A 230,686-nucleotide genomic window follows, 5' to 3' on the forward strand; every position below is an offset into this window, starting at 1 on the left:
ATCTGATTGCAATGAGTCTCTTATTTATAGCGATGCTTCTTATAGGAACTATTATTAACTATGTCCTGGATTCTCTCATCAAACGGACAGGATTATCGGGCCCTGACAGAATACTTGGAATGTTCTTTGGGGCGATAAGAGGGGCTTTAATTGTGGCTACTTTATTATTGTTTTTAGAAAACTTTACACATTTTTCACAAAATAACGCTTGGACTCAATCCCGCCTAATTCCAGAATTTCATTCAATGATGAAATGGCTATTAACACTTTTAAAAGAAAAGTTTTCTTTTGTTTCGCCAGCACAATTGGCAGTCTCGAAAGAATAATAAGGAAAAATATTATGTGTGGTATTGTTGGTATTTCCGGTTTCACCCCTGTCAATCAATTGATTTATGATGCGTTAACAGTGCTTCAGCATCGTGGTCAGGATGCCGCAGGTATCGCAACCATTGATGCCGAGGGCCAATTTCGTTTACGTAAAGCCAATGGATTAGTCAAAGAGGTTTTTGATACAAGGCATATGCTTAGACTGCAGGGAAACATAGGCATTGGGCACGTTCGCTACCCAACAGCAGGCAGTTCGAATGTCTCGGAAGCACAACCTTTATACGTGAACTCTCCTTTTGGGATCACCTTAGCCCACAACGGTAATTTAACGAATTCAGCTCAACTCAAAAAAGAGTTAATACAAATTCGTCGTCATATCAATACTCACTCTGATTCCGAGCTTTTATTAAATGTGTTTGCCAGTGAATTAGATCGCTTTAAAGATTTTCGATTGACAAAAAACGATATTTTTTCGGCCATCGCACAAATGCATAAACGCATCAGGGGGGCTTATGCTTGTGTGGCCATGATCATCAATCACGGTATGGTGGCATTTCGTGATCCTAACGGCATACGTCCTTTAGTGATAGGTAAACGCGTTTTGGCTTGTGGTAAAAATGAATACATGGTCGCTTCAGAAAGTATTGCACTAGATACATTAGGATTTGAATTTTTACGAGACGTTACTCCAGGTGAAGCTGTATATGTGACTGAGGAAGGGGAATTATTCACTCAACAATGTGCTGAAAATCCTGAATATCATCCCTGTATTTTTGAGTATGTCTATTTCGCAAGGCCAGATTCTTTTATTGATAAGATTTCTGTTTACAATGCGAGGGTGAGAATGGGGCAAAAATTAGGTGAAAAAATTGCTCGACAATGGCAGCATTTAAAAATTGATGTGGTGATTCCCATTCCTGAGACTTCTTGTGATATTGCTTTAGAGATTGCGCGTATTTTACATCTTCCTTATCGACAGGGCTTTGTTAAAAACCGTTATGTCGGCCGCACTTTTATTATGCCAGGTCAACAGGAGCGTCGTAAGTCCGTGCGCCGAAAACTCAATGCTAACAAGGCAGAGTTTCGAGATAAAAATGTCTTACTGGTCGATGACTCGATTGTACGGGGCACCACCTCTGAGCAAATTGTAGCAATCGCTCGCGGCGCGGGTGCAAAGCAGGTTTATTTTGCTTCCGCTGCACCAGAAATTTCATTTCAAAATGTTTATGGTATTGATATGCCGAGTGTGAATGAGCTGGTGGCGCATGGTCGCAGTGTGAATGAAATTCAAGAATATATTGGTGCTGATGCACTTATTTTTCAGAATTTAGAAGATTTGATCGCCGCTGTTAGGGTCGATAATCCAGAAATCACCGAGTTTGATTGTGCTGTTTTTAATGGTCATTACGTGACCAAAGATGTTGATCAAAATTATTTGACTCATCTCAATGCAATCAGAAGTGGGCAGGCTCCATCAGCAAGCTCCTCTTCTGAATCAGAACATCTTGAAATTTATAATGAAAAATAAAAAGGGAAATGATTCGTGCAGAAACTGATTATTGGTATTTCTGGAGCCAGTGGTGCCATTTATGGAATTCGGCTTTTAGAAGTGCTACAGAATGTGCCTGAAGTAGAGACTCATCTGATTATCAGTTATGCAGGTCGTCGTACTATCAGATTAGAAACAAAATTGAGTTTACAGCAGGTTAAAAAAATGGCAGATGTCGTATATTCTGTTTGTGATATTGCTGCTGCTCTTTCTTCAGGTTCATTTAAAACCATAGGTATGGTCGTACTGCCCTGTTCGATAAAAACCTTGGCTTCTATTGCTCACAGTTATTCCGATAATTTAATGACACGAGCGGCAGATGTCATGCTCAAAGAGCGAAGGCCTTTAATTCTGTGTGTTCGAGAAACTCCTCTACATTTGGGACATTTACAATTAATGAAAAAAGCCGCTGAGCTTGGCGCTGTGATCATGCCCCCTTTGCCCGCCTTTTACCATCATCCTCAAAACATCCAAGACATCATCGATCAAACGGTGAATAGGGTGATAGATCAATTTTCTATTTCATTGCCTCAAGACTTATTTAAACGTTGGCAAGGAGATCATAAGATTTAAAATAAGTGCTTTATATTTTTTAGTTTATTGACGGGAGTTTTTATTTTATGTTGCAAGAGCTTATACCCTTTATTGATCGGCATCCCATTTTAAGTGTGACCTGGGTGACTTTACTCATTGGCGTTATTCTGACTTTTATAAAAAATTATTTTTCTAAAGTAAAAGAAATTATCCCGACTGAAGCCATCCTGATGATGAATAAGCAACAAGCTTTGGTCGTTGATATTCGAGCAAAAGAAGAATACAAAAAGAGCCATATCATTGGCTCTATCAACGTAGAAAAAAATAATTTTAAAAACAATAAATTATATGAATTGGAAAAGCATAAAGCCCGCCCTATTATCATCGTATGTGCCCATGGTGTTTCTTCGCTGACTTTTGCGAAACAGCTGTATAAGATGGATTTTCAAAAAATCTATTCCCTAAAAGAAGGCATATCCGGTTGGAATAAAGCAAATTTGCCTTTGGCAAAGGGTAAAAGCAAGTAAAGAAGCATGTTGTTTATCATCATTTTTATATCAAGGATTAAAAATCAAAATGTTAGAAGAAGAAAATTCACAAATGATCTGTCAAATTTACCGTATTTATACCAAGGATATTTCATTTGAAGCCCCTGGCGCTCCTGAAATTTTTCAAAAGGAGGGGAGCCCTGATATCAAACTTGATTTGGACACCAGTTCAAATCTATTAGCTGAAAATACACATGAAGTGGTATTACGTATCACACTCACAGCCACCATAGAGGATCAAACCTCATTTCTTTGTGAAGTTCAACAAGCAGGGATTTTTTTCATTAAAAATATTGAAAATATGCAATTAAAGCATTGTTTAGGTGCCTACTGCCCGAATATTTTATTTCCTTATGCGCGTGAGTGCATCAGCAACCTGGTTTCGAAAGGATCCTTTCCTCACCTTCACCTGGAGCCCATTAATTTTGATGGCCTTTTTATGAATTATGTACAGCAGGAAGCTGAAAAACAAAACGAATCAGATCCCATCATTATTAAAAATAGCGAACAAGATTAAAATGAGTCTTCCAGATTATCCCTCCATAATGACAGTGATAGGTGCTGGTGCATATGGCACCGCTTTAGCGATTACTCTTGCTCGGCAAGGTTATTCTGTTGTGTTGTGGGGTCATCACCCTCAGCATATTGAGAAATTAGCAAAAGATCGTTGTAACCTGGAGTTTTTGCCTGATGTCTCTTTTCCAGAAACATTAAGGTTGGAATCTAACTTAGAGCATGCTGTGTCTTTGAGCCGTAACCTACTGGTGGTTGTGGCCAGTTACGTTTTTGGAAATGTCTTACGACAACTAAGACCCTATTTACGTAAAGATACCCGTCTCGTTTGGGCCACTAAAGGGCTTGAGGCGGGAACAGGTCGTCTATTGCAGAAAGTTGCCCGCGAAATTTTACCCGATAACCTTCCTTTGGCAGTGATTTCAGGCCCTACTTTTGCTAAAGAGCTGGCGTTCGGTTTGCCTACTGCGATCACACTGGCTTGTTCTGATGCTGAGTTTTCAGCCGATCTTCATCAATTATTGCATTGTGAAAAAAGCTTTCGTGTCTATAGAACCAGTGATCTGATCGGCGTACAGATAGGAGGAGCGGTAAAAAATGTAATAGCTATTGGTGCAGGTATATCAGACGGCATGAAATTTGGTGCCAACGCACGATCTGCTTTAATTACAAGAGGTCTTGCCGAAATGACTCGTTTAGGTGTCGCTTTGGGGGCGGATCATTCTACCTTTATCGGGATGGCTGGACTCGGTGATCTCGTTTTGACCTGTACAGATGATCAATCACGTAATCGCAGATTTGGCATGATGATAGGCCAAGGGATCCCTGTAGAGGAAGCCAAAAATAAAATAGGGCAAGTGATTGAAGGATATGGCAATACTAAAGAAGTATTTGCACTTGCTCAGCGTCATCAAATTGAAATGCCTATTACGGAACAAATTTATCAGGTTCTTTATTGCCAGAAAAATTCTCAAACAGCCGCATTGAGCCTATTAAATCGAAGCAAAAAGAATGAAAACTCCCTTTATTATGGACAGTCTGAAAAAGAATTAGAAAAGATATGGTCTCACATTAAATTAGAAGCAAAAAAGATGGCCGATGCTGAACCTGCGCTAGCTAGTTTTTTTCATGCTACTATCTTAAAACATGAAAATTTGGGCAGTGCCCTCGTTTATATATTGGCCAGTAAACTTTCTTCTGATTCTAGTATGCCTGCAATAGTACTCAGTGACATATTCGAAAAAGCATACTGCTCAGATAAAACGATGATATTGGCTGCGGCGAGAGACATATTAGCCGTCTGTTCTCGTGATCCTGCGGTTGATAAATATTCAACGCCTTTACTTTACCTTAAAGGTTTTCAGGCTTTACAAGCGTATCGTATTAGTCATTGGTTATGGTGCCAAGGGCGATCGGAATTGGCTATTTATTTACAGAATCAAATTTCTATCGTGTTTGGGGTAGATATCCACCCCGCTGCGACTATTGGTTTTGGTATCATGCTAGATCACGCTACAGGTATTGTCATTGGTGAAACCACAGTGATAGAAAATGATGTTTCTATATTACAATCTGTCACTTTAGGTGGCACTGGTAAAACTTGTGGTGATCGCCATCCTAAAATTCGCGAAGGCGTTATGATAGGCGCTGGAGCAAAAGTGTTAGGAAATATTGAAGTAGGCGTTGGGGCAAAAATTGGCGCGGGTTCTGTTGTGTTAGAAGCAGTTCCTGCTCATACCACTGTTGCAGGCGTTCCAGCACGCATTGTTGGTAAGCCCCAAACTGAAAAACCTTCTTTTGATATGGATCAAAATTTTAATTTTTTTATTAAATCTTTATCAAGATGAATACATTGAGTTACACACGCTTGATGCCTCTGAGATATAGGGGTTCAATTTAAATCCAGTAATATGTTCAAATGCTTGTCATTAACTCTTAAAAAAGGGTGAATGCAGAAAGCTTGCTCTGGCCATAGTGAATGACGACGACAGCCAAGACCGTGATTCCAAAACCTGGATTGTTTTTGGCTTTAAAGTTTGCTGAGCAATGAGAAAGATGTCAGTGGCTGTGATGGTTCGAAGCTGTCAGGCTCCAATAAACGCTCAACCTGCTCGTCAAATTATGAACAATTCATGCTATTGCAAACGGGATGCATTCATACAAATACGATGCTTAATCCAGAAATGATTGCAAAAATGGCTGAAAAATTGCAAAAGTCTATTCCTAAAAGTGTGCTGACTTTCGGAGAAGATGTAGAAAAAAAAATTCGCCAGGGATTACAATTTCAGTTGAGCCGCCTTGATTTAATCAGCCGTGAAGAGTTTGATGTTCAAACTCAGGTCCTGTTGAGAACCAGGGAGAATCTGACCTTGTTAGAGCAACGGGTTCAAAAGCTGGAAGCAAAATTATCAGAAAAAAAGGACATTTAGCGCCATTCTCACAAAGAGTCATTTTTGATTTTTTTAATGATTTTGCTGCTTGAAAGTCCATTTTGATAGGGGGATATTTTGATCTGTCCACCTGCCGCTAACACTGCTTTGCTTCCGGCAATTTGATGTGGCTGATAGTCCCCCCCTTTTATCAATACATCCGGTAAAATTTCTGAGATAAGACGCTCTGGGGTTTTTTCTGAAAATGGAACTACCCAATCAACATATTTTAATGCGCTGAGTACCGCCATTCTTTGATCCAATGAATTAATGGGACGCATTTGACCTTTGAGTTCTCGAACAGAATCATCTGTATTGACAGCGACAATGAGACGATCTCCATATTTTTTTGCTTCTGACAGATAAGTAATATGCCCAGCGTGTAGAATGTCGAAGCATCCGTTTGTCATGACCAATTTTTCACCACGAGAACGAGATTGTTGCACCGCATTTTTTAATTGTTGTTCGTTCATGATACCGAGATCTGCTCTTTTACTGCCATCCGATGCATTTTGTAACTCGCTAAAAGAAACAGTCGAAGTTCCTAATTTACCTACCACTACTCCTGCTGCTGCATTTGCAAAAAAAGAGGATTCTTCAAGAGAATGACCAGAGGCCAATGCGGTTGCTAGCACAGCTATCACCGTATCTCCTGCTCCTGTGACATCAAACACTTCCTGAGCCTGAGCAGAAAGATGCAAAGGGGGCTTGGCTTTTTGTAATAAGGTCATACCTTTCTCAGAACGTGTTATCAGTAAAGCAGAAAGATCTAAGTCTTTTATCAGCTGAGATCCTTTATCCACGAGCTCTTGCTCGTTTTTACAATGCCCGACAACAGCTTCAAATTCTGATAAATTGGGTGTTAAAACGGTGGCACCGCTGTAACGTTTGAAGTTGTTTCCTTTAGGATCAATTAGGAGCGGGATTTCAGCTTTTTTTGCCAGTTGAATCATTTCTTGAATCTTGTTTAAAGTGCCTTTCTCATAATCAGAAAACACTACAACAGTCATATGAGGCAATAAAGAATCAATCCGAACTTGGATTTTTTGAGCATCTGATGTGTGAGCATTTTTTTCAAAATCGAGTCGAATGAGCTGTTGATGACGAGACAGGACTCTCAATTTAATCAGAGTAGAATAGGTACTTGATGACACAAGATCACAATCAACCTGAGCTTCAGATAATTTTTGAGTCAGGATTTTTCCACCTTCGTCTTTACCAATCAAGCCGATTAAATGCACCTTTGCACCCAGCGCAGCGATGTTCATAGCCACGTTCGCTGCGCCCCCTGGGGTTTCTCGAATTTGATCCACTTTTACAATCGAAACAGGGGCTTCAGGTGAAATTCTCTCAACAGGCCCATACCAATAGCGATCGAGCATCACATCTCCTACTACTAATATTTTAGCCTGCTGAATATCAGATAAGGTTAATTTCATATTTTTTGACGATCATGATTCAAAGCGAACGAGGCTTTTTTAGTAAGAAAAACATGTTAAAAAAAACGCCCTTAAAGGGGCGTTTCTTGATTCAAAGTGATTGTCTAATCTTCTGAAATAATAATAACTTTCAGCTGTGCAAACACACCATTGTATATTTTGAAATGAACTTCATGTTCGCCCAAAGTTCTCAAAAAGCCATTTAATAATCGAACTTCATTTTTCATAACAGGAATACCTGCATCGCTCAGTGACTTCGCGATATCACGAGTTCCTATGGAACCAAAGAGCCTACCTTCACTCCCTGCTTTAGAAGCAATAGTTAGGCTAGCTAATTCGTTAATAGCGCGCGCACGTGCCTTGGCTTCTTCAATAGCCTTAGCTGCTTTGGATTCTAATTCAGAGCGCCGCTCATCAAAATAAGCCATATTTTTTTTAGTGGCAAGAACTGCCTTCCCTTTTGGCAAAAGGAAATTTCGAGCAAAACCTCGTTTTACCTTTACCTTGTCACCTAATTGACCAAAATTTTCTATTTCATCTAACAATATGACTTCCATTACCTTATCCTCTCAAGTGAATTAATGGAGACTGCTACTACTGATGTTCATCAGTATAAGGCAACAAAGATAGGTAACGTGCAACCTTGATGGCTTGTGCAAGCTGGCGCTGATATTTAGAGCAAGTACCTGTGATACGACTGGGAACAATTTTGCCACTTTCAGTGATGTAATTTTTCAACATGATAATATCTTTATAATCAATTTGCTTTACGCCTTCTGCGGTAAAACGACAGAATTTTCTGCGGCGAAAATAACGTGCCATGAGGCTATTCTCCAAAATTTATGAACTTTATTTTTTCAGCATGCAGCACCAATTTATCACGGATTTGATGGCAGCTGACAAAGCCTTCTATAGTTAGTTGAGTACCAAACCTGATGTTCTGAGTGTGTTTTTTTAACTCATGACCACTCGCCACAACAGGAATACGACACCATGTTTGTCGGTATAATCCCGCTTCCTTTTGTTGAGAACGATGCTCAAGCAAAAACTGACAATGAGGAATGCCAGAAGGGCTGACTTTTTGTATCGGAGCTTTACATACAGTACCAGACAAGAGCCACTTGTTTGTCGTCAACAAGGTCAATTTTCTTCAGAAAATTCATCTGTTTTCTTATCAAGATCCTCTTTATGGTGATCCTTTTGGTTGTCCTCAGATCCTGATGTTGTTAACTCAACGACTTCACGACGTTCGTCTTTCATTTTTATGATAGGCGATTCTTCAGTCACCGCATGGTTCATACGTTTTATAAGATTACGCATCACTGCATCATTGAAACGAAAATTGGTTTCCAATTCATTGATGGCGTTTTGAGGGGCTTCAACGTTTAATAAAACATAGTGTGCTTTATGTAATTTATTAATCGCATAGGCTAACTGTCGCCGGCCCCAGTCTTCAATACGATGAATCTGCCCCCCTGATTGAGTGATCACTGTACTATAACGTTGTATCATTCCGGGCACTTGATCACTTTGATCCGGATGAACCATAAATACAATTTCGTAATGACGCATGGTGTTGCCCCTTTTGGATTATTAAGCCTCTTGCTAAAAAACCAACCGCTGTTCATAGAGGCAAGGAACTTTGTTGATGGGTGGCTGAAAATAGCGCACCACTATACTTGCCGGTATGCATAAATTCAAGAATGGAATCAATTTATTTGAAAAGAAGTCGATGTTTGCTTTATTAACCTGTTAATGAAATAAGAGCACGCCTGACCGGACGAAAACTTCGTCTATGTTGTTCTGTTGGACCAAGAAGCGCCAATTTTTCTAAATGAAAAGCCGTGGGATAACCTTTATGTTGAGCAAATCCATAACCAGGAAACACCTTATCTAAGGCCTCCATTTCTCTATCACGTGTCACTTTGGCTAAAATAGAAGCCGCGCTGATCTCTGGAACCTTGCTGTCTCCCTTAACGATAGAGGATGACGGCATGGACAAAATCGGGCAAATATGACCATCAATTAATACATGATCAGTTTTGATGCCAAGAGCGTTGACTGCCCTTTGCATGGCCAGTAAGGTGGCATGAAAAATATTGATTTCATCAATTTCTTTTGACTCAGCACGACCCAGACTCCAAGCCAAAGCTTTGTGCGTGATCTCTTCATATAATGCCATCCGCTTTTTTTTACTCAATGTTTTTGAATCAGCCAAACCGATAATCGGATTTTTAGGATCCAGGATGACCGCTGCAGTGACAACCGGTCCCGCCAATGGACCCCTGCCTACTTCATCGACACCTGCAATCGATTGAGCTTCAGGATAAATAAAATCAGATGTCATCATTTGATGAGAGCCAGAACAGCTTGCGCCGCTTTTTGATTTGCTCCACAACGGAGACTTTGATGTAAAACTAAAAAACGTTCTTTTAACATTTGGACGTTTTTCCCTCCCTTCAGTAAAGGTAGTAATTCATTGCTTAATTTTTGAGGATCACAGTTTTTTTGTAATAATTCTGGCACTAATCTTTCTCCCACCAATAAATTGGGTAGTGAAAAATAAGGAGTTTTGACAAGCAGTTTTGCAATCCAATAGGTCAAATATTTTAAGCGGTAACTGACAACCATAGGGCATTTTGCCAACATTGATTCCAGAGTAACTGTCCCTGATGCCAATAGCGCTGCATTACTGGCCTCTAGCACTAACCTGGCTTGGCCATTAAAAAGATGCATAGAAAAGTGGGGAGCTATTTTCGCTTGAATACGTTCAAACTGTTTTCGCCGTTGATTGTTGGAAAGCGGCACCAGCACTTTTAATTGAGGCAGTTGTTGATGCAAAAGCATCGCCGTGCGAATAAAATCAGCGCCCAGCAAAGCTAACTCTGCCTGCCGACTACCGGGAAGCAAAGCCAAACATAAGCTGTTTTGATCAATTCCCAAAGCCATTCTTGCTGCTGATTTGTCTGGTATTAAAGGGATTTCATCGGCCATCATATGACCAACAAAATAACAGGGGATATTAAAACGATCGTAAAATTGTTTTTCAAAGGGAAACAGCGCCAATACCATGTCGGTCGCTTGAGCAAGACTAAAGAGACGATTTTGACGCCAGGCCCAAACAGAAGGACTCACATAATGAAGAGTGCGAATCCCTTTTTGTTTTAATTTTTTTTCAAGCCTGATATTAAAATCAGGGGCATCAATACCAATAAATATATCGGGACGAAGCATCATAAAACGACGAGTTAAATCTCTTCGAATATGAATTAAACGAGGTAAGTGATGCAACACCTCAAGTATGCCCATGACGGAAAGCTTTTCCATTTCATACCATACTTCACAGCCCTCAGCCTGCATTAAGGGGCCAGCAACCCCGACAAAAGATACATTGGGAAGCTGAGCTTTCAGTGCTCGTATCAATCCTGCTGCTAAAATATCGCCTGAAGCTTCACCTGCAACCAATCCAATCGTGAATGAACGATTTTGCATTTTAACGAACAATTCCACGGTTTTTATCAGAATTAAGATCGATTTGATTTAAAAAATTCAAAAGTAATATAACGACAGGATGTAACTCCGCTAACTTAGCGAGTTCGAGTTTTGCATCCTCTAAACTTTTACCCTGCTTATATAGCAGCTGATAGGCTCTAAGGATGGCTTTGTATTTTGCTTCAGAAAAATGGCGTTTTAGTCCTACAGTGTTAGGACCAACAAGAGAGGCATGATTACCTTGAGCCAGTATAAAAGGCGGAATGTGTTTTACAACCGCAGAGCAACCCGCCAACATTGCATAGCTGCCTACCTTGCAAAATTGGTGCACAGCCGAAAGGCCACCAATAACCGCATGATCGTGTATTTCAACGTGCCCCCCCAAGGTTGTACTATTAGCTAAAATACAGTGGTGACCAATGAGACAGTCGTGCGCAACATGCGTGTTAAACATTAATAAATTATGATTGCCAACACAGGTTACACCCTCTCCCTGTTCAGTGCCCCGATGAATAGATACACTTTCTCGAATTAAATTCGAGTCACCAATTTCAACCCTTGTGAATTCACCTTTATATTTTAAGTCTTGATTCACTTCACCAATAGAACAAAATTGATAAATGACATTGTTTTTTCCTATTTTAGTTATACCATTAATCACGATATGAGATTTTAATTCCGTACCAGAGCCGATTTCTACCTGTGATCCAATATAACAAAAGGGACCAATATGAGCGCCCTCATGAACAATTGCACCTTTTTCAACAATACTGGTTGGATGAATAAAAGTTTTTTTTTGAATCATTTATTATACCTCTCGACTGCGAGCGCACATCATCGTGGCCTCACAGACAAGCTCTTCATCCACTTTAGCAACACCAGTAAAGCGGGCACAGCCTAGCCTCTCATTAAGAAAATTGACTTCTAATATCATCTGATCTCCTGGGTGCACTGGACGTTTAAAGCGGGCCTTCTCAATGCACGCAAAATAATAAATTTCACCAGATTGCAATTTACCTTTGCTTTTAAAGGCTAAAATCCCTGTAGCTTGGGCCATGGCTTCTAAGATTAACACGCCAGGAAAAATAGGTTTTTTGGGAAAATGTCCTTGAAAAAAGGGCTCATTAAAAGAAATATTTTTTATGGCACGTAAGGATTTATTTTTTTTTAAATCTATCACACGATCTACCAATAAAAAGGGGTAACGATGCGGCAATAAATCTAAAATTTCTCTAATATCTAAAATATCAGTATCAGTTGTCAAAGTACTCTTCCTTTTCTGGAAACTGAGATTATCAACAACACAGCCCGAGATGATCATGAAAAAGATTTTAGGCAGGCCGCAAATTTAAAATTCATAATTTTTTATTAAAGATTAAACAAACATATTAATTTTGTCTGAAATTCACTCCACCACAATCGGTAACGAGTTATGTTATGACTACAAGGGTAGGATAAATCCTCTCAATGTACCTTTATTGATTAATCTGTTATAGATTGCCTATCTATTTTACGCTTTAAAGATTTTAGGCGTTTATTCATACTATCAATCTGCATCACCAACGCCGCTGTTTTGCGCCAAGCCTTATTAGATTGTAATGGAATACCTGAAGAATAAATGCCTGGCTCAGTAATGGGCCTCATCACCATTGCCATGCCGGTAATCACGACTTTATCTGCAATTTCCATATGGCCATTGATGACACTGGCGCCTCCAATTTGGCAATAGCGCCCAATTTTAAGACTCCCTGCCATCACAACACCACCCGCAATGGCGGTGTAGTCTCCAATCGTCACGTTATGTGCAATTTGACATTGATTGTCGATGATAACACCATTCCCAATAATAGTATCTCCAAGTGTTCCTCGATCAATACTGGTAGATGCACCAATTTCTACTTCGTGACCAATTTTTATTGAGCCAAGTTGAGCTATTTTAACCCACTTCCCTTTGTTGTTTGCATAACCGAAACCATCCGAACCAATGACCGCTCCTGATTGAACCAAGCATCTTTCTCCAATTTCAACATCATGATAAATAGACACATTCGCCCATAAACGAGTACCTGACCCAATATGAACATTTTTGCCAATAAAGCAGCCTGCACCAATCACTACTCCATCTTCTAAAACAACACCTGATTCAATAACAGCATTTGCCCCGATACAGACGTTTTTCCCCAAACGAGCCGTCGGCGAAATCACTGCCTGTGGCTCAATATTTTCTGCTGGTGCAGGGGTAGTATCCATTATCTTAGATAAAAGGGCATAGGCCAAATAAGGATCTTTCACCACTAAGGCGGGCGTATTACAAAACGGTAAATCAGATTCCGTTAGTATAATTGCACCGGCTTGAGAATCAGAAAGGTACTTTTTGTAAGGTTTGCTGGTTAAAAAGGTGATTTGATTTTTTTGGGCAGATTGCAAAGGCGCAATACTGGTAATGATCGTATTACCGTCCCCTTGCAATTTCGCATTTAATTGATTCGCTAAATCAGATAATAAAAAATGAGGTCTCATCGGTTTTATTTTTTAGCTTTATTAAGCATTTCTCTTAAAACATCATTAGTGATGTCGCTTTTATCATTTTTATTATAAATCACAGTATTAAAGTCAATCACGGTTTCATATCCCTTTTTAGAGGCAACTGACTTGACAATACTTTTAATATTGCGAAAAATTTTTGTACTTTCTTCTGCTTGAAATTTAGAAGTATCATTTTGAAATGATTTCATATTTTTTATAAAGATGTCACGTTTGTCGTCAATTTCTTTTTGAAGTTTTTTACGTTCCGTTTGTTTCATTGTTGGAGAATTTTTCTCAAAGTTCTTTATTTTATCTTCTAAATCAACTTTTTCTATTTTCAGCTTTGTTTCGCGTTCTTTAAATTTAATTTCGAAATTTTTATCTGCTTCTTTTTTTTCAGGTGAGTTTTGAACAATGGTTTGCATGTCAACAACAGCAATATGACTTGCAGCTTGGGCAGGCAGTGTAAGAGATAATCCTAAAAAAATACTGAGTATCACTAAAAATTTTTTCATATTTATTTCCTATATTTTTAAAAAAAATTTACCAAGTTTTGCCGATATTAAATTGAAACTGTTCTGATTGATCGCCTTCATACTTTTTAATTGGAGTAGCATAAGAAAATGTCAATGGGCCTAATGGTGATATCCATTGCAAAGCGACGCCAGCTGAAACACGAATATTATCCATGTTGCTATAATTTGAAACCCCCGCTGCTCGTGTTTGTTCTGTATCTTCCCAATTTGTGTCCCATACTGTACCGAAATCAATAAAAACAGAAGTGCGGACAGAGTTCGTATATTTTTCACTAATCAAAGGAGTCGGAGTAATTAACTCTAGACTACCTACGGCGAGTGCGTTTCCTCCAATAGCATCCGTAGAATTTTTTATTTTATTGCCATTATCTATATAATATACCGCTTTAGGGCCTATATTATTTGATTGAAAACCTCTGAGGCTGCCTGCTCCTCCAGCATAAAAATTTTCATAAAATGGCATTTCTTTATGACTGAAGCCACTACCGTATCCGATACGACCCCTGAATAACATGATCCAGGAGCGATTTTCGTTTAATGGATAATAAGCAGAAGTATCGAAGATAAGTTTATAAAATTCATTGTTTGAACCTGGGATAGTTACTTTACCAGTGATGGAAGATTTTATTCCAGATGTTGGAAAATATCCACGATCCAGATTATCAAAAATCCAACCTGTATTGAACATATAATCGTGAGTCTTAAAATTAAGACGATCAGTATAGTTTAGATTTTTACCTAAAGATTTAAGATAGCGCCACATTGCAAGCTGAGGTGACATATCAGAAAGGCTATTATATGCATATCCTAAACCCAGGCTGAATGAATTATTTTCATTGATGGGCAAGCCGATATTACTCTCGATACCATAGCTGCTGTTTTTATAACTCGAAAGTTGCGCTTTATCTGCCTTAAAATTATTGTAAAAAACTCGCCCACCCAAGCTCACGCCATCTACAGTAAAATAAGGATCGGTTAAAGAAAATTCAGCATAAGTTTGGTAACTGTTCTTAGTTCCGTTAATACTGACCTTATTGCCTGTACCTAACCAATTATCTTGATCAACGCCTGCCTGAAATCCAAGCCCTCCCCCTGTGCCATAGGTAACACCAAAGTTCATGATACCGGTGTTACGTTCCTTAACTTTATAGATGATATCTACTTGGTCATAAGTATTGGGAACACGTTGAGTTTGTACTTCAACAGTTTCAAAATATCCCGAACGATTGAGCCGGTCTTTACCTAGTTGAACTTGATCGTTGTTTAACCATGCGCCTTCCATTTGACGTAACTCACGCCGTAAAACAATATCTTTTGTCGTGGTGTTACCTGAAAAAACAACATGATGAACGTAAAACCGCTTTCCACAATCTACTTCAATCTCTAATTTTACTGTTTTATCTTTTTCGTTTACTTTAGGGTGAATCTGTAAATCTGGATAAGCATAGCCATAACTGCTCAACATTTTTTTAATGTTATCTGCAATTTGAGTGACTTTGCTGAAGTTATAGAGTTCACCAGGTTTAATTTTGGCTATTTTTTTTGCTTGAGAAATATAATCGGCCATATTTCCACTAACAGTAATATCTTGAAGTTTATACTGGCTCCCTTCAGTAATATTAATTGTCACATAAATACTTTTTTTATTTGGAGTTAAACTGACTTGAGTGGAATCAATTTTAAAACCTGCATAACCACGATCAAGATAAAAACTCCGTAGAGTTTCAAGATCTCCTACTAATTTTTGTTTTTGGTATTTAAGATCACCCATTAAATTCCACCAAGGTACCTCATCACGTAATTGAAAACGTGAAAGCAGAGTCTCACTGCTGAATGCATGGTTACCTATAATATTAATTTGCTGAATTTTTGCAGAGACCCCTTCAATGAAAACGAGTTTCAAGTCAACACGATTGCGTGGCAGACGTGTCGCAATCGCTTTCACCGAAGCGCTATATTTACCCACACTGTAATAAAAATTTTCCAATCCTTTTTCAATGTGAGATAAAGTAGTAGCATCTAATGCTTCACCTACTCTAATTCCAGATGACTTAAGATTTTGTTTAAGCACCTCATCTTGCATTGATTTATTACCTGAGAACGTAATATTAGCAATGGTAGGGCGTTCTTTGACTTTGATGATCAATTTGCCGCCATCATGAGCAACATCAACCTTCTCAAAATTCTCAGTCGCAAATAGTGAACGAATAATTTCAGCAGAAGCGGAATCAGCATCATTTACTTCATCACCAATGTGAAAAGGAATACTGAGAAGAGCTGCTCCGGGAGATACTCTTTGCAAACCTTCGAAATGAATAGATTCTACCTTAAATTTATCTGAACCATGTACTGTGGCGCTGCCAAGAAGCAGCGATGCTATGAATAATTTTTTCATTACCATCGTCGTTATACGTTTTCCTAGTCAGCTTCGAGCCGTTAAAAGCGAGAAAAATCATTATAAAGTGCAATAACTATTAATAACAGCAAAAAAATCAACCCAATCCGATAACTTAAATTCTGTATTTTTTCAGAAATCGGCCTTCCTCTACATTTTTCCATCGCTAAAAAAAGAAGATGCCCACCGTCTAAAATGGGTAATGGAAGTAAATTAACTATACCTAAGTTGATACTGATTAATGCTAGAAATATTAAGTAATAAACGAAGCCATTATTAGCTGAAGCGCCCGCACCTATTGCAATAGAAATCGGACCCCCTAGATAATTAAGGGGTATTTTACCCAAAATTAATTTTGTTAACGTACTCACAGTTAAAGAAATTGTTTCCCAAACTTTTTGGGCAGCATGAGAAAATGCCAAATATAGATTATATCGGCAAGTAACTTCGTATCTTTCTATATCTTTGAGAGGAAGCATCTCTGGCATAATTCCAGCAAATCCTTCCTGGATCCTATTTCCACTTCGACCAATATTGACCCATTTTTCACCTAATTTTAATGTTAAAGTCACCGGTGCGCCTTGCCTTTCAATTTCTAATATCAAAGATTGATTTGGATTTTTTCGTATCAGAGTCAAAAAAGATAGCCAGCTATCCAGGAGATCATGATTCACTCTAACGATCTTATCACCTATACGTAATCCTGCTTTTTCCGCAGGGGAATTCGGCGCAATGTGAGATAATACAGAGGTAAATTGATAACAACAAGGCATGATGCCTAAATTAAATAGTTGATCCTGACTGTTATTCCCTAAATCCCAGTCTCTTAGATCCAGTATTTTTTTTTCTAATTGGCCAGATTTTGTCATAACTACTTCTACTGGAACCTGCTGCTGCCCGACTTTTTTGAGAAGCTCCAAACGAGCTGAATTCCAACAAGGAGTTTTAACACCATCAACCGATTTTAACTCCATACCTATGATCATCCCTGATTTTTCAGCAATAGAGTTTGGTATTACGTCAATGATTAAAGAACGTACATCACGTACACCTATCATAAAAGCGCACAACCAGGCCAGCAAGGCAAAAAGAAAATTAGCCAGTGGACCTGCACTGATAATAGCGGTACGCTGTAGAATGGTTTTATTATTGAAAGCTTGATTTTTTAGATGTAAAGGAACCGTCTGAATACGTTCATCTAACATTTTAACGTATCCGCCCAATGGAATGAGAGCAATGATGTATTCAGTACCCTTAGCGTCCTTAGTTGACCACAGCCGTTTTCCGAAACCAATTGAAAAACGTTCTACATAAACCCCACAACGACGCGCCACCCAAAAATGGCCAAATTCATGCACTGCAACTAAAGTAGTCAGTGAAATGATAAAGGTGAGCATATTCCAAAGTAGATCGATCATAATCATGATAATTCCCACCTACATATGTGGATATTATTCATATTTTCTTTAAAAAACTAAAATATGAATAACATAAAACAGGCAAAAACAGGTACTGCTGCAGTCAAACTATCAATACGATCCAATATCCCACCATGGCCTGGAATCAAATAGCCACTATCTTTGATCCTTACTTGACGTTTGAACATGCTTTCAGTGAGGTCACCCAAGATCGAAGCAAACACAGAAATAACTGAGCAAATGAAAAGCTTTTGATACGTGATCCCTAAGGGAAAATAATAAGCAAATAATAAAGATATGAGGGTAGAGACCAACAGGCCGCCTATTAATCCTTCCCAAGTTTTACCTGGTGATATTTTTGGTGCTAATTGATGCTTACCAAATCTTTTACCAAAGATATAAGCTCCAGAATCAGCTCCCCACACCAACAGCATTAGGTAAAAAAGCCAGACAATGCCAATTTTATGATCTTGTTCATAGGCGTATTGACGCAGGGCCAACATCCCACAAAAAAAAGGGATAATCGTTAATATTCCAAAAATGATACGTAAAAAAGAGGAGTGCTGCCAAAAAACCGCGGAATTCGGATAGGTTAATACTAGGATTAACGCAATAATCCACCATCCTAAAGATAACCAAATAAGCAGACTAAAGCCAAAGGGTAAGAAATGAATGGAGGATTGATCAGTTAAAAAATTTAACAATAGTGATATTAAAAAAATACTAAAAAAAATTATTAAACCAATCCTTTGAGAGAACACAGTCAATCCCGCTAATCTTCCCCACTCCCATGCTGCTAAAAGGCAAATCACCAGGGTCACAATCGCAAAGCATAATGTTGATGATAAAAACACTGCACTGATAACAATCGGAAGTAAGATTAAAGCGGTGATGAAACGATGCTTTAGCAAAAGTTTTCCTTAGGATATATCAACATCAATAGGTACTGTCCTGCCGAAACGACGCTCACGTTTGGCAAACGCATTTAATGCACTTTCAAAAATGAATTCATCAAAATCAGGCCAGAGCACATCAGTAAAATAAAATTCCGTATAAGCGATTTGCCACAATAAAAAATTACTCACACGATATTCCCCGCCCGTTCTGATCATCAAATCTACATCAGGTTGTTCTTTAAGGCTAAGATAAGAATTCATTAATTCTTCATTAATTTGGGAAGGCTCCAGTTGCCCTATTTTAACGAGTGCTGCTAAAGATTGCACACTTTTTATGATGTCCCAACGACCACCATAATTAGCAGCAATGTTAAGTTTTAAACCATTATTATTTTCTGTGAGCTCTTCGGCGCTACGAATACGGTTTTGTAAACGTGGAGTAAAGCGGCTTATATCACCAATAATTTGAAAGCAAACATTATTTTTATGCAAATTTTTGACTTCATTTCCCAAAGTTTGCATAAAAAGCCTCATCAAGGCGGTCACTTCTTTTTCTGGGCGATGCCAATTCTCACTGCTAAACGCATAAAGCGTGAGGGAAGGTAAACGATGATTCACCGCAAAGTTAACCACATTACGTACAGATCTTGCACCTTCTTTATGTCCAAGTATTCTTAATTTACCTTTTTTTTCAGCCCATCGACCATTGCCATCCATAATAATAGCAACATGGCGAGGCCAATGAGAACGCAAACTATCCATCTGAAATTTTTTATATGGCATGAGGTGAAGCAGCTTCTAGATAAAAAAATTTTTCTCTGATATGAACAATGAATATGTGGTGATGATGTTGAAAAACGTCATTGTGGTTTTTCGTATTCATTATCTATTCATTCCTTAATTTTTAATGTATTAAAATTTTTAAAACTATAGCATTTTAATTTTTTAGGAACAAATTAAACGAATTGCTTACATCATCGATATTACGAAGCGTTCTTGAAGGATCAGATAATACTGAACATGATCCATCAGCCATGAAATAGAGAAAGTTGCACAATGAAATCTAAAGAATTTGAATTCTACACTGATTTTTTATAACAAGCTCTGGGCAAGCAAGGGCGACAGGGTTGTCTAAGGCCCTGGGGCAGGCGATGAGTCACGAGCAGATAACCCGTTTTTTATCCAAACGAGAGTACAGATCGAAAGAGTTATGGCAGGAGGCAAAGCCAGTGTTCATGAAATTAAACGTGAAGAGGGGTGCCTTATTTTTGACGATACAATTATAGAAAAAGCGGAGAGAGATTAGAATGACATCATGTGCTGGGGGGCATTATGACCCCAGTAAAAATCTCTCTGTTAAAGGAGTGAATCTGCTCAATGCGTTGTATCATTCTGATTGCGTATCCATACCCGTGGCATTTGAAGTAGTCAAAAACACCGATTTGATTTTGTGATATTGCCACCCGCCAGTGAGGGGGGGGGGAATGAACAAATGCACGTGATGATATAAAACTGCGTGATTAATCAGTTAAAATTCAAATCAAGAAAATATCGAATTTATTGTGCAAAAAAGAGGGATTTTATCGCTTCTCTGAAATAGAACCGTCTAGGGTGTTGAGTGAAAGAAGATAGGAAGCAGGGGCATTTCGTCCGTATTGGTTCACTGAAATTATCAGAGCAACAAGAATGAGTGAGGCTGGTTTAAAGGCTTTAAAAAAGAAGTTCTTCTGATTTCAGGGTATTTACAAACAAAGACACGGCAGCGCGGGCTGATTCAATCTGGTGGACAGTGGAAAGGTTTCATCAATTCTTAAAATCAAATGCCTCACTCGCGAAATAACCTACCCGCCGGATTCAAACACAAAGCACCCACGTATTCACGTTGATCTACTCTGTATTCAAACTGGAATTTTTGAAAATAAAGCACAAGCTTTATCACTTTGCACTGCCTACCAAATTGTTCGTTAAACCGATTCAGCAAGCTCTTACTGAACTTTAAAATCTTTAGAGCTGCCTAACATCATATAATCACAATTGACGCTTAATTAAAGAACTCATTTTTATTTTGGAACTTGCTGAGTAACACAGTGAATATTTCCTCCACCCAGCAAGACTTCTCGAGCAGGAATACCTGTGATTTGATAATCAGGAAATATTTTTTTAAATATCTCACCGGCCTCTGTATCATGAGGATCATTAAGTAATGGAAAAACAATTTGCTGATTAGTATTTAAAAAATTGATGTAAGATCCCGCCAATCGTTCCCCTGGTTGACGAGAAGAACCATTCGCAAAAATACCGATTTTTTCCTTTTTCTTCCTATAAAGAGGCGATGGCGCTGGAATTTTCCATATTTTCAAGGATCGACCTCGCGCATCTTTCGCTTGCGATAGCGTTTCATAAGCCGAAAGTGACCGCGCGTATTGTGTATCCTTTACATCCTCTGTCCAATGCAGGGCAACCTCTCCTGGCCTAACAAAACAACATATATTGTCGATATGACCATCTGTTTCATCATTACATAATCCCTCAGGCAACCATATAAAATGAGTAACCCCTAAATATTCAACAAGGACTTTTTCAATGTTTGATTGTGTTAAATCTGGATTACGATTCTTGTGAAGCAAGCATTCTGATGTGGTCAGTAAAGTGCCCTCTCCGTCAGTATGGATAGAGCCCCCTTCTAATATAATCGGCGCTTTATAAAGCGAATAATTATGGAACTGACTGATTTTTTGGGCTACTTTTTCATCCTTCCGCCAGTCATCATACAGCCCTCCCAATGCCCCTCCCCAAGCGTTGAATTTCCAATGAACCGCCCGAATTTCTGACCCATTTGTAACCATCGTAGGACCCGTATCGCGCACCCAGGCATCGTCGCTGTTCATTTCTACCAAATTAATCTGAGACGACATGATTTTTTTTGCCTGTGACATAAAAATAGCCGGCACACCCATATAAACAGGAGTGGTTTGTGATATTGCTTCCGCAATCTGAGCAAAGGTTTTTTGTACTGGAAGAGCATGATCACGCCAGTTATCGTGGCGATAGGGCCACAGCATCCATATAGCTTGATGAGCCGCCCACTCCGCAGGCATATAAAATCCGTCTTTTTGAGGTGTGTTAGGTAGGTAACATAAAGGAAAAGACATTATCGCCTCCTTGTTTGGGCATCACTGGTATTCAGGGTTTCGTACATTTCGGGTCTGCGGTCGCGAAATAGATCCCATGATGACCGTTGAACAGCAATTTTTTTCAAATCAAATTCATACACTAAAACTGCTTCTTCTGTTTGAGTGGCCTCAGCAACTATCTCTCCGATATGGTTTGTAATAAAAGAAGAGCCATAAAAAGTGATTTCTAATCCCTCAACATATCGACTGAGTTCTTTGCCAATTCGATTGGAAACGACAATAGGTACCATATTTGCTGCAGCATGACCTTGTTGCACAAAGGTCCAATGGGGCTGGCTGTTGATTTCAGGAAAATTTGGCTCAGAGCCAATAGCAGTAGGATAAAAAATAATCTCCGCACCTTTTAACGCAAGGCAACGGGCCGTTTCTGGAAACCATTGATCCCAACAAATTCCCACACCTATTTTGGCATACGAGGTGTCCCATACTTGAAACCCGGTATCTCCGGGCGTAAAAAAATGCTTTTCCTGATACCCTGGGCCATTAGGAATATGTGTCTTTCGGTAAAGATTTAATACAGTGCCATCTGCATTAATGACCACCAGAGAGTTATAATAAACATTGTGGGCAGATTCAAAAAAACTCAGCGGCAATACAACGGCTAATTCAGCGGCCAAAGCAGAAAAATACTTAATCAGAACACTGCTTTCGACATTTTCAGCCAAGCTATAATGTGCGGGGTTTTGATCAATACAAAAATAAGGAGTGGCGAAGAGCTCCTGAATTAAGATAATCTGAGCACCTTGAGCATGTGCTTTTCGTATTAATTTTTCGGCTTTCTCAATATTTTCAGGCAAATTCCAAGAACAAGACATTTGAGTTGCTGCCACTTTGACCTGTGTCATAAAAAACTCTCAATGTAAAAAGTAGGCGGCTTTCTTTTTTGTTTCATAAGGCACGATCTTGTGCTTTGTTTGAAGAAAACCAGCTTTCCAAGATGATGACGGCAGAAGTGGCATCGACACTACTTTTGTTGAGTGCCTGATATCCCCCTTTATCAAACAGGTAAGCACGAGCTTCTGCTGTGCTGAGTCTTTCATCGTGAAAGACGACTTTGATACCAAAACGTCGATATAAAGCATGACCAAATTGACGGGCACTTTCAGTGATCGGTTGTTCTGTACCATCCATATTTAAGGGAAATCCTACCACCACTAAATCAGGATACCATTCTGATAATAATCTTTCGATTTTGATCCAATCCGGAGTGCCATTTTTTGATTTGCAGGCCGTTAATGGTCTGGCGGTTTCTGTGATATTTTGACCGATAGCAACACCAATACTTTTTGTACCAAAATCAAAAGCAATAATATTGGTCCATCGCATTAAGCATGCCCTGCTTGTTGCGCAATATGAAAAATATTAATTCCTAGTTTACTGGCAGCTTCATACCAGCGATTAGGTATTAGGGTATTAAATAAAATTTCTGTATCTGCTTTTGTGGTTAGCCAGACATTGTCTATTAATTCCTGCTCTAACTGACCTTTTTGCCAACCGGTATATCCTACAGCGACCATGATATTTTTAGGTTGTTTTTTTGTACCGAGTGTTTTCAAAATATCTTTTGAGGTAGTAATCATAGTGTCATCTGAAACATGAATACTAGAATTAAATCCTGATTGTGGAGAATGTAAAATAAAACCTCGATCATCTGACAGGGGGCCTCCGCTCATCACAGGTTTATTTAAATGTCCTGCATCATGCACCGACGAGATATTTAACTTTTTTAATAACCTTTCCAAGGTAAAACGAGCAACCGGTTGATTGATCATCAAACCCATCGCTCCATTTTCATTATGTTCACAGACATAAATCACACTGCGTTCAAAATAAGTATTTTGGAGTAGAGGCATAGCGATAAGAAAATGATGCTGTAAATTCATTGTATTTTTCAAAATTAATGTATAAAGATAAAAATTATTTAGGTGAGTTGTAGATTAACCTATTTCAAATTATTATGAGAGCTAACTATTAAAATAAAAATCACTCTTGTTTATAATGATCTTTATTTTGAAATAAATTTTTTTCAATGGCATTCATCAGCATAGCCGTAATAGAAATATGGCACTCTGTTTCAATTTCACGAGCACAAGTAGGGCTAGTGACATTAATTTCAGTTAAATGGTGGCCAATAATATCCAGGCCAACAAATAATAATCCTCTTTCTTTTAACACTGGCCCAATACTATTAGCAATCTTCCAATCACTGTTAGTCAAAGGGCGCACTTCACCTTTACCCCCAGCAGCTAAATTGCCCCGAGTTTCGCCTTGGGCGGGAATGCGTGCCAAGCAATAAGGAACGGGATCACCATCTACGACTAAAACGCGCTTATCACCTTCTGTAATCTCCGGTAAAAATTTTTGCGCCATACATAATTGATGCCCATTTTTTGTGAGCGTTTCTAGAATAACAGAAAGATTAGTATCCTCTTTTGTGATCCGGAAAATGGATTCACCACCCATACCATCAAGAGGTTTTAGAATAATATCTTTTTGTTCTTTATGAAATCCACGAAGCTTGTCCATGTTACTGCTGACCAAAGTGGCTGGTGTGAATTCAGAAAACCAAGAAGTAAATAATTTTTCATTACAATCTCGCAAACTTTGTGGTTTATTAACGACCAGTGTACCTTTGGCTTCTGCTCGCTCTAGAATATAGGTCGCATAGATAAACGCCATGTCAAATGGCGGATCTTTACGCATCAAAATCACATCAAGTTGCTCTAAGGGTAAATTTGCGGTTTCCCCGTGTTCTGTAAAATAATACCAATTTTTTTCATCCTGCTTCACACTCAGCAAACGGGTCCTCGCCATAGCATCTCCATCTCGTAAAGCAAGATCACCCATTTCCATATAATGTAATTCCCATCCCCTATTTTGCGCTTCTAACAAAATAGCGAAACTGGTGTCTTTTTTAATGTTAATGGAAGATATTGGATCCATCACGATACCCATTTTTTTTATCATTTTTTGTCCCTCCCCGTTAGCCTAAATCACCAAAACGAACTTGTAGCGCTGTGATTGCAGTCAAAGCGGTGGTTTCCGTACGTAAGACCCGAGGACCTAATGAAATGGGCAAAAACTCATAATCGGCGGCCATTGCAATCTCGTCGTTGGAGAGCCCTCCTTCCGGACCAATCAAAATTCGGACACGGCTGACAGGAGGAATTAAAGTGTTAATGCGGTTATTTGCTTTAGGAACAAAATTTAACTTTAAGCTATTATCCTGGTGTGCACACCAGTTATGAAGTGGAAGCGCATTATAGATTTTTGGAATTTTATTACGTCCGCATTGTTCACACGCTGAAATCGCGATTTTTTTCCATTGCTGAATTTTTTTTTGTAAACGCTCTCCATCTATTTTGACACCACAGCGTTCCGAAAACAACGGAGTGACCGAATGCACACCTAATTCCACCGATTTTTGAAGTGTGTATTCCATTTTTTCAGAGCGACAAATCACTTGGCCTAAATGTAAATACAACGGAGATTCATTATTTTGCAGTATGGCTTCTTTCAGCTGAACATACACTTTTTTTTTATCTATACGAATAATATTTGCCTGAATAATATCATTACTATCATGAAATAAATACAAGCTCTGCCCTGGCTTCATACGTAAAACCCTTATGACATGATGAGCGGCTTCCTCGCTCAACTCAATTTGTGTGTGAGCAAAGAAAGGATATGGGTGATAAATACGAGGAATGCGCATATACTTTTAAACTATTTTAAAAAATGGGGTGAATACCAAGAACACTGGCTTCTGGTGTATTTCCTGTCAGCAGATCGTGAGTAGAGCCATCGTAATAAATTTTACCCTCTACAATTAATAATGTACGTTTAGCAATACGGGCAGCATCTGCTAAATTATGGGACACCATTAACAAAGTGATTTGGCGCTCTGTACAAATTTCATCTAGTAATTGCAATATTTCATGGCGTAGTGCCGGATCTAATGACGAAAAAGGCTCATCTAATAATAAAATAGGTTGACTTCGTAAAAAACAACGAGCCAACGCCGCTCGTTGACGTTGCCCCCCGGAAAGCTGTGCTGGAAGACGCTGTAAATAATTTTCTATTCCCATTTTTTTAGCGATTTCTACCTGAGATATTTTTTGACTTGGCGTTAATTTTAAACTCGAATTCAATCCTAATCCGATATTTTGCTCAATGGTAAGATGAGAAAATAAATTATTTTCCTGAAATAATATGGATATTGGTCTTTTATCTATGGTGGTGGATGTGTGGTTTTGATTATTTAAAAAAATGAGCCCTTTATCTGCTGTTAAAAAACCAGAAATGAGGCTTAATAAAGTGCTTTTACCTGCACCACTGGGACCAAGAATAGCGACTCTTTCATTTTGCTTTATTTGAAAATTAAAATGCATATGCAACCCATCATATAAATAGATCACATCTTCAAGAATTAACATGGCGCCCTGGTAATTTTTCAATAAAAATAAAGATGAAAAAGCACAATAATAAGAGAAGTAAAGCTGTCACTGCTGCATCATTAATACGATAGGCTCCTATTTGCTGATATAAATAAAAAGGAAGAGTCCGAAAAGGTTCATCATTGTTTGGTGAATTTCCCCCGCCAAATACGGCGACGATGCCAAAATCTCCCATAGATAAGACGCATGCAAAAGCTAATGATTGTGCTAACGGGTGTTTTAAGGCGAGTAATTCTATCCACCGTAATCGTCTCATACCTATTACATTCAAAGATAAACATAATTGATGATAACGCTCAGCTAAATCTTGCATTGGATTTTCCAACACCTTTAATGTATATGGCATCGCCATCAAGGCATTGGTCAGAATAATTAATCCATAAGGAGATTCAGGTAACCCTGTATTATCTTGTAACAATAAAAAAATTCCAGTCGCCAGAACAATGCTAGGAATAACCAGTATCAGCATTCCGCTCATTGTAAGTATATTGGCATAACCTGTAAAACCCTGGGTTTTCAGTTCGCGATGACTCCATAAAAGCATCATGGTGAGTATAAGACAAAGTATTCCCGAACTGATTGACACTTTTAATGAAGTGAAGGTGGCCTGCCAAAGTGCGTCTTGCTTTAGTGCTTGCAATAAACCGTGATGGCAGCCATTGATAATGACAGACAGTAATGGTGGTAACAACAAGAGCAATACTCCACTTATGATCAATATATCAACTATTAATTCCCACAGATTATTTTTTGATTGAATCCATAAATATTCATAATGATTATTAACCGCCAAGACGCCGTTTAGTTTTTCACTTAAAAAAAACAGTCCAAGACAAAACACCATTTGTATCAATGATAATAGAGCCGCTCGGTTTAAATTATAGTCATAGTGTAATGCCTGATAGATAGCCAATTCTATCGTTGTTGCTTTTGGTCCACCACCAAGAGAAAGAACAATAGCAAAGCTGGCAAAGCAAAGCATGAAGATTAGTGCCCCTGTAGGCAAAATTTGACGCCTTAAATAAGGCCACTCAACCCAACGAAAATGCTGAAAACCGTTCATGCCAAGTTGAGCCGACAGCTTTTTTTGTTCAATCGGAATGTTCTTTAGTGCCTGTAGCAATAACAGGGTCGCTAAAGGCAAATTAAAAAAAACATGTCCTAATAGGATGCCTGTTAAACCATAAGGCGAAAAAGTGTATTTCATGCCTAAAATAGAAAATAGCTGGGATAGCCAACCTTCTCGACCATAAACACTTAGTATTCCAAACACGGCGACTAAAACAGGTAATACTAATGTCATCGCACAGAGCCTTAAAAAAAGTTGTTTTCCCAAAAATTGCCTTCGATACAGAGCTCTTGCAACAAAAATAGCGGGTAATATAGACAATAGTGTTGATAATAGCGCTTGCCAGAAGGTGAACCGAATCACATGCCATAAATACTGATCCTGCCATAGAGTTTTGATTTCAGTTAAACAGCTATAACGTAAAATACTAAGGGCAACCGATAAACTTAAAAGAATCAATAGACCTGCTATTACAACACCTGAAGTTAATGAATGAAGATTCAAAGACTGACGGTGGTTTGCCATAAATTTATCCATTTATTGCGATTTTCTGCAGCCTCTTTAGAGGAATAATGCAGTACTTTTTGAGGCTGGATTAATTCATCAAACCCTTTTGGTAGGGTAATTTTTATCACCGGATACATCCAATTCCCGGTCGCTATATGTTTTTGAAACTCAGAGGTTAAAACAAATTCCATAAAACGCTGCGCCAATTTGGGGTGTTGACTTGCAGCCAATTGAGCAACAGTTTCTATTTGTAGATAATGACCTTCGCTGAAGTTCATGGCCGCGTATTGATGATTTTTTTCTTCTATTATGTGATAAGCGGGCGATGTGGTGTAGCTCCAGACAAAATCAGATTCCCCTTTCAAAAATAATCCGTAGGCTTCACCCCAGCTTTTGGTGACGGTCACTGTTTTTGCGGCTAATTTTGTCCAAATTTTCGGGGCCTCAGCACCATATACTTTTTGTATAAACAATAATAAACCTAAACCAGGAGTACTGGTGCGTGGATCCTGATAAATCAATTTCCAAGTTTTATTACTATTGAGTAATTCATATAAACTTTTCGGGGGATCTTTTAATTTATTTTTGTTGTATACAAAAGAAAAATAACCAAAATCATAAGGAATAAAAATTTTACTCTCCCAATTTTTTGGTAAATGCATGCGACTAGTGTCTATTTTACTTTCCACAAATAAACCTGTTTTTTCAGCAGAGATGAGTAGATTATTATCCAACCCTAATACTATATCTGCGGAATGATTCGTGTTTCCCATCCTTAAACGATTTAATAAAGAAACGCCATCTTTGAAAGAGACCCATTTCAATTGACAGTCACAATTTTTTTCAAAAGATTTTTTAATGCCTGGGCCAGCTCCCCAATCTGCTATAAAAGAATCATAAGTATAAATAACTAAAACCGTTTTTTTTGGTTGAGCTTCAATTATGCTTGGAATACATAAAAATAGAAGTAGAAATTTTTGGGGGCTACCAAAAATAGATTTAAAAAAAGGAGAAAAGAAAAAAAATAAAATATTAAAAAACATAAACAGCTCCAAAAATAATCATTTAATGACATGACTTAATTGAAAAATAGGTAAATACATTGCGATAATAAGAATGCCAACAATAACACCCACCACCAGCATTAAAATAGGCTCAATCATTTGTGTGAAATTCTCCGCTAATTCTTGTGTGTGTTTTTGATACCAAGTTGCTAGTTTTTCCAATAAAATATCCAATGATCCAGATTCTTCTCCTACTCGAATGAACTGTTGACATAAAACAGGGAATAATCGATAGGAAGATAATTCATTTTGTTGCGATAAGGCATCAGAAAAAGTAATGCCTTGCTTTATTTTTTCATAAATTTTGTTCACGGCCTTTTGATAAAATAAATTATTAGATGATAGTTCAGAGACTTTCAGTCCTGAAGCCAAACTTAATCCTGCAAGTTGTGTGATAGCAAGTGTACGAAATATTTGAGTCAAGCAATGACCACGAATTAATTTAGAAAAAAAAGGTAATCGAAATAAAAAAGCCTGTTCTCTCTGTTGCCAATTCATTTTTTTTCTCAGTATTTGACAATACACAATCCCTAATAAAATCAGAATTGAAGCGATATATAGTCCATAATTTATTAATTTATTCGATAAAAATAAAAGTGCACGGGTGAACCAAGGTAACGTGGCATCAAAAGAAGCATATATTTTTGCAAATTCAGGTAATACTAGAATTAACATGATAAGACTGACAAATAAGGTGACTATGCATACCAGAAAAGGATATCTCAACGCTTTAGCTACTTTTTTTTGTAATTGTTTTTGCTGCTCTTGTTGTTGAGCTAATAGAAAAAAAGAGTGATCTAAATGACCGGTTAATTCCCCTATTGCCACTAATTCACAATAAAGTTTTGAAAATATTTTCGGGTAGTGGCGAATAGCATCAGAAAAAGGCTCACCTCGACTCACTTCTTGGCTGATGTTTTGTAAAATGCAGCGCCAGATAGGAATATTCATATCTTTAGCCAAAAGCTGAAGACTGTTCACTAAAGGTAAACCTGCTTGTAAAAGAGTGGCTAACTGGCGCGTAAAGTTAATTAAATATTCTTTTTGCCGATAACTTTGAGTCATGCTTCTATATAATTTGACACTTACAGGCTGTAGTCCACTTTGGATGATATTTTCGTAAACGAGATGAGTTTGTGTCTCTAAAGAAATACCTTCTTCTAATGAACCGTTTTTATTAATTGCTTTCCATTTATATAGTCGATGATCTTTCATGGAATCATTCCATTTTAATTTACACAACCAAAAACACGATAAATCTCATCAACGCTCGATATACCTTGTTCAACCAGTGATAAACCTGCTTTTAATAATGTAATATTCCCTTGTTTTTTGAGTATTTGCTCTAATTTTAATGTGTCAGCATTATCAATAAGAGCCTGTTTTATTTCAGTGTTTATTACCAGCATTTCATAAATGCCAATACGACCATAATATCCATCACAACATTGTTCACATCCTTCGGAAATCCAATGATGCAAAGGTTTTGGCCAAATATCTTCAGGATAATTTATTGCGGCTAGCGCGGGCTTCTTACAATGTAAGCAAAGTCTACGCATTAATCTTTGAGCAATAATTAATTTTAAACAGGATGCAAGTAAATAGCCTGGAATATTCATTTGAGTTAAGCGTGCTAAAGTCTCAGTGGTAGAGTTTGTATGCAAGGTAGATAAAACAAGATGGCCGGTATGTGCCGCTTTTAATGAAATTTCGGCAGTCTCATTATCCCTAATTTCACCAACCATAATGATATCCGGATCTTGGCGCAGTAATGTTCGTAAAACAGAAGAAAAATCCAGGCCAATTTTATGATTAATTTGAGTTTGATTGATTCCTTTGATAGGTATTTCGACGGGATCTTCGATGCTACAAATATTTTTTTGATGTTGGTTTAAGTGTAATAAACTGCTGTATAAGGTCATTGTTTTTCCACTCCCTGTTGGGCCTGTCACTAATATTAACCCTTCAGGGAGAGATAGGGTTTTGATAAACTGCGCCAATGCCTGCTGAGCTAGCCCCAATTCATCTAATGTCGCTTTCTGCTCGGCATGTAAAATACGCAATACTATTTTTTCACCATATTGAGTAGGCAAGGTAGCAATACGCATTGAGTAGCAGATATTATTTAACCTCAATGTAAATTTTCCATCTTGAGGCAATCTTTTTTCCGCAATATTTAATTGAGCCATGACCTTCAAACACCCATTTATTCGAGGTGTTAATTCAAACTCAGGTGAGCTAATCTCTTGCAATACGCCATCTACTCGAATCCGAATACGATAACAGTGTTGGTAGGGTTCAAAATGAATATCAGAAGCTCTTTTTTCAATGGCGGCACTTAACGTTTGGTGAATAAACTGTATGACAGGTGCGTCATTTTTTTCATTAAAATTTGATGTTTGAATTTCAAGATGATCGACTGAAGTGATTCTTTCTAAGGACGTTGAATTTGCGGCTGGCTTTAATGTGATGTCATTATTGAAAGTGTTTGATAAATTTTCGCGACTTGAAATATCTTCAGAAGAAAATTGATGAAGTATTTTCTCAATTTTAGCTTTTGGCCATTGCTTTACATTGATTTTGCGTCCACAACAAAAACGTAAATTCATTAATAATTCTTCACTCGGATGTGATAAATTTTCAGCAATTGCAATTGTAAGCGTTTCTGAATCAATATTTAATGCAATTGCATGATGTCGTTGGCATAAAAGATGCAATTCATTGCTGATAATTTCTTGTGTTTCGGTTTCAGTTTCTCCTTGTTTTTGATCAATCAATTTTTTATCTATTTTTTGAGAAGAAATGAGTTGATGTTTCATTAACCATCTCCCACATCAGTAAATCCAAAAAGACTTTTGCAGGATTCTGAAATGCTTAAATCAGCGCTGGTACATACCCCATTCCAATTTAAGCGCCCGTTGCTATTTTTTGTGGCAGTCATCACTACAGTTAATCCTGTTAAGGTTTTATCTCCAACTAATGTAATCACTCCTTTGACGACCGTGATACTCTTAATATAGCGTGTGCTTTCGCCAGTAGGCACACCTTGACTCCCCGCATTACATTTTGTTAAATCCCCTTGTTCTAAAACACAAAGCTCTACTGCCATTTTATAGGGCACTGTTGCTTGCAGCATGTCGGTTACGGCCGCTTTTTTAATATATTTTTGATAAGAAGGTATACCAATACTACTGAGAATGGCAATAATAGCCACTGTCACCATTAACTCAATCAAAGTAAAACCATGTCGATAATTCATTCTTATATCCCTTTTTAATTGTAAAAATTTGAAATCAATTTCAACCGAATACAATCAAATAAATTTCGGTTTTTTTGATTTTACGCATCATGAAAAAAAGGAAATGTAGAATGCACATTTTTTATTGTTATCGAAATGGCTATTGACGAGATCTGTGATGAGTATCACAAAAAATTTTTCTTTTGATACAAAGCGACAAAATTTATGTGAAGGAGATCGCATATACGAAGTAATTTAATTTTTTTGCTCGCATTCCAAAAGGTCTGTAGATAACATACTTCAAAAGAAGGCCTGATGATAAGAAATGATAAATACAGGCTGTTAATCTCATAATAGGTATATTAGTTAGTGCCTTCATTTTAATTCGTCTGCTTTGTGTATCAATTTAATATGAAAAAACTTCAAGATAATACCTTTCAAAATCTTATTTTTAGATTGCAAAATTACTGGGCAGATCAAGGATGCACCCTTGTTCAACCTTTAGATATAGAAGTCGGCGCAGGGACCTCTCATCCCATGACCTTTCTGAGAGCGATTGGCCCGGAGCCCATCGCGGCGGCGTACGTCCAACCTTCACGGCGCCCGACTGATGGCCGTTATGGAGAAAATCCCAACCGACTTCAGCATTATTACCAGTTTCAGGTGATCATCAAACCTTCCCCTGACAATATGCAGGAACTTTATTTAAATTCTCTCCAAGAGCTGGGATTAGATTCTAGTGTCCACGATATCCGCTTTGTTGAGGATAATTGGGAAAATCCGACATTAGGTGCTTGGGGATTAGGTTGGGAAGTCTGGCTTAATGGTATGGAAGTTACCCAATTCACCTATTTTCAACAGGTAGGCGGGCTCGAATGTAAACCTGTCACGGGGGAGATAACTTATGGTCTAGAGCGTCTTGCGATGTATCTACAAGGTGTCGACACTGTATATGATGTGCTTTGGTCAAAAAGTCTATTTGGTCCAATATACTATTCAGATATCTACCATCAAAATGAAGTAGAACAATCGTTCTATAACTTTGAATATGCAGATGTCGATTTTCTGTTTTTCTGTTTTTCACGGTATGAAAAAGAAGCCCAAACGTTATTGTCCCTAAAAAAACCGTTACCTTTACCAGCCTACGAACGCATTCTAAAAGCGAGCCACATTTTTAATCTACTTGATGCCCGTAAAGCCATTTCCGTGACTGAACGTCAACACTATATTTTACGGATTCGCACGCTCACTCATATGGTCGCCAAAGCTTATTATGCCTCTCGTGAGGCCTTAGGATTTCCTATGATCCGAATGAATAAAAAATAAAAAACGAAAGGAAGTAGACATTGATGACGCATCAAACTTTTTTAGTGGAAATAGGGACAGAAGAGCTGCCACCTAAATCTCTTCGTTCCCTGGTTGAATCGTTTGCCTTTTATTTAACTCAGGAGCTCAATAAAGCTCATTTAGATCATGGTGAAGTGACTTGGTTTGCCACACCCCGTCGTTTGGCAGTGAAAGTCGCTTGCTTGAGTACCATTCAAAAAGATCAAAAAATAGAAAAACGGGGGCCAGCTATAGCTCAGGCTTATGACGTTGACGGGAATCCGACGAAAGCGGCAACAGCTTGGGCACGATCTTGTGGCATCAGCCTGGATCAAGCAAAGTCTTTGGTCACGGATAAAGGCGAATGGCTACTCTATTCTTCGGTGCTACCAGGAAAATCAGCCAGCAGTCTTTTGGCAGAGAAAGTCCAAATAGCACTAAGTCAATTACCTATTTCAAAATTAATGAGCTGGGGTATTCATGAAGCCAAATTTGTCCGCCCTGTGCATACGGTCACTCTATTATTAGGTGATGAATTAATTTCTGGAATTATTTTTGGGGTGAATTCTAATCGTAAGATACTAGGTCACCGATTTATGGGCGAGCCTTCATTTATTATCGAACATGCCGATCAATATCCTCAAATTTTGCTTGAAAAAGGCAAAGTCATGGCCGACTTCTTTCTAAGAAAAACGCAGATTAAAACAGATATTGAAAAAGCAGCTGAAAAGATAGGCGCCATCGCAGATATCAGTGACAATTTACTAGAAGAGGTCACGTCATTGGTTGAATGGCCTGTGGTACATACAGCTCAATTTGAAAAGAAATTTTTAGAGGTTCCTTCAGAAGCACTGGTTCACACCATGAAAAATGATCAGAAATATTTTCCGGTGTACAACAAAAGCGGGCAGTTAATGCCTTATTTTATCTTTGTCGCTAACATTCTCTCTCAGGATCCGCCACAGCTCATCTTTGGAAATGAAAAAGTCATTCGCCCTCGTTTTGCTGATGCGCAATTTTTCTTTGAAACCGATCTTAAGCAATCGTTAGAAGAACGTTTGCCTTCTTTAAAAACGATTTTATTTCAGAAAGAACTGGGAACACTTTATGAAAAGGTTCAGCGTGTTCAAGCATTATCGGGCTGGATTGCCTCTCAAATAGGTGCGAATGTTGAATATTCAATCAAAGCGGGGTTATTATCAAAATCTGATCTGATGACAAACATGGTATGCGAATTCCCTGAAACACAGGGCATTATGGGGATGCATTATGCTCGTTATCATCACGAACCTGATGAAGTTGCACTCGCTATTTATGAACAGTATCAGCCTCGTTTTTCTGGCGACAATTTGCCTTCTACTTTGGTGTCCTGCTCAGTGGCCATTGCGGACAAAATGGATACATTAACAGGGATATTTGGTATCAATCAATTGCCCAAGGGGGATAAAGATCCGTTTGGATTAAGGCGAGCAGCCTTAGGCGTTTTGCGTATTATTGTTGAAAAAAATTTGCCGTTGGATTTACAGACTTTAATCAGCGAGGCTGTACGTTTATATGGCAATAAATTAAAAAATTCGAATCTGATCGATCAAATCATTGAATTCATGTTAGGACGTTTTCGCTCCTGGTATCAAGAAGCAGGCCATGGAATTGACAGCATTCAAGCTGTGCTCGCGCGCCGCCCTACCAAACCCGCTGATTTTAATGCACGCATACAGGCTGTCACCTATTTCCGTACCATGAATGAAGCCAGGGCGCTCTGTGCTTCTAATAAACGCGTCTCTAATATTTTGTCTCAATCGCGTGATATTCCAAAAAATTCTATCGACACAGGGTTGTTGAAAGAACCTGCTGAAATAGAATTGGCTCAAAATATTTTAGAATTAGAAAAAAAATTAGCCCCTTTTTTTGTTGCAGGTCTTTATAAAGACGCTTTATTAGAACTTGTTGCTTTAAGAGAACCTTTAGACATATTTTTTAAACAAGTGATGGTGATGGTGCCAGATCAAGATCTGCGTTTAAACCGGTTAGCGTTGTTGAACAAACTTAGGGCTCTGTTTTTACGAGTCGCGGATATTTCTTTTTTGCAGTGAGAAGTCTGATTTGGCTTTTTAAAATCACTGAAAGCGATGATCTCCTAGTGTAGGTAGGGCAGGCGAAAAAATCGGGCCCTGGCAATATGCTCTTTTTATTTACCTTTTTCTATTCCTTCTATATTCCTTATTGCTTTTATATTCCATTCCATCTCTCCCAACCAAAACGTGGGCGCTAATGCGTTTCTCATTAGGAGGTCCCCTCCTTTTTTTGTACCCAGTCTTTGATCTAGCTAAAACACCGATTTTGAACTACCTACCCTCTTTAAATCTCATGAACTGTGATTAATTTTAAGTTTAATCATCATAAAGCGGCTTATGCATTTTTTTTGTGATTTTTTCAAAAACGGAGGTTCCCTCCATACACATCTCTTAATTTTTATTTCATTATCTTAAAAATTCTTAACGCCTGCAGTTTTCCGTCAGAGGAAATGGCCCTCAAGCACTTGAACAATCTAGTCGAGTAATAGACCCCAAATATCAAAAGACGAAGACGACCGATTCAGAGGTTGGTTTATTACAGACAGTTTGAACCGGAATTCAGCTCATACCTAGAACGTCACGCAATCTGATGAAGTGGTCATCCCTTAATAAATCTTAGGCTCGCCACCCTCCCATTGCTCTACATACGGAATACGGAGCGGAAACAACGAGCAATAAAACGGAGTTAAAAGCCATGCAATATCAAAAAATAGCAAAACAAATCATTAGGCGTTTTGCTCTTGCCTTTTTGATGCAAACTGAACCCGTTTTTTCAATAGAGACTATCGAAAATAAAAAAAATTATATTTTAGATAAGGAAACTTACAATGAAGGGATAGACATCAAAGGCCAAAGTACAGTCGAAAATCAGGGCGCTTTATCCGTCAGCACCAGCAGTAAAAAAACGCCTGCAATCAAAGTGAATGAAGGGTCAACCTTGACTTTGAAAGGGGCTGACAATAAATGGATTAACGTGACCACAAGTGAAAAAAAATCTTCTGGGTTGCTTGCCTCTGGGTCAGGCACAGAGATCACGGCCAATAAAATGGATATCAACACAAAAGGCGAAGGTTCTGGCGGGGTTAAAGCGGAATACGATGCCGGTATCATCATCAATGAGAGTAAAATCACCAGCGAAGGCGAGGGTTTTAGTAAAGGTGTTTGGGCCACAGGAAAGCAGTCAAATCTCATCGGCAATTATCTCAAAATCAAAGTCAAGGGTAAAGAGGCCAGAGGGGTCAGCGCTCAAAGCGGTGCCTCGGTCATGATCAATGGCAGCGTCATCCGCGGCGAAGGGGAGGATGTGAACGGTATCTTGGCTTCTGACAAAAATACCAATGTGGAGGGCAATAATCTAACGGTAGAGGTCAAGGGTCAAGAGGGTCACGGAGTCAGAGCTTACAGAGAGGCAACGGTCAATATCCAGAACAACAGCGTGATTAGAACCCATGGGGCATTTTCTCATGCCGCGATGTTGTTCGATAAAGCCACGTTAAACATCAGCGATTCTCATCTGAAAACCACGGGAGTCGATTCAGCGATTCTTTATATCGATCCTCCCCCCAAAAATAACAAAAAAAGGAAAAATAGGGTTGAAATCACAGGGGGCTCTCTAGAAGCCAGTGGAGACCTTATTTTATCTGACGGCGGGGTCACCGACGTTTTTCTTAACAATGTGTTCACGCATTCTCCCGGAAGTGGATACCTTCTTAAGGTCTTGAATTCGGATGTGGCTTATCCCGGAGAGGTCAATTTGGTGATCAATCAAGAAAAAGCGCCAAAAAAAGCAAAAACACTGCGGGGCAATATTTTTGCAGCCCCTGGAAACAAGGCTAACGTGACGTTAAACAAGAGTGGGTTAATCGGCTGGGCCAACGCGACCCATCTGTCCGTTGACCCTGACAGTACGTGGTCGGTGACCGGGCCTTCTACGTTGAAACACCTTAAAAATGAAGGGAAGGTTGAATTTCAATCGCCTGGCGCAACGGGCACATCGGGTTATACCACCTTGTCTCTGGGGAGTCTCAGTGGAACAGGGATGTTCTGGATGAATACCGACATCGCGGGGCACCAAGGGGATTTTATTGACGTCACAGGAAAAGCCAAAGGCGATTTTGGAGTGAGGGTGAATGACAGCGGTAAAAGCCCCCAACCAGAAGATAGCCTGAAAATCATTCAGACGGGAGGCGGTGATGCGAAATTCACCCTGGCGAATGAAGGAGGGTTGGTTGATGTGGGGACGTACCAGTATTATCTGATCCCCGATGACCGCAATCAGGTGCCGGATGAGAGGGAGCGGGTGCTAGATGACAGACAGCGAAGCTGGTCACTGGTATCTCATCAACCTCAACCCTCCCCAAAATCGCAACCGGAATCAGAACCCAATCCACAAACCCCCGTCAGTTCTACACTATCACCAACAGCAGCAGTCAACACTGAACAACTCCAACCTAATATTCCCCATCCTGCTTCATCATCATTAGAACCCAATTCAAATTCAACATTGTTTGTTAACGCTAATACGTTAACCGCCTCTGAGATCGCGACAGGTACGCCAGTATCCGGCGAAATTTTGACACGAGAGATGACTCCACAACCTGAACCACACAGCCTCGATGAGAAACCAGTTCCAGTGGCAGAAGCTTTGACAGAAGCGATTGAGCATAAAGAAAAACAGACTTTAGAAAAAGAAATTTACAATGAAGGGATAGAAGTCACAGGTCAAAATGCAGTCGAGAATAAAGGCGCTCTATCGGTGAGCACCCGCAATCAAAACAGCCCTGCGGTAACAGTGAGTGACGGAGCCACGCTGATTTTGAAGGGTGCTCAAGATAAACTCGTTACAGTGACAACCAGTGGAAACACCTCTCCTGGTTTGGTTGCCTCGGGTACAGGCACAGAAATGACGGCAGATAAAATTCATGTCACCACAAATGGGGGAGATTCTGAAGGTCTCAAATCTGAAGATGGGGCAACGGTCATTGTTACCGGCAGCAAAATAAGCGGCAAAGGGGATGGTTTTTCCGGTCTTTTGAGCGAAGGAGACGCAAATTTGCGGGGCAATAACCTGACGGTAGAGTCAAATGGTAAAGACGGCAGAGGGATTAAGGCTTCCAGAGGCGCACAGGTCAATCTCCAGGACAGTACCGTCACCGGCACGGGTGAGCATTTCTCTGGTATCTGGGCGCATGGAGAGAAAACTCATTTGGAAGGCAAAAATATTACGATCACGTTAAATGATAAAAACGCCACCGGGGTCAAAGCGTACAGAGGCGCTACGGTCGATATGACGGGCAGCCATATTAACGGTCAAGAAGACAATTTTTCAGGTTTGTCAGCTTATCAAGACAAAACAAATTTGACGGGTTCTAACATCCACATAGAGTCAAAGGGTAAAAATGGCAGAGGAGTGAGCGCTGGCAAAGGGGCACAGATCACGATCAAAGACGGTAGTAGTATTACCGGCGAAGGTGAAAATTTTGTCGGTCTTTTCGCCGAAAAAGAGAAAACGAATCTCAAGTCCAACAAAACAACCATAAAGGTTAAGGATAAAAACGGCAGGGGGGTTCAAGTTTCAAACGGGGCGCAGGTCACTGTCGAGGAGGATACCATTAGTGGCGACGCAGAGAATTTTGTGGGTCTGTTGGCCGAGGGAGATAAAAGCCATCTGAAGGCCAATAAAACGACCATCAAGGTCAAGGATAAAAACGGCAGAGGGGTTCAAGCCTCCGATCAGGCACAGGTCGTTATTGAGGAGAGTAAAATTACCGGCGAAGGAGAAGCGGAAGATTTTGTGGGCCTGTTAGCTGAGGGGAATAATACAAAACTGACGGGCGATAAAGTCGAGATAGAAATAAGCAATCAAAATAGTAGAGGGCTTAAAGCGGTCGATGGGGCAGAAATTGACATTAAGCGCAGTACCATTACCGGTACAGGCAACGATTTTTTGGGTATTTTGGCCGAAGGAGATAAAACCAATCTGACGGGCAATAACGTAGAGATCCAGGTCAATGCTGAAGGCGGAACCGGTGTTTTAGCCCAAAACGAGGCAAAGGTCGTTATTAATGACAGCAAGATCACCGGCAAAGGAGAGAATTTTGTCGGTCTTGTAGCACACCAAGAGAACACAAATCTGGAGGGCAAGAATCTGACGATAAATTTAAATCGGGCAAATGGCAAAGGAGTTTCTGCGTTCAGCGGAGCACAGGTAGACATTCGGAAGAGCACCATTATCGGCGCAGGGAGCGACTTTTTGGGTCTTTCATCGGAGGGAGAAAAGACAAATCTGAAGGGAAATAAACTGACGATAGAGTCAAACGGTAAAAGTGGCACCGGGCTTAAAATTGCCAGTGGTGCAAAGATGATGATCAATGACAGTGACATTACCGGCACAGGGGGGGATTTTTCGGGTGTTTTGGCCTACCACGACATAAATTTCGAGGGCAAAAACCTGAATATCAAGGTAACGGGTGCAGACGGCAAAGGGGTCAACGTTTACAAAGACGCAAAAATCTCTATTGAGGGCAGCAGCATTATTGGCACAGAAGAGAATTTTACCGGTCTTTCGGCTCACCAGGACAATACTCAGCTGGAGGTGAATAAGACAACCATAGAGTCACAGGCTAAAAATGGCAAAGGGGTCACCGCGACCAGCGGTGCACGGGTCAGTATTGAGGACAGCAGTATCACCAGCGAAGGGGAAAAATTTTTGGGTCTTGCGGCTTATCAAGAGAATACCCATTTGATGGGCAATAAAATCAACTTCACGCTGAAAAATAAAAATGCAATCGCGGTTGATGTTCAAAATGGGGCAAACGTGATTGTCGATAACAGCACCATGAGCAGTGAAGGAGAGCATTTCCTCGGTCTTTCGGCTTACGGAGAAAATTCAACCCTGACAGTCAATAATCTAACGATGGAGGCGAAAGGCAAAAACAGCAAGGCTGTTGAAGTGGATAAAGATGCAAGGGTCAATATCAAGAACCGCAGTGTGATTACCACTCAGGGTGACTCTTCTCCGGCCATGCAGCTGGCTCAAAAAGGTAGATTACACATCAGTGATTCTCATATCAAAACCACCGGGGAAAATTCCGCGATTTTTTATGCGGCTCCAGGGAAGAGCCAACAAAAGAGCCTGGCTGAAATGACAGGGGGGTCATTAGAAGCGAGGGGGGACCTGATTTTGTCTCAAGGCGGCACCATGGATGTGCTGCTTAACGATGTGTCAGTCTCTCCTCCAGGCAGCGGCTATCTCCTGAATGTGCTGAATTCGGATTCAGGTTATCCCGGAGAGGTCAATTTGTCGGTGTTCAATCCAATAGAAGAAAAAGATCCCACAAAAACACTGCGGGGAAATATTTTTGCCGCCGAAGGCAGCAAAGCCGATGTGACGTTAAACAACAGCCATTTAATCGGGTGGGCCAAAGCGACCCATATGTCGATAGACCCTACGAGTCAGTGGTCGATCACAGGGCCTTCTACAGTGAAACAGCTCAAAAATGAAGGCAAGATTGAATTTCAAGCACCCAGTGCCACGAGTTCACATCCCATGGGCACACCGGTTTATAAAACCTTGTCTCTGGCGAGTCTCAGTGGAAACGGGATGTTCTGGATGAATACGGACATCGCGGGGCACCGAGGGGATTTTCTTAACGTCACAGGAAAGGCGGAGGGCGATTTTGGGGTAAAAGTCACTGACAGTGGTCAAAGCCCGACAGCAGACGATAGCCTCAAAATCATTCAGACGGGAGGCGGTGATGCGAAATTTACCCTGGCCAATGAAGGTGGGGTGGTCGATGTCGGCACGTACCAATATTATCTGGTCGCAGATGACAGCAATAGCTTGCCGGACGACAGCCAGCGCGTGTTGGATGACAGAAAGCGAGGCTGGTCTCTGGTGTCTCATCAATCCCAAATAAAGACAGCAACGAAGGGAACAGAACTCAATCTACCGACGCCTGTGACTGCGTCTTCTAGCGAAACAGGGGCGGATAAAATTGTGACGGAGGGGATGACTCAGCCACTCCAGCCAGACGCTCCCCCTGCGTCGACGTCAGCGCCTCCACCGTTACCACCCACAGTAGACAAAGTGACTGAAGGGGCCATTGCCTCTGCACAAAAAACCCTGTTTGATGACGGCAAAAGCCATATATTGCGCGATAGTCTTTACCTTAAGGGGATAGAAGTCAAAAACAGCACGACAGTCGAGAATCTCGAGAATAATCAACGCGTGCTGTTAGTATCTAGCAGTCGCGATTCAAAAAGTGCGGTTAAAGTCAGTGAGGGGTCGACGGTCACCCTGAAAGGGGCTGAAAACAAATCGACGACATTGACCACCCGTGGCACCGAGTCTCATGGGGTACATGCCTCAGGTAAAGGCACCCAGGTCACTGCCAATAAAATCGGTATCACCACAAATGATGACCGTTCTCAAGGTATCAAAACGGACGAAGGGGCCACGGTCAATATTCAAAACAGCACGATCACGGGCAACGGAGAGAATGCTTACGGTCTCTTGGCTGAAGGGGAAAACACAAATTTGCTGGGGAATCACCTGAAAATAAACATCCATGGTGAAGAAGGAATCGGGGTTGCCGGCAGAAAAGCGCAAAAGGTCAATATCGAGGACAGCGCGATCACGGGCACAAGGGACGATTTTTTGGGTCTCGTGGCAGAACATACCGATCTGGAAGGCAAGAACCTGGAGATAAAGGTCAAGGGTAAAAATAGCAAAGGAGTGACCACGCTTGATTCGAAAGTCAATATTCAAGGCAGCACGATCAGCAGCGACGGGGCGAATTTTGTCGGTCTTGTGGCCTCGGAAGGCCAGTCAAAGCTGAGCGTTAACAAGACGACGATAACAACAAACGGCCAAGACAGCAAAGGCGTCAAAGTTGAAAAGGGGGCAGAGGTTGATATCCAGGAAAGCACCATCACCGGTCACGGAAAGAATTTTTACGGTCTTCTGGCCTCGGCAGATCAATCAAAGCTGAGGGTCAATAAGACGAAGATAACCACAACCGGTGAGGACAGCAAAGGAATCAAAGCTGAAAAGGGGGCCAAAGTCGATGTCAAAGACAGCACTATCACCGGTCACGGAAAGAATTTTTACGCTCTTCTGGCCTCGGCAGATCAGTCAAAACTCGAGGTCAGCAAGACGACGATAACAGCAAACGGTCAAAACAGCAGAGGTTTTCAAGTTCTCGCTGGGGCAGAAGGGATGATTGAGGACAGCACCATTACGAACACTGGGGATAATTCTTACGGTTTTTGGGCAGATAAAGCCAGGCTGACCGGCAAAAAAGTGACTATAGAGGTCAAAGAAGGTCAAAAAGGCAGAGGCGTTATTGCTCGAGATCATGCCCATGTGACGCTGAGCAATGACAGCAAAATTACCGGCACCGGCACCGGCACCGGCACCGGCAAGGATTTTCTCGGTCTTTGGGCCTATGGAAATCAGACCAATTTTGAAGCAAATAACCTGACCATAGACATCAAGGGCAAAAATGGCGGGGGTGTTAGCGCTGCTGGTGGCGCACAGGTCAGTCTTAAGGACAGCAGGATGACCGGTGATGCGGATGCTTTTGTCGGTTTTGTGGCCTCCGACGACCAGTCAAAGCTGACGGTCAATAACACAACGATAACGGCTAACGGTCAAAACAGCAGAGGTCTTAAAGCGGTTAATGGTGCAGAGGTCACTGTTAAAGACAGCATGATGACCAGCACAGGGGATAATTTTTACGGTCTCTGGGCCTCGGGAGATAAGACTCATCTGGAAGGCAATAATCTCACTTTAGATCTCAAAGAAGGTCAAAGAGGCAGGGGGGTTACGGCTCGAAATAATGCTCATGTGATTCTCAATGACAGCAAAATTATTGGCACAGGGCCGGATTTTTTCGGTCTTTCGGCTTACGGAGAGCATGCAATTTTGACAGTCAATAACCTGACCATGAACGCGAAGGGTAAAAACAGCAAAACAGTGGAAGTTGACAAAGATGCACAGGTTAATATTCAGAATCGCAGCGTGATTACCACGGAGGGCGCCTTCTCTCCCGCGATACAGCTGACCCAAAAAGGCCGGTTAAACGTCAGTGATTCTGCTATCAAAACTCTTGGAAAAAATTCCGCGACTTTTTATGTTGCCCCAGGGAATAGCGAACAAAAGAGTGTGGCTGAAATGACAGGAGGGTCGCTAGAAGCGAGTGGGGACCTCATTTTATCTCAAGGGGGAACCATGGATGTGGTTCTCAACCAGGTGTCTGTCTCTTCTCCTGGGAGTGGCTATCTTCTGAATGTGCTCAATTCTAACTCGGGTCAGACTGGAGAGGTCAATTTAGTGCTCAATGACATCAAAGAGCCAGGGGTAGGGCTAGAGAAAAAACAAACCCTTCGGGGGAATATTTCTGCTGCTGAAGGCAGTAAGGCTAACGTGACGTTAAACAGGAGTGAGTTGATCGGTTGGGCTAATAATGCGACCCATGTGTCGATTGACCCTGCCAGTACGTGGTTGGTCACGGGGCCATCTATGTTGAAAGACCTCCATCATGAAGGGAAGATTCAATTTCAATCGCCCAGCGCGACGAGCTTAAATTCGATAGGCATACCGGGTTATAAAAGTTTGTCTCTGGAGAATCTGAGTGGAACCGGGATGTTCTGGATGAATACCGACATCGCCGGGCACCAGGGGGATTTTCTGAACGTGACAGGAAAGGCGCAGGGCTATTTTGGGGTCATGGTAGCGGACAGCGGCAACAGCCCGACAGCAGAAGACAGCCTGAAAATCATTCAGACGGGAGGCGGTTATGCAAGATTCACCCTGGCCAATGAGGGTGGCGTGGTGGACGTCGGGACGTACCAGTATTATCTGGTACCCGATGACAGCCAGCAGGTGCCGGATGACAGAAATCGGGTATTAGATGACAGACAGCGCGGCTGGTCGCTGGTGTCTCATCAACCTCAACCCGCTGAAAAACCGCAACCAGGATTGGAATCCCACCGACAATCCTCTGTTAATGAGTCTGTAACCGAGACAGTCTTGGCCTCAAGGCCCCTATCTGGTGGAACTATATTGCCGCAGGAAAATCAGCAGCGACCTCAATCCGGCATCATCGCTTTGAAGGTGTCAGAATCCCAACCAGCTATCGCGATGACTCCATCAACGGTGTCAGTGATCGAAAAACCCGATACCTCCTCGGCCGTCACCAATCCGCAAACAAATCTCGTCGCTCAGTCGGCATCAAACCCTGATGAACCATTCGGTGTTGATTCTCCGTCACCACCGCCCACAGTCAACTCGGTGACACAAAGTGGTGCTGTTTTTTCAACAATAAAAAGGATTTTTGATGACGCTGAAAGTCATACTTTGACCGAAAACGGGGTTTACAATAAAGGTATAGAAGTTAAAAACAGAACGACCGTTCATCATCAAGGCGCTTTATCCGTCACCAGTAGTAGTGAAAACACTCCTGCGGTCAAAGTGATTGAGGGGTCTACTGTCACTCTGAAAGGAGCCCCGGATAAATTGATCACAGTGGCAACAGGTGGAGCACACTCTCCTGGATTATATGCCTCTGATACAGGTACCGAGATCACGGCAAATGCCATTGATCTCACCACAAAGGGTAAAAACTCTGAAGGGGTCAAATCTGAAGCCGGTGCGAAGGTCAGTATCGGTCTCAGCACTATTGTCACCACAGGCGAAAATGCTTACGGCCTTTCGGCTGTGGGAGATAAGACTATTCTCAATGGCAAAAATCTGAATATAAACGTCAAGGGTCAAGAAGGCAGAGGTGTCTCAGCTAAACATGGGGCAAACGTCACTGTAGACGACAGCAGCATTACCGGCGAAGGGAATGCGTTTAGAGGTCTTTTTGCCTCTGATAAAAAATCAAATCTGACCGGCAATAACCTGACTATAGTCTTAAAGGGTGAAGATGCCATCGGTGTCAAAGCTCAAAAAGGAGCAAGCGTCACTATAGATGACAGCAGCATTACGAACGAAGGAGAATCCTTGAGAAGTTTCTTTGTCTCTCAAGAGAAATCAAATCTGACGGGCAATAACATCAATATCAATGCTCAAGACACCATAGGTGTGCTCGCTTTAAGCGGTGCCTCGGCCACTATCAACAACAGCACCATTAGCGGTGACGGGCAGTATTCTGTCGGTCTTTTGGCTTCCGGAGAGAAGTCACAGCTGTCAGGCAATAACATGAATATCGAGGTCAATGCTCAAGACAGCGCAGGTGTCATCGCTTACAGAGGGGCAACGGTCAAGATAAACAACGGCAGCAAAATAACAACCCACGGAGGATCGTCTCACGCGGCGCTGCTATCTGAAAAAAGCACATTAAAAATCACTGATTCTGATATCAAAACCACCGGGACAGATTCAGCGATTCTTTATGGGTTTACCCCAGAAAACGAAGGAAATAAGAGTTTTACTGAAATCACAGGCGGGTCGCTAGACGCCAGAGGGGACCTCATCGCCTCTAAAGGCGGAAAAATGGATGTGGTTCTCAACAATGTGTCCATCTCTTCTCCCGGCACTGGATACCTCCTTAAGGTCCGTCATTCTGGAGAGGTCAATTTGTCGGCGCTCAATCAAATAAAGGACCCAGAAAAAACACTACGAGGCAATATTTTTGCCGCCGAGGGCAGCAAAGCCAATGTGACGTTAAACAAGAGTGAGTTAATAGGCTGGGCGACCGCGACCAACCTGTCGATTGACCCTGCCAGTAAGTGGTTGATCACGGGACCTTCCATATTGAAACACCTGAATCATGAAGGGAAGATTCAATTTCAAGCGCCCATCGCCACGAGCTCAAGTTCAATGCAAACACCGGTTTATACCACCTTGTTTTTGGAGAGTCTGGGTAGTGAAAGTGGAAAAGGCATGTTCTGGATGAATACGGACATAGCGGGGCATAAAGGTGATTTTCTGTACGTCACAGGAAAGGCGAAGGGGAATTTTGGGGTCATGGTGTCTGACAGTGGCAACAGCCCGACCGCAGAAGACAGCCTTAAACTCATTCAGACGGGAGGCGGTGATGCAAAATTCACTCTGGCTAATCGGGGTGGCGTGGTGGATGTCGGGACTTATCAATATTACCTGGTGCCCGATGACCGCAGTCAGGTGCCGGATGACACTAATCGCGTGTTGGATGACAGAGAGCGAGGCTGGTCACTGGTGTCTCATCAACCTCAACTCTCCGTAAAACCACAGCCGGAGTCAGAACTTAATTCAAAAACCCGGGTTACTCCCTCAATATCTTCTAAAGTTGGAACCGAAATACCAGAATCTAGCGAAATGGTGACGTCTGGGTCAGGATCCGATCGACAAGCCCCGGTTAATGCGCCTGTGACCGAAACAGTGGTCACCTCAAGACGCATGCCTGGCGCAACTGTGGTGCCGAAGACTGAGCAGCAACCTAACAGCATCGTGGTTTCGAAGGGGTCAGAGTTCACGCCAGGAACCCCTGTGACTCCTATAGTAAGTGGAGAAGCAGATAGCTCAGTAGAGGCTCATCCATTGCAAAAAAACCTCGTCGCTCAGTCAGCATTAAAGCCTAATGCATCCTTCGATGTTCATTCTCCGTCGCCATTGCCAACAGTCAACACGGTGACTGAAAGTGAGCCGATTTTTTCAACAACGACGCTTTCAACAATAACGATTCAAGGTCAAAAAAATCATACTTTTAAAAAGAAAAGTTACCATCAGGGGATAGAAATCAAGGGCCAAAGTACTGTCGGAAATACAGGTGATCTCTCAATCAGCACCAGCCATAAAAACCATCCTGCGGTCAAAGTGAGTGAGGGATCCATTGTCACTCTGAAAGGGAATGACGATAAATTGCTGACACTGACAACAATTGGGGCAGACTCCCCAGGGTTGCTGGCCACTGATACAGATACAGAGATCATCGCCAATAAAATTGACATCACAACACAGGGTGAAAATTCTGAAGGAGTCAAAATTGTTAACGATGCCAGGGTCATTATAAATGACAGTAACATTACCGAGAACGGGGAAAATGCTTACGGTGTTTGGGCCGAAGGAGAGAAGACACATTTGATGGCGAATAACGTAGAGATAGAGCTCAATGCTCAAAACGCCACAGGTATCAAAGCTGTTAACGGGGGGATGGTACATATCGTAGAGAGCAGCGTTACCGCCAACGACGATAATTCTGATGGTCTTATCACCGAGGGAGACAAGACCAATCTGAGGGCCAATGATCTGGAAATAGAGATAAATGGCCACAATAGCACCGGTGTCAAAGCGCTCCAAGGTGGAGCGGGCATTATCGAAAACAGCAGCATTATCGGTCACGGCAACGCTTTTGTTGGGCTTTCGGCCGCCCACGAGAAGACCCATTTGATCGGCAAAAATCTCAACATAGAAGTACAAAATGCTCCAAAAGGCACAGGGGTTGCCGCAGCCAACGGTGCATCCATAGATATTGAGAACGGCACCATTATCGGGACAGGAAAGGATTTTATCGGTCTTTTGGCCGCTGACCAGAAGACAAATCTGGAAGTGAATCAAATGTCGATACAGGCAAATGCTGAAGACAGCCAAGGGGTCATCGCTGAAAACGGGGCCAAAGTGACTGTTGAGAACAGCAGCATTATCGGCAATTGGGAAAATTTTGACGGTCTTCGCTCTAGGGGAGAGAATGCGAATCTGACGGCCAATAACACCAAGATAGAGTTACATCGCGAAAATTCCAGAGGCGTCAACATTGAAAACGGGGCTAAGGTCGATATCAAGAACGGCAGCCAGATCATAACCCGGGGTGCCTCCTCTCCGGCGATACAGCTGATCCAAAAAGGCCGCTTAAGCGTCAGTGATTCTGCTATCAAAACCCTTGGAAAAAATTCCGCGACTTTTTATGTTGCCCAAGGCAATAGCGAACAAAAGAGCGTGGCTGAAATGACAGGAGGGTCTCTAGAAGCGAGTGGGGACCTCATTTTATCTCAAGGGGGAACCATGGATGTGGTTCTCAACAAGGTGTCTGTCTCTTCTCCGGGCAGTGGGTACCTCCTGAATGTGCTGAATTCGGATTCGGGTCATTCTGGAGAGGTCAATTTGGTGCTCAATGACATCAAAGAGCCAAGGGGAGGGCTAGAGAAAAAACAAACCCTTCGGGGGAATATTTCTGCTGCTGAAGGCAGTAAGGCTAACGTGACGTTAAACAGGAGTGAGTTGATCGGTTGGGCTAATAATGCGACCCATGTGTCGATTGACCCTGCCAGTACGTGGTTGGTCACGGGGCCATCTATGTTGAAAGACCTCCATCATGAAGGGAAGATTCAATTTCAATCGCCCAGCGCGACGAGCTTAAATTCGATAGGCATACCGGGTTATAAAAGTTTGTCTCTGGAGAATCTGAGTGGAACCGGGATGTTCTGGATGAATACCGACATCGCCGGGCACCAGGGGGATTTTCTGAACGTGACAGGAAAGGCGCAGGGCTATTTTGGGGTCATGGTAGCGGACAGCGGCAACAGCCCGACAGCAGAAGACAGCCTGAAAATCATTCAGACGGGAGGCGGTGATGCAAGATTCACCCTGGCCAATGAGGGTGGCGTGGTGGACGTCGGGACGTACCAGTATTATCTGGTACCCGATGACCGCATTGGCGTGCCGGATGACAGAAATCGCGTGTTGGATGACAGAGAGCGCGGCTGGTCGCTGGTGTCTCATCAACCTCAACCCTCCACAAAACCAAAACCGGAGTCAGAACTCAATCCAAAAACTCCTGTCACTCCGTCAACACCCCCTGAAGTTGCGGTAGTCACAGAGGCATCTGGCGAGACAGTACCACACGGGATGATTGAGCCACCTTCTTTATCAGGTTCATATGCTCAGGTTCCGACGGTGCCAGAACCTCATCAGGGCCCGGCGGTGACTTTGTCTTCTATCGAAACAGGGGCTACCGGAACACCAGTAGCAGTGGCACCGATGACGCCGGAGGTGAGCCAACCTTTACTGCCGATGCCAGAATCTGTGTTCATATCGCCAACAGCATACAATATTGATCAAAGTGGTCCGGTTTCTTCAAAAGAAAAAACAACAGAAAAAACAGAAGACAAAAATCTGTTTGATGACGGTGAAAGCCATACTTTGGCCGAAAACGGGGTTTATGAAAAAGGAATAGAAATCAAAAACCGCACCACAGTGCAGAGTCTGGAGAATCAGGGCACTCTGTCAATATCCAGCCATCAAAATGCAAAAAGTGCGGTTAAAGCGAGTGAGGCGGCTATTGTTACGCTAAAGGGGAATGAGGATAAATTGATCACAGTGAGAACAACTGGAAGTCATTCTCCTGGGTTGCTTGCCTCAGGCACTGGCACAACGATCACGGCAGATAAAATGGTCATCATCACAGAGGGTCAGCGTTCTGAAGGGATCAAAGTGCATGGCGGTGCCACGGCCATTATTAATAACGGCATCATTACCGGAGAAGGGGAGAGTTTTAATAAAGGTCTTTTGGCTTCGGGAGAAAAGTCAAATCTCAAGGGAAATAATCTCGCGATCACACTCACTGGCAATCACGGTGAAGGTGTCGTCGTTGAAAGAGGGGCAGAGGTCATTATAGAGGACAGCTCCATTAACGTCGAAAAGGAAAACTCTATTTTGAATAACGGTATGACGGCCTTTGGAGAGAATACCACCCTTAAGGGCAATAAATTGACCATGAACGTCAATGGGATCAACGGCATCGGTGTCAGCGTGATCGGCGGTGCCAAGGCCATTATTGAAGAGAGCCGCCTTAACAGCAAAGGGCTCAATTTTCAAGGTCTGTATGCCAGTGGACATGGCAGCTATCTGATGGCCAATAAAATGGAGATGGAGGTCGATGTCGGTAACGATACCAATAATAAAATAGGCGCTGGGGCTTTGGCAAAAAGCGCTGGGAAAATAGACATCAAGCACAGCACCCTCACCGGAAAAGGGGAGAATTTTTCTGTTCTTCGTGCAGAAGAAGACAATGCGCATGTCGAGGGCAATACACTGACGATAAATGTCGCGGGCACAAAAGGCACAGGTGTGGCCGCTAAAAACACAGGTGTGGTGATTATCAATGACAGCACCATTAACGGCACAGAAGAGGATTTTGTCGGTCTTTTGGCTCAAAATCAGTCACAGTTAAAGGGTAAAAATATCACGATAAACGCCAAGGGTAAAAACGGCCGGGGTGTGACAGCGCTCACGAATACAGACGTCGTGATCGAGGAGAGCAAAATTATTGCTGAAAAAGAGAATTTTTACGGTCTGGAAGCCCGCGGGGAAAATGCCAAGCTGACGGCGAATAAACTCGATATCAAGATCCAGGGTGAAAGCGGCATAGGGGCCAAAACGGCCAACGGTGCAAAGATCATCATGAATGACAGTGACATTACCGGCACAGCGGATGATTTTTCCGGTGTTTTAGCCCACGAAGACCACACAAGTTTGGAGGGCAATCACCTGAATATCAATGTCAATGGCCAAAACAGCAGGGGCGTTAAAGTTTACAACGGTGGAGAGGTAAAGATCCACGGCGGTCGCATTAACAGTCAAGGGGATCGCTTTTTGGGTCTTGCAGCCTACCAAGAGAAGACCAATCTGGAGGGTAATAACCTGACGATAGAATCGAAGGGTAAAAATGGCACAGGGGTCAAAGCAGACAGTGGTGCGCAGGTCAGTCTCCGGGAGAGTAACATTAACGGCACAGGAGACGCTTTCCTTGGTCTTGTGGCTTCAGGGAAAAACACAAATTTGACGACAAATAATAGACTGAAGATGGAGATAAAAGGGCAGGACGGCATAGGCGTCAAAGCAAACAGCGGTGCAGAAGTCAATGTTAACGACACGACCATTAACGGTATAGGGGATGATTTCCTTGGTATTGAGGCCTACCAAGATGAGACAAATCTAAAAAGCAATAACATGACGATCAACGTGAATGGTCAAAACGGTGCAGCGATCAAGATTTACAAAGAGGCGATGGCCAATCTCCGGGGCACGACCATTATCGGTACAGGAGATTATTTTTCCGGTCTTGAGGCCTATCAAGAGAAGACAAATCTGGAGGGGAATAACCTGAAGATACAGTCAAACGGTAAAAATAGCAGAGGAATCAAAGCACACAATGGTGCAAAGGCAGATATTCACGACAGCACCGTCACAGGGACAGGGGAAGGCTTTCTCGGTCTTTTGGCTTTCGGAGAAAAGACACATTTAACAGGCCATCACTTGATGATAGATATAAATGATGCGAAAAATGGTAGAGCGGTCACCGCGGTCAATGCCCAGGTCGGTCTTAATGACAGCAGTATCACCGGTACAGGCGAAAACTTTATCGGTATTGGGGCCTATCAAGAGAAAGCCAATTTCACGGGCAATAAACTGACAGTCAAGGCAAATGGTCAAAATAGCAAAGGTATTACCGTTCAGGACGGTGCACACTTGAGCATGAATGACAGCACCTTGACAACCCACGAAAAAAATTCAGCGATTCTCTATACGCTTTATAAAGAAGATCCAGACGAAGATGCAGACAATACGAAACGGAAAAGTGTGGCTGAAATAACAAGAGGATCGCTAGAAGCCAGTGGAAATCTCATTGTGTCTGAAGGCGGGATAATGGACGTTGTGCTGAACAATGTCTCCGTTTTTTCTCGTGAAACTGCAGATGTTCTTAATGTTATAAATCAAGGGGATGTTAATTTGGTCGCCAATCAGACAAATCTGATGGGTAATGTTTTTGCAGCCCCTGGCAGTAAAGCCAATGTGACGTTAAACAAAAGTACGTTAGTGGGCTGGGCAAACGCAACAAATCTGTCCGTTGATTCTGGCAGTAAGTGGTTGTCAACGGGGCCTTCAGTGTTGAAGGATCTCAAAAATGAAGGGAAGGTTCAATTTCAATCACCAAGCGTCAATGCAACGGGGACACCGGGTTATCAAACCTTGTCTCTGGAGAGTCTGAGTGGAACAGGGATGTTTTGGATGAATACGGATATTGCGGGCCACCAAGGGGACTTTCTGAACGTCACAGGAAAGGCGCAGGGGGCTTTTGGGGTCATGGTAGCGGACAGCGGCAAAAGCCCGACCGCAGAAGACAGCCTGCAAATCATTCAGACAGGAGGCGGTGATGCCAGATTTACCCTGGCTAATCAGGGTGGGGTGGTGGACGTCGGGACGTACCAGTATCATCTGGTGCCCGATGACAACAACCAGGTGCCGGATGACCGCCATCGCGTGTTGGATGACAGAGCGCGAGGCTGGTCATTGGTGTCTCATCGATCCCAAATAAAGCCACCGACTCACAAGGGAGAGGAACTCACCCCAACCCCTTCTGTGGTGACCGCGTCTGCCAGCGAAACAGGGGCGGGCGAAACTCAGCCAGATGCACACCCTGAATCGTCGTCAGTATCACCCACAGGAGAGAAAGTGGCTGAAGGTGCCATCGCCTTGCAAAAGAACCTGTTTGATGACGGCAAAAGCCATATGTTGAGCGAAAACAGTCTTTATTCTGATGGAATAGAAGTCAAAAACAAGACGACGGTCGAAAATACAGGCGCTGTAACGATATCGAGCAGTCGGGATTCAAACAGTGCGGTGAAAGTGAGTGAGGCGTCGACGGTTACTTTGAAAGGGGCTGAGGACAAACGGGTGACATTGACCCCCAGTGGCAGCGGTTCTCATGCGTTGCATGCCTCTGGGACAGGCACACAGGTGACGGCGAATAAAATTGACATCACAACGCATCGTGACGGTACTCAAGGCGTCAAGGTGGACGAAGGGGCCAGGGTCAATATCGACCACAGCACCATGACGGGCAACGGAGAGGATGCTTACGGCCTTTGGGCCGGGGGGGAGAAGACAAATGTGGTGGGAAATCACCTGAAAATAAAAATCAATGCTCAAAACGGAACCGGGGTTGCCAGCATCGCGGCACAAAAGGTCAACATCGAGGACAGTGAGATAACCGGGACAGGGGATGGGATTTTTGGTCTGGTAGCCCAATATACCGATCTGGAAGGGAAAAACGTGGAGATAGGCGTCAAGGGTAAAAAAGGCAAAGGGCTCAGGGCTATACAAGCGTCCAAGGTCAATATCAACGACAGCAGGATGGTTGGCGAGGGCGAGAATTTTCAAGGTATTTTCGCGCACGGAGAGCGTACTAATGTGACAGTCAATAAACTGAAGATAGAGGCCAAGGGTAAAAATGGCGAAGGGGTTATGGCTTTGAGCGGGGCACATGTCAATATTCAAGACAGCACTCTCAGCAGCGATGAGGAGGCATTTGTCGGTCTTTCAGCCTCAGATGACAAATCAAAGCTGATGCTGAATAACACGACGATAAAAGCCAACGGCCAAGACAGCAAAGGGGTTAAAGCTGAAAACGGTGCCACAGCGGATATCGAAGAGAGCACCATCAACAGTACGGGGGAAAATTTTGATGGCCTTTTGGCCGATAACGCCAAGCTGACCGGCAATAAGGTGACCATAGACGTCAAAGAAGGTCACAAAGGCAGAGGGGTTGTCGCCCGAAATCATGCCGATGTGACGATTCTCAATGACAGCAAAATTAGCGGCACCGGTAACGACTTTCTCGGTCTTTGGGCCTATGGAAATCAAACCAATCTGGAAGCGAATCACCTGACGCTAGAGGTAGCGGGTCACAACGGAAAAGGGGTCTTAGCTCAAAGCGAGGCAAATGTCATCATAAACGACAGCACCATGACCAGCACTGGGGAGGCTTTTGTCGGTCTTTCGGCCTTGGAAAAGAACACCCATCTGACCAGCGAGAAATTGAAAATCAACCTTCATGCTCAAAAAGGCAAAGGTATCGAAGTTAAAGAAGGGGCCAATCTAACGGCCAATCACCTGAATATAGAGGCAAAGGCTAAAGACAGTACCGGTGTCATCGCTTTGAGCGAAGCCACGGTCAGTCTCAATAACAGTACGATTAATGCTCAAGAGAGCCATTCGCTTGGTCTGTTGGCTTCGGGAGATCAGACTCATCTCACAGGCAATCAGCTGAATATACAAGTCGATGCTCAAGACAGCGAAGCGGTCAAAGTTGAAAAAGGGGCCAAGGTCGATATTCAGCAGGGTAGCACTATCACAGGTAACGGAAAGAATTTTTATGGTCTTTTGGCCACCGAAGACCAGTCAAAGCTGATTGTCAATCAAACGACGATAATAGCAAACGGTCAATATGGTAGAGGTCTTCAAGTTGTCAACGGGGCAGAAGGGATAATTGAGGACAGCACCATTACCAGTACAGGCGAGAATTTTCATAGTCTTTGGGCCGATAAATCGAATCTGAAGGGCAAGAAGCTGACGATAGAGTCAAAGGGTGAAAAAGGCCGCGGGGTGTTGGCTACTGATAATGCCCATGCGATTTTAAATGACAGCAAAATGACCGGCACGGGTAAGGATTTTCTCGGTCTTTGGGCCCGTGGAAATGAGACAAAGCTGGAGGCGAATCGCTTGTCAATAGAGGTGCAGGGTCAAAACGGGAAAGGGGTCTCCGCTCAAAGCGGGGCAAGCGTCATGATAGACGGCAGCACCCTGATCAGTGACGGGGATTCTTTTGTCGGTCTGGTGGCCTCCGGAAAAGACACAAATTTGACGAGCAATCATTTAAAAATAACGCTCAATCGCCAACAAGGCAAAGGTATCGAAGTTAACCAAGGTGCAAATCTGACGGGCAATCAGATCAATATCGAGCTTAATGAACAAGAGAGCTCAGGGATCATGGCTTTAAGCGATTCAATGGTCAATCTCAATAACAGCAAAATTATTGCAAAAGACAGCCTTTCTCTCGGTCTTTTGGCCTCTGGAGACAAGACAAATATCACGGGCAATCACATCAATATGGAGCTCAATGGTCAAAATAGCTTAGGTGTCGTAGTTGAAAAAGGAGCAACAATCAATATGAAAGACAGCACGATGACAACTCTTGGAGTATTGTCTCACGCGGCGAGGCTGTCAAAAAAAGGCACGTTAAACGTCACTGATTCGCGTATCACCACCCTCGGGGAAAATTCAGCGATTCTTTATGTAGACTCAGACGATCCCAAACAAAAGAGTAAGGCTGAAATCACAAGGGGGTTCCTGGAAGCCAGTGGAGACCTGATGTTGTCTAAAGGCGCTGCACTGGACGTTGTTCTCAACAACGTGGCCATATCTTCTCCCGGCAGTGGATACGCCCTAAATGTCCTGAATTCCGATTCTGGTCATCCTGGTCATGTCAATTTAGTGGTCAATGAAACAACACTGCCTGGTCGTATTTTTACCGCCAAAGGCAGCAAAGCTCAGGTAAGGTTAAAGAGAAGCGAGTTAATTGGGGAGGTCGATGCCACCAACCTGTCGGTTGACGCTGACAGTCTCTGGACATTAACTGGAAATTCCGTTTTAAAAGAACTGATTCATGGAGGGAAGATAGCCTTTAAACCTCACAACGACATGAGCTCCAATCAAATCAAAGCAATTGATTATTCAACACTTTATTTAGATACTTTGAGTGGGGAAGGTGGCACGTTCTGGATGAATACCGACATAGCACGACACAGAGGCGATTTTCTGCACGTCAGAGGAGAAGCGAATGGCCATTTTGGCGTCATGGTGACCGATAGTGGTCAAAGCCCCGAACCAGAAGATAGCCTGAAAATCATCCAAACGGGCGGCGGTGAGGCTGAGTTCACCCTCGCTAATCAAGGCCAGGTGGTAGACTTAGGAACGTACCAGTATCATCTGGTGCCCGATGACCACAAACGAGGCTGGTCATTGGTGTCTCATCAAACTCAACCTTCCGAAAAACCGCAGCCGGAGTCAAAGTCGCCGCCAAAAGCCTCTGTAATTCCCTCAGCGACGGAAACCGTAGCGGCCTCAAGGCCGATATCGGGTGACACTCTGTTGCCGCAGGAGACTGAGTATCCCGTTCAACCGGGTATCGGGTCTCCTAAAGCAACAGAGCTCAAACCAGCAGTGCCTGTGATGTCGTCTGTTCCTGAAGAAAAAGAGACTGTCTTAACCCCGGTCTCTGGCGAGACGGTAGCGCCCGCGGTCACTGATGAAACCCAGACAAGGCAGTTGGCTCCGAAAGCGCCTGAGCTCAAACCAGAAGCGCCTGTGATGTCGTCTGTTGAAAAAGAAGGGGAGAAAAAAGTCGCCCCTAATCGGTTACTTTCTCCGCCAACAAATGTATCTCGCACAAATTGGGCGCCTGATATTCCCTCAATCACCCCTTCAACAGCGGCGGTTTTATCGATGTCTACAGTGGGCCCGTTGATTTATCACAGTGAGATGGCGCAGATTCAGGAAAGAATGTCAGAAACACGTCAGGCAAAAACCGAGGATACTGTATGGGTCAAAGTCATGAATGAACGCCATAACATCAGTCAAAAAGCCGGAGATGGTTACTGGTTAAGATTAAATGGGCTATCAGTAGGCGCAGACTGTACAATCCGACTTGGGAGGGGTTACACCACACGGGGGGTCTTCTTCACTCATAGTGACGACAAGCTCAATTTCAGGGGTAAAGCGATTGGCGGTGGAAACGTGAGTTCCTGGTCGGCGGGCACGTATGCGGCTTATTATCATGACTCAGGTTTCTGGCTCGATGGCATTCTGAAAGCAAACCGGTTCTCGCAGGAAATTCGTGGAAAAATGACCGGTGGAGGGGATGCATTCGGGGATTTCAGCACCTTGGCGTTGGGAGCAAGTATTCGAGGAGGGAAAGATATGGTCGCAGGAGAGATGATATTCACCCCATACCTCAGTTTGAGTGGATTAAGAACAACCCGTTCGAGCCTCTCACTTTCAAACGGAATGAAGGGAGATATTTTCGCCCAGCGTTCAGTGCTTGGCAAAGTCGGTTTAAGGGCCCTCTATCAAACGAGAATCAAAGATGTTTCAGTGACCCCTTGGGTAGATGTGGGCGCTGAGCGGGAGTTCATTAAAAACAACCGGGTTCGGATTAATCAGCGTGATTCTTTTGACAACGACTTAAGTGGCATCACAGGGGTGTATTCTTTGGGTTTATCCGCAAATATAAGCCAGACATGGAATATCAGTGCGACAGCGGGATATAAAAAAGGGAAGCATGTTGAATCCCCCTGGAATGCCTCACTAGGGATGAATTTAAAATTTTAATCCTCACAATGAAAATGTCGACAACGAACCTCAATGAATCATGATTAAGTCGTTTAGACATAGATATAAGGATTTTACGATTCATCCAGAGTAAATACCGTTAAGGCATCTGAGAGTTTTTTGACACCCGAGACTTCTATGTTCGGTATTGATTTTTTAGGCAGATTATTATGAGGGACAATCGCTCGCTTGAACCCGTGTTTGGCCGCCTCAGCAATGCGCTCCTGGCCATTGGGCACAGGGCGGATTTCACCCGCCAAACCGACTTCTCCAAAAATCACCAGATCCTGAGGTAATGGATGATTTCTCAAGCTTGACACCAAAGAGAGCAATAGTGCCAAATCAGCGCTGGTTTCCGTGATTTTTACACCCCCCACCACGTTCACAAAAACGTCTTGATCCGACATTTGTAACCCCCCATGACGATGCAATACCGCCAATAACATAGACAGCCTATTATGCTCTAACCCTACAGTAACCCTTCTTGGATTCGGCATCATAGAGCGATCTACCAAAGCTTGAATTTCTACCAGTAAAGGGCGAGTGCCTTCTCTGACCACAACGACTGAACTGCCAGAGGTGATTTCATCGGTACGGCTCAAAAAAAGCGCCGATGGGTTGCTGACTTCACGTAAACCTTGCTCCGTCATGGCAAAAAATCCCAGCTCGTTGACTGCCCCAAAACGATTTTTATGATTACGCAAAATTCGAAAACGAGTGTCGGTATCCCCATCCAGCATAATCGAGCAATCAATACAATGCTCTAACACTTTAGGGCCTGCCAGAGAACCGTCTTTAGTGACATGCCCTACCATGATCACGCAGACCCCTTGTGTTTTCGCAAAACGGGTTAAATAAGCGGCACTTTCACGGACTTGTGCCACGCTGCCTGGTGAGGATTGAATGTCTGACATATGCATCACCTGAATCGAATCAATCACCATGAGCTTTGGTTTTTGTTGCTGAGCCAATAAACAGATTTGTTCAATCCCGGTTTCCGAAAGAATATCAAGATGGTTCATGGGCAGACCAAGACGATGAGATCTCATGGCAACCTGCTGCAGTGATTCTTCGCCCGTGATGTAAAGCGTCTTCATCTCTTCCGCCAGTTGAGATAACGTTTGCAATAACAAAGTGCTTTTACCTGCCCCGGGGCTTCCTCCGATTAGAATGGCGCTCCCTGGAACCACGCCGCCGCCTAATACTCGATCAAATTCGAGAAAACCGGTCGAAAAGCGAGGTAATTTTTGTAAGCTGATTTCAGATAATTTTTGAATTCGGTTTTGGCGCATCTCACCCGCATAGCCGCCAATAAAGCGGTCATGAGCAGCAGGGTTTGATAGACGGGTCTCTGTGATCGTATTCCAGGCATGGCATTCACTGCATTGTCCTTGCCAACGAGGGTAATCTCCCCCGCATTCATGACATACAAACGCCCGTTTTATCCCTTTAGCCACTTTTTATTTTTATCCTTTGATGATTTTGCGGTTTGGTTTATTCCTGACACTCCTATACGTTGAGATAAAAAAATCGAAATGTCAGATTAAATTCAAATTTTTACATGAAGCAAACGAAGCCAATAGCGGTGAACTTTAGTTTGCCTAGGACAATGTCTGAGATAAGTCAATTTCATATTTTTTCTAAATCTTCCCGAACTCTTAGAATGGCTTCTGGCACTTTACGATTTTGTAACATATTACGTAGACCGATTAACAGACCTCCTAGTAAAAGAGCGCCTCCTACAATTAGAGCGGGTACGATTCCAACTGTAGTTGTATAAAAAAGTAAAACAGCTGCACTGATTCCGGCCACTGATCCTGCAACCGTAGGGATCGATGTCATTAATCCTAAAAGGCGGCGCGTGAACGTTTTTGGGAGATGAAACTTCTCTATTTCATTTAATTTATCCGAAGCTATTTTTTTGACCTCCTGTATTGCTATTTTCTCCCATTTTTCTGGTATCTTACGAGCGGTTATCTTATCCACTCTCTTCTTGATTATCACTCCATACTCAGTGATTTTATCAGGGCTCATTGATTTGGCGTGAATTTTAATACCGAATCTGTTTTTTGGAAAATAAATGATATCTGTTTTATTTCTTACAATTGCTTTTATAGCTTTTTCTGAATTTAGCTCATCTATTTTATTTTTTATTTCTGAATTAAAAATGTTTTCAATTTCGTTTAGCGTATCCTCTGAAATATTCAATTTCTTCATATCTTTTTTAAATTCTTCAAGAAGTTTTTCTTGATTTTTATTTAATTTCATTGATAACTTCTCAAGGTCTTTAAAATTTTTAGCGTTATTAAGTTCATTTTGATACATATTCATTTTTTGTTCTAAAATTTTTTTATTTTTTTCTGAAAGTTTTTCAACTTTACTGTTAATCTTTTTTACTTCTATTTTAGCTATTATTTTATTTGTTTCTTCTGGAAAGCATTTCCTTAAATTCTTACGTAACGACGACCCTTCTTTAAAAGCTTCCAAGGTTTGTGTCATAAGATCATCAAATTCTTGTGATGTGTCAGGCGGATTCACCCATTGAGCTTTTTTATTCTCTATTCTAACAATTTCAGCGGATAATCTTTGTTGAATTTTTTTTAAACGTGTCGTCTCGTTCCTTTGAAATCGGGCTATCGTTAATTTATTACCAATAGATGAACCATTAATATAATGATTAAGTATCTCCAAATATTGTTTGTTTTTTTGATTAACTTCACTTTTTTTATCATGATTAGATGACTCAAGTACATCAGTTGAGCCAGAAATATTATCTTTATCATTTATTCTATTTTCAAAAATTTTTGCAATCTTATATAATTGGCCGCTTTTGTTAGAAGTATCATTTATTGTTTTGATAATATCATCAAACTCTTTTTTTGTTTTAGGCTCTTTATCTGGAATCCATTCAAATTTATTTTCATTATTTAAGGGTTGAATAAAATCACTTAATCTTTCTTCTAATTTTTTAAAATGTTTTTCGATATCTTTATTATTTAGATAAGAATCATTTATATGTTCTAAAAATTCACCCGCTATTTTTTTAAAAGGATTAATTACATTAATATTTTCAGTATTGGGTCTCATATCAGATGCAGCTTCATTAGTAGAAGCAGGCAGATCAACATGAGTTTCTGAGGATGAATGAGTTTCAGAATCGTCTTCATCATCACCGAATGGGTTTGTTGATTGAGTGATTATTTGATGATTATCGCCATCGTTTTCAGAAAATGGATTATTCCCTGAAGGATAAGGAGATTCAGAGGCAATAGTAAAATTCGGCCGATCAACATGAGTTTCTGAGGATGAATCAGTTTCAGAATCGTCTTCATCATCACCGAATGGGTTTGTTGAAGTAGATTGATTGATTATTTGATCGCCATCGTTTTCAGGAAATGGATTATTCTTTGAAGGATAAGGAAGTTTAGAGGCACTAACTGTCCTATTACTTACTGTGAGTGGACTTAGAGTAGAGTTTTTAGCATCTTGTTTTTCTGATAATGAGTTGTTAAACAAATCATTTCTGCTAAGTGTATTCGCTGAATCTATTCCCATAGTAACCTCTTTATTAATTTTTAAAATAATTTGTTTATACTAAAAATATTTTTATATTCTTTATATTATAAATGATCACTGAAAAAAAATTTTATGGTTATAAAATGATAAAATAAGGAAAAAAACAAAATATAATCTCATTGATTCAAAAACTCTGGTCTCACAACAATCAGCTTATTGGATATATGCCCCTTTTTTGAATGTTTAAAATGGTGATTGAGATCAAATGTTTTGGATTGTATATAAAAAAGCCCTATTGGGCGTTGACACTGTTTCATCAGTTTCATACTATCTCCGCCTCCAAAAAATGACACGCTTGGGGCTATAGCTCAGCTGGTAGAGCGCTTGCATGGCATGCAAGAGGTCAGCGGTTCGATCCCGCTTAGCTCCACCAATTCTATTGAATGATAAAATCAAAAAGACTGTCAGTTTAATAAAGTTCTTTATTCAACATTGAGGTTTGATGGTATTGAGCTCAAAAAACGACCAACCCGACCATTTATTTGCAGCCCCCATTGAAAAACTGGGCGATTGGGCTTTTGATGAGCAGGTCGCTGCCGTGTTCCCCAATATGATCACGCGCTCTATCCCTGGTTACACCAACATCATTACCATGATAGGGATGTTATCGAAGCGGTTCGTAAAACCTCATACACAAATTTATGATCTGGGGTGTTCTCATGGTGCCGCTTGTCTGAGTATTTACCCCAATATTCTTGATATCCCAGGCTGTAAAATCATCGCCGTCGAGGAATCACCCGCGATGATAAAATACTGTCGTGAAAATCTGATGGCACATTGCGATCAGATCCCAATAGAAATCATCGAAGACGATATCTTAAATATCAAAATAGACAATGCTTCTATGGTGATATTAAACTTTACTCTGCAATTTTTAGATCCAGGCCATCGTCAAAATGTATTGAATCGCATCTATCAAGGCTTGAATCCGGGGGGCATATTGGTTTTGTCCGAAAAATTTCACTTTGAAGATCCTGATATTGGACCGCTTTTATTTGATATGCACCATGATTTCAAACGAGCGCATGGCTACAGTGATTTAGAAATCAGTCAAAAAAGCACCATGTTGAAAAACGTGATGCGGATAGATTCAGTAGAAACACATCAAAATCGGCTACGTCAAGCCGGATTTGAACAGATGGATCTTTGGTTTCAATGTTTTAATTTTGGATCTCTTCTCGCATTAAAAACTTCCAGCTCCAATGACTAAATAATGACTGAATTCAGCCATTTTTATCAATGGATTGTTAATAATCCTTTTGAAATCTGGCTCAATACCTTGCCGTCACAACTGACCGACTGGCGGCTTTCTGTTTTAAAAAACCCTAAAGCAAAGGCTTGGTTGAATACTGTTCAGGGTTTGCCCGAACTGCTTCCTTCTTATTTAAATCTATTAGATAGAATACAAGCTGACATTTCCCCTCCCATTTCTGAAAGTTTACAAAAAGGGATTGAAAATCGCTTAAAAGCCTTAATGCCTTGGCGCAAAGGGCCTTTTTCGCTATATGGAATCCATATCGATAGCGAGTGGCGATCCAATTGTAAATGGAAAAGAATATTGCCTCATCTCGATTCATTAGTGGGCAAAAAAGTGCTTGATGTGGGCTGCGCCAATGGTTACCACTTGTGGCGTATGCTAGGCGCAGGCGCTCGTTTAGCGATTGGGGTCGAACCCATGCCGTTATTTTTTTTTCAATTTATGGCGGTTAAAAAACTATTGGGTGAGGCATTAAAAGCACAGATTTTACCTTTAAGAATTGAAAATATAGCCCCAGTGGAAGCGTTCGATACCGTTTTTTCGATGGGTGTCCTGTATCATCGTCGTTCTCCATTAGACCATCTTTATCAATTAAAAAATCAATTGCGCTCTTCTGGTCAGTTGGTATTGGAAACATTAGTGATTGATGGAAACGACCAGCAAGTTCTGATCCCAGAAAAAGAATACGCCAAGATGCGTAATGTTTATTTCATTCCTTCTGTGTCTCTTTTAAAAATTTTTTTGAAAAAATGCGGATTTATTGATGTGCGTCTGGTTGATGTGACGGCCACCAGCACTGATGAACAACGCCGCACCTGTTGGATGACCAGTGAGTCTTTGCTCGATTTTCTTGATCCTGAAGATCATAGCAAAACCATAGAAGGGTATCCTGCTCCTTTTCGAGCCATTTTAACTGCCTGTAAACCTTGAAAGAACCTCTTTCTTTCAAAGACTACTCAAATTTTAAAAAAATCTGATGAGTGAAAAATGAAAAAAAATAAATTTTTCAATAAAGTCGTTGTTATTCTTTTTATTGTGATCGCATTAAGTGCCCTCAATGGAATTTTTTTAGCGGGTCTCAATATGTACCTGCGTTCCAGGTGACGGGCTAATACCTATCGCTGCAATAATTAGACTGGTTTTGCCCGCCAATAATGAGATGAATTAAACAGACACAGATTTGAGATAGGCTCTACGGATTGCCAGACAAAATTTTCCGAATGACATAATGTAAACTCCCGCCATTTTTGAAATAAAGAAGCTCATTGTGGGTATCAATTCGGCAACGTGTTTTTATTTCCTTTTTTTGCGCGTCAGGATAAGTCAGGATGACAGAAATGTCTTGGCCCGGGGTCAAATGAGATAATCCTTTAATATCAATCCATTCATTGCCGGTTAAAGACAGCGACAGGCGATCTGTCCCTGATAAAAATTCTAAAGGCAAGATCCCCATACCAATGAGATTAGATCGATGAATACGTTCAAAGGATTCTGCAATAACGGCTCTGATACCGAGTAATCTCGGCCCTTTTGCAGCCCAGTCACGGCTAGAACCCGAGCCATATTCTTTACCTGCAATCACCACCAAAGGCACTTTTTCTTGCTCGTACAGCATAGCGGCATCATAGATAGACATCTGATGTTGTGAAGGTATATGCCGAGTCATTCCGCCTTCAATACCTGGAACCATTTCATTACGAATACGAATATTTGCGAAGGTGCCCCTCATCATCACCTCATGATTGCCTCGCCTGGAGCCATAAGAATTAAAATCTTTGATATCGACGCCCTGCGCCTGAAGATAGTGACCCGCTGAGCTGTTTTGTTTGATATTGCCGGCCGGCGAAATGTGATCTGTGGTAACTGAATCGCCTAGTATGGCTAAGATTCGGGCTTTTTTGATGTCTGTTATCGGATCAGGTGTGATGCTCATCCCTTTAAAATAGGGAGGATGGCGAATATAAGTAGAGTGTTCCTGCCAAGCATAGGTGGGGGATTTCATCACTTCAATCGACTGCCAACTGGCATCTCCTTCAAATACCTGAGCATACTCTTGGCGAAACATAGTTGTAGTGACTTTTTGAACGGCCTCTGCAATTTCAGTGCTGCTTGGCCAAACATCTTTAAGATACACTGGGTTTCCGGATTCATCTTGACCCAAAGGATCATGATCCAGATCGATACTCATATTGCCCGCCAGCGCATACGCTACCACCAAAGGAGGAGAGGCCAACCAGTTCGCTTTGACCAATGGATGAATGCGCCCCTCAAAATTGCGATTGCCGGATAAAACAGCCGCCACTGTCAATTGGCGAGATTGAATCGCTTGTTCAACATGCTCTGACAAAGCCCCTGAATTACCGATGCAGGTTGTGCAACCATATCCAACCAAATTAAAACCGAGATAGTTTAAATAGAGGCTCAATCCTGCCGCATTTAAATATTCAGTCACCACTTTAGAACCCGGGGCCAAGGAGGTTTTGACCCAAGGCTTCGTTTTAATGCCTTTTTCATACGCCTTTTTAGCCAGCAATCCTGCGGCCATCATCACGCTGGGATTCGACGTATTTGTGCAAGAGGTAATGGCCGCAATAACCACGGCCCCATTTTGCACATTTTGGTGATTTAAAGGAATTTCAGAGGAGGAAAGGCACTCAGTTTGATGACAAAACTGAGCAAAAACATGAGGCACCTGACTGAGTTTGACGCGATCCTGTGGGCGTTTTGGTCCTGCCAGACTCGCTTCTACCGTGGACATATCAAGCTCAAGTCGACTGCTAAAAACAGGCTCATCATCAGGATATCGCCACATGCCTTGCGCCTTTGTATAGGCTTCAACCAAAGCAATTTGTTCATCACTGCGACCGGTCAGATGCAAATATTGAAGAGTGACTTCGTCTACTGGGAAAAAACCACAGGTCGCGCCATATTCTGGTGTCATGTTAGCGATGGTCGCGCGATCCGCCAATGATAAGTGTACCAATCCATTACCATAAAATTCGACAAATTTATCAACCACACCATATTCACGAAGCATTTCTGTGACGGTGAGCACCAAGTCTGTTGCTGTGATGCCCGATCTCAGATGCCCTGTTAACTTTAAACCCACGACATCTGGAATCAACATTGAAATGGGTTGACCCAACATCGCGGCTTCGGCTTCGATACCACCCACACCCCATCCCAAAATGCCCAAACCATTGATCATGGTTGTGTGAGAATCGGTGCCCACAACGGTATCAGGATAAATCACCAGTCGAGAACCTTGTTGTTCAGACCATACCGTTTGACCCAAATATTCTAAATTCACCTGGTGACAAATACCGGTGCTTGGCGGCACCACCCGAAGGCGATGAAACGCCTGCTGCCCCCATCGTAAAAAAGAATAGCGCTCTTCATTGCGGGCCATTTCTAAAAAAACATTTTGCTTAAAAGCCTCTTCATGACCCGATTGATCGACCGTCACAGAGTGATCGATCACCAAATCTACTGGTGATAGAGGGTTGACCTGTGAGACCTCTCCTCCTAATTCTGCTACGGCAGCGCGCATGGCGGCCAGATCGACTATCGCCGGTACGCCTGTAAAGTCTTGCATCAATACGCGAGCAGGGCGGTAAGCAATTTCACGATCTACATGTCCCGCTTTTAACCAAGCGGCCATAGCATGAATATCGTCAGGTTGTACGCTCTGCGTATCAAGATGACGTAATAAATTTTCTAATAATATTTTGAGGGATTTTGGGAGACGGTCGATTGGGCCTATTAATGGTTCAATCTCAGGTAAACTGTAATAATAATAACGACGATCAGCGACCACTAATTCGGCACCGCTTTTTTGTTGTAAATCGGACAAAGACATGAAACCCCCTCAACCTTGTAATATTTCTATTTGAGTTTACATTAAAAATGTCTTTCTACGTATTATTGTCAATTTTTTAAAAAAAAATTAACTACTATTAAAATCAAGATCAGATCATCACCTGGATTGATGATCACTCTATCAATTTTAACTTTTTCACTCTCTTGTTTTAGGTCATCAAAAAGATGAGCTCATCATCAAAAACAAACGAAAATACGATGAGATATCAACGCATCACCCAACACATCTTCTGGCTGTCTGTTTTGACGCTTCTGATATACAGCGGGGTTGGTTTTTCAGTACCAGAAAGGTTTGATGGAAGTAGGACGCATACTTTGAAAGCGGATAAGCTGTTGATAAATGAGGTTGGGTCGCATTAAGTGATGCCAGGAAACATCATAGCCGTAATCATTGAAACTGCTTAATTTATCAAATTATTATGAAGATCATAAGCCACTATGAAAGTTGAATTGATCTCGGAATCTTTTTTTTTGATGAAAAGATCTGTTTAAAATTAAGTGCAGTCATGCCAAAAGAATTTTTTCTGCTTTTTGACGAGCTTGACGATCAATATCTAGTACTTCCTGCACATCCCTGGGCTCCGGCAAGCTGAGCTGGTCCAGGACTTTTTGATTGATCATCGCAATATCCGTAAAACGAATTTTTGTGTTTAAAAAGGCCTCTACAGCCACTTCGTTGGCAGCATTTAATATCGTGGTTGCTGATTGGCCGCTCTTGAAGGCATGTATTGCCAATTGTAGACAAGGATAGCGAGCGGGATCAGGTTTTGAAAAAGTCAATGCATTCATACTATAAAAATCCAAAGAGGGACTGCCCGAGTTGATCCTTTCTGGATAGGCCATGGCATGAGCAATCGGTGTTCGCATATCAGGGGCTCCTAATTGCGCCAGTATACTGCCATCTTTATAACAAACCATAGAATGAATCACAGATTGAGGATGTAGTAAAATTTCAATTTGTTGATCAGACGCATTAAATAGCCAACGAGCCTCGATGTATTCAAGACCTTTATTCATCATAGTAGCCGAATCTACTGATATTTTTTTCCCCATAGACCAATTTGGATGAGCACAGGCTTTTTCGGGTGTGATGCGAGAAAATTCTTCTAAGGGAATATCACGTAATGAGCCACCGGAGCCAGTTAAAATGATGCTTGAAACTCCATTTTCAGATAAAGACAGATTACCTAATTCTCGTTGTATTTTTTGGGGTAAGCTTTGAAAAATAGCATTATGTTCGCTATCAATAGGTAACAGTTGTGCGCCATACTTTTTTACGGCATTCATAAAAATACGACCACAAGTAATGAGAGATTCCTTATTGGCCAAAAGCACTTTTTTGCCAGCACGAATGGCAGCAAGGGTCGGTGTTAAACCAGCTACACCCACTATGGCAGCCATCACTTGATCTACCTCTGTTAACATGGCTAATTCACAAGCCGCCTTAGAACCAGAAAATACTTCTGTTTTTATATTTTTTTTTGCTAATAACAAACGAAGCTCCTGTGCCAATTTTTCATTGGACATAGAGGCATAACGAGGATGAAATTCTTCGCATTGTTTTGCCATCCGTTGAACATTGGAGCTGGCAACCAGGGCGGTGACAGAAAATAAGTGAGGGTTGGTTCGTACTACGGCTAAAGTGCTGCAGCCAATAGAACCAGTAGAACCAAGAATCGCCAGCTGCTTCATAGGTGCCTTAAGGGGAAATCCTCCCTAAGTATTTTTCCGGGTTGCTTTACAAATAATGGAGAAACTTGATATCAAATCTGTTTCAGAGAAGTAAAGAATCTTTTGTTAAACTGTCATTACTTCTTTTTCTTTTTTTGTTAAAAATTCATCAATTTTCTTGATATATCGATCCGTTAGCTTTTGGACATTATCTTGAATTTGACGATCTTCATCCTCGCTTATTTCTTTCTTTTTTAACGTCTCTTTGCTTTTTTTGTTAACAGAAGCCCGTATGTTACGAACGGCAACACGTGCTGCTTCTGCTTCTGAACGTATCACTTTAATCAATTCTTTTCGGCGATCTTCAGTGAGCGGCGGTAAAGGCACTCTGATCAGGTTTGCAGCTGACGAAGGATTGAGGCCCAAAGGAGAATTTTGAATGGCTTTTTCGATATAAGGGGTTAAATTACGATCAAAGACAGTCACTGCTAAATGGCTTGAATCTTCGGCCACTATGTTGGCTAACTGACGCAGCGGAGTCGAAGCTCCATAGTACTCTACCTGAATGCTATCAAGAATACTGGGAGAAGCTCTTCCAGTTCGTATCTTTTTAATTTGACTTTCAAAAGATTCTGTGCATTTCTCCATGCGACTTTGAGTTTCTGTTTCTATTTTACTGATCATTTTTAAACCTTTAATCATTCATAATGAAACGAGCTAGTAAGGTGATGTTGAATTATTCCATTCTTTTCTGATGTATAAGAGTGCCTTCCTTTTCTCCTATCACAACACGTTTCAAAGCTCCCGGTTTATTCATATTAAAGATTTTAATCGGGAGTTGATAATCACGAGCCAAGGTAAAAGCAGCAAGATCCATTATCTTTAACTCACTGTCTAATACATCTTGATAAGTGAGTTCTGGATAAAATTTAGCATGAGGATTTTTCATCGGATCTTCTGAGTAAACTCCATCGACCTTTGTGGCTTTTAAAACAACTTCGGCTTCAATTTCTATACCACGTAAACAAGCTGCAGAGTCAGTCGTAAAGAAGGGGTTACCAGTACCAGAGGTAAAAATAACGACTCTTTTACGATTTAATAATTTGATGGCATCTGTCCAACTGTAGCTGTCACAAACACCATTAAGAGGTATAGCAGACATTAAGCCTGTATTAACACCAGCACGATTTAAGGCATCCCGCATGGCTAAACCATTCATGACAGTCGCCAACATACCCATATGATCACCGACTACTCGATTCATTCCAGCTTTGGCTAACCCTGCACCTCTAAATAAGTTCCCTCCTCCAATCACCAAAGCAACCTGCATGTTGAGCTCAACTAATTCTTTGATTTCTTTTGCTATACGATCCAAAATCGTAGCGTCGATACCAAAGCCTTCCTTGCCTTGAAGTGCTTCACCACTCAGTTTGAGTAATATTCTTTGATATATTGGTTTTGCTGCCATGATCTCAGACTTCCTTTTTACTTATCGCAGCAACTTCATCAGCAAAGTTTGTGGTCGATTTTTCAATCCCTTCACCCACTTCAAATCGAATAAAATTGAGAACAGTCGCCCCATGCTCTTCCAGCCAGTCGCCCACGGTTTTAGTTGGCTCCATCACAAAATTTTGGCCTGTCAAAGAAATTTCACCCGTAAATTTTTTCATGCGACCAGACACCATTTTTTCAGCGATGTCACGAGGCTTTCCAGACTGCATTGCAATGTCTAATTGAACGTGATGCTCACGATTCACGACCTCGCTTGGGACATCCTCAGGATGAACATACTCTGGTTTACTCGCTGCGATATGCATCGCAAGATTTTTAAGGCATTTCTGATCAGCCCCAACAGCTGAAACAAGCACACCAATACGTGCACCGTGTAGATAACTGCCTAATGCTTCCGATTCAAGCATTGCAATGCGACGGATATTGATATTTTCCCCTATTTTCGCTACCAAAGCAGTCCATTGTTCTTCAAATTTGGCTTTTAAGAGCTCAGAAGATGTGATTTTTTCTTTCAGCGCAGTACTGATAATTTCTTCAGCAAAAGATTTAAAGCTGGCATCTTTGGCGACAAAATCAGTTTCACAATTCAATTCAAGAATCGCACCTAATTTTTGCTCTGAAGAAATTTCCAGTAAAATGACACCTTCAGAAGCCACTCGACCTGATTTTTTTGCTGCCTTTGCTTGACCAGATTTTCGCATGTTATCAATGGCCAGTTCAACATCACCCTGCGTGTCAACTAAGGCTTTTTTACATTCCATCATCCCTGCGCCAGTGCGTTCGCGCAGTTCTTTTACAAGAGTGGCACTAATATGAGCCATGTTTTATTCCTCAATGATTTTTTAAATATTCTTGTTTTGCATTATTTTGTTTCTATTAAACTTTCTTCTTTTTGCATCACAGAATTTTCGGAACGACCTTCAGAAATCGCAGCAGAAACAGCATTGAGATAAAGTTTTATCGAGCGAATAGCATCGTCATTTCCAGGAATAATAAAATCGATACCATCTGGATCTGAATTGGTATCTACTATAGAAAATACAGGAATACCTAAATTGTTGGCTTCTTTAACAGCAATATGTTCGTGATTAGCATCAATAACAAATAAGGCGTCAGGTAAGCCTCCCATATTTTTAATCCCCCCCAAACTATTTTCCAATTTATTGAGTTCACGGGTGCGCATCAAAGCTTCTTTTTTAGTCAATTTTTCAAATGTACCATCTTGGGACTGTGTCTCTAAATCTTTTAAACGTTTGATGGACTGGCGAACCGTTTTCCAATTCGTTAACATTCCGCCCAACCAACGATGATGAACGAAAAATTGTGCACAATTACCTGCAGATTCTTTTATTGCCTCACTTGCAGCCCGCTTTGTACCCACAAATAAAATTTTACCTTTACGGGCAGAAATTTTTCTTAATTCACTCAATGCGTTATTCAACATCGTGACGGTAAATTCAAGATTAATAATATGAATACCGTTGCGAGAACCAAAAATAAAAGGCTTCATTTTTGGATTCCAGTAACGGGTTTTGTGACCAAAGTGCACACCCGCTTCGAGCATCTCACGCATAGAAATAGCTACCATAATTAACGCCTCTTTAGTATTGTTGGGGTTATACCTCCACCAGTCCCGTAATACCGACCCAAAATATCTGGGCACCCCGGATTATGTGTCGACCAGTGTGTGTGTTTAACACAGAGTAAGTTCAGTTTTATCCACAGGTAAACATGGTATTCCATACCGCTCAAAATATCCTCGCCTTGAAGGCCGATGTTTTATGAACTCCCTGATAAAAACGCCGTTTTATATCACAAACATGAATTTTGTGCCAGACGCCAAGTTGATTAACCACGGCTGTCCCATTAAAATTTCTGAATTAAACACGAGTTTCGCCCTGCTATAGAAGAATGTAAAAGGCCATGGGAAAATTTAAGGGGGTGATGAGATGGCTGGGCATATAATAAAGATCTTTATAGGGCGTTTCTAGTAAATGAACTTGCGGCATTCTGTATTATGGCTTATGAGTCAAGAGAGCGTCTCAATGGCGTTATGTTTCATTCGGCTCAAGGGTGACAGACACTAGCTGTAAGGTCCTTATTTTGATGTAGATATTATCATCAGAAAACAAGGAGGCCCTACATCTAAGGAACTCGTTTACTATATTTTGAGAGTAAAACCTATGCCAAATCTCGTCTGTCGGTGGTTATAATCAATCAGTGATTCCCCATAGCCGCTAAAGAGCTGAGTATATAAAGCTAAGTTTGATGAAATATTATGGCTCCAGCCAATATTGACTCCGCCGTATCCACTATTCCAATTATACCGAGTTTCTACGCTAATCTCGTTTGCTTCCAACTTGTAGCTTGTTTTTAAACTATAGTAGCCCATATATTTACTGATATCTGGATTGTCTTCAATTTTTCCAACGCGCAGCCAAGGCATAACATCTATTTTCCATTTTCCATTTTGTGCCATGAGTTTCAAAAATACTCGATTCCAGCTTCGGGATGTCTCCTGAGAACGTCCGTTAGATTGATGATTTATGCCTATTTGGATATCTCGCAATACCCATCCTGCTAATTTATAATGGGTGGCCCATCCTAGAAACAACTGTGGTTCATAGTTAGTTTCTCTAAATGGAGAAGATTCTTGTATATTCAGCATTTGCCACCAAGAACGCTGTGTATAAGAAGCCCCTAACAAGGAGTTATCACCGATAATACCTCTCCATATAGGAAATCCAACACTAAATTGGAATAATAATTCATTTTTTTTGGCTTTTTCAGCCCACGAGTATTTGCTTATCGCTTTTTTGTTAATGTGGTTTGTGACGGTATAAAGCAAAAAATTTTTTTCATAAGAGTACAAATGAAAGATATTACCCTCATCATGCAGTAAATTTGCAACAATACCCTTCTTTTTAACTTCCTTATCGCTCATTTCAGCACTTGTCAGTTCCTGTGCATCACAAAGTGAAAAAGCACCTGTCACGAAGCAGATAATTGAATAAGCTATTGGTTTAAAAATAGATTTCGGATAATAGGTCACTTGACAGCCCCTTCCCTGTAAAATTTTGATCCGCTTTAAAAACTAGAATATTTGTAGCCGGAATGTGAACCGCACCTGTTTGTGAGTTGAATCCTGCTCTGGCTGCTCTTGGATTAACCTGAAAGTTGCTAAAAACAAAAATTGTTCGTTATTTATTTAGATTTCTTTCCAAACTTTATTAATACAATTGATAGTTATAAGCTCCGGCAATGAAATTGAACCAGAGTCTAAAGCATTTAGTCTATTTCGATATTTATCTGCAATCATTTTGAAAAATTTCAACATTCCAATGATATTTGGATTATGGCGCTGTTAACAAAGTCATTTAAAGACTTTAAGACAAGCGATAGCGAAGAAAGAAAAGAAGGCGACATCGAATTTATCGAAGCGTAAAGCGAGCCTTTTGTGTTGATCAAAAACGGTTTCAATAATTATCTGCGTAAATCTGACCTGTAATATTTTTCCCTAAGTCAGGCGCAGTCATTCTATCGTCTACATTCCCTCGAGTAAAACGCATGCTGAGTATTTCTCCTAAATGATGGATAATCAATATGTCATTTAAATCCAAAACCCCTCCTGTTGAAGTTTCTCCGAATGCAGTGATGCCTCGAAAACACGATGAGGCTGAGCTAGAAAGAGTTTGCAAACGGCTATGGGGATTGAATCTACGATGGACAGACCGGTGCATGTTCCTTTCATGATTTTAAATAAAGCATGAAGAGCGATTGCATAACGAGGAAGAAATTGAATACAGCGTCAGTATGAAAAAAAAGTCGGAAACTCTTAGCCCATATTTTGACACACATAATGAATATAAAATCATTTGAAGTGGCGGTAGCGAAATTGATGAAAGAATATGACTACAGTCATGAGTTCTGACTAAAGAAATAGAGGTTGCCATGATTCGTTTTTTTACCTATTTATCACAAGATATGCATTAAAAATGGGTTCAAACTTTTTACAAAAATCGTCCACAAAGCATTAAAGCATGGCAGGGGTGGGGAGATTTGAACTCCCAACACCCGGTTTTGGAGACCGGTGCTCTACCAATTGAACTACACCCCTAAAAATGTCTTTTCAGTAAGTATGTCGTCAACAGAAAGGCCGGCTTTAAATGTTTTGGCTGCTTATGTAAGGAGCCTGGCGGTGTCCTAGTCTCACATGGGGAAACCCCACACTACCCTCGGCGCAACGGCGTTTCACTTCTGAGTTCGGGATGGTTTCAGGTGGGTCCACCGCACTTTGGCCGCCAAGCCATATTTTTTTTCTTCAGAATAAGCAAGTCATGCGCTCTAAAACAGTTTCGGTGTTGTAAGGTTAAGCCTCTCGGGTCATTAGTACTGGTCCGCTGAATACATCGCTGCACTTACACTCCCAGCCTATCTACGTCATCGTCTCTAACGTCCCTTACCACAATCTCTTGCGGGGAAGACTCATCTTGGGGCAAGTTTCCCGCTTAGATGCTTTCAGCGGTTATCTCTCCCGCATTTAGCTACCGGGCAATGCCATTGGCATGACAACCCGTACACCAGTGATGCGTCCACTCCGGTCCTCTCGTACTAGGAGCAGCCCCCCTCAATCTTCCTACGCCCACGGCAGATAGGAACCGAACTGTCTCACGACGTTCTAAACCCAGCTCGCGTACCACTTTAAATGGCGAACAGCCATACCCTTGGGACCTACTTCAGCCCCAGGATGTGATGAGCCGACATCGAGGTGCCAAACACCGCCGTCGATATGAACTCTTGGGCGGTATCAGCCTGTTATCCCCGGAGTACCTTTTATCCGTTGAGCGATGGCCCTTCCATTCAGAACCACCGGATCACTAAGACCTACTTTCGTACCTGCTCGAGCCGTCACTCTCGCAGTCAAGCCAGCTTATGCCTTTGCACTCACCTCACGATGTCCGACCGTGATGAGCTGACCTTCGTACTCCTCCGTTACTCTTTAGGAGGAGACCGCCCCAGTCAAACTACCCACCAGACACTGTCCTCACCCCGGATAACGGGACCAAGTTAGAATATCAAACATCAAAGGGTGGTATTTCAACAGCAGCTCCACATAGACTGGCGTCTACACTTCTTCGCTTCCCACCTATCCTACACATTAAGGTTTCATATTCAGTGTCAAGCTATAGTAAAGGTTCACGGGGTCTTTCCGTCTTGCCGCGGGAACACTGCATCTTCACAGCAAGTTCAATTTCACTGAGTCTCGGGTGGAGACAGCCTAGCCATCATTACGCCATTCGTGCAGGTCGGAACTTACCCGACAAGGAATTTCGCTACCTTAGGACCGTTATAGTTACGGCCGCCGTTTACCGGGGCTTCTATCAAGTGCTTTGTTTTGACACTCACACCATCAATTAACCTTCCGGCACCGGGCAGGCGTCACACCGTATACGTCCACTTACGTGTTGGCACAGTGCTGTGTTTTTAATAAACAGTTGCAGCTAGCTGGTCTCTGCGGCTGGCCTCAGCTCCAGAAGCATGTCCTTTCACCTAACGCCAGCGTGCCTTCTCCCGAAGTTACGGCACCATTTTGCCTAGTTCCTTCACCCGAGTTCTCTCAAGCGCCTTAGTATTCTCTACCTGACTACCTGTGTCGGTTTTCGGTACGATTGACTATTACCTGTTGCTTAGAGGCTTTTCCTGGAAGTTCGGCATCAGCAACTTCTTACCCCATAAGGGCAATCCTCATCACGCCTCAGAGTCAAGATGCGCCGGATTTGCCTGGCGCATCCTCCTACACGCTTGAACCGGGACCACCGGCCCCCGGATTGCCTAGCCCTCTTCGTCCCCCCTTCGCAGTAATACTCAGTACAGGAATCTTAACCTGTTGCCCATCGACTACGCTTTTCAGCCTCGCCTTAGGGGTCGACTTACCCTGCCCCGATGAACGTTGGACAGGAAACCTCAGTCTTTCGGCGAGCGGGCTTTTCACCCGCTTTATCGTTACTCATGTCAGCATTCGCACTTCTGATACCTCCAAAACTCTTCTCAGAGCGTCTTCTTCGGCTTACAGAACGCTCCCCTACCATGCGTTTGCACGCATCCGCAGCTTCGGTGCATGGTTTAGCCCCGTTACATCTTCCGCGCAGGCCGACTCGACCAGTGAGCTATTACGCTTTCTTTCAATGATGGCTGCTTCTAAGCCAACATCCTGGCTGTCTAAGCCTTCCCACATCGTTTCCCACTTAACCATGACTTCGGGACCTTAGCTGGCGGTCTGGGTTGTTTCCCTCTCCACGACGGACGTTAGCACCCGCCGTGTGTCTCCCGTGGTCATATTCTTCGGTATTCACAGTTTGCATTGGGTTGGTAAGCCGGGATGGCCCCCTAGCCAAAACAGCGCTCTACCCCCGAAGATAAACCCACGAGGCGCTACCTAAATAGCTTTCGGGGAGAACCAGCTATCTCCTAGTTTGATTGGCCTTTCACCCCCAGCCACATGTCATCCGCTCATTTTTCAACATAAGTCGGTTCGGTCCTCCAATGTGGATTAACACATCTTCAACCTGCACATGGCTAGATCACTAGGTTTCGGGTCTATACCTTGCAACTCATCGCCCAGTTAAGACTCGGTTTCCCTTCGGCTCCCCTATTCGGTTAACCTTGCTACAAAATATAAGTCGCTGACCCATTATACAAAAGGTACGCAGTCACTTCTCATTGCTTCGAAGCTCCCACTGCTTGTACGTACAGGGTTTCAGGGTCTATTTCACTCCCCTCCCGGGGTTCTTTTCGCCTTTCCCTCACGGTACTGGTTCACTATCGGTCAGTCAGGAGTATTTAGCCTTGGAGGATGGTCCCCCCATCTTCAAACAGGATATCACGTGTCCCGTCCTACTCTTCGAGCTCACTCTGCTGCAATTTTCAGGTACGGGGCCATCACCCTCTATGGCTCGTCTTCCCAAACGATTCCCCTAATTGCGCAAAGATGGTGACTCCGGGCTCCTCCCCTTTCGCTCGCCGCTACTTAGGGAATCTCGGTTGATTTCTTTTCCTCAGGGTACTGAGATGTTTCAATTCCCCTGGTTTGCCTCGCAATACTATTTATTCATATTACGATAGTGCATATTCTGCACTGGGTTGCCCCATTCGGGTATCAACGGCTAACACGCTTTTTATCAGCTTACCGTCGCTTTTCGCAGATTAACACGCCCTTCTTCGCCTCTGACTGCCTAGGCATCCTCCCTGTACGCTTCATTACTTAACCTTACAACCCGAAATTGTTTCTGACTTACAATCTCTTGCTTATCCCTTATTTTTAAAGAGCAATTTCTTGAAAACACTGAAGCTGTTTTTAAGATAGTTTTGAACACATCTCTGTGGCGTCCCCTAGGGGGTTCGAACCCCTGTTACCGCCGTGAAAGGGCGGTGTCCTAGGCCTCTAGACGAAGGGGACAGCGTCTTTTTTCATGATTTATCAGATAATGTGAGTGGACACTGATAGTGAGAGTTTATAGTTAAGGAGGTGATCCAACCGCAGGTTCCCCTACGGTTACCTTGTTACGACTTCACCCCAGTCATGAATCACAAAGTGGTAGGCGCCCTCCTTGCGGTTAAGCTACCTACTTCTTTTGCAACCCACTCCCATGGTGTGACGGGCGGTGTGTACAAGGCCCGGGAACGTATTCACCGTAGCATTCTGATCTACGATTACTAGCGATTCCGACTTCATGGAGTCGAGTTGCAGACTCCAATCCGGACTACGACGTACTTTCTGAGTTCCGCTTTCCCTCGCAGGTTCGCATCCCTTTGTATACGCCATTGTAGCACGTGTGTAGCCCTACTCGTAAGGGCCATGATGACTTGACGTCGTCCCCACCTTCCTCCGGTTTATCACCGGCAGTCTCCTTTGAGTTCCCGCCTCTACGCGCTGGCAACAAAGGACAAGGGTTGCGCTCGTTGCGGGACTTAACCCAACATTTCACAACACGAGCTGACGACAGCCATGCAGCACCTGTCTCACGGTTCCCGAAGGCACTTGCGCATCTCTGCACAATTCCGTGGATGTCAAGAGTAGGTAAGGTTCTTCGCGTTGCATCGAATTAAACCACATGCTCCACCGCTTGTGCGGGCCCCCGTCAATTCATTTGAGTTTTAACCTTGCGGCCGTACTCCCCAAGCGGTCGATTTAACGCGTTAGCTCCGGACGCCACAGTTCAAGACCGCAACCTCCAAATCGACATCGTTTACAGCGTGGACTACCAGGGTATCTAATCCTGTTTGCTCCCCACGCTTTCGCACCTCAGCGTCAGTCTTTCTCCAGGGGGCCGCCTTCGCCACCGGTATTCCTCCAGATATCTACGCATTTCACCGCTACACCTGGAATTCTACCCCCCTCTAGAAAACTCTAGCGACCCAGTTTCAAATGCCATTCCCAAGTTGAGCTCGGGGATTTCACATCTGACTTAACTCACCGCCTACATGCCCTTTACGCCCAGTTATTCCGATTAACGCTCGCACCCTCCGTATTACCGCGGCTGCTGGCACGGAGTTAGCCGGTGCTTCTTCTGCGAGTAACGTCAAAAATAAATGGTATTCGCATTTATCGCTTCCTCCTCGCTGAAAGTGCTTTACAACCCGAAGGCCTTCTTCACACACGTGGCATGGCTGCATCAGGCTTTCGCCCATTGTGCAATATTCCCCACTGCTGCCTCCCGTAGGAGTCTGGACCGTGTCTCAGTTCCAGTGTGGCGGGCTATCCTCTCAGACCCGCTAGAGATCGTCGCCTAGGTAAGCCTTTACCTTACCTACCAGCTAATCTCATCTGGGCTCATCCGACGGCGTGAGGCCCGAAGGTCCCCCACTTTGGTCTCGCGACTTCATGCGGTATTAGCTGCCGTTTCCAGCAGTTATCCCCCTCCTTCGGCCAGATTCCCAGACTTTACTCACCCGTCCGCCGCTCGCCGACGTGAACTCAGTAAACTGCGCTCACTCGATGCCGCTCGACTTGCATGTGTTAGGCCTGCCACCAGCGTTCAATCTGAGCCATGATCAAACTCTTCAATTCTTACTTCTTATTCTCTTCGTCTCACAAACATCTCTGTTTGCTCAACATCATAACGTTAATATCATTCCCTCTCACTTCAGTGCACACACACATTATCTGATAAATTTTTAAAGAGCTGCTTCCTAATCACAACATGACCGCGCATTCTACTCACTTATTCTCTCCCGTCAACTCCTTTACATCCCTTTCTTCCATTACAATACACATCTATCATGCTAATTCATTACATTTAACGTCTCGTATATTTTGAGGTTTATAGTTAATTCTGAAATTCTGCAGAAAATCGAGTCAACTGTTGACAAATAAATTCATTGGGCGTGAGAAATTACATTCTATGATGTTTTTTTTGATGATACCTTAACCATGACTGGGCGTAATAATCGACCATTTAAAGTATAACCTTTACAGACGATAGAAGTAATATGGTTAGGTTCATGCATATCTGATTCAACAACTCCCACGGCTTGATGAATATCCGGATTGAAGGGTAGATTACATTCAGATTCAACCACTTCTATACCAAATTTATTGACAGTATCTAATAACGATTTTAATGTGAGTTCAATGCCTTCAATTATTGGATTCGCTCCCTTCTCAGATTTATTCACTGTTTCTAAGGCGCGCTCTAGGTTGTCAATTACAGGCAGTAGGTCATAGGCAAATTTTTGAAGAGCAAATTTATGTGCCTTCTCTATATCTCTTTGAGTACTACGGTGAATATTCTGTTCATTCGCTTTATGCCTTAACAAATTTTCATTCTCACGCTTTAATGCATCCGTTAATTGAGATTCTAATTTTAAAATTCGAGCTTTCATTGTAATAATATCGCTACTTTTTTCACTTTCTTTTTTAATAAGATGAGATTCATCATTTTCTACTGGTGTTGAAGTTTGTTGATCTATCTGCTCTTCTGCTTGTTTTTCTAAATTTATATCAAAACTTTCTTCTTCAGATTGTTTCTCGCTCATCTTAATTTTTCTCCTAATTCGATTTAGCATGCATGTTAAAATTTAAGTTTATTATGGGGATCACTCGCCATGATTCAAGTGAATTAATTACAATCTACAGTAACGATAAGATCGTGTGAGACAATACAAACGAATGAATAAAAAATTTAATAGCATAGGTATTCTTGGTCGCCCTAGAGATTCAGAGGCTTTAGCAACTCATCATATGTTATATCACTGGCTAAAATCTGAAAATTACACAGTTATTGTTGAGCGAGAGATTGCAGATGCTCTTTCTCTAAGAGATGTGACGACAGCTAGCCTAAAAGATATTGGTAGTCAATCCGATCTCGCCATAGTAGTAGGGGGAGATGGTAATATGCTAGGTGCAGCGAGAATATTAGCGCAATATGATATCAAAGTAATAGGAGTGAACCGAGGAAACCTCGGTTTTTTAACTGATTTAAGCCCAGATAATGTACAAAAAGAACTTTCCGAAGTGTTAAAAGGTGAATATCTCACCGAACGACGTTTTTTATTAGAAACGCAGGTAAAGTCTTCTCTAACATTGATTGAGCCAAACAACTCGAGCTGCCCGAGAACACCTAATTTAACTGGAACTGCAATTAATGAAATGGTGTTACATCCAGAGAAAGTCGCTCATATGATTGAATTTGAAGTATGGATTGATGATCTTTTTGCTTTTTCTCAGCGTTCTGATGGATTGATCATTGCTACTCCTACCGGTTCTACCGCTTATTCGCTCTCTGCAGGCGGACCAATTTTAACTCCTACTTTGGAAGCTATTTTGTTAGTTCCTATGTTTCCCCATACCCTTTCTGCTAGACCTTTGGTAATTAACAGCAACAGTAAAATTTGTTTAAAATTTAAAAATTCAAATCATAATCTAAAAATAAGTTGTGATAGCCAAACAGTTTTATCGATTGGAAATGATCAAGAAGTGGTCATTTATAAAAGCGCTCATCATCTCAATTTAATCCATCCAAAAGATTACATTTATATTAATAGACTGAATACAAAACTTGGATGGTCAAAAAAATTATTTTAAAAATAAAAAGCTATTTAAAAACGCAGAGACACAGATATGCTTCTGCTTGTTATGGTGTGTGCCTAAACAATCAATTATGTTATATAAAGTGACAGATAAAGTAAGAGGATAACTATGTCACGAGAAGTGATAACAAAGCCCATATGGGTAACATTAAAAACCTTATTAGCTTATATAAGAGTAGCTTACAATTAATTAAAAAAAATTACTTTATTAAAAGTGCCATATCTCATATCTGTTAAAAGCTTATTTAACATAAGTAAATGCAGTAGTAACGTGCTTGACACCACTCACTTTACTGGCTATTTCTGCTGCAGATTCACCTTCTTTTCTTGTCAGTAAGCCCAATAAAAATACTTCTCCATTTTCTGTTACTACCTTTAATTTTGATGATTTCATCGAAAGTATGGATAAAAGCTGAGAACGAACTTTAGTGGTGATCCATATGTCCGATGAAGTGGTTGCTAAATCAACGGGCCGCCCCTGACGAATTTCATTGTATATTTCACTCACTCCTTCTACCTTAGCAACAATCGCTTTTGCACGTTCCGAAAGTTCAGAGGACTGTGCTTCACCCGTCAGCAAAATTTTACCCTGATAAGCCGTCACTGATATTTTTGCTTCTTTTTTTAATTTTGGATCTTTATTAATTGCATTAATGACACGTAGCTCTAAGGTGCTATCGTCGACCTGCGTTCCTATTGTGCGCGGATCAACCGCTGATTTTGTCGCAACAGCAGCAGCCCCAATCAATACGGCACCTACACAACCCTGCAAAATCACGCTGCTTAACACGATAGCCGCCAAATTTATTTTCATTTTTTCTCCCATTCATGATCCTGCTGAAGAAATAAAATATGATCAATTAAATCACATAAACAGTTCACAACGACCATATGTACTTGTTCAACACCCACGCTACGAGAAGAAGGCACTCGAATCTCAACATCATTTTCTCCCAAAAGACCTTGTAGCTCATCTCCATCATCGCCTGTCAATGCAATAATTTGCATATTACGAGTGAGTGCAGCTTCAACACCTTTAATGATGGCAGGATGATTACCTCGAGTCGAAATGGCAAAAAAGATATCCCCTGATTGACCTAAAGCCTGTACTTGCCGTGCATAAATTTCATAATGCAAATGTTCGTAATTCATCGCGGTAAGCAATATGTTGTCTGAACTTAAAGTGATGGCCGGTAAGCTAGGGCGTTCTGTTTCAAAACGATCGATCATATTGGTGACAAAACGCTGAGCATTAGCTGCGGATGAACCGTTACCACAGCAAAGAATTTTATTGCCATTCGTTAATGCTTGTACAAGGAGGGTTACAGCATAACACAAGGACTGAGGCAAGGCTTCTGCAGCAGCAATTTGGGTTTGAATACTTTCAGTAAAGTAATGTTTGATTCTATCCAACACGTAATATAACCACTCTCATAATAAAAATGATTAGTTAAAAGATCGTATTTAGTTAAATGCGTTTTGAAACCATTCGAATTGATTGCCAGTAATGGCAAAAACGTCAAAACGATAGGATGTATTAAAATGGCTTCCACGTTTTGATAGCCAGATTGCGGCCGCATCACGTAAGCGTTTTTGCTTTTTGTTATTGATGCTGTCGGCCGCACTTCCAAAAAAAGAATTTCGTTTAAATCGAACCTCAACAAAAACCCATGTTTTTTGATCACGCATAATAAGATCGATCTCAGCGCTCCGAAGAGTAACATTAGCCTCTTTAAAAACCAAACCCGCTTTTTCAAGATAACGGCGGGCGATCATTTCATAGCGAAAACCTATTTCTCTTCGACTTAATGTTTTGTCCATCATTTTTGATGATCCTGTTTTACTCTTTATATATCAATTAATTCACGAAACTATGCACTGAGTAATAAATTTTAAATGTTTTTTAACGTTTTTATAATAAAAATCATATAAAAGTGTCGAGTAAAATTTAAATTTGAGATCAGCGTCGTATTTTTAAAAACTTTACTATTCAGTTTCTGATAATCATATATGGCACTATTAATAAGGATTTTCACTCCCGCCCTCTGGCTGACTTTGAGAAGGCGACGTTTTATTTGGCCCTAAAGAATTTTTAAGAAAACCATTTACTTTATGCTCGTCATTTGAAGAATGTTGCTCATTTTATCATCACTAATCCAAAGGGAATAATCTTGGTGCTCAAGTGATCCCTTTTGAGCGAAATAAGCGGCGTTATAACAGGCATTTCTCAATGGCTCGAGAAATAGATCTCTGCGTGTCTGAGAAGAGCAATAAGGACTAACTTGTTGAGAAAAATAAACAGCTTCTTTGACAAAAAATGACGTTAAAAATAGCCTAGAGGTCTTGTTCGGTTTATTAAATATAATTTTTTCTAGAATGCTAAAGTATCACCTAAATCTTTAAAAGAATTTCGGTTTTTTTCTAAATGCGCTAGCGTAGGTTCAACTGGCATACTCTTTGCCTTATCAGACTGAGCGACGGGCTGATTAGGGTTCTGTGGTCATAAACTGTCTTCCAGGAAGAACGCTTTTAGCATCATTTTCATCAAATTTAGAGTCATTGACTGATTTTTTAAGTACAATAACTTTATTTCTCTTTCTAATTTTTTAAGAAAAATTTTTAATAAGACAATGAATTTAAAAGAAATTAAAGCATTAACTAAAGAAGACATGGCAGCGTTAAATGTCATTATCATCGATCAGATGCATTCTGATATAGAGCTTGTCAATCAATTAAGCGCTTATATTATTAATGGGGGTGGAAAACGTATTCGCCCCATGATTTCAATTTTATCGGCTCGCGCATTAAATTATAAAGGCGATCAACATATTATTGTGGCCGCATTAATAGAATTTATTCATACCGCAACCTTGTTGCACGATGATGTCGTCGATAAATCTGATCTGCGTCGTGGGAAAAAAACAGCAAATACCGTTTTTGGTAATTCTGCAAGTGTCTTGGTTGGAGATTTTATTTACACCCGAGCATTTCAGATGATGACTGATTTAGGTTCAATGCGCATCCTAAAAGTGATGTCTTCAGCCACTAATGTGATTTCTGAAGGGGAGGTACAGCAATTAATGTATTGTAATAATGTGAACATTACCGAATATGATTATATGAAAGTCATATATAGCAAAACAGCGCGTTTGTTTGAAGCCGCCTCACAATCTGCGGCCATCTTGGCAAAAGCAAGCCCAGAACAAGAATCAGCACTGCAAAGTTATGGCTGTTATCTTGGAACAACATATCAATTAATCGATGATCTGCTTGATTACAATTCAAAGGGCAATCTTTTTGGCAAAGACATTGGGGATGACCTTGATGAAGGTAAGGCGACTTTACCACTACTACATGCCATGCATCATGGCACAGAAGAACAAAAGCAGATGATTTCATTCGCAATTAAACGAGGAAATGCGCGTCAATCGCTTCCTCAAATACTCAACATTATGAAACAATGTGGATCATTGGGATATACGTTGAATAGAGCAAAAGAAGAAGCGAATAAAGCCATCTCAGCACTACAAATTTTACCTAAAAATTCTTATCGTACAGCGCTAGAGAGCCTTGCTTATTTCGCTGTGAAGCGTTCATTTTAATTTTTTTCTTCAATATATCTGAAAGCAAAACCATCAAAATGGTTGATTAATCGTTACTCAGTCTTTTTATTAACCCTTGAATACCTTCACGAAAAAGAAACGCAATCAGTTTTTCACGTTCAGAATCTGTTAATTGGCGGTACGCTTCTATCCAGATAGTAAATGGATCCTGTTGATTTAAGCTATACTTTTCAGCGTCTTCCTTTAACCTTAACTGTTTTAAAATTGGTTTTGGTAAACTATCAATGTGATATTCAAGTGCCTTCCCCTGAACGCCTAACCGACGCCGATGTTTCCAACCTTGTCGGCGCGCCATTTGATTAATCCCTTGCGTTGAAGACGGAAGCCCGGGGGAATGAATTAATTCCTTAGCCGAAAACCATTCCTTATCCATAGAACTGTTTACCTCTGATTTCATTTAAATGTTTATTGATTTGTTGAAAACAATAAAAATCATCATTTTGTTTTTCAATTCAGATAAATCTCGTCGTTTTTTTTAATTCATTTATTTTTTGAAAAAAACTCAACATTTTGATTTTAAAGATTTTTTTAAAAAATGTATTTTTTTTGTATCATTTTTTTTGTTTATTGAGATGTACTTAACAAAAAACGATTTTTAGAAAAATTTAGGAAATTTTTTCTAAAAAATAATGATATAATTTCCGAATAAAAACCTTTAAGTTCAAAAAATAACTAATGAAAGCAAGTTAGTTATAACATTAATTAACCAGTATCTTACAATAAAGAAGGATAAACAATGATTTTAAGGAAATCTGATTGGCATTCAGCCGATATTATTGCAGCATTGCGTAAAAAGAAAATCACATTAGCAGCTTTATCTAGAAAATCAGGATTGGGCTCTTCCACTTTAGCTAATACATTAATAAGACCTTGGCCTAAGGGAGAATGGCTGATTGCCGAATGTTTAGGGGTCCATCCGTCGGATATTTGGCCTACCCGTTATTTCGATTCAGAAACAGGTCAACCGATTGAGAGAAAAATCAGAAAAAAATTCAAAGAGAGTTTAGAAGAGGTGGATACACATTAAAGGAATATAAAAAAGGATTTATTTATAACATTGTTTTATGAAACCGCTCACAGATATCCCATTCATCTGAGGGCTCTTGGCCTTCGTCCATGTATGCTTGATATTTTTTAGAGCGGTTCTCATTTATTTTGATTAATTAAAGAGTAGTTTATAGCTATGATTTATTTTTAATTTAATAACGCATTTTTAAACTGAAAAAATGATCCTAAATCTGCACGGCTCGATTCAATTTACAAAATTGACTGCATTTTGATTGATGACACTTTGCTGAACAATACCGTTTTATCAATTTTGAATTATTTTTAAAAAATTTTGACAAAAAATATTAACTTGATTCCAGTCAGTATATTCCACTTCTTTACTGGTATCGGTTTCACCCTGCGTTAAACTCATAATGAGCTGAATCAGCATTTTATCCCACCAGCGATAATGCGGATAACGCAACGCCCCGGCAAATACTTCAGATAACAGGGGCTTCCAAGGTGTTTTTAATAGAAATTGACGGACATAACTGTTGGTTTGTGGGGAACACTTCTCTGGCTTTCGAGCCAATAAATTCACGGAAAAAAAAGCCGTCGGCATTTGATTTAAAAGCACAATATGTTGTTTGATGAACTGATTTAAGATTCGGTTAAAACGGCCATAATGTACAGATGCACCGATGATCACCTGTTGATAGGATTTCAGGTTAATGTCCATGGCTCCAGAAAGGGCCTTGATCTCAGATGTCATCGAAAATGATAATTTATCTGCAATAAAAGAGGCAATTTTCTTTGTTTGCCCTTCCCTAGTCGAATAAAGAATTAATGTTTTTGTTTTCATCCCTTTGCTCCTGCCTAAAGTGCCTGTTTTTTTTCATTTGAAGCGGAAATTTTTATAAAACAGGGAGAGTAATATTCTCAAACAGCCCTTTTATTTGTTGATGGGAGTGCAAGGAACACGCTTTATCCACAAGTGTTCGAGTGAGATGGGGGGCGAAACGCTTTACAAAATCATACATATAACCACGTAAAAAAGTATGGCGACGAAAACCAATATGAGTGATGCTGTCATCAAAAATAGCGCGAGCGTCAATACGAATTAAATCACTGTCTTGTATAGGATCCATCGCAATATTAGCAATCACGCCTACCCCTAGACCCAAACGTACATAAGTTTTTATAACATCTGCATCTGTGGCCGTAAAAGCAATATTCGGTGTTAAACCGGAGGCATAAAACGCTTTATCTAAGGTTGAGCGTCCTGTAAAACCAAAGGTATAGGTCACGATCGGATAAGCCGCTAATTCTTGAATGTTAAAAGAAGTTCGGTGGGCTAAGGGATGATCAGGCTTAACAACGATGATCCGCCTCCACCGATAGCAAGGCAACATCACCGCGTCACCATATAAATCTTCATCCTCAGTGGTAATAGCCAAATCCACTTTACCCTTTGACAAAGCGCCCGCTATCTGAATTGGCGAACCTTGATGTATATGTAAGGACACCTTAGGATAATTTTTAATAAACCCTTTGATCAATTTAGGTAATGTGTATCGGGCCTGAGTATGAGTGGTTGCGATACATAATACTCCTTGATCTGGCGCTTTATATTCTGTTGCCACAGCTTTGATTAAACTCACTTTCGCTAATATTTCTTGAGCCATCACCATGATTTTTTTTCCAGGCACGGTGATCTCTGTCAAATGTTTTCCATTGCGTGCAAAAATTTGTATTCCAAGTTCTTCTTCTAACATTTTAATCTGTTTACTGATTCCTGGTTGAGAGGTATATAAACCCGCTGCAGTAGAAGATAAATTAAGATCATGGTTAACAATTTCAACAATATAACGAAGTTGCTGTAATTTCATCTTTAAAATATCCTTTTATAAAGCACAGAGACGCTCCGATTGAGCAAAATCTTTGGTTCTCGCCTTCTTACATTACATTCATCACTCTATTTACGACTTTACAAGAGGTCTTTTTTTACCTTCAACCCATTGCCCATCAATGTAAAATGCACACCAACCTGTTGCTTTTCCTGATTTTTCAGAAGAAATATACTGCTCCTTCGTTTTACGACTAAAACGGAGGAATGTTTTATTCCCCTCTGTATCTTTTAGGGGCGCCTCGACGAGATAATGCCATTTTTCTGGAAGCCTATCTTTAAAACGCTGTAATTCTTCCACTCGGGGAGCTCTGGTTTCACGTGATCGAGGAAAGGTGCTGGCCGCAAGAAACAAACCTGCCGCTCCATCACGCAACACAAAATAAGCATCAGATTTTTCACAGAGTAATTCAGGTAAAGGCACGGGATTTTCTTTCGGGGGAGCCACTTCTCCATTACGCAAAATCTTACGGGTATTTTTGCATTCTTCATTCGTACATCCCATATATTTACCAAAACGCCCCACTTTTAAATGCATTTCATGCGCACATTTGTCACATTCTACGATCGGACCTTCATACCCTTTAATACGAAACTCCCCCTGCTCCATTTGATATCCATCACAGATAGGGTTGTTACCACAAATATGTAATTTCCGCGCTGTATCAAGCAGATAACTGTCCATCGCAGTTTCGCATTTTTCACACCTGCGTCGCGAACGTAATGCATTAGTCTCTGCTTCATCTCCATCAAGAAGATTTAAAATTTCATTTTCTGGGATCAAATTAAGCGTCGTTTTGCAACGTTCTTTGGGTGGTAACGCGTAACTCGAGCAACCCAGGAAAACACCCGTGCTGGCTGTACGTATCCCCATTTTTTGGCCGCAAGCAGGGCAATTAATATCCATTATCACCATTGAATTTGGACGCATTCCCCCTTCTGAGGGATCTTTTTCAGCGATATTCAGTTGCTCGCTAAATTCACTGAAAAATTCATCCAGCACCTTTTTCCATTCTGCTTGATGCTGAGCAATTTGATCTAATGCATTTTCCATACGAGCGGTGAAATCATAATTCATCAATTCACGAAAATTTTCTTCTAAGCGATTTGTGACGATCTCGCCCATCTTTTCTGCATAGAAACGGCGATTTTCAATGCGGACATAACCTCGCTCCTGAACAGTGGAAATAATAGTGGCATAAGTGGAAGGGCGCCCTATGCTGCGTTTTTCTAATTCCTTAACCAAAGAAGCTTCACTATAGCGGCCAGGCGGCTTGGTGAAATGTTGGCTGGGAATCAATTTTTCTAAATGCATAGAAGTCCCGACGGCTATGATTGGCAAAGTCTCCTCCTCGTCTCCTTTGCGCAAAGCCGGCATCACTTTAGTCCAGCCATCAAACCGCAAGGTCCGGCCTTTAGCCCGTAATTGATAGTTTTTTGCCTCTACGATCAAAGTGGTCACATCGTATTGAGCCGGGGTCATTTGGCAGGCCACAAACTGACGCCATATCAGCTGATACAGCTTTCTCGCATCTGGTTCCATGTCTTCTAACTGTTCTGAGAACACGTCAACATTCGAGGGTCTTATGGCTTCGTGCGCTTCTTGGGCATTTTTTTTATTGCCATATTCATAAGCAGGTGAAATTAAATAACGATTGCCAAAATGCTTCTGAATATAATTCCTCACCATGCTTAATGCGTCCTGGCTGAGATGTGTGGAATCAGTACGCATATAAGTGATGTGACCTGCTTCATATAACCTTTGCGCCATCAACATGGTTTTTTTAACGCCAAACCCTAAGCGAGTGCTTGCTGCTTGTTGTAACGTGGAGGTAATAAAAGGTGCGCCCGCTTTACTGCTGGTCGGTTTGTCTTTTCGGTCTAAAACAACATATTGTGCATCTTCTAGATCTTTAACCGCAGCATAGGTTTGCTCTCGATTCAAAGGTTTAAAAGGCTCACCTTCAAAATGACTGACCATCATGGGGATCATGATTTTCTGTGGTGTCAACAGATTTGCCTCTAAATGCCAATATTCTTGAGGCACAAAAGCTTTGATTTCTCTTTCTCTTTCTACGACGAGGCGGACAGCAACAGATTGCACTCGCCCTGCAGATAGCCCACGGGCGATTTTTTTCCACAAAAGGGGAGATACCATATAACCCACAACACGATCCATAAATCGCCGAGCCTGTTGAGCATGAATGCGATTCATATTTAATTCGCCTGGCTTTTTAAAAGCCTGTTGAATCGCATTTTGGGTGATTTCATTGAAAATCACCCGACTGAAACGCTGGGGATCACCGCCAATGACTTCACGTAAATGCCACGCAATCGCTTCCCCTTCACGATCTAAGTCTGTCGCCAAATAGATATGATCTGCCTTTGCTGCTAAGGCTTTCAATTCGGAAACCACTTTTTCTTTACCAGATAAAATTTCATATTGCGCCTTCCAGCCATGATAGGGATCAATCCCCATACGTTTGATCAGGCTACTTTGATGATCTTGAAACATCTTTTTTTCAGTCTTTTGTTTTTTTATGATTTCTGAAGCGTTTTTTTTATTATTAGAACCACTTTTTGGTAAATCGCGGATATGCCCTACACTCGATTTCACCACATAATGACTGCCTAAATATTTATTAATTGTTTTGGCTTTAGCCGGAGACTCAACTATCACGAGCGATTTACCCATAATTTTTTATTACCTGAATTAAAATTTTTAAAAAAAAGGGCAAAATTGATTCCATGCCATAAATTCAAAAAAAGAAAGATTGATTCATGTTTTCTTGAGTTCAAATATATTGATTATTTACAAGCGTCGCCAGATTGTTTTTTAGATGAAGGGTTTTTCTCCTCTCCGCCACCAGCGCAATAATAAACGATCCGCACTTTTTACCATACTGCCTGTTAAGCGCTCTATTAAGCTTTTATGGGTTTGATACGATACACGGATGATTTGATGATTTTCCATTTTTGAAATCAACCAATCATCACTCGTACCTATGCTGTCTACCAGACCTTTCTCTTTGGCTTGAACGCCAAACCAATGCTCACCGGTTGACACGGTGTTGATATCAATCTGAGGGCGTTTTTCCTGTACAAATTGCTTAAACAAAAGATGGGTTTCATTTAATTCTTCACAAAACTTTTCACGCCCTTGCTCTGTATTTTCGCCAAATACGGTTAATGTTCGCTTAAACTCACCTGCCGTATGCAATTCAACATCAATATTATTTTTTTGTAAAAAACGATGAAAGTTAGGAATTTGTGCTACGACGCCAATCGAACCTATGATGGCAAAAGGCGCAGACAAAATATGATCTCCGACACAAGCCATCATATAACCTCCACTGGCCGCAATTTTATCGACCGAGACCACTAAAGAAACGCCAGCTTGACGAAAACGCGCTAATTGTGATGCGGCCAAGCCATAGCCATGAACAACTCCCCCTGGGCTTTCTAAACGAAGAAAAACACTGTCTTCTGTCGTCATCACACTCAATATAGCGGAGACCTCTTCTCTTAAGGAACTGACCTGATGGGCGTCTATGCTTCCGTTAAAATCAATAACGTAAATACAAGGTTTCTGTGAATGGTGTTGGCCCGATGTCATCTTTTGCTTTTTGAATTTTGCTTTAAGCTTTTTTTGTTTTTTTTTCGTCTTATGAAAAATTTTTTGTTCTGATTCACACATTTTAAATAAACGAATTTGTTCTTCTATCTCTTTATATTTTTTCCCTAAATCAAAAAATTTCAGTTCACCAGTTTGGTCTGATTTACGTTGTCGAATATGGATGATGAGTACAGCAAATACCGCAAAGGCACCTAATATGGTGATCATTTTTGCTAAAAACAGGCCATACAAAGAAAGTAATTCCACAAATTTTATCCTTATTAAAAACATGATAACGGACGGCTCGCGTAACCTCGCTGCAAGTTTTTCAGAAAGTAGATTTCATAAAATCTGGTCACTCTAGCATCTGCAACGGTTTACGCAAAGGGCGTCTAAAGGCATCTGGTTTTGTCTATGTACCAGAATCTATCATTTCTGATTTTTTATTATTTTTCATATTGCTCTTGATATTGACGCATGAATTGATATGCATTTTTGAATCGATTTATGTCATATTTTTCAAAATTGTCATCATATTGTTCTTTGACTTTTGCCCAAAGGGGCCATAGTACATACTGTATAAATTTAAATAACAGTATTTTTTGTTTGGATTCCTTAGGGATATTTCTTTCAAAATAATACGTTAAAAATATTTGTTCTTCTTCACTGTTAAACTGACATTCTAGAAAATGCGACGCTAAATCCCACATGGGATCATTCATGCCCGAATATTCCCAATCAATTAAATAGATTTTATCTCCACTTTTAACAATATTTTCTGCAACTAAATCGTTATGACAAGGGCATCTATCTTTATTCAACCTGTCTAAAATTTTTTCTGTTTTATAAAAAAATTCAACCAGCATTTTATTATGATAAATACCATCATGGTCATGTTTTAAATTTAAAATATGTTGATATTTTTTATATTCAGAAAAAGCATTAAATTCATTACAAAATTTAATATTTGATTGATGCAATTGACGAAAACAAAGACTGATATTTTCAATATTATTTTTTTTTCTTACAAGGCCCGGGCTGAATGTTTCTGAATCAGGAATGTATTGAGTTATTTTTATTCCACTTATAGTATCAAAATAAATTGTTTCTGGATTGATACCCATTTTAAAAACTAATTCGCTGTTATTTTTTTCATTATGACGATTAATAAAATTCTCAGTAGCAACACCAGGTACACGAAGCACTAATTTCATTTTTTTCGTTAATATTAGGTAATTTTTATTTGTTATACCTCCGATAGCGGTAATCTTTATGTTTTCATCTTTATTTAAATTCAGTTCTTTAATTAGAAAGCTTTTCATAATTTGATTATTCATTTTTTTATTTATATCTATATTGTAAGTGTACTGAATCTGAACGGTTTTTCTGCACTGGATACCATGTGATAGCGTTGGTAAAGAAACCTCTCAAAAATAATAAAATTTTGCCAATAAATATTGCATCCACATTCTATGAAAGCTACTCTCTGGCGCACTTAACATTTCACTAAAATCAGGTCAATGAGTATTCAACTAAAGGGCATTAACTGTTATTACGGTTCACAACAAGCACTTTACAATATCAGATTATATTGTCCTGAAGGGGAGATATTAGTCTTACTTGGGCCCAGCGGTGCAGGCAAAAGCTCTTTATTGCGAGTATTAAATTTGCTCGAAATGCCGGGTTCTGGAATCTTGCAGATTGCAGGGCATTATTTCGATTTCAATGAAAATTTATCAGAAAACATTATTCGTGAATTACGAAAAAACGTGGGTATGGTATTTCAGCAATATCATCTTTGGCCACATTTATCGGTGATGCAAAATTTAATAGAAGCGCCTTGTTGTTTACTGGGGCTTTCTAAACAGGAAGCGCGTTTTAGGGCTGAAAAGTTGCTGGCTCGTTTACGTTTGCAGAATTTTTCAGATCGTTATCCGTTGCATCTTTCTGGAGGGCAACAGCAGCGAGTCGCTATTGCACGAGCACTTATGATGGAACCTAAGGTCTTATTATTTGACGAGCCCACAGCGGCCTTAGATCCTGAAATTACGGCCCAAGTGGTGGATATTATTCGAGAACTTTCTGAAACAGGCATCACACAAGTGATAGTGACACATGAACTTGAATTTGCCCGCAAAACAGCAACTCGGCTTGTTTACATGGAAAATGGAAAAATAATAGAGGAAGGGGATGGTAATCTCTTTAAACACCCCAAAACAGAAGCCTTTGCCCATTATTTATCACATTAGGCGAGAGTTTATTTCTTCAGGTCTATTTTTAAACATCCACACCATGAATGGTGGAAAACCGTGAATCCATGATGCTCTATCTTATAGTAAGAACAGGAGTTAAAAATGAAAAAATTAGTCCTTTCTGTATTTTTTGCCCTTGTCAGCCTGGCGATCAGTTTGTGTGTGTTTGCTGAGAAAAAAATTCTTCGTTTTGCGACTGAGGCCTCTTATCCTCCTTTTGAGTTTATGAGTGCTCATAATGAAATCGAAGGATTTGACATAGACCTGGCGAAGGCACTGTGTCAAAAAATGCAGATAGAGTGTGTTTTTGTAAATCAGGCCTTTGATAGCTTAATACCAAGCCTTAAATCGCGTCGTATCGATGCTGTTATCGCAGGGCTGGATATCACTCCGGAACGTTCAAAACAAGTGGCTTTCACGACCCCATATTGTAAAAATTCCGCTTTATTTATTATTCAAACCGGTAAATTTGCTGGCATAGACGATTTAAAGGGGAAACGAGTGGGTATGCAAAATGGCAGCACACATCAAAAATTTTTGATGGACGAACATCCTGAAATGATTCCCATTTCTTATAGCACTTATCAAAATGCCATTTTAGATCTTAAAAATGGTCGCTTGGACGCTGTTTTTGGTGATACAGCGGCAGTCAATCAATGGCTGATAAAAAATCCAACTCTGGGTGCACTGGGAAATAAAATTACCGACTCTGATTATTTTGGGGTAGGTTTGGGCATTGCAGTCAAGCAAGCTGATGATTCATTACTCAATAAGTTAAATGAAGCAGTAAAACAAATCAAACAGGATGGAAGCTATGACCGTATTTACAAAAAATGGTTTCCTAAGAGCTGATTTTATCAATGAATGAATTCTTTTCTTTACTCAATGCGACAGGAATGACGCTTTCCTTAGCACTTTGTTCACTGTTAGTTGGGTTATTTTTAGGAATACTTTTCGCGATCTTCGAATCATCAAAATACAGAGGGCTTCGTTATCTCATCCATGGATGGGGGATCTTATTAAGGGGGCTCCCTGAAATTTTAATCGTTTTTTTTATTTATTTTGGATCTTCAGAACTCTTTATACTACTGACAGATGGCTTTACCATAAATTTTTATCTATTTGAATTACCTATCAAATGTCATTCCAATTTCCTTGAAATTAGCCCATTTTTATGCGCTGTTATCGCATTAGCTTTGCTTTATTCTGCTTATGCTGCTCAAATTTTTCGAGGGGCATTCAAAGCCATTTCTTTTGGACAAAGAGAGTCCGGTCAAGCTTTAGGGCTTTCTTCGTTCTTTATTTTTATTCGGCTGATCATGCCGCAAATGTGGCGACATGCCTTGCCAGGTTTGGGGAATCAATGGCTGATTTTATTAAAGGATACGGCGTTAGTGTCTTTGATTAGTGTGAATGATGTGATGTTACAAGCAAAAAATATTGCGGTTCGTACTCAAGAACCTTTTACCTGGTACTGTATCGCCGCCTTGATTTATTTGGTGATCACGCTGATAAGTCAATATTTGATAAAGTGCCTTGAGATTTACACGACCCGTTTTGAACGGAATTAAAAGGCATGTTTGAATATATATTGAAAATACTCACTGGGCTGCAAATCAGTGTGACCTTAACCGCGTTTTCTCTGTTTTTTGCTTTAGGTTTATCTATTGTTTTAACTCTTATTTTGGGTCTACATAGGCCATTTTTATCGCCAATTGTTAAAATTTATCTGACGCTATTTACCGGTACTCCTTTATTAATACAAATTTTTTTAATTTATTATGGCCCTGGGCAATTCCCCTCTCTGCGCAGCTGCGCCTGGTTATGGCACTTTTTATCTCAGCCTTGGTTATGCGCGATGATGGCTTTAACGTTAAACAGTGCCGCTTATACCACGCAGTTATTTTACGGTGCTTTACGGGGACTCCCTGTTGGCCAATGGGAAGCCTGCCAGGCTCTCGGGATGTCAAAAACGCAAGCTTTGCGTGTTTTGTTGCCTTTTGCTTTGAAACGCGCCCTTTCTTCTTATTCAAATGAAGTGGTATTGATTTTTAAAAGTACATCACTGGTATACACCATTACCTTGATGGATCTGATGGGCTACACTCAGTTGATATACGGCAGAACCTACGATATCAAAGCATTTTTAGCCGTAGGTATCATTTATTTCTGCATCAACGGAGTATTGACCTTATTGATGCGTTTTGTAGAAAGGAAGGGATTGGCTTTTGAACGACGTCATTAATCTCAAGTTTTTCATTGACGCGCTCATTTTTTTCTTATCTCTTTAAGAAATGAATTCACATTCATACGTGAAAAAATCACGTCATTCCCGAAGGAATTTTTTATGAAATTTAAACATGGTACTGCCATCACATTCATTTTATTATTTTGGACCCTTCCTGAAGTAAAGGCAGCTCAAGAATTATCAGCAGAAAAAGCACAGACTCTCACGTCTTTTAAACAGATCACATTAAATGGCCGTTTTAATAACCTTGGTGAAGTGGCAGAGGCTGTGTCACGGCAGGCAGATAAACTCTCTGCATATGCTTTTTATGTTCAGGGCATTCACAGTACTAATCGGGGTGGAAATTGGCGAGTCACGGCAAATCTTTATCATAAAGACGCCGCTGTTCTTATAAAGAAAAATGATTATCGAATATTTAATGGCGTGAAAGAATTACCCCAAAAAGAAGCGGAACTATTACTTCCATTTGATACTGTAAATGTGACCGGTTTCTTTCGTAGTCAATCTGACGTTGATGAAGCCATTTCTAAAAAGGCCGCAGAAAAAAAAGCGGATGCTTTTTTTATTATTCGTCAAATAAACGCTAATAGAGGGGGCAATCAAAGTATTACGGCTTATATTTATGAAGCCAATGCGCCTAAACGCCCTGCATCAAACGCAAATTTTATTCCCGCTGATTCAGATGATGGTAAAGCGGCTTTGGCAGCAGGCGGTGGTGGCACCAAGAAGATTTTACCAATTCATGAAGAATCTTCGATGAATCCCTTCAAAAAGGTAGGTCGTCTTTTTGAAAGAGATTCGTCAGTAGGAAGTCGTTACTCGGTAACTTTACCGAATGGAATAAAAATTGAGGAATTAAATAATATCGCGGCAAAAAACATGAAGCCCTTCGATAGAGTGACTTTTACAGGACATTTTTCCAGCATGACAGATGTATCCTATCAGGTGGCCAAACGAGCAGCAAAAAAAGGGGCGAAGTACTATCATATTACTCGTCAATGGCAGAGTAAAAATGGGGGTAATTTGACTGTCACTGCGGATCTATTTAAATAAGATAGAAGGGTGGGCCAGAGATCCTGCGATGAGGTCGTTCGTTCAGATCAATCACATATTCTTTTTCGTTTTAAATTTAGGTACGTAGCCCAAATCCCTTTTCAATCAGATACCAAACCAAAAGATAAAAAACAACAATAAATGTCATTAGTACCCCTATTGTGATACTTAGTGGTACCTCTTTAAAACCTAGAAACCCGTAACGAAACCCACTGACCATATAAACAATAGGATTCACTTTGGAAATCGATTGCCAAAACGAAGGAAGCAATGTGAGTGAATAAAAGACCCCGCCTAAATAAGTTAAAGGTGTCAATATAAAAGTTGGGATCAGGCTAATATCATCAAAAGATTTTGCAAAAAGCGCGTTCAGTAAACCTGCCAAAGAAAACAATACACTGGTTAATAATAAGGTGAGCAAAACCATCGGCCAGGAATGAACCTGAAAAGGAACAAAAAACAACGACACAATACTGACAAGCATTCCAACGCAAATACCTCGCCCTATACCTCCTCCCATATAGCCAATAATAATAATATGGGTGGGTACAGGGGCGACTAATAATTCTTCAATATTGCGCTGAAATTTTGCATTAAAAAAAGAGGAGGCAACATTTGAATACGCATTAGTGATCACAGACATCATAATTAAACCTGGAACAATAAATTCCATATAATTGACGCCGTTCATGTGACCAATTTTTGAGCCGATTAATTTACCAAAAATAACAAAATAGAGCGACATGGTGATCATCGGAGGGATCAGGGTTTGTACCCATATTCGCGTAAAACGATTGACTTCTTTCATCCAAATGCTTTTTAAGGCAATCCAATATAAGCGGATCATGTTTTTCCCCCTTTTCTGTTCACCAGGTTTACAAACAATTCTTCCAGGCGATTCGATTTATTCCTCATACTTTGGATCTGGATCCCTTGTGAACTCAGCTGGCTAAATACATTGTTTAACCCCTGTCCACGTTTGACGTCGACCTCAAGGGTGATATCGTCGATGAAACGATAAAGATAACCTTCCAGATGAGGCGATTGACTTTTTAGTGAGATGTCTAAAATAAAGGTTTCTGATTCCAATTTACTTAATAAATTTTTCATGGAAGTATTTTCTATCAGCTTTCCACCTTGGATAATACCAATATGACGGCAAAGCATTTCCGCTTCTTCAAGATAATGTGTCGTTAGAATAATAGTAGTGCCCTGTGCATTAAGCTCTTGTAAAAAAAACCACATAGAGCGTCTTAGCTCAATGTCTACTCCAGCCGTAGGCTCATCCAGAATAAGCAATTTTGGATGGTGCATTAAAGCCCGTGCAATCATTAAACGGCGTTTCATTCCGCCCGACAAACGAATGGCTGTTTCATTACGTTTATTCCATAAATCAAGTTGGGTCAGATATTTTTTTGCTCTTATTTGCGCTTCTTTGCGAGGTACTCCATAGTAACCTGCTTGCGTCACCACAATTTGGAGCACGGTTTCAAAAGAAGCAAAATTAAATTCCTGTGGAACCAAGCCAAGGTGGCGTTTGGCATGAATACTATTTTTGTCAATATCATCACCAAATACCTGTACTTTTCCTTCTGTTTTGTTTACCAAAGAGCTGATAATTCCGATGATGGTAGATTTCCCTGCGCCATTTGGGCCCAACAAAGCATAAAAATCACCTTTATTAACATGTAAGTTAATTCCATGAAGCGCTTTTGTTCCAGTGGAATAGGTTTTTTTCAGTTGTGATAATTCGAGAGCATAAGTCATAAATAACATTACCTAAAGAAGAAAAAAGTAGAATACTAACCTCCTCGAAAATCTGAAAAACACACAAGATCAGGGATCAAATGAAAAAAATATCATTGGAGATTATTGTAATCTTAAAGCTAAAGCAAAAAATTATTAAGTGCTTGGGATGTGCTGAGAACTGAGAGTCTGTTTCGATTAAAAATGATGGCTGTTGGCATCTTCGCTCAGAGGTTGATGGCATGGAGATGTTTTTTGACCACTGGGTTTAAATTTGACCTTTTGGCCATTGTCAGTAGGTGAGCGAGTCACCCTGATCAAAACAAAGTCGAGACACCTCAAAGAAGGGGTCAATAATCAGATGACTTTATCGAACAAAGCACATCTCTAACGAGTGACCAAATAAGATAGGAGCTTCTTCATGCTCAAAAGTAACATACTCCCAAGCGGATTGATTCTCTAAAACGGCTTTTAATAGCTGATTATTTAATGCATGGCCAGATTTAAAGGCAGAAAAAGCACCAATAATGTTGTGACCGCAAATAAATAAATCACCGATGGCATCCAGCATTTTATGACGAACAAATTCATCTTCAAACCTTAAACCGTCTTCATTGAGCACACGATAATCATCCATCACAATAGCGCAGTCAAAGCTGCCACCCAAGCAGAGACCTTTTGATTGCAGATATTCAATATCTTTTATAAAACCAAAAGTTCTGGCACGGCTAAGCTCAAGGATAAAATTTTGTGCAGAAAAATCAAAACCGTAGCTTTGAGTATTTTCATGAATGGCAGGATGCTTAAAGTCAATGCTAAAATCCAAACGAAAACCGTCATATGGCGATAATTCGGCCCATTTATCATCTTTTTGAACTCGGATGGTTTCTTTTAATTTTAAAAATTTTTTTGGCGCATTGAGTTCTTTGATGCCTGAATTTAGTAATAAAAATATAAAAGGGCTGGCGCTACCATCCATAATAGGCACTTCAGGCGCATCAACTTCTATAATCACATTATCGATTCCGAATGCGGCGAGGGCAGAATTAAGATGTTCAATCGTAGAAATACGTATATTATTTTCATTTACCAGGCAGGTGCAAAGCTGGGTGTCACGTACAGATTCAGGATCTGCAAAAAATTCAACAACGGGGTTTAAATCAACGCGACGATAAATAATCCCATCGTTTGCTGATGCAGGTCGCATAGTAAGAGTCACTTTTTTCCCTGTATGCAGGCCAACACCGGTTGTTTTCACAACATGTTTTAATGTTTTTTGTTTTATCATGCGTACTATCTCGCAGTGTTATTTAAGAACAATCATTAATAATCACAATCTTTATTTCAAATTAACTTAATTCTAACATAGAGATGAATCATTCTAAATTTTCAAATATGACTTCATTAAATTTATTGCAAAATATAAGCCCATCAATCTCAAGGCCTCTACGCGAGAGGCACAAAGGGTATTTTAGTAGATAAAGATACCGAAAGAGAACGGTTTCATAAAAAACTGAGCACACAAAAATCGATGTTTTCAGTAGGGTTTAAACAGGTCTATTGATCTGACTGCTTACGTAAAAAAGCAGGGATATCAAGATAATCCGGTTCTTTTTTGATTTCCGTATCACCTTCATTGCTTAAGTGATGATTTGTGTTCTTTGTCTCTTGAGGCAAAGGTGGCAGAACATTTGTTTGATAATGATGTGTTGATCCGGTCTGCATTTTTTTCTTAGCCGAAGTATTTTCTTGATGTTTATTCATTCCAATACCCGTTGCCACCACGGTAACTCGCAATTCATCATTCATTTCTGGGTGTAAAGAAGTCCCGATCACCACAGTGGCATTGTCAGAAGCAAAAGCGCGTATGGTATTACCCACTGTTTCAAATTCATCTAATTTGAGATCAAACCCCGCTGTAATATTCACCAATACACCGCGAGCACCCGATAAATCGATATCTTCCAAGAGAGGACTGGAAATAGCCATCTCTGAAGCTTCTTCTGCTCTATCTTCGCCACTAGCCGACCCAGACCCCATCATGGCATAGCCCATTTCAGACATGACCGTACGTACATCCGCAAAATCGACATTCATTAAACCAGGGCGTGTAATTAATTCAGCGATCCCTTGTACTGCGCCTTTTAATACATCATTAGCTGCACTAAACGCATCCAGTAGAGAAATGCCTCGTCCCAATACTTTTAGTAACTTATCATTCGGAATGGTAATTAAAGAGTCCACATGCTTCGAGAGCTCGATAATGCCTTGATCGGCAAATGACATACGCTTTTTGCCTTCAAAATTAAAAGGTTTAGTGACCACAGCAACCGTTAAAATATTTAATTCTTTTGCGATTTCGGCTACCACAGGCGCGGCCCCTGTGCCTGTCCCTCCCCCCATACCAGCCGCGATAAAGACCATATCGGCTCCTTCAAGAGCAGCCCTCAGAGCGTCCCTATCTTCTTCAGCCGCGTTTCGTCCAACATCAGGGTTTGCACCAGCTCCTAAACCTTTGGTAATGGTGCTCCCAATTTGAATCGTTTGACCCACAGTCGTTTTACGTAATACTTGAGCATCCGTATTGACAACAAAAAATTCAACACCTTCAATGTGTTCTTTTACCATGTGCTCGACAGCATTGCCGCCACCGCCGCCAACGCCAATGACTTTAATAATTGCTTCATTGGTTATTTCAACTGGTTCAAACATAGTTTTCTCCGTTTCGCATTTTTTTGCGGCTACTTAAAATCATTTTTTGATATTTTATGAAAAAATTAAAAAGAGGTTTTTATTATTCTATATTGATTTTTTTGCCTGATTTTTATGGATTGTTTCAATCTTATGATGATATCTGAATCATTAAAATTCTTTCTTAAGCCATTTATGAATACGTTTTAGTACATAACCCGTTAGAAAACGTTTTTTTATTTCTGATTCGGCACCTAAATGGCATTCTTTACCATAATGTAATAAACCAACCACAGTAGAATAGTCCGGTTTATGTACATAATCGGTCAAACCGGTAATATTAAGAGGCGTTGCAACTCGCACCTGATGAGTATGGAAAATTTTTTGGGCACAGCCTACCAGGCCATTCATCTGAGCAGCGCCTCCTGTTAACACAATACCTGCAGCAAGATGGTGCTTTACCCCCTGATGACGTAATTTATTCTGCAGCTGTAGGATTTCATCCTGAACTAACTGTAACAATTCAGCACAGCGGGGCTCTATGACTTCAGCCAATGCCTGCCTTTGCAAGCTACGGGGCGGGCGTCCTCCGACACTCGGCACCTCCACTTTATCATCTTTTGGAATCATATTGCCTAAAGCACAACCGTATCTCACTTTAATGGCTTCCGCATCACTGGGAGGCGTACCAAAAGCATAGGCAATATCGCTGGTCACTACGTTGCCGGCATAAGGGATCACCTTGCTGTGACGTAATGCCCCATTATAATAAACGGTCATGTCCATTGTACCTGCACCGATGTCAATTAAGCAGACACCCAATTCACGTTCATCTTCTGCTAATACGGCATAACTTGCCGCTAAACCAGAAAATATCAATTGATCAACTTTCAGACCGCAGCGTTCAACCGCTTTTGCAATATTTTTTGCCATATCGTTATGACATGTGATCAGGTGCACTTTAGCCTGCATACGAACACCACAAAGGCCAATCGGATTTTTTATCCCTTCTTGATAATCAATCGCATATTCCTGTGGAATCACATGCAAAATACGGTGTTCATCTCTGACTCGTACAGATTTGGCAGTATGCATGACACTATCAACATCTCCTTGAGTGACTTCCTCTTCTGAAATAGGGACCATACCTATTTCGTTTTGACAGCTGATATGCTTGCCAGATAAAGCTAAATAGATGGAAGAAATCTGACAGTCAGCCATCAATTCAGCTTGATCAACCGCACGTTGAACACATTTTATGACAGACTCAAGATCGTTCACGCCTCCTTTATCCATTCCCCTAGAAAGGCAATTACCTATCCCAATAATATTGATCATTCCATCGGGCAATACCTCACCGACTAATACACAGACTTTTGCCGTGCCTATCTCAAGGCCTACCACTAATTTTTTGTCCGTTGATTTCATCATTATTATTTTGCCTGTATCTCATATTACTCAGGGCGGTGATTTCTTACTCTGCATCTGTACAGGCTGGGTCTCGACAAATATAGGAGACCAATGAACTGCTGCACCATTTTTATACCGTAAATCAATATAATCGATACGTTGATCAGGGTGATTTTCAAAAAATGGATATAATTCAATGAAGCGTTTCAAACGTGACATCATATGAACTTTTCCAATTTCAAGCCGAATCTCGTTATCTAAAATCAATTGCCAGGAGCGTCGTGCACTCATCTCGGCCATTTTTAAATGAAACTGATGCGCGGATAAGAGCTGATCCATAGTGAGATAAGAAGCCAGCATATCTTGTTCACTGCCTTCAGGGCCATAGAGCAACACTAATCTTTCATGTGTCATACGATCATGAGGCACGCTGAATATTGTCCCTTCATGATCCAGTAAATGTAAGTCGTTCCAAACAGCTACAGGCACATAATCTGTCACATGAATATCGAGTTTATCAGGCCAGTGTTTTCGCACATACACCTGTTTTACCCAAGGGAAACGTTTTATTGCCTGTTGAAGCAGGTGAACGTCTTCTTCCATAAAAGAGTGAGCTATGCCTGTTGATAAAATCGCTTGTTGAATATCTTTTTTTGTGGTGAAGCGCCTTTCACCTGTCAACAATAATGTTGAGAGAGGGGATGAATACGTTCGTTTAACCTGCTCAATCGCCCAATAGGATGCTATGCACAAAACAACTAAAAATATCCAAAAAAAAATGATCCCTAAAAACGGCTGATAATCGCGAAATATTCTCTTCTTTTTTTTGATATTACGCGCTTTTTTTAAAACAGCTTGGGACATATTAATGTGCCAATGACAATATTTTACAAACCAGTTCAGAAAAGCTAAAACCTGCTTGGCGACCCGCCATCGGGAAAAGGCTATGGTCTGTCATACCAGGGGCAGTATTGATTTCCATTAAATAAAAATGGCCTTCGTCATCTAACATAACATCTACCCTTCCCCAACCATCACAACCTAATGCCCGATAAGCATTCATTGATAATGTCGCCAATTGTTTTTCTTGCTCCTGTTTTAAACCACTCGGACAAAAATACTGTGTTTTATCTGAAACATACTTTGCTTGATAATCATAAAAGATATCGGATACCTGAATTCGAATTGAGGGTAAAACGGTGTCGCCTAGTATGGCTACCGTCAATTCTGTTCCAAAATGCCATTTTTCAACGAGTATTTCTTCGTCATAATGCCAGGCTTTTTTCAGTGCATCGTCCAGCTGGTCAAGATGCTCTACCTTAGTCATACCAAAACTCGAGCCTTCACGACTCGGCTTCACTATTAAGGGTAGCCCCAATTGATTGATATTTTTTATTAATTTATTAGAAATTCTGTTATTTAATAATAAATCATTTGATGTATTTTGGGTAACATTTGGCCAAATCTGTTCACGATTAAGCGCAACATAAGGGGATACAGGTAAACCAGCCCCCTGAAATATCATTTTGCTGCGATGTTTATCCATCGCCAATGCGGACGCCATCACACCGCTTCCAGTATAAGGAATCTTTAAAAATTCCAGCACCGCTTGTAAATGACCATCTTCACCGTCCCGGCCATGTAAAGCGATAAAGGCTTTGGTAAATCCCTTCTCTTTCAGCTCAGTCACAAGAAAATTTTTTGTATCTATCGGCCTGGCGTCTATCCCTGCTTCTCTTAAACCAGCCACCACAGCATGCCCTGATTGCAAAGATATCTGGCGCTCAGAAGAGGTTCCGCCCAGTAAAACGGCCACTTTCTCAGGCATAATGACTCTCTTTTTGAATCAATGGCGGCACTTTTAGCTCACATTCAGCGAGTGTTCGGGCAACTTTACCAATATTGCCGGCACCCTGAACCAGCACCATGTCGTTCTCTTTTAATTGTTTTGCCAGTAAAGATGGTAATTTTTCGTGATCGGTGACCAAAATAGGCATTCCATGACTGAAATCACGAATACTGTCGCAGAGCGCACAACTACTGATATCTGGTATAGGTGATTCCCCTGCCGAATAAATCTCTAACATCAACAAAACATCCACTTGAGACAGCACGTTCACAAAATCATCATAAAGATCTCGAGTCCGACTGTAACGATGAGGTTGAAAAATCATGACAAGGCGTTTTGTAGGCCACCCTACCCTCGCCGCCTTAATGGTTGCGGCCACTTCAGTGGGATGATGACCATAATCATCGATTAACATCACCTCCCCCTGCTGCCCATTGACAGGCTGTAATGGAAAAATGCCCAAGCAATCAAAACGTCGCCCTGTACCTTGAAAAAAAGACAATGCTTGCAAAATGTGCTCGTCTTCAACGCCTTCTTCTGTCGCGACCGCAACAGCCGCCGCCGCATTCAACGCATTATGACGACCCGGCGCATTCAGTTGTATTTTTAAAATAGGTTTATGAACCCGTTCTAACATAAAGTAGCTTGTAAATTCTTTTTGTTCATAACCGGTGATCTTGATATCTGCATCTTCACTAAAACCATATGTCGTGATATGTCGAGCAATACGAGGCAGGAGTGTACGAATCACTTGATCATCGATACAAAGAATGGCTCGGCCATAAAAAGGTAAATTGTGTAAAAAATTAATAAAAGTCTGTTTTAAATGTTCAAAATTACCCTGATAGGTATCCATATGATCGGCTTCAATATTGGTGACAATCGCAACCAAAGGCTGAAGGTGAATAAATGAAGCATCACTTTCATCTGCTTCAACAATAAGATAACGACTGGAGCCGAGTTGCGCATGCTTTCCTGCGGCTTTGATCAAACCCCCATTGACAAAGGTGGGATCTAATCCTGCTTGAGCGTAAATACTGGCAACCATGGCAGTTGTAGTGGTTTTTCCATGAGTCCCTGCGATGGCAATACCATGTCGAAAACGCATGAGTTCAGCCAACATTTCTGCTCTTTGAATGACAGGAATGCGGGCCTCATGCGCGGCAAGAATTTCTGGATTATCTTCAGGAATGGCACTAGAAACGACCACGACACTCGCATTTTTTACATTGTCACGATGATGATGAAAAAAAATACAGATCCCTAAATGACTGAGCTGCTGTGTGACCACATTCTCGGCCAAGTCAGAGCCGGTAATTTTATAACCCTCGTTTGCTAATACCTCCGCGATGCCGCCCATGCCTGCTCCCCCGATTCCGATAAAATGAATATGTCGGACTCGTTTCATTTCAGGCACCATCGTGCGTAATTTGGTTAATTGTTTTTGATTCATTTTTGACTCTATGAAAAATTATTTGTTTTAATAGCCGCTTTTATGGCAGAGACAACCTGCTCAGTGGCATCGGGTTTTCCCACTGTTTTTGCTTTTTCTGCCATTCTGAGCAATGTCGAGCGATCCCAACTCTCTAGTAAATTGACGATAGTTTTTATGCTGAGTTTATTTTGCTCTACTATTTTTGCTGCCCCTGCTTTCTCTAAAGGCAAAGCATTCCAATATTGCTGACGATCTTTGTGTTGAAAGGGAACAAATATTGCGGGCAAACCTACTACGGCAACTTCGCTGACCGTCAAAGCACCGGAGCGGCAAAAAATAACATCGGCCCAGCAGTAAGCTTTAGCCATACAGTCAATAAATTCCACCACCTTGTAAGGGGACTGCTTTTTTTTCTGATAAGCCAGCAGAACATGTTGTGCCCGATTTTTTCCAACCTGGTGCCAAACGAGGATTTTTTCTCCTAAATGAGCAGTGATAGATGGCATCATTTGATTCAATATATCTGCGCCCTGACTCCCTCCTAAAACCAAAATCCGCAATGGGCCTGAACGCTCAGAAAAGCGTTCATTTGGAAGAGGTAATTTTAACAGCTCTGCTCTGACAGGATTCCCAACTGTTTCTGCATTTGAAAGCGCCCCAGAAAAAGCCTGTAAGCGTTTTTTGGCCATTTTGCTCAGGCAACGATTTGTAAAACCCGCTATCGCATTTTGCTCATGCACCACCAGGGGCACGCCTAATAGCCATGCAGCCAAGCCTGCAGGACCAGAAACATAGCCACCCATGCCCAGTACCGCATCCGGTTGATAAGCCCTAATGATTTTTTTGGCTTGGCATACCGCCCGAAAAATTTCTAGTGAAGACCAGACTTGAGACAAAAATCGTTTATTTTTTAAACCAGAAATTTCAATGAAATCGATTTCAATTCCATGCTGAGGCACTAAAGTGGCTTCCATTCTGTCTTTTGTGCCCATCCAGCGAATATGCCAGCCCTCTTCCATCAGATGATGAGCGACGCTCAGAGCTGGGAAAATATGGCCCCCCGTGCCCCCTGCCAGTACCATCAAGCGTTTTTTTTTCTGCGTCATGTTTTACTTCTCGCAAAGGCTTGGCTCATAGCCAAACGAGTCTCAAAATCAATACGTAGCAACAAGGCAATGGCGATCATGGTCATCACTAAACTCGATCCTCCATAGCTAATCAATGGCAGGGTTAACCCCTTAGTGGGCAATAATCCCGAGGCGGCGCCTACGTTAATCAAGCTCTGAAAGCTCAGCCAGATCCCAATCGCACAGGCTAAAAAACCAGAGAATTGTTGTTCAAATTTTAATGCCCGATAACCAATAAACAAAGCGCGAAAAGAGATGCCAAATATCAGGGCTAAAACCACGATCACTCCCAGATAACCCAGTTCTTCACCGATAATAGAAAAAATAAAATCAGTGTGCGCTTCCGGCAAATATTCTAATTTTTGGATAGAATGGCCTAAGCCTTGACCCCACAGTTCACCACGGCCGAATGCCATTAAAGATTGCGTGAGTTGATAGCCGCTGCCGAAAGGATCCGCCCAGGGATCCCAAAATGATGTGACACGCCGAATACGATAAGGTTCTAAAATAATTAATAAAAACACGCTCAACAGGCCTGAGGCAATTATGGCTAAAAATTGCCAGAGCCTTGCCCCGCTTAAAAAAAGCAACGATAAGGTGGTCATGAACATGACGAGTACAGTGCCCAAATCTGGCTGAGCCAATAACAAAATCGACAGAATCAGCATCACTCCAATAGGTTTGCAAAATCCCCAAAAATGACGGCGGACTTCTTTCGCTTTTCGAACAAGGTAGTGAGATAGATATAAAAAAAACGATAATTTCGCACATTCTGCAGGTTGAATCCGAATGATCCCTAAGGCAATCCAGCGTGAAGCACCATTGATGGAATGCCCTATAAATAACACCGTCACCAACATGGCGATGCTGATTAATAAAAACACATAAGCGTAACGCTGCCACTGTGCCATCGAAATTTGCAAGACGCAGAGAGATAAGCAAAAAGAAAGACCAAAATAAACGGCGCTGCGTTTAGAAAACAAGAAGGGATCTCCGCTTAATCTCTGGCTGACCGGCATGGAAGCCGAGGTGACCATCACAAATCCTAGTGCCACTAAACATAATGTCATCCAAAGCAAAAAACGATCGTAAAGAGCATCATGAGTCGAATGTTTTTTTAATTTTTCAAAAAAAGAGGAGAGGTTCATGCGCCGAGCTCCTTTGCCAGATGGGAAAATTCTTGGCCACGTTGCTCAAAATCAGAAAATTGATCGAAACTGGCGCAAGCAGGTGAAAGTAAAACCGTATCCCCTTTTTTTAAGCGGGATTTTAATAATTTCATCGCTTGTTCTAGAGTTTCTGTGCGTTGAGCAAACTCGGGTCTGAGTGCGGCTAAGGTTTCAGCGTCTTGACCAAAGCAGTAAATTTGAATTCTGTTTTGGTTTAGGTCAGGTTGAAGTATCGAAAAATCAGCCGATTTGCCCTGCCCTCCCAACAATAAATGCAACGTGCCTTGACACTGCACGCTCTTGATGGCAGCAAGGGTACTGCCGACATTCGTCGCTTTTGAATCATTAATCCAGCAAATGCCATTTTTTTCAAAAATCTTTTCGAAACGATGGGGAAGCCCTTTGTATTCAATTAAAGCTTTCAAACTGGCTTCACGAGGGATGTCTACCGCATCCGCCAATGCCAATGCCGCCAATGCATTGAGGTAATTATGTTTACCGATAAGCTTCATGTCTTTTGTGTTCAATACATTTTGATCTGATGCCTGTAACCAAAAATCATGGCCGTCTTGATGTAACCGATATTGCCCCTGATTTAGACCAAAAGACACCTCAAATTTAGTGGCGCTTTTTTGTGTGCCGTTTCTGGGTAAAGTCAGAGGATCATCGGCATTAATGACAGCCGTGTGGGCATTTTGATAAATACGTAATTTGGCCGCTTGGTATTGGTTTAAACCCAAAGGATAACGATCGGCATGATCTTCGGTGATGTTGAGAACGGTGGCGGCTTTGGCAGCTAAAGTATGAGTGGTTTCCAATTGAAAGCTGGAAAGCTCCAATACAATAAGACGGCTTTTTTGTTTTAACAGCTTAAGAGCAGGGATGCCGATGTTCCCTCCCATAGAAACCGGCCAGCCCGCCGTTTGAGCCATTTGCGTTACTAGAGTGGTGACCGTGCTTTTACCGTTAGATCCGGTCACGGCCACCACAGGAACCGGTGGGATTTCACGACAAAATAATTCGATATCCCCAATGATGTCGATGCCTTTTTTTGAGGCTGCCTGGAGCATGGGATGTGCTAGTGAAATACCTGGGCTCAACAAGATCACATCTGCCGTCATAAGCCATTTTTCATTGAATCCACCAAGATGATAATTGACACCGGCGGGTACAGAATTCAAGCAAGGAGGATTCACACGGGTGTCCATGACCCGCGGCACTATTCCTCGTGAGAAAAAAAAATCAAGGCAAGAAAGACCTGTGGATCCTAATCCAACGATGACAATCTGCTGTCCCTGATAATGGGGTCTCATTATCTGACCTTTAGAGTGGCTAATGCGATCAATACAAACATCAAGGAAACAATCCAAAAACGGACAATCACTCTCGGTTCTGGCCAGCCTTTGAGTTCAAAATGATGATGAATGGGTGCCATTCGAAAAATACGTTCTCCCCTCAATTTGAAAGATCCCACCTGTAGAATGACCGATAAGGTTTCGATGACAAAGACTCCCCCCATAATAATCAATAAAAATTCCTGACGTAAAAGTACGGCAATTGTCCCTAATACACCTCCTAAGGCTAACGAACCGACATCTCCCATAAATACCTGCGCAGGATAAGTGTTAAACCAGAGAAAGCCGAGCCCTGCCCCCACAATAGCCGTGCATACCACAACAAGCTCGCCTGCGTGGCGTAGATAAGGAATGTGTAAATAATGTGCAAAATTAATGTTTCCTGTCGCCCAAGCCACCAAGGCAAGACCTGCTGCGACCAAAACAGTCGGCATGATAGCTAAACCGTCTAACCCATCGGTCAGATTGACTGCGTTGCTGGTCCCCACGATGACGAAATAGGCTAATAAAATGTAAAGCAAACCTAATTGAGGCATGATTTCTTTAAAGAAAGGCACCACTAATTGCGTTGCTGACGTATTTTTTCCTATGCTATAAAGAAAAAAAGACAGCAATAAAGCCAGGATGGATTGCCAAAAATATTTCCAGCGAGGAGATAATCCTCGTGCATTTTTTCTGACCACTTTTCTGTAATCATCGATAAAACCAATGAAGCCGTAGCCCACTAAAATAAACAGCACAGACCAAACATAAGGATTTGCAGGATTAGCCCAGATCACCACAGAAATAAAAATAGACAGGAGGATGATTAATCCGCCCATGGTAGGTGTGCCACTTTTAGAAAAATGTGATTGGGGCCCATCATCACGAATGACCTGACCAATTTGTAATTTTTGCAACCAACGGATGAAAGCAGGGCCCGTCCATAATGCAATGCAGAGTGCGGTTAGCAAGCTAATAATGGCTCGAAAAGTTAAGTATGAAAAGACATGAAACCCAGAGTAAAATTTCACTAAATATTCTGCGAGCCAGACTAGCATGATGCCTGCTCCTTAATATCTAAAACCAATTTTTCCATGGCTGAGCTCCGTGAGCCTTTCACTAAAATGCTGATTTCTGAATGCTCTGAGAGCAAATCTCGCACTCGTTCAATTAATTTTTCTCGTTGAGTAAAATGTTCCCCATGCTCAATGCTATCTGTCATGAATTTGCTCAAATAGCCGAGACTGAACACTTTATCGATTCCTGCTTGACGCATGATGTTCCCTATTTTTTTGTGACAATTTTTAGATTGTTCCCCTAATTCTGCCATATCTCCAACCACCATGACGCGATAACCCGGCATGTTTGACATCATTTCCGTGGCCGCGATCATAGAGCCGACATTCGCGTTATAAGTGTCATCTAGCAGTAATTTGCCAGGCCCCAGGATCATCGGGAATGCTCGACCAGGCACAGGTTTGAGTTCTGACAGCGCTTTGGATATGGCCGATAAATCTGCTCCTACCGAAATAGCCAGGGCGCTCGCGGCCAGTGCATTCAAAACATTGTGAAGCCCAGGCAATGGTAAATATATTTTTTGGGATCCTAACGGAGAATGCAAAGTAAAATCCGTGGCCAGTGGCATTTTTGAGAGGTGACTCGCAAAAAAATCGACTTCTTTTCCTTTTTCTAAACCAAAACGCCAGAGTCGCTTTCCACGAAAAACCGACTTCCATTTGGGCCAATCATGGCTGGTGGCATGGATAATCGCAGTCCCTGTCGGTGCAAGCGCTGTTAAAATTTCTCCTTTTGCTTTCGCAACCCCTTTTAAAGAGCCAAAACCGGACAGATGTGCCTGCGCTAAATTCGTGATCAACACATTTTCTGGACGGCTTAATGCGGCGGTATCCGCAATGTCCCCTGGTTGGCTGGCGCCTAATTCTAATACTGCAAAATCATGTTCCGGGGTTAAGCGTAATAGTGTGAGGGGAACCCCGATGCGATTGTTGAAATTGCCTTTGGTGTAAAGAACATGTCCAGATTGACGCAAAATAGCGGCCGTCATTTCTTTGACAGAGGTTTTTCCAGAAGAGCCGGTTAAGGCAACCAGACGAGGGTTGACCTGTTGGCGAACCCAGGCCGCTAATTGCCCGAGCGCTTTTCGGGTATCAGGAACAACAATTTGGGGCAATTTGATGGGTAATAAGCATTCTGCCAATAACCCGACGGCGCCATGAGACTGGGCTTCGCCTGTAAAATGGTGTCCATCAAACTGTTCTCCCTTTAAGGCAACGAATAAAGCCCCTGGTTTGAGAGTACGGCTATCAATCCCTATCTCTGTGATAGGCACGTTATCCCCAATCGAATGACCTTGAAGCACCTCAGCAAGCTCTTTCAAAAAAGTCGGGATCATCTCAACCCTCCATTAAACGCGCGACCGTGGCACGATCCGAATAATCTAATTTCTGGTGTTCAATGAATTGATAGACTTCATGTCCCTTTCCTGCGATTAAGATGACATCTTCTGGCATTGCCTGATTGAGAATATGGGTAATCGCTTCTGTGCGATCCTGAATCACAGAAGCTCGATCTGTTTTTAATACCCCTTTGAGAATGTCAGCGGTAATCATTTTAGGCGATTCAGTACGGGGATTATCGTCTGTGATGACCATCTGATCAGCCAGTGTTTCTGCAATTTTTCCCATTAATGGCCGCTTGCCTTTGTCACGATCGCCGCCGCAACCAAATAGACACCATAGCTTTCCTTGACAATGCATTCGAGAAGCAGCCAGCGCCTGTTTCAGCGCATCAGGAGTATGAGCATAATCCACAATGACGGTGGGCCGTCCGACTTTTTTGAAGACCTCCATTCTGCCAGGGATAGGCTGTAATTTTGAGGCGGCTTTTAATAAGGCATCAAGGGGATATTTTAATGCCAGTAAAGTCGCCAAGGTAAGCAATATATTGTTGACATTAAAAGCACCAAGCAATGGGCTTTTTAATTCCCCCTTGCCCCAGCTTGAATCAAAAAAAATCAAAGCCCCGTTTTCATGATATTGGATTTTTTGAGCAGACAGCCAAGCGCCCTGCAATCCAGAAGGAATCTGATGAGATGTGCTTACTGCGACCGCGTTTGGTAATTCAGGTAACCAACGCTGACCGACTTCATCATCCACGTTAATAATATGATTTTTGGATTCATGATCCAGGAAGAGAGATTTTTTTGCGATTTCATAATTGGCCATATCGCCATGATAATCGAGGTGATCCGGGCTTAAATTGCTGAATACACTCGCTGCAAACGGTAAAGCGGCCACTCGATGTTGTACCAATGCGTGAGAAGAAACTTCCATGGCGGCAAAAGTGGCTTTGTGTGTGAGCATGTTTGATAAAATTTGTTGTATTTCTATTGCAGAGGCAGTGGTATTTTCATTGAATGACAATTGCCCCAAAAGTCCGTTGCCTAAGGTGCCTAAGACAGCGCTTACTTCTCCTAAAGCCATGGTCCATTGCGCCAGTAATTGAGTATTAGTGGTTTTCCCGTTAGTACCTGTGATGCCCACCAAATTCAATTGAGACGCGGGATGATGGTAAAACTCACCAGCCAATTGTGATAAATATTGATTTAAATTAAAAAGATAAACAATAGGTACACCCTGTATTTGATCAACGCTCACATCATCATTCACTACGCCTTCTGCTTCAGCCAGGATGGCTCCTGCACCCTGTGAAAGGGCCTGTGGAATATAATGTCGTCCGTCAGTTTCATGGCCGACAATAGCGACGAATAAATCTCCCGTAGTGACTTCATCGCTTTTTAATGTTATCCCCTTTATTGTGATGGGAACCAGCCGCAGTGCTTCCTTGATCTGTTGTTCCCAAGGAGTAGAAGCAAATAAATCACATAAATTACGATTTGCCACTTTCGGCTCCTGAATGATTAATGACTAATTCAGTATCATTTTGAATTAAAGCATCCGGTGCAATGTTCATTGTACGTAATACAGAGTTCATAATAGACCCAAAGAGAGGAGCAGAGACGGCCCCACCGTAGTATTTCCCCGTTCTGGGATTGTTAATCAGCACCACAAGAGCGAATTTTGGGTTACTGGCTGGTGCGACCCCTGCCGTATAAGCAATATATTCATTAATATATTTTCCGTTGGGCCCCACTTTTTTTGCGGTACCGGTTTTAATGGCAATACGATAGCCTTTAATGGCGGCTTTAGCTCCCCCTCCCCCTGGCAATGCGACGCTTTCCATCATCTGTAAAACACTCTTAACGATTTCTGCAGGCAAAATGCGTTGACCAAAAACAGGGGGATCAACCTTAGTAATAGATAATGGACGATAGATCCCCATGCTCCCAATAGTGGCATACACTCGCGCCAGTTGTAGTGGTGTGACCATCAATCCATAACCAAAAGAAAAAGTGGCTCTGTCTAAATCTGACCAGCGTTTTTTTTGTGAATATAAGCCTTTGCTTTCGCCTACTAACCCCAACAGGGTCGGTTTACCCAGGCCAAATTTTGAATAAATTTCAGCAACCCATAACGGAGGCATCGCAAGGGCTAATTTAGACACCCCAACGTTACTGGATTTTTGTAAAATTTCTGTAATAGATAGTTTGGGATAGAAACTAATATCGTGAATTTTATGACCATTAATATAATAGGGAGTGGTATTCAAAACACTGTCTTTTTCTATTACACCATGTTGTAATGCCGCCATCACGACCATGGGTTTGACCGTGGAACCGGGCTCAAAAATATCTGTAATGGCGCGATTACGCATCGCTTTTTGAGGCGTATTCATTAAATTATTGGGATTGTAAGAAGGGCTATTGGCCATCGCCAACACTTCACCTGTATTGACATCCAATAGAACCGCTGTACCAGATTCTGCTTTATGAGCAATAACTGCTTGATTTAATTCACGAAACACTTGCCTTTGTAATTTTTCATCTATGCTCAGCACAAGATGATCGGCTAAATAATAGTCTACTTTAGAAATATCTTCGATCACTCTACCATCACGATCTTTACGCACCACGCGTTGACCCGGCTGCCCCATCAATAAGGTATTAAAGCTTTTCTCTGCACCTTCAATACCTTGACCATCTATATTCGTTACGCCAATAATATGAGCCGTTGTTTGACCGGCAGGGTAGTAACGACGAGATTCCTGGCGTAAATAGATCCCAGGCAATTTTAACTTTTGAATATAATGACCTATATCAGGACTGATTTGTCTCGCCAAATAAACAAAACGTGCTTTGGGATGACTATTAATCCGCTCAATCAGCTTGGGAATAGGAAGCTCCAATGCATCAGATAAAGCTTTCCATCGGGGGTTAGGCGTAATGCCTCCTTTTTCACTGAGCTCTTTAGGATCAGCCCAAATAGCATTCACCGGAACACTGACCGCTAATGGGCGCCCTGCTCTATCGGTGATCATACCCCGAGGGCTAGGCATTGTTTGCACTCGTAGTGATCTGAGATCACCTTCCTGGACTAATTTATCGGTTTTAATGATCTGTAGATAAGCCAAGCGAAGCTTTAATCCTAAGATCGCTAATAAAATACAACCGCAAAGCAACAAAAATCTCCAGCGAATAATAGAGCCAGTCTGTTCTTTTGCCTGTTTTAATTTTTTTGCCATTTGTATCCACTATCTTGCTTGATCTGGTAGGTGGTTTTTATATTCAATGACATTTTGTTTTTTGATCACTAAATATTCTTTTGATGGCTCAACATGACGCATTTTAAATTTATTGATCGCAATACGTTCAATCCGGCTTTGATCTCCCAGCGCCGTTTCTTCTAAAATGAGATTACGCCATTCAATATCCAGGGCAGTTCGTTCCAAAACCAATTCTTCACGTTCCGAAATCAGCAGGCGGGTCCGCTGGATGTTAGCCACCACTAATAAAGCGGATACCAATACAGCAAAAAGTAATATAAGGGGCATTTTGGCATTTTTAGCCAAATCCGAGCCTATCAGACACACCAATCCCTTTCTTTGCAGATCTTTCATCAATTGATTCTCTCTGCAAAACGGAGTATCGAGCTACGTGATCTGGGATTGTCGAGAACTTCTTTTTGGGATGGCATGGTTTTTCCTATCAATTTCAGTTTAGGTTGCCACATAGACTGTATTTGTATTTCTGTTAATGGTAATCCACGAAGAATTTGAGGCCCACGGCTGTGTTGGCGTATAAAATTTTTTACAATCCTGTCTTCCAAAGAATGAAAACTCACCACGGATAAACGTGCTCCTAATGATAAAATTTCAAGAGCGGCATTCAAAGCAGAGGAAATTTCTTGCAATTCATTATTGATATAGATACGAATTGCCTGAAAACTGCGTGTAGCAGGATGTTTATGATGATTTCGTACAGGTATGACATGACTGATTAAATCAGCTAATTCTTTAGTACTTTTGATAGGGTTAAGTCGATTACGTTCTACAATGGCTCTGGCCAAACGCGTTGAAAAGCGTTCCTCTCCAAAATTTTTTAATACCCAAGCCAAGTTTTCGACATTCACTTTCATCAGCCATTCTGCAGCGGATAAACCACGAGAAGGATCCATTCGCATATCCAATGGGCCATCTCGCATAAAAGAAAATCCTCGCTTTGCGTCATCGAGTTGAGGTGATGAAACCCCTAAATCGAATAACAGGCCGTTAATACGACCCATTAAATCAAGCTTTTTTACATAGTGGGATAAATCAGAAAAAGAGCCTTGTATAAAAGAAAAACGGGGATCTTTCATCAATTTCGCTTTTTTAACAGCCTCCGGATCACGATCAATAGAAATTAATTTTCCTTGAGATCCAAGCCGAGATAAAATGAGAGAGGAATGGCCTCCACGGCCAAAAGTCGCATCAATATAAATGCCATCGTTCTGGATATTTAAACTGTCAACTGCTTCATAAAGCAATACGGTTTTATGTTGATTATCAATCATGATTGATGGTATGACACATCGTTATTTTACAGAGATAAGCCTTTTAATCGTTCAGACAAAGATTCTTGAACGGGTTGTTTAGAGGTGATGTCGTCTTTAATTTGTTGCTGCCAATTTGGCCCACTCCAGATTTCAAATTTATTTAATTGCCCTATCAACATCACTTCCTTACTTAATTGTGCATGTTGACGCAAAGTCGCTGAAATCAATAATCGGCCTGATTTATCCATTTCACACTCACTGGCATGACCTAATAATAAACGCTGAACCCGACGCTCTAGTGGATTCATGCTGGACAAATCAGATAATTTTTTTTCAATGCTTTCCCATTCTAGAAATGGATAAAGTAATAAACAGGTTTGATGAAGATCAATCGTACAAATCATTCGAGATTGTGATTTTTCTTTGAGGATATCTCGATATCGAACAGGAATCACCAATCTTCCCTTATTGTCGAGACTAAGCATAGTCGCACCACGAAACATTTCACTTACTCCTTTATTTTACCCCTCTCAGAATAAAAAAATCATTATTAACTCACTTTACCCCACAAATTGCCACTTTTTGCGAGTTTACGGAGAGTATAAAAACTTTGTCAAGTAAAGAAAAATGAAGGTTGAAGCCGATTGAAATAAAAATGACTTAATCATCCAAGAAATAGTTTAGGGCAATTAAAGAAAAATAAATGATATAAAATGCTACTGAAATACTGGTATTTCAGTAGTAAAAACAAAGTGATATAGAGAGGATATTAGATTGATAAACTAAATTCTTTCAATAATGCTTTCATCCATTGATGACCATTATCTCTATCAGTTGATTCATGCCAGGTGAGATAACATGCACGTGTCGCATTTTCCCAAGGCAGTTCGACTAATTTTAAGTTAAGCGTTTTACTCTGTTCCTGTACCAACCAACGAGGCGCAATTGCGACAAAATAAGTTTGAGATACAATATTGAGCACACTACTCATATCTGTACTTTCATATGCTATTGATTGCGCACTTTCATTAGAAATGTAGTAAGGCTCGCTGAAAGATCCTTTTTTATTCAATGAAACAACAGCATGCGCCTCATTAAACAGATCATCGGAAGAGATGGTATCGCCAATACGTGGATGATTCTTTGAAACTGCTAAAACAAGTTCATCATTAAATAAAGGTATTTGATGAAAATCTGAACGTTCAAATTCAGAATAACTGATCACAAATTCCGTTTCCTGATAACGTAGCTGATGTTCAATGTTATCGTTTAAATAAGATGAGATGACCAGCTGTATATTAGGTGCTGATTGTTTAATACGATTGAGTATTTGTGCGGTTAATCGAACATCTAAAGGACTACAAATAGATAAATTAAATAAACGTGTGCTGGTTTTAGGCTCAAAACCCGCACCTGGCAATTCATTATGTACTAATTGTAACGCTTGACGTACAGGTCCAAAGAGTTGACGGGCCCGCAATGTAGGTTGTATGCCACGCCCATAGCGCACAAATAATTCATCGTTAAACATCACCTTTAAGCGAGCAACGGCGTTGCTCACTGCAGGTTGTGACATACCGAGCGAATGCGCTGCTCTTGTCACATTTTGCATTTGCATGACAGCATCAAACACTGTCAACAAATTGAGATCAACATTTCTTAAATGTATGTCAAATGATTTTTTTTTGGTTACTTGATTAACGGTTACTAAGTTATATTCAGACATGCTTAACTCCAATAAGCTTTAACGCAGATGACCCTGTAAAAGCAAGCGTCGCTAATGCCAACATCATAAAATGAATGACACTTTACATATCTTGCGATTAATAGAATCAATGATCTTTCTTTTTCTATTGAAAATAATTGAATCCCATCCGTGTAGAAAGTATGAATTTTTCTAATCGCCAATAATTTTCATTTAAATAAATCGTCCATAATATAATAAATAAAATTAATTAATAAAAATGATACTACCATAGATAAATTATATAAAAAATTTAAATCAAACATAAAAATTACATTAATTTATCTTTTTTTAAAAAAAATTTACAATAAAACCTATTTATAGTAATAAACTGATTTATTTATATGATTAAATAATAAATAAAATTAAATAATTTAAAAAAAATCAATCAATAAATTCGGTTATTTTATAAAAAATTATTTTTTAAAAGATGAAAAAATGACTTTTCTTTTATTAAAGAAAGTTTATTTACCTTAATGTTATTTATTCATCTTATCTACCTCGTTAAAATCAATAAAAATAATAGTAAGATAATTTGAAATAATATAAGAAATAAAAGCATTAAAGAGATAGTTTTGTTAAAAAAACGGATAAAAAATGGAAAATTCACTCAGGATAATCAAAAAATTAAAACTTATTCTTATTATATTTCAATATATAAAAATCTCACTTTATGGTGATTTAAAAAGAAATTTGATTCTTTTATTAATTCTTAATTAATCATAAAATCAATATATCACTTTTATTTTTTTATTTAATATCAATTAAATATAAGTTTTTTCTTATTATTTCATATAAGAAAAAAATATTTTCAGCCGTTTTTATTATACCTAAAGAAATATTCTCTTCTCTTTTTTCAAAGGATTATGGTTGAATAAAATTCATTTGAATTTGAGATTGCCATTTATTTTCAATAATCTCGAAAAAGGCTGTGTGAAAACCACTGATATCACTAGTTATATTCACACTTATTTTTCCTTTTCTGTTTGTAGACAGCATTATTGAGTCTTCACCATAAGTGTCAGCAATTTTGACGCCGTTATTCACTGAAATTAGCACATCTTGATTTTCTAAAGGTTGATTGCGTTGATCTGTAACCGTGATAATAATAACGTGAGAATCTTTCCCATTAGCGAGAACAGAAGGACGAACAGTTTTTATGTTGCTGATCTTAGGTACGATCCCTACTTCTGGTTTATACTGCCACTCAAATGAGATTTTATCTTTAGAAGGAATTCCCGTGGCACTAGACACTTCAACGGGAACCACCACATTGACTCGATATTTTTTTGTTTTACCGAGCGGTTTCGATTGTTCGTAGCTATTTAGCCTTTTTCCATCTTCATACATCCAAATGATATCGGCTTCATTAACATAAATCTTTCCCCTTAAACCAAGATCACCGTCTTTATCAAAAAATTCGAGCCCTGTATTCAGGCTCGATAATTTTAATTTGTTTGGAATATCTGATGGATGCAACAGCTCATCTTTTTCTATGAGAGTTACTCCATCAGGCTGCAATAAATAAAGAGTACCCTTCACATTAGGCGGATGCCCATGAATAGCGCTGGTTTTTCCACTCAATATCGCAGAAGCAGATCCACAAAATATCAAAGCGAGATAGCCCAATAAAGAAACCCAAGATTTTCTTTTCAAAGAAAAAAAATGATCACAAGCAGAATTGTCATATTCTTTATTGTTTCGAAAAAATCTGCTGAGCATCTTTATCCTCTTCATTCATTCTAAAAAATAAAATTACTTCCAATCCACAGCCAGGTTGAACCCCTGTGCCCCATCTTTAGAATTGGTGATCTTTTTGGCTTCTTCATTATTTGGCACAATGAAATCTCTGTTGAATATTTTCGTTTTAAAACCTTCTGGAGGGGCAGTGATATTATCGCTGGCACTCTGTCCTAATAAACGCCACTCATACTTGACTTTTGAGGTCAAATCGACATTTTTATCAGCACCTGACCAAAGTCTAAATACATAGGTTCCCCCTACTTTTATTTGCTCTTCTTCATTAATCAAGTTTTTACTAAAACTCTTATCTTTTGAGTCATAAATACCTGCTATCGAGCCCTTTAGAGAAAGATTTTTCTCTATCTTATTAGAAATAGAATCGCCATAGGGATTTTTAAAAATATCATTAATCACAAAACTTTCCCCTGAGTTAGGATCCCCCGATTTTGAAGTAGCAGTAATGCTTACTTTGAAGTTAGATGCTCCTTCTGTTGCAGAAGTAATCTCTAATTTACTTTCACCATTTCCGGTAGAATTTGCTGATTTGTTTTTGATGTGAGAGGTAGAAATTTTTTTCGTTTCTCCATTGATAATGGAATACCATATAACTGTTGTTGTTGAATCATCCTCATCTCTATCAGGATCACTATATCTATAACTTAATATAAGTTCGTCACCTATTTTGAAGTTATCTGTCGCCGTAGTAGATAAATCAACCCCATCCTGATTATTTTTATTTTTTAACTTAGGTATTTCTCCTTGAATGTGACGCTTTGTTTTTGTCAAAATTGCACCTACCTCTCCTAAACCAAACGTCAGTAACAACAATGTTAAAGTCATTTTTTTGAATGAAAAATGAGTGTTCATTATTTTTCCTTTTTTTAATCAATAAAAAATATGTCTTAATCATGTAGAGCAGAGAATGAATTTAATGAGTTTTGTGCTGTTAAGAATAAATATCATTAGATTCAACCATTAAACGGAAACCTTGATGAGACTTGATCGGCTCTGAATCATTTTTGATCGGGATGGTGTATTGATCTGTTGTTGCCCCTTTGATGATGAGTTCTTCTGAATTGAAAGACTTTTGAGGATTTACAGGTTCTAACTTCCACTGTATACGCGTGATTTTATCCATGGCTTCAGGTTCGTTTTTATCCCAAATACCGTCATTATTTTCGTCAATCCAGGCACGAAAAAGATAGGTTTTTCCAACTTTAGGATGAGGAGCACCAGGCTTTGTATAATCTTGAGCACCCGATCCCGGGTGAGGGTTATCCTCTAGAAGAAAAATACCTCTATAAATATTTTGAGGTTTTGGACCGTTCATCAGCAACCGTCTTCCGATAGGATTTTTATTGAAAATGACATCCACAATGTTACTTTGGCCGTAATTTTTTATGGATGCAGAAATTTCAAAAGTGCCTGACATGTCACTGCTCAATGTCAACACATGTTCACCTGTTGCTTTTTTCTCTGTACTTAGAACGCGAATACAAGACTCGGTATCCTCAGAGCAATTTTCCCGTTCCAGCAACGGAATTTTGTTATTATTAGGGTCGAGTATGGTCCATTCAGGCGTCATATCCTTTTCTTTCATCGTTTTCTCATGGTGATCTTTTACTTCAAGCTTCAACTGGATTTCACCTTGATTGATGCTATCTTCTCTACTGTCCGCCACTGATAATGCTATTTTCCTTTCATGACGAACAACAATATCCATATAATTTGAAATGGCTTGATGACCCTTAGTGTCTTCTATTTGTATCGCTAATCGATAGGTATTCTTAGCGTCTTTTTCTGAATTCCACTCGGGTAAAATTATTTTCCAGCCCACCGGACTGTTTTTGTCTGCTGATGAAGAGGATAAAGAAAGTTGAGATACATCTCCTAGCCATGACACCGTTTTAATCGGATATTTATTTTTAATTAGTGGACGTATTACGTAAATATCACCTTCTAATATATTTTTATCCATTGCAGGCAAATCAACACTAAGCAATTGTTTTTCTTTGTATTCCATCACAATATTATAATTGCGATCTACAGGGGCTAATCGATTTTGTTTCAGATTTCGAGCTTCATTGAGATTATTGGGGTCTAATTGCGAACTTAATGGTGTCCCAAATTGATAATTTAATGTCAGCCCCAATTTTGTTTCGCGATGATGATTTTGTCCCAGCTTGTGATCAACATAAATACTGGCAAGAGGAAAAGGTCTGTAATCAATACCGATACTAACGGCTTTTGGATTTTTTTGACGCTTTGTTTTATTAAAAAGAGCCACTTCTTTACCAAAATATTGTTCATATTTCATTTTTCCGCCTAACTGAGGGTAATTAGGGAGATAGCCTTGCAGGCGAATATCAAAACCTTCGGCGGGTCGTTCCATATAATCTTCCATATTAAACGAATCACGCCATTTTGTGATTGGCCAATAATAATTAGTGCTTAATTTAAAATAATTTGAGGCGGCTTCCGTTCCAATACTCATACGCTTATGTTGTTGATCGAGATCATAATCAATGAATACGTTATAACCAAGATTTAAAAAAGGATGGAGATCGTCAAAACGTTGTCCTATTCCAATATGACCTATTGTGCGTTCTTCAGACTGAAAGCCTAATTGAGAAAATAAAACATGAGAGTTGTTTTTATACCATGGTGTTAATAATAAAAAACGACTTTGATTAAATCTGCCCTTATTATCAACAGACAAATTAATTTCAGTTTGACCAAAATGATCGAAAAACGTTTTCACATTTTGTTGAAATGGATTAAGCAACTGGTTTCTAGCCATATTTTCAATATAGAATTTGGCTTCTGATTTGATTTTTTCTCGATTGATATTGTTCCAATCTTTATGAATTAGGGGTTTAATCATATTATATACATCAATATCATGATTGACTTGTTCGTTTTGATTGTGACCTAAAGTAGGCAAGTCATGATAAATTTTTATATTTTCCTTTTTTACGAAACTATTACCTTGATAACAGTGAATATGTAATAAATAAAACCAATTACTGATGTCATGTATAGAACTCTGATTTAGAATCAAATTTCTATGATGAATAAAATAAGTCATGTTATTTTTGCAGTATTTTAAATATTGTATTTTTTCAAATGTAATAATATCGTATTTATTAAATAACATCCTACTTATATGATTTTGATTTGCCATTAAATAATTGTTTTACAAAAGAAAAATAAGAAATACTATTCTTAGCATTTCTTTTGAAATTAAAATACACTTCATCTCTAATTTTAACCGAAATAAAAAATAAATATAAAAATTGTCGTTTTGATTGACAAATAAAAATGACATACTCATCATTTCTATAATGTATTTAATAACAAAGCATTAAGTAAACTAATTAGTTTATTATCGTTTTAGTCTATTATTTTGATTTTTTAAAAAAAATGAATACGCTCTCTCAATTTTCAGAAAGAAAATGCTTTTATTTTATATATAATGAATTAGTTAAATTTATAAAATAATCAACTAAAAAATCAATTTCAATGAAATAACACCTCAGAGAAGTAGAATAACATAATATTTATAATTGATATACAGAAAAATAATTTATATAAAAATGAGTTGATTTTGTATACCTCAATTTAAGTTTTTATCTGTTTTACTAATTATTTATCGTAAAATAATCACTTTTTAGAATTAAAAATGGATTTTTATTTATCTATTTATTTTTTACTTATAAATAAAATATAAAAATGATCGTTATTTTTTCCATAAAAAACATAAAAATTTTCATCTTTTATCTTAATTAATTCATCATAACTAGTATTTGGTATACTCTATTTTTTTGATATTTTTTGTTATTTTGAATTATAGATATAACTATAAAACCATTAGTTTTTTTATTATGAAACATCATAAAAAGAAAAAATTTATTGAAAAAAACAAATTGAATTGTCAGTCAAAAGCAAACTACCACCCGAACAATATAATAGTATTGACTGAAAAAAGATTTTATTTGAAGAAAATGATCAAATACTGAGTATGAACGATTCTTTTTATCAAAAATGTCTTATATCTTCTGAGTATTATCCATTATTTGTTGAAACCGTTCTCCTTGATGTACAAAAACTGTATCGTCAGGGACGAAAATATGATTTTATTTCACTGTCAAAAACAACTCATAGGTTGAAAGGGATGTTCGCGTTATTGAATTTGTTTTTAGGACAGGAGCTTTGTGAAGTATTAGAGCAACATATTGCAAATATTAATACATCAGAAATAAAAAAAAGCATTCACCATATTAATTTATTTGTCAGCACTCTGGTGCAGCAGGGTGAGAAAGGTTATGACAAAAATTAACGTCATCGTGGCGGATGATCACCCGATTGTTTTATTTGGTATTCGAAAATCACTTGAATCAATGAATTGGATCAATATTGTAGGTGAATTTGAAGATTCAACTACATTAATTGAAAGCTTACCTAAGCTTAATGCAGAAATTGTGATTATTGATCTTTGTATGCCAGGCGATAAATACGGCGACGGAATTACCCTACTAAAATATATTCAGCGTCATTATTCACATTTGGAATTAATCGTTTTAACTATGAATAATAATCCAGCAATTATTAATATTGTCTTAGCTTTAGATATTGCTGGTATTCTATTAAAACGAGGGGCATTGATAGATTTACCTCACGCGTTAAGATCGGTAAAAAAAGGTAAAAAATTTATTTCTTCTGATGCATTAAGATTACTTGAAAAAATCAGATCCAATGGTGATGGGAAAAAATCTTTGTCAGCCAAAGAAGGGGAAGTACTTCGGCTTTTTTCAGAAGGATCGTTGGTAACAGAGATAGCTCAAAGGCTCAATCGTAGTATTAAAACTATCAGCACTCAAAAAAAATCTGCAATGGTGAAATTAGGAGTGGATAATGATATTGCGTTATTAAATTATCTTTCTTCATTGAAGATAGATTCCAAAAATTAGTATTTAAAAACACTTTCACCCCAGTTTTTAAAGTTCAAATCAGAGAGTTTCTTTTTTTGTAGTCCTTTTCTTTCATTAAAATATCATTTCCTGACACAAACTACATCCTTGCCTGATATCTGTCATACAGATTTGATGTAATAATCTTTTCATTATTAGAAACAAGCGAAATGATGGAAGCACCAAATAGACTACCTGATTAAACGCAAATTGAAGTTATTAAAGTGTAAAAATACGTAAAAATAAAAATTGCACCAATTATAAATGATTTTTCTGGGGGAAATAATATGACAATACGTAAAATTTTATTAATAGATGATAATAAAGAGCTGACTACATCATTAAAATCATTGCTTGAAATGGAATCTTTTGAGTTAATAGTAGCCCATGATGCAAAAGAAGCATTCAGTTTATTAGATAATTCTATTAATATGGTTTTAATCGACACTGCCATACCAAAAATGAATGGTATTGATATATTAAAAGAATTAAGAAAAATTTATGAAATGCCGGTCATTATTTTAGGTAAAACTGACAGCAATTTAGATTTAATACTTTCTTTAGAGTTAGGTGCTGATGATTATTTGGCTAAGCCATTTAATAATCGTGAACTCATCGCTCGTATACGTGCTGTTTTACGACGTACTGCTTCGAAAGAAAAAGAAGAAATAAAAATCAACCCTGAAAGTATCGTCAATATAGATGATCTACAGCTTAATTTAGGAAAACAAGAGGCTCGTTTTTCAGGACAAGTGTTAGATTTAACAGGCACTGAATTTTCTTTATCTTATCTTTTAGCAAAAAATGTAGGGCAGGTAGTATCAAAAGAGCAAATTAGTCAATCGGTACTCGGTAAACGTTTAGCCCCTTTTGATCGTGCCATTGATATGCATATTTCTAACCTTCGTCGAAAATTACCTGAACGCAAAGACCGTTATCCCTGGTTTAAGACGTTGCGTGGGCGTGGGTATTTAATGGTCTCAGAAGCATAACGCTTCATAATTTAGTAAACGCATACTTCGGCATAGATTAGGTTTGATTTATCACCATATGAAACCATATGAGAAAAAACTTGTTAAATATTGTTTTATTCGAACCAGAAATCCCTGCTAATACAGGAAATATTATCCGATTATGTGCGAACAGCGGATGCCAGCTTCACCTTATTAAACCGTTAGGTTTTGATTTGAGTGACAAACGATTGCGTCGTGCGGGACTTGATTATCACGAATTTACTGCCGTAAAGCATCATGATAACTATCAGGCTTTTCTTAATAACGAAGGATTTTATAATACATGCGTTGCTTCATTATTTGCTTTAACAACCAAGGGTTATTCTGCACATAGCGACGTGAATTATCAAAAAAATGATTATTTACTGTTTGGCCCAGAAACTCGGGGTTTACCTTCTAGGCTTCTTGATTCTTTGCCGGCCGAGAAGAAAATAAAAATCCCCATGCAACCTAATAGCCGTAGTATTAATCTTTCTAATGCAGTTTCTATTGTGGTTTATGAAGCTTGGCGTCAATTAAATTATATTGGCGCTGTTTCGTTTGATCCGTTTGGATTCTAAAATTTGAGTTTTTTGGAAGATGCTTTTTTGTCGTGTCGGATGTTGTAGTTATCCTGATTAATGGACCTAAAAAACGAGGCTGCCTATCAAAAATATAAAGATCGGTTATGAGATTTATTCTTGCTAATACCTCCCTAAGACGAGTCAATAGCATTTTTTTAGGAGAAGGCACGGCATAACATGCCGCCTGAATGCCAAAATATAGAGCAATAAACAAAGCCCGTTCGCAATGAAAACGCTGAGTAATAATAATAAAATTATTCGTGTTAAATACTTTATGCGTACGCACAATAGAATCTAATGTTCGAAAACCTGCGTAATCCAGGATGATATCTTGAGGAAAGACTCCAGACGCAATGAAATCACGTTTCATGGTTCTGGGCTCATTGTAGCTAGGCTGGGCGTTATCCCCGCTTAATAACAAATATTTAATTTTACCACTTTTATAAAGTTGAAGAGCCCCTTGTAGCCTGTATTGATAAAATTGATTAATGACTCCTGTTCGATAATATTTTGCAGTCCCCATCACCAAGCCGACAGAACGTGTGGGCAAAAATTGTATTTTTTCGTAGATATGATGAGCCGTTTTTAAACAAATCCAACGGTCAATCAAGATAGATGACATCACTAAAGACAACAAGATAAAAAATAAACTGATGAAGATAGTTTTCCACATAAAAACCTATGAACGAAGCTGAAAAAAAGAGAAAAAACACAGCTCATTTAAAAAAAAATCCTAGGTGCAGTTCAGATGGAAGTCAAAATGAGTAAAAAATCTGTTTTAATTATAGTTAATGCGTATTTATTATGGCGAAATGTCCGAAAGACAAAAAAGAGTTTCAACAAATTTTATAAGGCAGTTCGTTTATAACGACGATACTCTGGCTTCCAATAATTACGTTCAATAGACTGCATTAAAGCCTCTTCAGAAATTAACGGCGCTTTATTTTCTAATTGAGCTGTTTTTCCTACCTCGAAAGCAATACTTTTTGATACTTTATGAATATCATCAATGTTCGGAAGTAACCCCCCCTTTCCTGTCAGCAATAAAGGCGACTGAGAAGCCAAAGCGCGGCTTGCAGCCATAAGGCTTGCAGCCATAAACATCGCGTCTGTAATTCGACAAGCGCCTGATGCTAATACGCCTAATCCAATGCCTGGAAAAATATATGCATTATTACATTGTCCAATCGAGTAAATCTGGTCTTTATAATAAACAGGTTTAAATGGACTGCCCGTTGCTATCAGAGCACTCCCCTGACTCCAGTGAATAATTTCTTCCGGCAAGGCCTCCACCTGAGAAGTCGGGTTAGAAAGAGGCAGGATAATAGGATGAGCGGAATAAAGGCACATTTCATGAATCAGCTCTTGAGTGAATAATCCAGGTTGACCTGAAACACCAATTAAAATATCTGGGCGAGCATTTCGGATCACATCTAGTAAAGAAATGGCCTTTTTATCTAAATTCCAACTTTGAATGCACCCGATTTTTTGTGTCAATTTTTTTTGAAAATTTAACAAATTGGGTAATCTATCTGTCAGCAAACCAAAGCGATCTACCATAAATATTCGCTCTCTGGCCGCCTTTTCCGTTAAACCTTCTGATTGCATCTGTATAATAATTTGCTCTGTAATACCACAACCAGCTGAGCCTGCGCCCAAAAAAGCAATGGTTTTCTCTTTTAATTGGCCTCCACTTGCTGCAATTAAAGTGGCAAGCGTGACTGCAGAGGTACCCTGAATGTCATCATTAAAGCAGCAAAGTTGATCACGATAACGGTTTAATAAACCTGTGGCACTTTTTTGAGCGAAATCCTCAAATTGTAAAAGTACGTTAGGCCAACGACGTTTCACAGCGTTAATAAATTGATCCACAAAAGCATAATATTCATTACCAGAAATACGCTCATGACGCCAACCCATATAAAGAGGATCCTTTAATCTTTGAGAATTGTTTGTGCCGACATCCAGAACAATCGGTAAGGTGTAAGCAGGGCTTATGCCTCCACAGGCAGTATATAATGCGAGTTTCCCAATCGGGATGCCCATACCGCCAATTCCTTGATCACCCAAACCCAAAATACGTTCACCATCCGTAACCACGATGACCTTCACATTTTGTCTCACGGCGTTCTGAAGAATCCCATCCATATCAGCGCGATGAGGGTAAGAAATAAATAGGCCCCGCCCTCGCCGATAAATATTTGAAAAATGCTGACAGGCCTCGCCCACAGTCGGAGTATAAATAATGGGCATCATTTCAGGGAGGTGGCGACAGAGTAAACGATAAAATAATGTCTCGTTAGTATCCTGGATATTTCTTAAATAAATATGCTTATCTATATCATTCGTAAATTCCTGATATTGTTGGTAAGCCCGTTCAGTCTGCTCTTGAATAGTCTCTACGGTTTCTGGCAATAAACCATGGAGATTAAATTGGCTACGTTCTTCTTCTGTAAAGGCACTACCCTTATTCAGTAATGGAAATTCCAACAAAACTGGACCAGCGTACGGAATATATAGAGGGCGTTTATTTTCATATTCAAATTTCATAAAAATTATCCTGACTGAGATGACTCTCAACATTTCAGCATCGCGACTATTTTATCGTTGTCTATACGGTTAAAAAGAGCTTTAAAAGGCTTAATTTCATGATTCAATAAAGGCTCATTGATTGAGTCCCAAGTCAATTCGGTATTCAGGAATGCTTCGCTTCTCTCTGACAAAGCAGGCAGAACAGGTTTAAGATAGGTCATTAATATACGGAATAAATGGATTCCCATTGAGCAAACAGACTGAAGTTTTGCTTCATCAACTTCTTTTTTTGCAAGTACCCAAGGGGCTTGTTCATCTACATATCGATTGGCTAAATCTGCCAGTGCCATGATCTCACGAATCGCTTTACTCGTTTCACGAGTATGGTAGGCATTTGCTATGCGTAGGCCTGCTTGAACAAAAGTGAAATATAACTCTGAATCTGCTAATTCTTTCGATAAAATACCTGCAAATTTTTTATTGATAAAACTGGCATTTCGTGCTGCCAGGTTCACCACTTTATTGACCAGGTCAGCATTCACACGCTGCACAAAATCTTCAAGATTTAAATCGATGTCATCGATATGAGAAGATAATTTGGCTGCATAATAGTAACGCAAACAATCAGGATCTAAATGCTTTAAATAATCACTTGCTTCAATAAAAGTACCACGAGATTTAGACATCTTTGCGCCATTGACCGTGATGTATCCATGTACAAATAGATTGGTTGGTTTACGAAAATCACTTCCTTCTAGTACAGCAGGCCAAAATAAACTGTGAAAATACACAATGTCTTTGCCAATAAAATGATACAGCTCAGTTTTAGTATCCGTCTGCCAAAATTCATCAAAACTGACATTTTCTTTTTTATCACAAAAATTTTTGAAAGATCCCATATAACCAATCGGGGCATCCAACCAAACATAAAAATATTTATCGGGCGCATCAGGGATTTCAAATCCAAAATAAGGGGCATCACGTGTGATGTCCCATTGACGAAGACCAGATGTGAGCCAAGTCTGCATTTTATTGGCCACCTGTTCCTGCAGTGCGCCAGAATGAATCCATTGTGTTAGCATTCCAGTGAATGCCGGCAAATCAAAAAAGAAATGTTCAGACTCACGTATTATAGGCGTTGCGCCAGAAACCTCTGATTTAGGAGCAATCAATTCAGTGGAACTGTAAGTAGAACCACAAGCTTCACAATTGTCCCCATATTGATTGGGAGCTTGGCATTTAGGGCAGGTGCCTTTTACAAAACGATCAGGCAAAAAAAGCTTTTTTTCAGGATCATATAATTGTGAGATAGCCCGTTTTTTAATGTGTCCTTTCGCTTTGAGACGCTGATAAATGGCCACAGAAAGCTCACGATTTTCATCACTGTGAGTAGAGTAATAATGATCATAACTGATTAGAAATCCAGAAAAATCATTTTGATGCTGCTGATTTATTTCTTCGATCATTTTCTCTGGATCGATGCCTGATTTTTCTGCTTTGAGCATAATGGCAGTACCGTGAGCATCATCTGCACAAATAAAATAAACCTCATGGCTTCTCATTCGTTGATAACGAACCCAAATATCCGCTTGAATATGTTCTAACATATGCCCTAAGTGAATGGGACCATTGGCATAGGGCAATGCACAGGTGACCAATATTTTTTTGATAGATTCAGTCATAATAAAAATGGCTTATTTAAATAATAAAGCTGAATGTTAACTGATCAGACTTCTGCCCGCCAGGGATTCATACACGAAGTTTTGCCATGCTGATCTCAATTAAGTTACAAAGTTTTGCTATTAGTTTTTCAAACGCATTTTATTTTTTATGTAGGAAGATGAATATGAAGAGATATTCAAATCAAAACAGCGCCGAGATGCTTAAAGCACAGGTGTCAGACATTATCGCGACTTTTACTCATCCCACTCTGAAAAAAGATTTATTATCCCTGAATGCGCTTCATCATTGCGCTTTTTTAGATCAGGTTCTTCATATAGAAATCATCATCCCGTTTGCATGGGCCTCGGTTTTTGAACAATTAAAATTAAAAACCACTTCAACACTTTTGGCTTGTACTGGCGCTCAAGCCGTTGACTGGAAATTAATTCAGCATATTCGTTCATTACACAGAGCGAATGGACAGGTAGCGGTGCAGGGAATAAGTAATATTTTAGCGGTCAGCTCAGGAAAAGGAGGCGTCGGAAAATCCTGTATCGCAGTGAATTTGGCCTTGGCTTTGATTCAAGAAGGGGCAAAAGTGGGTATTTTGGATGCAGATATTTATGGCCCATCTGTACCTCATATTTTGGGCAGTGCTGATCTACGCCCCACGTCACCGGACGGTCAACATATGGCTCCTATTATTATTCATGGTATGGCGAGTAATTCTATTGGTTATCTCGTGACAGGTGACAATGCGATGGTCTGGCGTGGACCTATGGCCAGCAAAGCGTTATTACAGATGTTAAACGATACTTTATGGCCTGAATTAGACTATTTGATAGTGGATATGCCACCAGGGACAGGTGACATTCAATTAACATTGGCTCAAAAAATTCCTGTGACCGCGGCAATTGTGATCACGACTCCACAGGATCTTGCATTAATGGATGCTGCTAAAGGAATTGTGATGTTCAGCAAGGTGAAGGTGCCCATATTGGGTGTGATTGAAAACATGACGGAGCATCTGTGCGCTCAGTGTGGTTATGTTGATCCTGTTTTTGGGCGTGGTGGAGCAGAAAAATTAATCAAAAAGTATCAAATAAAATTACTGGGAAAAATTCCGCTACATTCTTCTTTAAGTGAAGATGCCGATTCGGGTTATCCAACCGTCGTCAGGCAACCTGATAGCCGATTGAGCGATATTTTTAGGCAATTAGCTTCTTGTGTGGCCGCTGAAATGTATTGGAAAATTAGCGCCATTCCTGATGAAATTCGCGTTCGCCATCTGTGAACAATGATGCTAATCGTATCAATCGATCTGATATAAACTGCGCTTTTTTTGTCTGTTCTGTTCAAATCATCTGTGTCAAACATGACTTAAGCAGAACAGACAACCCCTATTTTTAAAAATCATCGTGCCCGAATTTTACAGGCACGCTCGCGTTACCAGCGCTTACTGAAAGTTAGGCCCAGCTCACCTTGAGAACTACCATAGAGAGCCCCCGACAAAGTCATATTTACTTTGTTTTTGAGGTTTCCCTGTATCTGAGCTTGCCCAAATGCACTCACTTTCTTAGTCTCTTGAGAAGGAACTTCTAGTTTTGAAGCAACTGATAAACCATTCAGTTCAGGCATGTTAGAAGTGCCTCCGCTTGTTTTTTTGAGAAAGCACGAGATCAGCACCAGCTCCTATGCCTACAGAAAACACCTGATCCAGTTGCTTATTGAGCTTAACACCGGCTCGGGCAATATATTTTTCACTTTTGAGTTCATCGTATTCAGTTTTAAAGATCGTGTCTTCTGAATAGGCGTTTCTCTTAAAGCTGCTGTAGCGTAATTCTCCATACGGAGTGAGCTCCAGACTCGGGTCCATTTGAAAAGTATAACGTGCTTGAGTGATAAACGAGAAACCTCTTAAATTGGCATGACCACGACCTTTTTCTGTGTTGGGCTTATAAACTCGTTGCATGTCCAGGCGATCTCTCATATAACCAAGGCCAGTCATTAGCCCCCAACCATGACGATTGTCGTTTTGATCCCAGCCCATATAAAAAGCCATAGCGGGGACAATATTTTTTGCAGCAATCTGTTTGGAAACCCCGTTATTAAGGTTCCGGTCTAAAACGACGCCGAAATACATACCCTTCGCCAGAGATTGAGTGAAATTAAGATTAATGGAAGCACCTTTGGTGTCTTTGGATCGACGCCCGCTGATCCCTCCTTGAATACAGCTTTGCCCTTGGCTTACTTCACAGCGGCGTTCAAAAAGACCAGTTAAACGATAGCCTGCCATTGTTGGCTGATCGTTTCAGATAAACCTTCCTGGTTATTATTCAAATCTATGGAAGTTACCTTTGCTTCTAGAACTACTTCTGGAACTACTTCTGAAAAATTCTTAAAAGGATTCCAAATTCTTTTCCAGAAATTGGAGCTTGAGTAATTAGCAAAAGCAGACTCGCTGATCCCTAGTAAAATACTAAATAAAGTAGACATTAAAACAAAATGTTTCAATTTTTTAAAAATCATTTTTTCCCTTAGTCATTTTTTAAATTAAAATTAAATTTTATTAACAACTGTTTAATAAAATATATTTTTTGATTTATTAATAAGAGCACCAAATAAAACTTCCTGAGAGTGGACTCGATCACACTTGAGCAAAATAGACAGTTTTTCAATTTTTTCATGTACAAATCTCACATACCCTCTCTCAAAACCATATCTGGTGATATGATGCGCCATTTTTTACAAAACGAAGGGATAAAATGTGGCTTAAACTCTATCAAGGATTATTTTATTTCATCCAACCGATAATTTGGATGCGTTTATTGTTACGCGCACGTTTCACACCGGCTTATCGAAAGCGATGGTCAGAACGTTACGGATTTTGCAAAAAAAAAATCACGCCAGGCGGTCTTGTGATTCACTCAGTCTCAGTCGGTGAAACCATCGCTGCTATTCCCCTGGTAAAAGCTTTGCAGCAGGCTTATCCTTCATTACCCATTACGATGACCACCATGACGCCGACAGGCTCTGAACGCATTCTTTCCGATCTCGGCTCTCAGGTTCATCATGTTTACTTGCCTTACGATCTTCCCTGTGCCATCCATCGTTTTTTGGACACCCTGAATCCTAAATTATTTATTATTCTGGAAACAGAACTTTGGCCCACCCTGATCACTGTACTCTATCAAAGAAAAATTCCTCTGATCATCGCCAATGCGCGTTTATCAGAGAGATCTGCTGCAGGCTATCAAAAAATAGCGCCCTTAATGAAAAGCCTCCTGGAGCGCTTGACATTAGTGGCAGTACAGAATGAAGAAGATGGAAAACGATTCATACAATTAGGGCTAAAGCCCTCTCAAATAGTAGTGACGGGCAGTATTAAGTTTGATATTCACCTGACACCAGAACTGAAAATGAAGGCTGGCAGTTTAAGCAAACAATGGGCCACCGATCGTTTGATTTGGATAGCAAGTAGTACCCATGAAGGTGAAGAAACTTTATTATTAGAAGCACAGCGGCAGTTGTTACAAAAACATCCTGATTTATTGCTGATTTTGGTGCCCAGACATCCAGAACGTTTTTCTAAAGTGGTCAACCTGGTCAAAAAATCTCATTTCAACTATATAAAACGCAGTTCAGGTGATTTTCCTTCAAGTACCGTTCAAGTGATCATCGGTGATACTATGGGTGAATTAATGTTGCTGTACGGTATCGCTGATCTGGCTTTTGTCGGTGGCAGCCTCGTTAATCATGGTGGACATAATCCCTTGGAGCCTGCGGCTCATGCGGTTCCAATTATTATGGGCCCACATACATTCAATTTTAAGGATATTTGTACTAAGTTAGTACTTGCTCAGGGTTTGATTCAAATCGCTGATGTGGCCTCATTAGTGAAAACGGTCGATCTATGGCTGATAAATCAAAATTGTCGTCATGAATATGGGCAAAACGCCATGGAGGTTTTTCATCAAAATCAAGGAGCATTAAAACATCTGTTGTCTTTATTGAAGCCTTATTTGCCAGAACCGCCAAGAGATTCTCATAGATGAAAGAAAAAAAACGCCTATCTGTGGTTATTTTGACCAAAAATTCAGCCGATTTACTAAATGAATGCCTTATCAGCGCTTCTTGGGCTGATGAAATCATCATTCTTGACTCAGGGAGCGAAGACGACACTCAAGACATCGCAAAACGACATAATGCAAAATTTTATACTCAAACAGATTGGCGAGGGTTTGGACAACAAAGGCAATTAGCACAACAATATGCGCAAGGACAATATATTTTTATGTTAGACGCAGATGAACGAATCACGCCAGAACTCAAAACCGCGATTCAAACTATTCTGACGAAAACGCATGCTGAAAAAAAATCGCAAACGGTGTACAGCTGTTGTCGTCGAAATTTTTTTTTAGGACGGTTAATACGTCATAGCGGTTGGTGTCCTGATCCGGTAATTCGATTATATCCTCGATTACAGTATCAATACGGTGATGAAGATGTTCACGAATCGCTCAATTACGGCTCTGCAAAGGTCGTGCGCTTAAAAGGAGATTTATTGCATCTCACTTATCGAGATTTTTTCTCTTTTCAAAAAAAACAGCTTGATTACGCCAAAGCCTGGGCCTCAGAGCACCATAAAAAAGGCAAACGCGTTTCTTTTTTATCTATTTTTATTCACTCGATGGGCGCCTTTGTAAAAACTTTTTTACTCAGACTCGGTTTTTTAGATGGTCAAGCAGGGTTATTACTTTCTTTTGTAAACGCACAGTATACTTTTAATAAATATGCCATTTTATGGTCGTTGCAACGTTCAAAAAATAGGGATTAAAAAACGCTGATGAGCATTCGAGTGATTTATCCAGGCACATTTGATCCCATCACTAATGGTCATTTAGATTTGCTCAGCAGAGCCTGTGCCTTATTTGATCATGTGATACTCGCTATAGCAGAGAGCCCGAATAAAAAAACGCTTTTTAGCTTGAACGAACGTGTAGATTTGGCAAAGGGCGCGACGGCCCATCTCAATAATATTGAGGTCACCTCATTTCATGGATTATTGATTCATTTTGCCCAACAAAAAAACATCCCTATTTTACTTAGGGGGATTCGTTCTCTTTCAGATTTTGAACAGGAATGGCAACTCTGCCATATGAATCATCGCATCATGCCTGAGCTGGAGACGTTATTTTTAATGCCTTCAGAAAAATGGTCTTTTATCTCCTCTTCATTAGTCAAAGAAATTGCCCAATATCGAGGGGATGTCAGTGCTTTTGTGCCTGATTGTGTTAAAGAAGCGTTATTGCGTTAGGGGTTAACGCTATTAATATGGTTTTTCAAACATATTTGTATCCTGTACTGTATGGAACTTGAGCTCAACCATGTCGAGCGCCAAAACGGAAATTAAAACCTTTTTATTTATGTAAATAATGATGCAAATAAACTTGCATCTCAGATTCAGGAAGTTTATGAAACAAAGTTCAACGATTAAAATTTCATTTTTTTCATTCAGAAGAATGAGGGGAAAAATCCTGTTTTTTATTGATTCATCAATATAGACTTTTTTCAAAAAAAGTATTTTTTAACATAAGGAAACATCAATCATTTTTGGAGAATTTACAGCGAAATTCACATCACTTACACAAACAATTCAATCATTTTTTACCCCAACGACTACCACAGAGCCGCTTCCCAATCGAAGCGCTTACCCAGCTCGTCACATAATAGGACAGGACCTCAGAAAAAACCCTAAGAAAGTTTATAATAAAATAAACAAAAATGGCAAAGAGATTGAAGTAATTAAAGTGATTAAAGTGGAATAGATTGAAGGTGAAAATAAAAAAGTGATTAAAGTCATTGAATCTCATAAAAAGCACGAAAAACAAAAACAGATCGGTGAAGTAGAAGTATATGAAATAAAAAGAGATAGCGTTAATAAAATTATTGAAGTTGATTCAATAAAAATAGAACCTGATTTCACACTTAAAGAAATAGATAACCTGTTAATAAAAAAAGGTATCCGTTTTGATGGATCTGAATTAGCTGGCCTTGTAGACGAGTCAGACTTATTTGAAGCAAACAGTAAATTGTCTTCTAGAAAGCCAATACAATTGATGTCGAATTTTTATCGTGACAATCAAATAGCGCCTGTTTCGAGTCATCTTGCTCAAGATGTCGTTCAAGGAAATCCGATTTATGCTCCTCCAGCCTCTAAATTTTAAAGAAGCGGTTTAAAGATAGGTTCAGCACATCGAATAAGGCATCACAGTGCTGTTTGAATAAATAGAAATATGAAACGGGCAACCTGACGATTCTCCAGATTGCCCGTTTTTTTTTGTTTAAAATATCAGTTTTCTGTGGATATAAGTTTCGCACAGAACTGATTTGGGTGAGCTATAAAAGCACGAGGGAGGTACAGACACCCCTTCATTCTACCCCTTCGGCGTTTTGGACCAGTGTATTTCCCTATTCGGATTTGCCGACAGGGTGTGTTAATCTTCGAGGCTCAGGCCGCTATGACGATATCATTAAAGACAATATTGAGGGGCCAGTTTTCGTGGGCGACGTGGAGTTGTCCGTACAGTATGAAACACCAGGATAAACAGAGTATGTATAGTAATGAAGACATTGAATCCGCGGTGAATGCAGAAATTATCAGCTCTCAGACGGCTTATGCATTACGTAAGCATATTGAGAGTCGACAAAAAACATCAGCAGTAGATGAAGAGCATTTTCGACTGATCACAGGTTTCAATGATATTTTTGTCGTGATTGCCAGTCTTTTATTATTAGTATCCACAGAAATAATTGTTGGCAAACTTCATGACAGTCTTGGTCTATTAGCATCTGCCACTATGGCATGGGGGCTGTCGGAATATTTTATCCGCAAGCGGTGTATGGCATTGCCTGCAATAATACTATCATTGGCTTTTGTGATCAGTGTCGGCCTTTCGTCTGTTTATTTGGTTCAAAACCCTTCTATTAGATTGTTTAGTATCAGTTTACTGATGAGTTTGGCTGCATGGTGCCATTGGCGACGTTTTCATGTCCCTATCACAGTGGCTGCTGGTACAGGTGCGGTCGCTTGTGGATTTTTGTATACTTTGTGGTTGGAATTTCCAGAGATACAAAACAATATACCGTTGTTTTCAATGCTGATTTTTTTGATAGGGTTACTTGTTTTTAGCTTGGCTATGTATTGGGATGCTTTGGATATTCAGCGTCAAACTCGTCGCACTGATGTCGCGTTCTGGCTACATTTATTGGCCGCGCCACTGCTGGTACACCCTGTATTCATTATGATTGGAGTGACTTCGGGAGAGTTGGGGTTATTGCAAATGGTTTTGGTATTGATCATTTATATTCTGATAGCATTACTTTCTTTGACGATTGATCGGCGAGCTTTAATGGTTTCTGCACTTGGCTATGTGCTATATGTTTTTACGTCATTATTGAATAAAACAGCTGTTGAATTTACCAAAAGTTTTGCAGTGGTCGCATTTGTGCTGGGCGCAGCATTATTATTGTTGTCAGTATTTTGGCATCAGAGTCGTCGGTGGGTGTTATGTTTACTGCCATCATCCGTGGCACGCTACATCCCCCCTTGTAAGAGAAAGTGGCCATAATTAAAGTATGCTGGGTCTGTTAAATTCATCCGTAAAGGTAATGGTTCAACTGGTTTCCGATTTTACCTCTGAATATTTAGATAAAATATCCGTAGTCACCAGATCATTGTAAATTGAGAAGTCTGCCGCCAGAATTTAAGTTTTTTTATTGCAGTCCGAAAGCTTTTTCGGTGGCAAGTTCGTTGACTGTGTTTGGGATCTCATCCATAAAAAAATCGGCTCATGGTCACCGGCAGTCTGCTTGAAGGCATCATATTTTTCGATAAACTCTGTTGTTTCCGGGAAACTTGTGCCGAATAACTGCCGGCTTTTTTCAGGTCAACCCGGGACGATGAAGCAATTTGTTCATACCAGTTACGCCATAAATCAAGCCGTACATCTTCTATTTTTTAATGATCCTCCAGTGACCTTCAACCAGGAAGTTTTGAATGAAAAATATCGAAATTCGAGGTGCTCGCACTCACAATCTGAACAATATAACATTGACCATTCCTAGAGATAAATTGATTGTGATTACAGGATTATCTGGCTCTGGCAAATCTTCGTTAGCTTTCGATACTTTATATGCTGAAGGTCAACGCCGTTATGTGGAATCTCTTTCGTCTTATGCGCGCCAATTTTTATCATTAATGGAAAAACCTGATGTCGAACACATAGAAGGTCTCTCCCCCGCTATTTCTATCGAACAAAAATCAACTTCACATAATCCTCGTTCGACTGTGGGTACGATTACTGAAATTCATGATTATCTGCGTCTATTATTTGCTCGAGTGGGGGAACCCCGTTGCCCAGAACACAATTTATCGCTCACAGCTCAAACCGTGAGCCAAATGGTAGATCATATCATGGCCCAACCCACAGGGCGTCGTTTGATGTTATTAGCGCCATTAGTGAATAACCGAAAAGGTGAACAGGCTAAAATTTTAAAAAATTTAGTGACCCAAGGCTATCTTCGCGTACGGATCAATGGTGAGATACATGAGCTGTTAAATATACCGACATTAGATCCACACAAAAAACATTCTATTGAAGTGGTGGTTGATCGTTTTAAAGTGCGTCCTGATATGGCTCAACGTTTGGCAGAATCTTTTGAGACCGCATTAGAATTATCGGGAGGCACCGCTGTTATCGCTGATATGGACTCTCCAAAATCAAAAGAGCTTCTGTTTTCTGATAATTTTGCCTGCTCTCTATGTCATTATAGTATCAGTGAACTCGAACCCCGCTTGTTCTCTTTTAATAACCCAGCTGGTGCCTGTCCAAGCTGTGATGGGTTAGGCGTTCAGCAATTTTTTGATCCCCAAAAACTGATTCAGAACGAAGAACTTTCCTTAGCCGGTGGGGCAATTGTAGGTTGGGATCGCCGTCATTCTTATTATTTTCAAATGCTCAATTCTTTGGCAAATTATTATCAATTTGATATTCAAACACCCTTTCGGGTTTTAAAAAGTCATATAAAAAAAGCGATTTTATATGGTTCTGGAAACGAAACTATCAGTTTCAAATATGTGAATGATCGAGGTGATACCACAATAAGATGTTATCCATTTGAGGGTATTCTCAATAATATAGAGCGTCGATATAAAGAAACTGAATCAATTGCCGTCCGTGAACAATTGGGCAAATTTATCAGTCATCGTTGTTGTACCTCCTGCCATGGCACTCGTCTACGTAAAGAAGCGCGTTACGTTTTTATAGAAGAGAAGAGCATTTCAGAGCTTTCTGATCTCAGTATTGCCGAAGCATTGCTGTTTTTTGAAAGCATTCAGTTAATTGGGCAGCGCGCTCAAATTGCAGAAAAAATTTTGCAGGAAATCAGAGACAGACTGAAATTTTTAGTCAGTGTGGGACTAAATTATCTTTCACTTTCACGTTCTGCTGAAACCTTATCGGGTGGTGAAGCCCAGCGTATTCGTTTGGCAAGCCAAATCGGGGCGGGTTTAATGGGGGTCATGTATGTATTGGATGAGCCTTCTATCGGTTTGCATCAAAGAGATAATCAAAGATTAATCAATACCTTGATTTATTTACGTGATTTAGGAAATACAGTGATTGTGGTGGAGCACGATGAAGACGCTATTCGTACCGCCGATCATGTGATTGACATCGGTCCTGGTGCCGGCGTTCATGGAGGAAAAGTGGTAGCTGAAGGAACAGTGGAAGATATTATGGCGGCGGCTAAATCTGTAACGGGGCAATTTCTCAGTGGGCGACGAAAAATTATCATTCCATCTCAGCGTGTTGCAGCAGATCACAAGAAAGTACTTAAGTTAACCGGTGCCGAAGGCAATAATCTCAAAAACATCACTTTAATATTGCCTGTGGGTTTATTGATTTGTGTGACGGGAGTGTCGGGTTCGGGTAAATCAACCCTGATCAATGACACCCTTTATCCTATTGCTCAGCGTGAACTCAATGGTGCCACTGAGACTCAGCCTGCTCGTTATCGTAAAATTGAAGGATTAGAACATTTTGATAAAGTGATCGATATTGATCAAAGCCCAATTGGCCGCACACCTCGATCGAATCCAGCCACTTATACGGGTGTTTTCACGCCTGTTCGTGAGTTATTTGCGGCGGTTCCTGAATCACGGAGCAGGGGTTATAAGGCGGGACGTTTTAGTTTTAATGTGAAAGGGGGTCGTTGTGAAGCCTGTCAAGGAGATGGACTGATTAAGGTAGAGATGCATTTTTTGCCTGATGTTTATGTGCAGTGTGATCACTGTAAAGGGAAACGTTATAACCGTGAAACTTTGGAGATCAAATATAAAGGAAAAAATATACATCAAGTACTGGATATGACGGTTGAAGAATCTTTAAATTTTTTTCAAGCTGTGCCTGTGTTAACAAGCAAATTACAGACGTTAACAGAAGTGGGTTTATCTTATATTCGTCTGGGCCAATCAGCGACGACGCTTTCTGGAGGAGAGGCGCAACGGATAAAATTATCGCGTGAACTTTCAAAACGTGCGACAGGAAAGACGCTATATATATTGGATGAGCCAACAACGGGATTACATTTTGCGGACATAGAGCAATTATTATCGGTATTACACAGACTCCGGGATCAGGGGAATACGATTGTGGTGATTGAGCATAATCTGGATGTGATTAAAACAGCAGATTGGATTGTAGATTTAGGGCCTGAAGGCGGTAATGGGGGTGGGCACATTTTGGTTTCAGGCACGCCAGAAGAAATCGTAGAATGTACAGATTCTCATACTGCTCGTTTTTTAAAGCCTTTATTACATAAAAAATAAATCATACTTTCATTTTTACCTACATAATATGGACAAATATTGATTTCACCTTTTTTATAGAGATATTTAAGGCAAATGGGGTTGGCTTAAATACTCTTCGCTCTGCATTTCCTTCAGTCTTGATACACAACGCCGATATTCAAATGTAAGATGTTCCCCCTGATAAAGTTCAGATATAGGCACTTGAGCAGAAATGATTAATTTCACCTTTCTTTCATAAAATTCATCAATTAAAGCTAAAAAACGTCGTGCAGTATTGTCATCGGTTTTTGCTGCCGGCCCTATCCCCATGACGACTACATTATGGAGTAGAACTGTGTGATATAAGCGGGATAATAAAACGTAATCAGAGGAACTGCGAGGCTCTATGCATAAAACAAAAAAATCAATCGCTAATAGACCTTCTGTGACACGAATCGCTTTCAAAAAACGGTGATTGATATTAAGTAAACACACCTGATCTTTTTGTTTTTTTGCCAATTTTATAAATAAATTGGACATGGCCTCTTCTGTTTTTTGATTTAATGGCGTGAAATATAAATAAGCGTTTTTAAGCGCTCGTTGTCGATAATCGATGTCTGAATCAAGATGAATGACATGACAATGTTTTTTTATCAAATCAATTGTGTGCATAAAGCGTGCGCGCTGTAGTCCATGATAATAAAGCTGATCGGGAGGAATATTTGAAGTAGCAATCAGGGTGATCCCACGAGAAAACAAGGCTTTTAATACTGTTGCCAATAACATGGCGTCAGTAATATCAGAAACAGAAAATTCATCGAAACAGAGAAGATCAGTTTGTGCTTTAAATCGGTCTGCTACTATTTCTAAAGGGTTTTGATGTCCAGCCAATTGCGTGAGCGCATCATGAATGATTAACATAAAACGGTGAAAATGGAGTCTCAATTTACGTTCAGTTTCTAAATGATGAAAAAACAGATCCATTAACCAGGTTTTACCTCGACCAACTCCTCCCCAAAGATACAAACCTTGTACCGGTGTCATCACCGTATTTTTTTCTTTACGAGAGAAACAGTTTAATAGTTTCCGGAATCGAGTATATTGAGTGGGTAATACAACAGGTCGATTGATCAGTTGACAAGCAATGCTCTCTAGCTCAGAAACCGCTTTCAATTGTTTTTCATCAACCTGAAAGTGTTGATCGGCTATCTCTTTTTGATAGTGGAATGTAAGATCATTTTTTTGCATGAAAATTCCATTCAAAGCCATCAGCAGTTATAGTCAATATCATTAATCAACATATTTGATTAAACAGTAAGATCAAAGAGGCCATCATGACTTGGGAATACGGATTAATCAGTTTCATTCTAGGTGTCGCTGTCGGTGCCTTGGGAATGCGTTTTTTAAACCCAAAACTGCGTGAACAAAAAATACTACAAACGCAATTAGAAAGAAATAAAGCTGATTTAGAACAATATCGTCAAGAATTAATAGATTATTTTGCACACAGTTCTGAATTACTCGATAATATGGCACAAGACTATCGTAAGTTGTATCAGCATATCGCAAAAAATTCGAACCAATTATTGCCTGATTTGCCATTAAAAAATAATTTATCACATCCGCCTTTAACAGAAGTTGATTCCATCAATCGTGCAGAGAAAATAAAAATCCCCCCGCGAGATTATTCTGATGGATCATCCGCTTTTACAGAAAATTCTAAATAATAAATTATTTATTGTCCGATTTGTTCTTCAATTTTCTTGATATCTAACCAATGTTTAAAACAATATGCTTAAAAAATTACTCTCTTCTGCTATTTTAGGGGTGGTTATTGGTGGGATTATTTTAATATTCACCTCCAAGTCTCCTTTCTCTTTTATTAAAAAAATCCCCTTTTTTAATTTTACTGACAATAAAACCCCTATTAGTTATGCACAAAGTGTTCAGACCGCCGCACCGGCAGTAGTGAATGTATATAACAGTAATATCAATCGGGCTCCTGAGCTGGGCTCTGGTGTTATTATGAGTCCCAAGGGTTATATTATTACCAATAAACATGTGATTAATCATGCAGATAAAATTATTGTGGCTTTACAGAACGGACAAATTTACGAAGCTTCGCTGGTAGGTTCAGATAGCTTAACAGATTTGGCGGTATTAAAAATTGATGCAGACAACCTTCACGTTATTCCAATGAATCAAAATCGTATCACTCATGTTGGAGATGTCGTCCTGGCGATAGGCAATCCTTATAATTTAGGCCAAACAATAACCCAGGGTATTATCAGCGCTACAGGTCGTGTGGGTTTGAGTGGCTCAGGGCGTCAAAATTTTTTACAAACCGATGCCTCAATTAATCAGGGTAATTCCGGGGGAGCCTTAGTGAATACCTTAGGTGAGCTGGTGGGTATCAATACGTTATCTGTTGATACCGCCAACAGCTATGGCCAAGTACCAGAAGGAATAGGATTTGCCATTCCAGCCGCTTTAGCCATCAAAGTGATGCATAAGTTGATCCTGAATGGGCGTGTTATTCGTGGTTATATTGGTATCGCAGGGAGCGATTATCCTCTATTTCATGATGATGATAACCAAAATCATTTCCGTGGGATTAAAGTCAATCATGTTTCACCCAATGGGCCTGCTGCTCTATCCGGAGTACAGAAAGGCGATATTATTTTAAGTGTGAATAATAAACGCAGCCATTCTACTATTGAGACCATGGACCAAGTAGCAGAAATCCCGCCTGGTAGCCAGATCCCTATCGTTGTTCTACGTAATGGTCAAAATATCACGTTAAACCTCACTATTATTGAAAACCCCTATAATTAGGCCTATTTAATCTATCTGCTTGATCAAATTTACCCAAAAACCGTTTAGCCGCCCGATTTTGAAAAAGGGCTATTGATAGATTGGCAACACGCCAGCTAATGACAAAATCTGTGACACAGCATTGATCAAACCAAAAAAAATAATAAAATAAATCATTATTTTACCCCCCGGCGCCTGGTAAACCGATTTCTTAAAACGCAGACGGCTGGCTCTGACCATTAATGCCGGAATGATCACTGCCCATAAAGTAGCGGCCAAACCAGCAAAACCAATGGCATATAAAAATCCGTCAGGAAAAAAGAAAGCAGCAACGGTAGGAGGTAAAAATGTCACTAAAGCAGATTTCGTGCGGCCCCAGCTGTCATCAGAAAATGAGAAAAAATCAGAGATATAATCAAATAAACCTAAAGAAACGCCTAAAAATGAGCTCACCAACGCCATATAAGAAAAAGCATTTAATAATTGACGAGTGATATCGGTATCAGAAAAGCTATCTATTTGTTTGAGCAAACTACTGATATTCCCACCTTCTGTGATCACCTGTTTAAAAGATTCTCTCGGAATATTTCCCTGTATGACGTATTGCCAAATTAAATAAATGATTAATGCTATCAAGGTGCCAAAAAAGAGACTTTTTACGACACAATCGCTGTTTTTATGATAATACTTAACCAGGCCAGGCACATTGCCATGGTAACCGAAAGAACTTAATAAATAGGGTAAACTGATCAGTGCATAAGGCAAGTATTGCGTGGGCTCAATATTCTGAGGAAAGAGTATAGCCGTCTCTACACGAAAAAATAGCTGGCCAACAGAGAGAATAAAGGTAATCACCATAGCCCCTATTAAAAAGGTACTTAAGCGATCGACCATTCGAGTCGATAACCACACGATAAAAGCCACGACGACAGAGAAACACATACCTGCAGCAGATTGGCTAACATTAAAGATCCCAGAAAAAGTATGAAAAATAATGGAACTGCCCGCAGAAATATAAGCGTAAATCAGAATATACAGAACAAAAGCAATAGAAAGCCCGTTGATGCAGCTCCATATTCGACCTAATAGATCTTTTGTCATGCGATAAAAACTCGCCCCGACAGAATAATGAAGATTCACCTCTAGAATCATCAAACCAGAAATGAGCATGCATGCCCAGGTATAAATCAGCAAAAAGACAGATCCATTGAACCAGACACCCGCCGTAACAATAGGAATAGAAAACATGCCTGCTCCGATTGTAGTGCCGGCAATAATCATACTGCCCCCTAATAGGGAAGGTATTTTTTTTATTGGATTGATGGACATGCTTTACTCCAGAAAAATCAGTTTTTGATTATCTCGTTTTTATTTCGTTGTACTATTTAATAGTGTGTCTTTAAATAAACATTGTAAATCAAAAAATAGGTTAGACTTACTTGAAAAACCGTAGTAAAGGCAAGCCAGTTATTCGTCGATTTTGAAATAAAGGTCTCTTGTATTAATTGATACTTTTACTAGTGATGTCATTTTTTACCTTCCAGAGTAGGGAGAGTCTATGTTCCAGTTGTCAATAGAAAACATTCATTTGGATTGCCATGCTTCAAACAAAATTGAAGCAATAAAACAAGTGGCAAAAGCATTAGCACTAGCAGGAGAAGTTGACGAGAGTTATGTCAAAGATATGATCCAACGCGAAGAACAAATTTCAACCTATCTTGGCAATGGAATCGCTATCCCACATGGCACAACTGAAAGCCGTGCTTTAATAAAAAAAACAGGGATACAAGTATTTCAATTCCCCAAAGGAATTGAGTGGGATGTCGATCACATTGCTTATATTGTGATTGGAATTGCCGCTCATTCTGATGAGCATCTGTCTTTACTAAGACAACTAACTTACGTACTAAATGACAATGCAGTCGCTAAAAAATTAGCTCAAACCAAGTCAGCAACAGAATTAAGATCGCTATTAATAGGAGAAACAAAAAATCCTGATCTTTTCTTTGATATTTCGCTGATTGCTTTAGATGTGCCCACAGAAAATATGACCACACTAAAAGCATTAAATGCGGGTCGTTTAAAAGAAATCTCCTCAGTGGATGAACACTTTGTCAGTGAAGTGATTCTTCAATCGCCCGTCCATCTTGGAGAAGGTATTTGGTTAAGTGATACCACAAAAGGTAACCTTCTCAGTGCTATCGCGATAAGCCGTCCATTAACTCCTTTTAAACATGATGATCAGGAGGTGAGCTTGCTGCTGACTGTATCTGCAGCCGACGACAAACCCAAGAGGGTTTTAGCTTACCTGGGCCAATTATTGTTAACAAAAAAAGCCGGCTTATTGTTAAAAGCGGATGCCAGCACTTTGCTATCTTTATTGACAAGCGATTATATAGACTCTACTCAAACGGTCAGTGCAGAATTTGTGATCCAAAATAAACATGGGTTACATACACGCCCTGCCACCTTGCTGGTGAATCTGATCAAACAATTTAACAGTGAGATCAACGTTGCTAATCTAAATGGCACAGGTAAAAAAGTGAATGCCTGCAGCTTAATGAAAGTGGTCGGATTAGGGTGTAAGCAAGGTCATCGCTTACAGTTTACTGCTCAGGGTGAAGATGCTTCTACGGCATTAAAGGAAATAGGCAAGGCGATTACGTCTGGTTTAGGGGAGACATTGGCTTGAAAAAAAATCACATTCTTACTTTTACATTGAACCCTGCTTACGATTTGATGGGCTCCTGCAAAAAAATAGAATATGGCGAAGTGAATCGTATTCAAACCCATGGCTTATATGCCGCAGGAAAAGGCATCAATGTTGCTAAAGTACTCAGAGACCTCGGTATGCCAGTCACTGTCAGTGGTTTTTTGGGGGAAGAAAATAAAGAAGGATTTTCTTCAAAAATATTAGGGATGCCCGCACAGTTTCACACTGTGCCAGGTAGAACACGTATTAACATGAAATTAACTGATGCAGAGAACATCAGCACGGATTTTAATTTTTCTGGTTTTGAAATCAATTCGAAAAATTGGGAGGATTTTTATTCTCATTCAATGAATATCTTAAATAATGTCAATCTCGTCGTGGTGAGTGGCAGTTTACCTATAGGGATTGATATTCATGATTTTAGTCTATGGATAAAGGCAGTTAAAGAAAAGTGCCCTCGTCTGGTATTTGACAGCAGTGGGGAAGCATTAAAAATCGGTTTAAAAGTATTACCCTGGCTTGTAAAACCGAATCTCTCTGAATTAAAAATATGGGCGGGCGTTGATTTATCTCATTTTTCAGATGTCGTGGCAGCAGCCAAAAAATTGCATCAAGAAGGCATCGAACATGTCATCGTGTCTCTGGGGGATGAAGGCGCTATTTGGATTTATAAAGATGGAGGGTATTTTGCCTCTGCTCCTGCCTGTAAAGTGGTCAGTACCGTAGGAGCTGGAGATTCGATGGTTGCGGGTTTAATTTATGGGTTGCTTACAGGTAAAACTTATGCACATAGCTTACGTCTGGCCACAGCCATATCCTGTATCACTGTCAGTCAAAGCGGTGTCGGTATTGATGATATTGATAAGCTCGATGCCATGATGGCTCGAGTCAATCTACAACCCTTGAGTTAATTGGAGATATCATGAAAACATTATTAATCATAGACAGCCATTACGGGCCAGCCAGCCAATATCTGGCTGAATGGATGTTAAAAACCAGCGCAGATAAATTACAATTGCATTTTGTAGAAAAGCCAGACGATGCAGAGTTGATTATTGCCGTTGGTGCAGTTAGAGACGAATTTGGTGTATTTGAAAATAAAAAATTATTTACAGGCTCATTAGAATCAGCACTAAATGATCCTGACGTTTTTTTAAAACAGGCTCTATCTGAAGCAAAAATGTATCAAGCTGAAGCAAAAATGTATCAAGCCTCTGAAAAAACCCCCGACCTTTCTCACCAAACAAAACGTATTGTTGCAATCACAGCCTGTCCTACTGGTGTTGCTCATACCTTTATGGCTGCAGAAGCGATTGAATCAGAAGCCCACAAACGAAATTTTTGGGTCAAAGTGGAAACAAGAGGTTCGGTCGGTGCCGCTAATACTCTCACGGCCGAAGACATTGAAGCCGCTGATTTGGTTATCGTTGCTGCGGATATCGAAGTCAATCTGGATAAATTTCAAGGAAAACGGTTGTACCGTACTTCCACATCTTCAGCATTAAAAAAAACCGCTCAAGAGTTCGATCATGCTTTAGCCACATCAGAGATTTATCATTCTCCTTCCCAGCACGCAAAACCATCTCACAGCCGGACAGATCAAGGTCAGGGTATATATGGTCATTTGCTGACCGGAGTGTCTTATATGCTTCCCATGGTGGTTGCTGGTGGGTTGTGTATCGCGCTTTCTTTTATATTTGGCATCAAAGCATTTGAAACGCCAGGGACACTTGCCGCCGCCTTAATGCAAATCGGGGGCGCTTCTGCTTTTGCTTTGATGGTGCCCGTGTTAGCCGGTTTTATTGCTTTTTCTATTGCTGATCGTCCCGGTTTAACACCGGGACTGATTGGGGGCATGTTGGCGGTCAGTACAGGCGCTGGATTTTTAGGGGGCATCATTGCCGGTTTTCTTGCAGGTTATGTCTCAAAAATCATCAGCACGAAATTATATCTCCCTTCTAGCATGAACGCGTTAAAACCTATTCTTATCATTCCATTAATAAGCAGCCTTATTGTTGGTCTTATCATGATCTATCTGATCGGCGAACCTGTTGCTCAAATCATGGCAGCGCTGACAAGCTGGTTAGAAGCCATAGAAACGGCTAATGCGGTTCTGCTAGGTGCGATTTTGGGAGGAATGATGTGTTCAGACATGGGAGGACCGGTGAATAAAGCGGCTTATTCTTTTGGGGTTGCTCTCTTAAGTTCCTCGGTTTATGCGCCGATGGCGGCGATTATGTCCGCAGGGATGGTGCCCCCACTGGCGATGGGGCTAGCGACATTTCTGGCTAGGCATAAATTTGAAACCAGCGAACGAGAGGCAGGGAAAGCCGCTTTGGTGTTGGGTTTGTGTTTTGTTTCTGAAGGTGCGATTCCCTTTGCAGCCAGAGATCCGATGAGAGTATTGCCCTGCTGTATCGCCGGAGGCGCTTTAACAGGGGCGCTCTCGATGATGTTTGGCGCAAAATTAATGGCACCCCATGGTGGATTATTTGTTTTAATGATCCCAGGTGCGATTCATCCTGCGATCCTTTATTTAGTGGCTATTTTGGCCGGCACAGTATTGACTGGAATACTTTATGCTATTTTAAAATCGCGGAATGCGCCTCTGGTTACAGAGGCTTAATTTTAAAAAAATTTTTAAGAGTGATTTTTTAAAGTACTGGGATCGTTTTCATCGATCTTTAACAGAGACATTTTTGATTATGCCTTCTACAGAAAAAGATAAAGAACCTTCAACGTTTTCAGAAAAGCGCTCTAATATTAAAAAATCTCATAAATTAGATGAGGTTTGTTACGATATTCGTGGCCCTGTCTTAAAAGAAGCGAAACGTCTTGAAGAAGAAGGGCATCATGTTTTAAAGCTCCACATCGGCAACCCAGCGCCTTTTGGTTTCAATGCGCCTGAAGAAATTCTGGTCGATGTGATTCGTAATTTGCCGACGGCTCAAGGTTACTGTGATTCGAAAGGGCTGTATTCCGCTCGTAAAGCCATCATGCAACATTATCAAGCCCGAAACATGCACCATCTCACAGTAGAAGACATCTACATTGGGAATGGCGTTTCAGAGCTGATTGTTCAATCGATGCAGGCGTTATTAAATAATGGGGATGAAATGTTGATCCCTGCGCCAGATTATCCCTTGTGGACGGCAGCGGTTTCTCTTGCAAATGGAAAAGCGGTTCATTACCTCTGTGATGAAGGCGCTGACTGGTTTCCAGATCTGTGCGATATTCGTCGTAAAATTACGTCTTCTACGAAAGGGATTGTCATTATTAATCCCAATAATCCAACAGGATCAGTATATAGCAAAGCTTTATTATCAGAGATTGTAGAGATCGCCCGTCAGCATGATTTAATCATTTTTGCAGATGAAATTTATGACAAAATTCTTTACGATGGCGCGCAGCATCATTCCATTGCGGCTTTAGCGCCTGATTTGTTTACAGTGACGTTTAACGGATTATCGAAAACCTACAGAGTGGCAGGATTTCGACAAGGTTGGATGGTATTACATGGGCCTAAAAAACACGCAAAGGACTATATTGAAGGTTTGGAGATGTTGGCCTCGATGCGTTTGTGTGCCAATGTGCCGATGCAACATGCGATTCAGACGGCCATAGGGGGCTATCAAAGCATTAACGAATTGATTAAGCCCAAGGGCCGTTTGTACGAACAAAGAGAAATGGCGTGGCATCTGATCAATGAAATTCCTGGATTATCTTGTACTAAACCCGCTGGCGCACTTTATATGTTCCCCAAATTCGATACAAAACGGTTTCATTTGTACGATGACCAAAAAATGGTGTTAGATCTTCTTTTACAAGAGAAAGTCTTATTAGTGCATGGAAGGGCTTTTCATTGGCCTGAGCCCGATCATGTGCGTATCGTTATTTTGCCCGCCGTTAATGAATTGGCTCAGGGTATTAAAAAACTAAAACGATTTTTGTCTTCTTATCGTCAATAAATAAGACTTTTTTCAAAACTGTAGCCCAGCAAAACTGTTTACTAAAACGCGCAATAAATCAATCACAGCCCGGTTGTGGTTTTTTAACGAGGTCTATTATTTTTTCTCACTAAGGAACCGAGAATGCCAGTTATTACCCTGCCTGATGGCAGTACACGTCATTATGAACAATCGCTTTCTGTGCTTGATGTCGCTCTCGACATTCATCCTCGTTTAGCCAAATCCTGCATTGCGGGGCGTTTTAATGATCAATTGATCGATGCCTGTGATTTGCTCAGTGTCGATGGAAAACTTCAAATTATCACCCCTTCAGATGGCGAGGCGGTCGAAATTATTCGCCATTCTTGTGCTCATTTATTAGGTCATGCGGTAAAGCAACTCTGGCCAGAGACAAAAATGGCCATAGGCCCTGTGATAGAAAATGGCTTTTATTACGATTTAGACATTGAAAGCCCTTTGACGCAGGAAGATTTAGAGCTTTTAGAAAAACGAATGCACGAACTGGCGCATAAAAATTACACAGTGATCAAAAAAAAAGTCAGCTGGCAAAAAGCGCGAGATACTTTTTCTAAACGAGGTGAATCTTACAAAATCGCCATTTTAGATGAAAATATTGATAGCAGCGATCAGCCAAACTTGTATTTTCATGAAGAATATATCGACATGTGTCGTGGCCCTCATGTTCCCAATATGAGCTTTTGCCATTACTTCAAATTACAGAAAACCTCTGGTGCCTATTGGCGAGGTGATAGTAAAAACAAAACATTGCAACGCGTTTACGGCACAGCCTGGAGCGATAAAAAACAACTTGATGCTTATTTAAATAGATTAGAAGAAGCCACCAAACGTGATCATCGAAAAATCGGTAAGACACAGGATCTGTATCATTTCCAGGAAGAAGCGCCAGGCATGGTGTTTTGGCATGAAAACGGTTGGATAGTTTTTCGTGAATTGGAAACTTTAATACGTGAAAAACTAAAAGAGTACGAATATCAAGAAGTGAAAGGCCCATTCATGATGGATCGCGTGCTCTGGGAAAAAACAGGGCATTGGGAAAATTACAGCGAACATATGTTCACTACCTTGTCTGAAAATCGAGAATACTGCATCAAACCTATGAACTGCCCAGGACATCTCGAAATATTTAAGCAAGGCCTGAAATCCTATCGTGATTTACCCTTGCGGATGGCTGAATTCGGCAGTTGTCATCGTAATGAACCTTCGGGAGCCTTGCACGGCTTAATGCGCGTCAGAGGATTTACTCAAGATGATGCGCATATTTTTTGTACAGAGAAACAAGTACGCAAAGAAGTCAGCAATTGCATCAAAATGACTTATGATATCTACCAGACCTTTGGCTTTAAAAAGATCGCTGTGAAGCTATCGACCCGTCCAGAAAAACGGATTGGTTCAGACGAAATCTGGACGCAAGCAGAGGAAGATTTAGCTTCTGTGTTAAAAGAGCAAGGAATGACCTTTGAATTACAGCCAGGAGAAGGCGCTTTTTATGGTCCAAAAATTGAGTTTACGCTCTATGATTGTTTGGATCGTGCCTGGCAGTGTGGTACGGTTCAGCTCGATTTTTCATTACCTGTTCGTCTCAATGCATTTTATATTGATGAAAACAGTGAACGTCAGGTCCCTGTGATGATTCATCGTGCGATTCTCGGTTCAATAGAGCGTTTTATAGGGATCTTGACAGAAGAGTATGCCGGTTTTTTCCCAGTTTGGCTGGCGCCAGTGCAGGTGATGCTGATCAATATTACGGAAAAACAGTCTGATTATGTCAAAAAAGTAGCAAAAAACTTGCAACAGTTGGGCGTTCGGGCAAAAGTAGACTTGAGAAACGAGAAGATTGGCTTTAAAATCCGCCAGCATACTTTATATAGAATTCCATATATATTGGTTTGTGGTGATAAAGAGGTTGAATCAAATCAGATTGCCGTTCGTACTCACAGTGGCAAAGATTTGGGATCTTTTTCTGTTAACGTATTCGCAGACAAGCTACTGGAAGAAATCAGTAGCCGTTGTCTTCATTAACTTGGAGGAAAAAAGTATTAAACCCGGAAAAAGAGTTCCATTAGCGCGTCCTAATCGTATTAATAAAGAGATTCGCGTCCCAGAAGTCCGTTTAACGGGCATAGAGGGAGAGCAAATTGGCATTGTCAGTATTGCTGTTGCTCTACAAAAAGCGGAAGAAGCCGGCGTCGACTTGGTAGAAATCAGTCCGAACGCAGATCCGCCTGTTTGTCGCGTTATGGATTACGGCAAATTTCTTTATGAAAAAAGCAAATCAATCAAAGATCAGAAAAAAAAGCAACGTGTCATTCAGGTGAAGGAAGTGAAGTTTCGTCCTGGCACCGATGAAGGGGACTATCAGGTTAAATTACGCAGCCTGACTCGCTTTTTAGAAGAGGGAGATAAAGCAAAAATCACTTTACGTTTTCGTGGGCGCGAAATGGCACATCAACAAATTGGGATGGCCATGCTGGAACGTATTCGTAGAGATTTATGTGAATCTGAAAATAGTATTGCTCTTGTCGAATCTTTTCCTGCGAGAATTGAAGGCCGGCAAATCAGCATGGTGCTTGCACCAAAAAAAAAGCAGTAGGGCTAAAATCGAAGTGACAGGTTGTGAGGTCATAGCCTGTTCGCCTTGTCTGTTAACATAACAATTGACTCAAAGTCATCAAAAGTGAGTGATATTAATGCCAAAGATTAAAACAGTGCGCGCAGCGGCGAAGCGCTTTAAAAAAACAGCCAGCGGTGGCTTCAAACGTAAGCACGCGTATCTTCGTCATATTCTGACTAAAAAATCCACCAAACGTAAACGTCAGTTACGTCCTAAAGGGTTGGTATCTCAAAATGATATCGCTTCAGTCGTAGCCTGTTTGCCTTACGCATAACGTATTTTTTATGTTGAATATATAGACTAGGAGAAGCCAATGGCTCGAGTAAAACGCGGAGTGGTTGCACGTGCACGCCACAAAAAAATATTAAAACAGGCAAAAGGCTACTACGGTGCACGCTCTCGTGTATATCGTGTTGCTGTTCAGGCGGTCACCAAAGCAGGGCAATATGCCTACCGTGACCGTCGTCAACGCAAGCGTCAATTTCGTCAACTCTGGATCACACGTATTAATGCAGCCGCTCGTGAGCACGGTCTGTCTTATAGCTGCTTGATCAATGGTTTAAAGAAAGCCTTTATTGACATTGATCGTAAAATGTTAGCGGATATTGCGGTTTTTGATAAACCCAGCTTCGCGGCCTTGGCCAAAAAAGCAAAAGAGGCTTTAGTGTAAATTGAGATCAACAAATCGTTTCAAAAAGGGAGCTGGTCTCCCTTTTTCCGTTGAGCCATTTTAAAATGAATGGCATTTTTTAAATAACCTTCTATTTGTGGGCCCTGCTTCCTTCATACTCTCAACATCAAGAGAAAATAATGACAGATCTTTCAGATTTTGTGGCGAATGCTCAAAAAGAAATAAAAAACGCTCAAAATACGGAGGCATTGGATCTAATACGAGTCTCTTATTTCGGCAAAAAAGGACATTTTAGTACTCATATGGCCTCTTTGAGTCAGTTGTCCGTTGAAGATAGGCCTGCCGCAGGTCGTGTCATTAATCAAGCCAAAAAGCAAATACAACAATGGCTTGATACTCGAAAAAAAACACTACAATCTGAGTTGTTAGCGCGGCGTTTGTCTTCTGAAATCATTGACGTCTCATTGCCGGGTCGCCGATTACAACATGGCGGGCTCCATCCCGTGACACTGACCATTCAACGCATTGAATGTTTTTTTAAAAAATGGGGATTTTCCGTCGAATCAGGGCCAGAGATCGAAGACAGCGAACATAATTTTGATGCCCTCAACATTCCTTCTCATCATCCGGCTCGTACAGAGCAGGATACCTTTTGGTTTGATAGCGAGCGGCTATTAAGAACTCAGACTTCTGGTGTCCAAATTCGTACCATGAAAAAAAAAGGCCCTCCCCTTAGAGTCATCGCGCCTGGCCGCGTTTATCGTCATGATTACGATCAAACGCACACCCCCATGTTTCATCAAATGGAAGGATTGATCCTCGATTCAGACATCAGTTTTGCGAATTTAAAAAACACCTTGCAGTGTTTTTTGCAGTATTTTTTTCAAAAAGAGCTTCCGACTCGTTTTCGTCCTTCTTATTTTCCCTTTACTGAGCCTTCCGCAGAGGTTGATGTCATGACCCAAAATGGCGAATGGCTTGAAGTGTTGGGCTGTGGCATGGTGCATCCGAATATACTAACCCACCTGAATATTGATCCTGAACATTATTCAGGTTTTGCATTTGGAATGGGGATAGAACGTTTAGCCATGATAGCTTACGGTGTGACGGATTTAAGGGCTTTTTTTGAAAACGATGTCCGTTTCCTTAAACAGTTTAAATAAGGCATTGATTTTTTATGAAATTCAGCGAATTTTGGTTACGGGAATGGGTGCAGCCTGAAATCACTACAGAAATATTAAGCGAACAACTCACCATGGCCGGTTTGGAAGTAGAAACCGTTGAACCTGCCGCGCCTCCTTTTTCTGGTGTGCTGATTGGTCATGTGCTGGAATGCCATCCTCATCCGAATGCTGACAAATTAAAAGTCACTAAAATTCATCTGGGACAAGATAGATTATGCGATGTTGTCTGTGGTGCCCAAAATTGCCGGCAAGGCTTAAAGGTCGCGATCGCCACAATAGGCGCTGTGTTGCCCGGATCCTTCAAAATAAAAAAAACAAAACTCAGAGGCGTACTCTCTGAAGGCATGCTGTGTGCTTTTGATGAACTTGGGATCCCATCAGATGAAACGGGCATTATTGAGTTGCCTGAGAACGCACCAATTGGGATGAATTTTCGCGAATGGCTGCATCTCGATGACAATATTTTTCAAATCAATGTGACCCCTAACCGTGCTGATTGTTTAAGTATTTTAGGCGTGGCACGTGAAATCGCCACGATCAACCGCGTACCTTTGCTCGGACCCAATATCAATAAGGTCACAGAAAAAATTCAGGAAAAAAGATGGATTAGGGTAGAAGCCCCTGAGGCTTGTCCTCGTTATCTGGGACGAGTGATAAAAGGGATCTGTGTTAAAGCAAAAACGCCTTTCTGGATGCAAAAAAAACTTGAGCGTAGTGGCTTACGTTCGATTGATCCCGTGGTAGATGTCACTAATTACGTACTTTTAGAACTTGGACAACCGCTCCATGCGTTTGATTTAGAAAAAATCAAGCACGAAATTATTGTGCGTTGGGCAAAAGAAGGGGAAGAACTCACTCTACTTGATGGCCGTGCCCTACATCTGAATCCGAAAACACTGGTGATTGCAGATCACACCAAGGTCTTGGCATTAGCAGGGATTTTTGGCGGTCAGAATTCTGGGATCACTCAAAAAACCGAACACCTTTTTTTGGAATCCGCCTTTTTTCACCCGACAGCGATTGTGGCTCAGGCTCGTCAGTATGGGTTGCAAACAGAGGCGGCTCATCGTTATGAAAGAGGTGTTGATCCTCAATTACAATATAAAGCGATTGAGCGTGCGACTCAGTTATTGATAGAGATTTGTGGAGGCGAAGTCGGTCCAATTATTGATGTCAGCAGCCCAGCCATGCTCTCTAAAACACAACATATCACCCTGCGCAGCACAAAATTAGATCGTTTACTGGGGTATCAGATTGAGTTTGATCAGGCACTGGATATTTTGCAGCATCTTGGTTTTCAAATTCAGGAAAAAGAACATACGCAAGGGGCCTATCGTTTGCAATTGAGGCCGCCTAGTTGGCGTTTTGATATCGCTCTCGAAGAAGATGTGATAGAAGAAATCGCCCGTATTTATGGGTATCACCGTATTCCGGAGACACCCATAAAATCTGAGCTATCTATCGGGTCATCTTCTCAAAACGAATGCGCCCTCACTCGATTTAAAACATTGTTAACAGACAGAGGGTACCAAGAGGCCATCACTTACAGTTTTGTTGATCCTAAAATTCAATCCCTCTTGCATCCTGATGAAGACGCCCTTTTTTTACCCAATCCGATTTCTGCTGATATGTCTGTCATGCGATTGTCGCTCTTAACTGGCCTTCTTTGTGCCGTCGTTTACAACCAAAACCGCCAACAAACCACTGTGCGCCTTTTTGAAAGCGGGTTACGTTTTATTCCGGATAGCTCTCAACCTTTAGGAGTTAAGCAGGAGCAAGTGCTTTCAGGCATGATCACGGGGCAGCGTTTTCCCGAACATTGGGATTTTTCAAGCCAGCCTCTCGATTTTTACGATATGAAAGGGGATTTGGAAGCACTTTTAGATCTGAGCGGAAAATTACCTGTGATTCAATTTAAAGCGGAACCTCATTGTGCTTTACATCCAGGGCAAAGCGCCGCACTGTATCTCAACGAAGAAAAAATAGGATGGATGGGCCTCATCCATCCGAAATGTGCTCAAGCGTTAACCCTCAAAGAGAGCCCCCTCGTGTTTGAAATACAATGGAGAAAATTAACAGACTCTGTGACACCATGTGTTAAAAAAATTTCGCGTTTCCCTTCTAATCGACGAGATATTGCGATCATTGTTGATGAGAAGATCCCTGCGGAAGAAATCTTAAAAGAATGTAGAAAAGTTAGCGTAAATCAGATAGTTGACATAAACTTATTTGACCTTTATCAAGGTGAAGGGGTAAGCAAGGGCTATAAAAGTCTTGCTATCAGTTTAGTGTTGCAAGATTCGGAGCGCACGCTAGAGGAAGATGAGATAGCTGCTACCGTTTCGACATGTGTATCGGCTTTAAAAAAGAAATTTCAAGCATCCTTGAGGTAATTAACATGACCATTACTAAAGCTGATATTTTGGATGATATATCTGAAAAATTCGGTTTAGAGCCGAAAGAGAGTAAAGATCTTTTAGAATTATTTTTTGAAGAAATACGTTGTATTCTAGGGGATGAGGAGTGCTCTGCGCTTAAATTTTCTGGTTTCGGTAATTTTAATTTGAGAGATAAAAAAGCACGCCCGGGCCGTAATCCAAAAACCGGTGAAGATGTTCTTATTAAAAAACGCAGAGTCGTTACTTTTCATGCAGGGGAAAAATTAAAAACGTTGATTAAGAACGGTAATAAAAAATGCAGTAAGTTAAAAAATAATCAATAGATTGGTTGAGCATGAGTGAAATTTCTCAAAGCATACCTGAGCGGGTCAGCTGGGTACGACAAAATCATTTTGCCATTATGTTGCCACCTGATCGCTTGGCTTTTCTTGTAGCGATTGCGACTTTAAATATCGAGCGATTCGATGGAGAAATCAGCGAAGGTGAGCTGATAGACATTTTTTATCTGGCCAATAAAGACGTCACACAAGCTCATGAAAATCTCTTGATTCGTGCCAATAATGCCATTAATGATATGGTCCACCAGCGTTTACTCAATCGTTTTACAACTCAACAGTCAGAAGACTGTGCCATTTATCGCTTAACCCTTTTGGGTATTGGCATCACGGATTATTATATTCGTCAAAAAGAATTTTCAACATTACGTCTTTCGATACAACTGTCAGTACTGGCCAAAGAAATAGAGCAAGCAGCGAATGCTTCAGAAAAAAATGAAAAGGAAGAAGCTCACTGGCGCCAGTATGTTTTCGCTATTTTGAAATACTCTGTATCAGACATGTTTGATCATATTGACATGACCCAACGAGCTATGGACGAGCAGCAAAATAGTGTCAAAGAAGAGGTAGCTGCCCTGTTACATCAAGACTGGCGTACGGCGATTGCCAGCTGTGAGGTACTGCTGTCTGAAACGTCTAGCACCCTGCGCGAGTTACAAGATACTTTAGAGGCAGCGGGAGATCAGATTCAAACACACTTGTTACGGATTCAATCTGCTGTGATGGATCGCTCTGAATTAGAGTACATTGATAAACTGATTTTTACTTTGCAAGCCAGACTAGATCGCACCATCAGTTGGGGTCAACAATCTATTGATTTGTGGATTGGTTATGATCGTCATGTGCATAAATTTATTCGAACTGCGATTGATATGGATAAAAATCGAGTCTTTGCGCAAAGATTGCGTCGTTCGATACAGAAATATTTTGATCATCCTTGGGCATTAACCTTTTCTGATGCTCTGCGTTTATTAGATATACGTGATGAACAATCATCCAGCCTCTCTAATGTAGAGTCCATAGGAGAGCTTCCCTCTGAGCTCAAATTTGAAGGATGTGATCTGATCCGAAGCCAGCTGAGCAGCCTCATTGAAGAGGCCTTGATGGTGTATCAGCAAAAAGCGATTCCCCTTCATTTAGGGCAAATACTACGGGATTATCTTAAAAAATATCCAGTTTCTCAACATTTTGAGGTGGCTCGGATCCTGGTTGATCTCGCCCTGCAACTTGGCGTGGCTTCAGAAGATTTTTCTGGATTATCAGCTCAATGGTTGCCCATTAATGATTATGGAGCACAAGTGCAGGCACATGTCATCGATCAATATTGAACACATTATGCCAGTGAAACTGGCACAGGCTTTGTCAAACCCCCTATTCCCGAATTTAGACAGCCAACTACGTTCAGGAAGACATGTAGGAATGGATGAATTAGAAAATCACGGTTTTTTGATGGATTTTCAAGAACCATTAGAGACATTTTATCGTCGATATCACGTTGAATTAATTCGCGCACCTGAAGGTTTTTTTTATTTACGGCCTCGTTCCAGTACCCTGATCCCCCGCTCCGTGCTGTCAGAATTAGATATGATCCTGGGTAAAATTTTATGTTATCTGTATCTCAGTCCTGAGCGTTTGAACAATCAGGGCATCTTTAGTGAGCAAGAGCTTTATGAAGAATTGATCACCCTTTCTGATGAAAAAAAACTGTTCAAATGCATCAACCAACGCTCTACTGGCTCCGATTTAGATAAACAAAAATTACAAGAAAGAGTGAGAACCTCTCTTAACCGTTTGAGGCGGCTCGGTATGGTGTATTTTATCGAAAATGACAAACAAAAATTTGTCATCAATGCGGCTGTTTTTCGTTTTGGCGCGGATATCCGTCATGACGAGGATCTCCCAGCAGCACAGTTACGTTTGATCCAACAAGGTGAAGCCGTTGATCTTCTGAATCCCGAGAAAATGCAGGTTTTCACTCCTAATGACCTCCCTGATGAAACCCCGAATGAACATAGAACCCAGACAAAGGATGAAGAAGAATGACAGCACGGGGTAAATTTCATTCACTGACATTGATAAACTGGAATGGTTTTTTTGCACAAACCTTCGATTTGGATGTACTCGTCACCACGCTTTCTGGAGGCAATGGCGCGGGGAAATCAACTGTCATGGCCGCCTTTGTCACTGCATTAATCCCCGATTTAACGTTACTGCATTTTCGTAACACCACAGAAGCTGGTGCAACAACAGGATCAAGAGATAAAGGTTTGCACGGGAAATTAAAAGCGGGGATCTGTTATTGCATTTTGGATGTCTCGAACTCAAAACAGCAACGTCTATTAGTGGGGGTGCGCTTACAACAAGTCTCAGGACGCGATCGTAAAGTCGACATTAAGCCTTTTAGTATTCAAGGATTATCCAAAGACATTAAGCCGACAGAAATATTGACAGAAAGACTCGGTGATTGTCAGGCAAGAGTGATTTCTTTGATCGAACTCAAATCTAGACTTGAAAAGCAGGAAGGGGCCGAATTCAAACAATTCCAGTCCATCATGGATTATCATTCGTTTATGTTTGATATGGGGATTATTCCAAAACGAATGCGCTCATCGGCTGATCGCAGCAAATTTTACCGTTTGATTGAAGCCTCTCTCTATGGTGGAATTTCCACTGCCATCACGCGCTCATTGCGAGATTATCTTCTGCCAGAAAATATCGGAGTGCGTAAAGCATTCCAGGATATGGAGTCTGCATTGAAAGAGAATCGTATGACATTGTCTGCCATTCGTGTGACTCAATCGGATAGAAATTTGTTTAAGCATCTCATCTCTGAGGCCACTTCTTATGTTTCAGCAGACTATATGCGTCATGTCAATCAGCGTCGTGTCTTGATTGAAAATGCATTAATTCTGAGGCGAGATCAGCAATCTTGTTTAAAAAAATGGCATTCAGAGCAGGATCTTTATCGAGAAATGATGCAAGAATGGACGGGAGGAAGTGATTTAGAAGCGGCTTTAGAAGCAGAATACCAGTCGGCCAATGATCGATTAAATCTGGTACAAACAGCCGCCCAACAACAACAAAAAATCGCCCGTTATCAAGATGATCTTGAAGAGCTGTCGTCTCGTCTCGAAGAGCAGAATTTCATCGTCGAAGAGGCGCATCTTCAGAAAATTGGCAATGAAACCCGATTTGAATCGGCGCAGAAAGAGGTGGACTGTCTCAAAAGCCAGTTGGCAGATCATCAACAGGCTCTAGACTTACAACAAACACGTGCGATTCAATATCAACAGGCACAAGAAGCTTTGGCACGGGCTCAAACTTTATGCCAATCCGATATCCATATCGATAATTTAGAGAAGTATCTGGCCATTTTTCAGGACAAAGAAAAAGCGGCCACGCTGGCTTTATTAGAAATCGAACAAAAAGTCCAGATTTCAGCAGCGGCTAAAAATCAGTTTGAACAAGCCTATCAGCTGCTCATAAAAGCGGCAGGAGAAAACGTGCCTCGTTCACAGGCTTGGCAAAAAGCACGTGAACTTCTTCGAACTTGGCCGTATCATCAACATCTGGCACAAACACAGCCTTCTCTGAAACGACATTTATCTGAACTCGAGCAGCGTTTAGAGCAGCAACAAAATGCGGAGCGTCTGTTCAAAGCATTTTGCCAGCGTCAAAAACAAAACTATCCTGTCGAAAACTTCCCTGATCTGGAATCAGAATGGGATCAAATCCTGTTAGACTTGAACCAGTACAAGAGCAGTGAGGTTGAACGACGAATACAGATTTCTCAGGAACAAGAGCAAATTAAAGAAAAAATAAAAAAATTGAGAATACAGGCTCCTATCTGGATCCAAGCGCAGGACGCGCTGAATCATCTGAGAGATCAAAGCGGAGAAGCCTTAAAAAACAGCCAGCAGATGATGGAATATATTCAACATCAAGTCGAAAATGAACGAAAACTCAGCTTTGAACGCGATCACATTGCTGCTCAAAAGCAAGCCATCAACGATCAAATACATCAATTACATCATAATGGGGCAGACAGCACACAATTACAGGCTCTTGCAGAACATGTTTCAGGGGTGCTGCTCTCAGAAATCTATGAAGATGTCTCTCTAGAAGATGCGCCTTATTTTTCTGCTCTCTACGGACCATTACGAAATGCCATTGTTGTCCCTGAGCTTTGCTCAATACAAAAAAAACTTCAAAATTTGCAGAATATTCCGGAAGATGTCTATTTTATTGAAGGGGATCCTAATGCGTTTGATGAAAGTACGTTTTCTGTTGAAGAGCAAAAAAACGCTGTTTTAGTGAAATTGGCACAGAGGCAATGGCGTTACTCCTGTTATCCGAAAGTCCCCGTCTTTGGTCGTGCCGCGCGCGAAAATCGCCTCAAAGAATTAGAGGTTGAACATGATCTTTTGGCACAAACCTACTCTAAGCTGTCGTTCGATGTACAAAAAATTCAAAGAACCCATGAAGCTTGTCACCAGTTTATTGGGCGCCACTTATCGGTGGCTTTTGATGAAAATCCGGAAGAGGCATTACAGTTATTAAATGCCCGTTCTCGAGAAATAGACACTGTATTGCACGCACAGAATGACAAAGTCAAAGATCAACAACAACAGATCGATCAGATTAAAACCGCTCTTTCTGATTTGCGTCAATTGCTGCCTTTGCTACCGCTGTTGAAGGAAAACACCTTACAGGAGCTGATACAGGTCGCACGTGAAGAACTGACCAAAGCTGAGTATGCTCAACGCTACCTCAAACAAAATGGCGATCATTTAGCTCAGTTAGAACCTTTGCTGCCCATCTTACAAACAGATCCCCAACAAAATGAGCTTTTACAGAAAGAGTATCTTCAGGCTCAAGAAAAGCAAAGTCAGGTTCAACAACAGTTGTTCTCCCTAAAAGAAGTCATACAAAGACGCACCCACTTTAGTTACGAAAAGGCCAGTGAGATAGGCATAAAAAATGCCTCTATGGACGATCAATTACGTGAATGCTTGTTGAAAGCCGAGCAGGCGTGCCTGGAGTCTCGCGAAAAACTCCGAGATTCTCAGTCTGAATACATTCAATATCATCAAGTTTTATCGAGCCTAAAAAGTGCTTATGATGCCAAACAAGACATTCTAAAAGAGCTTGAACAAGAATTAGAGGCTCTAGGCGTACAGGTTGATTCTAATGCTGAAATCAGGGCCGCTGCTGATAGAGATCAACGATATGCCGCCCTTAGTGCTCATCGTTTAGCTCGTCGTCAATTAGAAAAACAGCTCGCTCTTTTTGAAATTCAATTGGATCATTTTAAAAAAAAATGCATGGCATTACAGAGAGATTACCGTCAAATAAAGACACAGGTGAACCAAAGCAAAAAAAGTGGGTTTACTGTGATTAGAATGGTCAAAGATAACCAAATAGAAGCCAAAATACATAAGCGTGAAATGGCGTATATGCACAGTGACGAATTGCGATCAATCTCCGATAAAGCGTTAGGCTCATTAAGATTAGCGGTCTCAGATAATGAGCATCTCAGAGATCTCTTACGGTTATCAGAGGACACGCATCGTCCTGAGCGAAAAATTCAATTTTATATTGCGGTTTATGAACACTTACAGGCTCGTATTCGGCAAGATATTATTCAAACAGCAGATCCTTTAGAAGCCATTGAACAAATGGAAGTTGAACTCGCCCGTTTGACCGAAGAATTGAACCTGCGTCAACAGACATTAGCAATCAGCTCAAAAGGCGTCGCGAATGTGATTCGAAAAACCATCCAAAGAGAACAAAATCGCATCCATATGCTCAATCATGGTTTAAAGAGTGTTTCTTTTGGTCAGGTCAAAAGTGTTCGTTTAAATATTCAGTTCCATAAAACACATTTTAGTTTATTGACCGCGCTTGCTGAGCAGGAAGAAAGACATCAGGATTTATTCGGGAACCCTAAACTCACCTTTTCTGAAGCTTTGGCAAAATTGTACCAGAGACTGAATCCACAAATAGATATAGGTCAACGTTTACCTCAAGCATTGGGTGAAGAACTACTCGATTACCGTAATTATCTCTCGCTTGAAGTCGAGGTTAATCGTGGTGCAGATGGTTGGCAGCGTGCTGAAAGTGGAGCATTATCGACGGGAGAAGCCATAGGCACAGGAATGTCGATTTTAGTCATGGTCGTACAAAGCTGGGAAGAAGAATCGCAACGTCTAAGAGGCAAAAATATGGTACCTTGTCGCCTCTTGTTTTTGGATGAAGCGGCACGTTTAGATGCCAAATCTATCGCTACTTTATTTGAATTATGCGAGCGCTTAGAAATGCAGCTCATTATTGCGGCACCAGAAAATATCAGCCCAGAAAAAGGCACCACCTATAAATTGGTGAGAAAAATTTTTCAAAATAACGAACACGTTCATGTCGTTGGTCTAAAAGGTTTTGCCGGAGAACTGTCCTAATGCTTTTGACTCTTCAGAAAAAATAAAAATAGATTGATGAGTATAAAAAATCTCTTACAGTCAATGCTGTTGTGTTGGTCATTATATAGCTTCTCTGTGATTTTAATGTTGACACCTCAATCGAGCTCAGCGGATCATCCTTTTAAAGGCATCGATTCTATCGATGAACGTGAACGGGCTTTATTAAGCCAATTACCTGAACAAATCAAACTCTATTCCTTATCAACATTATCTGAGCTTTATGAAAAAAATGCGCGGGAACCCCTCTGGCAAGACCCGCTGGCTATCCAAGATTTTGAGCAACAACTTTTGGAAGTGGCCCTATTAAAGATCAATCCGCAGTTTTCAACATGGCTGGAATATCTATCCGATCCCAACATCACAGGAATAGCGCGTGACATCATTTTATCTGATGCGATGTTAGGGTATTTGTATTTTATCTCCTCCCTCACTTCTGAAGAAAAAGTTTGGTTATACAGACCTCCTTTAAATTCAGACAGACAGGGCTACCAGATCATGCGGGCCCCTGAAAATAAAATTACCTCATGGCAAGAAGCCATTCATAAAAACGAGACCTATCATTATGTGAACTCATTAGCACCACAGCATCCTCAGTATCGTAAAATGCAGACGGAATTACTTAAATTACTTTCGGATAACTCCCCTTGGCCAAAATTGACTGAACGTGTTTATTTGAGAGAGGGGTACAGCAGTAAAGATATCTCTAATGTGAAAAAAATATTATACCGTTTGGGGATAGGCAATATGTCACTCACAGACGTAGATTCACAGGTCTATAGTCATGATCTCGTCATGGCAATCAAACAATTTCAAAAAAATCGAGGCTTACCTGCTGATGGTATCATTGGCATTAGGACCAGAAACTGGCTCAATGTGTCACCCAAAATACTGGCGAGATTACTGGCGCTCAACATGCAAAGATTGCGTTTCACTCCGGCTGATATCCAAACAGGGATTTTAGTCAATATCCCTGATTATTCACTCAATTACTACGAAGAAGGAAAAATACGGTTATTTTCGAAAGTGATAGTGGGTCGTCCTGATAGAAAAACCCCTGTGATGCAAAGCGCGATCAATCAAATTGTGATTAATCCTGATTGGAATGTGCCTCATTCCCTAGCAAGAGAGGATATTCTGCCCCAAGTCATCAAAAATATCGATTATCTCCAGGAGCACAATTATCGCATACTCTCCAGTTGGAGCCAAAATGCGGAGGTCATCGATCCCGAAAGTATCGACTGGGAAAATATTTCAATAGAAAATTTTCCCTATTATCTCCGTCAAACCTTAGGACCCAACAATCCTCTTGGGCATTATAAATTTAATATGCCGAATCGATATTCCATTTTTTTACATGACACTCCTAATAAAGCGATGTTTCAACGATACAGACGAGCAGGCAGCTCAGGGTGTGTGCGTGTGCAAAAAGCCTCTGAACTGGCGCGCCTGTTACTTAAAAAGACAGGTTTAACCGACGCAGATATATTGAATTTTCTCAAAGAAAATAAAAGCACCTACCGGAACACGCGGAAGCGTATTCCGGTTTGGTTGTATTATCTCACCGCCTGGGTTTCAGAAGACGGAGCCACTCAATTTCGTACCGATATTTATCATTATGATCAAAGTGTTTTATAAGTTTCCTGTTATTTGTCCCATATCCCATAGCTGCGTAGCATGGCCTCCGATTTGGGTTCACGACCGAGGAAACGTTTAAAGAGCACCATAGGTTCTTCTGAACCGCCTTTAGAGAGGATTTCTTCAAGAAAAGATTGACCCGTTTTAGGGTTAAAGATGCCTTCTTTTTCAAAACGAGAAAAGGCATCTGCTGCTAATACTTCTGCCCATAAATAGCCATAATAACCCACCGCGTAGCCGCCCGAAAATATATGTGTAAAGGAATGTGGGAAACGGGTCCACAGAGGCGTAGGTATGACAGAAATTCGTTTTTTTACTTCACGCAATTGAGCCAGAACCTGTGTTCCTTTGACAGGATCATATTCATGATGTACACAAAAATCGAATAAGGCGAATTCTAATTGACGAATGATAAACAAGGCCGATTGATAATTTTTTGCCGACAAGAGTTTATTTAACATCTTTTCTGGTAGGGGCTCAGCCGTTTCATAATGCCCTGAAATAAACGCCAAGGCTTCTGATTGCCAGCACCAATTTTCCATAAATTGACTGGGTAATTCTACCGCATCTCTAGGTACACCATGTATCCCAGAGATGCCTGCTGTTTCTATTGTGGTGAGCATATGGTGTAACCCATGACCAAACTCATGAAAAAGGATAGTGACTTCATCATGAGTGAACAGGGCCGGTTTGTCTTCGACAGGACGACTAAAGTTACAGACTAAGTAGGTCACTGGCTTTTGTAAATGACCATCACTAAAACGCAGTCTATCAACACATTCATCCATCCAGGCACCAGCACGTTTGTGTTCTCGTGCATAAAGATCTAAATAGAAACTACCGTAGTGCTCGTTATTTTTTTCATTCAACACTTTAAAAAAACGCACATCAGGATGCCAGGTATCAATATCATGGCATTCTTTTATCTGAATACCATAAATACGGCGTGTGACTTCAAATAACCCCTCCAAAACACGTTGCTCTGGAAAATAGGGCTTTAATTCTTCATCACTGATAGCGTATAAATGCTGCTTTTGTTTTTCAGAGTAATAAGCAATATCCCAAGCGTGTAACTCATCCACACCATAATGCGCTTTTGCAAAAGTACGTAATTGTGCCAGCTCTTTTTCCGCTTTCGGACAAGCAAGTTTGGCGAGATCCTCTAAGAAATTGCGTACCTGTTCGGGCTTTTCTGCCATTTTAGTACTTAAAGATTTTTCAGCGTAATTTGCAAAACCCAATAAATGCGCTAATTCATGACGGAGGGCCAGTATTTTTTCCATGATTTCGCTGTTATCCCATTGACCAGCATGGGGCCCTTGATCTGATGCTCGAGTCGAATAAGCCTCGTAGATTTCTTGCCGGAGTTGACGGTTATCTGCATAGGTAATAACAGGTAAATAGCAGGGCATATCTAAGGTTAACAATGCCCCTTTTTTTTGTTTTGCTTCCGCTTGCATTTTGACCAGACTTAAAGCACTTTGAGGTAATCCAGTTAATGAGGCAAGATCGTCAATTTGTTTGGTCCAACCCATGCTGGCATCCAAAACATGGTTACTGTAGGCAGAACTTAATTCGGACAAACTGGCGACTATTTCAGCATAGCGTTTTTTGGCCTCAGGTTCTAAACCAATGCCTGATAACCGAAAATCACGTAACTGATTTTCAACTGATTTACGTTGAGGAGCACTGAGCTCAGAAAAGTGTGCGCCTGATTCTAAATTGAGATAAGCCTCATACAACTTTTCGTTTTGGCCTATCCAAGTACTGTACTCAGATAATAATGATAAGCATTGCTCATAGGCGGCTCTGAAATCTGTGTTATTTTTAACCGAATTGAGATGGCTGATAGGCGACCAAACACGGGACAACCGGTCATCTGCTTCTGCTAAAGGCTGGCAAAGATTATCCCAAGTAAACATTTTTTTTTGGGCAATCAAATTTTCTACCTGTTCACGACATTCATTGATCACTGTTTTTATTGCAGGCACAATATCTTCTGCACGAATTTTTGAAAAAGGGGGAAGATAAAAATGCGTTAAAAGTGGATTTTGCATAATATGCTCTGGTAATTTGATGTTGATGATGTTTGTTGAGAAGAGATCATCGATTTTATTGATTTAATGGAACTCCAATACGTTTAGCCACTTCTTCGTAGGCCTCAATGAGGCCCCCTAAATTTTGTCGAAAGCGATCTTTGTCCAGTTTATTTAAGGTTGTCTTATCCCATATACGGCAGCCATCGGGTGAAAACTCGTCCCCCAAAATGACCTCTCCTTTGAATAAACCAAACTCCAATTTAAAATCAACCAAAATTAAATCCGCGGCATCAAATAAGGGACTCAATACGTCGTTTACCTTGTAGCTTAATTCTTTCATTTTGACTAAATGAGCGGTGCTGGCCCAACCAAAAGTCTCACAGTAAGATTCAGTTACTATTGGATCGTGCAGGCTGTCATTTTTTAAAAATAGATCATAGATAGGAGGATCGAGTAAAAGGCCTTCTTGAAGAGCTAACCGTTTTTCTAAAGAACCTGCGGCTCGGTTTCTTATGACAGATTCGAGAGGAAACATATCCAATTTTTTAACCAGAAGTTCATTCTCTGATAGTAAACGTTCCAGTTGTGTTGGAATACCCGCCTCTTCCAGTTTCAGCATAATAAAATGGTTAAATTGATTATTAATGATGCCCTTTCGATAAAATTGTTCTATACGTTTACCATCCAGTGCGGAAGTATCATTTCGAAATTCCAACACAAGAAAGTCAGGGTTTTCGGTAGCGTAGACCGTTTTTGCTTTTCCACGGTAGACTTCAGACAATTTTTGCACTTTTTATCGCTCTATGAAAAAAAGGGGGTAAATGATATGGTTTATTTTTCTGTTTCTGTTTCACTAAAAACCGCCTTTAAAACCGGCACCAAATCATCATTCTCAGATTGAATTAAAGTCTGTCCGTTAGAATTCATAAACTGTAAACTGCTACGATTTTTTAAATCCCCCAGCTGTAATTTATACTCACCTGGTTTTAAATCCGGTTTTTTGATACCCATCTTTTCCCACTGTTCATCGCTGACAGGTTTATAAATGACTGAGAAAGTTCCTTCTGAGCGACGGCTTTCTGTTATTACCATTCCTATTTTCTTTATCGCTAAGGGTAAACGTTCCCAAACGGCTGCATAAGATGCACGTATCACGATATTGGGCAATCCATTTTCATTACTACTTGATTGTACGTCTAAACTTCCTGCTTTATGTATGACTCGTGTGTTTTCTGCATCTACTTGAGTTTGGTACAAACCTTCGATAATGGTGTTCAATACTGTATTGTTATAACGTTGGATATAATTAGGATCAGTTATTTTTTTCTCTCCCTGATGTAGATCAAGGGTCTTTAGTATTAATCGTTTTGGGCGTTCATTTTGTTTCACACTGATTTCATAACGCCCTGAAAATGGAGGATTTTCATTCATATTGTTCCATGTAATCCAATCAGTTGTTAGTGTTTGATCGCGATCATTCTGATTGGCAATAGGGAGATTTTTTTTCTTTATTATATTGAGAACTTCTAACCATAAATTACCGGGGCTATCCTCTAAAAATAACGTGCTAATTCCATTAGCATATTGACTCTGGGAAGCCTCAATTAAAGCTAAAATTTGTACAGGCGGACGAATATCGACTTGTTTTCCAACAGGCTCTTTTTGTGTCACATCAGGAACATAATAATTGCTATTTTTTAGAGGTAACATCAGACCTTCAGGTGATTTAAGTGATGTCAGTTTAGGAGTATTAAGATAATACTCTTCTCCTTTCATAGCTGATTTCGTCTCAGATTTCATCTCACGTTTAGCATTTGAATTTTTTGCACAGACCGTTAACAATAAACTTAAAAAAATGATCAGCATTTTTGGGTTCAATTTTATTTTCATAAGTTTTTGTAATAACATTTGCAATTTCCTTAAAAAATTAAAGTAAACCAGCACTTTTTAATGCCGCCATTACTTTAGGTTTGGCCGATTCAACTAAACGAGTCATAGGTAATCGTAGAGTATCAGTCGTGATTAACTGTAACTTGTAACAAGCCCATTTAACTGGAATAGGGTTTGGCTCAATAAATAAATGATGGTGTAAGGGCAACAGCTTTTGGTTTAAAATTCGAGCTTGAGAAAAAAATCCCTCTTGAGCCAACGCACAGAGCTCATTCATTTTGGCAGCTGCGACATTCGCTGTCACTGAAATAATACCTTTCCCACCCAGTTCCATAAAGTCTAAACCAGTTGCATCGTCACCGCTTAGAAGAATAAATTTTTCATCACCAATCAAAGATTGGATCTCACTGACACGATTTAAATCACCAGTGGCTTCTTTAATACCAATAATATGCTTAATTTTAGATAGCCGTGCAACCGTTCGAGGCAGGAGGTCACAACCAGTACGTGAGGGGACATTATAAAGAATCTGTGGGAGCTCAGTGCTTTCTGCAATCGCTTTAAAATGCTGGTATAACCCTTCTTGGGTGGGCCGATTGTAATAGGGAGTCACCGTTAAACAAGCAGCGACAGCTGTATTATGGAAACGTTGTGTCAAAGAAATGGCTTCTTCTGTCGAATTAGCCCCTGTACCAGCAATGACAGGGATTCGACCTGATGCAAATTCCAAGGTTTTTAATACAACATACACGTGTTCATCATGATTTAAAGTTGCAGATTCGCCCGTTGTACCAACGGAAACAATCGCTTGCGTTTTTCTCTCAACATGATGATCCACTAATTTTTTTAGACTGATTTCATCCAAACGGCCTTTGTTGTCCATAGGAGTAACCAATGCCACAATACATCCGCTGAAAACATCTGTTTTAGTTAGCATTAGTCATCCTCTAAAAAGGTAAATATAGACAGACAAATGTCTTTAAAACTTGAGCAATAATCCAGATCTGCTATTGCTATTTTTAGAAGTAAAAAATATAAAAAAACCGAGCAAGCCCGGTTTTTTATCTATAGATACATTTATGCATTTGTATGTGTGGTAGGCTCTGGCTCTGATACAGATCGATCAAGCAATTCAATATAAGCCACAGGTGCATTATCTCCTGCCCGGGAACCACATTTTAAAATACGGGTATAACCACCCGCTCGGCTGACAAAACGAGGGCCAAGTTCATTAAACAATTTCACCACAATGTCGTTATCACGAATACGGGCGAACGCCAATCGACGATTAGCAACGCTATCCGTCTTGGCAAGAGTAATTAATGGTTCAACAACACGACGCAATTCTTTAGCTTTTGGTACAGTCGTTTTGATTATTTCATGACGAAACAAAGAACTAGCCATATTACGAAACATAGCACGACGATGGCTACTATTACGGTTGAGTTGACGACCACTTTTACGATGTCGCATGGAACCTTATCCTTCTCAGTAAAACATTATCTTGTGAATCATTGCTCATCAGAAAGATTTGCCGGCGGCCAATTTTCTAGGCGCATGCCCAAAGATAGAGCTCGCGAAGCCAACACATCTTTAATTTCAGTAAGAGATTTTTTACCCAAGTTAGGCGTCTTAAGTAACTCAACTTCGGTACGCTGTACTAAATCACCAATATAGTGAATGGCTTCTGCCTTCAGACAGTTAGCAGAACGAACAGTTAATTCTAAATCATCGACAGGACGCAACAAAATAGGATCAAATTCTGGCTTTTCTTCCTTCAGCTCTGGTTGACGAACATGATGTAGGTCAATGAACGCCTCTAGTTGCTTAGCTAATATGGTGGCAGAAAAACGAATCGCTTCTTCAGGATTTATCGTACCATTAGTTTCCATATCAATAACTAGTTTGTCTAAATCGGTTCTTTGTTCTACACGTGCTGCTTCAACAACATAAGCAATCCGCTCTACAGGACTATAACATGCATCCACCAGCAGACGACCTATTGGGCGTTCATCTTCTTCTAGATTCATTCTAGAAGAAGCTGGAACATAACCACGGCCACGTTGAATTTTGATTTTCATGCTAATAGAAGCATTTTCATCAGTCAAGTAGCATATGACATGCTGCGGCTTTACTATTTCCACATCGCCATTATGAGTAATATCAGCAGCAAGCACAGGGCCTATTCCAGACTTATTCAAGGTAACAGTAACCTCGTTTTTACCTTGAACTTTCACCTTCAATCCTTTCAGGTTAAGCAGAACTTCTAAAATATCTTCCTGCACACCTTCTTTGGTACTGTATTCATGCAGCACACCATCAATCTCAACTTCAGTGACGGCGTAACCCTGCATAGATGAAAGCAAAATACGACGCAGCGCGTTACCGAGAGTGTGACCGAAACCACGCTCTAAAGGTTCAAGGGTTATTTTAGCGTGACTCGGACTGATTTGCTCGATATTTACCAAGCGCGGTTTTAGAAACTCTATCTCAGAACCCTGCATTGTGTCCTCTCTTTGATACTAAACTTTACTTGGAGTAAAGCTCGACGATCAGGTGTTCATCGATGCCACCAGATATAACGGCACGTTCAGGAATAAACTTAAACGTACCGATCATTTCAGAAGAATCAATCTCCAACCAACTCAGCTCTTCACGTTGGGCAGACAGCTGAAGAGATTCTTTAATACGAGATTGTTTTTGTGCTTTCCGTCTGACACTGACTCTGTCATTAGGAGAGACTAAAAAAGAAGGTATGTTAACAACACGATCGTTAACCAGGATAGCTTTATGGGTAACCAGCTGACGTGCCTCAGCACGCGTTGCCCCAAAGCCGATGCGATAAACGACATTGTCCAAACGACGTTCTAGCAGTTGTAACAAGTTTTCACCCGTATTACCCTTTAAACGCGCAGCTTCTTTATAATAACCATGAAATTGACGTTCTAAAACACCATAAACACGACGAACTTTCTGTTTTTCACGTAGCTGCAGCCCATAATCAGACAGCCGAGGTTTACGCGTGCCATGTTGCCCAGGTGGTTGATCAATTTTACACTTAGTTTCAATCGCACGAACTCCGGACTTAAGAAATAAGTCCGTGCCTTCACGACGGCTCAGTTTGAGCTTAGGACCCAAATATCTAGCCATTTTTTTCTCCAACAAAACTAAAAATCGGCTCTATACCCGACGCCTTTTGGGCGGACGACAACCGTTATGAGGAATAGAGGTCATATCAGTAATACTAGTAATTCGATAACCCGATGCATTAAATGCGCGAACAGTAGATTCACGCCCAGGACCTGGGCCTTTCACTATGACTTCCAAAGTTTTTATACCATAATCTTTTACCGCTTCAGCACAGCGTTCTGCTGCAACCTGTGCCGCAAATGGCGTAGATTTACGAGAACCCCTAAAACCAGATCCTCCTGCTGTTGCCCAAGCTAAAACGTTTCCCTGACCATCTGTGATGGTAACGATAGTATTATTAAAAGAGGCATGAACGTGAGCGATACAATTAGGGATTTGCCTCTTTATACGTTTATGCGCACGAATAGGTGCCTTTGCCATTATTAATCCCCCCGATTATTTCTTGATGGGTTTACGTGGCCCCTTTCGGGTACGTGCGTTAGTCTTGGTACGCTGCCCCCGAACTGGGAGACCACGTCTATGACGCAAACCACGATACGTTCCAATATCCATCAAACGTTTTATGTTCAAGGTTACTTCACGACGTAGATCACCCTCGACAGTATATTTTGCAACCTGCTCACGTAGTTCTTCAATTTGTTTTTCAGACAACGCACTGATCTTAACAGCCGCAGAAACACCTGTTTTAGCACAGATATCCAATGCAGTAGTTCTACCTATCCCGTAAATTGAAGTTAAAGCAATCACGGCATGTTTTTTATCAGGGATGTTAATGCCTGCTATACGGGCCACTATGCACTCCTACTATTTATAATTAATACTGTATTGAAAGCCCGTTTCAGGATACTCAAAGGGCATTAAACGACACATTTAAGAATGAGAGATAAAGCTTACCCACTCAGTTTTTGAAAAAATACAAAACATTAATCAACCTTGACGTTGTTTATGCTTTGGTTCATCACTACAAATTATTCTAACGACACCATGACGTTTTATAATCTTACAGTTCCGACACATTTTTTTAACGGAAGCACGCACTTTCATTTTAATTCTCCGAAATTTTCTCAATCGGCGATTTTAGCCTTTCAGGTTTGCTTTTTTCAAAGCAGACTCATACTGACTTGACATCATTAGAGTCTGCAACTGAGCCATAAAATCCATGATAACTACAACCACAATAAGTAAAGAAGTACCACCAAAATAAAATGGAACTTTCATAGCATCACGCATGAATTCTGGTATAAGACAGATAAAAGTAATATAAATTGAACCGATTAATGTAAGACGTGACATTACTTTATCTATATATTTTGATGTTTGCTCTCCTGGGCGAATACCTGGAACAAATGCCCCTGATTTTTTAAGATTATCTGCAGTTTCGCGAGGATTAAACACTAAAGCAGTATAAAAAAAACAGAAAAAAATGATGGCCGATGCATAAAGCAACACATAAAGGGGTTGACCAGGTTGCAAGTACATAGAAATAGCGGTGAGAGAGCTCCAACCTGTTCCATCACCAAACCAAGATGCTAAAGTAGCAGGAAACAATATGATACTCGAAGCAAAAATAGCGGGGATCACGCCAGCCATGTTTACCTTTAATGGTAAGTGCGTACTTTGCGCCGCGTAAATACGACGACCTTGTTGACGTTGAGCGTAGTTAACGACGATACGGCGTTGACCCCGCTCGATAAAAACAACAAAAAAAGTTACTGAAAATACTAATGCTATAACAATCAGTAACAGCAAAAAATGTAAATCACCTTCTCTAGCTTGTTCAATAGTATGACCAACAGCAGAAGGTAATCCTGCAACGATACCAGCAAATATGATAATTGAAATACCATTACCTATACCGCGTTCAGTAATTTGCTCACCCAGCCACATAAGAAAAATAGTTCCAGTGACTAAGCTAACAACCGCAGTAAAGTAAAAAGGAAAACCAGGCGACAACACCAAGCCTTTCATTCCAGGCATATTGGGTAAACCGGTTGCAATACCAATAGATTGAATAATGGCCAATAATAAAGTGGCATAACGAGTATATTGACTTATTTTTCTACGACCGGACTCGCCTTCTTTTTTCATTTCTGCTAGTACTGGATGAACCACTGTTAGCAACTGAATAATAATGGAGGCAGAAATATAAGGCATAATGCCCAAAGCTAATATAGAGGCACGACTTAAAGCACCACCCGAAAACATATTAAACATTTCAATAATCGTGCCCTTTTGCTGCTCAAGCAATTTAGAAAGCACGGCTGAATCAATACCAGGAATTGGAATAAATGAACCAATACGAAAAACAATAAGAGCGCCAACAACAAACAAAAGACGACGTTTAAGTTCACCCAAACCGCCTTTAGTGCTTTGAAAATCTAGTGCTGTCTGTTTTTTGGTCATCTGCTGCTTATTCCTCAATTTTACCACCAGCAGCTTCTATAGCAGCACGGGCACCTTTAGTGACCCCTAATCCACGAATAATAACAGGGATTTCTATGGTGCCTGAAAGAATAATTTTTGCATATTGAGACTGATAAGGAATAATTTTACATGCCTTCAAAATATTGATATCGACAACATCTGTTTCGAGTAAAGCAAGTTGAAATAAACGAACCTCTGCTGTTACCATTGCCTTACGAGAGATAAAGCCAAATTTCGGCAAGCGGCGATATAAAGGCATCTGACCACCTTCAAAACCTCGACGTACACCGCCTCCAGTACGAGAATTTTGTCCTTTATGACCACGTCCGCCCGTTTTACCCAGACCAGAGCCGATACCACGACCTACGCGTTTTGGAGCCTGTTTGGCACCCTGAGCAGGCGATAAAGTATTTAAACGCATTGGTTACCTTCCTCAAGCAGTTCGACTTTAATCATATAAGAAACTAAGTTAAGCATACCGCGAATGGCAGGAGTATTATTGAGCTCTACGTGACGATTAATACGTCGTAAACCTAAACCATCCAGAGTCGCTTTATGCTTTGGTAAGCGGCCAATCCTGCTGCGAATAAGAGTCACTTTAATAGTTTTTCTCATGGTTTTATTTACCTAAAATCTCTTCGAGTGATTTACCACGCTTAGCTGCGATCATTTCTGGGGATTTCATATCTTTTAAAGCCTTAATAGTGGCACGTACCACATTAATTGGATTAGTAGAACCATAAATCTTCGCTAATACGTCGTGAATGCCTGCAACCTCTAGCAAAGAACGCATTGCACCGCCAGCAATAATACCTGTACCTTCAGAAGCAGGCTGCATAAATACTTGAGAACCAGTATGAGAAGCTTTAATAGAATATTGTAAAGTATCAGCATTTAGAGAAATGGTAATCATGTTACGGCGGGCTTTTTCTATTGCTTTCTGAATTGCCGCAGGCACTTCACGAGCTTTAGCATACCCAAAACCTACTCGTCCTTTACCGTCTCCTACGACTGTCAGTGCAGTAAAACTGAAAATACGACCACCTTTTACAGTTTTAGATACACGGTTTACGTCTATCAGCTTTTCCTGTAGTTCACCAGCATGTTTTTCTTTTTCGATGAGAGCCATTTTCACTAACCTCTAAAACTTAAAAATTAAGGCCAGCTTCACGAGCATTATCTGCCAGCGCCTGGACTCTGCCATGATATTGAAAACCAGATCGGTCAAAAGATACTTTTATAATACCTTTTTTCAATGCTCTCTCGGCAATAATTTTACCAACAAACGCGGCGGCTTCTTTATTTCCGGAGTATTTAAATTCCTGATTGATCACTTTTTCTACACTAGAAGCAGCAACCAAAACCTCAGAACCAGTTGGTGAAATAATTTGTGCATATATATGACGTGAAGTCCGGTTTATGACTAAACGAGTTGTACCTAATTCTTTAATCTTTTGTCGTGTACGGGTCGCACGACGGATACGGGCTAGTTTCTTATCCATAGTGTTAACTTACTTCTTTTTAGCCTCTTTGAGACGCACGCTTTCATCGGCGTAACGAACACCTTTGCCCTTATAGGGTTCAGGACGACGGTAATTTCTAATATCAGCGGCAACCTGAGAAATAAGCTTTTTATCAGGACCTTTAAGTATGATTTCAGTTTGAGTTGGGCACTCAGCAACAACACCCAACGGCAGTTGATGATCAATCGGATGAGAAAACCCTAAAGCAAGCTTTAGGATATTCCCCTGTATTGCCGCACGATAACCTACACCTACTAATGAAAGCTTTTTAGTGAAACCTTCGGTTACCCCAATAACCATGGAGTTAAGTAAAGCACGAGCGGTACCCGCTTGAGCCCAACCGTCTGAAACCCTTTCTCTTGCCGCCAGAGTTAATATATTTCCTGTATAATTAATATTCACAGCTTTATGAACTGAAATAGTTAATTCACCATTTTTACCTTTAATCGAAATAACCTGATTGTTGAGTTTCACCTCTACACCAGCAGGAATGACGATGGGAGTTTTTCCAACACGAGACATTCTATTCCTCGAATTAAGCTACGTAGCAGATAACTTCACCACCAAGACCAGCTTGGCGAGCTGCACGATCAGTGATAACACCTTTAGAGGTAGAAATAATAGCAATTCCCATACCACCCATGACCTTAGGCAGTGCATCTCTTTTTTTATAAATACGGAGACCAGGGCAACTAATACGGTCAATTCTTTCTACTACCGGTTTTCCTTGATAATACTTAAGTATTATTACCAAAGTTGGATTAGTTATGTCACCTTCGACACTAAAACTGTTAATAAAACCTTCTTCCTTTAAAACTTCAGCTATAGCGACTTTCAATTTAGATGAAGGCATGGTGACTCCAACTTTGTTGGCGGCTTGACCATTACGGATACGAGTTAACATGTCCGCAATAGGATCTTGCATGCTCATTTTATCTTTAACTCCCGTGATTTAATTAATAGAATTACCAAGATGCTTTTTTTAGGCCTGGTATTAGACCTTGTACTGCGGCTTTACGAATTTTACTACGGCACAATTTAAATTTTCTAAGTACACCGTGCGCTCGGCCTGTCTGAGAACAACGGTTACTTTGTCGACATCGACTAGAATCCCGCGGTAAACGTTGCAACATCATCATAGCAGACCAACGTTCTTTATCTGATGAAGTAATACTAGAAATAATAGTCTTCAACTCTAGACGTTTTTCACAAAATTTCTTTTCCAATTTAATACGAATATATTCTCGAGCGATAATTGATTTCTTAGCCATATTAGTAATCCGCTTTTATTTACGGAATGGAAATTTAAAAGCAGCCAATAATGCAAGCCCTTCATCATCAGATTTTGCAGTAGTGGTAATGCTAATATCCAAACCAAAGATTTTAACAATCGCATCGTAATTAATTTCAGGGAAAATAATTTGTTCTGACACGCCCATATTATAATTACCACGACCGTCGAAAGACTTTTTAGATAAGCCACGAAAATCACGAATACGTGGTATGGCAATAGAAAGCAAACGCTCTAAAAATTCCCACATACGTTTACCACGTAAAGTCACTTTACATCCTATGGGATAACCTTGACGTATGCTAAAACCAGCAACCGATTTGCGTGCTTTAGTCACTAAAGGTTTTTGAGCGGAAATTGCTGCTAAATCCGACATTGCGCTATCAAGCAATTTTTTATCAGAAACAGCCTCGCCAACTCCCATATTCAAGGTGATTTTTGTTACCCGAGGGACTTGCATGACAGAAGCATAGGAAAATTTACACATCATCTCTTTGATTACTATATCTTTATAGTAATCATGCAATCTTGCCATCATGTTACTCCAAATTAATTTCTAACTTTTATTTATCTTAGCAATGGCTTTACCGCTCGATTTAAAAAACCGAACTTTTTTACCGTTTTCATATTTAAAACCTATTCTATCAGCTTTACCGGTGTCTTCGTTGAAGATAGCAACGTTAGAAAAGTCGATCGGCGCCTCTTTTTCAATAATACCACCTGGTTGATTCTGAGCCGGAACAGGTTTTTGATGTTTTTTAACCAAATTTACGCCTTCAAGAATGACCTTCCCGTTTTTCAAAATTTTTTTTATTTTTGTTCGCTTCCCTTTATCTTTTCCGGTAAGCACAATAATTTGATCGTTACAACGAATTTTCATTGCCATAGCTCGCCTCTTAAAGTACTTCTGGCGCCAAAGAAATAATTTTCATAAACTTTTCATTACGTAATTCACGGGTTACCGGCCCAAAAATACGAGTACCAATAGGCTGTTCGGTATTCTTATTTAAGATAACACAAGCATTAGTATCAAACCGAATAATGGAACCGTCTGGACGACGTACACCCTTGCTTGTGCGCACTACAACTGCTTTTAAAACCTCACCTTTTTTCACCTTGCCACGAGGGATTGCTTCCTTAATTGAGATAACAATAATATCCCCAACACACGCGTAGCGGCGACGCGAGCCACCTAAAACCTTAATACACTTTACGCTACGTGCACCTGAATTGTCGGCTACGTTGAGCATACTTTCTTGTTGGATCATTTTAGTGCTCCAGTAACATTAACTAATTTAATACCTAAAAGCTTATTAACATTTTTCAAAATACAGTTAGGAGTTTTAGGGTCGCTACTAAGCTGTGATATTAAGAAAAATTTCAAAATCAAAGTTGTTATTCATTTCAAACTTATTTTATTGATTGAATCAAGTAAACGATTTTTTTATAACGCCAACAAAAGTCCAAGCCTTTGTCTTTGATATCGGACGACATTCACGGATAGATACAATATCACCTACGTTACACTCATTATTCTCGTCATGTATATGTAATTTAGTAGTGCGCCTGATAAACTTTCCATAAATAGGATGCTTAACAAAACGTTCGAAGGCAACCACCGCAGATTTTTGCATTTTATTACTGATAACACGGCACTGAAGGGTACGAGTATTATTATTCATGATACCCTCACTTTTTCAGTCAATAAGGTCTTAATACGAGCAATATCACGACGTATCTTTTTAAAAAGATCAGTTTCTTTTAGCTGACTTGCTGCAGCATGCATACGCAAATTAAATTGCTCGCGTAAAAGCTTCAAAATCTCTCTCTCTAGCTCTTCTATACTTTTTTTACGCAGCTCTTTTAATTCCATTTTTTTACGCAGCTCTTCTATACGCAACTCTTTTAATTGCATTACATCACCGTTTTAGTTACAAAAGTGGTTCCAACAGGAAGCTTTGCCGCGGCTAGTTTAAAAGCGTCACGAGCAATTTCTTCAGAAACATCACCCATTTCAAATAAAACTTTTCCTGGTTGAATTAAGTCAACCCAATATTCTACATTACCCTTTCCTTTGCCCATGCGTACTTCCAACGGTTTTTGAGTAATCGGCTTATCTGGGAAAACACGGATCCAAATTTTACCTTGACGCTTAATACAACGCGTCATTGCTCGACGAGCAGATTCAATTTGACGGGCTGTTAAGCGGCAACGACCAGAGGCTTTCAAACCAAAGTGACCGAAAATAACATCAGTCCCATTAGCCAAGCCGCGATTACGGCCTTTGTGCATTTTTCGAAATTTTGTTTGTTTTGGTTGCAACATCAGCGATTCTCCTTACTTCGGCCTTTGCGCTGCTGTTGTTTAGGTTGTTCAGCCTGTTTAAACGGAAGCACGGTACCCAAAATTTCACCTTTAAAAATCCACACTTTAACTCCAATAACACCATAAGTAGTATGTGCTTCGGAAGTATCGTAATCAATGTCTGCTCTTAAAGTATGTAGCGGAACGCGACCTTCACGATACCATTCAGTGCGAGCAATTTCAGCCCCACCTAAACGACCACTGACTTCTACTTTAATACCTTTAGCTCCAGCTCGCATTGTATTTTGTACTGCACGCTTCATAGCTCTACGAAACATTACTCGACGTTCTAGCTGTGAAGTAATACCATCTGCAACTAATTTTGGATCTAATTCTGGTTTCCGAATTTCATAGGTGTTAATTTGAGCAGGAACACCGGCAATAAGAGCAACACGCTTACGCAATTTTTCAACGTCTTCACCTTTTTTACCAATAACAATACCAGGTCGTGCTGTGTAAATAGTGACACGAATGCTTTTTGGTGGACGCTCAATAACAACATGAGAAATTGAAGCTTTTGACAATTCCTTCGTCAAAAACTGACGAACTTTAAAATCTCCCTGCAAATTTTCAGCAAATTCTTTCGTGTTGGCATACCAAGTAGAGAGCCAATACTTGATAATACCTAGCCGAATAATTTTAGGATGTACTTTTTGACCCATTACTCGTCTCCAGAGTCTCTGCCATCAGACACAACAACAGTAATGTGGCTGGTGCGCTTCAATATACGATCTGCACGGCCTTTGGCACGTGGCATTGTACGTTTCATGGTAGGGCCTTCATCTACGAAAATTCGCGTAATTTTCAGTTCATCAATGTCAGCACCATCGTTGTTTTCTGCATTAGCAACAGCAGATTCTAATACTTTTTTAACTAAAACCGCGGCTTTTTTATTAGTGTAACTTAAAATTTCCAGAGCTCTCGGCACTTGCTTACCGCGAATCAAATCCACTACGAGGCGTACTTTTTGAGCAGAAGAGCGGGCGTGGCAATGTTTAGCGATAGTTTCCATCTCTTTCCTCATCTTAGCGTTTTTTTGCCTTTCTATCAGCGGCGACGTGGCCACGATAAGTACGAGTGGGTGCAAATTCTCCCAGTTTGTGGCCAACCATCTCGTCAGAAATAAACACCGGGACATGGAGACGACCATTGTGGATAGCAATAGTTAAACCTATCATTTTTGGAAAAATCGTTGAACGACGAGACCAAGTTCGAATTGGTTTCTTATCCTTATTATTTTCTGCCGATTTTTCTACCTTCTTCAGCAAGTGTCGGTCAACGAAAAAACTTTTCTTGAGAGAACGTGGCATATGGTTTACCCTCTGATTATTTTTTACTACGGCGACGTACAATAGATTTATCAGTACGCTTGTTGTTACGCGTTTTCTTACCCTTCGTTTGAACTCCCCAAGGGGTGACGGGGTGCTTGCCGAAATTGCGGCCTTCACCGCCACCATGTGGGTGATCTACAGGGTTCATTGCTGTACCGCGCACTGTAGGACGAATTCCTCTCCAACGCTTAGCGCCTGCTTTACCTAAAACACGTAACATATGTTCAGCATTACCTACTTCACCGAGAGTTGCTCTACAATCTGAATGGATTTTACGAATTTCACCGGAGCGAAGACGAAGGGTAACGTAAAAACCCTCACGCGCAATAATTTGAACATACGAACCTGCAGAACGTGCTATCTGAGCACCTTTACCAGGTTTCATTTCTACGTTATGCACCGTGGATCCAATTGGAATGTTACTCATGGGCAAGGTATTTCCTGCTTTAATTGCAACATCAACACCCGATTGAACTTTGTCGCCTTTTTTTAAATCTTTTGGGGCCAAAATATAACGCCGCTCACCATCTGAATATAAAAGCAATGCGACGTTAGCTGAACGACACGGATCATATTCCAAGCGTTCAACCGAAGCAGAAATTCCATCTTTATTGCGTTTAAAATCAATCAGACGGTAATGCTGTTTGTGGCCACCACCAATATGACGAGTAGTAATACAACCCCTGTTGTTACGCCCACCGGTTTTGCATAACTTTGTAAGCAAAGGACGATATGGTTTACCCTTATGAAGCTCAGAATTGACCACTTTAACAACATGGCGACGGCCTGGAGATGTAGGTTTACATTTAACGACTGCCATTATTAACTCCTCCAGCTTATTCTTGACCCGTGACTAAGTCCAAGTTTTGGTCTTTTTTCAAGGTAATGTAAGCTTTTTTCCAATCGCTACAACGACCAATACGCTGACCTCTACGTTTTGTTTTTCCTTTAACTATTAAGGTGTTAACAGCAATAACATCAACTTTTAAGAGACATTTTACTGCAGCCTTAATTTCTGCTTTAGTGGAATTTATTAGCACTTTAAATACGACGGTATTTTTCTTTTCTGTTAAAAAAGAAGATTTTTCTGATATATGTGTTGCTCGTAATATTTTTAATAGATATTCTTCAGAAGTCATGCCAACATCTCCTCAAGTTGCTTAACCGCATTCCCCGTCATAACCACTTTATCGAAAGAGATTAAACTCACTGGATCAATACCTGCAGCATCACGAACATCAACTTTATAAAGGTTACGAGCCGCTAAAAATAAATTTTCATCCACTTCTTCTGTTACAATTAAAACGTCTCTCAGAGACATTTCTTTTAATTTTTGAATCAATAATTTGGTTTTAGGTTTTTCAACAGAAAATGTCTCAACAACGATTAAGCGGTTTTGACGCACTAATTCAGATAAAATACTTTTTAGTGCGCCTTGATACATTTTTTTATTTACTTTTTGGCTATGATCCTGAGGTTTTGCAGCAAAAGTAATGCCGCCAGATCGCCAAATTGGGCTTTTTACAGACCCTGCGCGAGCGCGTCCTGTCCCTTTTTGACGCCAAGGCTTTTTACCTGAAGCTTTAACTTCAGCTCTGCTCTTTTGAGCACGGGTGCCTTGGCGGGCGCCTGCCGCATACGCAACAACAACCTGATGGACAAGCGCTTCATTAAAATCACGACCAAAGGTAGTTTCGGAAACAGTTAGCGCGCATTCCGCGTCTTTCATTACTAATTCCATTCCTATCTCCTCGACGTTACGCTTTGACAGCCAGTTTTACGATCACATCTTTCCCCACTGCTCCAGGAACACCCCCTTTGATTAAAAGTATCTCGCGTACAACGTCTACACGCACTACTTCTAAGTTCTGGATTGTGACTCGTTCATTACCTAACTGGCCGGACATTTTTTTGCCTTTAAATACTTTTCCGGGCGTTTGGTTTTGACCAATAGAACCAGGAACACGATGAGACAATGAATTACCATGACTAGCATCTTGTGTACGAAAGTTCCAGCGTTTCACAGTACCTGAAAAACCTTTACCTTTTGATTTTCCAGTAACATCGACTATATCGCCTGGCTTAAACATTGACACTTCAAAAGTATGACCTAAAAAAACAGTTGCATCTTGTTCAGAGACACGAAATTCCCACAAACCACGACCAGCTTCTACATTTGCTTTGGCAAAATGCCCTGCTTTTGGTTTGTTAACTCTACTTGCTTTTTTAGTGCCCGTAGTTATTTGTAAAGCCAAATATCCATCGCTATCCAAATTTTTTATTTGGGTCACTCGATTTGCTTTTATTTCAATTACGGTAACAGGAATTGAAATACCGTCTTTGGTAAAGATACGAGTCATACCCAATTTTTTACCAACTAAACCCTTCATCGTTTCAACCTCTTCGTTGCTCAATGACTTGACTAACCTAGTTGAATATGAACGTCTACACCTGCAGCAAGATCTAAGCGCATTAAAGCATCAACTGTTTTTGCTGTTGGTTCAATGATGTCAACGATACGTTTGTGAGTCCGTATTTCATATTGATCGCGCGCATCTTTATTAGCGTGCGGAGAAACTAAAATAGTAAAGCGCTCTTTATGAGTTGGCAATGGAATGGGACCACTCACCTGAGCACCTGTGCGCTTCGCTGTCTCTACAATTTCGGTTGTCGACTTATCTATTAAACGATGATCAAATGCTTTCAAGCGGATACGAATTCTTTGTTGTGTTTGGGTCTGCATTAGACCAGAACTCCGATTTTTTATAAAAAAAATGTTAGCCACACTCGCGTATAAAAATGACCGAAAAACGAGCGTAACTCTTTGTTATATAACCTTCGAATTGAAGGTATTGTTCTTAGGCTGATACTTAAATCCTTTAAGGAAGCGCATTATACATAACTGTTTTTAGAAAACAACAGAATTCAAAGTTATCAAAATAAATTTTGATCATTTCGTAAAAATGTCCTTTATTTTGAAAAAAAATTGAAATTTTATACCGGCATAAGGCTTTGATTAAATCCATCTACAATAACGTGCGCTTGCTGCCGAGAACAATTTTCAATACGCGCATTAATCCCATAAATCTCCCACAACATTTCTGTTGTCAGAACTTCTTCAGAGGGACCACTCGCTTTTACTCCGCCGTTCGCGACAACAATCATTTGATCGGAAAAACGTAACGCATGATTAAGATCATGCAATGCAATAAAAACAATAATGTTTTTTTGTTGAGCCAGGCTACGAATAAAATTGAGTACTTGTAATTGATGATACATATCAAGTGCACTGGTCGGCTCATCCATCAGTAATATCTCTGGATCACGCGCTAAAATTTGCGCAATAGAGACCAGCTGGCGTTGCCCACCGCTTAATTCAGTGAGATAGCGAAAAGCCAATCCATTAATAGATAATGACGACATTAAGCTATCAATCAAGATCAACTCATCGTTATGCACACGCCATGAAGGGGTAAATTGTTTTCGTACCAAAAGCAAGGATTCATAAACCGTTAACCGTGCATTTATGACGGCCTCCTGTGGCATGTAACAGACGCCAAAATGCCCTTTTTTATTACCCGTTAAATGAACCTTTCCTTCACCCTCTATGATCCCCGCCATACGTTTAAATAAACTTGATTTTCCCGAAGCATTCGGCCCAACCACAGCCACCACCTGCCCTCCTAGAAAAAAGGAGGTATTGATTTTGCTCAACACTTGATGAGTCCCATAAGCCACCCCTACTTCTTCTAACCGTAATTTCACCATGTATTTCGCCTACTATGTAAAATTAATGTGACAAAAAAAGGGATGCCAATTAATGAAGTGACGACACCAATGGCTACTACTATTCCTGGTATCAGTAGCTTGCTCACAACAGAGCTAATAGAGAGCAATAAAGCGCCCGTCAGTAATGAAGCCGGCATAAAAAATCGTTGATCTTCACCTATCAACATACGAGCAATATGAGGCCCGACTAAACCAACAAATCCAATAGCACCCACAAAAGAAATGGGTATCGAAGCCAACAAACTCACTAATAATAAAATCTCAAGACGTATATTTTTAACATTGATACCTAGACTCTGTGCTTTTTCATCACCCAGCCTGAGTGCTGTTAATGCCCAAACCCGCTTGATTAATAAAGGAAGAGTGAGTATGAATATTGAAAATACCACGGCGACTTTTGGCCAAGTGGCTTTCATTAAGCTCCCCATGGTCCAAAAAACAACAGCAGCAACGGCTTGCTCATGAGAAAAATATTGAACTAACGCCAACAAAGAGTTGAAGGTAAAGACCATTGCAATACCGAGTAATACCAAAGTTTCCGCACGCCCGCCCCGTCTCAAACTTAATAAGTAAATCATACAAGCAGAGAATAACGCCATGATAAAAGCATTAATAGAAATCATATATTCAGTTAATATTGGAAATAGTCGTAGGCCAAATACAAGCCCAAGAGCAGCACCAAAACTCGCCGCTGCGGCAATCCCTAATGTAAAAGGACTCTCTAAGGGATTATTTAAAATGGTTTGCATCTGTGCTCCAGAAACCGATAAAGCAGCCCCGACCAGTAATGCCATTAATGCCATTAATGCCATTGGCATTCGAATATCCCATAACACAACTCGTAATTGTACCGGCACTGTATTAGGCATGATAAGGGCTTTTGCAATATCCCATAAATCATAATTGGCTGGACCCAAAGCCAAATCCAATAAAAAATTCAATATCAGAAGCAGGGCAAGAAAAAGTAATAAACATATTTTTTTCCTGACCAAAATTCGATAGACATGAGATTGAGAGAGATCCTTTTTAATAATATTTAAATTCATATTTTTTAATGATTTAAGGCAATAAAATAACCGGGTTCATACGGAACAGGTAAAAATCGTTCATGAAATTCACGAAAAGTCGCATTGGGATCCAATGACTGAAAAAGGTTTGGGTGAAACCATTTAGCCAGCTGCTGAATGGCAATAAAATCATAAGGGCTATTATAAAATTGATGCCAGATAGCATAAAACTCGCGATTTTTTACCGCTTTAGTGCCAAAATAGGCAGGGCGATGAATGACAAATTTTTCATAGATTCGAATATATTTTTATTTTCAAAATAACGAGCCCAACAGGTAGCCGAAACAACCAACCCCAGCGCTTGCAATCCATAGCAAAAACCTGTAGTCAAATGACTCTCTTTATAAATATCGATGATATATAAAGAAAAAGAAGATTGTGGGATCATTCGGCTGACCAGTAATAAACCCAGAATCATCAGTAATCCAAAAATATAAGAACGAGGATATTCGTCAGAAATTGGGGGGATGCTTTTATCCAAACACGGTTTTTCTTTTAAGCAAGATAAAACACCGGGGGATTGCGGCAAAAAAATCAAGATGCTGATGGCAGAAAGCAAACATAAAATCGCCGCTATCATGTTGATCCAAAAAAAACTCAAATAATCGAGAATGATCCCACCAACAAGCGTGCCGAGAAAAGATCCCACATTAGTAGAAATCTGTAAGTAAGCAAATAAACGAGGTCTTTTATCAGAGGGAATCATGCTAACACCGTAAGCCTGTGCGGGGGCGATGTATCCGGCACAAGCCCCCTGTATAAAACGCAGGATCAGAATCACCATGATGTTATCAGTCCAAGCTAAAGCAAACTGTGTCAAAGACAAGCCTAAAAGCGCGCGCAGCAGCAGCATTTTATTCCCCATCCGATCGCCCATTTTCCCCCAAAAAGTACTGGTTAACATGATGCCAACCATCGGGAGCACATAAACCGCCGTGCCGGAAAAACGCAACTCGGATGTCAAGCTGAGGCTTTTTAAATGTACGGGCCAAAAAGGGCCGCTCATTTCCATGGCCCCCATGGAAACTAATTGTACGACAAACAAAAAATGCATTAAGCAGGATACACTGCCTATGAATTTAGGCATATCAAACCTGTTATTTTTTTGCTATGCATTGGGCCAGTGTTCAGGAAAATAATCTAAAGCACTCTGACACGAAGAAAAAGATCCCATATCATCACGAATCCAGGAATATATTTCTTCAATATAAGGTAAATCAAGATTCAAGCGTTTTGCCATCGCCACCAATAAAGACAAACCATAGTTCACGTCTTCATGAAAAGCACGGTGAGTTTTATCAAAAACGTATCCCTTTTGGTCAACGGGGATCAATGGCAGAGGGATCCTCCGATAGGCTTGATTCGTACGTAGCACGGATAATAAAGTCTGATTTTCAATGATCTGCTCCGCATAAGCTTCCCTGATTTCTTCTAACAAAGGGTTAACAGAAGACAAATCAATCCGCAAAATTTTTTCTATGGCTCGGCATAATAATTGATTCTCTTCATCACTGCGCTGCAAAAAATAAACCGCTAATTCAGGGCAATCTTCCCACCAGCAAAGTAAAGAAGAAAAATGGGTTTTATGCCTTTGCCCATAAGGACCAATATGCCCATAAATCACGGAGCTGTGCATGATAGGATTTCCAGGTGTGAGTGTGATCGCAAGATAATTTGGCAAAATCTCAATAGGCATGCCATAAAGCGATTGTAAATAAGCCAATAAATCGCACGGGCTTCCAAACTCTCACGTTGATGACAGGCAATATAAAGGTGATTTTTTGCACCTCCCATTCTGATCGATTCTCCTAAGCAGAGATCAAAAGCAATATGGGGGACATCTTTCATACCCCAAATAACCACATTAGGGCGTTGATTCAATACCTTTTCTGCCAACCAATCAAAACCGCAAAACCCCGGGATCGCACCGACAAAGACGGTTTTATGAGAGGGCAAATGAGGCGCTATTTTTTTTAATAAGTCAGGCCGAATATGGGCGGGTACCGTAATAATCACCATATCGGCGTCTTTTAAAGTCTCTTCGACCTGACAGGAAACGACATCAGGGCGAGCCGTCAAAATGCTGCCTTCTGGTCGTATTGCTTTTATTTCTCCCCCGTTTTTTTGAAAATGTTTAACCAACAAGAGGTTTTCGGTCAGCAAAGAAACTTTAACGTTTGGGCGTTGTTTAAAAAGAACCGCTGATAAATGCCCTGTGCGCCCACCGCCACAAATGACGATATTTAATTTTTCATTCTTCACAAAGCATCCCTTAATACTTCTGTTTTAAAAAACCATTCGTCAAGTTGTTGCCATATCGTTTGATCAAGAAGATCTCGTTCTTCTAACCATTCTTCATTAAAAACAGTGTTGAGATATTTTTCTCCACCATCGGCCACCGCGATCACAATATTGCCCGAAATTTGATTTTGATAAATCAGCTCCAATGCTTTATAGATCACTCCCCCTGTTGAACCGCCTACCAAAAGGCCATATTTTTTAGCTATGTAACGGGCGGTTTCAAACGCTTGAGCGTCGGAAACCTGTTCACCCATATCAATCGTACTGTAATCAAAGACCAAACCTACGGTATCTCCGCCTGGTGTGCCCGTACCTGATTGATAATAAGGATGTCCTGGTTTTCCGAAAACAATAGAACCTACAGGCTCAACCGCAATGATCGTTGTATTGGGGTTATGGACCTTTAAACCATGAGAAATCCCCGTCATCGAGCCACCTGTTCCTACACAACCCACATAAGCATCCACTTTTCCAACTTGCTGCACTATTTCTCTGACAAAATCACCATACCCCCCTGCATTGGCAACGTTGTCTGATTGATTCATAAAAACAGCGCCTGGGATTTCTTTTGCTAAAGCGGCGGCAAGATGTTGTCTCTCCACCACGGCGACTTCATTTTCTTTATAGTTCCCTGTTACATAATTGAGCTCCATTCAATTCTCCTCCATAGGGATAAAATGAAAGCGGCGGTTTTTTATGATCATAATCTGCCGGACTGTGCTCCTTTAAGTACGCCTGAGATTTGTGTTGATCAACGTACTGTACTGGTAAGCCTCCGCCAATATTCATGATCTGCGCTTTAATACCAAGCGACTGAGCCCTTGTTATCATGGGATGCAACTCACGAATGGCCTCAATCCGTGTTTTACAGTCATAACCACTGAGATGAAAATGAAAACCTAAAAAATGGCATTGTTTTTTTAGAGATGCGAGTTTGTCTAAACATAACGAAAGATCTTCACTTTTCATTCCAAAACGGCTGATTGGCAAAAAACTCGGACGATAGCGCAGCAACACACGAACCTGATGTGCAGGCTGAATATGAGCAATTAACGCTTTTATTTCTTCGAATTCTTCGGTTGAATCAATCGAAATACACGCATCATGGGTGATGAGATCGGTGAGAAATATCGAAGTTTTAGAAGGGCCACTGGCAAAAATTTTTGAATAAGGGATCCCCGATTTTCGCGCCGCGCGCATCTCATAAAGACTAGACACATCAGCGCCAATGCCACTTTTTGCGGCGGATTCCAGCAAAGCCTGTGATTTATTGACTTTCACCGCATAAAAAATCAAATGTCGATGTAATTGCTGCAATGCTTTACGTAGAGCCGTGAGATTATTGTGTAGATTTTCTGGCCAAATGAGGTTGAGGGGAGAACCATATTTTTTGACGTAGGCGGTTAATTTCTCTGGGGTTGTGTTGCTCATTATCAGCAGAATAATAAGAATTATCCTTTTTATTGCCTATAGGTTGGGCACTGGGTTTGATGATTTGGAACAGACTCAATGTACTGATCGTTTTCCCTGCGTCTATTTTTATCCCAACTTCATATTGACGACTTTTATAAGGGGGTAATATTTCCCCTGCATTTCTGGCATCATTTGGAACGATATCGCCTTTACTTAATCCTTCTATGTAATTTGAGCCAAGGCATCAACAGTCATCAAAAAAATGAGAGGCGTGCTTTTATAAAAGCCACTAAATAATGCTAAGCATTTTTTTAACATACTATGCAATGAAATTTAATGGGTTAGTTAATTCATGTTGAAGACGATAGTTTTGATATTGAGATAAATGCATGCTCAATAATGAGCGGGTAGAGCAAGGTTCAGAAAGGAACATTTTTCGTTCTCTTTGCCATAAAGAATTCGAGACTCGTTTTTTTAAGGCATTAAAAACCTGATCTGTGACCTCTCTGAGAATTTTCCAAAGAACCGGGGTATCTAGATCATAATGAGATGTCAAACAGAGCGCCAATTCATGCAAATGAGTCAAAAAGCAGGCATCTACGACAAAAGTGCGTACTGGTTCGATATCATCAAAGAATACGGTGGGCAATATCCCTGGATAGGAATAAGGCTGTAATGCATAACCTCGTTCATGCAATAAAGGTGCATAAGTTCTTCCATCGCCAAAATCACGGATTAACAAATGACGTGCCATGCCCTCATCAGAAAAAAGAATTTGGGTGTTTTGTTGATGTGCTTCCAAACCAATGCCATACAAAAGATAAAGGCTGATGACAGGATGGAGCACCACCTGAGCATATTGCCTAAACCAGTCTTCAACGCTTTGTTCAGAAGAAGCAATTAACTCGGTGATCAAGGGGTTATTATTTTGAGGTAAAGAGGTCAATAAAGTCGCCACCGTAATCGGAAGACAGTTTTCATAACATTTTGGGGCACTGTAAGCTTGACGAAAAACCACTGATAGATATTTCCCCTCAGCATCGTCCTGCCTTTCTTTATGCTTGTAATGAAAAGCTATCTGTTCCTCTAAAATCGACACACTTTGATTAAAGCCATCTTCGTTATGTAAAATTTATTTAATCAGCTGACTGATGCGAGGCCCCATATGTATTGATTTGGCCTGTAGGCTTCGCATTTCACTGGTCATCCATATGGCGACAGGTAATTTAATAAAAGGGGCGTTTTCGGGTGTTAGAGGGCGCATAGTACGAAAAGACATGCTGGGTCTTGTTTGAAGATCAGGGCCTTCAAGAATCAAAATACCTGAGGCGATGTCATCAGCATAATGTTGCTGAACACAAGCAGTGAGATGCCATGAATGGACAGGTAAGGTCAACCATTCTTTTTCATCATGTTTTTTATGATTAAGTTGCTGTTTCCATTCCTGCCACAAAACAGGAAATTGCTCAGCAAACCAGCCTTGGTAATTTTTTTATCTGGCATTGTTTCGATATAAGCCATGTCTGCCCGTAAAGCGGCGATACGTACAGGAACTATGGCATCAAATTCTGGTGATAATAATTCAACAGATTCAGGGCTTAAATTAGATCTACATTTCCATGTGGGATAATAAGGATGACCTTCTAATGACCCCCACTGATCCAGTAAAATAGCGGCATAAGAAGAGGAGTATTGATGATTTTTTTAGAAGTGAGATTATAATCGCGGCTGACTCGTTTACCAGCAAGCCTATTGCTTGTGCTCGTATAAAAGAATTCAGACACTTAAACCATTTTATTGCTTTAGAGAACGGCTAAACGCTTTCAACTTGTTTCGTTTTGTGTTCTTGGCTTAATCATGATTTTTAACTTTTTTTATTAAAAAAAATAAATATAGCATTGTATTGATACTTAAATTAAATATGATAACGATTATCATTCTTCTATTTTATATCGCATATTATTGCGTTAAGTATCAGGTCATATGCATTTTATTTCAGGTCATTCTTATCATATTATCGGTTTTTCGAAAGACATCAGCCCCGCTTATCGGCAAAAATTACTGTCACTGGGTGTGCTTCCAGGTTTATTTTTCACTGTGATTCGAGAAGCTCCGATGGGGGATCCTCTTCATATAAAGATAAATAAAATCAATTTGGTATTACGTAAATCCGATTTACATTTTTTAAACTTTACATAAATTCCCTTAAAAATTTCATGAAAAAACTCACCATCGGTTTAATCGGCAATCCAAATACAGGAAAAACAACGCTTTTTAATCAATTAACTGGCGCTCATCAACGTGTGGGTAATTGGGCAGGTGTCACAGTAGAGCGTAAAGAAGGTGAATTTAATACGTCTGAGTATCAGGTGACTCTGGTTGATTTGCCAGGTATTTATTCGTTGACCACGATTTCAGAGCAGACTTCATTAGATGAAAAAATTGCCTCTGAATATATTCTAGATAATAAAGCAGATTTACTGATCAATGTGATCGATGCATCTAATCTAGAACGCAACCTTTATTTGACACTGCAATTATTGGAATGGGAAATTCCCTGCATTCTCGCGCTTAATATGTTGGATATCGCTCAAAATCAACATATAGATATTGATATCGCAACGCTTTCGACTCAATTAGGCTGCCCTGTGGTCCCCTTAATATCAACACAGGCAAGGGGCATCAAAGAGTTAAAACACACAATAAATTCTTTTCAGAGCGACGTCAGGCAGATCAAGAAAAAAGATGATTTGGTGAAATATCCTTCCTGTTTAATCAGCGCGCTTAATCAATTGATTGAAATCATTCCTCACGACAAAATACCCGAACAAAAACGTCGATGGTTAGCATTACAAATGCTTGAAGGGGATATTTACAGTATCTCACAGGCCAAAAAATCAGGCGCATTCGAAGCCGAATTAAACAAAATATTAGAGCAAAATCGCCATAACGATTCTGATGTCGTGATTGCAAACGCCCGTTATCAATCCATCAAGAGTATCACTGATGCAGTGATCCGGACTGAACAGCTCTCTGGGCATCGCACTACGGAAGTGTTGGATCGCTTTATTCTGCACCGTTGGCTTGGGGTACCCCTCTTTTTATTTGTCATGTATCTGATGTTTATTCTGGCGATTAATGTAGGAGGCGCATTTCAACCGCTCTTTGATATCGGCTCCTCTGCCTTTTTTATTAAAGGCACTCAGTGGTTGGGCTATCAGCTTCATTTTCCTGACTGGTTGACCGTTTTTTTGGCTCAAGGCATAGGAGGAGGCATTAATACTATGCTGCCGTTAGTACCGCAGATTGCCATGATGTATCTTTTTCTTTCTTTTTTAGAAGATTCAGGCTACATGGCACGAGCTGCTTTCGTGATGGATCGATTCATGCAGCTGATCGGATTACCCGGGAAGTCGTTTGTACCATTGATTGTCGGTTTTGGGTGTAATGTGCCTTCAATTATGGGCGCGCGCACTTTAGAAGCGCCTCGTGAACGATTGATCACCATTATGATGGCCCCTTTCATGTCTTGCGGTGCCCGGCTTGCCATATTTGCCGTTTTTTCTGCCGCATTTTTTGGGAAATCGGGGGCCAGTGTCGTTTTTTCACTTTATTTGCTTGGGATTGCGGCCGCAATTTTGACCGGATTACTCTTAAAATATACCTTGGTGCAAGGTGAAGCCTCCCCCTTTATTATGGAATTGCCGATCTATCATGTTCCCCATCTCAAAACCTTACTTTTACAGACTTGGCAGCGTTTAAAAGGATTTGTGATCCGCGCGGGAAAGGTCATCATTATGGCCAGTATTCTGATTGGAGGACTAAACAGTTTTTCTCTTTCGGGTAGAACAGTGGATAATATCAACGACTCTGCTTTAGCTTCTGTGAGTAAAGAGTTGACACCTCTATTGGAGCCGTTAGGCATCAAATCCGATCATTGGCAAGCGACGGTCGGTTTAATTGCGGGTGCGATGGCCAAAGAAGTGGTGGTAGGCACATTAAATACATTGTACACCGCTGAGCGGATCCACAATGAACCCTTTGATCCGGACGATTTTCATTTGTTAGACGAATTGGCTGGTGCCATAGATGAAACCTGGGAAGGACTGCGACACAGTATTAACAGCAACGTACTGTCTAACCCTATCAAAGCAAGCCAGGGGGATGGAGAAATGACTCAAGGATCGATGGGCGTCATGAGCCAAAAATTCGGATCCGATATTGCCGCTTATAGCTATTTGATTTTTGTTCTTTTATATGTACCCTGTGCCTCCGTGATGGGTGCCATTGCTCGAGAAACCCATCGAGGGTGGATGATTTTTTCGATTTTATGGGGCTTGAATTTAGCTTGGTCTTTCTCCACCTTGTTTTATCAAATCGCCACTTTTTCTCAGGATCCCAAACGAAGTACACTCACGATCATGGCACTTTTTGTGATCAATGGGCTGATTATCCTGGGTCTAAGACGTTACCCTCTTTTTGCAAAACCAACGAATGTGTCATGACGGATTTATTTAAAATACGCAATGCGATTGCGCTAAACGGCATGATGGATGCAGATCAGCTGAGTCGACTGCTTCACACGCCTTTGCCTTTCATGGAAGCCATGTTATCGCAGCTTACTATCATGGGTAAGATAGAAGCTGTCGAAGAGGAGCAGACTGGCTGTAACAGCCGCTATTGTAAAAGTTGTTCACACAATCCGGGCTGTCATAAGAGATATTATAAAATGAGCGGGGGGTTAAAGTAATTCAAGTTTAATCTGAAGGCAGTATATTCTCTTTTTGCATGAGCATTTTTTAAGGTTGTGTTGCATTAAAGACGATAGATCCGAAAAAAACCCTCTGCTGTTTTTTAGGCATCTAAAAGATAAAATTGAGCGGTGTATAACAACCTCTCCCGATTCGGATGTTGAAGTTGTCCCTTTTTTAACATACATCATCTCGATGTCTGTGCAGATCTGTGATTGCCAGAATGATTTAAATCTCATCATAGGGCGTATTCGTCGATTGATATTTCGATGGCCCTGCTTTATCAGATTGTTCAGATATTTACTCTGACAGATGGGCTAAAACTAAAAGTCAAAGAAGCGCATTGAGTGTGATATTGATTCCTTGTTTGAGGCAGAAATTGTTGCGATTTTGGCACCTCTTTGTTTAAGAGGTTTTTGAGACCCAACGGCTTCATTGTTCGATGCCGAAAGACCCGCCATCGCTTGTGCTAATTGTTCAACTTTTAATATCTCCACTCCCACTTTGATCAAATCCAGATTGAAATCTTCCTTTGAGTTCTCTGCATAATGATTGAGGATCCTTACACTGTCACCCGAATCAGGTTTATCTGGAAAAACAAATCTTGCGCTTCTGTTTGACTCAATGTCTCTGGGAATCCTTTTAAAAATACGCCATCACTGGTCTGCAAAGTATAATCGTGTTTGAGTTGACGCTCACCGTTCTGCGCCAATTCGCTGTACAGGTTTTTTAATCTCACTTGCGTCTGAGTCTGGTTATCATTACGCAGAGCGAATACAACATTTGTTCCCTTTTTAAAGAAAGGCTTATCAAATTCTCCAACCTGTAATGCAATATAATATTGCTGGAATACGGAGGTATAGTTTTTATAATCACTCTCCACGACCCTCACTTTCGCTGATGTCTTTAATCTGGAAATTTCTTTTGGTACATCTTCAGGCCGCACGCGGTCTACCACCGTATCACTCTGGGCAAGTCCGTCCTCTATCAGATCTCCATGCAACCCGCTGGCTAATGCAATACGACGGCCATTCGCGACAATTTTCTTATAGTGTTGAGATTTCAGTGAAATGTTCCCGCGACTGCTATACATTCTCTCTATTTGGCCATGCCTGAGTAATAGGGCTTGGGCTTGCTTGGTGAGAAGCGACTGATACCCTTTCCTTTTAATACTTATTCCAAACTGGATTTAATGAAAATTTTGGCTCTTAAATGCACGCTGAGTGTATCCCCGATACAGCTGACGGGGTCGAGCAATTTTAAGTCCTTCATCATGCATTTCTTTCCAGTGTGAAATCCAGCCAATCGTTCTGGCCACAGTAAATATCACAGTAAACATCGAAGTCGGAATACCTATTGCTTTCAGGATAAGCCCGGAATAAAAATCGACATTAGGATAGAGTTTTTTCTCAATAAAGTAATGATCGTTGAGCGCAATGTGCTCTAATTCCCTTGCTACTTCGAACAAAGGATCTTGTATATTGAGCTCATTTAACACTTCATCACAGGCTTCTTTCATCACTTTTGCTCTGGGATCATAATTTTTGTACACTCTATGACCAAATCCCATCAATCGAAAATCATCATTTTTATCTTTAGCCCGCGCTATAAATTTAGGAATATTTTCAGCTTTACCTATTTCCTCTAGCATTTTTAAGCAGGCTTCATTGGCTCCTCCATGAGAAGGGCCCCATAAAGACGCGATCCCAGCGGCAATACAAGCAAAAGGATTGGAGCCAGAAGAACCCGCTGTACGTACTGTGGACGTGGATGCATTTTGCTCATGATCTGCATGCAAAATTAAAATGCGATCCATCGCACGCTCCACAACAGGGGTAACCTGGTATTCTTCACAAGGGGTTGAAAACATCATATTTAAAAAATTAGCGGCGTAAGAGAGATTATTTTGAGGAAAAACAAAAGGCTGACCGATAGAATATTTGTAGCACATGGCCGCCATGGTAGGCATCTTGGACAATAAACGAAACGCACTGAGTTCGCGATGATTTTGATCATGCACATCTAAACCATTATGGTAAAAAGCCGCCAGAGCACCTGTGACACCACAAAGTACCGCCATTGGATGTGAATCACGACGAAAGCCACGAAATAAATGTGTGATTTGATCATCGATCATCGTATGGCGGGTGATGGTTGTTTTGAATGTCGCATATTGTGCTGGGGTAGGAGGCTCACCATACAACAAGATGTAACACACTTCTAAATAAGTGGAATGATTCGCGAGTTCTTTAATAGGGAAACCACGATGTAGTAACACACCTTTTTCACCGTCGATAAAGGTAATTTTTGATTCGCATGAAGCCGTTGAGGTAAATCCTGGATCAAAAGTAAAATACTTTTTAGAAATCAAAGGGCGCACATCGATGACTTGGGTACCTAAAGTAGGTGAAAATCGTTCAAGTTCAATCAAAGTTTCTCCATCAATAATCAGCGTTGCTTTTTTATCAGACATTCCTAATCTCCTTAACATATTTACTTTCATATTTAAGATAAACTTCTTTTAAACACATTGCATGTCACTTCTTTTCACGGTTTTACAAATAGTCTCAGTGTAGACAATTTTTATATCATTTATAATCACATTAGTATCACAAGATACCCTTAAACATCGCAGTGAATTTATTTTGAATATCATATGGTTATGTAAATTTATTCATTTTCATTTTGAATACTTTGAAATAAAACACTATTTTCATATAAAATGCAGATGAATTGACTGAAAAATGATTCCAATCAAAATATGCCAATCAGATACTGTTATTAGGTCTGCGTTATCATACTTCTTATGTGGATAACGAAGCTCAGAAATGATAAAAATGGGGTAAAAATGATAAAAAAACAAAGACCGATCAATTTAGATTTAATGACGTTTCGGTTTCCTCTAACGGCAATTGCTTCGATTTTGCATCGTATATCAGGCGTGATTATTTTTTTTGCTGTCGGTTTCTTTGTTTGGCTTTTAGGTGTTTCTCTTTCTTCACCAGAAGGCTTTATAAAAGCCTCTACCATCGTCGATCATTTTTTGATGAAATTGATACTGTGGGGTTTTCTCACGGCCTTGTTTTATCATCTTTTAGGGGGCATTCGTCATTTGTTAATGGATTTTGGTTGTATTGAAGAAAACCTAAAACTGGGTATCCGCTCTGCTCAGGTGGTGATGGTTATCACAGTTTTACTGTCGATTTTAGTGGGAATCATCATATGGTAAGCAACGCTTCTGCTTTAGGGCGTAATGGAATTCAAGATTGGCTACTACTGCGTGCCTCTGCGATTATTATTGCGCTATATGTTTTTTACCTGTTTGGTTTTTTTGCGATTACCCCGAATGTAACTTACGAAATTTGGCAACATTTTTTTGCCGCTGCTTTCACTAAAATTTTTACCCTTCTCACTTTATTCTCGATTCTGATTCATGCCTGGATTGGCCTATGGCAAGTATTCACCGATTATGTCAAATCATTACCTTTGAGACTGTTACTACAACTGCTGGTGTTGGTCGTATTGATGGTCTATGTATTTTACGGAACGATGGTCGTTTGGAGTGTTTAAATGAAATTGCCTGTAAGAGCATTTGATGCTGTCGTCATTGGTGCTGGGGGTGCCGGCATGCGCGCGGCCCTGCAAATTTCTCAGCAGGGGCTCTCCTGCGCGCTGGTTTCAAAAGTGTTCCCGACCCGCTCTCATACCGTATCTGCCCAAGGGGGGATCACCGTCGCATTAGGCAATCATCATGAAGACAACTGGGAATGGCACATGTATGACACCGTCAAAGGCTCCGATTATATTGGAGATCAGGATGCAATCGAATATATGTGTCAAAACGGCCCTGAAGCCATCATTGAATTAGAACACATGGGGTTACCCTTTTCTCGGCAGGATGATGGGCGTATCTATCAGCGCCCTTTCGGCGGGCAATCTCTGAATTTTGGCGGCGCTCAAGCCGCTCGCACAGCGGCTGCGGCCGATCGAACCGGACATGCTTTGCTGCATACCCTCTACCAACAAAATTTAAAAAACAACACCACGATTTTTTCTGAATGGTATGCATTGGATCTGGTCAAAAACCAGGATGGCGTTTTTGTTGGATGCACCGCCATCTCCATTGAAACGGGCGAAATCGTTTATTTTAAAGCGCGTGCCACCATTCTTGCGACGGGGGGGGCAGGGCGAATTTATCAATCGACAACGAATGCGCATATTAATACGGGCGATGGTATTGGTATGGCGTTGCGTGCTGGGGTCCCCGTGCAAGATATGGAAATGTGGCAATTTCATCCAACAGGCATTGCAGGGGCTGGCGTTTTAGTGACTGAGGGTTGTCGGGGCGAAGGCGGATATTTACTAAACCGTCATGGCGAACGTTTTATGGAACGCTATGCGCCTAACGCAAAAGATCTCGCGGGGCGTGACGTGGTCGCACGTTCTATCATGATTGAAATTCGTGAAGGCAGGGGCTGTGAAGGGCCTTGGGGGCCACACGTCAAATTAAAATTAGATCATTTAGGCAAAGAAGTGCTCGAATCACGTTTACCCGGTATCCTGGAATTATCTCGAACCTTCGCTCATGTCGACCCTATCAAAGAGCCTATTCCTGTTATCCCAACCTGCCATTATATGATGGGCGGGATCCCTACTAAATTCACAGGCCAGGCCATCACTGTCAATCCAAATGGGGAAGATGAAGTGATACCCGGCTTATTTGCTGTAGGTGAAGTTGCCTGTGTTTCTGTGCATGGCGCGAACCGCTTAGGGGGTAATTCTTTACTTGATTTGGTGGTGTTTGGTCGAGCGGTTGGGCTTCATTTATCAGAATCCTTAAAAGAGCAAGGCGAAAGTCGTGATGCCAGTGATGCTGACCTTGACGCTGCTCTAGAACGCATTCATCGTTGGAATAACACACAATCAGGTGAAGATCCCGTTGAAATTCGTCAAGCATTGCAAACCTGCATGCAAAATCATTTTTCTGTTTTCCGTGAAGGTGAATCGATGGCTGAGGGATTAAAAAAGCTCAACGTCATCCGAGAGAGACTCAACCATGCACGCCTGGAAGATACTTCGACTGAATTTAACACCCAGCGTATTGAATGCCTGGAATTGGATAATTTGATGGAAACTGCTTTTTCAACGGCCGTTTCTGCCCATTTCCGTAAAGAAAGTCGAGGTGCCCATAGCCGGTTTGATTTCACAGAACGTGATGACATCAACTGGTTATGTCACTCATTATTTTTACCACAGACACAAAGTATGGCGCGTCGTAAAGTAAATATGGAGCCCAAACTCAGACCCGCATTTCCACCTAAAGTGCGTTCTTACTGATGATTGGCCTGTTTCGATTTTTAGCACAATAAAAGTATAAGAGAGCTGTAAAAATGAAAAAACGCATGACGCTCGAATTTTCAATCTATCGTTATAATCCTGATGTCGATGATAAGCCACGAATGCAAGATTATAGTCTGCCATTCGAAGAAGGCAGGGATATGATGTTGCTCGATGCCCTCATTGCGTTAAAAGAAAAAGATCCCACCCTGACTTTTCGCCGATCCTGTCGTGAAGGTGTTTGTGGTTCAGATGGCATGAACATGAATGGCAAAAATGGGCTGGCTTGTATTACACCGGTGTCGAGCCTGATTAAAGCCAATCAAAAAATGGTCATTCGCCCTCTCCCTGGTCTGCCTGTGGTGCGTGATCTCGTGGTGGATATGGCCCAATTTTATGCCCAGTACGAAAAAATCAAGCCTTACCTATTAAATGACGGGAAAAACCCGCCTGCCCGAGAACATTTACAATCTCCTGAAGAAAGAGCCAAATTAGACGGGTTATATGAATGTATTTTATGTGCTTGTTGTTCCACTGCTTGCCCTTCATTTTGGTGGAACCCCGATAAATTTGTGGGCCCCGCAGGGTTATTAGCCGCATATCGTTTTTTAATCGACAGCAGGGATACACAAACGCAAACTCGTTTAGAGGGTTTAGATGATGCATTCAGTGTTTTTCGTTGTCATGGCATTATGAATTGTGTCAGTGTTTGCCCTAAAGGCCTCAACCCAACACGCGCCATCGGGCACATCAAATCCATGTTATTAGAACGTGGTGCTTAATTATAAAAATCAAAGCTTTCAGCTTTAAGGATCATCATGCAGAACGGGCTAATGCAGGCTTGGTTGAATTCTTCCTATCTGGCAGGAGCTAATCAATCCTATATAGAACAACTCTACGAAGATTTTTTAATCAATCCCAATTCAGTAGAACAAAGCTGGAAAACCATTTTTGAGCAATTTTCATCCGCCGAAACGGCCAGACCATTACATTCAGAAGTTCGTCAATATTGTCGAGATTTAGCAAAAAACAAGGCGGGTTTATTATCTTCCTGTAACGGCTTAGATCTCGATTCCAAGCAAGTCAAAGTATTCAATCTGATGAATGCTTTTCGCTTCCAGGGCCATCAAAACGCGCATTTAGATCCTCTCGGTTTATGGGAGCGCGAACCCGTTCCTGATCTTAATCTAGCCTATCATGATTTAACTGAAAGTGATTTTGAAAACAGTTTCAACATCGGTTCCTTTGCTATTCCAAAAAAAACAATGACATTGGCAGATTTATACACTGCATTAAAGAAGACGTATTGCGGCTCGATAGGCGCCGAGTATATGCATATCAACAATACTGAAGAAAGGCTCTGGATACAGCAACGCATCGAACCTATCATGGGGCAGCCTCAATTTGATCCTGAGGAAAAACGGCGTTTTTTAAGTGAATTGACGGCTGCCGAGGGCTTAGAGCGTTATTTAGGGGCCAAATTTCCAGGAGCGAAACGCTTTTCACTCGAGGGCGGCGATGCTTTGGTTATCTTGCTGAAAGAACTGATTCGTCACGCAGGTCAGCAGGGCATGAAAGAAGTCGTTCTGGGTATGGCGCACCGTGGTCGTTTGAATGTGTTGATCAATGTATTAGGCAAAATGCCTCAAGATCTTTTTGATGAATTTGCAGGCAAACATAAAGAGCATCTCGGCACAGGGGATGTCAAATATCATCAAGGTTTTTCCTCTGATATTGAAACAGAAGGGGGCCTGATTCATTTGGCGTTGGCGTTTAATCCGTCTCATTTGGAAATTGTCAGCCCCGTTGTCATCGGCTCTGTACGAGCGCGTCGTGATCGCCTCAGTGATAAAGCAAGCAATAAAGTATTCCCCGTCACGATCCACGGGGATGCAGCAATCACTGGGCAAGGCGTGGTGCAAGAAACCTTAAATATGTCTCGAGCCCGAGGTTATGAAGTGGGCGGAACAGTGCGCATCGTGATTAACAATCAAATCGGTTTTACCACCTCAAATCCCCAAGATGCCCGCTCCACCGAATATTGCACTGATGTCGCCAAAATGGTACAGGCACCGATTTTTCACGTCAATGCGGATGACCCCGAAGCCGTGGCTTTTGTCGCTCGTTTGGCCCTGGATTTTCGTAACACTTTTAAGCGCGATTTTATGATCGATTTGGTGTGCTACCGACGACATGGCCACAATGAAGCGGATGAACCGAGCGCGACTCAACCCATCATGTACCAAAAAATCAAAAAACATCCAACGACTCGGGAAATCTACGCACAAAAATTAATTCAGGAAAATATCGTCACTCAAGAAGACGCGACCGAAATGGTCAATCTTTATCGAGATGCTTTAGATCAGGGTAAAGGCATGGTGAAGGAATGGCGTCCCATGAAGCCCCATTCTTTTAATTGGCAGTCTTACCTTAATCATGAATGGGATGCTCAATACCCTAATACAGTTAAAATGGGCTCTTTAAGAGAGTTGGCAAAAAAAATCAGTCTTATCCCTGAAAAAATCGACATGCAATCTCGAGTCGCTAAAATTTATGCAGATCGCGCAGAAATGGCCGCAGGGAAGAAACCCCTCGATTGGGGTGCCGCCGAAACATTAGCCTACGCCACCTTGCTAGATAAAGGCATTTCCATTCGTTTATCAGGTGAAGATTCAGGGCGTGGCACCTTTTTTCACCGGAATGCCGTGATTTATGATCAAAAAAATGGCTCAACATATGTACCTTTAGAAAACATTCACCAACACCAAGGTGACTTTAAGGTCTGGGATTCGGTTTTATCTGAGGAAGCAGTACTGGCTTTTGAATACGGTTATTCGACAGCGGAACCTCGTACTTTAACCATTTGGGAAGCCCAGTTTGGTGATTTTGCCAATGGTGCTCAGGTGGTTATCGATCAATTTATCAGTTCTGGAGAGCAAAAATGGGGTCGTATGTGTGGTCTTGTGATGTTATTACCACACGGCTATGAAGGCCAAGGCCCAGAGCACTCTTCAGCACGTTTAGAACGCTATCTGCAACTTTGTGCTGAGCAAAATATCCAGGTCTGCATTCCTTCTACGCCTGCACAGGTTTACCATATGTTGCGTCGTCAATCATTAAGACCCATGAGACGCCCGTTGGTGGTGATGTCCCCGAAATCGTTGCTTCGCCATCCTTTAGCGATTTCATCTCTTAAAGAATTAGCCGAAGGCACTTTTTTGCCGGCCATCGGTGAAATGGATGAGCTAAACAGCGATTCTATCAAACGTGTTGTGATCTGTGCCGGCAAAGTGTATTACGATCTGTTAGAACAACGTCGTAAAAATCAGCAAGATAATGTGGCGATTATTCGTATTGAGCAACTTTACCCTTTTCCCCATCAAGCAATAAAAATGCTTTTTGAGCCCTATGCGCATGTGCATGATTTTGTTTGGTGTCAAGAAGAACCTCTGAATCAAGGGGCCTGGTATTGTAGTCAACATCATTTTCGAGAGGTGATCCCTTTTGCTGCTTCCTTACGTTATGCGGGCCGGCCGGCCTCAGCCTCTCCCTCTGTGGGTTATCTCTCAGTGCATCAAAAACAACAAAAAGATTTGCTTAACGACGCTTTAACCATCGAATAGCGCTTTGCTCGTGCAAAATCGTCACTACATAGGAATGAATAATGAATAATACAGATATTCTGGTGCCTGATTTACCTGAGTCTGTGGTAGATGCCACTGTGGCCACTTGGCATAAAAAACCAGGCGAAAGGGTTCAACGCGATGAGGTTTTAGTGGAAATTGAAACCGATAAAGTCGTTTTAGAAGTCCCAGCAAGCACTTCTGGTATCCTCGATTCGATAGCAGAGGATGAAGGCGCCACCGTCGTTTCACGCCAAAAACTGGGTCAAATGCGGCTAGAAGATGTCTTTTCTGAATCTACGTCTCAAAAAATACAGAAAAGCACATCGACCTCTGCCAATGAAAAAAAATCCAGTGAGAAGCCAGCGTCAGATGTCACAAACGAATCACAAACAATAGAGACTTTAAGCCCAGCCATTCGTCGCCTGATTGCTGAGCATGAGCTTGATGCTCGCCTGATCAAAGCCACGGGCCCGGGTGGGCGTATGACTCGTGAAGATGTCGAACAATATTTATCCGCTCAAAACGATTCAAAAAAGATCCCCTCTCAACCTATCTCCCAGAGCGAAGCTTCTGATATTTCAAAAAATACCGCTTTTTCTGCTGCTGCAGAGCAGATGGGCATACATCGTAGTGAAAAACGTGTCCCCATGACGCGCCTGCGTAAAAAAATCTCTGAACGCTTGCTGCAGGCAAAAAATAACACGGCCATGTTAACCACTTTTAACGAAGTGAATATGAAGCCCATCATGGATTTACGTAAAAAATATGGTGAGGCTTTTGAAAAAAGCCATGGCGTACGTTTAGGCTTAATGTCTTTTTATGTGAAAGCGGTGATAGAAGCCCTAAAACGCTATCCTGAAATTAATGCCTCTATTGATGACACGGATATTGTGTATCACCATTATTTTGATATCAGTATTGCGGTTTCTACGCCACGTGGTCTTGTCACACCTGTTCTGCGTGATGCGGATACCTTAAGCATGGCGGATATTGAAAAACAGGTTAAGTCTCTGGCGCTGAAAGGGCGTGACGGTAAGCTCAAGGTTGACGAATTAACTGGGGGGAATTTTACCATTACTAACGGAGGGGTTTTTGGTTCACTCATGTCTACCCCCATCATTAATCCTCCTCAAAGTGCCATTTTGGGCATGCATACCATCCAGGAGCGCCCAATGGCAGTCAAAGGTCAGGTTGTGATCCTCCCAATGATGTATTTAGCGCTTTCGTATGACCACCGTTTGGTGGATGGTCGTGAATCTGTAGGTTATTTGGTGACCATCAAACACATGCTTGAGGATCCCGTTCGTTTATTGCTTGATCTATAAAACATAGGGCTGAAAACAGCCCTGTTCAGCCTTACTCAATATTTCCTTTAGAATTAAAATCTGGGGAATGGCTCTACGTTCAGCCCGCCTCATCAACACTGTACATGGGATAACATAATGAATTTACATGAATATCAAGCAAAAGAATTATTTGCTCGACGGGGCTTGCCTGTTCCAAAAGGGTATGTCTGTCGCTCAGCGGATGAAGCAGAAAAAGCGACCACAGAGCTTGGCGGAGATCTTTGGGTCGCAAAATGTCAAGTGCATGCAGGAGGCAGAGGGAAATCGGGGGGGGTCAAATTATGTAACAACCCGCAAGATGTCAGCGCTTTTGCCGAGCAGTGGTTGGGTAAAAATTTGGTGACCTACCAAACCGATCTGCAGGGTCAGCCTGTTCATCACATTTTAGTAGAGGCTGCAACAGATATTGCTCAAGAATTATATCTTGGCGCTGTGATAGACCGCAGTTCAAGCCGTGTCGTTTTTATGGCCTCTACCGAAGGCGGCGTTGAGATTGAAAAAGTCGCAGAAAAAACCCCGCATCTCATTCACAAAGTGACGATCGATCCTTTGACGGGACCACAGCCTTTCCAAGGGCGTGAACTGGCATTTCAACTGGGATTAACTGGTAAAAAAGTCAGCCAGTTCAGTCAGATTTTCATGAATTTAGCAAAATTGTTTTTAGAATGTGATTTAGCGCTACTAGAAATTAACCCTTTGGTCATCACCAAAAAGGAAGAACTTATTTGCTTGGACGCAAAATTAACCGTAGATGGTAACGCCCTATATCGGCAACCTGAATTACGTCAGATTCATGATGTCACGCAAGAAGATGCCCGTGAAGCGCACGCGGCGCAATTTGAATTAAATTATGTGGCGTTAGAGGGCAATATTGGGTGCATGGTCAATGGCGCGGGCCTTGCCATGGGCACAATGGATATGGTGAAACTGTATGGTGCTGAACCTGCTAATTTTTTGGATGTTGGCGGGGGAGCCACCAAAGAACGTGTCACAGAGGCTTTTAAAATTATTTTGTCTGACGAAAAAGTCAAAGCGATTTTAGTTAATATTTTTGGGGGGATTGTACGCTGCGATTTAATTGCAGATGGCATTATCGCTGCCGTTGCCGAAGTGGGTATGCAAATCCCCGTCGTGGTCCGTCTTGAAGGTAACAATGCCAAACCAGGGGCTAAAAAATTGTCTGACAGTGGCCTTAATATTATTGCCGCAAACAGTTTAACCCATGCGGCAAAGCAAATTGCTGCAGCAGTGAAGGAAAAATAATGTCTATTTTAGTGGATAAAAATACCAAAGTCATTTGCCAGGGTTTTACCGGCAGCCAAGGCACTTTCCATTCAGAACACGCCATCGCTTATGGCACTCAAATGGTTGGGGGCGTCACTCCAGGTAAAGGAGGAACCACCCATTTAGGCTTACCTGTATTTAATACGGTCAAAGAAGCGGTTTTAAAAACTGGGGCGACGGCTTCTGTTATTTATGTGCCTGCGCCTTTTTGCAAAGATTCGATTCTTGAAGCCATCGATGCGGGCATAACTCTGATTGTTTGCATTACGGAAGGAATTCCGACGTTAGACATGCTGATCGTCAAAGAGAAACTCAAACAAAGCCATGTGAGAATGATAGGCCCGAATTGCCCGGGGATTATTACGCCTGGCGCCTGTAAAATTGGGATTATGCCTGGTCATATTCATCGTCCGGGCAAGGTTGGCATTGTGTCACGTTCAGGCACATTAACTTATGAAGCCGTCAAACAAACCACCGATGTTGGTTTAGGTCAATCGACCTGTGTGGGTATTGGAGGAGACCCTATTTCAGGCTCTCATTTCATTGATATTTTCACGTTGTTTGAACAGGATCCTCAAACAGAAGTAATTGTCATGATAGGTGAAATTGGTGGAAACGCAGAAGAAGAAACCGCAGATTACATCAAAAATATGTCATTTAAAAAACCGGTCGTGGCTTATATCGCAGGAGTGACAGCGCCGAAAGGAAAGCGTATGGGACATGCGGGCGCCATCATTTCAGGAGGACGAGGAACCGCGGAAGAAAAATTTTTAGCCCTGGAAGCGGCGGGGGTAAAAACGGTCCATAGCCTGACCGATATTGGCCAAGCGGTGATCAACATTTTATCATAATCGATCAAGAAAATACTGAGGTAACGCGTGAGCAACGCGTTACTTTATGGATTAAAAATGAAATCAATATTAGCCTGAATTCATCCCCCTCTTTCTATCAAAAAAATTTTTTTCGATTCAACCCTATTATAAAAAAATTCTTTTTTATTTTTAATATGATTTTTTTATCAGGGAAAAATTAAAAAATAAACCGTTTTAACTAAAGCCGATTGTTAATTTTATTTAAAATATTTATAGATTAGCGAGAATCACGCCTCATCCCAAAAAAAAATCATACCCCCTTCAGAGCCATTTTATCTTTTGGCTGCTTAAAAAAAATTACATTTCTTTTTCTTCATGTTTTTACTCTTAACGAAACACAACCTCACACTTTCATTATGCAATGATATTGCTTCATAACAATCAGCTATATCACAAACAACTTACAAAAAATAACATGATGAAAAAATTTAACCTTTTGGTATTACCTTCTTTTGTAAAAAAAATCGGGAAACTGTCTCTCTTAACTACATTAATCTCCTGTGGAGGAGGTGGAGGTGGTGGTGGAGGGAGCGGGGGGACATATGCTCTTCCACCAACACCAAGTGTTCAGATTAACCCTGATAAACAACCTGAGAGCTGGGAACGAATTTTTGTTGAGGATTACCTAGACCAGACTAAAATCAAAAAAGTGCATCAACAGGGACATAAAGGTCAAGGTGTTAATATACTGGTCATCGACAGTGGAGATATACCTGATGTTCCAGAGCTGGACAAAAAAAAAATCAATGAGATAAATCCCTCCACCACTGCAGAAAATCAGAAGTTTGGGCATGGCGCATCAGTAGTATCGATGATTGTAGGCAATAAAACAGGTAATTTTGCTGGAGGAGTGGCGCCTGAAAGTCATGTTTTTTATGTAAATCATAAACCTAATAATGTAAATAAAGCAAAACTCATAAATATTGAGGAGATTGGGGAGCTGGTGTTAAATAACAACATAAAAATCATTAATCACAGTTATACTCTTGACAATTCTGCATATGGGTTTGGAATAATTGCAAAAAAACAACAGCTTATTGCATACCTGGAAAAATCAGTCAACGATTTTCAGGTTTTACACATTTGGGCCGCGGGAAATGACTCTATTATTCGTCATCCCTACACAGGTGGGCTACCTTATTTTCGTCCACAACTTGAAAGAGTTTGGATCGCGGTAGTTGGAGTGTATCCCGATGGAGAAATAGACAACGGTTCTGTAAAATGTTACAGAGCAAAGAATTTTTGTATTGGGGCTCCTATGCAGCTTTGGATGAGAGGTGAAATGTATCGCGGCACAAGCTATAGCGCGCCTATTGTTTCAGGGATAGCCGCATTGGTTTCGGGAAAATACCCTTGGATGACCGTAAATAATCTGCGCCAGGTAATCTTAACCTCAGGTTCTAACGCTCATAAAAAAGAACTCAGTGACGATACAGGCTGGGGAGTGGTGGATGCCGAAAAAGCCATTAATGGCCCAAGTCTATTTGATAAAAGATTAACGGACCTCCAGGGCGTCACTGACGAGGAAAAATATTCTTTTGTGGCGGATGTCACCAACCAGGCTGGTCAAGGCTATGTTTTCAGCAATAATATCGACGGTGATGCAGGTTTGATAAAAAAAGGCGAGGGGGAATTGATTTTAACAGGAGAAAATTCCTACACAGGAGACACTCATGTAAAAAAAGGCCGGTTATCACTTCTTGGGGGAGTACTGAATTCAAATGTCACTATTGATAAGGAAGCTAATTTTAAGATCGCAAACGGAATGGTCAATGCTGATATTACCAACAATGGCTTTCTCTTGACTCGTAAAAAATTTTCTCCAAATTCAACATTATCTCTTGATACAAGCATTGTAGACGGCACATTAACTTTAAATGAAAATTCTACTTTGATCAGTGAGAATGGTAGCGTGCTATTTGTAAACAAGAATATATTCTTAAATAATCCTAAACTTAACGTGCTTGTTGATGAAAAAGAAATTGCCCTCAATAATTATATAGCATTACTTTCCAAAGGAATTTTGAATGGAAGATTTTCTTCAATAGAAGGCGTCGACGAACGTAATCAACCAATAAAAACACATGATTTTACAATTGAATATGGAAGCGATGGTCAAACTGTTATTATCATAGTAAAGGACAAAGAAGGAATTGGTTATGAAGCAAGGAGAGCAAAAAGAGAAATCCTGGGCAATGATGATGAAACTTACAATGCGGTTGCACAATCCTTAACGAGCTCATTGAATAAAGCTCCAGACAGGCAAAAAATGGCACAGGCCAGACCAGAAATACAACGTCTCTTAACCACATCAGATCCAGAAACACTGGGCAACATGCTGGACAGTCTTTCCGGTCAATTGTATGCCTCAGGTTTAGCGTTAAGTTTCCAGCAATCCGCGATGATCAACCGGGTTTTAGGCAATCGTTTAAATCAAATCACACAAAATTCAGCCAGCTCTGGCATGTGGTTTGACCTTTACGGAGGAAAAGGGGAACTGAAACAAACGGGCTTTGCGACCGGAAAAACCGATTTTTGGGGCGGTCAATGGGGCGCAGACACCCGCATCAATGACAATTGGGTTATAGGCGGTGCAGTGTTGGCGGGGAGGGGGCAAGCCAGTTTTGACCGTTGGGGTGGGCAGTCTACATCACGTAATATCGGCGTGTCTGTCTATAGTCGATATGGTCAAAACCGAGGCTGGTACACTGCAGGGCGTTTAGGTTGGGCCTCTATCAACAATAAAACGGAACGTAAAATTCTGACCAATAATGAAAAAATGATCGGCGCAAAACATAAAGATAACCTATGGTCAGGGTATCTAGAAACGGGCTATGTCATGCATCGCAACCAATCTCGCATCACCCCGTTCGTTGGTTTGGCCTATGACCGGATCACTCGCGGCGCTTTTGCAGAAAAAGGCGACGAATCTGCCTTTGCTCTAAAGGCCAATGCGGCGAGTTACGATCAAACTTCTGGCTTACTGGGTGTCCGTTTTGCTCACCGTTTTGACTGGGCCGCGGGGTCAAGCTGGGTCCAGGCTTACGGGCTTTATCAACGGAGCTTAAAAGCAGACGATTTGAGTTATAAAGCGACATTTGTCGGTTTCCCTTCTGTACATCATTGGGTCAAAGGGATCGACTTACCCAAACACTCTGGCTGGGTAGGGATTGGCTTCAATACTCAATCCACCCCTGTTTTCAGCTGGCAAGCGGGTTACAACGCACAAATGGGAGGTTATGGAAAAATCAATCACCTGTTGAATTTAGGTTTTCGTATCAACTTTATCTAATACGCACTAAAACAGCGATGTTCGATTACCTGCCAATGAGGCCATTTGATTAAAATATAACGGATATCAATCGCTTGAAATAAATGAAAACCGCTGAAACCCGCTCTAGAGCGGGTTTCAGTTTTTATAACACATATTCAGGATGCTATTTTTTTTTATATGGCTATAATCCGCCAGTAAGTTAACCAGACAGTCGCCGCTTCTTTTGATGTTTATTAAAAAAACAAAAAATAGAAGGGGAGGAAAGTCCGGGCTCCATAGAGCAGAGTGCCAGGTAATGCCTGGGAGGCGTGAGCCTACGACAAGTGCAACAGAGAGCAAACCGCCGATGGCCTGAAATATGAGGATCAGGTAAGGGTGAAAGGGTGTGGTAAGAGCACACCGCGCGTTTGGTAACAATCGTGGCAAGGTAAACTCCACTCGGAGCAAGACCAAATAGGGGTTCACATAGTGCGGCTCGTACTGAACTCGGGTAGGTTGCTTGAGCCATCAAGCGATTGCTGGCCTAGATGAATGACTGTCCACGACAAAACCCGGCTTATCGGTTAACTTACTTTTCAAAAAATCACATGTCAGCAAAGTCCAATCGATCGCTTCAATTCCTTTTTGAGTGGATGGTTAAAACAAGCTTAAAATAATGTATTGGCGACATCTAACCAATCTTCTTTAAATTTTTGGCGTTTATTGTCTATAGAAATACACTCAGAAATGGGAGCATGCCGCATTTTGCCATTCTGAACGCCCACGCAGCAACTCAATATTGCCTTGTGATCAGTTTGGACCAATAATTCCACTGCGTAAGCGCCCATTCGAGAAGCCAGGATACGATCGTAAGCAACAGGGGCTCCACCTCTTTGTATATGCCCTAATACTGTAGGCCTGGTTTCTCTTTTTGTCTCCTTTTCAATATATTGAGATAATTCATTAATATCACAAATACGCTCAGTGATAGTGATGATTGCGTGTTTTTTGCCTTTGGCAATACCTGCCTTAATTTCTGTGATCAACTCTTTACGATCAAAGGGGACTTCTGGTATCACAATAAATTCACATCCCCCTGCGATAGCCGCGGCTAAGGTCAAATCGCCACAATGACGCCCCATGACTTCAACAATAGAAATACGTTGATGTGAAGAGGATGTATCACGTAGGCGGTCAATCGCTTCGACCACTGTCTGCAACGCAGTAAAAAAGCCAATGCTGTAATCTGTGCCTGCCACATCGTTATCAATAGTCCCAGGTAAACCGACACAATGGATACCGCCTTCTTTTGCGAGCAATTCAGCCCCGGCATAAGATCCGTCTCCCCCAATCACTACCAGCGCATCAATCCCATGTGAGTTCAGATTTTTGATGGCCCTTGCCCGGTTTTCTTTTTGAGTAAATTCAGGGAAACGGGCAGAGCCAAGAATCGTGCCACCTCGATTAATAATATCGGATACGCTGTAACGATTGAGTTGTTGTATCTGATTATCATACAAACCTTGATAGCCGTCGTAGATACCAAAAACTTCTTTATTTTTAAATAAAGTAGAGCGGACAACACCTCGTATTGCGGCGTTCATACCTGGTGCATCCCCCCCACTGGTTAATACTCCTATTCTTTTAACCATAGCTCTCTCTTATTCTAGATATAATGAATCATTCAATGATACTGAAATATTCAGTTTGAGGAGAAAAAATATATCGATTTAGTTTATTTAACACGAGATACGTATTCACCAGAACGCGTATCTACTTTGATGATTTCGCCGATTTGGACAAACAAGGGCACTTTAACGACGGCGCCTGTGGTTAAAGTCGCCGGTTTCCCCCCTGTGCCAGCCGTATCGCCTTTCAAACCTGGATCGGTGTCAACGATTTGAAGCTCCACAAAATTAGGGGGCGTCACAGAAATGGGTTGTCCGTTCCACAATGTCAAAATACATTCAGCCTGTTCGACCAGCCATTTCGCGCTTTCACCTGTTGCTTTCACATCCGCTGCCAATTGTTCAAAGGTGTCATTATTCATAAAATGCCAAAAATCACCGTCGTTATAGAGATAAATTAAATTCATATCGACGACATCTGCACCTTCAACGCTGTCTGTTGATTTAAAGGTTTTTTCCAGTAATTTCCCTGAAATTAATTTTCGAATACGAGTTCGAACAAACGCCTGGCCTTTGCCTGGTTTAACAAATTCACTCTCAATGATAGAACAGGGTTCACCGTCTAACATGATTTTAAGACCCGAACGAAATTCGTTGCTAGAATAAGTGGCCATCTATGATCCTTTTTGAAACGGATAATTAAAGTTAACAATGAAAAATATGGTCACTGACACTCACCCAACCAGAGAAAACTGGTTACAAGAACTTGGCAATGTTATCACTGATCCTCTCGCATTATTGTCTTTTTTAAAGTTGGAGAAGAACATAAAATTAAGACAAGGCGCGCACGCGCGTGCTTTATTCCCTTTGCGTGTGCCCATCGCGTTCGCAGAGAAAATGACACCTGGAGATCCCAAAGATCCCCTCTTATTACAGGTACTGACGTTATCTGATGAATTCGTTCACACCTCTGGTTTTAGTGCCGATCCCTTATACGAACAAGCAGCGGTTTTGCCTGGCCTGCTTCATAAATATCGTAATCGCGTATTGATGTTGATTAAAGGAGGTTGTGCAGTCCATTGCCGTTATTGCTTTCGCCGTCATTTTCCTTATCAAAACAACAAGGGATCTCAAGTCAATAGAGAGCAGGTGTTCAATTATATTAGAAAACACACTGAATTAGATGAAGTGATCTTTTCGGGGGGCGATCCTTTAATGGCCAAAGATCCTGAATTGGCTTCTTTAGTCACCGTTTTAGAATCCATTCCACATATTAAGCGGCTCCGTATTCATACCCGATTGCCTATCGTGATCCCTTCTCGCATTACAACAAGACTGTGTGAATCTTTTTCAAATTCTTCTTTGCAAATATTGATGGTGACCCATATTAATCATCCTAATGAAATGGATCAGACCGTTTATAACAGTATGTACCGCCTAAAACAGGCGGGCGTGACCTTGCTCAATCAAACCGTTTTATTAAAAGACGTGAATAATAACGCCGAAATATTGGCTCAGCTAAGCAATAGATTATTTAACGCCGGAATTTTGCCTTATTATCTCCATTTGCTAGACAAGGTGCAGGGTGCCGCGCATTTTATGGTGGAGGAACACGAAGCACGACAAATTATGAAGGCACTTTTAGGTCAAGTATCAGGTTATTTGGTGCCGAGACTCACCAGAGAAGTCGCTGGTGAGCCCAGTAAAATACCGATTGATTTGCAGTTATTATCATATTCTGCGCCATAAGAGAGCGGGGGGGTTACGAAAAATCCAGCACAGGTGATTTTGGCAAACAAAAAAGTTAAGTGCGTTCCATACAGGCTTTTAGCGTATTTTGCAACAAGCTGGCCACCGTCATGGGGCCGACTCCGCCAGGAACAGGCGTGATCCATGCCGCTCTGGTTGCAGCCATATCAAATTCTACGTCCCCTACCACGCGACCATTTTGCAATCTATTAATACCAACATCTATCACAATCGCGCCGGGTTTGATCCAGGTGCCAGGGATAAAAGAGGGTTTCCCCACTGCCACCACCAGTAAATCCGCGTTTTCAACATGTTGCTGGAGATGTTGAGTGAATCTATGTGCGACCGTGGTGGTACAACCGGCCAGCAACAATTCCAGGCTCATCGGCCGCCCCACAATGTTAGAGGCGCCCACGACCAAGGCATTCAAGCCACAAGGATCGAGATCGTAGCGCGCCAGTAAGGTCATGATGCCCAGAGGTGTGCAGGGGCGTAATTTCGGTATCCTTTGACATAAAGAGCCAATGTTATAAGGATGAAACCCATCGACATCTTTATCGGGGCGTATCTGTTCTAACATGTTCGCGCTATCAAAGCGTTCCGGTAGAGGCAACTGAACCAAGATGCCATCTATCTCAGGATCTTGATTAAGCTGCTTTATTAAAGACACCAGTTCTGCTTTAGAGGTTGTTTCTGGCAACGGATAACAATACGAAACAAACCCAACTTCTTCACAGGCCTTACGTTTATTCGCCACATAAATCTGAGACGCGCTATTTTCACCGATTAATATCACCGCCAGACCAGGGGCACGTTTCCCTTGTTTGAGGCGTTTTTGTACGCCATGAGCGACTTCATTTTTGATTTGCTGCGCGATGGCTTTACCATCCATAATTTTGGCTGACATGTCGAGAGACTCAGTATTTTACAACTTGATGATCGGATAAATTAAAAAGAAAGCGGTAACTTTCGTAAAAAATCGGACAAAGCTCGATAATCCGCCGGTAAATTCCTGGATAATAAAGGCAAATTTGCTCTTTGTGCTAACTCAGGCGGTAAGTCCAGTCTCAGTTTTAGAATGGGCTCTATCTTGTCTTTAAATTTTGCAGGATGAGCCGTCCCAAGGAATATGCCGGATTCTCCTGCTTGAAGCTGATCACGTAACAAACGATAAGCTACGGCTGCATGGGGTTCAGAAAGACAGCCTAATTCATTGAGTTCCAATAAGGTCCTTTCAGTCGTTTTGTCGTTCACCACGCCATATCCCAATTCTTTCAATGACCAATTTTTAAAACGAAACAAGGCCTCAATTCGGGGCCAGTTATTCGGTTCACTGACATCCATGGCGTTCGACAAGGTGGCTTTGGTTTTTTCAGGCCGCCATTGCCCCTCTATCAAAAAACGAGGGACGGTATCATTGACATTGGTCGAGGCAATAAATCGTTTGACCGGTAAACCCAAGGCTTTTGCCAGTAAACCGGCGGTCAGATTTCCAAAATTGCCACTTGGCACAGAGATCACCAGCTCGCTACGCTGGTTAGGAGGGATTTGAGCCACGGCTTCAAAATAATAACAAATCTGGGCAATAAGACGGCTGATGTTGATCGAATTCGCAGAGTTGAGCTTAAGGGTTTTTCTTAAAGAAGTTTCTTCAAATGCCTGTTTTACCATGGATTGGCATGCATCAAAATCTCCCTCAATCGCGAGGGTATGAATATTCTGTCCTAACGTACAAAACAGCTTTTCTTGAAGCGGGCTTATCTTTCCACGAGGATACAAGATCACCACCTGGATATTTTTCAACCCCAAAAAGGCGTTTGCCACTGCAGCGCCGGTATCTCCCGAGGTGGCTGTTAAAATAGTGATCGGATCGTTTTTACCCACTATCGACAGTATTTGCGCCATCAATCGCGCACCAAAATCTTTAAAAGCCAGGGTCGGGCCGTGAAATAATTCTAATAAAGCGATTTTGTCATCTATGCGAACGAGTGGCGCAGGGAAAGAAAACGCGGTTTTGATGGCCTGAGCCAAGGTGTTTTGAGGAATTTCATCACCAATAAAGGCGGATAAAATAGGGAGGCTCCGAGTGATAAAATCCTGCTCGAGCAACGTGGCCACTTCTTTTTGGGTGAATTCGGGTAATGTGGCCGGAAAAAACAACCCCTGCTGTTTCCCTAAACCTCGCTGCACCGCCTCCGTAAAGCTGACCTGTTCATTCTGATCTTTCAGATTATAAAATTTCATTGTGTTTTTATCCTACTGATCGTGCACCCAGGCTATCCAGGCGACAGATATGTACAAAACCTGCGTCGTTCTCTAAATAATGATGCTGGAGCCAGTCTGAGATGCTCGTGGCGGTTTTCAGGTTGGGACAAACGCTAAACAGAGTGGGGCCGGATCCAGAAATACCGGTTGCTAATGCGCCCATTTCTTTCGCTTTTTGACGAGCGGTTAAAAAAGAAGGCAGCATGCGTAAACGATAGGGTTCTGCAATGACATCTTTCATTAATTCTGCCGCTAAATCAGGCTGCTGGCTGTAACACGCATGAATAAAACCAGCCAAATAACGCCCGTGATCCACACAATCGCGTTTGGAATAGTGGGCGGGCAACACATTTCTGGCTTTAGCCGTCGAAATTTTAATGCCTGGATAAGCGAGGACCCAAAGCCAATCAGAAAAAAGGGGAATGCTCTGGCTGATCCTGCTTTGTGTGTCTAATATGAACTGCAGACCGCCTAAATAACAGGGCGCCACATTATCATAATGAACACTGCCTGAAATCAGGCCTTCCATTTCCCCCATTAAAGAAAGCAACGCGTTTTGATCCAGGGGATGCGCACAATATTCATTCATGGCCACCAAGGCCGCAACCACAGAACACGCGCTGGATCCCAATCCTGACCCCACTGGCATATTTTTCTCTAACCGCATTTGCACCGGCACATCTTTGCCTATTTTTTGGCAAAAATTTTTCCAGCACCGAAAGACGATATTTTTTTGGGGCTCTTTAGGTAATTTATCGGAAAAAGACCCTTTAATCTCCAGATCAAACTGTTCTGCCGGGGCGATGCTTAAACAATCGCCGAGTAAGGTGCCGTCAATAGGCGATATCGCCATTCCTAATACATCAAAACCCACGCCCAAATTACCAATGGATGCGGGTGCAAAAAATTTCAGCATATTTTAAACGTCCTGCTTCCAGGATAAGGCCCGTAACAGATCCGCAAAAACCCCCGCGGCCGTGACATCATTACCAGCGCCATATCCTCGTAACACCAAAGGCAAGGGTTGATAGTAACGACTGTAAAATGCAAGTGCATTTTCTCCGTCTTTAATTTTATAGAGAGGATCATGGCTGGAAACCGCTTCTATTCGTACTTTACAGATTTGATTTTCAATCAATCCAACATAGCGTAAAACCTTTTCTTGTGACCTGGCGTCTGATGCTTTTTGTTTAAAATCCGCATCTAATGAAGGCAAACGTTTCAAAAAGGTGTCAACATCCCCTGAAATATCAAAGTTAGCGGGCAACACCGACTGAACCTCAATGTCGCCTAGCTCAAGCTGGTAACCCGCTTCCCGGGCCAAAATTAAAAGCTTGCGAGCCACATCCATCCCCGATAAATCTTCTCGAGGATCCGGCTCCGTATAACCTTTATGTTTTGCGTCAAGTGTCGCTTCTGAAAGGGTCATGCCTTCATCGAGCTTCCCGAAAATAAAAGAAAGAGAGCCTGATAAAATGCCAGAAAACTGGATCAGCTCATCGCCGGCATTGAGCAAATTTTGCAAATTTTCAATTACAGGTAGCCCCGCGCCGACATTGGTATCATATAAAAATTTGCGACAGGATTGAGCGGCTGCCTTTCTTAATTCATGATAGTAGGCCATAGAATCCGTATTGGCTTTTTTATTGGGTGTGACGACATGAAAACCGTTTGAAAGCAATGTCACGTATTGGTTTGCTATGAGTGTGCTGGAAGTGCAATCTACGATGACAGGATTCAATAAACGCTGCTCTTTAACCCAATGCGTCAGCTGATTGAGGTCAGACGAAGTGTGGGCTTGTGCCAATTGCTCCCGCCAATCGTTCAAATCAATACCATGCAAATGCGTTAACATGACTTTTGAATCAATGATCCCACAGACACGCAAATCAATCTGTTTGTGCTTGAGCCAGGATTGCTGACGACGAATCTGTTCTATTAATGCACTGCCCACCCCACCGACACCAATAATAAAAACTTCCATGACTTGATCGGTATGAAAAAGCATTTGGTGACACACTCTGGCACCGGTGGTCGCCACCTCGTTTTTGACCACAGCAGAAATAGAACGTTCAGAAGAGCCCTGAGCAATCGCAATAATATTAATATTCGCTCGCGCTAAAGCCGAAAAGAAACGAGCACAAATGCCTTTCAAGGTCCGCATGCTATCTCCAATCACAGAAATGATAGCCAGATCTTCCATGAGGTCTAATGGATCTAGAATGCCTTCTTTTAATTCTAAATAGAATTCTTCTTCTAAGGCCAGGCGTGCATACAATAATTTGTTCCCAGGGATACAAAAACTGATGCTGTATTCAGAAGAAGATTGAGTGATCAAAATAACGGAGATCCCCTTACGCGACATCACTGAAAATATTCTGGCGGCAATATCGGTCATTCCTTTCATCCCAGGCCCAGATACGTTAATCATCGCGACATGATTGAGATTGGTAATGCCTTTAACAGGATATTCAGTATCACTGGCTTGTTGATGGCTGATTAGGGTACCAGGGGCTTGAGGATTGCGCGTATTTTTAATGAAGCAAGGAATTTTAAATTGCGCGATCGGGGCAATTGTACGCGGATGTAATACATTCGCACCAAAATAAGACAATTCCATTGCTTCTTGATAGGACATCGATTTCAACAGTTTTGCATCGGGAACCAAACGGGGATCACAAGTATAAACCCCATCCACATCCGTCCAGATTTCACAAAAATCTGCTTTTAAGCATGCGGCTAACACTGCGGCAGAATAATCTGAACCATTACGACCCAACAAAACACATTCTCCCTTCTCATTACCCGCAGTAAAACCGGCCATAAAAATTACATGATCTTTCGGAATCGCCATTTGAGAGATACGTAAAGAGGATTCTGCAATATCAACAGTAGATTCAAGATAATCCCCGTAAGCCAAAATTTTTTCTACAGGATTAATGACAGTAATAGACGCCTCTTTGGCCTGAAAAATAGCGGCCATAATAGCAATAGAGAGTTTTTCACCGAGGCAGATAATAGAGGCTTTCACGCTGTCAGGACACAATCCGAGCAAAGCAATTCCATCTAATTTTTGTTGAATCTGAGTCCATTCTGCCTGTAGCATTTTTTTAAGGGGATCGTAAGGCAATGAAGGATGAGCCGCGTTGAGCCCCTGTAAAAGATCAAAAAAAATGCTTTCAGCTTGTTGTAAATATTGAGAGACAGACTGACCAGAAAAGGCGATTTCAATCATGGTCAAAAGATGATCAGTGATTTTAGCGGGGGCAGAAAGCACCACCGCCACCTGGCCATGAACACGGTTACATTCGATAATATCGGCCACGCGTAAAAATTGCGACGCATTTGCTACTGAGGTTCCACCAAATTTCAGGACACGCATCTTTTATCTTCTTATCCATTTTGAAAGAAACGAATGATGCCAGATTTCATGGATTCTTCAAGATGAGATATTTTTCTATAAATGGATATGTGAGATAAAAATACAAAGCTCAAAATAAAATTGATTAGTAAAAAGCAAAATGAAATAAAAATTAATAATAAAAAATAAAAAATAACGCAATTAAATTAATTACAAATATAAGTTGCAGCTTTAAATATTTAATATAAAAAGGTTTGCTCATTTAACATTAAATATTTTAAATCGATTAAAAAATAAAAAATTATTTTTTAATATGAATATTTTTATATCTTTCGAAGATATAATGTTATTATAATACGTGTATTTTTTAAATAACTTATTGAATAAACAAAACGAGTTTAATCTCATGTATTTTTAAAAATCTATTTAAAATTTAATTTTAATTCATAAATAATAATATATTTTAAATAAAAAATATATTTAATCATTTTAGTAACAGTAATAAATTCATTTTATTATCAAGCACAGAATGTTTACATTCTTGTGTCTATTTTTTGTCATACAAAATTTTAGGTAAAAAATATGCGGGCGTTGCAAATTTTGATAGTAGAGGACGAACTCGTCACTCGTCATACATTAAAAAGTATTTTTGAAGCAGAAGGTTATCTTGTGCATGAAGCAAGTGATGGTGAAGAAATGCAAGTGATTTTATCAAAAGAAAATATCAACTTGATTATTATGGACATCAATCTACCCGGTAAAAACGGTCTTCTTCTAGCTCGAGAAATTCGTGAACAAAAAAATGTGGCGTTAATCTTTCTTACGGGGCGTGATAATGAAGTCGATAAAATTTTAGGCTTGGAAATTGGTGCAGACAACTACATCACCAAACCTTTCAATGCTCGAGAATTAACCATTCGAGCTCGTAATGTACTTTCTCGCACTATGCTCATCAGCATGCAACCAGAAAAAACTCAACGGATTGAAAGTTATCTATTTAATGGTTGGAAACTGGATATTAACAGTCGTTCTCTGATAAATCCTGAAGGGGAGATGTATAAATTGCCACGTAGTGAATTTAGAGCGCTTCTGCATTTTTGCGAAAATCCAGGAAAAATTCATTCACGTGAAACCCTACTTAAAAAAATGACAGGGCGTGAACTTAAATTAAACGATCGCACGGTGGATGTGACGATTCGCCGTATACGCAAGTATTTTGAGCTCTCTGTTGATAGAATGGAAATCATCGCTACCATCCATGGTGAAGGATATCGTTTTTGCGCTCATATAGAGACGATTGAAAACTCTTCTGATAAGGGCTTAAACGAAACATAAAATAATGAACAGTGCATTTTAATATGAAAATATTTTTGATATGAGTATGCATACCCGCCCTCAGCCCCCTGAAAATCAGGAGCAACTTTTGCTTCGAGCCCAGAGGATATCAGGTTCCTCTTTAGGGGAATTAGCCTGCCTGGCCAAATGGACGGTCCCACCTGATTTAAAAAAGGATAAAGGCTGGGTAGGTTTATTGCTGGAATATTATTTGGGGGCACGAGCAGGCAGTAAAGCTGAGCAGGATTTTGCAGATATAGGGGTTGAGCTCAAAACCATTCCTGTTGATGTTAAAGGTCAGCCTTTAGAGACGACTTTTGTGTGTTACGCCCCTTTAACTCGAAATACAGGGATTATTTGGGAAAATAGTCATTTACGAAAAAAGTTAGCAAAAGTTTTATGGGTACCCATAGAAGGTGAGCGGCAGATCCCGCTCACCCAAAGGCGTGTCGGTACCCCCTTTTTTTGGAGCCCAAATCTTGATGAAGACAAAGCACTACAACAAGATTGGGAAGAGCTGATGGAGCGAATTATTATGGGGCAAATTAATCATATCAGTGCCCACCATGGTGAAGTGTTACAACTACGTCCAAAAGCCGCGAATAGTCGTATTTTAACAGCAGCAACAGGCGAAACAGGCCAACCTATAATGACTTTACCAAGAGGGTTTTATTTAAAAAAAACCTTTACTGCCGCGATATTAGCGCGATATTTTTTACTATAAGAAAGTTAGAAATAAAAACGACTACCGAAATCTGATAAATCTAAGGTAAATCACGGATGTTGAACATGACTCAATCTAGATAAACTGATGGCCATAAATACAGGAGAAATGGGACAACCTACAATGACTTTACCAAGAGGATTTTATTTAAAAAAAACCTTTACTGCCGCGATATTAGCGCGATATTTTTTGTTATGAATGATTGAAGATTTTTAAGATAATCAAAAATCAGGGTCAAAATTTATAAAATTTAAGCGTTATTTGAAAGCTTTTTCAGTATTAAAAAGTTTACCCTTGTAAAGGGTTAGGTTAGTAAAAAAGTGCCGTCACTATTTGACTTCTTAAACCATGATAAAAATACAAGGAAATTTATAAAAATGTTAACCCCAGTAAGTTCATTATTTTTTAATAGATCAATAACAATTAAAAAAAATCTCTTCAATAAAGAAGAAACAAAGATGTCTGATTGTTTTAAATATGCATCCAATGTTTTTAAAAATAAAGCTACAGTTAACTTGATCAACAACATCTCATCAACAGATCCAGCTTTAGAGGATCTAGTCGCACGCCGCATATTCAGTGATTTTCGTGAGTACTCTAACATAAAGAATGAAAAAGAATTCATGGATATCTTACAGGCTATAATTGGTGAGAAATATAAAATAGGAAATGCTGAGTTAAAAATTATGGAATGCCCTATCAATGAAGGCAATAAAAACGAAAAAATAATTATTAAATTTGAATTGCATGACAATAAAAAGAATATATCTACTCAAGGATGTGTATTTTTTGAAAAAAAATCAGGTAAAGATAAAAGTAGTAATTTTGTAGAATTTAAATTAACCATCAACGATAAAAGATTTTTAAATAAAAAAAGTCACTTAATCGATTTTTTTAAAAATGTATTTAAAAGAATTTTTGGGTATAAGACAAAATTCGAGCTTATTAATACAAAAAAGAACCAATAGAACAAAATATTAAAAATTTTTTAGAAAAAGAAATGCAGGAGTAAGTTCAAAAACGAAGTAAAAGAATTAGAATTCATAATTAAAAAACCAACAGAAGAAAAAAAATTTTACTTAAAAATCAGCGGAAAATATAACTATTTATTTTTACAATAAAATCAACTTATAAATTAAAAATAAAAATGCAGTGATTATTTTACCTATTAAACCATCATTAAAACAAAATGCAGGCATATTTATGCAAAACTTAACACAAATATATTCATCACCTTCTTATAAACCAATAATATTTACAAAAAATCTTGTTAAGAGTAATCTTGTGCAAGAATTAAAAAATATTAAAAATGAAAATAATTTAGAAATTCCTGATTTCTCAAACATAAAAGAAAGCTTAAACTCCATCATTGGGGGAAAATATCAAATAGAAAAAGATACAAATCTCACAATTAATCCCGATGACTTTGGTTTCAATGAAGAAGATGGAGATGGATATATTAAATTTACTTTGAGTAAAAGTGATACTAGCAACAATAAAGAAACCTCTACTACTGGACTTGTTTATTTTGAAAGAAAACAAGGTAATGAAGTTGAATGCCACTTAGCTATTGATGATAAACGTTCTTTAAATAAAGAAAGTAGTTTGATAGATTTTTTTAAAAATGTATTTAAAAAAATTTTTGGCGATAAGACAAAAATTCAGCTTATTGATCAGAAAAAAGAATTAGTAGAAGAAAAAATTAGCAATTTCTTTAAAAACAAAATGCAAGATGAGTTAGAAAAAAACGAAAAACAACTAGAATCCATAATTACAAAACTAACTGCAGAAAACAACAATCTAAAAAAATTTAAAGAAAATGAATTAGAGAGTAAGGAAAAATTAAACACTCTAATAAGCGCATTGAAAGTTGAGCGAGCTGAATTAGCGGAAGGCGTAAAATTTTACCAGAAATTTTTTAATAAAAAGGAGATACTTAGAAAAAATCGGGCAACAATTCAAGCAGATTCAAACAAAGAATTATCAAAATTAAGTCAAAGAATGAACTTTCTGTTTGAACAATTTAATAATTTAAAAAAATCTCAAGAAAAAACAGCTTCTTCTGTCGTACAGAGTCTAACTGAAAAATTAAGTTCAAATGAAACTCTGAGTGATGTAGAAATACAAGAAAAATTAGATATTGCATCATCCATTTGCATGAACGCAATAAAAAAAGAATGTAGCTATATTTTAAATGAAATTAAAAATATAACGAATCAACTCGTGGAGTTAAACAATAATCAGAAACCAATTGATCAAACCACAAACTTATTAAATTTAAAAGCGAATCTAAATATCTTATCTGCTCAGATTAAAGAGCATTCGGACAACACCGAAAAACACATCATCCCTCTACTAAAAGAAAAAATTCAGTTAAATATTAAAAACGCAATATTGCTTAAAGAGCTTAGTTCTCAAGTATTGAACATGGGAAATGTTGCAGCAGACGTAGATGGGATGTCATCAATTAAAAAACTAACTGCTGAAAACGAGGATCTAAAAACAGAAAACAAAATTTTACTTGAATCTCAAAAATCAACCGAAACTGTTGCTTATACATTCATGCACGAAAATCAAATTTTAAATAACATAATAAAAAATTTAGATTCTCAAATAGAAATCTTACGTGAAAGAAACAAAAAACTAATTCAAGAAATAACTACAATCATAGGAAATGAAGATATTCAAGAAGTAAACGAAATCGTAAAATGCTGGAGGAAATCAAGAGAGTGATTGGAAAATTTATCACGTTATCAATCTGATTTAAGGCAGCACAGAAGTAACGGACCAAATAAAACTGATGAGTGAAGCACAGAAAAAAAATAAATTTTAACAAACCGAGCAGCTTCGAAAGCTTAACTTCAAGACTAGAGCTAAACAAAAGCAGTTGTTTGACACAATAAACCTGTTGCTTAATAAAAAAAACGTTTTTAGGTATTTTTTTAGGGTCATTTTTTATTATCTAGTGTGAAAAAATCACTTAAAGTCGATTTAATAGGATCTGTTTCCTAATGTCACATGGTTTATTATTAGGCAACAAGTTTAATCAACTATTCAACTCCTGCAATTCCACCTTAGGCTTAATGCTTAAGGTGGCACCAATAGAAGCACAAATAATAGCCGCTAGCCCAAACCACTGAACCCCTGTTAAATACTCATTTAAAAAAACCACACCAGAAAGCGCCCCAAAAGCCGGCTCTAAACTCATCAGTGTTCCAAACGTTCTTGCAGGCAGGCGCGTTAAAGCCACCATCTCTAATGAAAAAGGCACGACACTAGAAAGAATCGCAATCGCTATCCCAAAAGGCAACACCTCAGATGAGCATAAAGCCATTCCATTATCAATGATACCAATGGGACAAAATAAACAGGCGGCTATCAATGAACCCACTGAAACCGCGCCAGGGCCATGATGCACCCCCGTTTTTTGACCAAAAATGATATATAATGCCCAACAAGCGCCAGCCGCCAAAGCACAGGCCGCAGAAAATAAATCCACCCCCCCTGTTTTTTGATGTAATGGCAGCAAAAGCCATAACCCTAGAATGGCAAAGCCAAGCCACACAAAATCCACAATACGACGAGAAGAAAACATCACAACCGCCAAAGGCCCGGTAAACTCAAGTGCAACCGCAACCCCCAGGGGTAATTTTTTTAATGAAAAATAAAAGAGAAAATTCATTCCACCCAATGCAAAAGCATATAAAAATAACGCCATGCGATCCCCGCGGGGGAAGCGTATGCGCCAAGGCTTAAAGATGAACAATAAAATGAAAGCGCCTATGCCGAGCCGAAGAGAGGTCACCCCTGGAGCGCCAACAAGAGGGAAAAGCCCCTTTGCCAAAGAAGCGCCGCTTTGCAGCGAAATCATGGCAATCAATAAAGCGCCAATAGGCAACACAAATTTGGAAACGCGCAATTGAGTGATCCTTTTGATGTGATTAAAAATTGCCTCCACTGCTTTTTGCAAGAGGTCTATCTCATCGTGACGAATTCTTCAGCAACTGTGGGATGTATCGCAATCGTTTGATCGAAATCTTTTTTAGTGGCCCCCATTTTCATCGCCACTGCAAATCCTTGCAATATTTCATCTACAGCAAAGCCGATGCCATGAATGCCCACAATCTTTTCTTCTGATCCCAAACAAACCAGTTTCATGCGACAAGGTTGCCGGTGGCTTCCCATGGCACTATACATCGGCGTAAAAGATGAAGTGTAGACCTTAATTGCTTGCGCATCATATTTTTCTTTTGCTTGTTCCTCTGTTAGGCCCAGCATCGCGATGGGAGGATGACTGAAAACGACCGTGGGCACCTGAGTATAATCCAGGTGTTCATCAGGTTTATGGTTAAAAAGCCGTTCAGATAGCCGCCGACCAGCCGCAACGGCAACAGGCGTTAATGCGGCTGCCCCTGTGTTATCGCCGACCGCGTAGACACCAGGCTGAGTGGTATTTTGAAATTTATCGACCGCAATATAGCCTTGATCGTTCATGCGAATGCCGGCCGCCGATAAATTGAGTTGATCGATTTGCGGGTCACGCCCAATCGCCCAAATAATTTCATCTACTGTCAGTGCATCCCCTGTTTTTAATTGTAAGGTCAAACTGCTATCTGGATTTTTGATCACCTGTGCCGCTTGAGTTTCAGTGTGCAGTTTTAAGGTCGAATTGTGTATGATTTCAAGCAATGTGCTGACAATTAAAGCATCAAAATGACGCAAAGGGGCCTCATGACGCACCAGCAAATGGGTTTCAACTCCTAAGGCATTGAGAACCCCCGCAATTTCAAGTGCAATATATCCGCCCCCCACCACAGCCACCCGTTTTAGCGGCTCTTTTAAAGCAAAAAAACCATCGGAGTCAATCCCGTATGCTGCACCGGGAATATCAGGATGTTTGGGCCGTCCCCCTGTGGCAATTAAAATATGATCTGCGGTCGCTATTTTTTTAGCTGGATGGTCTTTTTCAGTGGCAATTTCAACGGTATGAGCATCGATAAAACGCGCCTTCCCTTTAACGACATCCACTTTATTTTTGGCTAAACCCCGTTGATAAGATTGATGGATTCTTTCAATATAAGCAGTTCTATTTTTGATTAAAGTTTGCCAACTAAAGGCATTTAAAGTGGTATCAAAACCATAATCCGGCCCATATGAATGGATCATCTCGGCAATTTGTGCGGCATGCCACATGATTTTTTTAGGGACGCACCCGACATTCACACAGGTGCCCCCAAGCGCTTTGGCTTCCACCAACAGACATTTTTGACCATATAACGCCGCTCGATTGACAGAAGCGATACCTCCACTACCTCCTCCAATCACGAGATAATCATAATGTTCGTTCATCAATATTTTCCTGAAATGTTATAGAGCACCTGTTATATCAGATGTGCCGTGTCATACGGCCAACCACCGTTTCTTACATGAATAAACAACGAGCTTAGCGATGGCTTTTGAATCGATTTGCCGTGTTTTCCGCGAAATGAGACATCGTGCTGACACACCTTACATAGCATCAGTTGAATGATTTTTAAATTCATTCCTTCCCAACACACCTCAGATTACAGCCTCAAAATTTCCTTCACAAAAGGGATGGTGAGTTTGCGTTGTGCACGAATGGATGCCTTATCAAGCCTATCTAGCGCCATAAATAATGACGGCATTTCTCTATCAAGGCGTTTTAACATAAAGCGTCCCACCTCTTCTGGCAACTCAAACCCTCGTAATTTTGCCCGAAGTTGCAAAGAAAGCACTTTATCATCATCTGATAAAGGCTGTAATTTGTAAATTTGCCCCCAATCCAATCGAGAAGCCAAATCAGGTAAATGAAGATGTAACTGACGGGGCGGGCGATCACCTGTCATCAGAAGGCAGGTGTGATCTTTTTCCAAAATGCGATTGTAAAGATGAAATATCCCCATTTCCCATTCAATATCACCGACAATATGTTCAATATTATCGATGCAAATCAAGGCAAGCTGCTCCATTCCTTCAAGGACTTCTACGGTGAAATAGGCGCGTTTGTCTAATGGCACATAACCCACCGCTTTTCCTTGTTTTGAGAGTGTCGAGCAGGCGGCATGTAGTAAATGGCTACGTCCTGAACCTTGTTTAGACCAAAAATAAATATAGCGACCATGAGAATCACAAAGGGCGGATTCAATCGCGGCCAATAACGCGGAATTGTCGCCAGGATAAAACCCCGAAAAGGTGGCATCATCTGGAAGGAAAAGGGGAAGTGGGAGCTGTGTAGGGTTATTCAAAAACACCTCACGAAAGCAGACCGTTGCAAAACCACACAAAGAGCGGGGCTTTCACCGCTCCGAATATGCAACACAGTTATCAGTCGATTTTGCAACAGATGAAATGAAAAACAGAATTTTTACCTGACACCCAGAAACAAAAGTATTTTAACATAGATAAATTTGACATTGTGTGAGATACAATCAGGCTCAACATCTCATCGTTTCTCTCGAAAAAATTTTTCATCAATTGCTCATTTTATAATCTGTTCGGTGCTCAAGAATGACCTGTATTTGTTTGGCCGCAACCTGCTGGGTGCACTCACCAATCTCAAAATCACTATTAAAAAGCTCTTTGCCTGTGTCTGTTAGATCATTTTTTTCCGTTATTTTTTGTATTGTGCTTACTGTTGAAGATGCATCATACATCCAATAATTTCCATCTTTACGCTTACAAAGCGTAACAAGATGCCCAGAAGTATTTCATTTTCTCAATAAAAACAATCGAGAGTCGAATTTGTCTAACTTAGCTTTGAATGAAAAAGTTTCTAGATCAAGTCGATTAGGCGGTTTTTCATATAAAAGAACATTAAACGCATTCGGCGACGAACTTTTATGTGTAATGAAAGGCCCCTGCACCGTTTTCGTGTAGTCGGAGTCATTAATAAAATAATCCCGTATAAGACTACAGTAATCTGACTGTAGGTTGCCTTCTGTAAGATGACTCGCTTTTAGGCCTCCCGTGAATTCGGGATCTAGGGCAGTCAGTACCTTATTACAAAACGTCGCTAGACCTTCAGAACAATTTTGGTTGTATACCTTGAGATAGTTTTTTACCCCTTGATCAACATCACTTCCTGTCAATTCTTGTGTAAGTTCTCCGATTAAAATTTGTTCATTTTCTTCAGGATCGTATTTAATAGATAATTCACGTAATTTATTCTGTTTTTCTTCCTACGCTTTTTTACGAGAGTTGTCTATTCACTCAGTGGATTTTTGTCAGCGGAATTTTTTGACTGAATTGAAACTATCTTGACAGAATCATTGCTTGCCTCTCTAAATTGAAGCTGAAATATTTTCTGAGAGGACGATTCGACTACTTTTCCATTTTGATTAATGCATATTCACCAGATGCATTTCCAGGCACAAGGATTTCATCCTTATTAAGCTGTATCATAGGATAATGACTCGCTTTTGATATATGAGTCATAAAAAATTTCCATTAGAACAAAAAAATAATATCTATAAAATAGATTTTTTGAATAAATGATAAAAAATGCGCAGTGAAATCTGTTATTTGAATGTGGCCTGCAACTTCTGTGTTACTGATTTTTTGTCATCTCTTTTATATCAATCAGCGCACTCGGGTTTTTCATGTATTTTGTATCTAATGATTCAGACTGGTCATGAATTTATTTATCCTGGAAGATTAATAGATATATTATATCTATTTTTCATATCAAAATAGAAAATATTTACATACATTTACGATGAAAGATCTTTACTCTTAAAAAAATGAAATAAAAACTCAAAATTTGCGATCCATCTCTCAGATTCAGGATCTGAAAACATGGTTATTAAAAATGTATGTCATGATGAGAGGAAATAGAATTGAGATGTGATTAAAAAACAGGAAAGAACAAGGATGAAAATATGGCCAGGTCAATTGCCGCCCAGAGAAAAATTATTGAAATTTGGTGCAAGTGCACTAACAGACTCAGAATTGCTCTCTATTTTTCTGAGGACAGGAACACCAGGTCTGCATGTCAGTGAAATGGCAGAAAAACTGATTGTAGAATTTGGTTCGCTCTACCATCTCATGTCGGCTGACTATGAAACTCTCTCGGCACAGAAAGGAATGGGTAAATCTAAATTTACACAAATTCAGGCTATATTAGAGTTAGCAAATCGTTGTTTTTATTCTAATTTATTACATGAAAATGTGATGCTCAATTCAAAAATCACCCAAAAATTTTTGCAAAATCTTCTTTCTCATCGGGACAGAGAAGTTTTTTTAGTTTTGTTTTTAAACAACAAAAACAGAGTGATTAGTTATGAGGAACTTTTCAGTGGCACGATTGATACTGTTGAAGTGCATCCAAGAGAAGTATTACGAAAGGCATTAACGGTGAATGCTGCCGCCATTATTTTAGCCCACAATCATCCATCAGGAGAACCTGAACCCAGTCAGGCTGATCGTCTGATCACCACTCAAATCATAGAAGCCTCTGCATTATTGGATATTCGGGTTTTAGACCATGTCGTGATTGGTCATGGAAAATGTGTTTCTTTTGCGGAACGAGGGTGGATATAAAAATATTTTTACTATTTCGCATAATTATTTTTGGGTATTGAGACTATCATCTTCAGCGCGTATAATGCCGCGTTTTG

The 230,686-nt window shown here is 40.6% G+C and carries 197 protein-coding genes, 3 tRNA genes, 3 rRNA genes, 1 other RNA gene and 6 pseudogenes (1 of these 210 only partly in view); 72 read left to right on the forward strand and 138 right to left on the reverse strand.

Annotated features, from left to right (window positions below; translation table 11 throughout):
- The 8 genes and pseudogenes from AACL23_RS00880 to ubiK all read left to right on the forward strand — a co-directional run.
- A protein-coding gene (locus AACL23_RS00880; RefSeq protein ID WP_015873334.1) for a CvpA family protein crosses the window boundary here: on the forward strand, positions 1-326 show its 3' portion. 184 nt of this gene lie to the left of the window's left edge; the window shows 326 of its 510 coding nt (coding positions 185-510); its start codon lies off the left edge, out of view; the stop codon is at positions 324-326.
- Positions 327-340: 14 nt separating this feature from the next.
- On the forward strand, positions 341-1,855 hold the full coding sequence (gene purF, locus AACL23_RS00885) for an amidophosphoribosyltransferase (RefSeq protein ID WP_339049527.1): 1,515 nt from the start codon (positions 341-343) through the stop codon (positions 1,853-1,855).
- Positions 1,856-1,870: 15 nt separating this feature from the next.
- Positions 1,871-2,449, forward strand: coding sequence for a UbiX family flavin prenyltransferase (locus AACL23_RS00890; RefSeq protein ID WP_095034020.1), 579 nt, complete (start codon positions 1,871-1,873; stop codon positions 2,447-2,449).
- Between the two features lie 47 nt (positions 2,450-2,496).
- Positions 2,497-2,937, forward strand: coding sequence for a rhodanese-like domain-containing protein (locus AACL23_RS00895; RefSeq protein WP_095034019.1), 441 nt, complete (start codon positions 2,497-2,499; stop codon positions 2,935-2,937).
- A 49-nt stretch (positions 2,938-2,986) separates the two neighbouring features.
- Positions 2,987-3,475, forward strand: a complete 489-nt coding sequence (gene secB / locus AACL23_RS00900; protein ID WP_339049531.1) for a protein-export chaperone SecB — start codon at positions 2,987-2,989, stop codon at positions 3,473-3,475.
- A 1-nt stretch (position 3,476) separates the two neighbouring features.
- Positions 3,477-4,487, forward strand: a pseudogene (gpsA, locus tag AACL23_RS00905) (NAD(P)H-dependent glycerol-3-phosphate dehydrogenase); the annotation flags it as partial.
- 36 nt (positions 4,488-4,523) lie between these two features.
- Positions 4,524-5,318, forward strand: a pseudogene (cysE, locus tag AACL23_RS00910) (serine O-acetyltransferase); the annotation flags it as partial.
- A gap of 321 nt (positions 5,319-5,639) precedes the next feature.
- Entirely contained in the window at positions 5,640-5,900 is a 261-nt protein-coding gene (ubiK, locus tag AACL23_RS00915; protein WP_044612476.1) for a ubiquinone biosynthesis accessory factor UbiK, read from the forward strand.
- 8 nt (positions 5,901-5,908) lie between these two features.
- On the opposite strand, the gene hldE is transcribed toward ubiK, so the two are convergent.
- The 15 genes from hldE to uppS form a co-directional block, all read right to left on the reverse strand.
- Complete coding sequence (gene hldE, locus AACL23_RS00920; RefSeq protein WP_100096639.1) at positions 5,909-7,339, reverse strand: bifunctional D-glycero-beta-D-manno-heptose-7-phosphate kinase/D-glycero-beta-D-manno-heptose 1-phosphate adenylyltransferase HldE; 1,431 nt, start codon at positions 7,337-7,339, stop codon at positions 5,909-5,911.
- A gap of 104 nt (positions 7,340-7,443) precedes the next feature.
- Entirely contained in the window at positions 7,444-7,896 is a 453-nt protein-coding gene (gene rplI, locus AACL23_RS00925) for a 50S ribosomal protein L9 (RefSeq protein WP_015873342.1), read from the reverse strand.
- Between the two features lie 37 nt (positions 7,897-7,933).
- Entirely contained in the window at positions 7,934-8,161 is a 228-nt protein-coding gene (rpsR, locus tag AACL23_RS00930; RefSeq protein WP_016856656.1) for a 30S ribosomal protein S18, read from the reverse strand.
- A 4-nt stretch (positions 8,162-8,165) separates the two neighbouring features.
- Positions 8,166-8,477 carry a primosomal replication protein N gene (gene priB / locus AACL23_RS00935; RefSeq protein WP_234809443.1) on the reverse strand — a complete coding sequence of 104 codons (312 nt, stop codon included), beginning with the start codon at positions 8,475-8,477 and terminating at the stop codon, positions 8,166-8,168.
- Between the two features lie 2 nt (positions 8,478-8,479).
- On the reverse strand, positions 8,480-8,911 hold the full coding sequence (gene rpsF, locus AACL23_RS00940; RefSeq protein ID WP_015873151.1) for a 30S ribosomal protein S6: 432 nt from the start codon (positions 8,909-8,911) through the stop codon (positions 8,480-8,482).
- Between the two features lie 172 nt (positions 8,912-9,083).
- Positions 9,084-9,686: a ribonuclease HII gene (gene rnhB, locus AACL23_RS00945; protein ID WP_100097129.1), complete on the reverse strand. Its 603-nt coding sequence runs from the start codon at positions 9,684-9,686 to the stop codon at positions 9,084-9,086.
- Positions 9,686-10,831 carry a lipid-A-disaccharide synthase gene (lpxB, locus tag AACL23_RS00950; RefSeq protein WP_095034014.1) on the reverse strand — a complete coding sequence of 382 codons (1,146 nt, stop codon included), beginning with the start codon at positions 10,829-10,831 and terminating at the stop codon, positions 9,686-9,688. The genes rnhB and lpxB overlap by 1 nt, the downstream gene beginning before the upstream one ends.
- A 1-nt stretch (position 10,832) precedes the next feature.
- Positions 10,833-11,636 carry an acyl-ACP--UDP-N-acetylglucosamine O-acyltransferase gene (lpxA, locus tag AACL23_RS00955; protein ID WP_015873154.1) on the reverse strand — a complete coding sequence of 268 codons (804 nt, stop codon included), beginning with the start codon at positions 11,634-11,636 and terminating at the stop codon, positions 10,833-10,835.
- Positions 11,637-11,639: 3 nt separating this feature from the next.
- Positions 11,640-12,095, reverse strand: a complete 456-nt coding sequence (gene fabZ, locus AACL23_RS00960) for a 3-hydroxyacyl-ACP dehydratase FabZ (RefSeq protein ID WP_040056059.1) — start codon at positions 12,093-12,095, stop codon at positions 11,640-11,642.
- 218 nt (positions 12,096-12,313) lie between these two features.
- The gene (lpxD, locus tag AACL23_RS00965; RefSeq protein WP_100096636.1) at positions 12,314-13,351 is read right to left on the reverse strand and encodes a UDP-3-O-(3-hydroxymyristoyl)glucosamine N-acyltransferase; all 1,038 of its coding nucleotides are present in this window, start codon (positions 13,349-13,351) and stop codon (positions 12,314-12,316) included.
- 5 nt (positions 13,352-13,356) lie between these two features.
- Positions 13,357-13,872, reverse strand: a complete 516-nt coding sequence (locus AACL23_RS00970; RefSeq protein WP_100096635.1) for an OmpH family outer membrane protein — start codon at positions 13,870-13,872, stop codon at positions 13,357-13,359.
- A gap of 28 nt (positions 13,873-13,900) precedes the next feature.
- Positions 13,901-16,294, reverse strand: coding sequence for an outer membrane protein assembly factor BamA (gene bamA / locus AACL23_RS00975; protein ID WP_100096634.1), 2,394 nt, complete (start codon positions 16,292-16,294; stop codon positions 13,901-13,903).
- A 35-nt stretch (positions 16,295-16,329) separates the two neighbouring features.
- Positions 16,330-17,706 carry a sigma E protease regulator RseP gene (rseP, locus tag AACL23_RS00980; protein WP_100097128.1) on the reverse strand — a complete coding sequence of 459 codons (1,377 nt, stop codon included), beginning with the start codon at positions 17,704-17,706 and terminating at the stop codon, positions 16,330-16,332.
- A 56-nt stretch (positions 17,707-17,762) separates the two neighbouring features.
- Complete coding sequence (gene cdsA / locus AACL23_RS00985) at positions 17,763-18,617, reverse strand: phosphatidate cytidylyltransferase (protein WP_015873160.1); 855 nt, start codon at positions 18,615-18,617, stop codon at positions 17,763-17,765.
- A 9-nt stretch (positions 18,618-18,626) separates the two neighbouring features.
- Entirely contained in the window at positions 18,627-19,385 is a 759-nt protein-coding gene (gene uppS / locus AACL23_RS00990; RefSeq protein ID WP_015873161.1) for a polyprenyl diphosphate synthase, read from the reverse strand.
- 1,000 nt (positions 19,386-20,385) lie between these two features.
- Between uppS and AACL23_RS10175 the strand changes: the two are divergent.
- Positions 20,386-20,601 (forward strand): annotated as a pseudogene (locus AACL23_RS10175) (IS701 family transposase); the annotation flags it as partial.
- Between the two features lie 61 nt (positions 20,602-20,662).
- On the opposite strand, the gene aguA reads toward AACL23_RS10175, so the two are convergent.
- The 12 genes from aguA to ppdD all read right to left on the reverse strand — a co-directional run bounded on the left by aguA (position 20,663) and on the right by ppdD (position 32,152).
- A complete protein-coding gene (gene aguA, locus AACL23_RS00995) occupies positions 20,663-21,754 on the reverse strand; it encodes an agmatine deiminase (protein ID WP_100096633.1) in 1,092 nt (363 codons plus the stop codon).
- The gene (aguB, locus tag AACL23_RS01000) at positions 21,754-22,641 is read right to left on the reverse strand and encodes an N-carbamoylputrescine amidase (protein WP_339049557.1); all 888 of its coding nucleotides are present in this window, start codon (positions 22,639-22,641) and stop codon (positions 21,754-21,756) included. Before aguB ends, aguA begins: the two co-directional genes overlap by 1 nt.
- A gap of 43 nt (positions 22,642-22,684) precedes the next feature.
- Entirely contained in the window at positions 22,685-23,122 is a 438-nt protein-coding gene (gene ruvX / locus AACL23_RS01005; RefSeq protein WP_015873166.1) for a Holliday junction resolvase RuvX, read from the reverse strand.
- Positions 23,122-23,679, reverse strand: a complete 558-nt coding sequence (locus AACL23_RS01010; protein WP_015873167.1) for a YqgE/AlgH family protein — start codon at positions 23,677-23,679, stop codon at positions 23,122-23,124. Before AACL23_RS01010 ends, ruvX begins: the two co-directional genes overlap by 1 nt.
- A 100-nt stretch (positions 23,680-23,779) precedes the next feature.
- Positions 23,780-24,763 carry a glutathione synthase gene (gene gshB / locus AACL23_RS01015; RefSeq protein WP_095034007.1) on the reverse strand — a complete coding sequence of 328 codons (984 nt, stop codon included), beginning with the start codon at positions 24,761-24,763 and terminating at the stop codon, positions 23,780-23,782.
- A 16-nt stretch (positions 24,764-24,779) separates the two neighbouring features.
- On the reverse strand, positions 24,780-25,511 hold the full coding sequence (gene rsmE / locus AACL23_RS01020) for a 16S rRNA (uracil(1498)-N(3))-methyltransferase (RefSeq protein ID WP_100096631.1): 732 nt from the start codon (positions 25,509-25,511) through the stop codon (positions 24,780-24,782).
- Positions 25,512-25,527: 16 nt separating this feature from the next.
- The gene (gene thiQ, locus AACL23_RS01025; protein ID WP_100096630.1) at positions 25,528-26,232 is read right to left on the reverse strand and encodes a thiamine ABC transporter ATP-binding protein ThiQ; all 705 of its coding nucleotides are present in this window, start codon (positions 26,230-26,232) and stop codon (positions 25,528-25,530) included.
- Positions 26,219-27,847 carry a thiamine/thiamine pyrophosphate ABC transporter permease ThiP gene (thiP, locus tag AACL23_RS01030; RefSeq protein ID WP_339049563.1) on the reverse strand — a complete coding sequence of 543 codons (1,629 nt, stop codon included), beginning with the start codon at positions 27,845-27,847 and terminating at the stop codon, positions 26,219-26,221. The genes thiQ and thiP overlap by 14 nt, the downstream gene beginning before the upstream one ends.
- Entirely contained in the window at positions 27,823-28,872 is a 1,050-nt protein-coding gene (gene thiB / locus AACL23_RS01035) for a thiamine ABC transporter substrate binding subunit (protein ID WP_100096629.1), read from the reverse strand. The genes thiP and thiB overlap by 25 nt, the downstream gene beginning before the upstream one ends.
- Before the next feature lie 18 nt (positions 28,873-28,890).
- Positions 28,891-30,108 (reverse strand): protein transport protein HofC, encoded by a 1,218-nt coding sequence (hofC, locus tag AACL23_RS01040; RefSeq protein WP_100096628.1) that lies wholly within the window; start codon positions 30,106-30,108, stop codon positions 28,891-28,893.
- Positions 30,109-30,122: 14 nt separating this feature from the next.
- Complete coding sequence (gspE, locus tag AACL23_RS01045; RefSeq protein ID WP_100096627.1) at positions 30,123-31,712, reverse strand: type II secretion system protein GspE; 1,590 nt, start codon at positions 31,710-31,712, stop codon at positions 30,123-30,125.
- Positions 31,712-32,152: a prepilin peptidase-dependent pilin gene (ppdD, locus tag AACL23_RS01050; RefSeq protein ID WP_100096626.1), complete on the reverse strand. Its 441-nt coding sequence runs from the start codon at positions 32,150-32,152 to the stop codon at positions 31,712-31,714. Before ppdD ends, gspE begins: the two co-directional genes overlap by 1 nt.
- Before the next feature lie 390 nt (positions 32,153-32,542).
- On the opposite strand from ppdD, the gene glyQ reads away from it, so the two are divergent.
- The 3 genes from glyQ to AACL23_RS01065 all read left to right on the forward strand — a co-directional run bounded on the left by glyQ (position 32,543) and on the right by AACL23_RS01065 (position 57,685).
- Positions 32,543-33,457: a glycine--tRNA ligase subunit alpha gene (gene glyQ, locus AACL23_RS01055; protein ID WP_100096625.1), complete on the forward strand. Its 915-nt coding sequence runs from the start codon at positions 32,543-32,545 to the stop codon at positions 33,455-33,457.
- Positions 33,458-33,480: 23 nt separating this feature from the next.
- Positions 33,481-35,550 carry a glycine--tRNA ligase subunit beta gene (glyS, locus tag AACL23_RS01060; RefSeq protein WP_339049569.1) on the forward strand — a complete coding sequence of 690 codons (2,070 nt, stop codon included), beginning with the start codon at positions 33,481-33,483 and terminating at the stop codon, positions 35,548-35,550.
- A 676-nt stretch (positions 35,551-36,226) separates the two neighbouring features.
- Positions 36,227-57,685 (forward strand): pertactin-like passenger domain-containing protein, encoded by a 21,459-nt coding sequence (locus AACL23_RS01065; protein WP_339049571.1) that lies wholly within the window; start codon positions 36,227-36,229, stop codon positions 57,683-57,685.
- A gap of 74 nt (positions 57,686-57,759) precedes the next feature.
- Here the strand turns inward: AACL23_RS01065 and radA are convergent, their stop codons facing one another.
- Entirely contained in the window at positions 57,760-59,142 is a 1,383-nt protein-coding gene (gene radA / locus AACL23_RS01070) for a DNA repair protein RadA (RefSeq protein WP_339049573.1), read from the reverse strand.
- A 172-nt stretch (positions 59,143-59,314) separates the two neighbouring features.
- Positions 59,315-61,240: a hypothetical protein gene (locus tag AACL23_RS01075; protein ID WP_339049575.1), complete on the reverse strand. Its 1,926-nt coding sequence runs from the start codon at positions 61,238-61,240 to the stop codon at positions 59,315-59,317.
- 318 nt (positions 61,241-61,558) lie between these two features.
- Here AACL23_RS01075 and AACL23_RS01080 point away from each other — a divergent pair.
- The 3 genes from AACL23_RS01080 to cmoB all read left to right on the forward strand — a co-directional run bounded on the left by AACL23_RS01080 (position 61,559) and on the right by cmoB (position 63,449).
- Positions 61,559-61,634 (forward strand) — tRNA-Ala (locus tag AACL23_RS01080).
- A 69-nt stretch (positions 61,635-61,703) separates the two neighbouring features.
- Complete coding sequence (gene cmoA / locus AACL23_RS01085; RefSeq protein ID WP_095033994.1) at positions 61,704-62,471, forward strand: carboxy-S-adenosyl-L-methionine synthase CmoA; 768 nt, start codon at positions 61,704-61,706, stop codon at positions 62,469-62,471.
- A 3-nt stretch (positions 62,472-62,474) separates the two neighbouring features.
- Positions 62,475-63,449 carry a tRNA 5-methoxyuridine(34)/uridine 5-oxyacetic acid(34) synthase CmoB gene (gene cmoB / locus AACL23_RS01090; RefSeq protein WP_339049577.1) on the forward strand — a complete coding sequence of 325 codons (975 nt, stop codon included), beginning with the start codon at positions 62,475-62,477 and terminating at the stop codon, positions 63,447-63,449.
- 262 nt (positions 63,450-63,711) lie between these two features.
- Here cmoB and acnA read toward each other — a convergent pair whose 3' ends face one another.
- The 15 genes from acnA to grpE form a co-directional block, all read right to left on the reverse strand.
- A complete protein-coding gene (acnA, locus tag AACL23_RS01095; RefSeq protein WP_339049579.1) occupies positions 63,712-66,378 on the reverse strand; it encodes an aconitate hydratase AcnA in 2,667 nt (888 codons plus the stop codon).
- 524 nt (positions 66,379-66,902) lie between these two features.
- Positions 66,903-68,090 carry a 1-deoxy-D-xylulose-5-phosphate reductoisomerase gene (ispC, locus tag AACL23_RS01100; protein WP_015873747.1) on the reverse strand — a complete coding sequence of 396 codons (1,188 nt, stop codon included), beginning with the start codon at positions 68,088-68,090 and terminating at the stop codon, positions 66,903-66,905.
- A gap of 105 nt (positions 68,091-68,195) precedes the next feature.
- A complete protein-coding gene (frr, locus tag AACL23_RS01105; protein WP_015873748.1) occupies positions 68,196-68,753 on the reverse strand; it encodes a ribosome recycling factor in 558 nt (185 codons plus the stop codon).
- Between the two features lie 52 nt (positions 68,754-68,805).
- Positions 68,806-69,537 carry a UMP kinase gene (gene pyrH / locus AACL23_RS01110; protein WP_015873749.1) on the reverse strand — a complete coding sequence of 244 codons (732 nt, stop codon included), beginning with the start codon at positions 69,535-69,537 and terminating at the stop codon, positions 68,806-68,808.
- Between the two features lie 4 nt (positions 69,538-69,541).
- Positions 69,542-70,402 carry a translation elongation factor Ts gene (gene tsf, locus AACL23_RS01115; RefSeq protein ID WP_339049583.1) on the reverse strand — a complete coding sequence of 287 codons (861 nt, stop codon included), beginning with the start codon at positions 70,400-70,402 and terminating at the stop codon, positions 69,542-69,544.
- A 41-nt stretch (positions 70,403-70,443) separates the two neighbouring features.
- Positions 70,444-71,169: a 30S ribosomal protein S2 gene (gene rpsB / locus AACL23_RS01120; protein WP_100096616.1), complete on the reverse strand. Its 726-nt coding sequence runs from the start codon at positions 71,167-71,169 to the stop codon at positions 70,444-70,446.
- A 573-nt stretch (positions 71,170-71,742) separates the two neighbouring features.
- Positions 71,743-72,600, reverse strand: a complete 858-nt coding sequence (pldA, locus tag AACL23_RS01125) for a phospholipase A (RefSeq protein WP_100097126.1) — start codon at positions 72,598-72,600, stop codon at positions 71,743-71,745.
- Between the two features lie 4 nt (positions 72,601-72,604).
- Positions 72,605-72,775: an HU family DNA-binding protein gene (locus tag AACL23_RS10180; RefSeq protein ID WP_123875516.1), complete on the reverse strand. Its 171-nt coding sequence runs from the start codon at positions 72,773-72,775 to the stop codon at positions 72,605-72,607.
- Positions 72,776-73,057: 282 nt separating this feature from the next.
- On the reverse strand, positions 73,058-73,321 hold the full coding sequence (locus AACL23_RS01135) for a transposase (RefSeq protein WP_100096615.1): 264 nt from the start codon (positions 73,319-73,321) through the stop codon (positions 73,058-73,060).
- 301 nt (positions 73,322-73,622) lie between these two features.
- Positions 73,623-73,698, reverse strand: a tRNA-Trp gene (locus AACL23_RS01140).
- 73 nt (positions 73,699-73,771) lie between these two features.
- Positions 73,772-73,887 (reverse strand): 5S ribosomal RNA (gene rrf, locus AACL23_RS01145).
- A gap of 59 nt (positions 73,888-73,946) precedes the next feature.
- A 23S ribosomal RNA gene (locus AACL23_RS01150) occupies positions 73,947-76,848 on the reverse strand.
- 113 nt (positions 76,849-76,961) lie between these two features.
- Positions 76,962-77,037 (reverse strand) — tRNA-Glu (locus tag AACL23_RS01155).
- A gap of 62 nt (positions 77,038-77,099) precedes the next feature.
- Positions 77,100-78,648, reverse strand: a 16S ribosomal RNA gene (locus AACL23_RS01160).
- The 16S, 23S and 5S rRNA genes sit together here with 2 tRNA genes alongside, the layout of an rRNA operon.
- Before the next feature lie 332 nt (positions 78,649-78,980).
- Positions 78,981-79,616 (reverse strand): nucleotide exchange factor GrpE, encoded by a 636-nt coding sequence (gene grpE / locus AACL23_RS01165; RefSeq protein ID WP_234817475.1) that lies wholly within the window; start codon positions 79,614-79,616, stop codon positions 78,981-78,983.
- Between the two features lie 133 nt (positions 79,617-79,749).
- Between grpE and nadK the strand changes: the two genes are divergently transcribed.
- A complete protein-coding gene (nadK, locus tag AACL23_RS01170; RefSeq protein WP_015874115.1) occupies positions 79,750-80,664 on the forward strand; it encodes an NAD(+) kinase in 915 nt (304 codons plus the stop codon).
- 246 nt (positions 80,665-80,910) lie between these two features.
- On the opposite strand, the gene dolP is transcribed toward nadK, so the two are convergent.
- From dolP to AACL23_RS01185, 3 genes are read right to left on the reverse strand one after another with little or no spacing between them, the layout of a single operon-like run.
- A complete protein-coding gene (gene dolP / locus AACL23_RS01175) occupies positions 80,911-81,483 on the reverse strand; it encodes a division/outer membrane stress-associated lipid-binding lipoprotein (protein WP_100097090.1) in 573 nt (190 codons plus the stop codon).
- Positions 81,480-82,085, reverse strand: a complete 606-nt coding sequence (locus tag AACL23_RS01180) for an SIS domain-containing protein (RefSeq protein ID WP_095034264.1) — start codon at positions 82,083-82,085, stop codon at positions 81,480-81,482. Before AACL23_RS01180 ends, dolP begins: the two co-directional genes overlap by 4 nt.
- 48 nt (positions 82,086-82,133) lie before the next feature.
- The gene (locus AACL23_RS01185) at positions 82,134-82,490 is read right to left on the reverse strand and encodes a YraN family protein (RefSeq protein ID WP_100097089.1); all 357 of its coding nucleotides are present in this window, start codon (positions 82,488-82,490) and stop codon (positions 82,134-82,136) included.
- Between the two features lie 809 nt (positions 82,491-83,299).
- Here AACL23_RS01185 and ispB point away from each other — a divergent pair.
- Positions 83,300-84,271 carry an octaprenyl diphosphate synthase gene (gene ispB / locus AACL23_RS01190; RefSeq protein WP_044612369.1) on the forward strand — a complete coding sequence of 324 codons (972 nt, stop codon included), beginning with the start codon at positions 83,300-83,302 and terminating at the stop codon, positions 84,269-84,271.
- Positions 84,272-84,317: 46 nt separating this feature from the next.
- On the opposite strand, the gene AACL23_RS01195 is transcribed toward ispB, so the two are convergent.
- Positions 84,318-84,665 (reverse strand): DNA-binding protein, encoded by a 348-nt coding sequence (locus tag AACL23_RS01195; RefSeq protein ID WP_015874122.1) that lies wholly within the window; start codon positions 84,663-84,665, stop codon positions 84,318-84,320.
- 363 nt (positions 84,666-85,028) lie between these two features.
- On the opposite strand from AACL23_RS01195, the gene AACL23_RS01200 reads away from it, so the two are divergent.
- Positions 85,029-85,319 carry a helix-turn-helix transcriptional regulator gene (locus AACL23_RS01200; protein WP_339049610.1) on the forward strand — a complete coding sequence of 97 codons (291 nt, stop codon included), beginning with the start codon at positions 85,029-85,031 and terminating at the stop codon, positions 85,317-85,319.
- 285 nt (positions 85,320-85,604) lie between these two features.
- Here the strand turns inward: AACL23_RS01200 and hemG are convergent, their stop codons facing one another.
- The 5 genes from hemG to AACL23_RS01225 all read right to left on the reverse strand — a co-directional run bounded on the left by hemG (position 85,605) and on the right by AACL23_RS01225 (position 92,138).
- Positions 85,605-86,141, reverse strand: coding sequence for a menaquinone-dependent protoporphyrinogen IX dehydrogenase (hemG, locus tag AACL23_RS01205; RefSeq protein WP_095034268.1), 537 nt, complete (start codon positions 86,139-86,141; stop codon positions 85,605-85,607).
- Positions 86,142-86,193: 52 nt separating this feature from the next.
- Complete coding sequence (gene cysB, locus AACL23_RS01210; protein WP_100096279.1) at positions 86,194-87,168, reverse strand: HTH-type transcriptional regulator CysB; 975 nt, start codon at positions 87,166-87,168, stop codon at positions 86,194-86,196.
- A gap of 90 nt (positions 87,169-87,258) precedes the next feature.
- Positions 87,259-89,880: a type I DNA topoisomerase gene (gene topA, locus AACL23_RS01215; RefSeq protein ID WP_100096278.1), complete on the reverse strand. Its 2,622-nt coding sequence runs from the start codon at positions 89,878-89,880 to the stop codon at positions 87,259-87,261.
- A gap of 141 nt (positions 89,881-90,021) precedes the next feature.
- Entirely contained in the window at positions 90,022-91,068 is a 1,047-nt protein-coding gene (sohB, locus tag AACL23_RS01220) for a protease SohB (RefSeq protein ID WP_100096277.1), read from the reverse strand.
- A gap of 179 nt (positions 91,069-91,247) precedes the next feature.
- Positions 91,248-92,138 (reverse strand): choline kinase family protein, encoded by an 891-nt coding sequence (locus AACL23_RS01225; protein WP_100096276.1) that lies wholly within the window; start codon positions 92,136-92,138, stop codon positions 91,248-91,250.
- A gap of 183 nt (positions 92,139-92,321) precedes the next feature.
- On the opposite strand from AACL23_RS01225, the gene artP reads away from it, so the two are divergent.
- From artP to ydgH, 5 genes are all read left to right on the forward strand, one after another.
- The gene (gene artP / locus AACL23_RS01230) at positions 92,322-93,050 is read left to right on the forward strand and encodes an arginine ABC transporter ATP-binding protein ArtP (RefSeq protein WP_095034271.1); all 729 of its coding nucleotides are present in this window, start codon (positions 92,322-92,324) and stop codon (positions 93,048-93,050) included.
- 105 nt (positions 93,051-93,155) lie between these two features.
- On the forward strand, positions 93,156-93,905 hold the full coding sequence (locus AACL23_RS01235; RefSeq protein ID WP_100096275.1) for a lysine/arginine/ornithine ABC transporter substrate-binding protein: 750 nt from the start codon (positions 93,156-93,158) through the stop codon (positions 93,903-93,905).
- 8 nt (positions 93,906-93,913) lie between these two features.
- Entirely contained in the window at positions 93,914-94,624 is a 711-nt protein-coding gene (artQ, locus tag AACL23_RS01240; protein ID WP_100096274.1) for an arginine ABC transporter permease ArtQ, read from the forward strand.
- A 5-nt stretch (positions 94,625-94,629) separates the two neighbouring features.
- Complete coding sequence (gene artM / locus AACL23_RS01245) at positions 94,630-95,298, forward strand: arginine ABC transporter permease ArtM (protein WP_100096273.1); 669 nt, start codon at positions 94,630-94,632, stop codon at positions 95,296-95,298.
- 102 nt (positions 95,299-95,400) lie between these two features.
- Positions 95,401-96,354, forward strand: coding sequence for a DUF1471 family protein YdgH (gene ydgH / locus AACL23_RS01250; protein WP_100096272.1), 954 nt, complete (start codon positions 95,401-95,403; stop codon positions 96,352-96,354).
- A 76-nt stretch (positions 96,355-96,430) separates the two neighbouring features.
- Here ydgH and AACL23_RS01255 read toward each other — a convergent pair whose 3' ends face one another.
- The 22 genes from AACL23_RS01255 to AACL23_RS01360 all read right to left on the reverse strand — a co-directional run bounded on the left by AACL23_RS01255 (position 96,431) and on the right by AACL23_RS01360 (position 122,442).
- Positions 96,431-97,201, reverse strand: coding sequence for an ABC transporter permease (locus AACL23_RS01255; protein WP_100096271.1), 771 nt, complete (start codon positions 97,199-97,201; stop codon positions 96,431-96,433).
- Positions 97,198-98,121, reverse strand: coding sequence for an ABC transporter ATP-binding protein (locus AACL23_RS01260; RefSeq protein ID WP_095034812.1), 924 nt, complete (start codon positions 98,119-98,121; stop codon positions 97,198-97,200). Before AACL23_RS01260 ends, AACL23_RS01255 begins: the two co-directional genes overlap by 4 nt.
- 346 nt (positions 98,122-98,467) lie before the next feature.
- Entirely contained in the window at positions 98,468-99,388 is a 921-nt protein-coding gene (gene lpxC / locus AACL23_RS01265) for a UDP-3-O-acyl-N-acetylglucosamine deacetylase (protein WP_100096270.1), read from the reverse strand.
- 269 nt (positions 99,389-99,657) lie between these two features.
- Positions 99,658-100,812 (reverse strand): cell division protein FtsZ, encoded by a 1,155-nt coding sequence (gene ftsZ, locus AACL23_RS01270; RefSeq protein ID WP_095034278.1) that lies wholly within the window; start codon positions 100,810-100,812, stop codon positions 99,658-99,660.
- A 150-nt stretch (positions 100,813-100,962) separates the two neighbouring features.
- Positions 100,963-102,222 (reverse strand): cell division protein FtsA, encoded by a 1,260-nt coding sequence (gene ftsA, locus AACL23_RS01275; protein ID WP_095034279.1) that lies wholly within the window; start codon positions 102,220-102,222, stop codon positions 100,963-100,965.
- Positions 102,223-102,249: 27 nt separating this feature from the next.
- Positions 102,250-103,065: a cell division protein FtsQ/DivIB gene (locus AACL23_RS01280; protein WP_339049630.1), complete on the reverse strand. Its 816-nt coding sequence runs from the start codon at positions 103,063-103,065 to the stop codon at positions 102,250-102,252.
- Position 103,066: 1 nt separating this feature from the next.
- Complete coding sequence (locus tag AACL23_RS01285) at positions 103,067-104,029, reverse strand: D-alanine--D-alanine ligase (protein WP_339049632.1); 963 nt, start codon at positions 104,027-104,029, stop codon at positions 103,067-103,069.
- Complete coding sequence (gene murC / locus AACL23_RS01290; RefSeq protein ID WP_339049634.1) at positions 104,022-105,503, reverse strand: UDP-N-acetylmuramate--L-alanine ligase; 1,482 nt, start codon at positions 105,501-105,503, stop codon at positions 104,022-104,024. The genes AACL23_RS01285 and murC overlap by 8 nt, the downstream gene beginning before the upstream one ends.
- Before the next feature lie 8 nt (positions 105,504-105,511).
- Complete coding sequence (murG, locus tag AACL23_RS01295; RefSeq protein WP_015874143.1) at positions 105,512-106,591, reverse strand: undecaprenyldiphospho-muramoylpentapeptide beta-N-acetylglucosaminyltransferase; 1,080 nt, start codon at positions 106,589-106,591, stop codon at positions 105,512-105,514.
- A complete protein-coding gene (gene ftsW, locus AACL23_RS01300) occupies positions 106,588-107,760 on the reverse strand; it encodes a cell division protein FtsW (protein WP_339049637.1) in 1,173 nt (390 codons plus the stop codon). The genes murG and ftsW overlap by 4 nt, the downstream gene beginning before the upstream one ends.
- Positions 107,757-109,094: a UDP-N-acetylmuramoyl-L-alanine--D-glutamate ligase gene (gene murD, locus AACL23_RS01305; RefSeq protein ID WP_339049639.1), complete on the reverse strand. Its 1,338-nt coding sequence runs from the start codon at positions 109,092-109,094 to the stop codon at positions 107,757-107,759. Before murD ends, ftsW begins: the two co-directional genes overlap by 4 nt.
- The gene (gene mraY, locus AACL23_RS01310) at positions 109,094-110,176 is read right to left on the reverse strand and encodes a phospho-N-acetylmuramoyl-pentapeptide-transferase (protein ID WP_100096263.1); all 1,083 of its coding nucleotides are present in this window, start codon (positions 110,174-110,176) and stop codon (positions 109,094-109,096) included. Before mraY ends, murD begins: the two co-directional genes overlap by 1 nt.
- A complete protein-coding gene (gene murF, locus AACL23_RS01315) occupies positions 110,170-111,531 on the reverse strand; it encodes a UDP-N-acetylmuramoyl-tripeptide--D-alanyl-D-alanine ligase (protein ID WP_339049641.1) in 1,362 nt (453 codons plus the stop codon). Before murF ends, mraY begins: the two co-directional genes overlap by 7 nt.
- Position 111,532: 1 nt before the next feature.
- Entirely contained in the window at positions 111,533-113,041 is a 1,509-nt protein-coding gene (murE, locus tag AACL23_RS01320; RefSeq protein WP_339049643.1) for a UDP-N-acetylmuramoyl-L-alanyl-D-glutamate--2,6-diaminopimelate ligase, read from the reverse strand.
- Positions 113,028-114,779, reverse strand: a complete 1,752-nt coding sequence (ftsI, locus tag AACL23_RS01325; protein ID WP_422389617.1) for a peptidoglycan glycosyltransferase FtsI — start codon at positions 114,777-114,779, stop codon at positions 113,028-113,030. Before ftsI ends, murE begins: the two co-directional genes overlap by 14 nt.
- Positions 114,780-114,788: 9 nt before the next feature.
- Positions 114,789-115,154: a cell division protein FtsL gene (ftsL, locus tag AACL23_RS01330; protein ID WP_015874150.1), complete on the reverse strand. Its 366-nt coding sequence runs from the start codon at positions 115,152-115,154 to the stop codon at positions 114,789-114,791.
- Positions 115,154-116,089, reverse strand: a complete 936-nt coding sequence (gene rsmH, locus AACL23_RS01335; protein ID WP_339049646.1) for a 16S rRNA (cytosine(1402)-N(4))-methyltransferase RsmH — start codon at positions 116,087-116,089, stop codon at positions 115,154-115,156. The genes ftsL and rsmH overlap by 1 nt, the downstream gene beginning before the upstream one ends.
- 26 nt (positions 116,090-116,115) lie before the next feature.
- The gene (gene mraZ / locus AACL23_RS01340) at positions 116,116-116,574 is read right to left on the reverse strand and encodes a division/cell wall cluster transcriptional repressor MraZ (protein WP_015874152.1); all 459 of its coding nucleotides are present in this window, start codon (positions 116,572-116,574) and stop codon (positions 116,116-116,118) included.
- Positions 116,575-116,840: 266 nt separating this feature from the next.
- Positions 116,841-117,797 (reverse strand): transcriptional regulator LeuO, encoded by a 957-nt coding sequence (gene leuO / locus AACL23_RS01345; RefSeq protein ID WP_015874153.1) that lies wholly within the window; start codon positions 117,795-117,797, stop codon positions 116,841-116,843.
- Positions 117,798-118,679: 882 nt separating this feature from the next.
- On the reverse strand, positions 118,680-119,537 hold the full coding sequence (locus AACL23_RS01350; protein ID WP_044612372.1) for an Ig-like domain-containing protein: 858 nt from the start codon (positions 119,535-119,537) through the stop codon (positions 118,680-118,682).
- A 33-nt stretch (positions 119,538-119,570) separates the two neighbouring features.
- Positions 119,571-120,425: a hypothetical protein gene (locus tag AACL23_RS01355; RefSeq protein ID WP_100096258.1), complete on the reverse strand. Its 855-nt coding sequence runs from the start codon at positions 120,423-120,425 to the stop codon at positions 119,571-119,573.
- A 79-nt stretch (positions 120,426-120,504) separates the two neighbouring features.
- Positions 120,505-122,442, reverse strand: a complete 1,938-nt coding sequence (locus AACL23_RS01360) for an inverse autotransporter beta domain-containing protein (RefSeq protein WP_339049652.1) — start codon at positions 122,440-122,442, stop codon at positions 120,505-120,507.
- Positions 122,443-123,579: 1,137 nt separating this feature from the next.
- Here AACL23_RS01360 and AACL23_RS01365 point away from each other — a divergent pair.
- From AACL23_RS01365 to trmL, 4 genes are all read left to right on the forward strand, one after another.
- On the forward strand, positions 123,580-123,897 hold the full coding sequence (locus tag AACL23_RS01365) for an Hpt domain-containing protein (RefSeq protein WP_100096256.1): 318 nt from the start codon (positions 123,580-123,582) through the stop codon (positions 123,895-123,897).
- Positions 123,884-124,528 carry a response regulator transcription factor RcsB gene (rcsB, locus tag AACL23_RS01370; protein ID WP_095034288.1) on the forward strand — a complete coding sequence of 215 codons (645 nt, stop codon included), beginning with the start codon at positions 123,884-123,886 and terminating at the stop codon, positions 124,526-124,528. Before AACL23_RS01365 ends, rcsB begins: the two co-directional genes overlap by 14 nt.
- Positions 124,529-124,821: 293 nt before the next feature.
- On the forward strand, positions 124,822-125,520 hold the full coding sequence (cpxR, locus tag AACL23_RS01375; protein ID WP_044612564.1) for an envelope stress response regulator transcription factor CpxR: 699 nt from the start codon (positions 124,822-124,824) through the stop codon (positions 125,518-125,520).
- An 80-nt stretch (positions 125,521-125,600) separates the two neighbouring features.
- Positions 125,601-126,101 carry a tRNA (uridine(34)/cytosine(34)/5-carboxymethylaminomethyluridine(34)-2'-O)-methyltransferase TrmL gene (trmL, locus tag AACL23_RS01380; RefSeq protein ID WP_095034813.1) on the forward strand — a complete coding sequence of 167 codons (501 nt, stop codon included), beginning with the start codon at positions 125,601-125,603 and terminating at the stop codon, positions 126,099-126,101.
- Here trmL and AACL23_RS01385 read toward each other — a convergent pair.
- From AACL23_RS01385 to metG, 3 genes and pseudogenes are all read right to left on the reverse strand, one after another.
- Positions 126,028-126,777 (reverse strand): ElyC/SanA/YdcF family protein, encoded by a 750-nt coding sequence (locus tag AACL23_RS01385; RefSeq protein WP_100096255.1) that lies wholly within the window; start codon positions 126,775-126,777, stop codon positions 126,028-126,030. The two genes, trmL and AACL23_RS01385, sit on opposite strands and share 74 nt — an antisense overlap.
- A 173-nt stretch (positions 126,778-126,950) precedes the next feature.
- Entirely contained in the window at positions 126,951-128,654 is a 1,704-nt protein-coding gene (locus AACL23_RS01390) for an NAD-dependent malic enzyme (RefSeq protein ID WP_339049656.1), read from the reverse strand.
- 32 nt (positions 128,655-128,686) lie between these two features.
- Positions 128,687-130,318: pseudogene (metG, locus tag AACL23_RS01395) on the reverse strand (methionine--tRNA ligase); the annotation flags it as partial.
- Positions 130,319-130,482: 164 nt separating this feature from the next.
- On the opposite strand from metG, the gene apbC reads away from it, so the two are divergent.
- Positions 130,483-131,592 carry an iron-sulfur cluster carrier protein ApbC gene (gene apbC, locus AACL23_RS01400; protein WP_171967702.1) on the forward strand — a complete coding sequence of 370 codons (1,110 nt, stop codon included), beginning with the start codon at positions 130,483-130,485 and terminating at the stop codon, positions 131,590-131,592.
- 152 nt (positions 131,593-131,744) lie between these two features.
- On the opposite strand, the gene AACL23_RS01405 is transcribed toward apbC, so the two are convergent.
- From AACL23_RS01405 to AACL23_RS01415, 3 genes are read right to left on the reverse strand one after another with little or no spacing between them, the layout of a single operon-like run.
- Positions 131,745-131,936, reverse strand: a complete 192-nt coding sequence (locus tag AACL23_RS01405) for a hypothetical protein (RefSeq protein WP_235661203.1) — start codon at positions 131,934-131,936, stop codon at positions 131,745-131,747.
- A 1-nt stretch (position 131,937) separates the two neighbouring features.
- Positions 131,938-132,594, reverse strand: coding sequence for an autotransporter outer membrane beta-barrel domain-containing protein (locus AACL23_RS01410; RefSeq protein WP_234817473.1), 657 nt, complete (start codon positions 132,592-132,594; stop codon positions 131,938-131,940).
- Positions 132,576-132,827 (reverse strand): hypothetical protein, encoded by a 252-nt coding sequence (locus tag AACL23_RS01415; protein WP_234817472.1) that lies wholly within the window; start codon positions 132,825-132,827, stop codon positions 132,576-132,578. The genes AACL23_RS01410 and AACL23_RS01415 overlap by 19 nt, the downstream gene beginning before the upstream one ends.
- A gap of 236 nt (positions 132,828-133,063) precedes the next feature.
- On the opposite strand from AACL23_RS01415, the gene waaA reads away from it, so the two are divergent.
- The 8 genes from waaA to uvrA all read left to right on the forward strand — a co-directional run bounded on the left by waaA (position 133,064) and on the right by uvrA (position 141,189).
- Entirely contained in the window at positions 133,064-134,353 is a 1,290-nt protein-coding gene (waaA, locus tag AACL23_RS01420) for a lipid IV(A) 3-deoxy-D-manno-octulosonic acid transferase (protein WP_339049663.1), read from the forward strand.
- Positions 134,350-135,135, forward strand: coding sequence for a glycosyltransferase family 2 protein (locus AACL23_RS01425; RefSeq protein ID WP_171967704.1), 786 nt, complete (start codon positions 134,350-134,352; stop codon positions 135,133-135,135). The genes waaA and AACL23_RS01425 overlap by 4 nt, the downstream gene beginning before the upstream one ends.
- A 9-nt stretch (positions 135,136-135,144) precedes the next feature.
- Positions 135,145-135,615 (forward strand): pantetheine-phosphate adenylyltransferase, encoded by a 471-nt coding sequence (gene coaD / locus AACL23_RS01430; RefSeq protein WP_100096250.1) that lies wholly within the window; start codon positions 135,145-135,147, stop codon positions 135,613-135,615.
- A 105-nt stretch (positions 135,616-135,720) separates the two neighbouring features.
- Complete coding sequence (locus AACL23_RS10185; protein WP_171967891.1) at positions 135,721-135,795, forward strand: DUF1871 family protein; 75 nt, start codon at positions 135,721-135,723, stop codon at positions 135,793-135,795.
- A gap of 352 nt (positions 135,796-136,147) precedes the next feature.
- Entirely contained in the window at positions 136,148-136,525 is a 378-nt protein-coding gene (locus AACL23_RS01435) for a hypothetical protein (RefSeq protein WP_171967705.1), read from the forward strand.
- 167 nt (positions 136,526-136,692) lie between these two features.
- Positions 136,693-136,905: a hypothetical protein gene (locus AACL23_RS01440; RefSeq protein ID WP_171967706.1), complete on the forward strand. Its 213-nt coding sequence runs from the start codon at positions 136,693-136,695 to the stop codon at positions 136,903-136,905.
- A gap of 7 nt (positions 136,906-136,912) precedes the next feature.
- Positions 136,913-137,929 (forward strand): hypothetical protein, encoded by a 1,017-nt coding sequence (locus tag AACL23_RS01445; protein WP_339049669.1) that lies wholly within the window; start codon positions 136,913-136,915, stop codon positions 137,927-137,929.
- A 428-nt stretch (positions 137,930-138,357) separates the two neighbouring features.
- Positions 138,358-141,189: an excinuclease ABC subunit UvrA gene (gene uvrA, locus AACL23_RS01450; protein ID WP_339049670.1), complete on the forward strand. Its 2,832-nt coding sequence runs from the start codon at positions 138,358-138,360 to the stop codon at positions 141,187-141,189.
- A 66-nt stretch (positions 141,190-141,255) separates the two neighbouring features.
- On the opposite strand, the gene zapE is transcribed toward uvrA, so the two are convergent.
- Complete coding sequence (zapE, locus tag AACL23_RS01455; RefSeq protein ID WP_100096246.1) at positions 141,256-142,398, reverse strand: cell division protein ZapE; 1,143 nt, start codon at positions 142,396-142,398, stop codon at positions 141,256-141,258.
- Positions 142,399-142,484: 86 nt separating this feature from the next.
- On the opposite strand from zapE, the gene zapG reads away from it, so the two are divergent.
- Together zapG and degS are read left to right on the forward strand one after the other, a co-directional pair.
- Positions 142,485-142,877, forward strand: a complete 393-nt coding sequence (gene zapG / locus AACL23_RS01460) for a Z-ring associated protein ZapG (protein WP_100096245.1) — start codon at positions 142,485-142,487, stop codon at positions 142,875-142,877.
- A 64-nt stretch (positions 142,878-142,941) separates the two neighbouring features.
- On the forward strand, positions 142,942-143,985 hold the full coding sequence (gene degS / locus AACL23_RS01465) for an outer membrane-stress sensor serine endopeptidase DegS (protein WP_015874177.1): 1,044 nt from the start codon (positions 142,942-142,944) through the stop codon (positions 143,983-143,985).
- Between the two features lie 69 nt (positions 143,986-144,054).
- On the opposite strand, the gene mtr is transcribed toward degS, so the two are convergent.
- Entirely contained in the window at positions 144,055-145,293 is a 1,239-nt protein-coding gene (gene mtr, locus AACL23_RS01470; protein WP_100096244.1) for a tryptophan permease, read from the reverse strand.
- A gap of 229 nt (positions 145,294-145,522) precedes the next feature.
- Between mtr and fruB the strand changes: the two genes are divergently transcribed.
- From fruB to ldtD, 15 genes are all read left to right on the forward strand, one after another.
- Positions 145,523-146,656: a fused PTS fructose transporter subunit IIA/HPr protein gene (fruB, locus tag AACL23_RS01475; protein WP_339049672.1), complete on the forward strand. Its 1,134-nt coding sequence runs from the start codon at positions 145,523-145,525 to the stop codon at positions 146,654-146,656.
- Positions 146,653-147,588 carry a 1-phosphofructokinase gene (gene fruK, locus AACL23_RS01480; protein WP_339049674.1) on the forward strand — a complete coding sequence of 312 codons (936 nt, stop codon included), beginning with the start codon at positions 146,653-146,655 and terminating at the stop codon, positions 147,586-147,588. The genes fruB and fruK overlap by 4 nt, the downstream gene beginning before the upstream one ends.
- An 11-nt stretch (positions 147,589-147,599) precedes the next feature.
- Complete coding sequence (gene fruA, locus AACL23_RS01485) at positions 147,600-149,303, forward strand: PTS fructose transporter subunit IIBC (protein WP_339049676.1); 1,704 nt, start codon at positions 147,600-147,602, stop codon at positions 149,301-149,303.
- 79 nt (positions 149,304-149,382) lie between these two features.
- A complete protein-coding gene (locus AACL23_RS01490) occupies positions 149,383-150,645 on the forward strand; it encodes a pyridoxal phosphate-dependent aminotransferase (RefSeq protein WP_100097088.1) in 1,263 nt (420 codons plus the stop codon).
- A 123-nt stretch (positions 150,646-150,768) separates the two neighbouring features.
- The gene (thrS, locus tag AACL23_RS01495) at positions 150,769-152,685 is read left to right on the forward strand and encodes a threonine--tRNA ligase (RefSeq protein WP_100096240.1); all 1,917 of its coding nucleotides are present in this window, start codon (positions 150,769-150,771) and stop codon (positions 152,683-152,685) included.
- A gap of 16 nt (positions 152,686-152,701) precedes the next feature.
- Positions 152,702-153,256, forward strand: a complete 555-nt coding sequence (gene infC, locus AACL23_RS01500; protein ID WP_100097087.1) for a translation initiation factor IF-3 — start codon at positions 152,702-152,704, stop codon at positions 153,254-153,256.
- Positions 153,257-153,353: 97 nt separating this feature from the next.
- A complete protein-coding gene (gene rpmI, locus AACL23_RS01505; RefSeq protein WP_015874185.1) occupies positions 153,354-153,551 on the forward strand; it encodes a 50S ribosomal protein L35 in 198 nt (65 codons plus the stop codon).
- Positions 153,552-153,590: 39 nt separating this feature from the next.
- Complete coding sequence (gene rplT, locus AACL23_RS01510; RefSeq protein WP_016857001.1) at positions 153,591-153,947, forward strand: 50S ribosomal protein L20; 357 nt, start codon at positions 153,591-153,593, stop codon at positions 153,945-153,947.
- Positions 153,948-154,087: 140 nt separating this feature from the next.
- Positions 154,088-155,071: a phenylalanine--tRNA ligase subunit alpha gene (gene pheS / locus AACL23_RS01515; protein WP_015874187.1), complete on the forward strand. Its 984-nt coding sequence runs from the start codon at positions 154,088-154,090 to the stop codon at positions 155,069-155,071.
- A 14-nt stretch (positions 155,072-155,085) separates the two neighbouring features.
- Positions 155,086-157,485: a phenylalanine--tRNA ligase subunit beta gene (gene pheT, locus AACL23_RS01520; RefSeq protein ID WP_100096239.1), complete on the forward strand. Its 2,400-nt coding sequence runs from the start codon at positions 155,086-155,088 to the stop codon at positions 157,483-157,485.
- Positions 157,486-157,490: 5 nt separating this feature from the next.
- Positions 157,491-157,814: an integration host factor subunit alpha gene (locus AACL23_RS01525; protein WP_100096238.1), complete on the forward strand. Its 324-nt coding sequence runs from the start codon at positions 157,491-157,493 to the stop codon at positions 157,812-157,814.
- Positions 157,815-157,825: 11 nt separating this feature from the next.
- Positions 157,826-159,154, forward strand: a complete 1,329-nt coding sequence (mukF, locus tag AACL23_RS01530; RefSeq protein WP_171967713.1) for a chromosome partition protein MukF — start codon at positions 157,826-157,828, stop codon at positions 159,152-159,154.
- Positions 159,135-159,869 carry a chromosome partition protein MukE gene (gene mukE, locus AACL23_RS01535; RefSeq protein WP_100096236.1) on the forward strand — a complete coding sequence of 245 codons (735 nt, stop codon included), beginning with the start codon at positions 159,135-159,137 and terminating at the stop codon, positions 159,867-159,869. Before mukF ends, mukE begins: the two co-directional genes overlap by 20 nt.
- Positions 159,866-164,281 carry a chromosome partition protein MukB gene (gene mukB, locus AACL23_RS01540; protein WP_100096235.1) on the forward strand — a complete coding sequence of 1,472 codons (4,416 nt, stop codon included), beginning with the start codon at positions 159,866-159,868 and terminating at the stop codon, positions 164,279-164,281. The genes mukE and mukB overlap by 4 nt, the downstream gene beginning before the upstream one ends.
- A gap of 36 nt (positions 164,282-164,317) precedes the next feature.
- Positions 164,318-165,937 carry a L,D-transpeptidase gene (gene ldtD / locus AACL23_RS01545; RefSeq protein ID WP_234809387.1) on the forward strand — a complete coding sequence of 540 codons (1,620 nt, stop codon included), beginning with the start codon at positions 164,318-164,320 and terminating at the stop codon, positions 165,935-165,937.
- Positions 165,938-165,945: 8 nt separating this feature from the next.
- On the opposite strand, the gene prlC is transcribed toward ldtD, so the two are convergent.
- From prlC to AACL23_RS01760, 43 genes and pseudogenes are all read right to left on the reverse strand, one after another.
- Positions 165,946-167,994: an oligopeptidase A gene (gene prlC / locus AACL23_RS01550; RefSeq protein WP_015874195.1), complete on the reverse strand. Its 2,049-nt coding sequence runs from the start codon at positions 167,992-167,994 to the stop codon at positions 165,946-165,948.
- A gap of 55 nt (positions 167,995-168,049) precedes the next feature.
- The gene (gene purC, locus AACL23_RS01555; protein ID WP_100096233.1) at positions 168,050-168,766 is read right to left on the reverse strand and encodes a phosphoribosylaminoimidazolesuccinocarboxamide synthase; all 717 of its coding nucleotides are present in this window, start codon (positions 168,764-168,766) and stop codon (positions 168,050-168,052) included.
- A gap of 41 nt (positions 168,767-168,807) precedes the next feature.
- Positions 168,808-169,884, reverse strand: coding sequence for an outer membrane protein assembly factor BamC (gene bamC, locus AACL23_RS01560; RefSeq protein ID WP_100096232.1), 1,077 nt, complete (start codon positions 169,882-169,884; stop codon positions 168,808-168,810).
- 19 nt (positions 169,885-169,903) lie between these two features.
- Entirely contained in the window at positions 169,904-170,803 is a 900-nt protein-coding gene (dapA, locus tag AACL23_RS01565; protein ID WP_100096231.1) for a 4-hydroxy-tetrahydrodipicolinate synthase, read from the reverse strand.
- 140 nt (positions 170,804-170,943) lie between these two features.
- Entirely contained in the window at positions 170,944-171,339 is a 396-nt protein-coding gene (gene rplQ, locus AACL23_RS01570; RefSeq protein ID WP_100096230.1) for a 50S ribosomal protein L17, read from the reverse strand.
- A gap of 38 nt (positions 171,340-171,377) precedes the next feature.
- Positions 171,378-172,370, reverse strand: a complete 993-nt coding sequence (locus AACL23_RS01575; protein ID WP_015874200.1) for a DNA-directed RNA polymerase subunit alpha — start codon at positions 172,368-172,370, stop codon at positions 171,378-171,380.
- A gap of 25 nt (positions 172,371-172,395) precedes the next feature.
- On the reverse strand, positions 172,396-173,016 hold the full coding sequence (rpsD, locus tag AACL23_RS01580) for a 30S ribosomal protein S4 (protein ID WP_095034817.1): 621 nt from the start codon (positions 173,014-173,016) through the stop codon (positions 172,396-172,398).
- 30 nt (positions 173,017-173,046) lie between these two features.
- Positions 173,047-173,436 carry a 30S ribosomal protein S11 gene (rpsK, locus tag AACL23_RS01585; protein WP_339049695.1) on the reverse strand — a complete coding sequence of 130 codons (390 nt, stop codon included), beginning with the start codon at positions 173,434-173,436 and terminating at the stop codon, positions 173,047-173,049.
- Between the two features lie 15 nt (positions 173,437-173,451).
- A complete protein-coding gene (gene rpsM, locus AACL23_RS01590) occupies positions 173,452-173,808 on the reverse strand; it encodes a 30S ribosomal protein S13 (protein WP_100096229.1) in 357 nt (118 codons plus the stop codon).
- A 135-nt stretch (positions 173,809-173,943) separates the two neighbouring features.
- Entirely contained in the window at positions 173,944-174,060 is a 117-nt protein-coding gene (gene rpmJ, locus AACL23_RS01595; protein ID WP_015874204.1) for a 50S ribosomal protein L36, read from the reverse strand.
- Positions 174,061-174,093: 33 nt separating this feature from the next.
- Positions 174,094-175,419 (reverse strand): preprotein translocase subunit SecY, encoded by a 1,326-nt coding sequence (secY, locus tag AACL23_RS01600; protein WP_095034307.1) that lies wholly within the window; start codon positions 175,417-175,419, stop codon positions 174,094-174,096.
- A 7-nt stretch (positions 175,420-175,426) separates the two neighbouring features.
- Positions 175,427-175,861, reverse strand: coding sequence for a 50S ribosomal protein L15 (gene rplO / locus AACL23_RS01605; protein WP_015874206.1), 435 nt, complete (start codon positions 175,859-175,861; stop codon positions 175,427-175,429).
- Positions 175,852-176,055: a 50S ribosomal protein L30 gene (gene rpmD, locus AACL23_RS01610; protein ID WP_015874207.1), complete on the reverse strand. Its 204-nt coding sequence runs from the start codon at positions 176,053-176,055 to the stop codon at positions 175,852-175,854. The genes rplO and rpmD overlap by 10 nt, the downstream gene beginning before the upstream one ends.
- 4 nt (positions 176,056-176,059) lie before the next feature.
- Positions 176,060-176,569, reverse strand: a complete 510-nt coding sequence (rpsE, locus tag AACL23_RS01615; RefSeq protein ID WP_015874208.1) for a 30S ribosomal protein S5 — start codon at positions 176,567-176,569, stop codon at positions 176,060-176,062.
- A gap of 19 nt (positions 176,570-176,588) precedes the next feature.
- Positions 176,589-176,942: a 50S ribosomal protein L18 gene (gene rplR, locus AACL23_RS01620; protein WP_015874209.1), complete on the reverse strand. Its 354-nt coding sequence runs from the start codon at positions 176,940-176,942 to the stop codon at positions 176,589-176,591.
- A gap of 9 nt (positions 176,943-176,951) precedes the next feature.
- A complete protein-coding gene (rplF, locus tag AACL23_RS01625) occupies positions 176,952-177,485 on the reverse strand; it encodes a 50S ribosomal protein L6 (protein WP_015874210.1) in 534 nt (177 codons plus the stop codon).
- Positions 177,486-177,498: 13 nt separating this feature from the next.
- Positions 177,499-177,894 carry a 30S ribosomal protein S8 gene (gene rpsH, locus AACL23_RS01630; RefSeq protein ID WP_339049702.1) on the reverse strand — a complete coding sequence of 132 codons (396 nt, stop codon included), beginning with the start codon at positions 177,892-177,894 and terminating at the stop codon, positions 177,499-177,501.
- 34 nt (positions 177,895-177,928) lie between these two features.
- Positions 177,929-178,234 carry a 30S ribosomal protein S14 gene (gene rpsN, locus AACL23_RS01635; protein WP_015874212.1) on the reverse strand — a complete coding sequence of 102 codons (306 nt, stop codon included), beginning with the start codon at positions 178,232-178,234 and terminating at the stop codon, positions 177,929-177,931.
- Between the two features lie 15 nt (positions 178,235-178,249).
- Positions 178,250-178,789: a 50S ribosomal protein L5 gene (rplE, locus tag AACL23_RS01640; RefSeq protein ID WP_015874213.1), complete on the reverse strand. Its 540-nt coding sequence runs from the start codon at positions 178,787-178,789 to the stop codon at positions 178,250-178,252.
- A 21-nt stretch (positions 178,790-178,810) separates the two neighbouring features.
- The gene (gene rplX, locus AACL23_RS01645; protein ID WP_015874214.1) at positions 178,811-179,140 is read right to left on the reverse strand and encodes a 50S ribosomal protein L24; all 330 of its coding nucleotides are present in this window, start codon (positions 179,138-179,140) and stop codon (positions 178,811-178,813) included.
- A 10-nt stretch (positions 179,141-179,150) separates the two neighbouring features.
- Positions 179,151-179,522: a 50S ribosomal protein L14 gene (rplN, locus tag AACL23_RS01650; RefSeq protein ID WP_015874215.1), complete on the reverse strand. Its 372-nt coding sequence runs from the start codon at positions 179,520-179,522 to the stop codon at positions 179,151-179,153.
- Between the two features lie 159 nt (positions 179,523-179,681).
- On the reverse strand, positions 179,682-179,936 hold the full coding sequence (gene rpsQ, locus AACL23_RS01655; protein WP_100096226.1) for a 30S ribosomal protein S17: 255 nt from the start codon (positions 179,934-179,936) through the stop codon (positions 179,682-179,684).
- Complete coding sequence (gene rpmC / locus AACL23_RS01660) at positions 179,933-180,127, reverse strand: 50S ribosomal protein L29 (protein ID WP_015874217.1); 195 nt, start codon at positions 180,125-180,127, stop codon at positions 179,933-179,935. The genes rpsQ and rpmC overlap by 4 nt, the downstream gene beginning before the upstream one ends.
- 41 nt (positions 180,128-180,168) lie before the next feature.
- Entirely contained in the window at positions 180,169-180,579 is a 411-nt protein-coding gene (gene rplP / locus AACL23_RS01665; RefSeq protein ID WP_339049708.1) for a 50S ribosomal protein L16, read from the reverse strand.
- Entirely contained in the window at positions 180,579-181,280 is a 702-nt protein-coding gene (gene rpsC, locus AACL23_RS01670; protein ID WP_015874219.1) for a 30S ribosomal protein S3, read from the reverse strand. Before rpsC ends, rplP begins: the two co-directional genes overlap by 1 nt.
- The gene (rplV, locus tag AACL23_RS01675) at positions 181,280-181,630 is read right to left on the reverse strand and encodes a 50S ribosomal protein L22 (RefSeq protein WP_015874220.1); all 351 of its coding nucleotides are present in this window, start codon (positions 181,628-181,630) and stop codon (positions 181,280-181,282) included. Before rplV ends, rpsC begins: the two co-directional genes overlap by 1 nt.
- 13 nt (positions 181,631-181,643) lie before the next feature.
- Complete coding sequence (gene rpsS / locus AACL23_RS01680) at positions 181,644-181,928, reverse strand: 30S ribosomal protein S19 (RefSeq protein WP_100096225.1); 285 nt, start codon at positions 181,926-181,928, stop codon at positions 181,644-181,646.
- A gap of 16 nt (positions 181,929-181,944) precedes the next feature.
- Positions 181,945-182,769: a 50S ribosomal protein L2 gene (rplB, locus tag AACL23_RS01685; protein WP_100096224.1), complete on the reverse strand. Its 825-nt coding sequence runs from the start codon at positions 182,767-182,769 to the stop codon at positions 181,945-181,947.
- A gap of 16 nt (positions 182,770-182,785) precedes the next feature.
- On the reverse strand, positions 182,786-183,088 hold the full coding sequence (gene rplW, locus AACL23_RS01690; RefSeq protein ID WP_015874223.1) for a 50S ribosomal protein L23: 303 nt from the start codon (positions 183,086-183,088) through the stop codon (positions 182,786-182,788).
- Positions 183,085-183,690: a 50S ribosomal protein L4 gene (gene rplD / locus AACL23_RS01695; RefSeq protein WP_100096223.1), complete on the reverse strand. Its 606-nt coding sequence runs from the start codon at positions 183,688-183,690 to the stop codon at positions 183,085-183,087. The genes rplW and rplD overlap by 4 nt, the downstream gene beginning before the upstream one ends.
- 16 nt (positions 183,691-183,706) lie before the next feature.
- The gene (gene rplC, locus AACL23_RS01700; protein ID WP_015874225.1) at positions 183,707-184,339 is read right to left on the reverse strand and encodes a 50S ribosomal protein L3; all 633 of its coding nucleotides are present in this window, start codon (positions 184,337-184,339) and stop codon (positions 183,707-183,709) included.
- A gap of 32 nt (positions 184,340-184,371) precedes the next feature.
- Positions 184,372-184,692: a 30S ribosomal protein S10 gene (gene rpsJ, locus AACL23_RS01705; RefSeq protein ID WP_015874226.1), complete on the reverse strand. Its 321-nt coding sequence runs from the start codon at positions 184,690-184,692 to the stop codon at positions 184,372-184,374.
- A 251-nt stretch (positions 184,693-184,943) separates the two neighbouring features.
- Positions 184,944-185,717 carry an ABC transporter ATP-binding protein gene (locus AACL23_RS01710; protein WP_339049717.1) on the reverse strand — a complete coding sequence of 258 codons (774 nt, stop codon included), beginning with the start codon at positions 185,715-185,717 and terminating at the stop codon, positions 184,944-184,946.
- The gene (locus AACL23_RS01715; protein WP_339049719.1) at positions 185,711-186,784 is read right to left on the reverse strand and encodes an iron ABC transporter permease; all 1,074 of its coding nucleotides are present in this window, start codon (positions 186,782-186,784) and stop codon (positions 185,711-185,713) included. The genes AACL23_RS01710 and AACL23_RS01715 overlap by 7 nt, the downstream gene beginning before the upstream one ends.
- 5 nt (positions 186,785-186,789) lie before the next feature.
- Positions 186,790-187,032: pseudogene (locus AACL23_RS01720) on the reverse strand (ABC transporter substrate-binding protein); the annotation flags it as partial.
- Entirely contained in the window at positions 186,987-187,892 is a 906-nt protein-coding gene (locus AACL23_RS01725) for an MFS transporter (RefSeq protein ID WP_339049721.1), read from the reverse strand. The pseudogene AACL23_RS01720 and the gene AACL23_RS01725, both read right to left, overlap by 46 nt.
- A gap of 21 nt (positions 187,893-187,913) precedes the next feature.
- The gene (locus tag AACL23_RS01730) at positions 187,914-188,441 is read right to left on the reverse strand and encodes an NAD/NADP octopine/nopaline dehydrogenase family protein (protein ID WP_339049723.1); all 528 of its coding nucleotides are present in this window, start codon (positions 188,439-188,441) and stop codon (positions 187,914-187,916) included.
- Positions 188,426-189,067, reverse strand: a complete 642-nt coding sequence (locus AACL23_RS01735; protein WP_339049725.1) for a 2-dehydropantoate 2-reductase N-terminal domain-containing protein — start codon at positions 189,065-189,067, stop codon at positions 188,426-188,428. Before AACL23_RS01735 ends, AACL23_RS01730 begins: the two co-directional genes overlap by 16 nt.
- The gene (locus AACL23_RS01740; RefSeq protein WP_339049727.1) at positions 189,064-189,759 is read right to left on the reverse strand and encodes a pyridoxal-phosphate dependent enzyme; all 696 of its coding nucleotides are present in this window, start codon (positions 189,757-189,759) and stop codon (positions 189,064-189,066) included. The genes AACL23_RS01735 and AACL23_RS01740 overlap by 4 nt, the downstream gene beginning before the upstream one ends.
- Positions 189,728-190,537: an alanine racemase gene (locus tag AACL23_RS01745; RefSeq protein ID WP_234811022.1), complete on the reverse strand. Its 810-nt coding sequence runs from the start codon at positions 190,535-190,537 to the stop codon at positions 189,728-189,730. The genes AACL23_RS01740 and AACL23_RS01745 overlap by 32 nt, the downstream gene beginning before the upstream one ends.
- Positions 190,538-190,838: 301 nt before the next feature.
- Complete coding sequence (locus AACL23_RS01750) at positions 190,839-191,618, reverse strand: ferric iron reductase (protein WP_254591531.1); 780 nt, start codon at positions 191,616-191,618, stop codon at positions 190,839-190,841.
- Positions 191,619-191,651: 33 nt separating this feature from the next.
- Positions 191,652-191,972 (reverse strand): IucA/IucC family protein, encoded by a 321-nt coding sequence (locus tag AACL23_RS01755; RefSeq protein WP_339049735.1) that lies wholly within the window; start codon positions 191,970-191,972, stop codon positions 191,652-191,654.
- On the reverse strand, positions 191,912-192,190 hold the full coding sequence (locus tag AACL23_RS01760; protein ID WP_339051527.1) for an IucA/IucC family protein: 279 nt from the start codon (positions 192,188-192,190) through the stop codon (positions 191,912-191,914). Before AACL23_RS01760 ends, AACL23_RS01755 begins: the two co-directional genes overlap by 61 nt.
- 312 nt (positions 192,191-192,502) lie before the next feature.
- Between AACL23_RS01760 and feoA the strand changes: the two genes are divergently transcribed.
- The 3 genes and pseudogenes from feoA (at position 192,503) to AACL23_RS01775 (ending at position 195,269) form a co-directional block, all read left to right on the forward strand.
- Positions 192,503-192,718, forward strand: coding sequence for a ferrous iron transporter A (gene feoA / locus AACL23_RS01765; protein ID WP_015874232.1), 216 nt, complete (start codon positions 192,503-192,505; stop codon positions 192,716-192,718).
- Positions 192,719-192,735: 17 nt separating this feature from the next.
- Positions 192,736-194,988, forward strand: a pseudogene (gene feoB / locus AACL23_RS01770) (Fe(2+) transporter permease subunit FeoB); the annotation flags it as partial.
- 32 nt (positions 194,989-195,020) lie between these two features.
- Positions 195,021-195,269, forward strand: a complete 249-nt coding sequence (locus AACL23_RS01775) for a FeoC-like transcriptional regulator (RefSeq protein WP_100103037.1) — start codon at positions 195,021-195,023, stop codon at positions 195,267-195,269.
- A 563-nt stretch (positions 195,270-195,832) separates the two neighbouring features.
- Here the strand turns inward: AACL23_RS01775 and AACL23_RS01785 are convergent.
- Together AACL23_RS01785 and AACL23_RS01790 are read right to left on the reverse strand one after the other, a co-directional pair.
- Positions 195,833-196,363, reverse strand: a complete 531-nt coding sequence (locus AACL23_RS01785; protein ID WP_339049743.1) for a hypothetical protein — start codon at positions 196,361-196,363, stop codon at positions 195,833-195,835.
- A gap of 96 nt (positions 196,364-196,459) precedes the next feature.
- A complete protein-coding gene (locus AACL23_RS01790; protein ID WP_339049745.1) occupies positions 196,460-197,743 on the reverse strand; it encodes a citrate synthase in 1,284 nt (427 codons plus the stop codon).
- Between the two features lie 333 nt (positions 197,744-198,076).
- On the opposite strand from AACL23_RS01790, the gene sdhC reads away from it, so the two are divergent.
- The 10 genes from sdhC (at position 198,077) to rnpB (ending at position 211,584) form a co-directional block, all read left to right on the forward strand.
- Positions 198,077-198,499 carry a succinate dehydrogenase cytochrome b556 subunit gene (gene sdhC / locus AACL23_RS01795; protein WP_193432625.1) on the forward strand — a complete coding sequence of 141 codons (423 nt, stop codon included), beginning with the start codon at positions 198,077-198,079 and terminating at the stop codon, positions 198,497-198,499.
- Positions 198,493-198,840, forward strand: a complete 348-nt coding sequence (sdhD, locus tag AACL23_RS01800; RefSeq protein WP_015874239.1) for a succinate dehydrogenase membrane anchor subunit — start codon at positions 198,493-198,495, stop codon at positions 198,838-198,840. Before sdhC ends, sdhD begins: the two co-directional genes overlap by 7 nt.
- Positions 198,841-200,607: a succinate dehydrogenase flavoprotein subunit gene (gene sdhA, locus AACL23_RS01805; RefSeq protein ID WP_339049748.1), complete on the forward strand. Its 1,767-nt coding sequence runs from the start codon at positions 198,841-198,843 to the stop codon at positions 200,605-200,607.
- A gap of 65 nt (positions 200,608-200,672) precedes the next feature.
- Positions 200,673-201,389: a succinate dehydrogenase iron-sulfur subunit gene (locus AACL23_RS01810; protein ID WP_029589065.1), complete on the forward strand. Its 717-nt coding sequence runs from the start codon at positions 200,673-200,675 to the stop codon at positions 201,387-201,389.
- A 36-nt stretch (positions 201,390-201,425) separates the two neighbouring features.
- Positions 201,426-204,230, forward strand: a complete 2,805-nt coding sequence (gene sucA / locus AACL23_RS01815) for a 2-oxoglutarate dehydrogenase E1 component (protein WP_100096214.1) — start codon at positions 201,426-201,428, stop codon at positions 204,228-204,230.
- 41 nt (positions 204,231-204,271) lie between these two features.
- Positions 204,272-205,558: a 2-oxoglutarate dehydrogenase complex dihydrolipoyllysine-residue succinyltransferase gene (gene odhB / locus AACL23_RS01820; RefSeq protein WP_339049750.1), complete on the forward strand. Its 1,287-nt coding sequence runs from the start codon at positions 204,272-204,274 to the stop codon at positions 205,556-205,558.
- A gap of 117 nt (positions 205,559-205,675) precedes the next feature.
- Positions 205,676-206,842, forward strand: coding sequence for an ADP-forming succinate--CoA ligase subunit beta (gene sucC / locus AACL23_RS01825; protein ID WP_100096212.1), 1,167 nt, complete (start codon positions 205,676-205,678; stop codon positions 206,840-206,842).
- Complete coding sequence (gene sucD, locus AACL23_RS01830; RefSeq protein WP_100096211.1) at positions 206,842-207,714, forward strand: succinate--CoA ligase subunit alpha; 873 nt, start codon at positions 206,842-206,844, stop codon at positions 207,712-207,714. The genes sucC and sucD overlap by 1 nt, the downstream gene beginning before the upstream one ends.
- Positions 207,715-208,150: 436 nt before the next feature.
- The gene (locus tag AACL23_RS01835) at positions 208,151-211,027 is read left to right on the forward strand and encodes an autotransporter domain-containing protein (RefSeq protein ID WP_339049754.1); all 2,877 of its coding nucleotides are present in this window, start codon (positions 208,151-208,153) and stop codon (positions 211,025-211,027) included.
- A gap of 177 nt (positions 211,028-211,204) precedes the next feature.
- An RNA gene (rnpB, locus tag AACL23_RS01840) (RNase P RNA component class A) lies at positions 211,205-211,584 on the forward strand.
- Between the two features lie 72 nt (positions 211,585-211,656).
- Here the strand turns inward: rnpB and pfkA are convergent.
- Both pfkA and efp read right to left on the reverse strand, forming a co-directional pair.
- Positions 211,657-212,640 carry a 6-phosphofructokinase gene (gene pfkA, locus AACL23_RS01845; protein ID WP_015874248.1) on the reverse strand — a complete coding sequence of 328 codons (984 nt, stop codon included), beginning with the start codon at positions 212,638-212,640 and terminating at the stop codon, positions 211,657-211,659.
- 83 nt (positions 212,641-212,723) lie between these two features.
- Positions 212,724-213,290, reverse strand: a complete 567-nt coding sequence (gene efp / locus AACL23_RS01850) for an elongation factor P (RefSeq protein ID WP_015874249.1) — start codon at positions 213,288-213,290, stop codon at positions 212,724-212,726.
- 37 nt (positions 213,291-213,327) lie between these two features.
- Between efp and epmB the strand changes: the two genes are divergently transcribed.
- Entirely contained in the window at positions 213,328-214,365 is a 1,038-nt protein-coding gene (epmB, locus tag AACL23_RS01855; protein WP_171967723.1) for an EF-P beta-lysylation protein EpmB, read from the forward strand.
- Between the two features lie 55 nt (positions 214,366-214,420).
- Here epmB and folD read toward each other — a convergent pair whose 3' ends face one another.
- From folD to thrA, 4 genes are read right to left on the reverse strand one after another with little or no spacing between them, the layout of a single operon-like run.
- Positions 214,421-215,272, reverse strand: coding sequence for a bifunctional methylenetetrahydrofolate dehydrogenase/methenyltetrahydrofolate cyclohydrolase FolD (gene folD, locus AACL23_RS01860; RefSeq protein WP_100096207.1), 852 nt, complete (start codon positions 215,270-215,272; stop codon positions 214,421-214,423).
- A 41-nt stretch (positions 215,273-215,313) separates the two neighbouring features.
- Positions 215,314-216,609 carry a threonine synthase gene (thrC, locus tag AACL23_RS01865; RefSeq protein WP_339049759.1) on the reverse strand — a complete coding sequence of 432 codons (1,296 nt, stop codon included), beginning with the start codon at positions 216,607-216,609 and terminating at the stop codon, positions 215,314-215,316.
- A gap of 7 nt (positions 216,610-216,616) precedes the next feature.
- Complete coding sequence (thrB, locus tag AACL23_RS01870) at positions 216,617-217,546, reverse strand: homoserine kinase (RefSeq protein ID WP_100096205.1); 930 nt, start codon at positions 217,544-217,546, stop codon at positions 216,617-216,619.
- 3 nt (positions 217,547-217,549) lie between these two features.
- The gene (gene thrA / locus AACL23_RS01875; protein WP_100096204.1) at positions 217,550-220,012 is read right to left on the reverse strand and encodes a bifunctional aspartate kinase/homoserine dehydrogenase I; all 2,463 of its coding nucleotides are present in this window, start codon (positions 220,010-220,012) and stop codon (positions 217,550-217,552) included.
- A gap of 561 nt (positions 220,013-220,573) precedes the next feature.
- Here thrA and arcA point away from each other — a divergent pair.
- The 4 genes from arcA (at position 220,574) to AACL23_RS01900 (ending at position 224,783) form a co-directional block, all read left to right on the forward strand.
- The gene (gene arcA, locus AACL23_RS01880; RefSeq protein WP_339049763.1) at positions 220,574-221,326 is read left to right on the forward strand and encodes a two-component system response regulator ArcA; all 753 of its coding nucleotides are present in this window, start codon (positions 220,574-220,576) and stop codon (positions 221,324-221,326) included.
- 40 nt (positions 221,327-221,366) lie between these two features.
- A complete protein-coding gene (mutH, locus tag AACL23_RS01885; RefSeq protein WP_016857949.1) occupies positions 221,367-222,050 on the forward strand; it encodes a DNA mismatch repair endonuclease MutH in 684 nt (227 codons plus the stop codon).
- Between the two features lie 377 nt (positions 222,051-222,427).
- The gene (locus AACL23_RS01895) at positions 222,428-223,018 is read left to right on the forward strand and encodes a hypothetical protein (protein WP_100096202.1); all 591 of its coding nucleotides are present in this window, start codon (positions 222,428-222,430) and stop codon (positions 223,016-223,018) included.
- 235 nt (positions 223,019-223,253) lie between these two features.
- Entirely contained in the window at positions 223,254-224,783 is a 1,530-nt protein-coding gene (locus AACL23_RS01900) for a hypothetical protein (RefSeq protein ID WP_339049769.1), read from the forward strand.
- 313 nt (positions 224,784-225,096) lie between these two features.
- Here the strand turns inward: AACL23_RS01900 and rhtA are convergent, their stop codons facing one another.
- The 4 genes from rhtA to AACL23_RS01920 form a co-directional block, all read right to left on the reverse strand.
- Complete coding sequence (gene rhtA / locus AACL23_RS01905; RefSeq protein WP_044612571.1) at positions 225,097-225,987, reverse strand: threonine/homoserine exporter RhtA; 891 nt, start codon at positions 225,985-225,987, stop codon at positions 225,097-225,099.
- Between the two features lie 38 nt (positions 225,988-226,025).
- A complete protein-coding gene (gene gorA / locus AACL23_RS01910; RefSeq protein WP_100096201.1) occupies positions 226,026-227,399 on the reverse strand; it encodes a glutathione-disulfide reductase in 1,374 nt (457 codons plus the stop codon).
- A 215-nt stretch (positions 227,400-227,614) separates the two neighbouring features.
- Entirely contained in the window at positions 227,615-228,322 is a 708-nt protein-coding gene (gene hda, locus AACL23_RS01915) for a DnaA inactivator Hda (protein WP_044612572.1), read from the reverse strand.
- Positions 228,323-228,541: 219 nt separating this feature from the next.
- Entirely contained in the window at positions 228,542-228,724 is a 183-nt protein-coding gene (locus AACL23_RS01920; RefSeq protein ID WP_100096200.1) for a hypothetical protein, read from the reverse strand.
- Positions 228,725-229,940: 1,216 nt separating this feature from the next.
- On the opposite strand from AACL23_RS01920, the gene radC reads away from it, so the two are divergent.
- Positions 229,941-230,609, forward strand: coding sequence for a RadC family protein (gene radC, locus AACL23_RS01925; protein ID WP_100096198.1), 669 nt, complete (start codon positions 229,941-229,943; stop codon positions 230,607-230,609).
- Positions 230,610-230,686: the final 77 nt, after the last annotated feature.

Origin of the sequence: Candidatus Williamhamiltonella endosymbiont of Tuberolachnus salignus (assembly GCF_964019775.1) — a bacterium.
Classification (GTDB): Bacteria; Pseudomonadota; Gammaproteobacteria; order Enterobacterales; family Enterobacteriaceae; genus Hamiltonella; species Hamiltonella defendens.

What these genes read in the sequence shown, in the direction of transcription:
- purF (WP_339049527.1), top strand. Translation starts at nt 341, where the DNA reads ATGTGTGGTATTGTTGGTATTTCCGGTTTCACCCCTGTCAATCAATTG.
- AACL23_RS00895 (WP_095034019.1), top strand. Translation starts at nt 2,497, where the DNA reads ATGTTGCAAGAGCTTATACCCTTTATTGATCGGCATCCCATTTTAAGT.
- secB (WP_339049531.1), top strand. Translation starts at nt 2,987, where the DNA reads ATGTTAGAAGAAGAAAATTCACAAATGATCTGTCAAATTTACCGTATT.
- ubiK (WP_044612476.1), top strand. Translation starts at nt 5,640, where the DNA reads ATGCTTAATCCAGAAATGATTGCAAAAATGGCTGAAAAATTGCAAAAG.
- hldE (WP_100096639.1), bottom strand. Translation starts at nt 7,339, where the DNA reads ATGAAATTAACCTTATCTGATATTCAGCAGGCTAAAATATTAGTAGTA.
- rplI (WP_015873342.1), bottom strand. Translation starts at nt 7,896, where the DNA reads ATGGAAGTCATATTGTTAGATGAAATAGAAAATTTTGGTCAATTAGGT.
- rpsR (WP_016856656.1), bottom strand. Translation starts at nt 8,161, where the DNA reads ATGGCACGTTATTTTCGCCGCAGAAAATTCTGTCGTTTTACCGCAGAA.
- rpsF (WP_015873151.1), bottom strand. Translation starts at nt 8,911, where the DNA reads ATGCGTCATTACGAAATTGTATTTATGGTTCATCCGGATCAAAGTGAT.
- rnhB (WP_100097129.1), bottom strand. Translation starts at nt 9,686, where the DNA reads ATGACATCTGATTTTATTTATCCTGAAGCTCAATCGATTGCAGGTGTC.
- lpxB (WP_095034014.1), bottom strand. Translation starts at nt 10,831, where the DNA reads ATGCAAAATCGTTCATTCACGATTGGATTGGTTGCAGGTGAAGCTTCA.
- lpxA (WP_015873154.1), bottom strand. Translation starts at nt 11,636, where the DNA reads ATGATTCAAAAAAAAACTTTTATTCATCCAACCAGTATTGTTGAAAAA.
- lpxD (WP_100096636.1), bottom strand. Translation starts at nt 13,351, where the DNA reads ATGAGACCTCATTTTTTATTATCTGATTTAGCGAATCAATTAAATGCG.
- AACL23_RS00970 (WP_100096635.1), bottom strand. Translation starts at nt 13,872, where the DNA reads ATGAAAAAATTTTTAGTGATACTCAGTATTTTTTTAGGATTATCTCTT.
- bamA (WP_100096634.1), bottom strand. Translation starts at nt 16,294, where the DNA reads ATGGTAATGAAAAAATTATTCATAGCATCGCTGCTTCTTGGCAGCGCC.
- rseP (WP_100097128.1), bottom strand. Translation starts at nt 17,706, where the DNA reads ATGATCGATCTACTTTGGAATATGCTCACCTTTATCATTTCACTGACT.
- uppS (WP_015873161.1), bottom strand. Translation starts at nt 19,385, where the DNA reads ATGCCATATAAAAAATTTCAGATGGATAGTTTGCGTTCTCATTGGCCT.
- aguA (WP_100096633.1), bottom strand. Translation starts at nt 21,754, where the DNA reads ATGTCTTTTCCTTTATGTTACCTACCTAACACACCTCAAAAAGACGGA.
- aguB (WP_339049557.1), bottom strand. Translation starts at nt 22,641, where the DNA reads ATGACACAGGTCAAAGTGGCAGCAACTCAAATGTCTTGTTCTTGGAAT.
- ruvX (WP_015873166.1), bottom strand. Translation starts at nt 23,122, where the DNA reads ATGCGATGGACCAATATTATTGCTTTTGATTTTGGTACAAAAAGTATT.
- AACL23_RS01010 (WP_015873167.1), bottom strand. Translation starts at nt 23,679, where the DNA reads ATGAATTTACAGCATCATTTTCTTATCGCTATGCCTCTACTCCAAAAT.
- gshB (WP_095034007.1), bottom strand. Translation starts at nt 24,763, where the DNA reads ATGATAAAAAAAATGGGTATCGTGATGGATCCAATATCTTCCATTAAC.
- rsmE (WP_100096631.1), bottom strand. Translation starts at nt 25,511, where the DNA reads ATGCGCATTCCTCGTATTTATCACCCATATCCTTTCTTTGCTCACACA.
- thiQ (WP_100096630.1), bottom strand. Translation starts at nt 26,232, where the DNA reads ATGTTAATTCTTGAAGATGTGATCTATTTATATGATGGGTTGCATATG.
- thiP (WP_339049563.1), bottom strand. Translation starts at nt 27,847, where the DNA reads ATGGCAAACCACCGTCAGTCTTTGAATCTTCATTCATTAACTTCAGGT.
- thiB (WP_100096629.1), bottom strand. Translation starts at nt 28,872, where the DNA reads ATGTTTTTTAATATTTTATTTTTTTTCTTTTCTCCTTTTTTTAAATCT.
- hofC (WP_100096628.1), bottom strand. Translation starts at nt 30,108, where the DNA reads ATGAAAGATCATCGACTATATAAATGGAAAGCAATTAATAAAAACGGT.
- gspE (WP_100096627.1), bottom strand. Translation starts at nt 31,712, where the DNA reads ATGAAACATCAACTCATTTCTTCTCAAAAAATAGATAAAAAATTGATT.
- ppdD (WP_100096626.1), bottom strand. Translation starts at nt 32,152, where the DNA reads ATGAATTATCGACATGGTTTTACTTTGATTGAGTTAATGGTGACAGTG.
- glyQ (WP_100096625.1), top strand. Translation starts at nt 32,543, where the DNA reads ATGAAAAAACTTCAAGATAATACCTTTCAAAATCTTATTTTTAGATTG.
- glyS (WP_339049569.1), top strand. Translation starts at nt 33,481, where the DNA reads ATGACGCATCAAACTTTTTTAGTGGAAATAGGGACAGAAGAGCTGCCA.
- AACL23_RS01065 (WP_339049571.1), top strand. Translation starts at nt 36,227, where the DNA reads ATGCAATATCAAAAAATAGCAAAACAAATCATTAGGCGTTTTGCTCTT.
- AACL23_RS01075 (WP_339049575.1), bottom strand. Translation starts at nt 61,240, where the DNA reads ATGGGAATAGATTCAGCGAATACACTTAGCAGAAATGATTTGTTTAAC.
- cmoA (WP_095033994.1), top strand. Translation starts at nt 61,704, where the DNA reads ATGGTATTGAGCTCAAAAAACGACCAACCCGACCATTTATTTGCAGCC.
- cmoB (WP_339049577.1), top strand. Translation starts at nt 62,475, where the DNA reads ATGACTGAATTCAGCCATTTTTATCAATGGATTGTTAATAATCCTTTT.
- acnA (WP_339049579.1), bottom strand. Translation starts at nt 66,378, where the DNA reads ATGTCTTTGTCCGATTTACAACAAAAAAGCGGTGCCGAATTAGTGGTC.
- ispC (WP_015873747.1), bottom strand. Translation starts at nt 68,090, where the DNA reads ATGAAGCAGCTGGCGATTCTTGGTTCTACTGGTTCTATTGGCTGCAGC.
- frr (WP_015873748.1), bottom strand. Translation starts at nt 68,753, where the DNA reads ATGATCAGTAAAATAGAAACAGAAACTCAAAGTCGCATGGAGAAATGC.
- pyrH (WP_015873749.1), bottom strand. Translation starts at nt 69,537, where the DNA reads ATGGCAGCAAAACCAATATATCAAAGAATATTACTCAAACTGAGTGGT.
- tsf (WP_339049583.1), bottom strand. Translation starts at nt 70,402, where the DNA reads ATGGCTCATATTAGTGCCACTCTTGTAAAAGAACTGCGCGAACGCACT.
- rpsB (WP_100096616.1), bottom strand. Translation starts at nt 71,169, where the DNA reads ATGGTAGCTATTTCTATGCGTGAGATGCTCGAAGCGGGTGTGCACTTT.
- AACL23_RS01135 (WP_100096615.1), bottom strand. Translation starts at nt 73,321, where the DNA reads ATGCACCGGTCTGTCCATCGTAGATTCAATCCCCATAGCCGTTTGCAA.
- grpE (WP_234817475.1), bottom strand. Translation starts at nt 79,616, where the DNA reads ATGAGCGAGAAACAATCTGAAGAAGAAAGTTTTGATATAAATTTAGAA.
- nadK (WP_015874115.1), top strand. Translation starts at nt 79,750, where the DNA reads ATGAATAAAAAATTTAATAGCATAGGTATTCTTGGTCGCCCTAGAGAT.
- dolP (WP_100097090.1), bottom strand. Translation starts at nt 81,483, where the DNA reads ATGAAAATAAATTTGGCGGCTATCGTGTTAAGCAGCGTGATTTTGCAG.
- AACL23_RS01185 (WP_100097089.1), bottom strand. Translation starts at nt 82,490, where the DNA reads ATGGACAAAACATTAAGTCGAAGAGAAATAGGTTTTCGCTATGAAATG.
- ispB (WP_044612369.1), top strand. Translation starts at nt 83,300, where the DNA reads ATGAATTTAAAAGAAATTAAAGCATTAACTAAAGAAGACATGGCAGCG.
- AACL23_RS01195 (WP_015874122.1), bottom strand. Translation starts at nt 84,665, where the DNA reads ATGGATAAGGAATGGTTTTCGGCTAAGGAATTAATTCATTCCCCCGGG.
- AACL23_RS01200 (WP_339049610.1), top strand. Translation starts at nt 85,029, where the DNA reads ATGATTTTAAGGAAATCTGATTGGCATTCAGCCGATATTATTGCAGCA.
- hemG (WP_095034268.1), bottom strand. Translation starts at nt 86,141, where the DNA reads ATGAAAACAAAAACATTAATTCTTTATTCGACTAGGGAAGGGCAAACA.
- cysB (WP_100096279.1), bottom strand. Translation starts at nt 87,168, where the DNA reads ATGAAATTACAGCAACTTCGTTATATTGTTGAAATTGTTAACCATGAT.
- topA (WP_100096278.1), bottom strand. Translation starts at nt 89,880, where the DNA reads ATGGGTAAATCGCTCGTGATAGTTGAGTCTCCGGCTAAAGCCAAAACA.
- AACL23_RS01225 (WP_100096276.1), bottom strand. Translation starts at nt 92,138, where the DNA reads ATGAATAATCAAATTATGAAAAGCTTTCTAATTAAAGAACTGAATTTA.
- artP (WP_095034271.1), top strand. Translation starts at nt 92,322, where the DNA reads ATGAGTATTCAACTAAAGGGCATTAACTGTTATTACGGTTCACAACAA.
- AACL23_RS01235 (WP_100096275.1), top strand. Translation starts at nt 93,156, where the DNA reads ATGAAAAAATTAGTCCTTTCTGTATTTTTTGCCCTTGTCAGCCTGGCG.
- artQ (WP_100096274.1), top strand. Translation starts at nt 93,914, where the DNA reads ATGAATGAATTCTTTTCTTTACTCAATGCGACAGGAATGACGCTTTCC.
- artM (WP_100096273.1), top strand. Translation starts at nt 94,630, where the DNA reads ATGTTTGAATATATATTGAAAATACTCACTGGGCTGCAAATCAGTGTG.
- ydgH (WP_100096272.1), top strand. Translation starts at nt 95,401, where the DNA reads ATGAAATTTAAACATGGTACTGCCATCACATTCATTTTATTATTTTGG.
- AACL23_RS01255 (WP_100096271.1), bottom strand. Translation starts at nt 97,201, where the DNA reads ATGATCCGCTTATATTGGATTGCCTTAAAAAGCATTTGGATGAAAGAA.
- AACL23_RS01260 (WP_095034812.1), bottom strand. Translation starts at nt 98,121, where the DNA reads ATGACTTATGCTCTCGAATTATCACAACTGAAAAAAACCTATTCCACT.
- lpxC (WP_100096270.1), bottom strand. Translation starts at nt 99,388, where the DNA reads ATGATAAAACAAAAAACATTAAAACATGTTGTGAAAACAACCGGTGTT.
- ftsZ (WP_095034278.1), bottom strand. Translation starts at nt 100,812, where the DNA reads ATGTTTGAACCAGTTGAAATAACCAATGAAGCAATTATTAAAGTCATT.
- ftsA (WP_095034279.1), bottom strand. Translation starts at nt 102,222, where the DNA reads ATGATGAAATCAACGGACAAAAAATTAGTGGTAGGCCTTGAGATAGGC.
- AACL23_RS01280 (WP_339049630.1), bottom strand. Translation starts at nt 103,065, where the DNA reads ATGTCCCAAGCTGTTTTAAAAAAAGCGCGTAATATCAAAAAAAAGAAG.
- AACL23_RS01285 (WP_339049632.1), bottom strand. Translation starts at nt 104,029, where the DNA reads ATGCCTGAGAAAGTGGCCGTTTTACTGGGCGGAACCTCTTCTGAGCGC.
- murC (WP_339049634.1), bottom strand. Translation starts at nt 105,503, where the DNA reads ATGAATCAAAAACAATTAACCAAATTACGCACGATGGTGCCTGAAATG.
- murG (WP_015874143.1), bottom strand. Translation starts at nt 106,591, where the DNA reads ATGACGCAGAAAAAAAAACGCTTGATGGTACTGGCAGGGGGCACGGGG.
- ftsW (WP_339049637.1), bottom strand. Translation starts at nt 107,760, where the DNA reads ATGAACCTCTCCTCTTTTTTTGAAAAATTAAAAAAACATTCGACTCAT.
- murD (WP_339049639.1), bottom strand. Translation starts at nt 109,094, where the DNA reads ATGAGACCCCATTATCAGGGACAGCAGATTGTCATCGTTGGATTAGGA.
- mraY (WP_100096263.1), bottom strand. Translation starts at nt 110,176, where the DNA reads ATGCTAGTCTGGCTCGCAGAATATTTAGTGAAATTTTACTCTGGGTTT.
- murF (WP_339049641.1), bottom strand. Translation starts at nt 111,531, where the DNA reads ATGATCCCGACTTTTTTGAAAGAGCTTGCTGAGGTGCTTCAAGGTCAT.
- ftsI (WP_422389617.1), bottom strand. Translation starts at nt 114,779, where the DNA reads ATGGCAAAAAAATTAAAACAGGCAAAAGAACAGACTGGCTCTATTATT.
- ftsL (WP_015874150.1), bottom strand. Translation starts at nt 115,154, where the DNA reads ATGAAAGATCTGCAAAGAAAGGGATTGGTGTGTCTGATAGGCTCGGAT.
- rsmH (WP_339049646.1), bottom strand. Translation starts at nt 116,089, where the DNA reads ATGATTGATAATCAACATAAAACCGTATTGCTTTATGAAGCAGTTGAC.
- mraZ (WP_015874152.1), bottom strand. Translation starts at nt 116,574, where the DNA reads ATGTTTCGTGGTGCGACTATGCTTAGTCTCGACAATAAGGGAAGATTG.
- leuO (WP_015874153.1), bottom strand. Translation starts at nt 117,797, where the DNA reads ATGTCTGAATATAACTTAGTAACCGTTAATCAAGTAACCAAAAAAAAA.
- AACL23_RS01350 (WP_044612372.1), bottom strand. Translation starts at nt 119,537, where the DNA reads ATGCTCAGCAGATTTTTTCGAAACAATAAAGAATATGACAATTCTGCT.
- AACL23_RS01355 (WP_100096258.1), bottom strand. Translation starts at nt 120,425, where the DNA reads ATGAACACTCATTTTTCATTCAAAAAAATGACTTTAACATTGTTGTTA.
- AACL23_RS01360 (WP_339049652.1), bottom strand. Translation starts at nt 122,442, where the DNA reads ATGATTAAACCCCTAATTCATAAAGATTGGAACAATATCAATCGAGAA.
- AACL23_RS01365 (WP_100096256.1), top strand. Translation starts at nt 123,580, where the DNA reads ATGAACGATTCTTTTTATCAAAAATGTCTTATATCTTCTGAGTATTAT.
- rcsB (WP_095034288.1), top strand. Translation starts at nt 123,884, where the DNA reads ATGACAAAAATTAACGTCATCGTGGCGGATGATCACCCGATTGTTTTA.
- AACL23_RS01385 (WP_100096255.1), bottom strand. Translation starts at nt 126,777, where the DNA reads ATGTGGAAAACTATCTTCATCAGTTTATTTTTTATCTTGTTGTCTTTA.
- AACL23_RS01390 (WP_339049656.1), bottom strand. Translation starts at nt 128,654, where the DNA reads ATGAAATTTGAATATGAAAATAAACGCCCTCTATATATTCCGTACGCT.
- apbC (WP_171967702.1), top strand. Translation starts at nt 130,483, where the DNA reads ATGAAGAGATATTCAAATCAAAACAGCGCCGAGATGCTTAAAGCACAG.
- AACL23_RS01405 (WP_235661203.1), bottom strand. Translation starts at nt 131,936, where the DNA reads ATGCCTGAACTGAATGGTTTATCAGTTGCTTCAAAACTAGAAGTTCCT.
- AACL23_RS01410 (WP_234817473.1), bottom strand. Translation starts at nt 132,594, where the DNA reads ATGGCAGGCTATCGTTTAACTGGTCTTTTTGAACGCCGCTGTGAAGTA.
- AACL23_RS01415 (WP_234817472.1), bottom strand. Translation starts at nt 132,827, where the DNA reads ATGATTTTTAAAAAATTGAAACATTTTGTTTTAATGTCTACTTTATTT.
- waaA (WP_339049663.1), top strand. Translation starts at nt 133,064, where the DNA reads ATGTGGCTTAAACTCTATCAAGGATTATTTTATTTCATCCAACCGATA.
- AACL23_RS01425 (WP_171967704.1), top strand. Translation starts at nt 134,350, where the DNA reads ATGAAAGAAAAAAAACGCCTATCTGTGGTTATTTTGACCAAAAATTCA.
- coaD (WP_100096250.1), top strand. Translation starts at nt 135,145, where the DNA reads ATGAGCATTCGAGTGATTTATCCAGGCACATTTGATCCCATCACTAAT.
- AACL23_RS01445 (WP_339049669.1), top strand. Translation starts at nt 136,913, where the DNA reads ATGTATAGTAATGAAGACATTGAATCCGCGGTGAATGCAGAAATTATC.
- uvrA (WP_339049670.1), top strand. Translation starts at nt 138,358, where the DNA reads ATGAAAAATATCGAAATTCGAGGTGCTCGCACTCACAATCTGAACAAT.
- zapE (WP_100096246.1), bottom strand. Translation starts at nt 142,398, where the DNA reads ATGCAAAAAAATGATCTTACATTCCACTATCAAAAAGAGATAGCCGAT.
- zapG (WP_100096245.1), top strand. Translation starts at nt 142,485, where the DNA reads ATGACTTGGGAATACGGATTAATCAGTTTCATTCTAGGTGTCGCTGTC.
- degS (WP_015874177.1), top strand. Translation starts at nt 142,942, where the DNA reads ATGCTTAAAAAATTACTCTCTTCTGCTATTTTAGGGGTGGTTATTGGT.
- mtr (WP_100096244.1), bottom strand. Translation starts at nt 145,293, where the DNA reads ATGTCCATCAATCCAATAAAAAAAATACCTTCCCTATTAGGGGGCAGT.
- fruB (WP_339049672.1), top strand. Translation starts at nt 145,523, where the DNA reads ATGTTCCAGTTGTCAATAGAAAACATTCATTTGGATTGCCATGCTTCA.
- fruA (WP_339049676.1), top strand. Translation starts at nt 147,600, where the DNA reads ATGAAAACATTATTAATCATAGACAGCCATTACGGGCCAGCCAGCCAA.
- AACL23_RS01490 (WP_100097088.1), top strand. Translation starts at nt 149,383, where the DNA reads ATGCCTTCTACAGAAAAAGATAAAGAACCTTCAACGTTTTCAGAAAAG.
- thrS (WP_100096240.1), top strand. Translation starts at nt 150,769, where the DNA reads ATGCCAGTTATTACCCTGCCTGATGGCAGTACACGTCATTATGAACAA.
- rpmI (WP_015874185.1), top strand. Translation starts at nt 153,354, where the DNA reads ATGCCAAAGATTAAAACAGTGCGCGCAGCGGCGAAGCGCTTTAAAAAA.
- rplT (WP_016857001.1), top strand. Translation starts at nt 153,591, where the DNA reads ATGGCTCGAGTAAAACGCGGAGTGGTTGCACGTGCACGCCACAAAAAA.
- pheS (WP_015874187.1), top strand. Translation starts at nt 154,088, where the DNA reads ATGACAGATCTTTCAGATTTTGTGGCGAATGCTCAAAAAGAAATAAAA.
- pheT (WP_100096239.1), top strand. Translation starts at nt 155,086, where the DNA reads ATGAAATTCAGCGAATTTTGGTTACGGGAATGGGTGCAGCCTGAAATC.
- AACL23_RS01525 (WP_100096238.1), top strand. Translation starts at nt 157,491, where the DNA reads ATGACCATTACTAAAGCTGATATTTTGGATGATATATCTGAAAAATTC.
- mukF (WP_171967713.1), top strand. Translation starts at nt 157,826, where the DNA reads ATGAGTGAAATTTCTCAAAGCATACCTGAGCGGGTCAGCTGGGTACGA.
- mukE (WP_100096236.1), top strand. Translation starts at nt 159,135, where the DNA reads ATGTCATCGATCAATATTGAACACATTATGCCAGTGAAACTGGCACAG.
- mukB (WP_100096235.1), top strand. Translation starts at nt 159,866, where the DNA reads ATGACAGCACGGGGTAAATTTCATTCACTGACATTGATAAACTGGAAT.
- ldtD (WP_234809387.1), top strand. Translation starts at nt 164,318, where the DNA reads ATGAGTATAAAAAATCTCTTACAGTCAATGCTGTTGTGTTGGTCATTA.
- prlC (WP_015874195.1), bottom strand. Translation starts at nt 167,994, where the DNA reads ATGCAAAATCCACTTTTAACGCATTTTTATCTTCCCCCTTTTTCAAAA.
- bamC (WP_100096232.1), bottom strand. Translation starts at nt 169,884, where the DNA reads ATGTTATTACAAAAACTTATGAAAATAAAATTGAACCCAAAAATGCTG.
- dapA (WP_100096231.1), bottom strand. Translation starts at nt 170,803, where the DNA reads ATGCTAACTAAAACAGATGTTTTCAGCGGATGTATTGTGGCATTGGTT.
- rplQ (WP_100096230.1), bottom strand. Translation starts at nt 171,339, where the DNA reads ATGCGACATCGTAAAAGTGGTCGTCAACTCAACCGTAATAGTAGCCAT.
- AACL23_RS01575 (WP_015874200.1), bottom strand. Translation starts at nt 172,370, where the DNA reads ATGCAGGGTTCTGAGATAGAGTTTCTAAAACCGCGCTTGGTAAATATC.
- rpsD (WP_095034817.1), bottom strand. Translation starts at nt 173,016, where the DNA reads ATGGCTAGATATTTGGGTCCTAAGCTCAAACTGAGCCGTCGTGAAGGC.
- rpsK (WP_339049695.1), bottom strand. Translation starts at nt 173,436, where the DNA reads ATGGCAAAGGCACCTATTCGTGCGCATAAACGTATAAAGAGGCAAATC.
- rpmJ (WP_015874204.1), bottom strand. Translation starts at nt 174,060, where the DNA reads ATGAAAGTGCGTGCTTCCGTTAAAAAAATGTGTCGGAACTGTAAGATT.
- secY (WP_095034307.1), bottom strand. Translation starts at nt 175,419, where the DNA reads ATGACCAAAAAACAGACAGCACTAGATTTTCAAAGCACTAAAGGCGGT.
- rplO (WP_015874206.1), bottom strand. Translation starts at nt 175,861, where the DNA reads ATGCGTTTAAATACTTTATCGCCTGCTCAGGGTGCCAAACAGGCTCCA.
- rpmD (WP_015874207.1), bottom strand. Translation starts at nt 176,055, where the DNA reads ATGAGAAAAACTATTAAAGTGACTCTTATTCGCAGCAGGATTGGCCGC.
- rpsE (WP_015874208.1), bottom strand. Translation starts at nt 176,569, where the DNA reads ATGGCTCTCATCGAAAAAGAAAAACATGCTGGTGAACTACAGGAAAAG.
- rplR (WP_015874209.1), bottom strand. Translation starts at nt 176,942, where the DNA reads ATGGATAAGAAACTAGCCCGTATCCGTCGTGCGACCCGTACACGACAA.
- rplF (WP_015874210.1), bottom strand. Translation starts at nt 177,485, where the DNA reads ATGTCTCGTGTTGGAAAAACTCCCATCGTCATTCCTGCTGGTGTAGAG.
- rpsH (WP_339049702.1), bottom strand. Translation starts at nt 177,894, where the DNA reads ATGAGCATGCAAGATCCTATTGCGGACATGTTAACTCGTATCCGTAAT.
- rpsN (WP_015874212.1), bottom strand. Translation starts at nt 178,234, where the DNA reads ATGGCTAAGAAATCAATTATCGCTCGAGAATATATTCGTATTAAATTG.
- rplE (WP_015874213.1), bottom strand. Translation starts at nt 178,789, where the DNA reads ATGGCAAGATTGCATGATTACTATAAAGATATAGTAATCAAAGAGATG.
- rplX (WP_015874214.1), bottom strand. Translation starts at nt 179,140, where the DNA reads ATGGCAATGAAAATTCGTTGTAACGATCAAATTATTGTGCTTACCGGA.
- rplN (WP_015874215.1), bottom strand. Translation starts at nt 179,522, where the DNA reads ATGATCCAACAAGAAAGTATGCTCAACGTAGCCGACAATTCAGGTGCA.
- rpsQ (WP_100096226.1), bottom strand. Translation starts at nt 179,936, where the DNA reads ATGAATAATAATACTCGTACCCTTCAGTGCCGTGTTATCAGTAATAAA.
- rpmC (WP_015874217.1), bottom strand. Translation starts at nt 180,127, where the DNA reads ATGGAATTAAAAGAGCTGCGTAAAAAAAGTATAGAAGAGCTAGAGAGA.
- rplP (WP_339049708.1), bottom strand. Translation starts at nt 180,579, where the DNA reads ATGTTGCAACCAAAACAAACAAAATTTCGAAAAATGCACAAAGGCCGT.
- rpsC (WP_015874219.1), bottom strand. Translation starts at nt 181,280, where the DNA reads ATGGGTCAAAAAGTACATCCTAAAATTATTCGGCTAGGTATTATCAAG.
- rplV (WP_015874220.1), bottom strand. Translation starts at nt 181,630, where the DNA reads ATGGAAACTATCGCTAAACATTGCCACGCCCGCTCTTCTGCTCAAAAA.
- rpsS (WP_100096225.1), bottom strand. Translation starts at nt 181,928, where the DNA reads ATGCCACGTTCTCTCAAGAAAAGTTTTTTCGTTGACCGACACTTGCTG.
- rplB (WP_100096224.1), bottom strand. Translation starts at nt 182,769, where the DNA reads ATGGCAGTCGTTAAATGTAAACCTACATCTCCAGGCCGTCGCCATGTT.
- rplW (WP_015874223.1), bottom strand. Translation starts at nt 183,088, where the DNA reads ATGACTTCTGAAGAATATCTATTAAAAATATTACGAGCAACACATATA.
- rplD (WP_100096223.1), bottom strand. Translation starts at nt 183,690, where the DNA reads ATGGAATTAGTAATGAAAGACGCGGAATGCGCGCTAACTGTTTCCGAA.
- rplC (WP_015874225.1), bottom strand. Translation starts at nt 184,339, where the DNA reads ATGAAGGGTTTAGTTGGTAAAAAATTGGGTATGACTCGTATCTTTACC.
- rpsJ (WP_015874226.1), bottom strand. Translation starts at nt 184,692, where the DNA reads ATGCAGACCCAAACACAACAAAGAATTCGTATCCGCTTGAAAGCATTT.
- AACL23_RS01710 (WP_339049717.1), bottom strand. Translation starts at nt 185,717, where the DNA reads ATGGTGAAATTACGGTTAGAAGAAGTAGGGGTGGCTTATGGGACTCAT.
- AACL23_RS01715 (WP_339049719.1), bottom strand. Translation starts at nt 186,784, where the DNA reads ATGAATTTAAATATTATTAAAAAGGATCTCTCTCAATCTCATGTCTAT.
- AACL23_RS01725 (WP_339049721.1), bottom strand. Translation starts at nt 187,892, where the DNA reads ATGCCTAAATTCATAGGCAGTGTATCCTGCTTAATGCATTTTTTGTTT.
- AACL23_RS01730 (WP_339049723.1), bottom strand. Translation starts at nt 188,441, where the DNA reads ATGCACAGCTCCGTGATTTATGGGCATATTGGTCCTTATGGGCAAAGG.
- AACL23_RS01740 (WP_339049727.1), bottom strand. Translation starts at nt 189,759, where the DNA reads ATGGAGCTCAATTATGTAACAGGGAACTATAAAGAAAATGAAGTCGCC.
- AACL23_RS01745 (WP_234811022.1), bottom strand. Translation starts at nt 190,537, where the DNA reads ATGAGCAACACAACCCCAGAGAAATTAACCGCCTACGTCAAAAAATAT.
- feoA (WP_015874232.1), top strand. Translation starts at nt 192,503, where the DNA reads ATGCATTTTATTTCAGGTCATTCTTATCATATTATCGGTTTTTCGAAA.
- AACL23_RS01775 (WP_100103037.1), top strand. Translation starts at nt 195,021, where the DNA reads ATGACGGATTTATTTAAAATACGCAATGCGATTGCGCTAAACGGCATG.
- AACL23_RS01785 (WP_339049743.1), bottom strand. Translation starts at nt 196,363, where the DNA reads ATGTATAGCAGTCGCGGGAACATTTCACTGAAATCTCAACACTATAAG.
- AACL23_RS01790 (WP_339049745.1), bottom strand. Translation starts at nt 197,743, where the DNA reads ATGTCTGATAAAAAAGCAACGCTGATTATTGATGGAGAAACTTTGATT.
- sdhC (WP_193432625.1), top strand. Translation starts at nt 198,077, where the DNA reads ATGTGGATAACGAAGCTCAGAAATGATAAAAATGGGGTAAAAATGATA.
- sdhD (WP_015874239.1), top strand. Translation starts at nt 198,493, where the DNA reads ATGGTAAGCAACGCTTCTGCTTTAGGGCGTAATGGAATTCAAGATTGG.
- sdhA (WP_339049748.1), top strand. Translation starts at nt 198,841, where the DNA reads ATGAAATTGCCTGTAAGAGCATTTGATGCTGTCGTCATTGGTGCTGGG.
- AACL23_RS01810 (WP_029589065.1), top strand. Translation starts at nt 200,673, where the DNA reads ATGACGCTCGAATTTTCAATCTATCGTTATAATCCTGATGTCGATGAT.
- sucA (WP_100096214.1), top strand. Translation starts at nt 201,426, where the DNA reads ATGCAGAACGGGCTAATGCAGGCTTGGTTGAATTCTTCCTATCTGGCA.
- odhB (WP_339049750.1), top strand. Translation starts at nt 204,272, where the DNA reads ATGAATAATACAGATATTCTGGTGCCTGATTTACCTGAGTCTGTGGTA.
- sucC (WP_100096212.1), top strand. Translation starts at nt 205,676, where the DNA reads ATGAATTTACATGAATATCAAGCAAAAGAATTATTTGCTCGACGGGGC.
- sucD (WP_100096211.1), top strand. Translation starts at nt 206,842, where the DNA reads ATGTCTATTTTAGTGGATAAAAATACCAAAGTCATTTGCCAGGGTTTT.
- AACL23_RS01835 (WP_339049754.1), top strand. Translation starts at nt 208,151, where the DNA reads ATGATGAAAAAATTTAACCTTTTGGTATTACCTTCTTTTGTAAAAAAA.
- pfkA (WP_015874248.1), bottom strand. Translation starts at nt 212,640, where the DNA reads ATGGTTAAAAGAATAGGAGTATTAACCAGTGGGGGGGATGCACCAGGT.
- efp (WP_015874249.1), bottom strand. Translation starts at nt 213,290, where the DNA reads ATGGCCACTTATTCTAGCAACGAATTTCGTTCGGGTCTTAAAATCATG.
- epmB (WP_171967723.1), top strand. Translation starts at nt 213,328, where the DNA reads ATGAAAAATATGGTCACTGACACTCACCCAACCAGAGAAAACTGGTTA.
- folD (WP_100096207.1), bottom strand. Translation starts at nt 215,272, where the DNA reads ATGTCAGCCAAAATTATGGATGGTAAAGCCATCGCGCAGCAAATCAAA.
- thrC (WP_339049759.1), bottom strand. Translation starts at nt 216,609, where the DNA reads ATGAAATTTTATAATCTGAAAGATCAGAATGAACAGGTCAGCTTTACG.
- thrB (WP_100096205.1), bottom strand. Translation starts at nt 217,546, where the DNA reads ATGCTGAAATTTTTTGCACCCGCATCCATTGGTAATTTGGGCGTGGGT.
- thrA (WP_100096204.1), bottom strand. Translation starts at nt 220,012, where the DNA reads ATGCGTGTCCTGAAATTTGGTGGAACCTCAGTAGCAAATGCGTCGCAA.
- arcA (WP_339049763.1), top strand. Translation starts at nt 220,574, where the DNA reads ATGCGGGCGTTGCAAATTTTGATAGTAGAGGACGAACTCGTCACTCGT.
- mutH (WP_016857949.1), top strand. Translation starts at nt 221,367, where the DNA reads ATGAGTATGCATACCCGCCCTCAGCCCCCTGAAAATCAGGAGCAACTT.
- AACL23_RS01895 (WP_100096202.1), top strand. Translation starts at nt 222,428, where the DNA reads ATGTTAACCCCAGTAAGTTCATTATTTTTTAATAGATCAATAACAATT.
- AACL23_RS01900 (WP_339049769.1), top strand. Translation starts at nt 223,254, where the DNA reads ATGCAAAACTTAACACAAATATATTCATCACCTTCTTATAAACCAATA.
- gorA (WP_100096201.1), bottom strand. Translation starts at nt 227,399, where the DNA reads ATGAACGAACATTATGATTATCTCGTGATTGGAGGAGGTAGTGGAGGT.
- AACL23_RS01920 (WP_100096200.1), bottom strand. Translation starts at nt 228,724, where the DNA reads ATGTATGATGCATCTTCAACAGTAAGCACAATACAAAAAATAACGGAA.
- radC (WP_100096198.1), top strand. Translation starts at nt 229,941, where the DNA reads ATGAAAATATGGCCAGGTCAATTGCCGCCCAGAGAAAAATTATTGAAA.